Raw genomic sequence first — 230,686 nt, 5'->3', positions numbered from 1 at the left:
CAACTATTGGCAACCAGGCTGAGGGAATCATAAACATGCATATCACCACCATCGTCTTTTTTGCATTGCTAGCGTTTTTTACCTGGCGCGGCTACCAGAAAGGTTTTATCGGTTCTATTACCCGCGTACTCGGTTGGATTGTCGCCTACCCGGCAGCGATCGTGTTTACCAAACCCACTGCAAAATTAATCATGCAACACACAGCGCTGGATGGCTTGCTGGTTTATTTTATCGCAGGCAGTGCTATTTTTCTGCTGGTAAGTTTTTTGGTTAGCCTGTTACTCAATTTGCTCGCCAAATTAATTCCTGAAACAGATGCGACCCAGGTAGGTTCAAGAATCGGTGGCGCCAGCGTGGGGGTATTGATGGGAGCACTCGTGGGTTTACTGGTGGTCTACGCAATAGGTTTGGTACTAACCCCCAAAATACAACCGATGCAATATGAGCAAACCGATAATATCCCCGTTACGGACAGCACAGAGCCTACCAATCGCGCACCGGCAACCGGCGTTCCGCATGTGCGCGACCTTGCAAAAAGTAATGACTCATTTATTGAAGCCAGTGCTAAAAAATTAATGGGGAATGCGGCCGCCACCGCAGTGGATTTGGCACTGGATGATAAAACCACCACACAAATCACCAAAGCATTTGTAGAAAACCCGCAAACTATGCTTACGCATGTACAGCAAGTTGCTAATGACGGGCAAATGAAAAATTTAATGGCGGATGAAAAAATCCAATCCATCCTGACAACAGGCGATACCCACGCATTAATGCGCGATCCTGCATTTAAAGAGCTGATGAACAACCCCAGTGTACAAGCGCTAATGTCGCAGTCCGATGTTAATAGCGAGGCGGGTTCGCAAGCGGCGGCAGAAAAAATGGTGCAGGCATGGAATCGCGTGCAGACGATAAAACATGACCCGCGCGTGATTGCGATTATTAGCGACCCTGAATTTCAGCAGCAATTGAACTCATCCAATAAATTACCCTTGATGATGAATCCGAAATTAAACCAACTGACAGAAATTATTTTTAACAGCGAGGTCGAGCCCGCCAATGGAATGGGGAATTATCAAGTACAGGATATTAATGAGGCAACCACAAATACAGCACCAGCCACACAGAATGCTTCAGGCGAGGATGCAAAACCGGCTACTACAATTTACCGCTGGACAGATGAAAACGGGCAAGTCCACTATTCCGACAAACCCGTGAAGGATAAACAATAAAAAGACAAATAAATCAATAAACCGAAGGCTCGCCTTCCGGGCGAGTTTTAAAGCGTGGCTGCGCCCAAAAATATTGGCCGGGGCATTTTAAAATTTCCTGCTCCATAAATTCATTCACGCGGCGTGCATCAGCAATATCATCACCGGTTGGATAATTTTCAAAGGGGGGATGAATGGTGACTGCATAACCGCTACCATCATCCAACCGGCGCTGGGTAAATGGAATTATTTTAGCGCGCCCCATGCGGGCGAACTGACCAGTCGCTGTCACCGTTGCGGTTTGTACACCAAAAAATGGTACAAATACCGACATTTTTTCACCCAGATCGCGATCGGGCGCATACCAGATCATACGGCCTTTACGTAGCTGGCTCACCATTGCACGCACGTTATCGCGGCTAAATGCCATGCCACCTTTGCAATAAGCTTCGCGCCGTGTTTTTTGAAGATAATCGTAAACTGCATTGGCGTGCGGGCGATACATACCATCGTAGTTCACGTGTTGGCCAAGCATGGCGCTGCCAATATCCAGCGTGGTGAAGTGCAAACTTAACAACAGCGCGCCCTGCCCTTCAGCGCGCGCCTGCTCAACATGCTCAACACCGGTAATGGTAAATAACCTGCGCAAGCGCGATTTGGGCCAAAACCAGGCGATACCGGTTTCAAATACCGCCATAGCGGTAGAAAACAATGTTTCTTTTAATAAGATTTCGCGCTCGGCATCACTTAATTCCGGAAAACACAAACGCAAATTGGTCTGTGCTTGATGCAGACGTTTTTTATTTTTACGCAATAACGGACTAAGTCCACGCGCCATCGCCAACTGTAGGCGATAAGGTAATTGCGCAACTAAAAACCACACCCCAACACCCACCCAAGTGAGCCAGTGGCGAGGGGCTAATAACGCGCGTGAAAAATGAACTGAGGCCATAGCGATCTAAATATATAGGGCAGGAAATCCCTGCGATGGAAAAAATACAGATGTGCAAATTATAACGGTTCACTCGCAAAGCGCCTAACAGGACTTGCCACAATCCCTGTGCAGGAGATGCCTGCAGGCACTTTGCCCCCTTATAAAAAGAAGTGAATTAAAAACTGTAAACCAGATTCACAAAGGTCGTGGTATCGGTTTTTTCTTTGCCCGGAGCTACATCGCTGTCATTGGCAATAGCAAAACCCACTTTCATTTTCATACTGCCGTTGATGGATGTTGCCAGTGAGGTTTCACTTTGGGTACGGGTGTTATCCGAACCCGACTCAACACTGATGATTTGTTTGAATTCTGCATTGCTGGTTATTTTCCATTCCAGCGCAGTTGCGGCGCGAAGCATAGCGCCGCTTTCATCTGTAATACTATCGGGAATAGTATCATCATCACTCCCAATCACTTTTTCACCTTCAAAATAACCCGGACCAGCCTCCACAAACCAGTTAAGTGTAGAGCTGGAGTAGAGCCAGTCACCATAACCCAATGCGATAGTGCTATAGGTGCGATAAGCGCCGAATTTATCGTCGGTATGGGAACCAAAACCAAACAGGTAGGATTTTTCCACGCCTAATAAGTAAGCAAATTTTGCGGAACCAAAATATTTTTCTGCGGTTTTTTCTTTGCTGGTGGTTTCATCGTCCTGCTCAACTTCATCTTCTTTGAACAGTGAATTGAAGACGTATTGGTTTTCCCATTTTTCCAAGTTCTGCTTGGCATCTACTTTAAATTGCAGGCTGGTGGTTTCGGTGTTGCCAGAGGTGGCGATTGCACCTATATCGACTTCCACATCCCAGGGGCGTTTTTTATCATCGGCAAACGCGGTGGTAGAGAGTGCAGTAAGCGCAAGTACAAGAGTCAATTTATGCATAGTGAAATCCTGTTACCTCAAGTTAGGAGAGGTGAACCATAACATAGAAAACCTGACGACCAAATGAAAACGACCGGCACATGGCCGGTCGTTAGCTGTGGCGGGAATCGAGATTAGTCGCGTAACAAGCAGTTAAGCTCATCCACAACTTCAGCCCAATCAGAGTGATCCTGACGAGCTTCACGCAGGAATGCCGCTTGTTCGGCAGTCCAGAAGGGGGCGCTAGCCAGAGGTTCAGCTTGCGGCAGCGGATTGTGTTTTTGGATAAAGGCATCAATCTCAGCGGGAGAGTTGGGTAGACCTAATTTGGCAAAAAGATCATTCAGCGTGTAAAACATGCGGCCCTCCTGTCGGTGTGTACGGACTTACATCTTCACAGTGGATTTGCCATTGTGACCAAGTTCCGCAACTAGGATAACGTCTAGCACACTGACTTTCCTAGCTTAATTTTTCCCGCTGGACTTCATTGACTCAATCAGCTCGTCTTTATTTTGCCAGAGTTGGTTAACCCACTGCTGAAAACCCGCGCGGAACTCAGCATCTCCGGTGTAATCGCCAATCAATTCAGCGGGTATAGGCAACTGGCGAATATTTACCTGAATCTGCTTAACTCTCCCGCAAGCGTAATCCCAGTAGGTAGGAATTCCCTCCGGGTAGTGGATAGTCACATCCAGCATGCGATGCAACTGCCCCCCCATAGCACCCAGGGTAAATGCCAGCCCGCCCGCCTTCGGCATCAGCAGATGGCGATAAGGCGAATTTTGCTGTGCCTGTTTAGCCGGGGTAAAACGCGTGCCTTCGAGGAAATTGATTATCGTAACGGGATGATGACGAAAGCGCTCGCAGGCTTTGCGGGTTTGCTCAACATCCTTACCTTTCAACTCCGGATGGCGTGCCAGTTTGGCTTTGGAATAGCGGCGCATGTGTGGGAAGTCCAGCCCCCAGAGCGCCAAACCCAGAACCGGAACCCACAACAAGCTTTGTTTAAAGAAAAATTTGACGCCCGGGATGCGGGCATTAAAGGCGCGCACCAGCACCAGTATGTCAGTCCAGGATTGGTGGTTGGCAATCAACATGTACCACTCATCCCGGCTCAGATCCCCCAGCCCTTGCACTTCGACCTGGGTTGGCAGCGTGTAGGTCTGTTGCCAGGTGTTGAAAATAATCCACAGGTTGGAGACTGCATCCAGTAACCGGTCAATTGCACGCCGCAGGGCAGGCAAAGGCACCAATAATTTGACCATTGCAAAGGGCACCACCACTAAAGCGACCATACAAATGGTGATAGAAAAAATGGCCGTAACTAACACGCCACGCAAATGATTCAGTATTCGCATCGATCTAACCTGTGAACTTGCCTGTGACCCCAGTGTCATAAAGGCTGCGCATTTTTGTGTATTACTCAGCCCAGATCAACCCGAGGGACAATTGATGAAACATTTTTGGATGGAAAATCGTTCACTCTTTTTATTTTTAGCATTGATGTTCTGTTTCCGCAGCGCCATCGCCGATTGGAATGATGTGCCCAGCGGCTCCATGAAACCTACCTTGATCGAAGGTGACCGCATTGGCCTGAATAAAATGGCTTACGATCTGCGTGTCCCTTTCACCCACATTTCACTGTACAAAATCGCCGATCCCGCCCGCGGTGACATTGCCGTATTCGATTCAAAAGTAGCCGACAAACGCTTGGTCAAACGGGTTATTGGCGTACCAGGTGATACAGTAGCCATGCAAGATAACCGCCTTTACATCAACGGTACCGCAATAACCTATACAGCGGCCACCAATGGCGATTGGCTGGAACACTTGCCAGGCAAACATCATATAGTTCGCCTTGATCCGAATGCTAAAACCTACGCAAACTTTGGCCCGGCCACCGTGCCCGCAAACCAGTATTTAATGCTCGGTGATAACCGCGATAACAGCGCCGATTCACGCGTGATTGGTTTTGTACCACGCAGCGAGTTTGTCGGCCGCTCACGTAGTGTTGTTATGTCGCTCGATTATGAGGATTATTTTTTACCGCGCGCCGAACGTTTTTTTCATGGACTGGAGTAACCATTAATTAGACAAGTGTGCGACTAACGTAAAAAATAGTCGCGCACTTCAAGCCAATCATTAACACGCACCTGCCCCAGCTCCGCCATATTGTGCGGCGCAGAAAATAAAATACCCTGCCCCACAAACCCCTCAAAATGACGCGCGCTGTCATCAATTAAATAATCCGCGTGCACTACATTTTTCTTGCCGCAAAAAATAAAATTCATTGGCGATAAAAACGGCAAATATTTCACCAACCATTCGTATTTAGGTGAAAACGAAGTGGGATGCTCCATGGCCGCCGTGGCGATGACAATCTCGTAGGATTCATATAATTCACGAATCACTTCAATTGCATTGTCATAGGGTGGGATATCGTCAAAAAACGCGGGAATATCAGGGTAAGCACGCACACGCGCAACATGCGCTTCGGGAACTTTGTGGTAAATTTTAGTCGCGTATAAATCGGCTTTGGTGAGGTTTTGTTGGAACTCGGTGTTGTACCAATCGAGGTGGCGAGCCAGGGTGTCGCAGATGGTCTCATCCATATCTATCGCAATACGTTTACGCATTCAGGCTCCGGATAAAAATAAAGATCGATAAAAACAATGGCAGATAAAAAAATCCCCCGCCGAGGCGAGGGACTGTGTAGCGGGGATTAGAAATTCGTCTGCACCAGCGGCGATGTTTCCGCATCGTAATCCACACCATTTAAACCAAAACCGAACAAGCGCAGGAATTCCGCTTTGTATCCCGCAAAGTCGGTCAGTTCAAACAGGTTTTCTTCTGTTACTTGTTCCCAAATTGCTTCTACTTTGGTTTGCACGGAAGGATGCAACTCCAGTTCATCTACACGATAGCGGTTGGCATCATCCAAACGTGGAGTGGCAGAGTACAAACACTCTTTGAACAAACGCTGGATCTGCTCGATACAACCTTCATGGGTGCCCTGCTCTTTCATCACTTTGAACAGGATTGCCAAATACAACGGCATTACCGGAATTGCAGAACTGGCTTGGGTTACAACCGCTTTTAATACCGCGACGCGAGCATTACCACCGTGTTTTGCGCTCAACGCTTTTGCTGCGCGATCCAAATCTTCTTTGGCTTTACCGATAGTCGCCTTGCCATAAATTGGCCAGGTCAGTTTATCGCCGAGATAGGTGTAAGCAACGGTCTGGAAATTGTCGGCCAGCAAATCAGCACCTTTGAGGGCATCAATCCACATTTCCCAGTCTTCACCGCCCATCACTTTGACGGTGTTGGCGATTTCTTCGTCGGACGCTGGCTCGATGGTGACATCAGCAATTTTCAGCGTATCGGTATTAAGATTTTTAGAGATGTACTGTTTGCCGATTGGCTTGAGTACCGAGTTGTAAACCTCACCGGTTTTCGGGTCGGTGCGGCGTGGCGAGGCCAAGCTGTAAATCACCAGATCCACTTTGCCAATCGAGTTTTTTAATTCGTTGATCACCTGATCTTTCAATGCATCAGAAAACGCATCGCCATTGATGGTATGCGCATACAAACCAACGGCTTTGGCAGCATCGTGAAAGGCAGATGTGTTGTAGTAACCCGCAGTGGCTGTTTTGCTCTCACTTGGCTCTTTTTCAAAGCACACGCCCAGAGTATCGGCGCCGCCGCCAAATGCAGCAGTAATACGCGAGGACAACCCAAAACCGGTAGAACAGCCCAGCACCAATACTTTTTTCGGGGCATTGGCCACAGGTCCTTTGGCTTTAGTGAAGGCGATTTGCTCTTGGACGTTAACCGCACAACCTTGCGGATGGGCGTTGGTACAAATAAAACCGCGAACTTTAGGCTTGATAATCATGGATCTACCTTGTAATGGCTGGTTGAGAAAGCTAAGAAAGTGATGCACGCCAGCGGGCCGGCAAACAAAGGCGGCCATTATAGTGCCAGAATCAGCGAATGTCCCCCTGCAGCGATTCGCACTGGCTAGCCCCCGGGAAATACAGCTATAGTGCAAGCGCCTTATAACAATCAGATGAAGGACTAATCCTATGCTCTACCCGCTATTTGCTATGGTGCTAGTTACCTTTGCAGTCGCCGTCTACCTGTTCCGCTTGCGTGTAAAAGCCGTCAAATCGGGTGAAGTCAGGCTCAGCCAATTTCGCCTCAACAATGGTGAAATACCCGAATCCATGGCCCAGGCAGCACGTAATTACACCAACCTGTTTGAAGTTCCAATGCTGTTTTATACCGCAGGGGCAATTGCCATAGCACTCGGGATACAGGTACCGGCGATGATTATTACCGCCTGGATTTTTGTCCTGGCACGCATTGCCCACAGTTGGATCCATCTGACCAGCAACAATGTGATCCATCGCATGCGCGCCTACATGTTGGGGAACATTTGTGTACTGGTGATCTGGGGGATATTGGTCGCCAGCTATGCGACGCGTTAACGCAGAAATGGCGCAAAAAATTGCACTATATGCACTGGCGCACTGAATACTTCATGGCAGCGCGTTATGCTGATGAAGTTTTCACCAACAGAGGTACCTATTATGAACAAACAAATTGCCAGTCTCCTGATGTGTTTCGGTGTGTTGGCAAACCTGCCCGCACAGGCGGACGACCTGGGCATCAATGTAGTGTTGGAAGGTGAAGTCGCACCTGGTGTCTACGGCCGTGTTGAGTTGGGCAAAGACTCACATCCGGACATTTACTATCCACAACCCGTTGTGATAGTTAAAGAGCCGCGTTATTCCAAATACAAACCCGTTTATCTGCACGTGCCGCCCGGCCATGCCAAAAACTGGGGCAAACATTGCCATAAATACCATGCCTGTGAACGGCCAGTATATTTCATCAAATCAATCGAATACGAAGAAAGCTACCAACGCGAACACGAGCATGACCACGAGCATAAAAAATCGAAAGGAAAGGAAAAGGGTAAGAAACACGATAAGCACTAACACCAAAAATCCCTGCCAGATAAACTGGCAGGGATTTTTTATGCAGAAAATAAAACCATTACGTGATTGCAACGACCAGTTAAGCCAATCCATATAAGACGAATGGCCAAGCGTGACTCGCCGCCAAAACGGAACGCATTTAACGACACCAGAGCAAACAAGTTAATTCTCCAGAGAACACTTATAGCTACTTTTCTTTACACTCCCCCAAGCTTGTTTACCCGGCTTTTCAGGTAAAATGCGCGCCTCCGATCAGGTCTGTTTCCCCCACAATATTCACCACAATCCCAGGATAAAAAATGATAACCCACGAACCTAACCCGCTTTACGTCGCTAATCCCGATCGTTACAAAACCATGAAATTCCAGCGCTGTGGTAAAAGCGGCTTGCGTTTGCCACGCTTGTCACTGGGTTTGTGGCAAAACTTCGGAGCAGTAGATTCGCAAGCTAACGCTCGTGCCATGCTACAACGCGCATTTGATTTGGGTATCACCCACTTTGACTTAGCCAATAACTACGGTCCGAACTTTGGTTCGGCAGAGTCCACCTTCGGCGCAATCTTCAAACAGGATTTTGCGCCCTACCGCGATGAATTAATTATCTCCAGCAAAGCCGGTTATGATATGTGGCCAGGCCCCTACGGTATTGGTGGCTCGCGTAAATATTTAGTGAGCAGTTGCGACCAAAGCTTGAAGCGCACCGGCCTTGAATATTTCGATATTTTTTATCATCACTGTATGGACCCGGAAACACCGATTGAAGAAACCATGCAAGCGCTGGATTTTATCGTCCGCTCCGGTCGCGCACTCTATGTGGGAATTTCAAATTATCAACCAGCGCAAACCAAAGAAGCCGTGCGTATTTTACGTGAGCTGGGTACACCCTTGTTAATTCATCAACCACGTTACAACATGTTTGACCGCTGGATTGAGAATGGTTTGACGGATGTATTAAAAGAGGACGGTGTTGGATCCATTGTTTTCTCACCACTCGCTCAAGGCGTATTGACCAACAAATACCTGAACGGTATTCCAGAAGGTTCACGTGCTGCACGCGCGGAACAAATTTATCTGGGTGACAAAGACATCACTCCGGAAAAAATCCAAAAAGTGCAAGCGCTGAATAAAATTGCAGAATCACGCGGCCAGTCACTGGCACAAATGGCGATTGCCTGGACGCTGCATAATGATGCGGTTACCACCTGTTTAATTGGCGCCAGCCGCCCTGCGCAAATCGATGATTCCGTTGCGGCATTAAACAATTTGAACTTCAGTGCTGAAGAACTGGCAAAGATTGAAGCTATTCTGAAGTAAAAATTGAAAAAACGGGGGATTCGTGGTTACAAATCCCCCGTGACTCATTTACATTTAACCAATCACCCGCGCATAATTTTCCTTCAAGTTTTTTTGTGGATAAATGATGGAGTGCGCCTCAACAGCACTACACATAAAAACGCCGACCAAACAAATCCTTCCCAAGATTCCACGCATCCACAGCCAGTAAGTGATTAACCCAAACAGAATCACTGGCAATACCAGTATCAATAGCGAAGCGGCTATTACCCCCATATTAATTCCCACCTTTTTTAGTATTTACCAAAAACGCAACAATACCAACACCCAACAAATCCGCTAATAAATCCCAGCCATCCAAACTGCGTGTTGCAAAAAAGCCTTGCGATAATTCCTCTGCTGCCGCAAAACCAAACACCAGCAAGCTGCCTAGTTGAAACCGTACAGACTTTATTAGCACAACTCGCCGATTGAGCAATAAATTAAGCAACAACGCCAACCCTCCATACAGCCAGACATGCCCTAACTTATCGCCGTAAGGAATTGAATCGGCAGCACTCATCAAAATATTATCTGCACCCCTATCTGCCTCATAGATAATCCACAAAATAAATCCGAAAAAGACAGAAAAGGCGATACATAAGGGTTGGCGGCAATAATTCAAAAAACTCATCGACCTATCACTCCTTTATCGAATCCGCTTTGCCATTCCCCAATGAATACCAATCCACTTTGCGAGTCAGCATCATAAATACGCCAAGCAATACAAAGAGCAGTAGAGAACCCATCAGCAGCGCGTAGTCTTCTGCACTTAACAGTCCGTAGAGCAAGGCATATAAAAAACTCAAACCTGTTGTAAACCCGATACCGCGCCAGATGCTCTGTAATACATGGGAGACATAAAAACCAATCAACATTACACAAGCGATTGACGACAACGCGTAAGCAGAAGCAAAACCTATATGCTCGGCAAGCGATAACAATAACAAGTAGAAAAATGCCAAAGCCATACCCACCAAACCGTATTGCACCGGGTGCACCTGCAAACGTTTAAGCACTTCAAACAAAAAGAAACTGGCAAAGGTTAAGGCGATAAATAACAGTGCATATTTAATGGCGCGATCACTTTTTACATACTGGTTAACAGGATCAATTAAACTCACACCAAACTGGCGCTGCTGGTATTGGTCGCACTCATTACTGCGCACACAGGTGTAAAAGTATTCGGAAAAGTTGGTAGAGAAGTAAGAGGTTTGCCAGCGGGCTGTAAAGCCAGTTTCCGCCACACTGCGCTCCACAGGTAAAAAGTTTCCAATAAATCGCGGATGTGGCCAATCAGAGTGCAGCTCTACGTGTGTCTCTTTTCCGATCGGCGAAAAATGCAACTGCTCTGTACCATCCAAGAGCAAATTAAACGTAAAACCCAATTTTTGACTTTGTTCATTTGCTACCTGCAATACATCCAATGGAAAAGCAGCGTGAACGCCGTCGCCCAGAATTTTAAGTTCTGACCCAGGCTCAAATTCATAGGATTGATTATTTAATTGCAGTTTCAATGAATTTTTAATGCCGCGGATATCGCTGATACCCACTGCGACATAGGGTTTGAGAAACGTGTAGTCAGAAAAATTATTTTTAATACCGTAATCTGCCGGCACCATAAAATGGCCATCTACACGGGTATCTGCGTGATAAAGGCGCGCCGCATATATACCCAGCTTACGCAATTCGGTAGTGATATCTCCATTCACACGAAATAGATCCGGCAAAAACTGCAATTTACCCGAGACTGTACGTTCTTCTACCACCCGTTCACTTTTTTCGTTTACTGTCCAGGTGCGCTCAATCTTGGTGTAGGGCACCACTAGTACCGGCCCAACCAAGGTTTGGCTATGGCTGGAGCTGTTGGCAATATCGCGTATAACTTGCTCGCTGTATGCACGGCGCTCATCGATTGAATTGCCAATCATCCCAATAGGAATCAGCAGCAATAACATCAACAGGCCGATGGCGAGGAATTTGAACAACAAAGGGCGCTTCATGGGTTTCTCCTTAGGGTTTAAGTAGGAGAAATCATGCGCGCCCCAGTTGGAGGATTTATGTGGGGAATATGGAGTTTATGTGGAGTTTTGATGCACTGCAACGGCGAGCATTCGCACTAAAAGCAGAATACCCGACAATCGCACACACAATCGGGGTGATATCACTTAGTGTTCAGATGAGCTGTTGACTGAATTAAACACTACTTGTTTTTTGTAGGGGAACACAGTACGGAATTTTTTAATCAATTCGTCATTAAACTTTTTCATGCGTTTGGATATCAACACATTGCCTGAGGAAAAGGTCGAATTACAAAGCTCGTTATCTCTTTTGCACAAGCCCTCTACTTGAATTGGCGAGGCAAAAAAGTACTGCGCAAAATGCTTTTCAAATTTATCCATATCTGCGGGTGTCAGCAATAATTGTTCATCATCGACTGTTGCAGCAACCATCAAAAATGCCTGACTGGAATCCTTAACAACCGGAGCGCCATTGACTTTTACACTCGCCAAATCAACATTCAGTACCCGCTTGCGCTCAAAATAAGAAACCACAAAACGACCTTCCGTTTGCTTACCCTTCTCCTGATAGATAAAACCATACCAATCGGCTTTGCTGGTTTTAACAATATCCAACTTCGCACCACCCTCTTCTGCGACCCAACTTCCATCCAACTGCTCCATAGACGCCGGAGCTTCCATACCCCCCAGAGGGTTGTTCAGCACGTCTTTGCAGGCCGCAAGGGAAAAGATTAACAGGACAGGAACGAATACTTTCATCAATAACGGCATTCTTGGCTTTACCCTCAAGTTTAGGCATAGTGCAGGAGGTTTTAATCCACCCCAGTGGCCTGGGGCAGAATCAGGGGCGGAGCTTATTTTTTTGTGCTGGTGGAAGATGTAAAAAATTGTACACAAGCAGCCTATACATTAACCTCACCCAAGATTACTAGACAGCACAAGTGGAAAATTCACGACTGCAACCACCCCGTTATGCGTATTGTGCAATTCAAGATTTCCACTATGCAAAGCAACGACTTCCTGCACAAAATTCAACCCTAAACCTGTGCTCTTTTTTCCCGTTGCGGGGCGCGGTAAGGAGAAAAAACGTTCCGTTAAACGCGCAAAGGCAAAATCGGGAATGGGTTCCCCTTGATTGGTTATTGACAAAATTAATTGGTCATTTTCTTTGTGTGTACGCACAGAGATAACACCCGCTCGCGGAGTAAAATCGAGCGCGTTGTCGAGCAGGTTATTAATCGCCTGGCGAAGTAAAAACAATTCGCCGATAACTCTCGCATCTGGAGTGTAATCTTTTTTAATCTGCGTTTGCTGCTGGGCTATACGCGCCATTTGGTTATCGAGCAACTCATCCAGCAGCAGATTAAGATCAATCGGTTTTGGGGCATGCAAGGTTTGCTGTTGCTCGACCAAGGCCAAATTTAACAAGCGCTCAATAAGCTGTTGCAGGCGAAGACTTTCGCTGTCGATATTATTGATAAACCGCTGCCGCTGCTGATCATTCTCCGGTGTTTGCAATAGCGGCGACTGCAATAATTCTGTAGCTGCGCGGATACCTGCAAGCGGGCTTTTTAATTCATGTGCAAGCGTTTGCACATAGCGTTCGATATAGGCTTTGCCATCGAGTTCAGAGCGCATGGATTCCAAAGCTTGCGCGAGCTGGCGCAATTCACCACTGGCAATTTTACTTTCGGGAATTATCGCGCGCTCTCCCTGGCTGACGTTGACGGCGTATTCGCGCAACTTGCGCAGCTCGCGGCTCAACCACCAGGAAAAAATTGCCCCACTCAATAAACCCAATAAGATTAAACCGCCACCCAATATCCCCAAACGACGCTGGGTACGATCAATAAACGGCTGCACACTGCGATTGGGTTTGGCAACTGAGACCACACCGATAATCTCATCCCCCTCTTTTATCGGCGCTGCCACATACATAATGCTGGAGCTTTCATCGCCCTCAATTTCATGGGAGGAGCGCGCACCGTATTTTCCTTGCAGCGTCAGATAGACATCATTCCACTGTGAATAATCCTGTCCAACTGCAATATTTTTTGAATCGAGCAACACAATGCCATTTTTATCAGTGACATAAATCCGGTGATTGACAGCAAATTTATTGACGCCCCAAATACTCGCATTAGGCGTGCGCTGGCCGTAAGCGCGAAAAATATCTGCGTAGAATTCGTTGTTGATTTTATTATTAAGCATAGGCTCGCGCAAAAACTCAGCGAGCAAATTGGCGGTATCAACCAATGTCTCTTCCGTGGATTGGCGTACACCAGGGCGAATTTCTTCCATTACTGTGCGCAAGACAAAATAACTGCAGAGCGCAACAAAGAGCATGTAGATAATAAAAATGCGTAAGCTCAGCGACATTAATGAATTTCCGGCTGATAGCAATAACCAAAACCGCGTTGAGTTTTGATCGGGTCGGCGGCGGCCTTTACCGCGCGCAACTTCGCGCGCAATGTTTTGATATGTCCGTCAATGCTGCGGTCATAGCCCGCATCAGCGGTTGCACCGACGGCAGTCAGCAATTGATCGCGACTGAAGACCCGCCCCGGCTGCTCAACCAATGCTTGCAACAAATAATATTCAAACCGTGTGAGTTGTAGCAATTGTTGGTAGTAATGGATCGTTTTACGTTCACTATCGATTATAAATTCGCGCTGTTTTTCTGGTACAGGTAATAATTCATTGGTTAGGGATAAGTCACTCGCTGCAATAACTGGTCGCACGCGTTTTAAAATGGCTTTCACCCGCGCCGCCACTTCACGTGGACTAAAGGGTTTTACCACGTAGTCATCTGCACCAATCTCCAATCCGACAACACGGTCCAGCTCATCGCCACGGGCGGTTAAAAACATCACCGGCACTTCGGAAAATTTACGCAGTTGTTTGCAGGCTTCAAAACCGGTCATATCAGGCAACCCCACATCCATAACAATCAAGTCCACCGGTTGCGCTTTAATGTAGGCAAGCGCCTTGCTTGCCAGGCTTTCCCAATGGGTACTAAAGCTCTCCGCTTGCAGTACAAAAATCAGGCTCTCGGCAATAGAGGGCTCATCTTCCAGAATTACAATATGAGGCATAGGGAGTTCCAATCACTCTTATTTAGCGTGGCCTGATTCTACAAGAAAGCGGGCTATTTAACGTATTGCAATGCAACAGAATCCGCCCTACCCTCTTGCTATCGCATTAACCGCTTGGCTGAACGCTTATGTCTGTAAAAGATTCTACCCCCGCCGAACCCATTACCATTGTCGGTGGTGGCCCCAAAAAGGTTCTCTACACATTAAAGACCGTTGCGCGTATCGGCTTGCTCAATTCGGCGAAAGCGCTCAATAGCAAAAATACCTGTAAAGCCTGCGGTTTGGGAATGGGCGGCCAACGCGGCGGCATGACCAATGAAAAAGACGAATTCCCCTCAGTCTGTAATAAAAGTATTCAGGCGCAATCGACCGATATACAACAACCCATCCCGACCGACTTATTCAATCACACATTGGATGATTTTAAACAGCTGAGTGCTTACGAACTTGAGCATCTCGGGCGTTTGAATAACCCCTTATTTAAATCCGCCGACGGCAATAAATACTCACCCGTCAGCTGGGAATTTGCGTTGGATAAAATGGCGCGCGCGTTTGCCGCAACCAAATCCGAGCGAAGCTTCTTTTATTCTTCTGGCCGCTCATCTAATGAAGCCGGCTTTGTATTGCAATTGCTCGCGCGTTTGTATGGCACAAACAATGTCAACAATTGTTCCTATTATTGTCACCAAGCAACTGGGGTTGGATTACAGAACGTCATTGGCAGTGGTACCGCAACGGTGTCACTGGAAGATGTCGGCAATTGCGACTGTATTTTTGTGATAGGTGCCAACCCTTCATCCAACCATCCGCGCTTTGTGCACCAATTAAAAAATTGCCGCGAGCGCGGTGGGCAAGTGATTGTGATTAATCCAGCTAAAGAACCCGGACTGGTGCGCTTTGCGGTACCTAAAAGTGCCAAATCCATGCTGAGCGGCGGCACCTGGATTGCATCGGAATATGTGCAACCCAAAATCGGCAGCGACCTTGCATTATTTAAAGGGATCGCTAAAGCGCTGCTGGAATCCAACCAAATTGCAACTGATTACATCGCGCAGTACACGGATCATTTTCAAACATTTAAATCTGATATTGATAATACTGACTGGCAAAAAATTATTGATACTTGCGGTGTCGATAAAGAAAAAATAATCGCACTCGCCAATGCCTATGCACAATCTGAAAAAGCGATTTTTGCCTGGGGTATGGGAATTACTCATCATTTACACGGCGTAGAAAATGTTGAGGCGATTGCTAACTTAGCCTTATTGCGCGGCATGCTTGGCAAACCTGCTGCGGGTTTATTACCGCTACGCGGCCATAGCAATGTACAAGGCATAGGCACTGTGGGTGTTAAACCCATTTTAGCGGAAGATGTGTTACAACAGCTCGAACAGCATCTGGGTGTACAGCTGCCGCGCACCAAAGGCATGGATACACTCGCCTGTTTAACAGCGGCATATGAAGGAAAAATTGACACCGCATTTATCATGGGTGGCAATTTATTTTCGGCCACTCCCAATAGCGGATGGGCACAAGAAGCGCTGGATAAGATCAACTTTAAAGTTTATTTAACCACGACGTTAAACGCGGGCCACATCACCGGTATGGAAACCAGTGAAGCGTTAATTTTACCTGTCACTGCACGCGATGAAGAGTGGCAAGCCACTACGCAAGAATCCATGTTTAATTATGTGCGTTTGAGCGATGGCGGTATTGATCGCTTACATAATGTAAAACCGGAAGTGGAAATTCTGTGCGAGCTGGGTAAACGATTACTGCCAGATTGCCCGCTCGATTTTAACCAACTCAAACAACACAATTCTATTCGCGCCGCGATCGCCGCAACTATTCCCGGATTGAGTGAATTAAAAGATATTGCACAAACCAAACAAGAATTCACCATCAAGAACCGCTTGCTCGACACACCAACATTTAAAACAGAAAACACAAAAGCCCAATTCCAAACCAATCCGCTGCCTACACCAGTAACCAGCGCTGAATATCCTTTTTTACTCGCCAGCATCCGCAGTGAAGGCCAATTCAATTCGATTATTTATGAAGAGAGCGATTCCTATCGCGGCACTGATACTCGTTGGTCAGTTTTGATGAATCCAGCGGACATAGGTGAACTGGGAATTGCGGCGGGAGATTGCGCGAACATCCAATCGCCACAGGGAGTAATGAAAGCCGTAAAAGTGTTTGCGTTTGATTTGCCGCGCGGCAATGCCATGGCCTACTATCCTGAGGCCAACGTGCTGATTGCCACCACACACGATCCGCGCAGTAAAACACCGGCATTTAAGTCAGTGCCAGTGAAAATAACGGCAACAGCACATTGAGGAAATTCATCTTAAATGGATACGCTAATACTGGGTTGGGGAGATCTACGCCTATCTTTACCGGCGCGTGTTTCCAACATGGGAGCGCCTGATTTATTACGCCGGTCTTGTTGCTTGCGGCGCTCTACTCCACCGGGGGGGCCTATTGCATCAAGCCCTGCGGAACGATCGCCTTTCTGGTGCTCATTGGCATAGGCACTAACTGCTGTCGTAGCTGTAGGACGGCTGGGTGCCTTTACCGATACCGGTCGCGGTTGAATGGGGCCTAGATATACCATGGGGATTCCTGTTGCGTCTAAATTCGCACGCTGCAGTCAATTTATCGGCAGAGAATTGGATATCTTTAACCTTAAAACCAATAACAACATATTTCTGGCTCGCAGATCACATTTTGACCAATGCATTAGTGCAAGCCGCAGCTAGAAATCAATGCCGCCGTTGGCGTGTTAGCCAACGTAAAAATACTTGACTGAAATGCTGGGTTTTTCAATAATCCGATTCACGAAGGGGAGTAGTTACCACCGCGCAGGTCGTCAATACGAGTCAAAGCTCCGGTCGCGCGGGCAAGAGAATCTCTTGTAAACGAGACCTTTGTCGCAATGACAAAGGCTTTCGTACATTCCTGATTTGCCCGTCATTGCGTCAATTAAACTGACCTTGATGGAGCTTCCATGATAAACATTTTTACTTTCTCATCTCTTTCCGGTGCCTCGTCCGGGCAAACCCTTACTGATGCCGTACAAACGGCCAATGACGCAACCAGCTCGTTTCAATCTATTGGAACCTGGTGGATGTGGCTGGCATTTTTTGCGATTGTGATAGTTGTGCTCGCGATTGATTTGATTTTTGTCGGCGGAGGAAAACAACACCGTGTCTCGCTAAAAGAAGCTGCCAGTTGGTCGCTGGTATGGGTGGGGCTGGCATTGAGCTTTGGCGCTGGCTTGTGGTTTTATCTGGATGCCAATTACACCCGCGAATTTGCTACCAGCAAAACATTGGAATATCTCACCGGTTACTTGATTGAAAAATCGCTTGCAGTAGACAACGTCTTCGTGTGGCTAATGTTGTTTAATTTTTTTGCAATTCCGTTTGAACTGCAAAAACGTGTGCTCACCTATGGTGTGTTAGGTGCAATTATTTTACGCACCATTATGATTTTCGCTGGCGTCTGGTTGCTCGCACATTTTCATTGGTTGCTCTATGTATTTGGTGCCTTCCTGTTGATCACAGGTATCAAAATGTGGTGGATGGCAGACAAGGAAATGGACCTCAACAACAACCCAATACTCAAGTGGCTAAAACGTCATTTTGCGATCAGCGATCATTTGGATGGTGAACGTTTCTTTGTGATAGTAAATGGGGTGAAATTAATGACCCCCCTATTTCTTGTATTAATCATGGTGGAGATTTCAGACGTTATTTTTGCTGTAGATTCAATCCCCGCCATTTTTGCTATTACGTCTGATCCTTTTATCGTTCTGACATCAAACATTTTTGCAATTCTCGGATTGAGAGCCATGTACTTTTTGCTGGCAGATATGGCCGATAGATTTACCTACATAAAATATGGACTGGCATTGGTGTTGGTATTTATCGGTATTAAAATGTTGTTGATCGATATCTATAAAATTCCGACTGGCATTTCACTCGCGACAGTTGCATTGCTGATCGGCGGTTCTGTGCTTATCTCCTGGATAAAAACCAAACCTTCCAACTCGGCAACACAGTAATAAAAAAGCCTCCCTCGTTGTGCGAGGGAGGCTTTTTATGTCAACTTATTTTTAGGACGGCAGAGCTTACATACCCGGCTTAAACCATTTCAAACTATCATGTAATTTTACAACTTCCCCAACGATAAACAGCGTAGGGGCATGTACATCATTTGCGGCAACCACATCAACAATTGACGCCAAATCCGAAATCAACACACGCTGCTCCTGTGTCGTTCCCTTTTCAATCAAGGCCACAGGTGTCGTCGATGCACGACCATGACTGATCAAGGACTCACAAATCTCTTTTAATCCTACCAAGCCCATGTAAAACACCAGTGTTTGGGTTGGATTGGCTAGCTCAGGCCACTGCAGATTCGTATTGTCAGATTTTAAATGCCCAGTCACAAACCGCACGGATTGCGCGTAATCGCGATGAGTTAGCGGAATGCCTGCGTAAGCCGAGCAACCCGATGCAGCGGTAATTCCGGGCACCACTTGAAACGGAATATTATTTTGCGCGAGTAATTCAATCTCTTCACCGCCGCGCCCAAAAATAAATGGATCTCCCCCTTTTAAGCGCAACACTCGTTTACCTTGTTTGGCGAGATCAACCAACAGTTGGTTGATATTTTCCTGTTCCATCGCATGTTCACTGCGGCGTTTTCCAACATAAATTCGCTCAGCATCGCGGCGCACTAATTCCATCACCCCATCGGACACCAAACGGTCATAGAGCACCACATCAGCTTGCTGCATTAAACGCAATGCGCGCAGCGTTAATAATTCAGGGTCCCCCGGGCCGCCGCCGACTAAATAGACTTCACCTTGCGTGATAGTCTGATCATCTTTAGAAATCTCGGTAGCAATAATTTTTTCCGCAGCGTCTTCCTGACCATTTAATACCAATTCAGCGGCAGGACCTTGCAGAATTTTTTCCCAAAACCGACGGCGACTATCGCCATCATCAAAACGAGACTTGACACGGTCACGCCAGCTGCTGGCAATTTGTGCAAGGCGACCGTAGCTGGCGGGAATAAGTGTTTCGAGCTTTGCACGGATTAAACGCGCGAGCACCGGTGATTCGCCACCGCTGGAAATTGCGATCACTAAAGGTGAACGATCAATAATCGCCGGGGTGATATAAGTGCAGAGTGCGGGACTATCAACCACATTAACGGGCAAGTTGCGCGCTTTGGCATCGGCAGAAATTTGTTCATTGAGCGATTCGATATCCGTTGCCGCGATTGCGATAACACAATTATTTAAATCGTCGGTTTGATATTCACGCTCATGCAACTCACCATTATTTTGCGCAACCAGTTCACGTAATTCTCTGGAAATTTCCGGCGCAACCACACGCAAGCGCGCGCCTGCTTTGGAGAGCAAGCGGCCTTTACGCGTTGCGATATCACCACCACCGACCAACAGGCAGAGGCGGTTTTTTAAATCGAGAAAGACGGGGAAGTATTCCATAAATTTATTGTTTAATACCTAAGGCAAAAAAATAGGGTTCAAAACTTTGCTCAACAACCTCAACCACGAGTTCAATAAAGGGGAGGTAATCGCCTTTTACATGCGCATTATCCAAGGCTTGGTAATAACGCAGCCTTTGCCCAACTGGAATTACAACGGGAGGAAAGCCTGCTTTCATTAGCTCCAGATTCATTAACAAACGCGACGTGCGGCCATTGCCATCTACAAAAGGGTGAATACCCACAAAATCCACATGCACACGCGCCGCAAATTCGACCGGATGAAGCTGTGGATTTAACGAGGCGATAAAACGAACCATTTGCTCTGGCACAAGCAGGTGGTCGGGTGGTGTATGAGTTGCGCCAGAAATCAGTACATTGAGATTACGGTAGCGCCCTGCATTTTGTTCATCGATATTTCTAAGGATCAACTGATGAATATTGCGAATCTGCCACTCTGATAACACTTCACGCTGCTGCACCAATTCTTCTACAAACAAAATGGCATCACGGTGGTTAATCGCCTCAAAATGTTCGCGAAGGCTCTTGCCACCCACGGTAATACCTTCCAGTACCACTTTGGTTTCCATCAAGGTGAGCGTATTACCTTCAATAGCGTTGGAGTTATAAGTCCAGCGCAGCACCAAATCTTCGTGCAGGTTTTTGACCACTGCCTCCGGCAGAGGGCGATGCGCATCGAGAGTTGCTTTTAGGTGGTCGATTTTTGTGAACATCTAATTATCCTTCTCTCAAAAATAAAAGGTGGGTATCGCTCTCGCTCCACCCACCCTACAGATTCACATGCGTGAAAATTCCAATTATTTTTTAACTGGCATCAATACTTCAGTGCCGCCCATGTAGGGACGCAATACTTCTGGAACGACGACACTGCCATCTGCTTGCTGATAATTTTCCATTACGGCGAGCAAGGTGCGGCCAATGGCTAAACCTGAACCATTGAGGGTGTGCAGCAATTCAGGTTTGCCGGTTTCTTTGTTGCGGTAGCGAGCCATCATGCGGCGCGCCTGGAAATCGCGAAAACTGCTGCAGGATGAAATCTCGCGGTATTTATTTTGTGAAGGAACCCACACTTCGATGTCGTAGGTTTTGGCAGAAGAAAAACCAATATCACCGCCACACAATATTACCGTGCGGTGTGGCAAACCGAGTTTCTGCAAAATCGTTTCCGCATGACCAACCAGTGCTTCCAGTGCCGCATCGGATTCTTCTGGACGCACAAACTTAACCAGTTCTACTTTTTCAAACTGGTGTTGGCGAATCATGCCACGAGTATCGCGCCCATAGCTGCCCGCTTCGGAACGGAAGCATGGTGAATGGCAGACCAATTTAATCGGCAGTTGCGCCTCATCGATAATTTCATTGCGATAAATATTGGTAACCGGCACTTCTGCCGTTGGGATCAAATAGAACTCACGGTCATCAGTCAGTTTGAATAAATCTTCTTCGAATTTCGGCAGCTGGCCAGTACCAAAAAGTGAATCGCGATTCACAATAAAAGGGACATTAACTTCTTCGTAGCCATGTTGGTTGATATGCGTATCCAACATAAATTGAGCCAGCGCGCGATGCAGACGTGCAACACCACCGCGCAATACCGCAAAGCGAGTGCCAGTAATTTTGGTGCCGGTTTCAAAATCCAAACCAGCGAGGTTTGCACCTAGATCAACGTGATCAACAATGGGGAATTCGAAGCTGCGTGGCGTGCCCCAAGTGCGCACTTCAACGTTATCGTCTTCGCTTTTTCCGTTCGGCACTTCGTCTGCTGGAATATTAGGAATCGCATTGACAAACTCATCCCACTCAACCTGAACTTTGGCCAACTCTACCTCCGCAGTAGCCAATTCTTGTTTGATGTTTTCTACTGCCTGCATCATAGGAGCAACATCTTCACCGGCTTGTTTGGCTTTGCCGATACCTTTGGAAATAGAGTTGCGTTCACTTTGCAAATTTTCAGTCTTTATTTGAATCGCTTTGCGGGTCTCTTCCAAAGCCTGGATTTTTGCTACATCCAATTCATAGCCACGTTTGGCTAAGCCTTGGGCAACTTGCTCAGTGGCGGTGCGGAGTAATTTTGAATCTAACATGATAATTTTTCGTAGTAAGTTAAAGTTAATGTTTATATACCACAACATTTGCAGCATACGCATTACCAAGCAGAGCTTGGGAGCGAGCGAAATAAAAAATTAAAATAATTTTTGGGTTAATGCCATACCAATAAACGCCATCAATAACCCCAGAACCACCGAACTGCTGGCATACACAAGTGCATTAAACACATGCCCTTCTTGCCACAACTGCAAAATTTCCAGCGAAAAGGCTGAGAAAGTGGTAAATCCACCTAAAATTCCGGTGATAAAAAACAAGCGCCATTCAGCAGGCAAAGTCGTTTTTTCTACCAGGAGTACATAAGCGACACCGATTAAAAACGACCCGGCAATATTCACCACAAACGTGCCAAGCGGAAAGCGGTAATTCAACAGCGGCGTAAAATAACCGACGGCAGCGAATCTAAGCACTGAGCCGAGAGCACCACCTAATGCGATTGCTAACCACTGCATATTATTTTCCGGGCGATTTTTTATAGCGTTTCTTTTTACTTTGTTTATCAAGCTCGCGCAGATGGGCGAGTTTTTCCTGGATTTTTAATTCCAATCCGCGCTCCACCGGTTGGTAATAGCGCGCCTGGGCAATATCTTCCGGCAGATAATTTTCACCCGCAGCATAAGCGCCTGGCTCATCATGCGCGTAACGATATTCGGCGCCGTAATCCATGCTTTTCATCAGCTTGGTCGGGGCATTGCGTAAATGCATGGGAACATCGTAGGCCGGTTGGGTGCGCACATCGGCCATGACTTGATTGAAGGCATTATACACAGCATTACTTTTGGGTGCGCAGGCGAGATACACCACGGCATGGGCGATCGCCAGCTGCCCTTCCGGGCTACCCAACCGCTCTTGCACATCCCATGCGGATAAACACAGCGGCAGCGCGCGCGGATCGGCATTGCCTATATCTTCGCTCGCCATACGCACTACACGGCGGGCGATGTAGAGTGGATCGCAGCCACCATCAAGCATTCTCGCCAGCCAATACAAGGCGCCATCTGGTGAAGAGCCGCGCACAGATTTATGCAGGGCAGAAATTTGCTCGTAGAAAATATCGCCGCCTTTATCGAAGCGACGAACATCAGAGGCCAGCACTTCGGTGATAACTTGCGCGTTGATAACTTTATGGTCACCCTCTTCTTCGGCGAGATCAGCAGAAATTTCCAGCAAGTTAAGCGCTTTGCGTGCATCGCCATCGGCTGCTTGCGCGAGAGTCATCAGCGTATCGGCATCGATACGAATATGGTGTTCGCCCAGGCCGCGCTCTTTATCATCGAGTGCCTGCTGCAATACATCTTTTAATTGTTCTGGTTGCAAGCCGCGCAACACATAAACACGGCAGCGCGAGAGCAGTGCGTTATTTAATTCAAACGAGGGATTTTCGGTAGTCGCACCAATAAAAATGAAAGTACCGTCTTCCACATAAGGTAGGAATGCATCCTGCTGGGATTTATTAAAACGATGCACTTCATCGACAAATAAAATGGTTTTACGACGACTGGAAATTCGCTCCTGTTGTGCGCTAGCAACAGCTGCGCGAATTTCTTTTACACCGGACAACACTGCTGACAGTGATTCAAAACGGGCATTCGCTTGCTCGGCAAATAATTTGGCGAGCGAGGTTTTGCCAACACCCGGTGGCCCCCACAAAATCATGGAGTGCAATTGGCCGCGAGTGATGGCTTCACGCAAAGGTTTTCCGGCGCTCAGCAAATGCTCCTGGCCGATATAATCGTCGAGGTTGCGCGGGCGCATACGCGCCGCGAGTGGTTGGTAAGCTGGTGCAGATGAACCAAAAAGATCCATGACGCGCTTAATCTTTCAAAATTTCGACGCCCTCCGGCGGTTGAAAAAAGAACTTTTCTTCCGGCAGGGTTTTGTTGCGCTGCACATTGGTTAATACGCAGCGGGTAAGTTGTCCGAGGCTATCTTGAATCGCAAACTCGGTAAGCTGATTCGCTTTAAATACCAACGTTAAATGTTGGAACATGCCATCGGTGACTTTGGGAGTCAGCGTATATTTTTCAGCAGACGTGTCTTTTTCATCGCGGGTGACGGTAAAACTTTTGCGCAATTGTTCGATATCAGAACTCAACAATAACGCAGGCGTTTCGCGCAGGTCGTCGGTGAAGGCACGCTCGTTGACAGTTTCCAGATCAGGATCGTAGAGCCAAATGGTTTTGTTGTTGGATACCAACAATTGTTGCATTGGCTCCAGGGTTTTCCAATAAAACTTGCCGGGGCGCATCAGCATAAAATTGCCACTGCTGGTTTCTTGCTCTGCACCTTTTTTATCGTAAGTGGTTTGTACAAAATCGCCCTGCAAGGTATTCATGGCATCAAGTTGTTTGCGCAGTTGCGCGGCGGCTTGGTCGTCGGCAGCATGGACGACAACGGATGCTACTAATAAACAGCTAGTCAAAAAACGGGAAAACATCTTCATAAAAAATCCGGATATGAGTTTTGGTTGTGTGCACTATCGCACTACAGTAGATCCTAGCGAGTGGCGATGAACCTGAGATAAACAGTTCAGTTGATTAAAAATAAAACGCTAATCGCGCCCGCCGCCGACCAATACTTCGCGGTTGCCATTGTGGCCTGCGGAGGAAACCACTCCCGCCGCCTCCATAGTTTCAATCAAGCGCGCGGCACGGTTATAGCCGATGCGCAATTTGCGCTGTACCGACGAAATCGAAGCCTTGCGCGATTCAATCACAAACTGCACCGCCTCATCGTAAAGTGCATCGGTTTCACCATCGCTGTCTTCACCACCTTCGCTAGGTAAGCCAGGTACGGGAATGGAGTTGTTGTCATCATCGGTGATGCCGTCGATGTATTGTGGTGCACCGCGTTTTTTCCAATCGGCCACCACTTTATGCACTTCATGGTCATCCACAAAAGCGCCGTGAACACGGATAGGCACGCTGGTTCCTGATGGCAGATAGAGCATATCGCCATGGCCCAGCAGTTGGTCTGCCCCACCCTGATCGAGGATAGTGCGCGAGTCAATTTTGGACGATACCTGGAACGCTATGCGCGTAGGCACGTTGGCTTTAATCAAACCGGTGATGATGTCCACCGACGGGCGCTGGGTAGCGAGGATTAAGTGGATACCAGCCGCACGGGCTTTTTGTGCGATACGGGCGATCAGCTGCTCCACTTTTTTCTTATCGACAATCATCATCATGTCGGCGAATTCGTCGATCACTACCACAATAAACGGCAGCTCCGCCAAATCCGGCGCAGTCGCCACTTCGGCACCCGGATCAAAATTCTCTTCCGGCTTGAACAATGGATCTTTAATCGGTTCACCCGCCTTGATTGCATCTTCAACCTTGCGGTTGTAACCGGCGAGGTTGCGCACGCCCAGCGCCGACATCAATTTGTAGCGGCGCTCCATCTCACCTACACACCAGCGCAGGCCATTGGACGCATCTTTCATATCGGTGATAACGGGGGTGAGCAAATGTGGGATACCTTCATAGACCGAAAGCTCCAGCATTTTGGGGTCAACCAATATCAGGCGCACTTCTTTAGGCGTTGATTTATACAGCAGACTGAGCAACATCACGTTGACGCCCACGGACTTACCCGAACCGGTCGTACCAGCTACCAGCAAGTGCGGCATTTTGGCGAGGTCGGCAACAATGGGCTCGCCGGAAATATCGTGTCCTAATGCCATGGTCAGTGGCGATTTGGCATTATCGTAGACTTCTGAAGAAAGCACCTCGGACAAACGCACCATTTCGCGATGCGCATTGGGAATTTCAACACCCATTACCGATTTACCGGGGATAACTTCCACTACCCGCACCGAGACTACCGCGAGTGAGCGCGCCAAATCTTTTGCGAGGCCGGAGATGCGGCTGGCTTTAATACCAGGCGCTGGCTGGATTTCAAAACGGGTAACCACCGGGCCAGGCTGTACCGATACCACTTCAATATCGATACCAAAATCCTTGAGCTTCAATTCCAACATGCGCGACATAGCTTCCAACGACTCTTTGGAGTAGCCCTTGTCGCTACGCTTATCAGCCGGATCAAGCAAACTCAACGGCGGTAATTGCCCAACCGCCGGCTCCAGTGATTCAAATAGCGATGGTTGTTTTTCTTTCTCGATACGCGGGCTGGGCGCGGGTTTCTTTTTGACGGGCTCTTCGATAATCACCGGCGCCTGGCGCTTGGCTTCCACCTTAGCATGCTGCACCACCACTTCACGGCGATGCTCTTGGGCTTTGACGGCGATTTGTTTTTCCGCGCGCTCGCGCTTATACACTTGCCATTTTTCCAGCGCGCGCGCGATACCGATACTGGTCCAGCGGCCTATATCTTCCGCGAGCTTTAGCCAAGAAAGATCAGTAAAAATCGTCATGCCCACCAGAAACAGGGTGAGCAGTAACAGGGTTCCACCAGTGTAATTAAACGCACCAAAGACACCATCGGATACCGCAGCGCCCAAAAGCCCACCATTGGAATAAGGTAGTGCCGAGGCGCCGTCACTGTAATGCATGGCCGCGATACCTGCGCCCGCCACCATCACCAGTATTAACCCTACTGCACGCAAACCGAAAAACAACCAATCGATACCACCCTCACGGGTGCGGTCTTTCAATACCAACCAAGCGCGGTAGGCAATCATCACCGGAAACAAATAGGCGAGATAGCCACACAACGAAAAGAACACATCAGCGATCCAGGCACCAAAAGGCCCACCCGCATTTTGGACAATAGTGTTATCGCCAGTTTTGGACCAGCCTGGGTCATTCGGGTCGTAACTGATCATGGCGATCAACAAATAGAGGCACACGGCACCCAAGCCGATAAGTGCACCCTCTTTTAACAGGCGCACCAATAAATTGGAGGTTTGCTCTGAAGCGGGCGCGCGGCGTTGTGGAGTTACTGATTTCAATGGAGTATCCCGAGTCGTTCTTGCATGGTGAAGGGCAAATGAGGGCTATTGTAATTACTGGCGGCAGATTTACCACCGGCAAGATCACTCTGCGGTGAAATGAAGCAAAAAACCCGCTGAGGAGCGGGTTTGCTGGTCGAATTGCGCGCAAGTTTTTATCTAGATGAGTACCTTAAACTTAATGTTGGGTCTCGGCGATAAGGCTTTCCATACCCGGCTTCCAACAGGTGACCTGATTACGGCCGTGCTGTTTGGAGTAATAGAGTGCTTCATCCGCCTGCTGGATCAGTTGGGTCGCCGAACTTGCCCCCATACGAATTGAGGTCACGCCGAAACTGCCGGTCACTTTGATGCCATTGGTATCTTTTGCAGCGATTTTTTCGCGGCAGCGCTCGGCGATCATCTGCGCCTGCTCCAGCGGTGCGCCCGGTAAAATCACGCAAAACTCTTCACCACCAAATCGCGCCACCATATCCATATCGCGCACCACCTCGCGCAGGCTATTGGCAGCCATCTTAATCACTTCATCGCCTGCCGCATGGCCATAGGTATCGTTCACTTTTTTGAAGAAATCGATGTCGGCCATAATACAACTGAACTCGGCATCGGAGGTGCGCGCGCCATCGAACTTGCCATCGAGATGTTCGTAGAGTGCGCGGCGGTTAAAACAATTGGTGAGCGGATCGCGTGTGGCTAAGTAAGTCAGCTCTTTATTTTTGCTTTCAATCGCCACTTGCGTCGCCGCGAGCTGTTGGATCATCTCCTCTAGCAAACGGCTTTTGGTTTCCAATTCGGTAATATCTTCAAACACGGCAATGGTGCCTTGGCTTGACCCTTTGCCATCGAGGATCGGTACGGCATTCACATGAAAAATTTTGTCTTTTTCATCACTGGTCGGCAATAACACTCGCACCCCGGTTTGTTTTACGCCGGTATTAATCGCCGTCAACCAAGGGTAATCACGCGTTTCTTGATTAGGATCGAGAAACCAGCCGAGGTTGCTGGCCTTTTTACCAACCAATGATTGCTCAGTGCGCTGCAAATGCTCCGTCAGCGCAGTGTTGACCAGCACAATCTGCTCACGCCTATCCAGAATCAATACACCTTCGGCAAGAATATTCAACGCGTTGCGCACCCGCGCGGGCACAACTGCACTGGGGTCCAGATGTTTCAGTGCGCGTTTGATGTAAAACCAAAAGCCGACAAAACCACTGAGCGAGACAAATATCACCAGCAGGATAAACGTCGGTATTCCAAAAATCGGATGACTGTCGCTCATCAGCGGTTCAAATGTGATTTCAAACTCGGCACGTTTGGCGCCGTTGATCATGATCGGAAAACGAACGTGGGTAGGTGTGGATTCGTGCGCTTTAGCTTTGGCCCATTTTTGAGCGTGCAATTTGGTTTGTGATACCACAATTCCGTCGTTGCGTCTGACCCCTGCGGATTCAATTTCCGGATTGCGCTCGACCGAGGACTCCAACAAATATTGCAGCAAAATTTCATCACCGCGCATGATCGCAACGCCCACTTGCGATGCCAGCGTTTCTGTCAAACGTTTGCGCACATCCAGTTGTTGCCGCTCAGCACCTGGAGTTAACCCTATCGCTTGCGCGAGGATCAAAATGGAGACGGTCAATACTACCAATCCCAAACTTAACCGAACTGCAGGAGTAAAACCAAACATCGTCTCGCCTTGATTCCTTTTGTGTTTATGATGACCAACTGCGCTAGTTGTGGGTTATGGGCGCGATTCTTTTTTCTGGGCGTGATCAAACAAATAACCCACTTCTTTTGCACTTTTGTCTTCGCGCTCACGATCTTTACGCTGTTGCTCCAACTCTTTTTTCTTTTTGTTAACTTCATCGAGAATTGGCAATGGATCAAGCCCGCGCCAGAGCGGCAGCATCGACATCATGGTTAACAATAGACTGCTCGCGCGCAAAGACCAAACCAGTAAACCGGTTGTCACCGAGAACGTAAGGCCCGCGACAACGGCTTTACGGTCTTGTTCTTCCAACATGGCTTCATCCATTTGCGCGCGCAGGCGGCGCACTTCATTGTCAAAATCAGCCTCTTCCCAAGGAGCAAAACCGGCGTCAGGTGCAATCAGACTGGCCAGATTGGGCGACGCAGTTAGAGTCGTCAGTGGAATATTACCGTCGCTGAGCATCTCTTCAGCACGCTCTATATCGCGGCTGGATTTATCTTTGTAGCCAGTATCAGGGCGCTCGTTATCGCCAGTATCTACCACTAAAGGTTGGTCCGGTATCCCGGGTGGTGTAATTCCTGTGTCACCGTTACCACCCAGGTTGGGTAGCTCACCAGTGTTATTGTCACCGTCATCTGGCACCTCCGCGGTAGGTGGTGCTGGAGGTACTACCGGCGGAACTACGGGTGGAACTACCGGCGGACTGGGCGGCTCTACCGGCGGGGTAACAGGAGGTGGAGTAACTATTTCCGCAGCCGTCACTGTCACTTTAAAACGGGTCTCCACCCAAGCGCCTTCGCCATCTTGCGCGCGCAGGGTTATGGTGGAATCACCACCGGTTTGGGATGAAAACGCCAGTGTCATCATGCCTGTTGCAGGATCAATTTGAACGCTGGTGGCAACTGCACTATTGCTGTTGTCCACCAAAGTCCAGACTAACGCCCTACCGTTTTCAACATCGTTAAACACTGTCTGCAGATTCATCTGCTGGGGAGCGGCGCCTGCCTGAACCCTAATATCGCCAATACCGCTGGATACCGGCACATCGTTTACCGGCGCGATATTGACGCGCACCAAGGTTTCTACCCAGGCACCCTGCTGATCCTGCGCGCGCACCACTAAATCGGCGCTGCCAAATTGGTTGGCGCCATAGCGCAATTGCAGTTGGCCAGTAGCCGGGTCGATGCTAATGGTACTAACCAAACCGGGATTGCTATTGCCAACAACGGAAAACGCCAGATCGCGGCTGACGGTTTCCTGATCGCTAAACGCCGCCCATAAATCGACCTGGTCACCTGCAGCATCTTCCAGATTATTGATCGCCGCGATGCCGGTTGTTTGGGGGGCATCGTTCACTGCGGCTACCATAAGTTGGAATTGCGCCACGGCGGTAGCAACACCATCGCTGGCGACAACCTGAAGTATCAAATTGCCGGTATCCCCCTGCGCAGGGATGCCACTGAACGTGCGGGTCGCGTTGTCAAAACTCAGCCAAGCCGGCAATGCACCTCCGCCGACCAGTTGTGCGCTGTAAGTGAGACTAGCGCCCGGATCTTCATCCGCAAAGGTGTTGCTGTTGAATTGAAAAACGAAGGCGATGTCTTCTGTCGCATTTTGGTTAGGGATTGGGTTAACCAGTTGCGGGGCATCGTTGGTGTTAGTCACGGTAATGGCAAAACTGTCGCTGGCGGAACCGCCATTGCCATCGCTCGCCGTTACCAGCACGGTGATATTGCCCAGGTCGCCCGCCGCAGGTGTGCCACTGAAAGTGCCGCTCGCAGAATCAAAGCTCAGCCATGCAGGCAAAGCGCCCCCACCTGCTAGCTGGGCGGAGTAAATGAGCAAGTCGCCTTCAGGATCGACAAAGGTCGCCGCTGGCAAGGTGAATTGAAAAGGTGAATCTTCAGCAGCAAGCTGATCAGCAAGCGCATTTTGCACAAACGGCGGTGCATTGACCGGCAGATTGCTAATAGTGAGATTAAAACTCTCGGCAATGCTGCCACCATTGCCATCGCTGGCAGTAATTTGAATGGCCAAAGTGCCGGCATCAGCGGCGGCGGGCGTGCCACTGAAGGTGCGCGTCGCTGCATCAAAAAGTAACCATGCTGGTAAAGGTGCGCCACCCACTAACTGGGCGCTGAAGGACAAGGTATCGCCCGCGTCCTCGTCAGCAAATACATTGGCGCCAAACGTAAAGCTGAATGCCGTATTTTCCGTGGCGTTTTGGTCGGCAATCGGAAAAGCAACTATGGGAGCATCATTGGAATTGGCAACCACTATGTCGAAGGTCTCCCTAACCGTACCACCCAAACCATCGCTAGCAGTGAGTGCGATGGTGAGTGTACCCAGATCTGAATTGGTCGGTGTACCACTAAATGTGCGGGTTGCGGCATTAAAACTGAGCCAACCAGGTAAAGAGCCCCCACCAGCCATCTGCGCCGAATACGTGAGGCTTGCGCCTGGATCCGCATCAGTAAAGGTATTGGCCGCAAATTGGAAATTAAATACTGCATCTTCTGCTGCATTTTGGTCGGGAATGTTGTTAGCAATGATGGGAGCATCATTGCTATTGGTGATGACGATATCGAAGCTATCGGAAATTGTGCTGCCCGCACCGTCATTGGCAATCACTTCTATGGCGATGGTACCCACATCACCCTCAGCCGGGGTACCGCTGAAAGTACGCGTGGCGCTGTCAAAACTCAACCATGCGGGCAAAGGTGCACCGCCGACCAGTTGAGCGGTATAGGTAAAGCTGGTGCCCACATCCACATCGGCAAAGGTGTTGGCGGCAAATTGGAAATTGAACGCTGTATCTTCTATAGCAGTGCGGTCGGGAATGGGGTTTGCCAAGGTCGGCGCATCGTTGGTATTGGCAACGGTGATCACAAACGTATCAATTACTTCACCGCCAAAACCATCATTAGCAGTGACTTCAACCGTCCAGGTACCCACATCGCCATTGGCTGGTGTGCCACTAAAAGTACGGGTTGTTGCATCAAAACTGAGCCATGGTGGCAAGCCGCCCACTACTGCCAGCTCAGCGCTGTAAGTGAAGGTATTACCCACATCCACATCGCCAAAAGTATTGGCGGCAAATTGGAAGTTTAGGGGTGAGTCTTCGTTCACCAATTGATCAGGGATCGGATTGGCCACTGTAGGTGCAGTGTTGGTGTTGATGACTTCAATATCAAAGAAAGTCGACGTAGAGGCACCGTGGTTGTCAGTCGCGATCAGCTCCACCGTCATGGTGCCCGCCTGATGCCAGTGTGGTGTACCAGCGAAGGTGTTGGTGGCTTCGTTAAACGTCAACCAACCAAGGCTGCCGCCACCTGCCAATTGTGCGCGATAACTGATGGTGTCGTTGGCGTCCGGGTCAGAAAATGTATTCGCGGGCACTACCAGGTTGAATGGCACTTCGGCATCCAGAGTCTGGTCGGCGATGGGGTTATCCGCCACCGGCGCACCGTTACTTCCATCATCTTTGGCGACTTTAAAAGCCAGATCCCAACCGGCGGCATCGGGTACACCGTTTTCAATCATTGTACCGTCGGCAAAGGTATTACCGGCAATGCGCGATACGATCACCAAATCATCACTGCCGGTGCTGCTGACCTGAATAACATAGGTCTGCTGGTCATTGAGTGCCACATCGGCAAAGCTGAAGGTATGCCAATCAAAACCATCGCGGCTGATTTGCGAAGAAAGAATCGAGTCGCTCGCTAAAATGGCACCATTCCACGCATCGCGCAGTTCAACCGTGATAGTTTGCAGCACTGCAGCATCGTAACGCGCGAGGTAAAGGCTAACTTCATTGACAGTGTAAGTCGCACCAACACTGTTATAAGAAAAAGACTGACCAGCCAGGTTGCCGGTGGATACAGGCACAAATGCCCCGCCACTTCCCGTATCGATATATTCAGTATCGGGCAAGCTGTTGACGGTGAGTGTAAAAGTATCGGTAACCGTACCACCATTGCCATCGCTGGCGGTGACATCAATCGTCAATACCCCCACATCGCCGGTGGCCGGAACACCGCTAAAAGTGCGCGTTGCTGCATCGAAGGTGAGCCAGGCGGGCAGTGCTCCACCACCATTCAATTGGGTGGAATAAGTGAGCGTATCGCCCGTATCTACATCAGCAAAAACACCCGGACCAAATTGGAAATTAAAGGCCACACCATCGGCTGCAGTTTGGTTGGCGATAGGGGCGGCCACGGTGGGTGCATCATTGCTGTTGGCGATGACGATGTTGAAGGTATCGGTAACCGTTCCCCCATTGCCATCATCTGCCGTGACATCAATAGATACAGTTCCAACATCGCCATTTACCGGAGTGCCGCTAAACGTGCGCGTCGCTGCATCAAAACTTAACCACGTGGGCAATGCACCACCACCCGCTAGCTGTGCGCTATACGTCAGCGCATTTAAATCCGCATCCGCAAACGCACCCGCAGCAAATTGAAAGCTAAAAGCAGCATCCTCAGTCGCGTTCTGGTTGGGAATGGGTGTGGCGACGGTGGGCGCATCATTAGCGGCATTGACGGTGATATTAATATTATCGGAGTCGGTGAGAGTGCCTCCGGTACCTGTATTACCTAGATCGCTGGTGGTGATAGTCAGTACGGCAGCACCGTTAAAATTTGCCGCGGGATTGAAAGTTAACGTTGCCAATGCCGCATTAATATTGGCTTGGGTTCCGCGAAATACCAAACTGCTGTCAGCGGTTCCATCACCCGTAGTAAATGTCAAACCAGCCACACCCGCGAGCGTTAATGTGCCATTGGTAACCGAGAGTGTGACCTCCAAATCGCTGGCGCCCGCATCAAGATCAGCTATCTGGATTTGGTTGCCATTACCGGCACTAAACACCAGCGCAGTATCTTCATTGGTCGCTTGCGCACCGGGTACGGTATTGGCAGGGCCGTCATTTACTGCCGTGATGTTAATTGTCGCCGTATCATTGCCCGAGAGGCTGCCGTCGCTCGCGCTTATGGTAAGTGTATCGCTTGCAACCGGGGTATTACCCGAGAGCCTGTAAGTAAGCGTGCTGCCGTTATTTCCCGCAAATAAATCATTGAGTTGCGCTGCTGTGCCGCTGAGGATCAGGGTATTGGTATTGACGCCCGATACAACAACAACGCCCGTCGTTCCAACAGTTGCTGCAAGGTTGCTATTAGAGTGTATTCCGGTAAGCGTGATGGTTAACGCATCACCATCCAAATCAGCCACACTGATACCTGTGCCGTGCAAATTAATGGCGACCTGTTCAATGGCGTTGTAATCCGTAGGGGTGATAACCACGGTGGGCGCATCGTTTGCGTTTGCCACTACAACATCAAAGGTCTCGGTCACAGTGCCGCCGTTGCCATCATTCGCGATCACATCAATCGAGAGAGTTCCCACATCGCCATTCGCGGGCGTACCGCTAAAGGTGCGCGTTGCAGAATCAAAACTTAACCACGCCGGCAGTGCGCCGCCACCAGCAAGATGTGCGGAATAACTCAGGGGGTTGCCATCACTATCGGAAAAAGTATTGGCGGCAAATTGAAAATTAAACGCAACATTTTGTGTAGCATTTTGATCGCCAATAACATTATCGACTGTAGGTGCGTCGTTGGTATTGGCCACCACAATTGCAAAGGTTTCTGTCACTGAACCACCGTTGCCATCACTTGCAATGACATCAATCGATACAGTGCCAACATGGGCATTTAACGGTGTGCCGCTAAACGTGCGGGTCGCCGAATCAAAACTTAACCACGCAGGCAGTGCGCCGCCGCCAGCAAGTTGTGCGCTGTAAGTCAGCGTATTACCCGAGTCTTGATCGGCAAAGGTATTGGCGGCAAAGGTAAAATTAAATGCAGAATCTTCCGTCGCATTTTGATCAGCAATGGCATTGGCGATTGTTGGTGCATCGTTTGTATTGGCGACAACAATATCAAACGTATCCGAAGCCACCGCACCACCATCATTATCAGCGGCGGTCACTCTAATGGAAATTGTTCCTACATCACCATTTGCCGGGGTACCGGAAAACGTGCGGGTTACCGGATCAAAACTCAACCATGGCAAGAGTGCACTACCATCAGCCATAGTCGCGGCATAGGTGAGCGTATCGCCAACATCAGGGTCATCAAACGTATTGATGTCAAATTGAAAATTAAAGGCAGCATCTTCCGTGGCATTTTGATTGGGGATAGGTGTAACCAAAAACGGTGACTGATCTGTATTACCAATAGCAATATCAAAAAAATCAGAGACGCTGAGACTGCCATCACTGGCGATGAGTTCGATAGTGATGTTGCCCACATCACCATTAGCGGGCGTCCCACTAAATGTGCGTGTCGCTGAATCAAAACTCAACCATCCCGGAAGTGCGCCACCACCTGGCAATTGCGCGCTGTAGGTGAGTGAATCACCCGTGTCTTGATCATTAAATGTATTGACCGCAAACGAGAAATTAAATAACACATTTTCGGTCGCATTTTGATTGGGAATCGGGTTGGCAACCGTTGGCGCATCGTTAGTGTTGGCGATGGCAATATCAAAGGTATCAGACACTGTGCCGCCGAGGCCGTCACTTGCTGTCACGCGGACCGATAGTGTGCCGACATCGCCATTGGCCGGCGTGCCACTAAAAGTGCGCGTTGCATCGTTAAAGGTTAACCATGCAGGCAAGGCGCCACCACCCGCCAATTGCGCACTGTAAGTCAGGCTCGCGCCTGCATCCTGATCTGCGAAGGTGTTGGCAGCAAATTGAAAATTAAAAGCCGCATCTTCCGTTGCATTTTGATTGGGAATGGCATTGGCGACCGTGGGTGCATCATTGCTATTGGCGACCACTATATCGAAGGTATCGGTCACTGTGCCGCCGCTGCCATCGCTTGCGATCACATCGATGGATACTGTGCCAACATTGGCATTCAAGGGGGTGCCACTAAACGTACGTGTGGCCGCATTAAAACTTAACCAGCTCGGCAGTGCACCGCCGCCGGCAAGTTGCGCTGAATAGACCAGCGTGGTGGCCGCATCGATATCATTAAACGTATTGGCCGCAAATTGAAAATTAAACGCGGCATCTTCGGTGGCATTTTGGTTGGCAATCGCATTCGCAACTGTGGGTGCATCATTGGCGGCATTGATGGTGATGTTGACCGTATCAGAATCCGTCAAGGTGCCACCTGAACCGGTATTGCCCAGGTCGCTGGTAGTCAGCGAGAGCACCGCCCCACCGTTGTAGTTGGCAGTGGGGTTAAAAATCAGGGTTGCCAGGGCCGCGTTAATATCTGTGCGGGTACCGGTAAAAACCAGGGTGCTGTCGGCAGTGCCATCGCCGGTGGTAAAGCCAAGCCCTGTGGTTCCTGCCAAAGTCAAAGTGCCGTTAGTCACCGAGAGTGTAACTTGCAGATTGCTGCCACCGGCGTCCGTATCGTTAATTTGGATTTGGTTGCCATTGCCCGCGCTGAACACCAGCGCGGTATCTTCGGTTCCGGTCTGTGCCCCCGGCACCGTATTCACCGGCGCGTCGTTAACTGCATTAACCGTAATAGCAACGGTGTCACTATCGCTTCTTGCACCACCGGTGCCTGAGTTACCCAAATCATTGGTCACGATACTCAAGGTATCGGCGCCGTTGTAGTTGGAAGTCGGTGTATAAGTGAGTGTGGCGAGCGCGGTATTGATGTTGGCGATTGTGCCGGTAAATACCAGGGTCGCGTCATTGTTTCCATCGCCCGTAGTGAACGACAATCCTGCCGTACCACCCAGGGTCAGCACACCATTCGTCACACTTAGCGTCACCTGCACACTGGCAGAAAGTGCATCGGCATCAGCGATTTGGATGCGGTTGCCATTGGCTAGGTTAAATACCAACGCAGTGTCTTCATTGGTCGATTGCGCACCCGGAACAGTGTTGACAGGGGCGTCGTTGGCGGTTGCCGAGATAACTATGTTGAATTGATCAGGCGTTACCGATTCAAGGCCCGTGTTGTCAGTGCCATACAGCTTGATGGTGACAGTGCCCGCATCACCATTGGTCGGAGTACCGCTGAAGGTGCGGCTGGCCGAATCAAAACTCAGCCAACCAGGCAAGGGGCTGCCATCGGCCAGAGTGGCGCGATAGCTGACCACTGAACCGCCCACATCTGGATCGGCAAATATCGGCGAGGCCTCGTTGAAGGCCGGGAATTGATAACTAAATGGGGTAAAACCGGAGGCCACTTGATCGGCAATCGGGTTGACGACAAAAGGTGCTTCAGCGAGGTTATTGACCGTTAAGTCAAAATCATCAAAGACAGCCTGGCCATTACCATCGGAAGCGGTCACGCGGATACTGAGGGTGCCCACATTGCCGTCATCGGCGGTGCCACTGAATGTGCGGGTTGCCTGATTGAATTGCAGCCACGCTGGTAAAGGATCACCGTTGGTGAGCTTGGCGGTGTAGCTCAGGTTGTCGCCATCGGAATCATTAAAGGTATTGCTGGGAAAACTGTAATTGAGTGCAGTCCCTTCGGTCACACTCTGGTTGGGAATGGTATTGGCAACGGTAGGCGCAGCGTTAATGCCATCGCTATTGGCAACCCGCAAGGCCAGCTCCCGCCCAGCATCACCATTGCCGTTTTCCAGGTATACGCCATTGTTAAAGGTGTTGCCTATTTCGTAAGCCGCCTTTACCAGCCCATCGGTACCGGTTGAGCTGATGCGAATCCAATAGGTGGTGAAGGTGGTTAAGTTGGTCTCGGCAAAATTAAAATTGACCCATTGGAAGGTATCGGTAAGACCGGCAGACGAAATGCTGGCGGAGGCGATCACACCGCCGTTCCAATCATTGCGCAGCTCCACAGTAATAGTTTGTAGCGCCGCACTTGGATCTTTCAGCAACTGGATGCCAATTTGGTCAACCGTGTAGTTACCGCCACCATATTGAAATGACTGGCCAACATTGTTAGTACTGCTAATTGTCGCCTGGTTATTGGCAGCGGCAATACTGACGTAAACGACATCCGCCAAAGCGCCCTGCCATTCCATCGGCTCGTTAGCTGCAAACAGCGACTGGGTTTCAACAACACCAACTTTTTCTTCCAACACCCAATCCGCATCTACGCGGCTATTGCCGGTCAAATCATTACTGGCGGCGACATCAGCGCCAGTCAAATCACTTAACTGGCGTAAAAAATTCAGACCACTCTGGTTTGCAGCCAGATCACAACCATACAACAAGATATCGGCGTCTTCGCCCAATGCTGCTTTCCAGGCCGCGATTTGCCCGGCGTATTGCGCAATATTTTGTTCGTTGACTACTGCACTGCCGAGCTGGAGGCTGCCGGCCACGCCGTGCGAAATCACATGGATGGCACTAATGCCCGAAGCGCCAGCGAGGTAATCGCTGATCTGACCGATACCGTCTTTGGTGGAATCCAGATACACGATGGCGACAGAACCATCATCAACACGCGCACGAATATCATCGACCAGGGTTTCGTAGTCATCTACGGCCGTATCGACAAATACTACCGTGGTGGTAGCAGGGTTTTCGCTTAGAGGAAGGTCAGCCTGGGGCTCAATATCGGTCGTCTGGCTTTCCAAGTGGAGTGGTTCAGACGGCATATATATGCTGACTAAATCTACTTGGTCAGCGGCATTCGCCAAATACTGGCCATCGGAAGCCCCGTCATCGAAAACGGCAATATCCGCCGTAGCGGAGAAAAGTAATCTCGGCTCTAAGGCTTCGATTAACGGGCGGCGATGACGCGGCGGTCTGGGCATGAATCTCGAATATTTCGTTTGGGTTTAAGGACTGGTGAATAACCAATGCATCCTTGTGATTTATGCGCATCCGCCAAACCCTAGCGGTACTTACCTCTGCATAAACCTGATTTAACGCAACACCTTGATAAACCAAGCAGGTAATTCAGGTATCGGTAAACCGTCTTTCTCTATTATTAAATTCGCTATTTATGCATAGCCTCTGTCGGGCAGAGCACAGAGCTGCTCAAAAAACACTCTAATTAGTTATTTTGGCACATTTTTCGACAATACTGCAGCTCATACAAAAATAATCTATATCCCAACCAAATAGCAGAATTTGGTTTTAATAGCCTTAAGGCAAACTACGGGCATCCAGCAAATTCAAGGTAACTCCGTCAAAACTGACCCTACACTTCAAACCACTCGGCAGGCGATTATTGGGATTGGGAAATGACAGACGAATTCCGAAGGTATTGCTCGGCCCATCAATTACCTGATCAACCAGGACCACTTCAGCGGAATAGCTCCGGTCGGCAATACCCAGCTCCGGTAAAACACTCGCCTTCATACCGGCTTTAACTTTGCCGTAGAGGCTTGCAGGCGCAAACACTTCCACACGCAGGGGATCCAACTGCGCCAATTTGAGTACCGGCTCAAAATCAATATGCTCACCCGGTTCTTTCAAGCGCTCAACCACAACACCATCGATAGGGCTAACCAGTGTGCGCCGCTGCAAGTCGGCCAGCGCACGCTTATGCTCCAACTCAGCCTGCCGCTTACGATCAAGCGCCTGTTGCAGCTGTTGCTGTGCAATTGCATGCTCGGTTTTGAGTTTGTCCAGCTCGGAAAAAGACGCGGCTTTCTTCTCGTACAAGTCTTTTACCCGAGTCAAGGCTCGCTCGCTAAACTCAACAGCCAATTGTTGGGCCTGAACATCACTGGTCAACTCAGATTGTACGCGGCGTAATTCTGCGGTCGCCGCTTCCAACCCCGCATCCAGGCGCGCAACCACATCACCTTTTTTGACTACATCATTTTTATCGACCAATACCTCGCTGATAACCCCTTCAACAGCGCTACTCATTTCCACCACGACGGAGGGCTCAATGCGGCAATTAAGCTGCGCAGGCTCCTGAGTCTGCGCAAATGCCTCACTGCCCAACAAGGCAATCAGTAGTGAAAAACCGGGAAATTTATACATGCTACATCCGTCTAAAAAATATTAAGGCGCTATAAAAATACATATTGCTTATTACTATAGTGCAAAAAAACAGGTTACGAAAAATGGCGTATGAAAAGTTGCTGCAATGCGCGGTACCACTGCGCAGCCAGAGGTTCCGCCGGATGCTGGAAGCGCACATAGGCGCGTTCGCCATAACGACCGGACTGTACAAAATCATTCAGGGCCAGATCCAGCAAAAACACCTCTTCTTTTACGCGAGTGCCGGAAGGATGGGTTGAGTCCACCGCTAATCGCCCACCACCCTGTGCGCCCAATACCTGGCTGGGTAACTCCCGGGTTGCAACCGGAATATCCTGTGCCATTTCCGCCTTAATACTCTGCAGCGGATTGCTGGCAAATTTGATACTAACTCCCGCTGTGGCTTGGCGAACCAAGCCTATTTCATCTTGCAAGAGCGCAGCGCGAACACGCACGCTATCGGGCTTTTCGATCAGCGCAAACTCATCGCCCTGCCGCAAGAAACTACCAGGCAGATGATACTGGCGGGTAATCCGGAAAATGCCACTGGAAGGGCTGCGCACCACCAGATTAACTACGCGGGATTGCAATAATTCGATTTCAGCTTTAATGGCATTGATGTCCTGCTCAAACAATTGCGCTTGGGCGCGGTCTTCAACCCATGCCTGCTGATAGCGGGCTTCATACTCACGCAGATGAGCTTGTTGTACGGCCAAATTCGCCATTAGTACCGGATTATGTAAGCGCACCAGCTCCTGCCCTTGCTCTACAGTAGTGCCATCTACAACTAACAATTGCGCTACTTCGCCGCTGGACTCCACTTTTACCCGCGCCTCATCCGGCAACCACAGCACAGCTTCAACGGACGTTGACATTGGCATAGGGACAGCGACCAACAACAAAATCGCCAGCGCTACACCCGCCCCGGTCACACCCAGAGCACGTGCACGTTTACTGGCTATTTGTTTATCGCTCATTAAATAATTGAGTGCTTTGAGTGCAGGCCACAACAATTGAAAAAACAACAACCAACAGCCAATCACTAACCCTAGTGTCGGAAAATAATTCGCCACTAACAAAATAATAAAAAACAACATAAATAAGCGATACGCAAACGCCGCCACACTGTAGCCCGTGAGCAGCACCGCTTCGCGATAATTCACTGCCGGTGAAAACACACCACTCAAACCATAGGCATAGCGGCGCAATAAATAACTGAACTGCTGATTCGCGCGGGTGGCAAGATTGGGTAAATCGAATGCATCCGTTAGCAGATGATAGCCATCAAAACGCATGAGCGGATTGCCATTAAAAAATAGCGTGGATACACCGCCGAGAATAATGATGTTGTATAAAAAATCGCGCAGAAAACCATTGGGTAATTGCAGCCACAGCAAGAGTGCGAGTGCCGCTAAAAATAATTCCACCGCCATGCCCGCCGCCCCCACCATCAGCCGCTGGCGTTTGGATTGAAAACCTGTCGCTGCGCTCGCATCGACATACGGCAAGGGTGTGCCTACAACAAACACCAAACCACAGTCATTGACTTGCCCGCCCCAGACTTTGGTAAATAAACCGTGTCCCAATTCATGCAACACTTTAAAACAGGGATAGGTTAACCAGAGCAAAAATAAATTCGACGGCGATAACACGCGATCCAAATGCCCTTGGGTGAGCTGTGTCCAATGCACGCCCACTTGCAAGAGCGCATAGCCAACCACGAGCAGCCACACAATCCCCATAGGGCGCGATGCGAGCAAACGTGCGACCGGCATTAATTTATCGAGCAACCGATCAGGGTTGCCGAGCGGGATATTCCAGGTGAGAGGATTCATCAACAACCGCAGCCAGCGCTGTTGTTTTTTTTGCTCGCGCCGCGCAAATAATTCCTGCGTATTCGGTGGCAGATCGCACACCAACAAATCCGCAACATGCAAATATTGCAGCAGATGAATTAAATCATCGCGCGTGGGAATTTCATCTTCCGCCGCATAAAATTCCGCGTGCGCCGCTGAGGCAAGCACTTGGCTCAACGAATTGCGCCCATCCATCGCACTGATCAAGCGCCAGGCAGAAGGTGTGAGGCGATGGAAGCGGCCATTGCTTTTATCTTGCAGGATGTACCAGCGCTCGCCGTTGTAATCGCGCCGCTGGATATGGATGTGGCGCGGCAGTGATGGCCGCAGCGATTCCAGCCGCTGCCAGACGGGATTGCTGTTAGACGCTTGGGATTCAGTCATAAGCGGATCACCAGAGCGTCAACCGCAACCAATGCCACAGATCGTGGAACCAGATCCAGCCCAATGCGCGGCGGCCAGCGGTTAATTTGCCAGTGCCGGTCATACCCGGGCGCAACACATCCAATTCCTGAATTAATTCAGCATCCACACGGAAATAATTGCGTCCCTCACGCACTTCGCTGATGGGTGTAACGCTTTTTACACGCACGGCAAAAACATCACCGGGCAAACTGGAAAATTTCACCTGCCCTTCCTGGCCGGATTGCACAGCGGCAATATCGCGCTCATCAACAAATAACTGCACCAGAAAACCCTGCGCAGCGGCGATTTCAAATAACACATCACCCTGTTTTACGGGCGCGCCCTGGGTTTGCGAAATATCGTCAGAAACGATAATGCCGTCCATGGGGGCAATTAATTGTGTGCGCCCCAACTGCTGGTCAATCAACCGCAATTGGATGCTGGCTTGATCCATTTGTGCATCGGCAATGGCAGCGTCTACACGATCGGAATTGGCGAGCGCTGTGTCGTAAGCCTGACGATACTGCTGCACCTGGCTCGCCAATTTTTGGCGTTCAAGGCGCAAGTCCTCATCATTTAATTGTGCCAGTGCTGCACCTTTTTTTACGCTGTCGCCCGGGCGCGCAGTGATTTTTCCTAAATAGCCATCCTGTGGTGATACCACCAAATATTTTTCGGTGGTTTGCAAAGTCGCGTCGGCAGATACGCGATAGTCGAGCGGCACAAACAGTGCGACAACCAATATCAGCAGCAAGGTCGCGATAATTTTTCCACGCCAGGAATCTTCACCAAACCAGCGCTCCAGCCGCTGTGCAGTGCGCTGCTTTAACCCTTGCCACACACTCGCACCCGCCTGCTGGCGCAACGCGATAATCGTTCCGGCAAAATGCAAAGCTTGCTGCACAAAGCTGCGCTGGTCATTCGTCAGCGCCGCCTGTTTATCCAGCTCGATGGTGAGCACACCAATAATCACATCGCCATTACGCACCAGTAAACTGTGCACGGATTGCAGTTGCTGTTGCTGCTGTAATTGCTGGTGCGCGTGTTTGATCAACACCGGTAAGGTCGATTCAGAATCAGGCGCAGGTTCGGCAATGTGTGCAGGAGGAAAATCAATTGCAGCACCCTGCTCCAGCGCCTCCGCCATGGCTTCACTAATGGCCTGCATCGCCTGGGTGCGTTTATCAAAGTTGGCGGAAAATGAAATTGCCTCTAGCGCAATATTGTTTGCGTCGCGCACGCCCAAGCTAACACGCGTTGCTTGCAAAAACCCGGCGAGCAAATTCACCAAGCTGATTGCAGTCTCTTGCAGCGAGTTTTCTTTTAATAAACTGGCACTGAGTTGCAACAGCGCCGGACTGGCAGAGTTTTTATCAATGATGGGTACAACAGCTGGAGGCGGAGCCTCGTCGGGCTGTTGCAATAAAAATTGCAACCAGTATTGGCCGAGTTTGAGATTCTTTAATACGGCAGGTAATTCTTTTTTATCTTTTAATTGCAGATGCAGGAGCAACACGCCCCAGGGTTCACCGTCAATTACCAGTGGCTGACCAAGAATAAAATGGCCATCACCATCCGGTTCCAGATGCAGGCGTTTTTTATCCAATACCTGCGCGAGCGCCTCACGCAAAGCGGCATTATTTGCCGCTGCATTGGGCCATTTGGCGACAATTTTGGGGGAAACGCCAAACGTGGTTTGCACCAACATGGCAGCACTGACGCCACCGAGCATTTGGCATTGCATGCTGAGCCAGAGTTTGAGCGATGCTGTAAAAGACTGCATGGGCGTTCTACTGGTGTGTTTGGTCCTAAGTCTTGGACAAATGCTCCAAGGTATCGAACAGTTTGTTATTGTTGTTGGCTCACAAGTTAACGATATAAGTTCTCATCAACAAAGTCAGGCATTCAGGGCAAGTCTAGTTCTAATGGCGAAAAGTTGTATAACAAAATCGCTGCTATTTTTATCGTGGCGAAGAATAAACGAATGCGAAATCCGGTGCCAGTTACTTATCAGCACCATGGCCCCCTACATCAGGCCTGTGTCGTGCTTGCGACCTGCGTACGGCCACCTGAGTCAGGATCTGTATTTTTGCCTCATTATCCACAACGCTCCAACGAGTAATTTCCTCCAGGGTGCGAAAACAGCCCACGCAAATATCGGCCTCATTCAAGCAGCAATTGCGTACACAAGGGGATTCTACGATTGTGCTCACCCGTTTCTCCATCTGCTGTTATTACCCAACATTATAACCAATACAAATCACTAATTATTTTCTGCGAAAAATAGCTTTTTAAGAGTATTTATCAATTGCTCATCTACACTCTTGTCTGTTAGTGCTTTCCCTCGCGTCGCCAAACTCCAGTAGCAACATGGTTGGAGGGAATATTTCTCAGGGGCTATGGATTGAACGAGACATGCACCGAATTACGTTTTTTGGTTATAGCTATCCTTTACCGCCAATATTAATCTCAGGCTTTTTACTTGCACTGGGCATTGGTGTGCTAATTACCTGGCACGCCCCATATACGTTGTCGTCTATATACCCCTACGCAACACTCATGACCTATAACACGGCGATAGGTATTATCACTTGTGGTTTGGGTTTATACGCCATACTGCGTTCAAGACCTGTGTTTTTGTTCATATGCTGCTTCGTTTTGTTCGCTCTCGGCGCGCTCACGTTATTAGATTTGATCGCCGGTATGCCATTCGATACGACTAACTGGTTTATCGTTTTACTCAGCGAACCACCCGCTCATACCCAGCCCATGTCACCCGTTACTAGCGCCGCATTTTTGCTTGCATCATTCACCTTGTTCTTTGGGTCATACACAGAAGGTGCACGCAGCATAATAGCCACCCTGTTAAGTCTGCTGATTTTTTTCACTGCAGTGTCCACCGTATTCAGCCAGGAGTTTGGGCTTTTCCCCAGTTTTATCTGGATGGGGATAAAAATGTCACCACAAACCGCAGTGAGCCTGGTTGGTTTCGCGATAGGTATTTTTGTTCTTCGTTACTCAGCGGCTATTGAAGCATTTAATCGGCTGAATTTTTTTAATCGCTTGGTGACCGGTTTTATTTTTATGAGTTTGCTATTTATTGGTATTGGTTCGATCGGGTTATTGCAAATCAATAATGTTGCACAGATCTCACAAAAGTTGTACCAAGGACCACTCCAAGCGAGCAATGCATCACTGCGCATTAAAAATGATATTGGTAACCTTAACCGTATTATTAAAGATGTGGCAATTAACCCGGACCTGATTAAGAAAAAAAATATTCCCGCCATACTGTTAGAAATTGAATTAAAAATTACCAATGAACTAGTGCTCATTGAGCGCGAACAGCTGGCAGCAAATGATATTGTCCAGTTTAAGACCCTGTTTAATGATTGGAAAATCGTTATCCACAATATTCACCAGCAATTGGAAGCCGGGGATATTGAGGGTTATAGAAACATTGCCCTTAGCCAAATCCAGAATACAACAGTTATTTTGGAAAATTTATGTGACCGCATGATCGCCGAGGCGCAGGAGCAAATGCGTCTACTGAATGAGCAGGCTATCCTGACCAAAAACCACTCCGCGAATTTAATGCTGGTGGTGATTGTCGGATTTTTGCTCGTGGGGATTTTAGTTGCAGCATTGATCACCCGCAGCCTGAGTTGGCAGCTGGAAAAAATTCGCCAAGCCATGCTGACGATTGCAAATGGCGATACGCAAATCGCGATTCCGTTTAATGACCATCCCCACGAAATTGGTGATATGGCCAAAACGCTCAAGGTGTTTGCGCACAACATCGATGAACGTAAAAAATCTGCACAGCTTCTGGAACAGCATCAACGAGAACTGGAGAAATCCAATCAGCGGCTGGAACAGACCAATAAAGAGTTGGAAACTTTTGCCTATGTCGCATCACACGATTTGAAATCACCCCTGCGCGGCATTGCACAACTGTCTAACTGGATCGATGAAGACTTGGCAGAAAAGGAATTTGCAGAAGTGGGGAAACACACCCAGATGCTGCGCAACCGCATTCAGCGAATGGAAAAATTACTCGATGATATGTTGGTTTTTTACCGAGCAGGCAAGATCGATGGCAACATCACCCGTATCGATCTGGCCCATATGGCAAAAGAATTATTTGAAATCCAAAACACCAAAGCAGGCCTTCATTTGGAGCTGGGCGACAACTTACCGGTATTCGATAGCCTGAGCACACCCTTCGAGCAAATCCTGCGTAATTTATTTTCCAACGCCATCAAGCACCATGATTTGGATGAGGGGATTATTCGTATTGAAGGTCGACGACTCAATAATGATTTTTATGAGATCAGTGTTAGCGACGACGGCCCTGGAATTCCCACCAAATTCCAGGAGCGGGTGTTCGGCATGTTCCAAACATTAAGGCCGCGCGATGAACTGGAAGGCAGCGGCATGGGGCTGGCGCTGATCAGAAAAATTGTGGAAACCTACGGCGGCAAGATCAGTGTACATTCAGAGGGGCGCGGCTGCCGTTTTACCTTCACTTGGCCACAGACGATCGAAAGGAAACCGGACCATGATTGATAAAATTCACCCGCTCGTTAACCAGGAATTCAAAACCGTCAGTTTGCTGATTATCGATGATGACGATATAGATGCAACCGCACTAAGGCGCGCGCTCCATAAACTCAAATTGCTCAACCCACTCTACCGCGCTAAAGACGGCATGGAAGCGCTTGAAATATTGCGTAATGGCGAAGTGCCCAGCCCTTACATTATATTGTTGGATATCAACATGCCGCGCATGAACGGCCTGGAGTTTTTGGAAGCGCTGCGCGCTGATCCGGAATTAACCCACGCGGTGGTGTTCGTCCTGACCACCTCCAAGTCGGACGAAGACATTATTGCAGCCTACCGCGAGCATGTTGCCGGCTACTTGCTAAAACAGCGAATGGACAGCGATTTTATGCAAGTTGTGAGTTTGCTGGATCACTACTGGCGCGTTATTGAACTGCCCATCAACGAAAAATAATGGCGGTTGACCAAGTACATTTAGGCGGAGAGGTATCCTGCATGAAGCTATTGCTCATCGACGACAACGAACTTGACCGGCAAGCCATTATTCGCACATTCAAAAAAACGGAATGGGATATCACTATTGCCCAGGCCTGCTCCGCTAGTGAAGGTCTTGCCCAATTTGACAGCAATGATTTTGATGCAGTGTTGCTCGACTATCGCCTGCCCGACATTGATGGCATGGAGGTTTTGCAACTCCTCAATAAACATCCCCACCATCACGCCGCCATTATTATTCTCACTGGCGCCAGTGCCGATGATGATCTGGAGCGCGAATTTATTGAAGCTGGCGCGCAGGATGTCTTGTTCAAATCCGAAATTGCCCATAAGCATTTAACCCGCGCCATCACCCACGCGCGTGCACGCCATGTGCTAGAGCGGCAACTGCAAGAGAGCCATCAGCGGTTACGCGCATTGGCCGAAAATGATTCGCTCACTGGCCTCGCCAATCGTTACTACTTTGATGAGAGCTTGCGCGCTGCCATCCAGCGCGCTAAACGCCACAATGAACAACTCGCACTATTATTTCTCGATCTCGATAACTTTAAATTTATTAACGATGGCCTCGGCCATGTTATTGGTGACCAGGTATTAAAAGAAGTCGCAACGCGTTTGCTTCACGTGGTACGTGCAGGCGACATTGTCTGCCGTTTGGGTGGCGATGAATTTGCAATTCTCGCACATAATTTTGATTCGCAAGAATCCGTAAGCCAACTTGCACAGCGAATTCTCGATGATTTGCGCCGCCCGATTTTGATCGGCAGCAACGAGCATTCCATTTCAACCAGTATTGGTATTGCGGCTTACCCGGATGCAGGTGAAAACGCCAGCGATCTACTCAAAGCGGCCGATATGGCTATGTATCGCGCCAAGCAAGATGGCCGCGCTAACTTCCAATTTTTTTCTTCGCTGATGCAAGCGCAAATGCAAGAGCGCCTGCGCCTTGAAAAAGAATTGCGCGCATTGATTCCCACCGATCACTTTATTTTGTTTTACCAACCCATCGTGGATGCACAAACCTTTGAAATTTGCGGCGCAGAAGGTTTAATTCGCTGGGACCATCCAGAGCGCGGCATTTTGCCACCTAGTGAATTTATTACCCTCGCTGAAGAGATTGGATTAATCAGTGAGATAGATTCGAAAAGCCGCTTTAACGCTTGCAAACAATTGGCCAACTGGCGCACACAGGGATTGGTTGATGATAACTTCAATATGAAATTTAACGTCTGCGCCCAGCTGCTCACCGATGAAGATTTATACCAAGGCATTATTGATGACCTCGCCAGTACCGGTGTACCCGGTCGCTGCGTAAGCCTCGAAATCACCGAGTCGGTATTGATTGAGAATTTGGAGCGCACCGCAAAGAGCCTGCAAAAAATTCAGGACTATGGTGTAGAAATTGCCGTCGATGATTTTGGTACTGGCTATTCTTCAATGGCCTACCTGAAAGAATTACCAGCGCGCACGCTCAAAATTGATCGAAAATTTATTCAGGGTGTGCCCGATAACGCGGCCGACTGCCGCATCCTGCGCGCCATGATCGTGTTTGCCAAAAGCCTGGACTTAACCGTAGTGGTTGAAGGAGTTGAAACCCGCGAGCAAGCGCGTGTCTGCCGTGATTATGGCGCGGATTTGTTACAAGGTTATTTATTTTCCAAACCCCTTTCGCCCTCGGCATTTGAGCAATTGCTAAAGAGCCACAATGCACAGGAATGGGGTAACCGCCTGTCTACACTCGGCACCAAAGCGGGTTAATAGCCCCCAAGTGGTATTTTGTCGATCAAGAAACAAACACATAGCCAAACCCAATACCGCGCATTGAGCCATACAATTTTGCACGGCTATTGCGATTCGCCTATCATGCCCCCACATTGGCAAAACCCCTTTGCAACCTTCCTATTTATTGCATCAAGTTCAAGGATCTCCTATGAGTGACGTACAACACCATCGCCTGATTATCCTCGGCTCCGGCCCCGCTGGTTATACCGCCGCTATTTACGCCGCGCGCGCCAACCTCAAACCCGTAGTGATTACCGGTATGCAACAAGGCGGTCAATTGACCACCACCACCGAAGTAGAAAACTGGCCCGGTGGCGTACACGATCTGCAGGGCCCGGACTTGATGGTGCAAATGCAAGAACACGCCGAGCGTTTTGACACCCAGATTATTTTTGACCACATTCACGAAACTGTATTGACCGAACGTCCATTCAAATTGATTGGCTCCAATACTTATACTTGCGATGCGCTAATTATTTCCACTGGCGCCTCTGCGCAGTATTTAGGTCTGCCGTCAGAAGAAGCCTATATGGGCAAAGGCGTGAGTGCCTGTGCCACCTGTGATGGTTTCTTCTATCGCGACCAAAAAGTTGCCGTTGTTGGCGGCGGTAATACTGCCGTGGAAGAAGCACTGTATTTGTCCAACATCGCCAGCGAAGTCACTCTGATTCACCGTCGCGACAAGCTGAAATCAGAAAAGATTTTGCAAGACAAACTCATGGCAAAAGTGGCTAACGGCAATATCAAAGTGATTTGGAATCACCAGTTGGATGAAGTGCTGGGCAATGATTCCGGTGTGACCGGTTTGCGCCTGAAAAGTACCCAAGATGGTGCAACCCAGGAGATTGATGTCGCCGGTGTATTTATCGCGATTGGCCACAAACCCAATACCGATATTTTTGAAGGCCAGCTCACTATGAAAGATGGTTACATCAAAGTAAAAAGTGGCTTGGAAGGCAACGCCACCCAAACCAGCATTGAAGGTGTATTTGCAGCAGGTGATGTGGCTGACCACATTTATCGCCAGGCGATTACTTCATCAGGCTCAGGTTGTATGGCGGCGCTCGATGCGGAAAAATATCTCGACGATTTGAAATAATCACCAGATTTTTTTGCACAAAAAAAAGAGGAAAAGCCGCAAAGGTTTTCCTCTTTTTTATCGACTCAGCTTCAATTCGCAGAATTAAGCGAAATACCATTGCAGCGATTAACGGCCCGACGCTTTATCTAACTCTTCGCGCAATTTACTCATCCAATGGTTAAACGCCAAGCGCACTTGTACATTATTGGTCACACGATTATTTTCTTCCCAAATCCGCCCCAGATCACGCTGGTCGGTAATAATCGCCAAAGGCTTTCCTGAAACAGAATCGTAAAGCGAAATTTCCAACGTCATAGTGCCCATGCCTTCACTGTAAACCTTCACATTGGTTGGGCGCCCTTTCATATCATCTTTACTCCCCAGAGGAGCAATCTCCACGACTTTGGCCGATACCGTTAGCACGTCGGGACCCGCTTGCATTGCCGTGGCGTAGGTGCCATCAGCAATTAAATTATTCATCAACGCTTCGGTATATCGTTCTTGATAATAACGACGGTCTGCATCATTCAACTCCCATGGCGTATCGTCGGTGAGGTTACTGGATGATAGCTTGCGGATTTTTACCTCGTTCAGGTTTAACTGCTCAACAAACAGTTTTTTGTATTGCGAAAACTGCGCGCCGGGCGCAATAAACGTGCCGTCAAAACGGGATTTTTCAACCGCCGCAAGACCTGCTTTATCGGCTTTAACCTGGGCGTCTTTTTCATGCTTTTTTGTTATGGAGCAACCGGCAACCAAACTGGTAGCCAGTGCAAGGAACACGAGGTTGGATGCAGTGCGTTTCAATAGCGTATTCATGGCTTACCTACCTGTATATCAATTCAAACATTCAGCGGATTAGCCCGCAGGCTTTTATAAGACGTTATTCGTAATTCAGGGTTCAGCGGATGCCTACCGGGCATCGCGGTTGGCAGACCATAACAAAGCTGCCAAAAGAATGTAAGTTATTGAAGCACAAAAACAAACCGGGAGGCTAAAGCCTCCCGGTTATGTTTGTAATATTTTGTAGACTAGATGCGATAACCCTCAGGCTACCCCACAAACACCCGCGCGTTGCGGAACAAACGCAACCAGGCACCATCATCTTTCCAATCGTCCGGCTTCCATGAATTGCTTACTGCGCGGAACACACGCTCAGGGTGCGGCATCATGATAGTGGTGCGACCATCTTTACTGCTCACGCTGGTAATCCCCAAGGGAGAACCGTTCGGGTTGGCAGGATAGGTTTCAGTAGCATTGAGATTGTTATCGATAAAACGCATCGCCACAGTGCCACTCTCATTACATACTTTCAGTGCATCAGCATTGGCAAATTCGGCATAACCTTCACCGTGCGCAACCGCCACAGGCATATGCGAACCGGCCATACCTTTGAACAATACTGACGACGATTCCTGTACCTGTACCAAGCTGAAACGCGCTTCAAATTGCTCAGACAGGTTGCGCACAAAACGCGGCCAGTGATCAGCGCCGGGAATGATATTTTTCAAATTTGCCATCATCTGGCAACCGTTACACACACCCAGGCTGAAGGTATCGTTGCGGTGGAAGAAACGCTCGAATTCATCGCGTACTTTGTTGTTAAACAAAATGGTTTTTGACCAACCCTCACCTGCGCCAAGCACGTCACCGTAGGAGAAACCACCGCAAGCCACCAAGCCTTTGAAGGTTTCCAACGATACACGGCCAGAGAGTAAATCACTCATGTGCACATCAACGGCATTGAAGCCTGCGCGATCAAACGCCGCAGCCATTTCAACATGGCCATTTACGCCTTGCTCACGCAACACTGCGATGGATGGGCGCACGCCAGTGTTAATAAACGATGCTGCAACGTTTTCATTGATGTCGTAGCTTAGTTTTACGCTCAAGCCCGGATCTGCTTTCAAGATGCCGTCGAATTCTGATTTGGCGCAGGCCGGATTATCGCGCAAGGCTTGCAGGCGATAGCTGGTTTCTGCCCAAAGCGATTGCAGTTGCGCACGCGGTTGATTGAACAAGACATTCGCACCTTGGTTGATAACCAAAGTATCGTCTGTATTCAAGCCACCGATTGCTTTCACACTTACACCTGCAGCAACAAAACGCGCTTGCACTGCAGCAGAATTTGCGCGTGTTACTTGTACAACGGCACCGGCTTCTTCGTTAAACAGAACAGCCAAGGCATCAGCACCCAAACCATCCAGGTTGACACTAACACCTGTATGTCCGGCAAACGCCATTTCAGCAAGCGTGGTAAATAAACCACCGTCGCTGCGGTCGTGATAAGCGAGCAATTCATTTGCGGCAAGGCTCGCTTGCATCGCATTAAAGAAGCCTTTGAGTTGCGCACCCGAATCCAGATCGGCAGGAACATCACCCAGTTGGTTATAAACCTGTGCCAGAATTGATCCGCCCAAACGATTTTTACCATTACCCAAATCGAGCAGCAGCAATTCAGTATCGCCTTTGTCGGTTCTGAGTTGCGGCGTCAGAGTTTGGCGAACATCCACTACCGGTGCGAACGCAGAAATTACCAGCGACAAAGGCGCGGTTACGGCTTTGTCTTCGCCACCGTCTTTCCAGGCCGTGCGCATGGACATGGAATCTTTACCCACCGGGATGGTGATGCCGAGTTCAGGGCAGAGTTCCATACCCACAGCTTGCACTGTGCGGTAAAGTTTTTCGTCTTCGCCTTTGTGGCCAGCAGCGCACATCCAGTTGGCGGAGAGTTTTACATCGGACAATTTTTCAATGCGGGTCGCAGCGATATTGGTAATGGCTTCAGCAATCGCCATGCGGCCAGATGCGGGGGCATCGAGCAGTGCCAGCGGCGTGCGCTCGCCCATACTCATAGCCTCGCCTTTGATACTGTCATAACTCACCGTGGTCACCGCAACGTCAGCAACCGGTACCTGCCATGGGCCAACCATTTGATCGCGCGCCACCATGCCGGTAACCGAGCGGTCACCGATGGTGATGAGGAAGTTTTTGCTTGCTACGGCCGGGTGTTTGAGCACACGCTCAACCGCATCATTTAACGCGATACCATCGGTCGTAAACGCATGAGTAGCTGCTTGGTGTTTATCGGCACTGCGGTGCATTTTGGGCGGTTTGCCAAACAGTACAGACATAGGCAGATCGACCGGTTTTGCATCGAAATGTTTGTCGTTAACCAATAAATGTTTCTCGTCGGTCGCCTCACCCACTACCGCATAGGCTGCGCGTTCGCGTTGGCAGATGGCTTCAAAACGCGGCAGATCCGCAGGCTTAATCGCCAATACGTAGCGCTCTTGCGATTCATTACACCAGATCGCCAGTGGGCTCATGCTCGGCTCATCGTTGGGCACATTGCGCAGCTCGAACTTGCCGCCGGTACCGCCATCTTTCACCAATTCAGGGAAGGCGTTGGATAAACCACCTGCGCCCACATCGTGGATAAAGGCGATCGGGTTTTTGTCACCCAATTGCCAGCAGGCGTCGATCACTTCCTGGCAACGGCGCTCCATTTCCGGGTTTTGACGCTGTACCGAGGCGAAATCCAGATCTTCTGAAGACGAGCCGGAAGCCATAGACGATGCAGCACCACCACCCAAACCGATCAACATGGCTGGGCCGCCGAGCACGACTAATTTGGAACCCGCTGCAAAAGGCGGTTTTTCGATGTGTTCGGCTTTGATATTGCCGTAGCCACCGGCCAGCATAATTGGCTTGTGATAACCGCGACGTTCGCCGTCAAAGTTCTCTTCAAAGGTACGGAAGTAGCCGCAGATATTGGGGCGACCGAATTCGTTATTGAACGCCGCACCGCCGATAGGGCCGTCGAGCATGATATCGAGCGCGGTCACAATGCGGCCCGGCTTGCCATAGTTCTGTTCCCAAGGCTGGACGAAATCAGGGATTTGCAGGTTGGAAACGGTAAACCCGTTCAAGCCCACTTTGGGTTTGGAACCGCGCCCTACTGCACCTTCATCGCGAATCTCACCGCCAGCGCCAGTACCGGCACCCGAGAAAGGGGAAATCGCCGTTGGGTGGTTATGGGTCTCAACCTTCATTAATAGATGAATCGGTTGCTGGGTGTATTCGTAGGCCTTGGTATCCGGGTTGGGATAAAAGCGCCCTGCTTCGTGACCAACAACAACCGCAGCGTTATCGGCATAGGCCGAGAGCACGTCTTCGCCGCCCACTTCGTTGGTGTTTTTGATCATCTTGAACAGGCTGCGCTCTTGTTCTACGCCGTCGATAGTCCAGGACGCATTGAAAATTTTGTGGCGGCAGTGTTCGGAGTTGGCCTGGGCAAACATCATCAATTCAACATCGATGGGATTGCGACCGAGGGTTTTAAAGGCGTCAACCAGATAGTCGATTTCGTCGTCGGCCAAGGCCAGACCGAGGGATTTGTTGGCGGCGACCAACGCATCACGACCGCCGCCGAGGATGTCTACCGAAGTTTGCGGAGCCGGAGCTTGGGATACAAATAATTGCTCTGCGGCTTCAAGGCGATCAAATACGGTTTCGACCATACGGTCATGTAATAGCGCGGTAATTGCAGCGCGATCGGCAGCTGAAATCGCTCCCGTTACATAATAAGCAACGCCGCGCTCAATGCGGCGCACAGGCTCAAGGCCAGTATTTTTGGCGATGTCAGTCGCTTTGGATGCCCAGGGAGAAATAGTCCCAAGGCGCGGCACTACCAAAAAGAGTTCACCTTCATGGCTCACTTCGCCCTCGACTTTGGGGCCATAGGTAAGCAGTTGCTGCAATACTTGCTGCTGCTCAGCACTTAAAGGGGCGGCAACATTAGCGAAATGTACAAACTCGGAACTAACACCGGTCACAGTAGGAACGCGCAGTTGCAGGTTGGCCAGAAGTTTTTGGGTACGAAAACTGGAAAGAGCGGGAGCGCCACGCAGGATTAACATAGTGGGAAGAGCCTCGGCATGGGGTAATGACAAAAAGAAAGGCGCGCATTGTACTGGATTTACGCCCTCCCCGAGAGGTTTTTTGCGCCTTCGACAGTAAATAGCTTCTCGCTATTTCCCTGACCGCCTACTCAGGTGGACGATCCATCAAAAAACCCACACGCCTGCGAATCCTGCTTAGTGCCACAGGGGTAATACCAAGATACCGCGCTATATCATTTTGCGATAAACGCCCGAGCAACCCGGCCTCGCGCTCACAAAATAACAAGTAGCGCTCTTCTGGCGACATGCACAAGAGCTCGTACTCACGCCGTTCTTTTTTCATTGCCAACTTGAGCAGCATGGAATTTAAAACATCAGTTAAGCCTGGATTATCAGTAACCAAATTCAATACTGCTTGTTTAGGTATATCAATTACCACCGAATCTTCGAGACTCAACACAGTAAATGAATTCGGATTCCCCGCAACTGTGGCTTGCATACTGGCAATAAACTCACCGCCTGTAACGAATGACTTTATAAATTCCTTTCCATCGAGCGTTTCATAATAGGCTTTCACCAATCCACTCTGAATAAAAAATAAATTGCCACCACTATCGCCCTGCCTGAACAAAAATGCTCCTTTAGGGAAATGGCGAACATTACCTAATTTTTTCAATTGCTCGTTCAAAAATAACTCCCACCAAAAATACGGACTTTACATCAAGTCTCTTTTATTAAAGAACCACACCTTAATTGGCATTTTAATTATTGTCAAAATTTGAGACGACAATTTCAAATTGGAACATTGGCGTCATTTCTAACAATTAAGTTAACCGGAGTTAATGATTAATAATTTTTTGCAACCATACAATTCGCCACCCTTAAGTCTTTATACAGGATTGCATGGAAATATGAATTTACAGGACAAAACATTACTCATAACGGGTGGCACCTCAGGCATCGGATACGCACTGGTAAAACAGTTATCGTCTACCAGTAAAAGCATTGTTGTTATTGCCCGCAACCCCGTGCATCTTGAAAAACTAAAGAACGAATTCCCCAATGTGCACATTTACAAATGTGCCCTTGCAAACAAAATAGATCTGGAAAAAACATTCAGTGAAATCATTAACAACCACCCTGATATTTCTGTGGTCATTAATAATGCTGGAATTCAAGCAACGCCAACATTCTTGGATAAAGATTTTAATTTTGACAGCATCGAGAATGAAATCAGTGTAAACCTTATGGCACCCATCAGGATCTGTGCACTCATGCTGGGCCCTTTACTTAACTTGAAAGCACCAGCCGCCATAGTCAACATCACATCAGGCTTGGGGCTTTACCCCAAAAAAAATTCCGCTGTGTACTGCGCCACTAAAGCGGGCCTGCGCAATTTCACCCAAAGCTTTCGCTACCAACTGGAAGAAACTCCCATAAAAGTCTTTGAGGCGATAATGCCATTAGTTGATACACCTATGACTCATGGAAGAGGTAAGGGAAAAATATCACCCGACAGCGCAGCCGAAGCCATTATCAAAGGCATTGAAAATGACGATGAAGAAATTTTTGTAGGGAAAGCAAAACTAATTCCATTGGTGGCGCGAATTAGCCCCACCCTAATGGCAGCCATTATGAAAGCCGGATAACGGAGCCAACTATGAAACAACTGATAACAATCGCGCTTATATTAGCAGCCATATTTGCGTCCACATTTATTGTGATAAAAGCCACTGGCATCTTAACCATCGAGGACGTTAGAACATGGCTGACGATGGCTTCAGAAATAAATCCCGTATATGTGGCAATAGCCGTAATTATTTTATTGTTCTCCGATCTTTTTATTGCAGTCCCCAACTTAACAATTTGTATCTTGTCAGGATATTTTCTGGGATGGTTAGGGGGTGGTCTTGCATCAATGACCGGAATGATGCTGGCAGGTATAGTCGGGTATTGGATTTGCTGGGCGATCGGCCCGAAAATCCTCATAAAAATTTACAAAGACGAAAATAAACTTGCGGAAATGCAACATATTTTTTCCGAGCACAGTGCCAGCATAATATTAATGTGTCGCGCGCTGCCAATTTTACCGGAAGTTGTCGCTTGCTTAGCAGGTGCAAACAAAATGTCATTTTTCCGCTTTATGGTGTACTACAGCATATCAACCGTCCCTTATTCGTTTATCGCCGCCTATGCCGGCTCGAAAAGTTCGCTAGCCAACCCGACACCGGCCATTCTCGCAGCGATAGGCATTTCTTTAACCTTATGGTTTTCATGGTTTATATTTTTGCGCCGAAATTATCCTAAATCAGATCAAAAACCAATTTGAAAAAAATCAATTTTTACAAAAAAGGAAGTTAATTAACGCCAACTGCTCTTGAATAAAATTTTTGACCATATGAGGTATACATAATGGACGTTATTGATTCGGTTACCACCAAAACCAGTTGCACCCGCTTCGACACCATTCTTGATATCCCCGAACACCAATGGGATGCAGTAGTACCGCGAGCCACAGGCCTAAAGCACAACGTACTGCAAACGTTTGAGTTGTCGGGCGTGAATAACTTAAATTGTCACTACCTGACATTTGAGCAAGGCAACCACTACATCGGCAAAGCTAATCTTTACGAAGTATCAATGGATTTTGCATCCCTCGATAAAAACCTCTCCCCCCACGCACGCCGCCTGATAAAAAGTTGGATACCGGATTATCTGTATTTATCCATGGCGGAGTGCGGTTTATTTGCCATGAATGGCGATGGAATAGCGGTAAAAGATGTACATCATCTAGCGCAAGTAATTCCATTGATTCACAACGAATTACAAACTATTGCCACCGAGAAAAATTTGGACTTGCTGGTATTTCGCGATGTACCGCTGGAACAGTACAGCATTTACGAAAAAATCCTGGTGCCCCTGGGGTATGCCCCCTCTGCTGGATTCACCAATGCCGTTATCGACATTCGCTGGGATTCAATAGAAAGCTATTTGGAAAGTTTAAACAGTAAAGACAGATACAAACTCAAAACCGCATTAAAGATAGAAGAAGATTTTGGTATACGCGTTGAAATAACGTCTGACTACAAACATCTGGCCAAGCAAATGGCAGACCTATGGCGCAATGTGAATGCATCTTCAGACGATTACAACCGTGAGCAGCTGGATGAAGAATTTTTTTACGAAGCGGGCTTGCGCCTGGAAAATAACAGTGAAGTTATTTTATTTTATGCAGGAGAAAAACTCGTGGCTTTTATGTGGAGCCTGATTGGGACTGAAGACTACCACATGGCAGATTGGGGGGTGGATTACGATTATCCACAATACCGTGAGGCCAATTTTTATCGCGCTGCATCGATGATTTCATTAAAGCGTGCAATTGCGCTTGGTAAGCAACGCATGCAATTAGGAATGACCAATTATACGCCTAAAAAATTATTAGGCGCACAAATGCAACCATTGGTGTACTTCATCAAACATCAAAAAAATTCGCACTTCACCACTGTTGTAAATCGCATGATTACCGATGCTATTGAGCAGCCGCCTGAACTAAATTATTACGCTGCTGGTAGCTGGCCGTTGGACACTATGACCGCCGATGAATACAAATCGATATTCACACAAAAACTGGTTGACTACACCACCAATGATGCCTTTGCCAAAGTAGAAGTTAATTACGATATAGATATTCTTAAGTTGGGAGGACTATATGGATTTTATCCTGATACGGAAACCGTAAACTTCCCGCTGAGCAGTGGCATTTTTGTTAACTACAGTCAGCACCCCGACGTTATCAACGCAGCGAATAACGCTTGGCTACGCACCAAAGCAACCTATAACGGAGCACCTTTTTTTAGTGGTGAATCTGATGTTACACGCGCATTGCAATTTAAAATTTCCCAAGCGGTGCAACAACAAGCAGTACAACTACTACCAAATGGAAATTTAATTCACCAGACAGCACTCGCGCCACTGCTCGATTCATCTTGCCTGGTATTGCTGGATGAACAAACCAGTCCCGGCATATGGGAAGCGGTTGGTCCTGCCGGCTGTGAAATAAAAACCTTCGCGCATCAAGACCTTTCAAATCTGGAAGCAATCCTTACCGAAAATACAGGCCGGAAAATCCTGATCATTGCTGAAACTGCATTTCCATTGTTCGGTGACCAAACTGATATAGCAGCTCTGGTGCAACTAAAACAGCAATACGGTGCGCGGCTTTATGTCGATGAATCACTCACCCTTGGTTTATGCGGAAAACATTCACCTAACGCGCACTATCGTTTAGGCCTAAGCGCCCAACAGGGTGTTAGCGACCAGATTGATGTGATTGTTGCTTCTACGTTATCCGGTGTTGGTATCGATGCAGGGTTTGTTGCTGCATCAACCAAAGTGATCGAACACATCCGCCATCAGGCGACCAGCTTATTATTTGCGGGCAGTTTATCGGCGGCGCAACTTGCAGCCTTATCCACCGCACTGGATCTGACCGCAAACCGCCTGTCGGCTGGTTCCGAACTATTTGCCAAAGCTGAATTTTTTACTGGAAAGTTAATTGAGCAAGGATTTAATGCTGCGCTTTATCAGAGTCCGGTCATCAATCTTATTTTCACAGATTTTATGATCAGTCTGGCCGTTCAGAAAAAATTGCTGCAACTCGGTGTTGCTGTGGCGGCAATTGGCCAACCACTGTTGCCACCAGAAATGTCGGTAATTCATCTGAATTTATATGAAGACATCACCTGGGAAGACCTCGAAAAGTTAGTAGATATTTTTGCCAGCATTGCAATCAGTATTCAAATCACTGCTTAAACATCGCATCGGGAAATGACTGCGCCTTAATAGGAGAAGTAATAATGACGCACAAAAATAGTCCATCACTCGCCATTGTCGGAATTGGTTGTCGCTATCCAGGCGGCATTAGTTCAGCCGATACATTCTGGGACGTCATCAGCAAGGGGACAGATGCAATCGTTGACGTCCCATCTAACCGCTGGGATTACCGCAAATTTTTTGATGCCAATGATAAACGCCCGGGTAAATCGCGCGTTAAACAAGGCGGATACTTACACCAATCACTGGATCAATTTGATCCGTTATTTTTTGGCATTTCCCCACGCGAAGCCGCTTATACAGATCCACAGCAGCGCCTGCTGCTGGAAGTGACCTGGGAAGCATTCGAAGATGCCGGTATCACCGAAGAGCGTTTACGCGGCTCTGATACCGGTGTGTTTATCGGCGCATTTAACCTGGATAACTTATTGCTCCAATTGGGTCGCGATAATGTGGAAACCATCAGCGCTTCCACCGCGGCCAGCGTAACCATGACCATGCTGTCCAATCGTTTGTCTTATACATTCGATTTAACAGGCCCGAGCGTCACTATGGATACCGCCTGTTCTTCATCCATGGTGGCAATGCATTACGCGTGTCAAAGCATTATCAATGGTGATTGCTCCATCGCTATCGCGGGGGGAGTCAACGTTATCTCGCGCCCTGAATATATGGTTTCAATGAGCAAGGGCGGCTTCCTTTCTGCCCATGGCCGCTGTAAATCCTTTGATAAAGACGCGGCCGGTTATGTGCGCGGTGAGGGAGCGGGCATCATCATTATCAAAACATTGGAGCAGGCCATTGCCGACAAGGATGAAATTTATGCAGTGATTCGCAACACCGGCGTGAACCAGGATGGCCATACCCAGAACGGTATTTCCTTCCCGAGCGCAGAAGCACAGCAGCGTCTGATCGAAAAACTGTACCGTGAAGCGGCGATTAATCCGCTGGATGTTGGGTATATCGAGGCACATGGCACAGGCACCCAGGCGGGAGACCCCATCGAAATTTCATCACTCTCCGCTGTGTTTACTCCGGGTCGCCCGGTGGAAACCCCCTGCTTCGTCGGCTCGGTAAAATCCAATTTCGGCCACACTGAATCGGCCGCAGGTGTGGCCGGGATCATCAAGGCATCACTCTCCATTAAAAACGGGGCAATCCTGCCCAACCTGCATTTCAATAATCCCAATCCCAATATTGATTTCGCCGGTGGACGCATTGCGGTCCCCACCAGCCAACGTATCTGGAATGAGGGCGAACGCACCCGCCTGGCTTCGGTTAACTCCTTCGGTTATGGCGGAACTAATGGCCACGTTATCCTGGAGGAATTTAAATCACCCATTTCTGCTCAGCCGACGCTCGATCAGGCAGGACATTATTTGCTGCCATTGAGTGCAAAAAACCGCAAAGCATTGAACGCACGCTGCAGCAAGTTACTCGACTATTTGCAAAGCCCTCAAGGGCAAAACGTTTCGTTGAACGATTTGAATTACAGCTTGGCCTATCGCCAATCTGGCCTTGAAGAGCGCTTGAGTCTGGTCGTTAAAAACAAAACGGATCTTGAGGAAAAACTGCGCAGCCTCGTACAGGGCGATCACCCTGAAGGTAGCGTACAAGCCGCCGTTGATGTATCGGGCAATCGCCGCCTCGCCTTTGTATTTACCGGCATGGGTCCGCAATGGTGGGCGATGGGCCGCGAACTTTATGCGCGCGAACCCGTCTTCCAGCAAGTCATTGACCAATGCGATGAGCTGTTCAGCAAAGTAGCAGGCTGGTCAATCAAAGCAGAACTGCTTGCACCGGAAGCGGATTCCAAAATGGCTAAAACAGCCATTGCCCAACCCGCGAATTTCTTGATACAGGCGGGTTTACTCGCACTTTATCGCTCTTGGGGAGTTACCCCGGCAGCGGTAGTTGGCCATAGTGTGGGTGAAGTAGCCTCCGTCTATGCATGCGGTGCATTAACTCTGGAAGATGCAATCACCGTCAGTTATCAACGCAGCCGTTTACAACAAACCCTGGCTGGCGGTGGCGGCATGCTCGCCATTGGCATGGGCGGCGATGCTGCATTTGAATTGACCAGCTTATATGACCAGGTGTCTGTTGCTGCCGTTAACAGTGCTACCAGCGTAACCCTTGCAGGTAATCAGGAGCAGTTGGAAGAGATATCCCAATTGCTGGAAGCGCAAGGCATTTTCAACCGCATGCTGCAAGTGGAAGTGGCTTATCACAGCTACCAAATGGATCCGATCAAAGACGAGATCCACCGTGTGCTGGCGGACATCCACCCCCATCCGGAAAGTATTCCGGTGTATTCGACAGCCTTGGGAAGTCGAAGTAGTGGCAGCGCGTTCACTGCCGATTACTGGTGGCAAAACGTCCGCCAACCAGTGAGCTTTGAGCGCGCTATTACCCAAATGATTGAAGATGGCTACACCCATTTTATTGAAGTGGGCCCGCATCCGGTAACCCGCAACTTCCTCAATGAATGCCTTGCCGACAAACAGATCCAGGGGCGTGTTATCGCCAGCCTGGTACGTAAAAAAGATGAATCTGTCGCCTTTCTCGAATCCCTTGGCCAATTGTTCAACGCCGGATACCACTTGCGCTGGCCTGAGGCCATCCAGCAAGCCAACTTCATCCGCCTGCCGACTTATCCCTGGCAGCGCGAACGCTACTGGAACGAGTCCAACCTATCGCGCAACTACTTGTTAGGTAGCGGTGAAGAACATCCCTTTTTCTTTGAAAAGCTGATGACCCCAGAACCCACATGGCAGGTGGAGCTAAACGAAAACTATTTCCCCTTCCTGCCAGATCATCGCATTTCCGGGCGCGTAGTCTTTCCTGGAGCGGGTTATGTAGAAGCGGGATTGGCGCTGCAGCATTACCAAAAAGAACGCCGCGGTGCGGTTAGCCTGGAACAACTCAAGTTCCACCGCATGCTGATGGTAGATGCAGATAAAACCCAGCAGTTGCGCATTGTTGAAGATAAAAGCCAAAACAGGTTTGCGGTCTACTCCAGCGAGGTCAACAACAATAACTGGACATTACACGCGACTGGCAAGTTGGTAGGAGCCGTTTTGCGCCGCACACCAGCCAAAATCGACCTCGATCAACTGAAGAAAAAATGCGCGACCGCCCTGAATATACCAACGCTCTATCGCAGTTTTGATGAGCGCGGCCTTGGCTACGGCGCGCAATTCCAGACGATTGAGCAGCTCTTTACCGGTAAGCGCGCCTTGCTAGCGAGAATTTCTGCCCCGTTAATGGCCGAAGATGCTCATTCAAAGAGTTATTTAAGCTACCCCAGCTTATTGGATGGCGCCTTCCAAAGCCTGATTGCCCTCAGTGACAGCCAGCAGACAGCCCCCATGGTTCCAGTCGAAGTAGGCGAAGTTACCGTCTATCAAAACATCCCGAGCCATTTTTGGTGCTATGGCGAAATACTGGAGCAAACCGCAACAGGCATTCTGTGCGATTTGAAATTGCTTGATGACCAAGGCAATACCTTGGCGGAGTTACGCTCACTGGAATGCACACTGCTAGCGGGTGAAACCGATGAGGCCGCAGTCAATACACTGGATGGCGCGTTTTATCATTACCAATGGACTCCAAGACAACTGGCCCTTTCAGATAGAGAAGTCACTGGATCTGATGCCTGGTTAATTCTTGCCTCCGAACAGACCCTGCCATCAATCAAGCCTTTTGTTGCCCACCTCGAAGGTCGCGGGATCAGCCCGAAATTGCTGACAACTAGCAATGTGCCCGACGACGAAAAAGCAATAACGGCATTTAAACAGGCGCTGGAAGAAAATCTGGCTGCCGGGGCTAATCACTTGATCTACTTTGCCGGAGATCTGGAAGGTGAACAGCAGCTGCCTGAATTCACCGATGTCATTAACCCTTGCTTACCCTTGATTGCGTTGGCACAAAGCCTGAATAACCCAGCCCTTGCAACCCTCAAGGCATGGATAAAGGAACCGGAGTTCCAGCTCAACCTGAACATAGTCACTCGCGGCGCCCATACTATTGGCGGCAAACCGACCAATCCGGCATTACAACCTGCCGCATCACTGGCACATTTGTTGGCCAACGAGCTTAGCGCTATCACACCGCGCCATATAGATCTCGCGCTGGGCTCGGCGGCTGTCACTGATGCTGAGTTGCAAATGCTGGTCAATGAGCTGTTGGATGGTCAGGAAGAGGATATCGCCCTCCAGGGTGAAATGCGTTTTATTCGGGAATTGACCACCACCAATATTGATGCCGGCGAACAGCGTGTTGTGCATCAGATACCAGCCAATGATCCGCTCAATCCGGTGCAATTGCGCAAGTCTGCCGAGGGTAGCCTCGAGTTCCAACGTATCGCACCTGCGACCTTGCGCCCCGATGACGTGCAAGTGCAGATAGAGCGCTTACTGATCGACAAACCGGATATTGATGCCCTGTTACAGGGCCGTCGTAAAACCCATCAACCCCCTCGCTTGGCGTTGGGTTGGATTGTGGCAACCGGTGCGGATTGCGACGAGTTTGCACTGGGAGATGAAGTGCTGGTGCTGGTGAATGAGTCGGCGATCACCAACCAGTACACCCTGAACCATCGCCTCTGCCTCAAACGCCCTGCCGGCTTGCCGGAAAATCTTTATCCAGACCTCGCGTTTTACGCGGCAGCACTTTATATGCTGGATGATGTTGCCGGTGGTACCAGCGGTAAAGTCTTTATCCAAAACGCCGCATCTCCGCTGGGTCTTGCCCTGGGTCAGTTAGCGCTGGCCCGCAAACTCACGGTCTTTGCCACCATCAGCCAGGAGGCGCAACGCCAACCACTGCAAGCAATGGGTGTTCACAGGATCCTGAACAATAAGGATCTTACCTACACCACTGACCTGGTAGACCTGCTGGGGGAAAGCCGCCTGGATTTGGTCGTAAATGATTTGGGTAATGAGCACGCCACGCAGCTGTTCAAACTACTCGCTCCTGGCAAACACTTTATCCAACTCCCCGCAGTGGATGGGCAGGAACTGGCAGCAACGCCCGCCCTGACAAATTACCGCTATGCCTACCTCGATATCTTCCAGAGCTTTACCAGTCAACCAGGGCTGTTCGCCCAGTGGATCGAGCGAGCAAAAGAGACAGCGATTAGCGATAGTTTACCGCCATTGCCGAAAGGAGTAGCTAACGCTTGCAACACCACAGAGCTGTTGAATTATTTTGTGCTCAGCGATGAAACAGGCCAGGCGGTCATCGAGTTTACCGATGCCAGCGTTACAGTAAGCGAGACCCTTGCAGTGCCGTCAATTGATCGCAGTGGAAGCTATCTGATCACCGGCGGAACCAGCGGCCTTGGATTGCAAATCGCCAAGTGGCTGTTAGCGCAGGGAGTTGACTCTATTGCATTGGTTAGCCGAAATGGCAGCAACCGCCCGGAGGCGCGCGAATTTGTTCAATCGGCTCAGGGTAAACAAGTGCGCTTGTTTGACGTAGATATCACCGATCTGAAACCCACCCAAAGCCTGGTCCAGAACATTAATAAGGAAATGCGCCCACTTGCCGGGATCATCCATTGCGCAATGGTGCTGGACGATGATCTCGCCGTTCGCATGACGCCGGAGCGGATGAAGAGGGTAATGCAACCCAAAGTACAGGGCACTATTAACCTGCATAAAGCGACACTCGATTTATCTCTGCGCCAATTTATCTGCATTTCCTCGATTTCCTCCCTGATTGGCAACGTCGGCCAAGCCAACTACGTGGCTGCCAATGCCTTCCTCGACGGGTTTGCCCATTACCGCCAGGCTGCGGGTTTACCTGCCACCACGATTAACCTGGGCGTACTGCAGGAGATAGGTGTGGTTGCACGGGATGAAAACCTTGCCATGGTACTGGATGCAAAAGGCATTCAAGGCCTGCTCACAGCCGATGTGCTCCGGGCGCTGGGTTACATCATGAACAACGAACCAGCCCAGATAGGTTTATTCAATGTGGATTGGGCGGTGTGGGCGCAGCAATCACCCAAAAGTGCAGCATCCAGTCGCTTTAGCAGCCTGGTGCAAAAAGCCCGCGCACGGCAAGACATACCGCCGGCACTGGCTGCGTTGCTCAGTGAGCTGGAGCATCAGGAACAATATTTTGCGCGCTTACTGGAAATCCTGTCGGGCGAATTGGCGCAGATCGTCAAAGTCCCGCTTAGTGAAATCAAACAGGATCGAAGCATCAGTGATTTGGGCATCGATTCGATTATGAGCGTCGAACTCTCACGCGGCCTTCGCAGCAAATATGGGCTTGAAGTGACTTCCATGGAGCTACTCAGTGGACCGTCGTTGGATCAGTTGACCGAGCAATTGGTCAATCAGCTCACTGAAAAAACCTGCTAGGCCTTATCCATCAACAAGGACATTTGAAGAGAATTGACTATGCAAAGCACCAACATTAAAACCAGCGAACAGCGTCGCCACGACGCTATGGCACTGTTAGCCCGGCAGTCGGGCGCTGCCAAACCTGCGGGCAGCAAAGCCATCCAACGCCCGCCCTTTAAACTGGAGTTCGATATACGCGATTTCTCCACTTATCCGGAGATTCGCGCTTTTGACCAGCACAAGTCCATCATTGAGCGCGCCGGTGTGGAAAACCCTTACTTTCGCAGCAATGAAGGTACTACCGGCCGCCATACCCGTATTAATGGGAAGGAGCTGATCAGTTTCTCCGGTTACAACTACCTGGGGTTTTCTGGTCATCCCCATGTCAATGAACAGGCCAAAACCGCCATCGACCAATACGGCACCTCACCATCGGCGAGCCGTTTGGTCACTGGCGAAAAACCTGTCCATCGCGAACTGGAAGCAGCCTTGGCGGGATTTCTGGGGACTGAATCGGCGCTGGTATTTCCCAGCGGCCACGCCACCAACGTGACTGTCATCGGACATTTCTTTAACAGCGAAGACCTGATTCTCTATGACGAGCTGAGCCACAACAGCCTCGTGGAAGGGTGCCTCTTGTCTGGTGCCCGACGCATCGCGTTCAAGCACAACAATGTCGAACACTGCGAGCGATTAATCGCCGAAAACCTGCACAAGTATCAGAAAATTCTGGTGGCAGTAGAGGGGGCCTACAGCATGGATGGCGATTTGGCGCCCTTGCGGGACTTTGTCCGTTTGCGCCAGCAGTATCCGGTGCTCCTGTTTGTCGATGAGGCTCATTCCCTGGGTACCGTAGGCTCAACCGGCCGCGGTATCAGCGAATATGCTGGCGTATCCCCCAACGATGTGGATTTTTGGATGGGAACACTGAGCAAAGCACTTGCGAGCAATGGTGGTTACATTGCCGGAAAGAAAGCCCTGATTGACTACCTTAAATACACCACACCCGGTTTTGTCTATTCCGCAGGCATCACTCCGGCCAATGCTGCAGCAGCACTGGCCAGTCTGGAATTACTCGTTCAAAGCAACCAACCGGTATTACGTCTGCAAAACAATGCCGATTACTTCCGCCAACTGGCATTGGATCGCAAGCTCAACATCGGCCCCAGCCTTGATACACCCATAGTGCCCATCATCCTAGGCGACAGCGAGAAAACCATCCGGGTTGCCGATCAGCTATTCCGGGCGGGAATCAACGTACACCCCATGTTTTACCCTTCGGTCCCACAAGGAGAGGCGCGGCTGCGCTTTTTTATTAGCAGCGAACACCGGAAGGAAGACATGGTTTACACCCTGGATACCTTGGCATCTGCTCTCTGATTCCAGTTACCACAACACTATTAGCGCCACCGGCCCACAACGCTGGTAAGGCGCGGCATACCGTGAACAGCCATAAGGAATAATCATGAGTTTCACTGAACAACAATACCTTGTTATCAAAACGCTGGCCGATGGGGTATGCCCCGGACTCGGCCCTATTCCACCTTCATCAACCCTGCCGGTTGCAGACATGTTTGTCGGTATTGCGGAAACTTGGGCTCCAGCGGTGCTTCAGGCTACCGCCAACGCCTTGGATATTATCAACAGCATCGCACTTTCTATTTTTGGTCAGCCGATCCAAACCCTTGACCAGTCAGGTATCGCTACCGTTACCGAAATAGTGGCTAGCAACACTGACCTCAAACCTTTTTGGGAGCCATTCCGCATTTTAATCGCACTCAATTATTACGCATTGCCGCCGGTATACAGCGCTATAGGCCTGCCCGGCCCAACCATTGATGCTGGTGGATTAACTGCTGAAGGCTATCCGGTCTAGGAGAACAGGAAATGACTGCTATGGAAAATTTCGACGCTATTGTTGTAGGCGCTGGTGCAACCGGAGCCGTTTATGCCCATGAACTTACCAGGGCCGGACTGAATGTACTCTGCATTGAAAAGGGTAGATTCTTTCAAAACCACCGCACCGATTTTGTAGAAAACGAATTGGAAACTTTCCGCCTGGTGTGGGATTACAGTGACTATGAAATCACCGGCAACGCTTTTGATGGCGGCCCCAACTTGGGTGCCAACGTCGGCGGAGGAACACTCGCCTGGACTGCAACTGCATTGCGAATGTTTGAACACGATTTCCGTTTCCGCTCAACGTTCGGCGCTGTGCAGGGTGCCAACCTTGCCGATTGGCCTATCAGCAAAAAAATGCTCCAGCCCTACTACACCCTGGCCGAACAACAAATGGGCGTTTCAGGTAGCGCAACCTGGTGGGATGAATTAGCCACACCGCTTCCGCCAAATCCCCCTATTCCGCTCTATCCTGCATCGCGCGCCATACAACGTGGGTTTGATCAACTAGGGTTGCGTTCCAGCCCCGGTCGGTTGGCGACTAATTCTCAAACCTATCAGGGACGTTCGGCGTGCCTTAACTGTGGGTATTGCCGCTCCGGTTGTAGAGTCGATGCCAAATATCAAGCCGATGAAGTGTTGATCAAACCTGCCCTGGCTACTGGTCGCCTGGAGCTGGCCACCCGCTCCGTGGTGACCCGCATCGATACCGACAGAAGCGGAACCGAAGCCCGCTCGGTTAGCTACACCAACCTGGATACCGGTAGAGAAAGCTCTGCGCGGGCTCGTTTTATCATCCTGTGCAATAACCCCTTTGAAATTCCGCGTTTACTGCTGGCCTCAACCAGCCGTCGTCACCCCAATGGTATCGGCAATCACTACGACCAAATCGGACGCAACTTCTATTCACATGCGACCTGTTTGGGTATGGGCATATCCAACGACGACCATCGCACTTACGTTGGTCATAACATGTGTAACGTCATGTCACTGGACACTTGCGTGAACCGCGAGCGCGATGACTACGTGGGAGGTTTTTCCATGCTCTCGCTGAACGGCGCTGGTGCGGGTTCACTCGCGGCATTTCCATTGCACAAATTGCACGGCATCGATCTGCAACAACGCATGACGCAATACAACAACAGCATGGTGTTAATTACCTTTATCGATGGCATGCCGGTTTACGATAATCGCGTTGGTATTAATCGTAAAAAGACCGATGCATTGGGTATGCCGGTACCTACGATTCATTACAACTGGCACGAGAATGACCGCCGTGCATTTGCTCACGCACGCGAAAAAATTGCGCAGGTATTTGAAGCTGCTGGTGCTTACGAAAGTTTTACCTCCGACATTTTCGAAAGCCATCCAATGGGTACCATGCGCATGGGCAATAACCCTAAAACCTCGGCAACAGATCGCTTCTGCCGCGTGCACGGCGTTCATAACTTGTTTGTCGCAGGCGGCTGCCTATATCCCACTGGCAGTTCCGTCAATCCAACTTTAACGATGCATGCGCTGGCATTGAGATCGGCACGTAAAATTATTAAACAATGTCGCAATCCTCTCTTGAGTTCACTGGCGGAGGTTGAATAATGGAGGAACTTCCATCAAAAAAAGCCATTGTGATCGGAGCCGGCCTCGCCGGCCTGGTGAGCGCACTAAGCCTGCAAAAAGCAGGAATAACGGTCACCTTAATCGATCAGCGCAAACAGGTAGGCGGACTGTGCGGCACGTTCAGACTGGACAACCGTGAGTTTGTTATCGCGTGCAATGATTTCGGCAAAGGGCTGGTGAAATTGTTGCGCGAGCTTGGCGTAAATTTTCCATTTAATAACAAAAAATCGTCAGTGTTTTATCGCGGCCAATGGTTCAACGCTGCACCAGATTTAAAAATGTTGTGGCAATTACGCAGTGAGTGGCGCAATGTTTTTTCGTTGCTGGGGGGAATTATTGCCCAACAATTCCCTCACCGCACACCTCAATCTATTGAAAAGTTTGCCAATCGCCTAACCAGTGCTGGCGCGGTTAATGATCTCAGCAAATTAATCTCCTATTTTATGGGTGTGCACCCAAGCGATATCCAAACCTCTTTCTTTGGACTGGATGGAAAGTACAATTATGGTTACACGACTATGGCTTGCCCAATAGGTGGACCACAAGCTATGGCCGATGCTATTGCCGATGTGTTCTTACAACAGGGTGGCAAGCTATTGCTCAATACTCGCTACACGAAACACAACAAACAAGGGAATCATTTTTACGCAGAAATCAACGATGGTGAATCGCGCATTGTGGAAGCCGATTATATTGTTGACACGCGTGAACAACGCTCGCTATATCCCGCTGACAGCAAACGTGGGTTACCGCTTTCCATGTTATGTTTGGCGGTAAAAAATGAGTTTCCTTATCCGGAAAACACCCATACGCTCACCTACTTTGAGCCCGATGTTTCACACTGGTTTGGGAAATTAGACCAAGGGATTCAACCTGAACATTTTGGTTTTCATGTATTCAAGAGCGATCTGGTTCCAAATACGGATAACACTTACACGCTTAACCTCTATTTCTATCTACCACGCGGTGTTAACCAACTCGAAGACGGTAAACGCACTATCTACAGCGAATACTTACTTAATCGTCTGGAAAAACTGTTGCCCGGCATCAATAACCATTTGGCATACAGACGCCTGCTCACACCAGATGATTTTGTTGCGTTGCATGGTTTATCCAGCCGGGTAATGCCATTTATTGTATCCCGCGAAAAACCGCACAACTCAAGCAGTGAAGCAGGCTACTTTTATGCAGGCCACAGTGTATATCCGCCTGGAGAGCATGCGGGGGCAGCAGCATTGTCCGGTGCGCTGGTAGCACAAAAAATCATTTCCGAAAAAACTTTATTCAATACTGAAACTTCAGTTGGAGGTCATCATGAAAATGCACATCAACAGGCGTAATTTTTTACTTGGTACATTAAGCACTACGGCGCTCACTGTAGCTCCATTCAAAGTGACAGCGAATACAGACATCAATCAACAACTCAAAAAAAACTACATCCAGTGTGGAAAAATAAATTCAACTGATTTGCGTCATTTTTATTACGCAGGAACAAATACTAGGGATAACTAAGGCGTTATTCCTATCATCATTCGCATTGAGGAAATCAATCAAATTTAAAATACAAATGGAAAGAGCGATGAAATATTGTTTATACGCGTTGTTACTTATTCAATCTATGGCCGCAGCGATGGAAGAACCCAGCACTATGAATTGGAAAACATTAACACTTCATATTACCGATATTGACCTTAAACGCCCCGGTGAAATTGTAGTTATGGTATTTCAAGAAGATGGTTTTCCCAAAGATCATCAGAAGGCCATAAAAAAATACTCGATTGACCCGTTAGAATCCCATCACCAACTCAGCATTCAAGTTCCGGATGGAAAATTTGCATTAAAAATTCACCATGATGAAGATAAAAGTGGAACCATGACAAAAAACTGGACAGGTATTATTCCTGCTGAAGGAGTTGGATTTTCTTCAGGTGCAAAAGTGAAATTTGGTCCCCCATCTTTCAAAGCTGCACAAATGGAATTACCAGAATCAGGTGAAACAAATATTTCCATTATTTATCCCTGATCCAGTAATTAATTTATTCCCAATGCAAAGCTCCCTACTGAGTTTTCAGTGTGTGGAGCTTTTTTTAAATATTCGAAACCCCGAATAGCTCCACTCCCAATTTGCTGCTTATAACTAAAAAGTCTCAATTTTGGCGTATTTTTGTGCAGAGTTTTAACAAAAACTTACGTTTTCCCACGCATTTGCGCCCTGATTTGGGACGCCCAAGGCGTCAAATGTCACATTTTTCAGCATTTTTTTGACCGTTTGTCGGCTTTTTTTGAGCGCCTGAAAATCGCCGTATCCCTTGTGGCTCGGGGGATACAAGCAAAAATGGTCAAATAATCACCAAATGGCTAGCCCATGTGTGCTCAAAAAACAAGCTAGGCACACAAAAAAAGTGCCTATACCATGGCGATGTATTTGCACGGGTCATTAATGGATTTGGATTCGGCATGAATGCGCACACACGAAGAGAACAGCCTTTCGGGCGTTGCAGTTCAGCAACCGGAGTAACCCCTTATGGAAATTCGCAAACCATCAGTGTTAGTGATTAAGTCCATCCTGACGAGCCTCATTATCAGTTCGTTACTTGTTGCCAGCAGCGTGCTGCTGGTCCGTAGCACTCCTCCGACTCAGTTGGAACAGGTGCTTGAAGCAGGCGAATTGCGGGTTCTATCCAGCAATGGCCCTACTACCTACTACGAAGGCTCCAATGGCCTGACGGGTTTTGAATATAGCTTGGTGAAAGGCTTTGCGGATTCGCTTGGCCTGAAATTGGTCATTGAAGATGAGTCTGACCTCGACAAAATGCTTAACAGCGTTGCCGGGCGGCAAGTCCATTTTGCCGCCGCAGGCTTAACAGCGCTGGAAAGCCGCGCGAACAAAGTCACCTTTGCCGCACCATTTATGCAAGTTACGCAGCAGTTGGTTTACAACAGCCGCCTGCCCCAACCTGCCAGCGTTGCGGACTTGAACGGCAAAGAAGTGCTGGTGGTTGCCAACTCTTCCCATGCGGAGCGATTCAAAGCGCTGCAAGCCGAATTCCCGGAACTGCAGTGGCGTGCCGTAATCAACGCCGAAATGATCGACCTGCTTGAAATGATCAACAAAGGCGAAGCAGATTACGCCGTTATCGACTCCAGCGCCTACGATCTGAACCGCTATTCCTATCCCAAAGCCCAGTTAGCATTTGATGTCAGTGATCCACAACCCTTGGCATGGGCATTCCCTACCCAACGCGATACCAGCCTGTTTGATGCCGCACAACAATATCTGAACAGCATTAAAGCAGATGGCACACTTGCGAAAGTGACTGAAGAATTTTTTGACCGCCATATAGAAGAAGTAACTACTGGCGAAGCTATGGCGTTTACCTATCGCCTCGAGCAGCGTTTGCCACAATGGATTGATGATATGAAAGCGGCAGCAGCAGAGTTTGGCCTGGATTGGCAAATGCTGGCGGCGATTAGTTATCAGGAATCCCACTGGAAAGCCGATGCGCGGTCCCACACCGGCGTACGCGGTTTGATGATGCTGACCAAAAATACCGCCAAGGCGATGGGCATTCAGGATCGTGAAGATCCAAAACAAAGCATTCGCGGCGGCGCCAAGTACCTGAGCATAGTATTGGAGCGGTTACCCAAACGCATTCAGGGTGAAGACAGGCTAAATATGGCACTGGCCGCATACAACCAGGGACTTGGCCATGTAGAAGATGCGCGAGTACTGACCGAGCGCATGGGCGGTGACCCAACCAAGTGGGAAGATGTGCGCAAGTACATGCCGCTGCTAGCCAAGCAGCAATATTACAGCCGCGCCAAGCACGGTTATATGCGCGGTTGGGAGCCAGTAGGGTTTGTTGATAACGTGCGCAACTATCACAAGATTATTGCCTGGCATCAACAGCAAGAAGAATTTCGGATCGCCACTACCAATACCGGCAATCGTTTGTCAGCCAATACCCGTCAGGTTGATAGTGAGCAAGCCAACACCGACAGCGAAAAGCTTGAACACGCGTCAGGTGCAGTATCGGTACTTTGAATCAACGTTGTGTTTATAAGCGAATTATCGCCCCCCCAAACTGCCGCTTTTGCGGCAGTTTTTGTTTGTAGGCATAAAAATAGCGCGCATAAAAAACCCCCGATTTTGCAATCAGGGGTGAACACAAGATCCAATGAGGAGATAAGCCTAACTACTTAAAAGCTGCCGCGAATACCCAAGGTCGCGGTGTAACCGGGATCGTAGAAAGTAAATGTTGCATTGTCGTACTGATAGGTTGTACGTAGTGGTTCACCGGTCAGGTTGCTGATATTCAAGGTCAGCATTGGTTCGGTGACAACACCCTCAAATTGGTAACTGGCCGACAAATCCCACTGACCGCGCTCATCTGCTTTTAACTGCGCAAACGAGATGCCGTTCTGGTTCGGGCCAGAAATAACTTGTGCGTCATACCAGGTGTAAGACAAACGTAACGATGCGCCGTAGTTTTCCCAATAACCGGTGAAATTATACGTCTGTGGTGATACACCAATCGCCTGCGCAGGAGCACCTTGGCCCTCGCCTTTCTGGTCGATCTTGGTGAAGTTGGCGTTAAAGCCCAGGCCTTCGACGATCATATCCAACGGTTGTACCCAGGTAATTTCCTGACCGCGCAATTCAAGATTGCCCGGCGCGTTGACTTGCTGTTGCACCGTCACAGTTGCCACATTTGGGCCACCACGGCTGTCGATTGCACCGCGCTGCAAATCCGTCAGCGTATCGTAGGGGACGCCCAACTGCAGGAAAGGAATCGTGTTAGTACCCAACACGGTAAAGCCTGTGACTTGCTTATTAAAGAAGGTCACACCCACATAACCTTCATCACCGGTATACCACTCGCCACCGATATCAAAGTTGGTGGACAAATACGGGCTCAGATTCGGATTGCCCTGAGTCGCTTGCTGGGCCGATGGATCGCTGAACTGAGTCGCTGGCAACATTGCACTGGGATTGGCACGGGTGAGCGTACGCGATGCCGACAGGCGCAGCTTCACATCATCCATCACATCCAGAGTGGAGTTAAATGATGGCAGGAAGGCGTCATAGCTTGTATCCAGATTTTGATACTCGCGCACGCCACCGATAGTAACCGGACCAGAAATTAACTGGTCAGTGGTGATATAGCGTGTGCCCATGTTGAACGTAAGGGGGCGGGCTGCAACCTCGGTTGCACCATTAATTTCAAGGTAAGCACCGAGGGTTTCTTCATCCACGCCACCCGTGCTTGCGCCCGTGGGTGAGCTGTTGTTTTCCGGCGCATTCTTGCTCAGCTCGTGATAGTTGGTGTCCGCCATAAAGCGATCAAAATCAACGGTGATAAATCCGTAGGGGCCGGGCTTGAGATAAGACGCCAACTCTGATTGCGGAATCCCGGAATTGGGGTTCAACCCATTACAAGGCAAACGCCCCGTTGCCGGGCTATTGCCATCGGCATCCAAACCATTGCGACACACCACATCCTCCCATCGCGCGCTGTTATCGCGGGCGGAAATACTGCGTGAAATTTCATCGTATGCCAGACCAAAACGGATATTTTGCACGTCGTCGCCGAAGCGATAATCCACATGTGCGCCGTCTGTTTCCGTGATACGTTTTTCGTTGGCAATATTCAAACGGCCGCCGGCAAACACCCAACCGGCATTAGGGTCATTGAGATCGACATTGGTCGTCACTTGCGGATAATCACCGCCCGTATTCTCATAATTTACTACTGTGCCTTGCCCCATCGGCGTATTGATCAATACGGTAGGCGACTCGCGGAAAAACTCGCTGCGACTGGAATTGATTTGCACATCCAGCTGATGCTCACTACCAAACTCAAAATGGGCGCCCGGATTGACGTTATAAAAATCCACATCCTCCGAATAGGGGCGAGCTTCCAGGAAGAACTGGGCGTTAGCAAACGTCCCCTTGGTGACGACATTGTTTTCATCCACTTCCATATTCAGCGGAATCAACGAACCAAAACGACCAATCCAGTTCACATCCAAACGATCAAACTCGCGTGATGCATCTGCCCACATCGCATCGAAATAGAATTGGGTTTCATCGGACGGGCGATATTCGAGTGATAGCAAACCGGATACCCGGTCACGGGTGCCATCAATATAGGAAGGACGACTCAGGCGCGGCAGCAAACCATCACCGATTTGTTGCAAAGTCACATTTGGGTTATTTGCCTGCAGAAAAGCGGCATCCACCACCGTACCGGCAACTAAACCCGCACCAGCACCAGCAGGAACCGTTGCTGGTACGTTGATGTTGTTGCCGCCAATCGTATCGCAGGGCGCCGCCGTCGCTGTACCACATTGGGCGGCCGACAAATTCATATTGGACCAACCAATAGTTTCATAACCTTCAGTAGTCGATTTGCTATTCACTCCAGCAAGACCAAACAACACACCGAAATTCTCATTGCGCCAACTGGTAGTGAACGCCGCACGCGGGCTGGTTTCTTCATTGATCTCGGTGTAAGCCAATTGCCCTTGATAGGTGCTGTGAAAACCTTCATCTTTGCTATCGAACGGTCGCGCGCTGCGCATATTCACCACACCCGCGAGACCACCTTCCAGTGTACTGGCCACTGGTGTTTTGGACACATCGATGCGAGTAAACAACTCGGTGGGAAACAGGTTGAGGTCAACTTCGCGGTTTTGGTTTTGCGAATCAACACTGCCACCCGATGCCACCGCAATCTGCGAACCATTGAGCAGCACCTTGGTAAAATTGGTACCCAGGCCGCGGATGGCGATTTGCAAACCATCGCCATTGATATCGCGGGTCAGTTGAATACCAGGAATACGGCCAATCGATTCAGCGACGTTCAAATCGGGGAATTTACCGATATCTTCCGCAAAAACGGATTCAACCAAACTGGTAGAGGCGCGTTTGGCATTGGTTGCGCTTTGCAAACTCGCCTTATAACCCGTGACAACTATCTCTTCGACTTCTTCTTTCTGAGCGGGTTGTTGCGCATGGGCAACACTGGATGCAATCGCCAAACTGAGCAGGCTTAGGGCAAATAATGGACGTGTGTGTGTCGTTCTCATAATCGATTCCCATAGGTTTATTGTTAGATGTCTACTTGTATACATGTGCACAAACGGAGCGATGCTAGTACTTGTACACTAGTGTGTCAATATTCACAAAAAACTGGACTAGCGACGGGATCAACGGCGGGTAATGCGGTAACGAAAAAGATCACTAATGGATCTCAGCGCGTATAAGGATTACACCTTAGATCAGGACATTAGATGGGCAAGGGAGTAGAATGCCGCCCATGAATAGCTGCTGATTTGTGATACTCCATGATTCCACGCATAGACCAAACCTCCCCTGTGCAAGCCCTGTACCTGAACTTTATCAACGCCTTGCGCGAACAGGGTTTTAGCGGTGACCTGAACCCGGACTACGCCAACCGCACGGTGTTGGCAACGGATAACTCCATCTATCAGGTGCTGCCACAAGGTGTGCTCTACCCGCGCGACACTGCTGATCTGGTAAAAATTGCGCGCCTTAGCCAAGAGCCGAAATTTCAATCGGTTGTGCTCAGCCCACGCGGTGGCGGTACGGGCACCAACGGCCAATCGCTCACCGATGGTTTGGTGGTAGACACATCCAAGTACATGAACCAGATTTTGGAGATCAACGTCGAAGAGCGTTGGGTGCGCGTGCAATGTGGCGTGGTCAAAGACCAACTCAATGCCGCCATCAAGCCGCACGGATTATTTTTTGCACCAGAACTCTCTACCAGTAACCGCGCAACCATCGGCGGCATGATCAATACCGATGCATCTGGCCAGGGGTCTTGCCGCTATGGCAAAACCCGCGATCACGTATTGGAATTAAAAACTGTACTGCTTGATGGCACCGAGTGGACCTCTGCGCCGATCGATGAAAGCGAACTGGAAAATTTATGGAAGCGCGATGACCGCGTCGGCGAAGTGCATCGCGTCATCGATGCTATCCAACGCGAGCATCACGCGCTGATCGACGCAAAGTTTCCCAAATTAAACCGCTGCCTCACCGGTTATGATTTGGCGCATATTCGCGATGAACAAGGTCGCTTTAACCTCAACAATATTTTGTGTGGCAGTGAAGGTACGCTCGGTTTTATCACCGAAGCTAAAATCAATTTATTGCCTATCCCCAAATTCAGCGCGCTAATTAACGTCAACTATCGCGATTTCAACGTCGCCCTGCGCGATGCCACCCAGTTAATGACAGCAGAGCCAACCTCGATTGAAACCGTCGATTCAAAAGTATTGAATCTGGCGATGAATGATATCGTGTGGCACAGCGTGGCGGAGTTTTTTCCTGCACCCGAAAGCGGTGAAAAAATCCAAGGCATCAATCTGGTTGAATACACGGCCAATTCCGACGATGAATTAAAAGCGGATATAAAAAAACTGACTGACTTGCTCGATCGCGCAGCGCAGGATACCAACACCGGTCGCATCAGCTACTCCATTGCCTGGGGCAACGACGCTGTCAATAAAATCTGGGGCATGCGAAAAAAAGCCGTAGGTTTACTCGGCAACGTAGAAGGCGAAATTCGCCCGGTTCCCTTTGTCGAAGACACTGCAGTTCCGCCAGAAAATCTTGCAGATTTTATTTTTGAATTCCGCGCAGTGCTCGACGAGTACAAGTTGACTTACGGTATGTTCGGCCATGTCGACGCAGGCGTGTTGCATGTGCGCCCCGCGCTGGACATGAAAGATCCTGCGCAAGAAAAAATGGTGCGCATCATCACCGACCGCGTTGTCGCACTCACACAGAAATACAATGGCCTTTTGTGGGGTGAACACGGTAAAGGGGTTCGCTCTGAATATGCACCGGCTTTTTTTGGTGAGCTGTATCCGCAGATCCAACGCATTAAAGCGGCGTTTGATCCGCGCAACCAATTAAACCCAGGCAAAATCGCAACGCCCGCTGCCGATATCAAATTGCTAAAAATCGATGAAGTGGCTACGCGTGGCCAGCAAGATAGAAAAATTCCTGTGCAGGTTTGGGAAGGTTATAGCGAAGGCATGCACTGCAACGGCAACGGTCTCTGTTACAACTGGAATCCTAACGATGCCATGTGCCCCAGCTGGAAAGGCACGCGCGAGCGTAAACACTCGCCTAAAGGCCGTGCATCATTAATGCGCGAATGGCTCAAACAAATGAGCGAACGCGGTGTTAATGCGATTGACGAAAGCAAAAAATTAAAACGTGCGAGCTTCTTGTTCAATTTACCTGGCCGCGTCATCAACACCCTGGGCAAACGCAACGGCGAATATGATTTCTCCCATGAAGTGCATGAATCCATGGTTGGCTGCCTCGCGTGTAAATCCTGTGTGGGGCAATGCCCGATTAAAGTCGATGTGCCTGAATTCCGCGCGAAATTTTTAGAACTGTATTACAGCCGCTATCTGCGTCCACTCAAGGATTATTTTATCGGCGGCTTGGAATTTATGATTCCAACACTCGCTAAGATGCCGTGGGCCTACAACCTGATGATGAAGCCGCAGTTTATGCAGAAATTTATGGCGCGCTTTATCGGCATGGTTGATAGCCCACTGCTCACCGGCATAAGTCTGCACAAAGCGGCTGAAAAACTCGGCGTCAATTATGCGACTCTGGAAAATATTGCGCAGCTAACACCCGCCGAAAAAACCAAGGCTGTGATTTTGGTGCAAGATGCCTTCACCAGTTATTTCGAAACACCGCTGGTAATCGACACCCTCAAACTGCTGCAAAAACTCGGCTTTGTACCAATGCTCGCGCCTTTCAAACCCAATGGCAAACCGCTGCAGGTTCACGGCTTTCTCAAAGCCTTTGCCAAAGCAGCTGATACCAACGCAACCCAGCTGAATGGCCTTGCCTCATCCGGCATTCCGTTAATGGGTATTGAACCGGCAATGACACTGGCCTATCGCGCAGAATACAAAAAAGTGCTGGGCGATAACGCACCAAAAGTGCAATTAATCCAGGAGTGGCTCGCGCAACAGAGCGAGCAACTTGCGGGCAAGACGCGCGAGTTCAAAGCAGCGGAATTTTCACTGCTCGCGCATTGCACCGAAAAAACTAACGCAGTGAGTTCGGTCAAAGATTGGCAAACTGTTTTTGCTAAACTCGGTCAACAACTAAAAGTGATCGAAACCGGCTGTTGCGGTATGGCCGGAACCTACGGCCATGAGAGCAGCAATGTAGAAACCTCTAAAAAAATCTACTCGCTCTCCTGGTCACAAGTTGTTAACAATCCAACTAATGCAGGCAAGTTAACGGCCACCGGCTATTCCTGCCGCAGCCAGACTAAACGGATCGACAATGTAAAACTGCCGCACCCGGTACAAATTTTATTGCAACAATTGATTTAACAAACCCACTACCCTCACTGACTGACGAGCCACGACTATGAAACTTTTACGCAAATTGTTTGGTGCCAAACCTAAAGTTGAACCCACCAAAGTAGTACCCATTCCGGTCGCTGAAATAAAGCCGCCAAAACCGGTTATTACGCTGGATATCGTTGAACAAACCAGCGACGAGGGCGAGCTGTTAAAACTCGCCAGCGATGGTGCGACCAGCCAATTGCGTCAGGCTGCTGCGGAAAAGATTCACAGCCGTGAAATTCTGGAACAACTTGCTAAAGCAGTGAAAACCAAAGACAAAAACGTATTCAAAATTGTCAAAACGAAGTTGGATTTGTTCAAGGCAGAAGATGCAAAACTGGCAGAGCTGGAAGCCAGTGCCTTGCGTATTTGCGAGAAATTGGAGCGCCACTCCCATTTTGAAGCAGATTCACTCTTCAAAGCAAAACTGACCGTGTTACAAAACGAATGGGATGCGCTGGGACAAGTATCCATTATGGCTCAGTCACGCTTCCAAAGTGCTCTCGCCGCCTGCGAAGCTAAAATCAACGCGCGCGCACAAGCCATCGCCGATGAAGAAGAAAAACTCTCGCTTGACCAACAGGCATTGCAGTTGGCTGAAGAAGCCTATGCAAGCCTCAAACAACTCGCTGGCGAGGTGTACCGCGCAAGCCATGTCGAGGAACTGGTCAATGCAAACTACGAATTAAAAATTCAGGAGCTAGCAAATGCAGTGCGTTTGGCGGCGAATCGCCAGTTGCCGCTGGATAAGCTAACCAAAGAATTCGAACACCGTAAACAACAAACCTTGAATTTAATCGACCAAATCAAAACCTCCGGCACCGTCAAACAATTAGCAGAAAAACTTGATCAAGTTGAAGATTCAGATGCGGTTAAAAACGCACAGCAAAAACTGCAACAACTCATTAAGTCCGCAAAAGAATTCGGCGATGAGCTGCCGGAAACCCTAAGTGAGGCCAAAGCAAAACTGGATGCAATCTGGGCCCAGCGCCACCAGACCGAGCAGGCAGCTAAAAATGCTCTGCGCGATTTCAGTGAACTCGCACGCAAAGGCCTGTGGGCAGCAGAGCAAGGTTTTGTACGCAAAGCCCGCGCTATCCAAAAAGAATTGCAGGAAAAGCGCGCGCAATTGAGCGAAATCCCTAAAGGTATACAAGCCAAACTCGATGACTTTGAAGCACAGCTAGCGAAGCTTGGTGATTGGCACGAGTTTGCAGTGACTCCAAAAAAAGAAGCATTGATTAGCCAGATGCAAGCGCTTGCGACCAGTAGCATCAACCCTGAAAACCTCGCCACCAAAATCCACGAGTTGCAAGACAGCTGGAAAGAAGTGAGCAAAGGCGTACAACAACAAGACGATGAACTCTGGCAACAATTCCAACAAGCTTCCGCTGTAGCCTACGCCCCTTGTAAAGAATTTTTTGAAGCGCAGGCAGCAGAGCGCGAAAACAACCTCAACAAGCGCCGCGAATTAGTCAGCCAATTGCAACAATATCTACAAGGTTACGATTTTGCTAATGCCGTATGGAAAGATGTTGAGCAAACCTTAAAAACCGCGCGTGCCGAATGGCAAACCTACTGGCCAGTGCCACGTAAAGCGGGCAATGACCTGCAAAAAGAATTTGAAAATCTGATGGAGCAGTTATTTGGCAAAATCACCAGTGAATATGAGAGCAACAAAACGGCCAAGCAAAGCTTGATCGAACAAGCGCAAGCTCTGCTCAGTGCGGTTGATACGCGCGCAGCCACTGAAACCATCAAGCAATTGCAAGCGCAGTGGAAATTGATAGGCAAAAGCTGGCACAAAGAAGACCAACAACTCTGGCAAGAATTCCGCAAACACTGCGATGCGGTATTTGCCTTGCGCAATCAGGCATTTGAAGCGGCAAAAGAACAGCGTCAGGCGATTACAGCACAAGCCGAGCGATTGATCGAACAGCTTAATCAATTCGCCGCTCAATCACTTGAACAACTCAACGCGGCAAAGGCAGAAATCGAATCACTAAAAACAGAATTTTCCGCACTGGACTTACCCAAAGAAGCGAGCAAGGCATTGCAGAATAAGTTCAATGCCAGCATTGCCGCTATCGCTAACAAACGCGACAGTGCGCGGAGTCAGGCAGAAGAGCAGAGCTGGACCGATTTGTTTAATGCACTCAATGCGCTGCGCGAATACGAATTGGCAGTCATCGCGCAGACAGCCAGTGAAACCCTGGCTACTCAAAAAAACAATCTGGAAACACTTATTGCCAATACACCGCGCTGGCCTACCGGCACATTGAGCTTGGTGCAACAGCGCTTGGCTAAAGCTGATGCTATCACCAGTGCCAATCAAGCTGCCAACACCGAGCTGTTGCACACACTGGCGATTCGCGCCGAAATTTTGGCGGGGAAAGAAAGCCCGGCAGAGGACAAACAAGCGCGTATGGCCTATCAAGTCAAACAGATGCAACAGGCCTTTGGGCAACGCGATAGCAGTTTTGAATCATTAGTCTTGGAATGGGTTGCATTGGGCGGAGTTGCGACACAAGCCTACACATCATTATTGACACGTTTTAATAGCAGCCGAGCGCAGGGAATAAAAAGCTAAACACACATCAAGAATAGCCATTATACAAAGCGAGCCGGGATAACACCCTGCTCGCTTTTTTATTGCCAACTGAAATAATTCATACTAATAACTGACAATAAAAAAGCAGCCGCTGGTATCCAGTGGCTGCTGTAAGGGAGAGGTCAAACAACTATACAAAGGAGAACTTTACAAAGAACTACTCTGAATAACAGCTCGATGTAAAGGCGTTCGCAATACCAACGATAAGCTTAAAAAAACTGGCGGAAAAAATCCGCCAGAAGAAGGTCAAACACAACCCCTGTCCACTACCCTGTCGAAAGTGCAGTGGACATTGACTGAATCCTACCCCTTGCATACTAGTGGGTCAAGCTTTTTGTCAAAATGACTTTATGATACCAAAAACCCATTCCATCAATGGATTTTTTTTCACCAATAACTAATCCTGCCCTAGAATTGGCACAAAAATCCTTTTGCCGGACACAGAAGGCGCGCGTAAACTGATATGGCATAGCGGCGCATAACAAGGCACAATCCATCTTTACGCCCGCACTTGCCGATTACAGTGGGGTGAATTTTCCAGAGGAGATAGAGAGTGGCGAAACAGCCTTTGATTAGTATGCGCCCGGAAGCAAGAGGACTGTCATATGACCGCCCAGCGGCCAGCCAGATATTTGGTTTTATTCGCGATGCCATTATTAGTATGGAACTCTTACCCGGCCAAATGATTTCAGAAACAGCACTGGCACAGCAATTTGGCGTCAGCCGCACGCCGGTGCGCGAGGCGCTGATTCAATTATCCAATATTGGTTTTGTCGAAGTTCTGCCCCAGCGCGGGACTTATGTGTCCAAATTCAGTTTGGAGAAAATCCTGGAAGCACGTTTTATCCGCGAAGCATTGGAAGTTGCGGTGGTCACCCAGCTCGCCACTAATTCAGATGAAGCTATTCGCCTGGAGGCCGTCGAGGCCTGTGAAAAAATTATTGCCGACCAAAAAGCAGCAGCAGCTGAAGATGATGCACTTACCTTTCAAAATCTTGATGACCACTTTCACCAAACTCTGGCCAGTTTTACCCAATACCCGCGCGTTGCTTCATTCATTGAAGCAGAAAAAGCCCACATGGACCGCGTGCGCAACTTGAGCTTACATGTCAGTGGCCAATACAAGCGTGTACTTAACCAACACGCAGCGATTATTAAGGCAATTAAGGCGGGCTCTGCAGATAAATCAGCAGCGGCTATGAGTGTGCACCTAAAAGATGTTTACAATATTTTGGAAGTGATCCCGCAGGAACATCCAGAATATTTTGTTTAGCTAAAAAAACCTCATCGACAAAAGAACCGAGCCGTCTTACCCGGGCGGCTCTGTTTAGCAAGTCTTCTAAGCAATTGAATTTAAAGACGCATTTTTCAAAACACTGGCTATACTCCAAAGCATGCTGCCGACAACCATTACGCAAACATGCCTCATAACCAATTCCCAACACCACATCTACTGGAGCTGACTCGTGCTCCGGCCTGAACGCAGTTACTTCCGCACAAACATGCCAGGGAAAGTCAAAGTGTGCTTACGCACAGCTGTTTTGCGAAAATCTGTGTTAATGGTATTTCTGTTTTCGTTCTTTGTATCGGCTGATATAGATCCGCATAAAATGCAACAAGTTATGCAGACACGCTACGGTAACGATGGCCTTGTGTTACTGGAATCATGGAGGCGCATGTTGAATAGCGCCAACAATGCAACTCCTGAAACAAAAATCATCGAGGTAAATCAGTTTTTTAATCGTAATGTTCGTTACACAGAGGACATTATGTTGTGGAAAAAAAGCGATTACTGGGCGACTCCCCTGGAAGTGATGGGTGCACGCGCAGGTGATTGCGAAGACTACACCATCGCAAAATATCTCAGCTTGTTACAGTTAGGCGTTGCCAATGAGCAGTTGCGCCTGATCTACGTTAAAGCACAAATTGGCGGCCCGCAGAGTAAAATATTCCAAGCCCATATGGTGCTGGGATATTACCCTACACCCAATGCGATCCCACTGATTCTCGACAGTTTGCTCGACACCATTGAACCCGCCAATAAACGCCCGGATTTGCGCCCGGTATTTAGTTTCAACAGCGAAGGTCTATGGGTAGGCAACCAATCAACAACAGCTGACCCCACCGCGCGTTTATCGCGCTGGCGCGACCTGTTGGCACGTGTGAATGAAGAGGGATTTTAATAATGGATACCAAATGTTTTCTAACAACACCAAAACAATGAATGCGAAAGGCCATAACAATGTCACTAATTAAACAATTATGGATTGGAATTATTGTGCTCTTGCTGCTGGTCCTCGCTGGCAATTTTGTGATCAGCACTATTACTGCCAAAACCTATTTGCAAGAGCAGCTGCGTTTAAAAAATATTGATAATGCCAACTCCTTGGCGCTATCGATATCACAAATGCCGGATAAGGATCCGGTTACCTTGGAGCTATTAATCACTGCACAATTTGATGCAGGCCATTACGAATATATTATTTTCCAAGATGCCGATGAAAAACCCATAGTCGCGCGCAATTTTGATGACACAAAACCGGAGAATAATGCTGTACCTAAATGGTTCGCCGAGCGCGTGAAATTCAACGTAGCACCCGGCATTGCACAAGTACAAGACGGTTGGCAGCAAGCGGGAACTCTGGTGGTAAAAAGCCACTCGCGCTATGCACTGGAAGCGCTCTGGCAAAATACCCGTGATTTATTGGACTGGTTTATCTGCGCAACCCTGCTGAGCGGTTTAATCGGCAGTTTTATTTTGAAATACATATCGCGCCCGCTGGACTTAGTGGTAAATCAAGCAGAAGCCATCGGTGAGCGCCGTTTTATTATATCGGAAGAACCCAAAACCAAGGAGTTTCAACGCTTGGTGCGCGCGATGAATACGCTTTCACAAGGCGTTAAACAAATGCTGGATAAAGAAGCTCGTCAGCTTGAGCTGCTGCGCCGCGAATCGCAAACCGACTCACTCACCGGGCTTGCCAATCGTACGCATTTTTTAAATTTACTCGACACCCAGCTCACACGTGAAGATGCTCAGGAGCGCGGCATTATTGTGTTAGCACGCGCAATGAATTTGAATGAACTTAACAATCAATTAGGTCATCAACAAGTCGACCAGTTATTGCGCGCGATTGCCGGCGTATTCAGTGATCTTCAGGATAAATATCCCAATAGTTATGCTGGCCGCTTGAACGGCAGTGATTTTACCTTGCTGATTCCCACTGACACCCCCATAGATATTCTCAGTGCCGATGTATCACAGAAATTGAATTTCCAATTAATTGCTGGCGGTTTCGACAAAATCGCCCTGCCATTGGCACTATGCAGCTTTAACAGCAGCGACAAACGCAATGAGCTGTTGCATAAACTTGATGGCGCATTAGCACAAGCAGAGTTAAAAGGTAACCGCGCCGTTATCGCACTTGCTGATGATCAATTGGATTATGTACAACATAATTTGACGGAGTGGCGCAATGCTATTACCGAGTCATTAAGCACACAGGGCATTGCCTTGGCAAAATTCCCCGTACGCAATACCAATGGGGATTTACTCCACAACGAGACGGCAGTGCGCCTGGAATTGGATGGTGAACTCAAACCAGCTGGTTATTTTATGCCTTGGGCAGTGCGCTTGGGGTTGATGCCGGATGTCGATCTGGCGGTGCTGAAATTAGCGCTGACGCAACTTGGCCGTTCACCCGGCCCACTGGCAATCAATATCTCCGCTGCCGCGCTTTGTAGCGCTAACTTTCGCGAACAAGTTCTCGCTCTCTTGCTGAATGAATCGCAGCAGGCTAAACACTTATGGATCGAATTTCCTGAAATTTGTATGCTGCGTCATCTGGAAGAACTGCGTGCATTTTCCACGCGGCTGCGCAGTTTGGGTTGCCGGGTTGGCTTGGAACATGTCGGATTGGAGTTCACCCAGTTTGGCAATTTGCAGTCGATGGGTTTGGGGTATTTAAAAATAGACAGCGCCATTATTCGCGATATCCATAACAACCTCAGCAGCCAGACCTTTGTGCAAAGCCTTTGCACGCTGGGGCATTCGCTAGGAATTGTGATGATTGCGGAAGGTGTGCTTAGTGATGCGGAACAACAAACATTGATGAAAATTGGTGTGGATGGTCTTACCGGCCCAAACATCACCTAAACCCGGGCCCATAAAAAACGGCGCAGATTAAGCTGCACCGTTTTTTCAGTAAGATCACGTAGCAAGCAAACCACTCGCAACAATCTGCACACGAATTACAAATGCAAATTGTCGCCATCATCCAACAAATAAATCCCTTGGCGTTTACCGCGCAATTCACGCCGGTTGAGCAACTTGTGTTGCGCTGCATCGGGCAAATCGGTAAAGCGAATCACACCCTGCTCCACCAACAAATTCACTACATCTTCGAGTACCCGCGCCATGGTTTGGTCGGTCTGCTCCAGCGCCAACTGTTCGGCAGTTTTTTCCTGTTGGATAAACGCCAACAATTCCTGTGCATCATCAGCAACGGCTTCAACAAAATCACTCCCGGCAATTTTACTGATAGCAATTAATTCGCCTGCCTCATTGCGTTTGATGTACATGCTCTCCCCCCCTCACAAAAAATCGATATGCCAAGGAAAAAATCCCGCACCTGAACCACAGACCAAGCGCGGGAATTTTACCTTTAACAACAATGTATTAATCGGTAATTAATTTATTGTTGTTTAGCAGCTGCGTAATAATTTGTTGGTCTGTTGTTGCGCCGCTGTAAAGGCTTTGCAGATTGACTCCCGTCAACGTAATTTTTTGTGTCTCTGCCGAGCCAGTATAGCCTGCACCTACAGTGTGGGTATCTCCGCTGAAGCCTCCGGTGTGGCTAATGTGGACAATGGTATTCGCACCAGAAATCTCAAAGTGCAGATAATCAGCCAGATTGCCAGCACCATTACTTGCGCCAACATGCTCACCCTGGAGCAAATCGCGCAGATCGAGTACATCGCCACCATTGGTATTACCGCCCGCCGCGGTGGTTACAAAATTGTTGATGGTGTCTTCTGCCGGAGCACCTGCCGCACCTTGGTCACCCAAGCCCCAGACGAACACATCCACAAAGTTATCCGCAAAACCGCTCATGGTATCGTTGCCAGCACCACCACTGATACGGTCAGTGCCAACGCCGCTACTTATGGTGTCGTTACCACTTCCACCAAAAATGACGTCATTGCCTGAACCAGAGGTAATAGTGTCATTGCCATCACCACCAGAAACCACATTATTGCCGTTGGCAGCACTGATCGTATTATTGCCACTACCACCCTGAATATATTCATTAGCGGAATTACCGGTGTAATTGCCACTTTCAGTCGTTGTAATGTCTACGGTTGTGTAGTCCGCCCTTAACGCCACAGTAGTAGAAGTAGATGCTGTAAACCCGCCAGTGGATTCAGTAGCAGTGACTTGTACCGTCAGGCTAGTGTTCGTTGTGGTGTAGCTGCCAGGAAGATTCAAGGTGAGATTAGGCAAATCGGCGGTGGTAAATTGCCACACCCCGCCACCCAGATTGGTTCCACTATTAAAACTAAGACCTGTTGGAACACCACTGATTTTTATGGACAAGGTTTCAGAGCCGTCGGTATCCACCAGGGAAGTCATGATCGGAAACTTCACGCTGGTGCCGCCCGTACCATGTGCCAAGGCCACTACGGATTTCAATACCGCAACCGAAGGTGCTGAGGCGGCCCCGACATTGACTGTTACCGAACCGTTGCTGCTGTTGCCCAAAGGATCGCGGACAGTGTAGGTAAAGCTGGCAGGTCCCTCATAGTTGGCTGTTGGAGTAAAGACAACATTATTACCAGAGACTGCCACAGTTCCATTGACAGCGCCTTGTACACTGACAAAGCTGATAACTTCACCCTCTGGATCGCTGTCATTGGACAACAACGTAGCTATAGGGATACTCAAGCTGCCATTACTAGCGGCAACGCCGGAATCGGCCACGGTTGTAGGAGCATCATTCACTGGCGCCACCACCAGATTCACCGTTGCTGTGTCGGTTCCGCCTTTGCCATCACTGATCGTGTAGGTGAAACTCGCCGGGCCACTATAATTCGCGGCCGGAGTAAACACGATGCTGCCAGCCACCAGGTTAACCGACCCATTTACTGCACCTTGTACGCTCTGGATAACCAAGGTATCACCATCAGCATCGGTATCATTGCCCAGCAAGGAACTGGCTGGGATGGCAAGTGCAGTGTCTTCAACCGCCGAGAAAATGACATTTTTATAAGTGGGAATAGACGAGAGGAGGTCATAACTTGTCCCGGCATCATCACTCAATTCCAGTTTCAGACGCGCTGAAATCCCCTGGTCCCAATAGATAACTTCAACAGTATGCAAACCGCTAGTAGTTAACGTAAATAGATTGTGGATGGTCGTTTTGACCGTCTGATTCTGGTTAACCTCTGCCACCACTACCCCATCAACCCGGATTTGGTAACCGTCATCAGCGGTGACTTTGAAATTGTAGGTGCCTGCACCCAGCTCAACAAAACCACGCATACGGATAATTGCATCGGTTGTGGTAGCGGGGTCAGCACTCAGGCTGGCTGCATCACTGCCCAGAAATGACTGCAGGTTAGTACCGTTACCCAGACCGTTATTAAATGCAGTATTTCCATAGTCGAACGTTTTGGCTACAAAAGTCGCATCAGGTGTACGACCATTGATGAACGTATTGATCTGTTGGAGATTCGTGAGGTTTGAACCGTTGGCCGGATCGCTGTAACCGAAGTATTCCGACACCAAACCAATATTGCCCGAGCCAGTAGATGCTGCCGCATCGTCATTTGCATCAGGCGCGGTATTGGGTTTCACTACGGTGATATCCACGCTGGCAGTAGAGCTTCCACCTTTGCCGTCACTAATGGTGTAAGTGAAAGACGCCGGACCGGAATACCCAGCAGTAGGGACAAACACCACGTTGCCAGCGACGAGTGAAACATTACCATTCACCGCACCTTGAACTGAATCAATCGTCAGGATATCGCCGTCAGGATCAGTATCGTTGCCCAGTAAATCGGCTGGTGCAAAGGTCAAGGCTGTATTGCGCAGGGTTGTACCGCTATCCGCAACCGCCGTTGGGCCATCGTTAGTGCCTGCGACAGTAATCACTACTGAGCTGGTGGTGCCGTCAATACTCTTGACGGTGAATATCTCGGTTTTGGTCTCGCCTTCCTTAAGTTGTTGGACGTTTGTCTTGCTGTTGTCGATGTTATAAGTCCAGTTACCTGTGCTGGTAATGGAGAAACTGCCATAGGTTCCGGCGGTATTGGTCTGCACCTCAAAGCCTGCCTCACCTGCATCCGGATCTGTGATGGAGAGGGTTCCTGCCGCAGTGGATTGGGCTGGAGTATCCTCTTTTACTGTGCCAGCACCGCTGCCTACTACGGCGACATCTGCTACAGGATTGACGCTAATGTTCACTGTGGCTGGGGTCGAATCGTCCAGGCCCTTGTCATCGCGCGCAGCGTAGTTGAACTGACTGGCACCATTCCAGTCAGCATCGGGTTTGAAGTAGACAGGCCCGCTGACCAGATCATCAACCGCAATCAGGGTGGTCATAGCGGCATCGCTGTATAGCAGACCATTCGTTGGCAGGGACTTAATGACATAGCCTGCGACCGAACCATCGCTATCACTGCCAGCCAGATTGATGGTAATCAGAGTGTCCTCATCGCCGGAGACATTGAGCACGTTGGTTTCTGGCGCTTGGTTAGGCGCGGCCACCACGTTGATATTGACCCTGCCTGAGTCAACTCCACCTTTATCATCCGTCACTATGTAGGTAAAACTGGCAACGCCTGTGAAACCGGGGGTAGGCGTAAACACCAGGTTTCCACCAACGACCTGGAGAGTGCCATTGGATTCAGAGGTCACGGTGGTAACCCGCAACGTATCGTTGTCCACATCTGTGTCATTGGCGACCAGAATCGACAAGGGCAGGGGCAGCGACAGCGTGGTATTCGTGGTAATCGTAAATGTGTCGTCTACCGCTACGGGCGCATCATTCACTGGGGTAAGCGTGATATTCAGGTCTGCGCTCGCACCAGTGTCGGTGGTGTAGGTCACCGTCGGCACGGCACCATTAAAGTTGTTATCAATCGGCTCAAAGGTATAGTCGCCATTTGCGAGCAAGGTAAATTGGCCCACTCCCGGCAAGGTCACACTGTCATTGGCATTGTAGGTAGTGCCATTGATCACAAAGCTGGCAACCTGCGGGTTAGAATCCGGATCAACATCATTGGTCAACACATTTCCGGTTGCGTTGCTGCCTTCGGCGACGGTTTTAAAGTCATCAATCGCCTGTGTTGGATCATTAACCGCCACCACGTTGATAAACACAGTGCCTTTATCCACTCCACCCTTGTCGTCGGTAATGCGGTAATCAAAGCTCGCTGTGCCGCTGAACTCAGCGTTTGGCGTGAATACCAGATTTCCTGAAACAACGCTCAATGTGCCATTAACGGCATTCTCCAAGATAACAACCCTTACTGAATCGCCATCCGGATCAGAGTCATTGGTGACAAGATCCGACACCGGCAGAGGCATGCTCCAAACATCGTCTTCATTGATGGTATAGAAATCGTCCACAGCAACGGGAGCATCATTCACTGGCGTAACGGTGATATCCAGGGTACTGGAGAAACCCGTATTTGTTGTGTAGGTAACTTGGGGGACGGCGCCATTCCAATCGGCCACCGGATCAAAGACGTAGGAACCGTCGGTATTCACCACCAGACTTCCGACACCGGCGATAAGCGCCGTCTGGCCAGCGGTGAAGCTACCCAGTCCTGAAATCTGGAAACTCGCGACTGTCAGGGTGTCATCTGAGTCAGTGTCGTTGGTGAGCACATTACCGGTGACATCGTTATCTTCAGGGGCGGAATCGAGGTCTTGCACAAGCACGCTCGGGGCATTGGCTTTGACCACAACATTGACTGTGGCGGTGGCGGTCACACCTGATGGGTCTTGAACGGTATAAGTGAAGCTGTCGTTGCCTGAAAAACCGGTGTTCGGGGTATAAACCGGATTTCCGGTAACCGCATCGATAACAACCGAGCCATTGGCGCCTTGGCTGACAGATGCCACAGTCAGAACACCGCCCTCGGGATCGGAATCGTTAGTACGCACCGCCACCATGACCGAGCTACCTTCGTCAACATTGGCTGTGTCGTTTACGGCTATCGGGGCATCATTGACCGGGGTAATCGCGATTTGTACCGTAACGATATTGCCATTGTTGGTGCCATCGTTAGCGCGGTAGGTAAAGCTATCGCTGGTGGTTTCACTGCCGTTGTGGGTGTAGCTAAAGGTACCGTTCGCGTTCAGCGTCAGCGTGCCGTGCGCGGGTCCGGAAACCAGAATCGCCGACAGCGGGCTGTTTTCAGCATCCGAATCGTTAGCCAATACACTGGTGGCACCCGACTCTAGCAGCGTCGCAGTGCCGCCTTCATTGACAGTGATACTGTCAGCAACGGTGACTGGCGCGTCGTTAACTGGCGTGACATTTATATTGACGGTGACCGTATTTCCGTCTTCGGTTCCATCGTTAACCTTGTAGGTGAAGCTATCGGTAGTCGTCTCAGAGCCGTCGTGCAGGTAACTGAAGGTACCATCGGCATTCAATGTAAGAGTGCCATTGGCCGGACCAGTGACCAAGACTGCGGTAAGCGCATCCAGATCAGCATCGGTATCGTTGGCCAACACGCTGGTTGCTCCGCCTACCAGAGTGGTGGCAACACCACCCTCCGCCACATTAATGCTATCGGCATTGGCAACAGGCGCATCATTAACCGGGTTCACGCCGATGGTCACCGTGCTGGTAGTGGAGCCACCATTGCCATCACTGACGATGACCACAAAGCTATCGCTGCCGTTGTAGCCCGCATTGGGCGTGTAAGTAAAAGTGCCGGTCACAGGATTCAGCACCACTGTGCCCTGCGCCGGGTTTCCGGTAACCGTGTAGGACAGCGCATCGCCATCAGGGTCATTAGCACTGATAGCTCCATTCACCGGAGCATTTTCATCGGTTGTCAGGTTCAGATCGGCCGCCGTGGGCGCGTCGTTATCCGGGGTGACGACAATCACGACGTTACTGGTCGTGGTGCCTCCATTGCCATCGCTGATGGTAACTACAAAGCTGTCACTGCCGTTGTAATTGGCATTGGGCGTATAAACAAATGTACCGGTTGCGGGATTCAGCACCACAGTACCGTTGGCAGGATTACCCGTCACGCTGTATGACAGGGGATCACTCTCAGCGTCAGTGGCACTGATGGCACCGTTGACAGCGGTATCCTCCGCCGTTGTCAGGTTCAGGTCGCTGGCTACCGGGTCGTCATTGAGTGAGTTAACGCCAATAGTGACCGTGCTGGTCGCCACGCCGCCTTTACCATCGCTCACGCTCACCACAAAGCTGTCGCTGCCGCCGTATCCGGCGTTGGGCGTGTAGGTAAAGGTGCCAGTTGCAGGGTTCAACACCACAGTGCCACTGGCTGGGTTACCCGTGACGGTGTAAGACAAGGTATCACCATCGGGATCATTCGCACTAATGGCGCCGTTGACGGGCACGTCCTCATCGGTGGTCAGATTCAGATTACCTGCAGTAGGCACGTCGTTTACCGGTGTTACACCGATATTCACACGGCTGGTGGTAGTACCACCATTGCCATCGCTAATAGTGACAACAAAACTATCGCTGCCGTTGTAACCCGCATTGGGGGTATAGACAAAACTGCCGGTCGCAGCATTCAGGGTGACCGAACCGTTGGCCGGTGAGCCGGAAATAAGGTAGCCCAGTGCGCCACCATCGATATCAGAAGCACTGATTTGGCCATTGATGGGAGTATCTTCCGGGGTGCTGAGGTTTTGATTGTTCGATACAGGGGCATCATTTACGGGTGTTACACCGATATTGATGCGGCTGGTAGTAGCTCCCCCTTTGCCGTCACTGATAGTGACGATAAAGCTGTCGCTGCCGTTGTAGTTGGCATTCGGTGTGTACACAAAACTGCCGGTGGCAGGATTGAGGGAGACACTGCCGTTGGTAGGCTGACCGGATACCGCATAGCCAAGTGTATCGCCCTCAATATCGCTGGCAACGACTTGGCCAGACAATGACGTATCTTCCAGTGTAGTCAGGTTCTGGTCGCTGGAAACTGGCGCATCGTTGATCGGCGTTACACCGATATTGATGAGACTGGTAGTCGTACCGCCATTGCCATCGCTGATGGTGACGACAAAGCTGTCACTGCCGTTGTAGTTGTTGCCGGGAGTGTAGACAAAACTGCCCGTCACAGGATCAAGCGCAACTGTGCCATTGGCTGGCTGGCCAGATACCACATAGGCCAGCGTATCCCCTTCGATATCGGTCGCCACCACTTGACCAGGCAAAGGGGTATCTTCTGGCGTAGTAAGATTTTGATCATTGCTTACTGGCGCATCGTTGACCGGTGTTACACCGATGTTGACGCGGCTAGTGGTAGTGCCGCCATTACCATCGCTGATGGTGACCACAAAGCTGTCGCTGCCGTTGTAGTTGGCGTTCGGGGTATACACAAAGCCGCCAGTTGCTGGATTAAGCGTAACTGTGCCGTTAGTTGGCTGGCCGGATACCGCATAACCCAGTGTATCGCCATCGATATCAGTGGCGGTAACTTGGCCACTAATCGGCGTGTCTTCCGGCGTACTCAGATTTTGGTCGCTGCTGACTGGTGCATCGTTAACCGGGTTGACTCCAATCGTAATGGTACTGGTGGTTGTACCGCCCTTCCCGTCGCTGATGGTGACGACAAAATTATCCCCGCCGTTGTAGTTAGCGTTGGGTGTATAGACAAAACTGCCAGTCACAGGATTGAGCACCACCGTGCCATTGGTAGGGACACCGGACACTGTATAGCCAAGGGTATCACCATCGATATCGCTGGCGACTACCTGGCCGCTAACCGGCACGTCTTCATCGGTCACCAGGCTTTGGTCATTGCTCACCGGGGTATCGTTAACGGGGTTAACACCAATGGTGACAGTGCTGGTGGTGGTACCACCATTGCCATCACTAACCGTTACGACAAAACTGTCGCTGCCGTTGTAATTGGCATTCGGGGTATAAACAAAAGTACCTGTGGCCGGATCAAGAACCACTGTGCCGTTAACAGGCTGACCAGATACAACATAGCTAAGCGTGTCATTCTCGATATCCTGCGCAACTACCTGACCATTGACCGGCACATCTTCATCGGTCGTGAGGTTGATATCGCTAGTGGTTGGTGCATCGTTAACCGGTGCGATATTGAGTGTAATGCTGGTGTTCGTGGAGTTGCCGCGGCTATCGGTCACGGTCACGACAAAACCGTCTGTGCCGTTGTAATTCGCATTGGGGGTAAAAGTAAATTGGCCGGTGACAGGGTCAATTACCAACACACCATTAACGGGAGGAGTAGCGACGGTGAAGGTCAGGGCATCATCTTCAATATCGTCGGCAATGATTTGGCCAGTGACGGCTTCGTCTTCATTGGACACGATGACCTGATCGGTAACCAAAGGTGCGCGATTAATGTAGTTTGCGTCGTTCTCGAACGCTATCTGGCCAGATTGAGAGGCCGAGGTATAGTCAAATGCTTGTGAATCTGTACTTTCAATGACTCGGGTGAGCTGCACAAAATTGTGCCCTTCACTGCTGCCACCACCACCGGCATCACCCGCAGCAGTTTCCTCCAACTCTTCCAAAAGGTCGCCGCCCTGTTCCAACACTGTCAGCGCTTCTTGCACGCTGGCGTCACTCAGTAAGGCTTCATCAGGGCCAGTTGCTGTATCGGCGAGAAAGTCACGGCTCATGCCGACTTCCGCACCACCATTGACAACTAGCGGTTCTCCACTACCCACATCCAACTCAACGCGGGCGCCCTCTGCGGTTACCAAAATTTCATCGTCATTGAGCGTACTGCCCACTGTCAGGGCACGCAGTGTACCATCCGGGGCTTTCGCCCAAGCTTGACCTTGAAGAAACGAAACTTTGGCAACGGCATTACTCATAGATGACTCCACGTCATTTAAAAATGTGATGCAGCTCACGGAGTGAGTGCGATGATGTGGAGTCTAGTTACTGAGGAAAATTGCGCCATTGGACTAAAGGACAATAAGCAGAGTTTTTTTACTTCTATAAAAGAATAATGAATAGAAAGTGGGGATTTTCAACAAAAATGTTTTAAGCGCCAGACTTATTGGAGAACATGAGCACCAATTGCAGGCGGTCGCGCACCTGTAGCTTTTCAAAGGCGGAGCCGAGGTGAGCTTTCACCGTGCGCTCGGTAATGTCCAGATCGCGCGCGACTTCTTTATTGCTTTTACCGGCTGCGACTAATTCAGCAACGGCCTTTTCGCGGCTGGTAAGGAGCGACAGATCCGCCTGTGGAGCAGATGTCGCGGGAAGGATACGCGCCGTCGCCAACACCAGTTGCCGCATTAAATCCGCCCCCAACCACATACCACCGGCAGATACTACTTGTGCAACCTGCTCAAGCACCTGTGGAATCGCCAGATAATGCACATAACCACTCGCACCCGCTTCAAGCGCACGACGCGCCTCCTGCGTATTTTCAATCGCCGTCATCGCAATCACACGTGCACCCGCAGCACTCAAGCTTTGAATTTGGATAAAGCTCAGCTCATCACGCAGCAGCAACCACACAAACTCATCGGCATTAACATGCGGAACAGCATTGCTAATTCGCGCAGCAGGAAACGCCTGCTGCCAGCGCGGTGATTGTATTTCAGCGGGCGAAAAAAACAGGTGTTGGCTCATCGTTCAGTCATGGCATTTTGTTGCGCGCGCAGCACAGGTTTTAACAAATAGGCGAGCACGGTTTTTTTGCCGGTAAGTATGTCTACCTGCGTCATCATGCCTGGCATAATGGGCAAGCTTGGATCAAATCCAGCGCGCTCGGTGCGTACACGCACAATGTAAAAAGTGCGCTCTTTTTCGTCGGTAATCGTATCGGGGCTGATGTGTTCGACTTTACCCTTTAAACCACCATAAACGACAAAATCGTAAGCGGTGAATTTTACAATCGCTTCCTGCCCCGGATGTAAAAACGCAATATCTTTGGGCGATACTTTCGCTTCAATTAATAATTGGTCATCGAGCGGTACCATCTCCACCACTTCATGCCCCGGCTGTACCACACCACCAACCGTATTGGTAAATACGCGCTGCACAGTACCGCGCACGGGTGATCGAATTTCAGCGTATTTAATTTTGTCTGCAAGACCGGTGCTAGTCTCCGACAGCGATGCAATTTTGCTCAGCACTTCCGATAACTCATTGCGCCATTTATTGCTGGCGAGCAATTCAGTCTCGCGCAACTTTCCCTCTGACTCTTGCACAGCCAAAACCAAACGCGACTCTTGTGATAAGGCCTGCTCGCGCTCACCGCGCGCGTTGGACACATCGCCTTCCAAGCGCAAAATTTCCACTTCAGAAATTGCCCCGCTGGCGAGTAGAGGTTTGGTGACATTTAATTCTTGCGTTGATAATTCCAATGCGCGCGTCACCTGCGTTAATTTCGCACGCACTTCATTCAACTCTTCCGAACGCTGATCCAACTGGCTGCGCGCAATACTCAACTGTTCATCCAACTCTTTGCGATTGGATTCATACAGACTGCGTTCGTGGTTGACGATATCCGGTGCATCGGCCAGCAAATCATCGGCAAATACCAGCGCCGTATTCGATGTCAATGCTTGCAGGCGTGCCGCACGGGCTTGCAGCGATAAATATTCGGCGCGGTTTTCGCGAAATGTAGAAATAAATCGTGTGGGATCGATACGCAGCAACAAATCGCCTTTCTCCACTACCTGCCCTTCACGCACTAATACCTCTTGCACCACACCGCCATCAAAGGACTGGATAATTTGTAATTGCGATGAAGGAATGACTTTGCCCTCGCCGCGCGCTACTTCATCCAATGGCGCAAATGCCGCCCAGACAATGAGCAAAAAGATGATCAGGGCAATTACACGCAATAATGCGCGCGCGCGCACTGGCTCCTGCTGCAACTTCGCCCAATCAGAATCCGTAACCCAATCTTTGGGTTGCTCATGCAAAGGGTCGAGCCAGCGGGCGTAGGCTTTATCAATATAACGGGTTGCGGGCAGGCCTAATTTATCTAACCAGCGTCCAATTCGTTCAAACCAGATTTTATCGCGCGTGGCCGTCATTAGGATGCCCTCCCAATCCGGCCTTGGCGCAGCGCTTCAACAACCTGTTCTTTCGGTCCATCAGCAACAATTTTTCCACCGTCGATCACAATAATGCGATTGACTAATTCAAGCAGCGATGTGCGATGGGTAATTACCAATAAGGTTTTGCGCGCAGCAAATTGCACCAGATTGCGTTTGAACTCTTCTTCGCTGGTGTGATCCATTGCGCCGGTTGGTTCATCCATTAATAAAATCGGCGGATCACTCAAGAGCGCACGCGCAATACTGACCGATTGGCGCTGCCCACCGGAAAGTAATTGCCCCTGCTCGCCCACTGGCATCGCCAAGCCCATCGGATGCTGGTTTACAAAATCAGTGAGTCCACTCAAGCGCACAGCTTCAAGAATTGCATCATCACTCGCATGGGGTGCGCCCATGGCAATATTGTCGCGCAGTGAACCAAAAAATAAATTCACATCTTGTGATACATAACCCATATTACGGCGCAATTCAGCGGGGTCGAGCTGGCGGATATCAATACCATCGAGCAAAACTGTGCCCGCCGTCGGTTCATATAAACCGGCGATTAATTTTTCAATAGTGGTTTTGCCCGAACCATTGCGCCCGAGGATTGCTACACGCTCACCGGGATTAATTTTAAATGCAACATCGCGTAATACTTCACGTTCATCTTGCGGATATTTAAATGCTACTTTTTTAAATTCAATTCCACCTTGCAAGTGCGGACGGCTAATCCAATTTGCATCGAGTGGCCGCTCAACTGGTTTTTGCATAATCGCATCCAATGCCGTCAATGCGGTGGCGGCACTGTGGTATTGCATCAACAAACCCGCAGTTTGTCCCACCGGTGCCATAATGCGGGACGACAACATATACGCAGCGATTAACCCGCCCTGGCTTAAATTACCCTCAATAATTTGGTAAACACCAACGATGATAATAACGACTGATACCGCCTGCTGAATCCACATGGTAGTAGTGCCAACCGAGCCAGACAGCAAACGCATTTTTACACCCACACGCGATACCAGTAGCGTAGTTTTTTCCCACACTGCTTGCATGCGTCCTTCCGCACCGAGGGTTTTTACAGTTTCCAATGCGCTCAGGCTTTCAACCAAGGTGGCATTGCGTTGCGCCGATGCCTGCATGGAATTTTCTGATAACAAATGCATTTTGTGTTGTACCGCTGCGGTGTAAATCATCACCAATGCAACCCCCACTAAAATCGGGAATACCAGCGGCCAGGAAATTAATAACACGACAATTAAAAACAACAATACGAAGGGTAAATCTACCAGCGCCAAAATAGTCGCAGAAGAGATAAAACTGCGGATAGCTTCAAAGGATTGCAAACCGGAGGTAAATGATCCAACTGATGCAGGCCGCTCGGACAATTTCATTCCCAGCACCCGCTCCATGATGCTTGCAGAGAGAGTGACATCCACTCTACTTGCCGCGAGATCAACAAACCAGGCACGCATCATGCGAAGCACAAAATCGGCGCTAATGGCAATCAACATTCCAATCGACAAAACCCAGAGTGTGTCAGTGGCGTGATTAGGTACTACGCGGTCATACACATTCATCACAAACAGCGGCGATACCAGTGCAAAAAAATTAATCAACAGTGCAGTAAGCAATACATCGCGATATAAATATTTGTGGTCGGCAATAACACCCCAAAACCAATGCGCAGCGCGATTTTTTGCATTGGTTGTTTTACCAATTTCAGCCGTGCGCGCATCAAAACGTTCCTGCGGACGCACGTAGATCGCACGACCTGTGTAATGGTTTGTCAGCTCAGCGAGAGGGACGTTTACGACTGCATCGCCAAGCTCTGGATAAAGTACTTGCGCAATATCGGTTTTCACAGCCAACAAAACGCACGCTTGATTATTATTCAATAAGAGTACTGCAGGAAAAAGAGCACTATTTAGCTCGGGCAAATCACGTTGCACGATCTTGCTAGTGAGGCCAGCGCGTTTGGCGGCGCGGGTAAATAAAGAGGGTGTAAGTTGCTGTGCGTCCAATGGCAACCCTGCCAACAGTGTTTCGCGAGTACTCGTGATCTGGTGCGCACGCGCAATGAGCAATAAGCACTCAAGCAGTGGCCCGCCGGCACTGGCAGCCAAGGAAACATCCGTGGAAAGTTGAACATCAAGGGTCATTGTGGCTCCGGGAGCGGCAAGCGGGCAAAACCCACCAATAGCAAAATGTATCGCTAGTCAGATCAAAAGCCTCTGTAATATAGATGGCCATTGCAGCACACGCAATTTGATTGCAAAACATCTGCGGTGCGCGCATAAAAAAACGCATCAAATTACCGGAATTTGATGCGTTCTTGGCAGCGCTAAAACAAGTACCTGACTATTCGCTACGCGTCACTGTGACATCAACACGGCGATTAGCGGCTTTACCAACAACGCTGGTATTGTCGGCCACCGGGCGAGTTGCGCCAAAACCGTCAACGGTCATAGGAATTGTCTCCAATCCATTCAATACGAAATAATCACGTACACGCTGCGCACGCGCTTTTGATAGTGGAATATTGAGCGCATCAGTACCAGTATTATCGGTGTGGCCTTCAATACTGATTTGCACAACCTTGGCGGTCGCTTTGATATCAGCAATCAGTTGATCCAGTTTTTGTGCTGCACCCGCTTTTAATTGCGAACTGCCCACATCAAATAATGCATCACCTGCGAGTGGCGTTAACTCGCTGATCAAATCGTCACGCCCCAGCGCTTCAGGCGCAACATCCGGACAAGCAGATTCAGAAATATTCAGCGAATCATTAACCTTGGTTTCATGCAGAATGCCCAGACCATCACGCACTATACCCAATGCTGGCAACAAGCTTCCCATCGCGGCCAATGAACGTGCGTAAGCAATTTCCAAATCACCGTTAGCGATAATCAACGCGCGGCTCGCTTGGAAATATTCATTTTCGGCATCAAGCAAATCAAGCAAAGTACGCTGACCAATATTGAATTGCTCGGAGTAGGCAGCACGCACTTTATCGCTAGAAATTCGGTGTTGTTGCAATGAGGTGAGTTGCTCACGAATACGCTGGGCGTCGTTGTAGGCAATTTGGGTGTTCTGGCGTAAATCAACACAGGCTTGATCGCGCAAATCTTTTGCCTGATTTACTTGCTCCAATGAACGACGCACTGCAGCGCGGTTGGCGCCGCCGCTGTACAGATTATAAGTAAGGGCCAATTCGACTGCACTTTCATCACCATAGCTATCGGGATCGGTGCGATTATCGAAACCGTTTTGGTTGCGGCTGGTCACTTGGCGCGCGCGCAATTCTGCTTTGGGATAATAGCCAGCGCGCTCAACTTTTACGGCGGCCTGCGCAGCGCTGATATTTTTAATCGCCGCATGGAAACCGGGGTTACCTTGATAGGCGAGCGTTAATGCCGAGCGAATATTTTCCGGCAATTTTTTCTGGGTCAAATCAACTTCCGCCAGATCTTCCGCAGGCAATTGCCCAACTACACGCAAATAGCGCGCAGTGACATCGTGCAAATTGGACGCTTCGGTTAACAAATTGGATTCCGCTAATGCCAGGCGACCCGCAACTTGCTCCAGATCGACCCGACGACCAACACCGGACGTTGCGCGCTCTTCGATTTGGCCAAACACCTCTTGATGTTTCACATAATTGTTACGCGCCAAATTAACCAACTCGCGATTACGTTTCACATCCTCATAAGCGCGTACAGCCTCAAGTGCAGTGGTTTCTATGGTATTCAGTAATTCGTAGTAACGTACCAAACGCGCGCTGTCAAAACGATCGACTTCACCCGAAGTGCGGAATCCATCAAACAGCATTTGGCTGAGCGTGACTTGGGCCTGATTATTGGTATAGCTAGCTCGGCCGTCGTAATCGCGATTAGTTTTTCCTGTCGATACACCTATATCGACGCTAGGCAGATAGCCAGCGCGCGCAACGCGCACATCATGTGTAGACGCACTAAATTCATGCCAGCTCGCTTGTACATCGGGGTTGGATTCTATCGCTTGCAGGGCGGCATCTTTTACATTGTTTGCGGCGGTGCTTTGTGCAGCCGCCTGGCCAGTGAACGCAAATACCGACATTAATACTAATGAATGGGAAATCAGTGATATGCGTTTTAAAAGCGCGATGCGATCAAAAAGAGAAAGTGCCATTAGAATTTTCCACATGGGTTGCACGTAACAGTTATCAACAAATAATAAGTAGGTATCAGACTGACAAATAGCTTGGGCGAATCGTTTCGCACAGGATGCGAGTTCATTAACTGAACTCAGGGAGGCAAGAAAATCCCTATTGCAGAAGCCAAACCACCGCATCCGGACAACAAAATCCAGGAACTTTGGTATAACTTTATAGTAGATAGCGTTGGGAATAAAAACAGGGTTTTTAGATCAGCCACCGCGTTTGTGGCACAAAAAACATCCAAACCAACGTTTTCATCATAACTCATCGATGCTTTATGCCACAACAGTATTTGCATTTGTGACTCAAATCACATTTTTTTAATTACCTCACGCACGTTAGACCCTTGGGAAAATAGAAAAATGATCAATTTTTGCTATATACATTGATCGTAAAGTCCAAAGTATCCCGCAACTCACTGGCGAGTATCGAATCCCGCAGCTCCGGTGCTAACCGCCAGGCAAATGGAGTCATGGCTAAAAGTGCTGCGCAGATGTCCGGCTCGTTCACGCGCAAATTGCTCCCCAAACGATGATGCTCTACTACTGCGAAACCTTCGGGTGTCATTGGCTGAGGATGCGGGCGCACCTCCTTGTATATTCGCGCGCGTAAACCCAGCAGATGATTTTCGCCGGGCGCCACTATAACTAACTTGCCGCCCGGTTTTATTACACGACATAACTCGGCGTCTTTGCTGGGGGCATAAATTCGGGTGACCACATCCATAGAGTTATCGGCCAGAGGCAAATCAAAACTCGATGCCACGCAGTATGTCAGCCCGGTTTTATCCTTCGCCGTTTTTGCCGCGAGCCGCACACCCGCTTTGGCGATATCAATTCCATAGATCTGCGCTTGGGGTAAGGCATCAGAAAATCCCGCCGTGAAATAACCTTCACCACAACCTATATCAAGCAAAGTTGACGTTGTTGCTGGCAATAACTCTTGCAGCCGCATTTTGAGTGGATCAAAAAATCCCGCCTGCAAAAATTGGCGGCGCGCCTGCAACTGTTCTTTGGCATCGCCAGGTTCACGCGAATGTTTATTTTGTACGGGCAATAAATTGAAGTAACCCTCTTTCGCGCGATCAAATTGATGGCGATTTGCACAAGCCAAGCCTTGGGTATTTTGTAGCAGAGGTTGACAGCAAAGCGGGCAGCGCAAATCTTTCATAATAATTATCAGAAAAAGTGACGATCACGAAAAGGAAAAAGCGCGCAGGATGACGACTCACTGATCATTTAGCAAGTCAAATAGAGATGACAAGCGCACGCAACTAATTACGATAGTTAGTTGCGTGCCTTGAGGTTGATTAATCTTCGTCAGTCACTTCGTAACGGTCGATAATATCGCGCACCAAACCACTGCGCACTATATCTTCGCGTTCAAACTCATGAATATAGACGTTAGACAAACCGTCCAACAAATTGACTGCATCCTCCAAGCCGTTGGGGCCGCGAATATCACTCTGTTTAATATCGCCGTTGATGACGACCTTGCAATCTTCGCCTATCCTGGTCAGAAACATTTTCATCTGCGCCGGGCTAGCGTTTTGCGCTTCATCGAAAATCACAAAGGTTTTGCTATTAAAGGTTTTACCACGCATAAAGGCGAGCGGGGCTGCAACTATACGGCCATGACGCAAACAATATTCCACAGTTCCAGCGCCGAGGCGTTCGTTTAAAATATCGCGGAAGGCATCAATATACACAGAAAATTTTTCGTCGAGATCGCCCGGTAAAAAACCGAGATTCTCACCAGACTCCACCGCTGGGCGCGTGAGGATTATGCGCTCAATACGCCCCGATTCCAGCGCCTCTGCTGCCAAGGCACCAGCACAATAACTTTTACCGGTACCGGCAGGGCCGATACCAAAAGTCAGCATGTGGCTGTTGATAGCATTAATGTACTGCTGCTGGGATTTTGTTTTAGCGCGAAGTGGTTGGGGGGAGCGAGGGGGAGAGTAAGCTGTTTCGACTTGCTGCGAGCGGGATTTTATTTCGACAATGTTGTCATCACTGCGTTGATTCTTTCGCGATTTATGTCGCGACGCTGGGTAGCTGGTATCATCGTATGAGTGATGGTTTGCACTACGTCTGGCATGCGTTTTTCTTGCCATAAAGAATAATCCCCTTCAGGTCTGAAAATAATACGGGCGATGTTGCAAAAGCCCAATATCGTGAAGTTACCCGAGAACGCAATTTTCTATGGAATGATGTCTGTGTCATTTACCCCCTTCTATTACTCATTGATCAGTTGATAATTCAAAATTCAACGCTGATTAAAAAACAATAAAACATATCGAGTAAAGCACTTGCAGTAAAACACATCTACTAAAACAAAAGTCTGTGACAGATAGATTACGCTGGCACTAGCCAGAAATCTACTTTGGGAACGCACATGAAGCTGTTATCACTCGACGACAAACTTCACATACTGATGAGGCGGCTACTGGTTAATTTCACCACCTTTGACTTGATACTAGGCTTATTTTAAAAAGCGGTCAATCACTTAATTGAAATAAAATTGACATGACTATAACGCATAAGCAGGGGCGCAAGCGCGACCCCCTTACTCGTCATTATCATCAATCTGTTTGGTGATTTTCTTTTTCGGTGGAGCGAAACCATCAACTGCAGCAACCACCTTCAGTGCAGTAGGTACACGGCGATTACCGATATTTTTCTTGTCGCGCTCACGCACCTTCACTTTAGGGGCTTTGGTATCGTCTTTTTTATCTTTTGCTGTTGTTTTCTTTTTCGTACCAACCGACTTGCCAGACGATTTGGTTTTATCCGGGCCTTGATATTTGCCCTTCAAACCCGGCATAGTAATTAGCTCGAAGGTTGCGCCCAGATAACGTTCGATTCCTTTGGTGAGATTCCACTCTTTCGCATCCACCAAAGACACCGCCCTGCCCTCGTTATCGGCGCGACCAGTCCGGCCGATGCGATGTAAATATTCATCGCCCGAATACGCCATATCCATATTCACTACCAGTTCAACGCCGGGGATATCCAAACCGCGCGCTGCCACATCGGTTGCGACCAAAACCGTCGTTCTGCCCTGACGAAAATGATCGAGCGTAATCTTGCGCTGGTCTTGCGTTATATCACCGTGCAAAGTGCCGACGCGAAATTTGTTATAACGCAGTAAATTATCCAGCTGCGAGGCTTTGAGCTTGGTATTGGTAAAAATAATGACTTTTTCAAACGTCGATTTTTGCAGTAGTGCAACCAACAATTTTTCTTTGTGCTTGTAATCATCGGCCAATAGCATTTGCTGGGTGATAGCGTTGGGCTTTTCGTCGATATAAATTTCTTCGGCTGCACCCAAAATCACTTGTTTAATCAAATGGCGTAGACCTTTTTGCTCCATAGTGGCAGAGAACAGAAACGTCTGGCGCTCGGGGCGGCAGGTGTTGGTGATTTTCAGCACGTCATCGCTCAACCCCATATCGAGCATGCGATCCGCTTCATCTAATACCAAAAATTCCAAACCGGAAAAATCTGTGGATTTATGAGAGATATGCTCACCTAATCGCCCGGGCGTGCCCACTACGATTTCCGGGTTTTTACGCAACATGGCCTTTTGATACTTTAATTCCTCACCGCCGCATACCATTCCCACTTTCAAGCTAGTGAACTTGAGAAGCTGTTCCGCGTTTTTCACAATTTGGCGAGCGAGTTCACGTGTAGGAGTAAGGATGAGAATGCGGGTTGAGCTCGGGTTCACCGGAGGCCTGGCCAAAATCGCCTGAATCGCAGGTAGCAAAAATGCTGCTGTTTTGCCGCTGCCAGTCTTGGAACTGACAATAAGATTCTCGCCTGCCACTGCCGCCGGAATCGCTTTGAGCTGAACCGGTGTGGGCTGTTCGTAACCCAATACATCAATCGCTTTGCGCAATTGGCTATCGCTAATCAGGTCGTGAAAAACAGGCTGAGTCATTAAGAACCTCGATATTCAGTAAAAAAGATGGGTTTTACCCGCAAAAGGCCGCGCAATCTACGCAGGGTTGAACAAATTATCAACCAAAACCGGCTAAAATGCTGGCCTTTGAATGAACCAGAGCAAGTCTATGCGCATTATGTTGGCCCCGATGGAGGGCGTTGTTGAACATCATGTACGCGACATACTATCGCGGATTGGTGGATTGGATGGCTGTGTGACCGAGTTTATCCGCGTTACTGACCAAAAACTGCCTTACAAAGTCTTTTATAAGTACGCGCAAGAGCTCGAAAGCGAATGCAAAACGCCAAACGGTACGCCAGTGCGTGTGCAATTGCTCGGCAGCAAACCTGAACCAATGGCAATCAATGCATTAGAACTTGTCCGCTATGGCGCCAAGGCAATCGATTTGAACTTTGGCTGCCCCGCTAAAACAGTCAACGCCCATGAGGGCGGCGCGTGTCTGCTGCGGACACCTGACCGCGTTTACTCCATTATTAAAGCCGTACGCGATGCCGTGCCGCGCAACATCCCTGTCACCGCCAAAATTCGCTTGGGTTACGAAGATCGCAGCAGCTATCTGGATAACGCCCGCGCCGTAGAAGCCGCTGGCGCCGACGAACTAACAGTGCACGCCCGCTCCAAAGTGGATGGCTACAAACCGCCCGCCTATTGGAGTTATATCGCCGATATCCGCGCTGAATTGAAAATTCCCGTTATCGCGAATGGAGAAATTTGGTCAGTAGAGGATTACCTGCGCTGCCGTGAACAATCGAACGGTGCTGATGTGATGCTCGGGCGTGGTTTGCTTGCCTGCCCGGATCTCGCACGCCAGATCAAAGCGCATATTAAAGGTGAAGATTACACGCCACTGACCTGGAACCAGATCTGCAACATGCTTTACGAATACTACAAACTCACCACGCCGCTTTATTGCGAGCGCAATTGCGGCAACCGCGTTAAGCAGTGGTTGATGTATTTGAGCCGCGAATACCCGCAAGCGACAGTTTTTTTTGACGCGATCAAGCGCAAAACAACGCCACAAGAAATTGATGAATGTTTTGCTGATGCGTTACAAGCCTGCCACTAATTTATCTCAGCAAAAATAATTTATCGCCCATAAAAAAGCCCGTGATCAACACGGGCCTTGCTCTCTCACCGTCGATTATTGTCTTTAACATTTAATGCAATAATTCATCGAATCCGCCAATCAAGTCTTTGGTTTCGTCAATTCGTTCTATTAATTTCACCAGATTAATACCCAGTTTGATCGCTACATCATTGGGAAAGTTCTCCACCAAGGTTGCACCGCCATCTTTCTCGTTCTCGTGGACTATATAGTCCGCAAGATTGATTAGCGCCGCAAACCGTGAGAATTCCGGCGCATCCAATGGATTTAGCTGATGGCGAATACCCTCAACTATCGCATCAGGAAACTTCCAGCGATTCGCCAACTCAGCACCCGCTTCAGGGAAATTAAAACCCAGCACATTCTTTTCGATATCTGAATTGCGCGCGCCGCGATCGACAATTTTTTGGATCTCTTTGCACTCGTCCGGCAGAATGATATGGATAAGCAATTCACCGATATTGTGGATCATGCCGCAGGTGAAGGCGGTCTCCACATCATCTTTGGAAAACTTCGCTAACCATTTACAGGTACTTGCGACCGCAAAACTGTTATGCCAAAACGCGGGTAAATCAAAGCCATCCGGCGCCTTAAAAGCACCCGTCATGCCGGACGCAAGAACCAACGTACGAACTGCATTAAATCCCAAAATAAATACAGCATCACTCACTGAGCCTACTTTGCGGTTGCCGCCATAGTGGGCTGAGTTAGCTGCACGCAAGACTTTAGCAGTCAGTACCTGGTCAGCACTGATTTTTTTTGCGATAGCCTCATTATTAATATTTTCATCGCCAAAACTCTCTATTAACTCTTGGACCACTTTGGGAATATTTGGCAACTTCTGTGCGTTATCGATTAAGTTTTTTAAATCCACAATACCCTCTCTCATATAGAAATCTTATAGACGTTAGTAAATGCCAGCGAAAACGCTTTACCTGAATTGGGTATAGCAAAGGATGAATGGATAGCAACAGCCAAAATAAAGATTTGGAATTTAATGACGAAGATTTAACACAGGAGGAAGTCTAAAAACGAAAAAGCCCGTCATTTCTGACGGGCTTTTTTATATGGTGCACTCAGGAGGATTCGAACCTCCGACCGCTCGGTTCGTAGCCGAGTACTCTATCCAGCTGAGCTATGAGTGCGTTGTTGAGGCGCGCATTTTATTGATCGGGGTTCAGTGAGTCAAGCGTTTATTTGATTTTCTTTTCTAAGACTCTCAAATTAATGCTTTATAAATCAATGAAATACAATTTTCGATCAACCTGTACAACGAGCGAACTAACTGCTGTTATGCACGGAACTGTACAGTAAAACTTTATTCAAAAATGGCGGTGAGAGAGGGAGTCGAACCCTCGATACCTTGCGGTATACACACTTTCCAGGCGTGCTCCTTCGGCCACTCGGACATCTCACCGTTTTTACCGCACTAATTTACCTGCGGGCTCCGCCGAAAACACCATCCAAAGTACCCCCTGCGAAGGCGCGCTAATGTACACAAGCAAGCTTGCAAACGCAATCTTATTCCTGCGGCCATGCGCTAAAAAAGTCAGCGGGATTTTGTTCGCGCGGTGCGTGTGGTGGGACCGTGGGTGTGCCCATATAAATGAAGCCAATAATTTCTTCACCTTCGATTAACCCCAGCCCCTCTTTCACTGCCGGGTCATAAGCCATATCTCCCGTGCGCCACACCGCGCCGACATTCGTTGCAAAGGCAGCGTTGAGAAGATTTTGGGTGGCGGCGCCAGCGGCGATGATTTGTTCGATCTGCGGCACTTTGGGATTGGGCCGGCACTTGGCGATGGAGATGATAATCATAGGCGCTCGCTGCGTCATAGCGTGGCAGCGATCCAACTCTGACTGCGTGACCTCTGGATTCCTGGCGGTAGCAACTTTGGCAAACAATTCACCAAGCCTGACTAACCCCTCCCCCTCCACAATTAAAAATCGCCATGGATGCATGTTGCCGTGGTCGGCCGCCCGCAGTGCCGCTTTGAACAATACGGTTAATTGCTGCAGTGTGGGTGCCGGCGCCGTGAGCCGCGGGGTCGATACTCGCTGGTGTAGTGCTGTTATTGCATCCATAAAACCACAAACCTCATTTATAAATCATTAAATACGCAGACCAGATTGACGTCTAAAGTATAGACAAGTCGAATATTGGCTGAATCTGTACCATACTTTCAGGCAGATATGCTAGTCAGCGATTATAGAGTCGATTGCGGCAATAAGGTTGCTGTGTATCTGTTCATTATCAATCCTTGCGGCCGACAATAATATGCAAGTCCCAACCCTTGTGCTCGCAGTAGCCTTAGAGATTTATCTGCTGTTACTTATTGCAACCGCAGTACTGATTTTTTATGCACTAAAACAAAAGAAGCTCATTCGCCGGCAACAAGACAAATTGCGCGAATTAATTGAGACAATTAAAACTGAAAGCCCCACCCCTGCTCCTGCCGGGAAATCCTACAAGCAACTCATCTATGAGCAACTGGAACTAACCCAGGAGCGTTTTGCCCTGATTGCCCCGCGCAGCGATATTAGCGAAGCGCAACCGGCCGACTTGCCTATTAATCAACGCATAGTCGCATTGCGCTACGCTTTCCTGCGCGCTGAGGAATTGGGCACTACCGAAGTACCCGGCAGTGAAGGTTATTGGAATGTCTTTCGCCAGACTTTAGAACCACTCCTGCATTCGACAACCGATACCGCCCTTGATTTACCCCTGGATACATCACTCGATACCGCCAGTAATGAAGAGTTGGAGATGTATAAAAAGCGGGTCGAGAATCTGGAAAAATTCAAAAAGCTGTTTTTTGATTTGGAGAAGCGCTGGAACGAAGCACAAGCCAATGCCCAAGGTTACTACAATGAACTCTATGCGATGGCCAATGGTGTCGAGGATCGCGAAAGATACGAAATGCTATTAGGGCAATATGGCAACAGTTACAACGAAATAACCCACTACATGCATTCGACTAACGCCGCAATTACAGGGCAGCCAGTTGAAAATAAGACAATTAATATCATCCGTCAGGATCCGCGCGCTGCAGAAGAAATTATGAAACTGCGCAATGTGGCTGCAGATCAATATCGGGTCATCAGCAATCTACAGCGTAAACTGGAAGAAGCGGTGACCGCCGAAGAGAAGGATTTGGTTATTAAAGAATTAGAACAGCAGTTGCAACGGCAAGTGCGCTTTGTGCAGGAGTCCGACACCTGCGTCCAATTACTGGAAGAGGAGCTCAACAAGGCTAACGAGAAAATTGCTGAGCAGGAAGGCATTATTGAACACGAACACGAGCTCGAAGAAGAAAATCAACGCATTAAGGAAACACTGCACAACTTTACCCATGAGAGCAAAGAGCTGCTAGGCAACCTGGAAGATCTGGAACGCGAAAATGATCAGCTCAAAAATAGCCTCGAGCACAGCGTTTCAGAGCCAGATGTAAGCCCGGCAAATCTGCAACAAATCCAGTCTGAATTTGCTGAATTGCGTAAGCAATATACCGAATTGGAAGAAAAATACCTGGAATTGAAGTTTAAATAATAAGCAACCAGAAAAGTCGCTTAGGTTTCCACCAACAAGTAGACATTTCCAACAAAAACCCGTTTAATTCACTCGCTTGGGCAAGCGGCACCACATTTTATAGGGATTGACTTACTGACCAAATAACAACAAGGTTTTCGTCCAATGAACAGTAAGACCGACAGTCAACAGCTGCAAACTGAATCCCCAATACAGCAGTACTATTTCCGTGCTCTTATCTGCTTTGCCGCTTCTGGTACGCTGGCCTCCTTTATTGATTGGAATCATCCCAGCCTCGCCCACATGGGTGTTATTGTATTTTTACTGATCTACGCTTACGCCACTTACCATTTCACCCGCAAACAAATTCCCGAACAAATGAGCCGCATTAATCGCTGGTTATCCCATGTGGATGCTGCGCTTATCGGTGTTGTACTGAGTCTGACGGACTTTAGCATCCTGCCCTGTGTAATGTTTCTGACCATGATTCAATTTAACGCGCTGATTAGCGGCGGCGTACGTAAATTGATGGAAGACAATAGCGCATTTGGAGTCGGCGTGATCTTGAGCCTGATTATCCACAAGCCGCAGCTGGTACTGTCCAGCAGTATCGAAATCAGTGCCGCCAGTTTGATTGGTGTAGCCACCTATTTTTTAGTCTACGCCATTTATATGCACCAACGTTTTCACAAATTAATGATCAGTCAAAAGCAGCTGGAAAACGAACAAAAATGGCACAAAATCCGCGTTTATAAATTATCCCGCTACCTACCACCAACCGTATGGCAAGCGATTAATCGCGGCGATGATAAAAACCTGCAAGCAGAACGCAAACGCATCAGCGTGTTTTTTTCGGACATCAAAGATTTCAGTCAGCTGTCAGAAGAAATTGAAGCAGAAGCCTTGACCGAATTGCTCAACCACTACCTCACTGAAATGTCCAAAATTGTTGCCCACTACGGCGGCACTATCGATAAATTTATGGGCGACGGCATTATGGTGCTGTTTGGCGATAGCAATAGCAAAGGCGTAAAAGATGATGCCACCCGTTGCGTCGCCATGGCCATTGCTATGAAAAAGCGCATCAAGTCAATGCAAGTAGAATGGTTTAACCAAGGCATTAAAAAGCCACTGCAGGTACGCATGGGCATCAATACCGGCTATTGCACAGTAGGTACATTCGGTACATCCAATCACTTGGATTACACCGTGCTAGGGACGCAAGTTAACCTCGCAAGCCGTCTTGAATCTGCTGCAGAGCCTGATGAAATTTTAATCTCGCACGAAACTTGGTCACTGGTAAAAGACACAGTCATGTGCCGCGATAAAGGTGAAATTCAGGTCAAAGGCTTCTCATTGCCTGTGAAAGTTTATCAAGTCGCAGACTTGCGCAAAGAGATGGGTAAAAACCAAAGCTATTTTGAAGATCGCGCGGAGGGTTTCTCCATGTATCTGGACATGGATAAAGTGCGCAACTACGATAAACAAAAAGTGATCGAATCACTTGAGAAAGCAGCAAGCCGTTTGAAAGACAAAGTCATCGTATAAAATTACCAGTAGTGCTGAAGCACTACTGGCGAATCAAACGCAGCAACTCGGGTTTTGTGTTTGGGTTGCTGGAGCGAAACGGGTTGATATCCAACCCACCGCGCCGCGTATAACGTGCATACACAACCAATTCCTCAGGCTTACAAACCCGCGCAATATCACTGAAAATTCTCTCTACGCAATGTTCGTGAAAATCCTGATGCTCACGAAATGAAATAATGTAGCGCAGCAAACTCTCCCGCTGGATTTTATTGCCCTTGTAGCGAATCACAAGACTCGCCCAATCCGGCTGGCCGGTAACAGGGCAATTGGTTTTTAGCAGGTGACTGACCAAACATTCATCTGCGATCCCCAGCTCAGTAGTAAGCAACTCGGGCGCCGGATGATAGCAATCAACAGCCACTGTCAAATCATCCAATAACTCGCCTTCCACCTCGGCAATCTCCGCCAGGTGATGTTCAGGACGCACCGACGCTGTTAACGGAATAATAGTCGCACGGACATCGGCATTGGTAATGCGCGCAAGATCTTTGGCAAGCAGCAATTCCACTTCTGCAACATTTTCAAAACGGGTTTGATTCAACGAATTCAAATACAACTTGAAGGATTTTGACTCCACAATAAATTCACTGGTACAGGGAATAAAAAACTCGGCAATAGCAACAACCGGCTTCCCCAATGCGTCAAGCCAGGACAATTCATACCCCGTCCATATATCCATTCCATAAAAAGGCAATGTATCGCCTATTCCCAATAGTGCACGCGACTCGGCGCGCGGAATAGGAAATAATAAATGCGGAGCATAAACAGATACATAGTCTGTTTGGCGACCAAGTGGATTATGGTTCATACAGTTTCCAATAATTTTAATTACACCGCATCCGCATCATGCGCGCAGACGTTTTCCGGTTTTTAATAAATGCAAAGCAATCACAAACAGTATGACCACAAACACCGTAAGCCCCACCAATGCCATACCTATATGCAAATCACTAATACCCAACATGCCGTAGCGAAATGCATTCACCATGTGCAAAATGGGATTGAGAACTGACACTTGCTGCCAAAACTCAGGCAGCAAATTGATCGAATAAAAAACTCCACCAAAATAGGTTAACGGAGTTAATACAAAGGTGGGAATGATCGATACATCGTCAAATGTGTTAGCGTAAATTGCATTGATAAACCCGGCTATGGAAAACAGTATCGAGGTCATCAATACAATAAATAAAGTAGTAAACCAATGGTGTATATGCAGATCCGCAAAAAACAACGACATGATGGTGACAATCAAACCCACCGCAACGCCACGGGCCACACCGCCCATAACATAACCCAATAAAATAATGTAATTGGGAGTCGGTGAAACTAGCAACTCTTCAATACTGCGCTGGAATTTTGCGCTGAAAAATGAAGAAGATACATTGGCATAAGCATTGGTGATTACCGCCATCATAATCAACCCTGGCGCCACAAACTCGATATAGCTGAAACCACCCATATCGCCAATACGGCTGCCAATTAATTTGCCAAAAATCACAAAATATAAAATCATTGTGATTGCCGGTGGCAATAAGGTTTGAATCCAGATTCGGGTAAACCGCTTTATTTCCTTATGCAAAATAGTAAGAAACGCAATCCACTGTTCTTGTAAACTCATGATCGCACCTCTTGTTGCGCAGCGCCTGCCAGATCTTTATTCGCATTAACCATAGCCACAAACAATTCTTCCAGACGGTTGGATTTATTGCGCATACTGACAATTTCAAATCCCTGCGTAGTCAACTGGGTAAATACTGCATTGAGTGACTGCCCCTTATCCACCTCTACTTCAAATGAATGCTCATCAATTTGTGCAACGCGATGGCCATTTAAATGTGGCAGCGATTGTAAATTACCCGCCACATCAAAAATAAACGTTTCCTTATTAAGTTGCTGCAATAAACTTTTAACGCTGGTGTTTTTAACAATGACACCTTGGTCAATTATCGCCACATTACGGCACAAGCTTTCCGCCTCTTCCAAATAGTGCGTGGTGAGAATAATGGTTGTACCTGCCGCATTAATCTCGCGCAAAAACTCCCACATGGAGCGGCGCAGTTCTATATCAACACCTGCTGTAGGCTCATCAAGGATCAGTAATTGCGGTTCATGCACTAACGCGCGTGCAATCATCAAGCGTCGTTTCATACCACCCGACAGCATCCGGGCGGGAGTATGGCGCTTATCCCATAAGCTCAATTGTTTTAAATATTTTTCGGTTTGTACTAATGCTTGCTTACGGGGCAAACCATAGTAGCCCGCTTGCTGCAGCACTATGTCCTCCACCTTTTCAAACATACTGAAATTGAATTCTTGTGGAACTACACCCAAGTATTTTTTGGCGATAGAAAAATCGGTATCGATATTTTTGCCAAACACCTCAACTGTGCCTGCAGTTTTACGCACGAGTGAGCTGATGATCCCTATAGTGGTTGATTTTCCCGCACCATTAGGGCCGAGCATGGCGAAAAAATCACCCGGCATCACATCGAGTGAAATACCTTTTAGAGCTTCGAATTTTTCGTTGTAAACTTTACGCAGGTTTCTCAGTGAGAGTGCCGGAGTCATAACCCCTCGCAGAAATGAATGAAAGTCAGAAAATCTACCACCAGATCAGGGCGCAGCATGTCGATTTCAAGTTCGGAACCATCTATTTACGATCAAGAGTATTACACATATCACCTGGAGTTACTCGCCGCCTTTAGCGCGCAGATCCAGCAATTACCACCATTTAACGCTGAATTCCCAAACGAGGAAGACCAGGAATTTCTCGTCGCGCTTGCACAATTGCAGCAACAACCGCAAGGCGTCAGCTTCCTGGAACAAGGGCAGATATTGATGTGTCGTATTGTCGGCACTTATCCACACTTGATGCCACTGCTTTATCGCGACCTGCTGTGGTTTTTTGGTGGCGACTGCCTGCATTACATGCCGGATGATGAGATCGCCGTTTTCCAGCAGTTGGATGAACAGCGCGAAGATGCCAAACAGCAACAGATACCTTTCAGCTATAAGGAAGCGCGCGCAAAATCAATGGGGATGCATTAACAACAATCTAAACGCAAAGGAATGCGTTATGCCCAAGCGGGCAAATACTATTACTGGAAGACTACGAGGAAATAAATGCTACGAAGTGGACTGCGTAAAACTGGAGCGGGAAACGAGACTCGAACTCGCGACCCTAACCTTGGCAAGGTTATGCTCTACCAACTGAGCTATTCCCGCTAAATGTGGCGTCCCCTAGGGGACTCGAACCCCTGTTACCGCCGTGAAAGGGCGGTGTCCTAGGCCACTAGACGAAGGGGACATTTTGAAAGTTGCCTAGGTGACAACGATAAAACGTACTTCACTAACAGATCAAAACGTCAATCTTTACTGCATTAACTTCCCTTGGTAGGAGAAGTTGGAGCGGGAAACGAGACTCGAACTCGCGACCCTAACCTTGGCAAGGTTATGCTCTACCAACTGAGCTATTCCCGCTAAACGTGGCGTCCCCTAGGGGACTCGAACCCCTGTTACCGCCGTGAAAGGGCGGTGTCCTAGGCCACTAGACGAAGGGGACCCGGACCATCTCACGTTTAATCTGCTCTTTCAAGCCGATGTCTGCGTCAGAAGTGGGGCGCATTCTAGGGACAGGTGCCGCCTGTGTCAACACTTTTAATTCTTTTTTTATCGGAGTGGAAACAAGCACTTAGCGATTTTATACACCAGTCAAAATACAAATTCTGGCGCCATTTTTTTCGGTGCTATACTTGAAGCATCAATGCTGCCCAGCATTTAACCGATAAGGTTCTAAAACCATCATGTCTGCCTATGTTATTGCCACAATATTTCTCCTATTAATTCTACTGGCAGGATATTTATTTTTATCGCACTCCATTGAAAAACGGCGAGTACAACGTCAACGCTTAATTACTGCCCTGCGCGCTAGACGCAATTCCTTTCGCGATCTCGCCACCGGCTTCCCCACAGGGTTTTTATCCAACGACCTAACTGCCCTGCTCTACCGCGCACTGGTCGATTGTTGCGATCAGTTATCGCGCCTTGAACCCAAAGATCCGACTCATGCCGAGCAATTCAACCTCTACACAAACCTGCTCGCCACCCAAAAAGACAACAACCAACAAACGCGGGTGCGCCTTGAGAACCCACAGCAAATTAAAGAGGCGCACAGCTTATTACAAGAGCTCCATCGATTTGTCATGCAGCAATCGGCCCTACACCTGATAAACCAAGTACAAACCGAGGCCTATATCGATCAAATTAATCGCTTGGTATTGCAAATGTCGGTTGATGGACACGTATTCAATGCACGTCAGTCCCAACAAGTAGGCAAGGTGCGCCTGGCCGTTCACTATTACACCTTGGCCCGCAAAGCATTGGCCGCTGAAAATGCAAGCCATGGTTTTGACAAACAAATCGCGCAACTGGATGCGATGATTGCAAAACTGCAAGAAAAAGCAGAGGCAACACCAGAAGGTGCAGAGCAACCAGCAGCAACATCCAACACAAAACCCGCTGCAACGACTGATGGATCATCAAGCAAAGAATGGAAAAATTTCGATGAAGAAAATGCAAAATGGAAGAAAAAGCAAATTTATGATTGATGTGCGAAGCAAAAAATATTGTAGGTAGGTACGTACCAAACGTGGCTATCGGCAAGTCATACGCATTAATAAGGACAGCCTTCCAAACCAGCTTTTTTAGCAATGGGGCAACCGCTATACACTATCTACAAGGTTTGCAGTAGCGATAAATATTACAAATGCAAATATTTATCAACCCTGATCTATCAAGTATTTACATCCTCGTTAATTATCCCCAACTGCCCCCCCATCGAACCTCTACCGAAAGCCTATGTGGGGCAACATACAGAACAACATTGATAGTCGTGATTAAAATTTGGTATCTCCTCTACCCCAAAATGGTCATTCTATGAATGATGATCCTAGCCCTACAAAAACCACGACTGCCCCATCTTTTTCAGAAGAGAAACTCAACGCTATTGAGTTAACACAATCCCATCCCGCAACACATAAATTGCGCATACTCACTTTGAACATGCACAAAGGTTTCACTGTGTTTAACCGTCAATTTGTTCTACCTGAATTGCGCGAAGCCGTACGATCCCTCTCAACCGAACTGGTATTTCTACAAGAAGTGCACGGAAGCCATAAACAACATGCAAAGCGCCACAGCAATTGGCCAACCACATCCCAATACGAATTTTTAGCCGACACCATGTGGCCAGAATTTTCCTACGGACGAAATGCGGTGTATCCCGAGGGGGATCACGGTAATGCCATACTGTCCAAATATCCTATTATTCGTTTTCAAAACCTGGATATCTCTATTGGGCGAATCGAACAACGCGGGCTTTTACACAGCGTAGTGAAAGTTCCAGGGTATAAGGAAGTTCACGCAATCTGCGTGCATTTAGGTCTCCGCGAAAGTCATCGCAAACGACAGCTTTTTTTATTACGCGATTTGGTTGAAAGCCTTCCATTATCAGCCCCCGTTATCATTGCCGGTGACTTTAACGATTGGCGAAAACGTGCAGACACCATCCTTGCAACCTGCAATATGCGGGAAGCTTTTGTAAATGAATATGGCAAACCGGCAAAAAGTTTTCCGGCACGCTGGCCGATACTTTCTCTCGACAGAGTCTATGTGCGTAACGCGTCTACGCAAAACCCCCAAGTGTTATTACAACGCCCTTGGTCCCATCTTTCAGATCATGCACCCTTAGCCGTGGAGATTTTTATATGAAGGACAACTGGCGAGATGGTAATGAAGTAAAGCTTCTTATTAACGGTGAAGAGTTTTTTCCTAGCGTATTCGAATGCATTCGCAATGCAAAAGAAGAAATCCTACTGGAGACATTTATCGTCTACGAAGATGAAATAGGCAATCAACTTCAACAAGAGTTAATTGCCGCGGCGCAACGTGGTGTCAGCATTGATATCACTGTTGATGATTACGGCACATGGGATTTGAGCCAGGAGTTTACCGATGCCCTCACCGCGGCAGGAGTGCGCCTGCATATTTTTGACCCGCAGCCCAAACTTTGGGGCGTGCGCCTGAATATATTTCGCCGCTTGCATCGTAAACTTGCTGTTATTGATCGGCATATCGCTTTCGTAGGTGGGATTAATTTTTCCGCCGACCATCTGATTAGCTCGGGAGAAAAAGCCAAGCAAGATTATGCCGTAAAAGTGCGGGGCCCAGTGGTAGCGGATATCCACCAAACCTGTATGCTCTTATTGTTGCGAGCATCCAGCCGTAAGGAGCGGAGCAAGTATATTCAGACCGCGAGAGCAGCGGAACCACCTGTTGCCGGAGAGGTGCGAGCATTGATGGTTGAAAGAGACAACGGCGCGCACTCCCGGGATATAGAACGACAATACCTCCTGGCCGCCCGGCTAGCCCAACAACGTCTAATTATTGCCAATGCATATTTTTTTCCCGGATATCGTCTGCTGCGCGAATTACGTCGCGCAGCACAGCGTAATGTGGAAGTGATATTAATTCTGCAAGGTCAGCCCGACATGGCGTGGGTCACCGCCTTATCGCGTTTACTTTACAATTATTTATTGCGCTCGGGCGTAAAAATTTATGAGTATTGCCAGCGCCCCTTACATGGGAAAGTCGCGCTCATGGACGATAAATGGGCTACGGTAGGATCGAGCAATTTGGACCCGCTAAGCTTGTCATTAAACTTGGAGGCGAATGTTTTTATCGATAATGAAGCATTCAATCAGCAACTTTATGAGCATTTTAATCAGCTTGTAAATAATCACTGCAAAAAATTAAACATTAAAACCGCGCTACGCGGTCTATGGTGGCGTGCGCCCATAATATTTTTGAGCTTCCATTTTTTACGAAAATTTCCCACTATTATGGGGTGGCTACCAGCGCATACACACGAACTAAAATTGGTGACACCTTCGAAAGACTTTACCGATAGCGAAAAAAATCACATAACGCAAACAGCAGGAGAATCCATTGAGGTAACCAATGCTATATTCAAAAATAAACAAGGTTACGAAAAATATAGCTTTGCTAAAAATAAATCCTTGAACGAAAGTTACAAGAAAAAAGGCTTATCCAAGGAATCTATATCATGAGCCATTCAGGCTCATCGAGCGCTGCGGTAGATTCTCCAGCAAAGATGCGCGCACCCAATAAAAAGTGGCAATGGGCCAAGAGGATACTCACAATCGCCTTTTTTATTCTGGTTCCCGTACTGCTATTGATGTTAATTAAAAATATCGAATGGGAAGAAGTAGAACAAGCGTTACGAAGTTACAGCGCCAATACCTTATTAATCGGTACCAGCATTGCACTTTTCAGTTATCTGGTTTTCGCAAGCTACGATTTGGTGGGAAGAAAATATACAGGTCATTCTTTGCCCGCACGACAGGTATTACCTCTGGCATTTGTATGCTATGCGTTTACGTTGAATTTAACTGCCTGGGTTGGCGGCATTGCGTTGCGCTTCCGTTTATATTCACGCCTTGGGCTTGATCCAGGAACAATTACTAAAATACTCAGCATGAGCCTTATCACCAATTGGCTCGGCTATATCATTCTGGCAGGTATCTTATTTTCTTTCCGTTGGGTAGATTTACCGGATAAAGCGAAAATAGGTGGCACTGCACTACAGCTGGTTGGGTTTATTTTACTCGCGATAGCGGCTATCTATTTTTGGGCATGCCGCTTCTCCAAGCGCCGATCCTTCCATTTTCGTGGCCATAAATTTACCTTGCCAAAACTACAACTTGCCCTGATACAAGCTGGGCTGGCAATGACTAACTGGTTGCTGATGGGTTTGATTATTTATACCTTTATGCCGGATAAGGTCACTTATCAAACAGTGCTGGGAATTTTGTTAATCAGCAGCATCGCCGGTGTGGTCGCGCATATTCCTGCGGGGCTTGGTGTACTGGAAACCATTTTTATTGCAATGCTTCACCATCAATTGTCTAAAGGAAGTATCCTGGCGGCATTGATTGGTTACAGAGTTGTCTATTTTTTACTGCCACTGACCATCGCGTGTATTGTCTACCTTGTCATAGAATCACGCGCGAAAAGAATGTCGCAGAAAAATCAAAGTGAATAACTAGAGTATTTCAGCACATCCGCAATACCGTCTAAAAATTACAACTACTTTTTATCTAGCAAGTTTTTCAAATCCGCAAAGGGATTGTGCGTTGCAGGGGCAATTTTCTTTTCCGTCGTTGAGCCATACAAAACATGCTCATGGAATTTTGTATGTTCATGATCGTGGCAATACAGGCAAAGCAATTCCCAGTTACTGCCGTCAGCAGGATTGTTATCGTGATTATGATCGCGGTGATGAACCGTGAGTTCGCGAATATTCTTGGAGTTGAACTCGCGCGCACAACGCCCACAAATCCAGGGATACATTTTTAGCGCTTTTTCGCGGTAGCCCTGCTCCTTTTGGAGATAGCTACTGGTGCGACCAAGATTATCGGAAGTCATAAAAAAAGTTCCAGACAGTCAGAAATTAAGAATTATTATGGGTAGGCCAACACAGTTTTAATTTGCTCGATATTGTCGGCAAGCCAATGCCGATTGACCACTCCCCAGCTCACAATACGATAAGTACCATTGGTATTTTCCATTTCGATATCCAATTCATGGATCGCTGCAAGCGTATCTTGCGCCGTGCGACGCGGCATACCGGTTGCTTCAATAATTCTTGGCACCGTGTTACTACCTTGCTCAATCAACCAGGCAACATATAGCCGGCGATAAAAACTGGTTTTGGTTTTGCTGTGTTCGCTCATTCTATCAACCACTATTAAAAACCATGAATAAAATCAAAAGAGTCAGAATGGGCGAACCCTTTTGATTTATCCAAGGTTAGATTAATCAGCCATCGCAGGATAATCAGTATAACCTACAGAATCCGCCGTATAAAATGTGGATGAGTCAGCCGCATTTAATGACGCACCCAGTTTAAAACGTGCAGGTAAATCCGGATTCGCGAGGAAGGGGACACCGAATGCTACCGCATCCAATTTTCCAGCAGCTATAGCTTCTGCTGCTTCATCCGCTGAATAACCCATGTTGCCAACCAACACTCCTTTGTAATGTTCGCGCGCTGATGTCATCACATCGCCTTGCTGCACCTGAAAAAAATCGCTGCGCATTAAGTGCAAATAAGCGAGATCAAAATCATTCAAGCGTTTTGCCACCCAAGTGATAAGCGCGATGGGGTCGCTATCGATCATACTGTTGTAGCTGTTGAGGGGCGATAACCGCAAACCAACCTGCTTGCTGTCCCATACTTCGCACACAGCGGCGATTACCTCCAGCATCAAGCGCGCACGATTGTCAATCGGACCACCATAAGCGCCGCTGCGTTTATTAGAGCCATCGCGCAGAAATTGGTCCAATAAGTAGCCATTCGCGCCGTGAACCTCTACACCGTCAAAACCGGCTGCTTTTGCATTAATAGCGGCTTGTTTAAAACCGGCGACTATACCTGGCAACTCGTCATCATTTAATGCACGCGGTTCGGTATAGGGTAGTTTGCCTTCCGGTGTATGCACCTCATCGATAATCGCGATGGCACTAGGCGCAACCGGTTGTTTGCCCGCATTTAATGCGGGATGGCAAGCGCGGCCGCCGTGCCATATTTGCAAGAAAATTCTGCCGCCCTTTGCATGGACGGCATCTGTCACTTTGCGCCAGCCATCGACTTGCGCCTGCGAGTGAATTCCCGGCTCTTTCCAAAATGCCGAGTTTCCCTCCATCGCCATAGTCGCTTCGGCTATGATTAAACCGGCGCTGGCGCGCTGGGCGTAATATTCAGCCATAAGTGCATTGGGTAGATGTTCAAGTCCTGCACGGCAACGGGTAAGTGGAGCCATCCAGATACGGTTAGGTACGGCGAGGTTGCCGATCTTTAAGGGACGAAAAAGGATTTCTGTTGTGCTCATATAAACTCCGGTTCGCGATACTGCTAAATAAGTTACGGGCAATTTGCTACGCTTAGGCCACTGGAAACGATCAATCCACGTTTATTCACGGTTTTTATCATTTAATTGTTTTATGATTCAGGCAGCACGGATAACACTGACAATACATTAGCATCACCTTAACACCCAATCCTCACTTCACGCATTTTTTTACGGAGCTTTGCCTATGCTGATCAACTGTGTCGCTTATCAGGAGGGGAAAAAACTCTGCAGTATTCCAGTCGAAGAAATAAGTGACTATGTGAAAAAACCAGACTGTTTTGTATGGGTTGCATTAAAGGATGCAGAACCTACCGAACTGGCACAAATGCAACACGAGTTTTGCCTACATGAATTAGCAGTGGAGGATGCGCACGTCGGCCACCAGCGTCCCAAAATTGAAGAGTATGGCGATTCCTTGTTTGCGGTGATGCACACGGTTGAGTTTGTGGATGGTGAATTAAATATCGGCGAAGTAGATGTATTTGTGGGAGAAAATTATGTGCTCTCTACGCGCAACCGCACCCAGCAAGGTTTTCTCGGCGTGCGCGCACGCTGCGAGCGCGAGCCGCATCATTTAATGCAGGGTTCTGCTTTTGTATTTTATGCATTGATGGATGCCGTTGTAGATCGTTACTTTCCCGTCGTAGTCGCCTTTGAAACGGAATTGGAAACCATCGAAGACCAAATATTTACCAAAGGTTCGCAGCGTGCAAACATTGAGCGGCTCTATGAATTAAAACGCAAAGTGACATTACTCAAACACGCCGTTGCGCCCTTGCTGGAAGCAGTCGGAAAATTGGATGGTGGGCGTGTGCCACCGATTGTTGCCGACACCAAAGATTATTTCCGCGATGTACACGACCATCTCTATCGCATCAACACCTCTATCGATTCCATTCGTGACACCATAGGCACAGCAATTCAGGTGAATCTATCGATGGTAAGTATCGATGAAAGTGAAGTGAATAAACGGCTCGCGGCGTGGGCTGCAATCTTTGCTGTCGCCACAGCCTTTGTCGGTATTTGGGGAATGAATTTTGAACATATGCCGGAATTAAAATGGAAATACGGTTATCCGGTATCCTTGGGGATTGTTTCGGTTATTTGTGTTTATCTATATTATCGTTTTAAAAAATCGGGTTGGCTTTAATAAAAAATCACCGCTCATAGCGGTGATTTTTCAACAGTTAAGATTGGATTTTATACAAGCGCATCCTGCAAATTTTTTGTTGCCTCCACTGCAAAACATTCAATGTGTTCACCCTGCTCTATTACACCGATAGATTTTTTGAGCGGTACACGGCGCGGAGTAAATTTAAATAAGTCACTACGCTCTGCATAGTGTCGTACCTTGTGACTAACCAGTACTTCGCCGGGCTCAGCCGCCGCTTCCATACGCGCTGCCATGCTAACGGCCACACCTTCCAAGTCGGCAATATCAGTTACCTCATTGTGGATAACCGCCACTTCACCCAGCTCGACGCCGATACGCAATTCAAAACCTGCTGCCCTTAAAACATTGCGCATCATACAGGCGCAAGACAAACCCGCAGTCGCATTGGTAAAGGTTACGCGCAGGGAATCACCTTCCATATTGGGGTGACCCGCTGCCCATTTTTTGAGGATGGGTTTTACCAAGCCGCGAAACAGCGATAGTTTTTCCGACAGTTCGTCATCGCGCCATTTGGAAAACCCTTTTAAATCCATAAATAAAATGGTGAGGTTGCGCACCTGATCTTTTTCATGGTCGGCAGCCAACTCCAATAAACGCGGCCAAAATTCTTCGCGGATAGCACCCACCTTTTCTTTCAATTGCAAATGCAACTGGGTATTGGTGCGCAACATTAATTGCGCCAGCTGGATACGTTCAGCCTCAGCTTGTAACTGGTTTTTTAATTCAGTGGGGTTGTGGCTGCCCACCTCTTCCACCACAAATTTGACCAGCGCACCCCCAGCGACATCGCTGATGGATTTCAACCGTAAAATAGTGCCCCAATGCACTGCCGCCAAATGCTCTATAAAAATCGGCAGTGTTGCTAATTCATGGTCAGCCAAGCGATAGGGATACCGCAATTCGATAGTGATGGCCTCGGCAAAAATCCGCTCGAATTCGTGGTTGCGATAGATAGTTTTTTCTTTGCCGGATTTATCCCAGTACGCATAAGTACATTCGATATTGGCGATAGCCCAACCGGCAGTGGTGATTTTCCATAACTTCGCACCAGTAATATTGGCACCAGCTAATTTTGTTTTAGTGAGATTAGCGTTGCGCAAATCGCAATGGCTTAAATTGGCTGCGGTAAAATCCGCTTTGTGTAAATCCATTCCATTTAAATCGACACCACTTAAATTGGCCGATTTAAAAATAGCGCCGGATAAAGTGGCACCGCGCAGGTCGGCATTGGTGAGGTTGGCACCGGTAAATAAAGTGTTGGCTAAATCTGCGCCTTGCAAATTCACGCCGGAAAGATTGGAATTGCTGAGATCAACGCGAGAGAGTTGCTGCCCTTCAAGATTACTGCCCGCTAGCGATACATCGCGCAGCATCAAACCGCTGATATCGTGCCCGCGGAAATCAATATTTTCGAGCCGTGCATTGCGCGTATTGGCGGTGAGCATATTGGCGAGAAACAACACTGAGCCGCTGAGGTCACAATTGCCGAGATTGGCGGCGATCAATTTTGCATGGGAAAAATCATTGTTTTGCAATTCGGAATATTGCAGGTTTGCCAAAATCAGATCGGCATATTTAAAACTGCAGCGGGTAACGCGCGCGTTGCGCAGTGAGACTTTTGATAAATCGTATTCATCAAAATTGACACCGTCCAGCGCTATGCCATCGAGATTAATCTCCCCTATTGCATGGCGCTTGCGCCAATTATTCCAGGACGCAGCGCCCTTTTTAAGTTCCTGAAGTATCCGTTCTTTGTCCATTTTGGTAGTGCTCTCTCAGTTAATACCTACTTATAACGCTTACTTACAAGAAAATTATCTTTGTAGCCCGCCGGCAGTATTTTTTGTTTTTTTAAGATAAGTAATATTACTATCACTCAGAGGGAGATTCGAGAGGACGGGCTTCTATTTAGCGGTGAGCACCTGGGGTTTTCGCCTGCAATTACAATTCTTCACAATTAGGCAATCGAGTTGCTATCGATTTTTCGAATCAACAATAGCGGATGCCCCAACTCAATGGCCCCCTCAAAAAACTCCTGCCCAATCAAATGCGGGGCAACATTTTTCCAACCATAGCTGCCCTGGCCGCAGGCGGATGTTACTTTGCCCAAGGCTAAATCCCCTGCCCGAATCACGTCGCCATCGTCAACTTTGCGATAACCCTGCGGAAAAGGATGCATAACTATTTACTGCCTTTTGGTGGTTTGCGCAAAGTATATAGCCTGTAACTGGCGATTCATAAACCTAAAAAAATAGGCAAAAAAAAGCCCCTAAAAAGGGGCTCAAGAACTTACACCATTTCCTTGCTAATCATTAGCCGCTTTTGTTGAAAAATTACATATTGAACTGAACCCAGGCGGTATCGACTGCACCAACAGCTTGACCGATGGTGTAGAAGTAACGAATGACTGCACCGGCAGGAACGCCGCTCAAGGTATACACGTTGGTGTTGTCCGCATTGTGCGTCATGCGGATATTCTGTTGCGCACCACCATTAACGGTGTAATGAATGTCCGTCCAGGGTGAATTGTTTGCATAAAATCTCACGCTGGTTGCGCTCAGTTTGGTATAGCCGTAAGTAGCGACAGAACTTGCCACAGAACTTCTTACCGAGCTTGCAACTGAGCTTTTAACAGAACTGGCCACTGAACTTTTAACTGAGCTCGCTACCGAACTTTTCACTGAACTTGCAGAGCTGCTAACCATTGGCAAATTAAATTGTGCCCATGCCGTATCTATCGCACCTACTGCCTGGCCAATGGTGTAACTGTATTTCACCAGCGCACCAGCAGGAATTCCCGTAACGGTTAATGTATTGGAATTATCGGCATTGTGCGTCAGACGAATATTTTGTTGCGGGCCATTATTGATGGTGTAGTGAATATCTGCCCAAGCGGCATTGTTAACAAAAAACTTTACGCTGGTGCTGGACAACACAGTGTGACCATTCGTGCTAGCGGCAACCGATGAGCTACTCGGCGCTAGTGAAGAACTTGAACGGCTTGATGGTGCAACACTGGAAGGTGTGCTCGACCGGCTTGAAGGAGCAACGCTGCTGGGTGTGCTTGAACGACTGGACGGTGCAACACTTGATGGCGTGCTTGAACGGCTTGAAGGCGCAACACTGGATGGCACCGATGAAGACGATACTGCTGCCTGGCAATCCGCGCTGGCACCACACTCCCAAATAACATCATCAATCGCCATTTCAAAATTGCTGGTTGGCAGAGCGCCATCAACACTGGCGATGCTAAACAAGGTTGACATGGATTGCAGTGCAACCAAACTGCCGCGCAGTGCAGAAACGGGAACTGTTGCCTGCGCCCAATCACCGTTGCGAACCAAACCATAGGTCGTGGTGTTGGCTGGGAAGGTCAACCAATTTTGATTAGTGTAGGTATCTTGCACACCAATTTTGAACGCAACATTCGCGGGGATTTTGATACGGAATTTCATATTGCCGTTCACAAACTTGCTCATGTCACGCGCTTGACGCGATGCAATGCCACCACCAAACCATTGCGGTGCAGTGTATTTCCAAGCAATTACATTAGTGCCTTCATAAGCTGCTGTAGTACCAGCTGTAGTCGATGCGGTATTCCAGATCCAGATATCCGAACTCGCACCCGCAACTTGCTTGTTAGTAGTTGCAGTATTGTCAGTGAATACGCCGAAGGTGCCGGTTTCAGGTTTAACCTGGTTGCCCAGTTTCACTTCGCCTTTGCCATCCAATTGATAGACGCGCACATAGTCAACGTACATTTTGCCCGGCAATGGCGCAGTCACCTGACCTGCATTGGCAGCATCGGTAAAGTTGCCACCTACAGCCAAATTAAAGAGCAGGTAAAAGGGAGCCTGGAATTCTGAAGACTCTTCATTTACCGGAATAGGATTTTGGTACAGATCCGTTTCAACACCGTTATCGATTACGGTGAAACGAATTTGGCTATCCGTCCAATACAAGCGGTATTTTACAAAACGGTTAGTAAGCGGAGTGTTTGCGACATAAGCATTGTCGGTTTGCCACGCAGTGGATGCAGCACAAGTCGGGTTTGCAGGAACACAGGCAGCACTTGCGTAGAAGATAGCATTGGAGCCGACATAGCTATTGATATCAGCACCAAGGAAACCTGCATCGGCCATTGCCTGCGCGCGGTGGCCCATTTCCATAATGTCGATTTCACCTTTCGCTGGCCAGGTCGCGAGACTGGTACCGAGCATCCAGGCGGCTGGCCACAAACCCACACCCACTTGCGGTGTGCTCATACGAATTTCGATCATGCCGTATTTAATTTGCAGTTTGTTTTCGGTGGTGATTTTGCCAGAGGTAAAACTACTGCCACCAAAAGCTTCACGTTTGGCTTGAATCGCCAAGGCTTTGGTCGCAGGTTCAAAGGGAACGTTTTCGATCGCTAGGTTGTTCGCGCGATAGTATTGCAACTCCTGGTTGCCCCACCCGCACAGACCGATTGCGCAGCCATCGCCTTCGATGGAGTTCCATACAGACGAGTCGAGGGTATTGAAGTTTTCTTCGTACAAGAGACTTCCGATAGTCGGATTTAACACATCAGCCATGACCGGCGCAGCAGCGAACAATAGAGTTCCCATTGCTGCGGTTAATTTGGCTTTGAGGCCGACATTATTATTGATATTCATTTTGTAACCTTTTGGATGATTATTTTTATTGATTCGCAGGTGATGCAGAAAACATTGCCGATCATTGAGACGCGCGCTGAATGTACAGTGATGAGCTAGACTTTTCGTCCCAGGTTGAGGATTGATGCAAGGTGGTTTGTTTCAGCTTGCGCTACGCAAAATGGGACTCACTTCTTGGCGCTTTCCATAAAAGCGGCCGCACCACAATCGCAGGGCGCTATAAAATTATCCAGATAGCGGGTTTTAACGCGGGTTTTTAATCCCAACTGAAATAATGCTTCCATGTGGGCGGGATCAAAGTTCAATGGATCGGCATTCACTTTCGCCGGAATTACCGCATATCCAAAAGTCGCACCGTGGCGCTGCGCAAAAGCGGTCGAGATAATCAGGTGCGCGCGTAAATTCGCACGACTCATGGAATCAAACGAACGTCCGACTATCGCCATAGTGCCGCCGATCAAAGGGGCGGCAGTGATATCGGTTTGGCCGTTGATAATCACATACAACTGTTCAGGTTTAAGGCGCGGGCTGCTGATCTGCGCCGCCGCAAGTGATTCGGGCAACAATAAAAATGGCGCATTGATACCGCCGTCGGCATGCACCTCAGTATTTTTACCATCGGTAATCACCACCGGAGGGAATATGCCCGGCACACTGGCGGATGCGGTTAACACCGCGCGAAATAGCGCGAGCGCATTGCCGTTATCGTCCGGATGTTCTGCGGAAATGGCGATGCTGCCCATATCCCATACCATCGTTTCCTGGGTGTCCAAATCGGTGGTGACGACCAATAACCGGCGCCCGGCGCGATGGCCACTGGCAATCGCTTTAAGCAAATCGGCGTTGATGTAACGCGCAACCAACGCGGCCAATGGTTTGCCACTGTAAAGTGACGGGCGATAAAAAAAGCCGCCGCCCCAGCGCGTCAGTTTTGCTGCCTGCGGATCGTGATAAGCAGCAGTTAGGGTTTCATCCCAACTTGGACCTGCAAACGCAAAGGGGGCAATTAACGAACCCGTACTAATTCCGGTCACCATATCAAACACCGGGCGATCCTTATCCTGGCTCCACCCCACCAGCATTCCCGCACCAAATGCGCCGTTGGCTCCACCGCCAGAAATCGCCAGCGCACGCATTCCACCGGTGCGATTAAAGTAGCGGTCCTGATCCAGATTCTGCATAAACGAAAGCACACCTTGCGGATCAGTCGCTACAAACCGAAAACGATCAAACGGGGAAAAAGTCGCCGATGGTTTAAGCGTGGGCGAAAAATAGGTGGGCACGCGCGACACATAACCGCAAGCCGACAGGGAAAATACAACTAGGAGCAAGACTATCTGCCCAAGATATTGAGTAAAAGGTACTGGGGTCACGGCGAATAATTCCTCTTCTTCCCGGAGTTGGCGCCCGGAAGTTATAGCAAGAGGCTGCCACACTTGCAGCAAATTATTTAGCTTCCAACCGCTATAACTCACCCATAGCAAAAGTAATGGGCACCGACAGCTCCAGTTCCGCCACCTCCAGCCCGGCAGGTAAAGGCGCAAAGGGGGCGGCACTGCGCACTGCCGCTAACGCAGCTTTGTTAAGCATCACAAATTCCAGCTCTTCAATCGGCGCAACAGTTTTGAGCTGGCCCGCCGCATCTATCACCACAGAGAGCCTCACGGTTCCCATTTGACGCAACTGCTGTGCGCGCCGCGGGTAATCGACGTGGGTGTTTATTTTTTTAAATACATCGGCCATATAAAACTGTTTTGCCAAAAGCGCTTGTGCCTTGCTCAACCCCGGCTCCGGATTCGCAGTGGCTAGCACTGGATTTTGTTCAGCAGCAGATACTGTGGGAGTTGATTCGGGAATGGGTGAAGCGGTTTTGAGCGCTACAGGAACCGGTGGGGAAACCTCAGGTTTGGCAACGGCGGGTTTCTCTGCCGTCAGGATTTTGGGTTCAGTTACCGCCGTCGCGACTGGCGCTGCGGCGGGTGTTGCAAGGGCGACAGGCGATTCGGGTTCATCAAGCTCTTTCTGCGGAGGCGCAACCACTGGCAGCCAACTCTTGGCCACCTCAATCCTGGCGTTGCGCGGATACATCGCATTAAAGCGGTTAACGAGAGCAGTATCCGCTGTGTTGGCTTTTAATAAATCGTCACGAAAAGCGGTTGAAGATGGAACAGAGCCAATCCATGAGCGCAGCAATAAGGTGAAAAAAGCATCGTCCCCGACGTGACCGAGCACGACTGAATTGAGGCTTACATCCACGCCCGTCATAGGCGCATAGGCAATCACCAAATGATCATTAGATTCCAGCCGATCGCGCACCAGCTCCTCAAAATAGACCATGTTCTCCGCTTGGGCGATAAGCGCATCGCGGGTGTTATTGATCGCCACTGACTCGCGCCATATCCGGCTGAACTGCCGCTGGGTAATACCCTGCTTGGCGAGGATTTTTAGCTCCATCCGTTTGGGATAACTGCCGTTGATCAACTCCTGCGCATTGGTGCCTGTTTGGCCAGCGAAGAGCGCCGCCATAAATAACTCGTTACCCAACTCGGAGTAGGCCGCTACACCGTTTAAATCTGCTTCCGCCCGCAGGCTATTGCTCACTAACAGCAATAAAGCCGCACAAAACACCCAAGACTTCACTAGCACTTTGTCGCTCCCATAGCATTTGTTGGAGCGCAGCCTAACGGGAAAATAAGTCAGATATACGACAAGGGCTCAAATTCTGCACCAAGGAAACAGATACTTGCGCCGACGGGATCGGCAATGGGCAATGAATGCTGCTTTCCCTTCCTGAAGGCATTCTTTATAGTACGCCCGCTGAAAAAATTCCCTGTCATTGGCGGTAGGTTGATCCCTTCCCCACCGCCTGCACCACGAGGTTAAGCCCCATGGCTCAATACGTATTTAGCATGCATAGGCTCGGCAAGATTGTGCCGCCCAAGCGTGAAATCCTGAAAGATATCTCCCTCTCCTTCTTCCCCGGCGCCAAGATCGGTGTACTCGGTTTGAACGGCTCGGGTAAATCCACCCTCTTGCGCATCATGGCTGGCGTGGATCAGGATTTTAACGGCGAAGCCCGCCCCATGCCGAACCTGAAAATCGGCTATCTGCCGCAGGAACCGCAACTCGATCCCGCCAAAGATGTGCTGGGCAACGTGCAAGACGGTGTGCGTGAAGCGGTTGATGCGCTGGCTGAGTTGGACCAAATCTACGCCGCCTACGCCGAACCCGACGCCGACTTTGACGAGCTGGCAAAAAAACAAGCCAAATGTGAAGACATCATCCAGGCTTGGGATGCGCACAACCTGCAACATACCTTGGAAGTTGCCGCCGATGCCTTGCGCCTGCCGCCGTGGGATGCAGACGTAACCGTGCTGTCTGGTGGTGAACGCCGCCGTGTGGCGCTTTGCCGCTTGCTGTTGTCACGCCCCGATATGCTATTGCTCGACGAACCGACCAACCACTTGGATGCTGAGTCCGTATATTGGCTGGAACAATTCCTCCACAACTTCACCGGCACCGTAGTGGCGATTACCCATGATCGCTACTTCCTCGATAACGCCGCCGGTTGGATTCTGGAACTCGACCGCGGCCACGGTATTCCGTACGAAGGTAACTACACCAGCTGGCTGGAACAGAAAGATGCGCGCTTGGAGCAAGAGCAACGCACTGAAGCAGCACACCAGAAAGCATTGAAAACCGAATTGGAATGGGTGCGTCAGAACCCTAAAGGCCGCCAAGCCAAGAGCAAGGCGCGTCTCGCTCGCTTTGATGAATTGCAATCGCAAGAATTCCAGGCGCGCAACGAAACCAACGAGATCTACATTCCGCCGGGCGAGCGCCTGGGCGATAAAGTCATCGTGTTGGAAAACGTCAATAAGGGTTATGGCGATCGCCTGTTGATCGACAACCTGTCACTGAGCATTCCTAAAGGTGCAGTGGTGGGTATTGTCGGCGGTAACGGCGCCGGTAAATCAACGCTGTTCCGCATGATCTCCGGCACTGAGAAACCCGATAGCGGTACTGTTACTTTGGGCGATACCGTAAAAGTCGCCTACGTTGAACAGAGCCGCGAAAATCTGGACGATAAGAAATCCGTGTGGGAAGCAGTATCCGACGGTTTGGATATTTTGAAAATCGGCAACTACGAAGTTAGCTCGCGCTCTTACCTGGGTCGCTTTAACTTCAAAGGCGGTGATCAGCAAAAACGTGTGGGCGAACTCTCTGGTGGTGAGCGCGGCCGCTTACATTTGGCCAACACCTTGAAGCAAGGCGCCAACGTACTCTTACTCGACGAACCGTCAAACGATTTGGACATTGAAACCCTGCGCGCATTGGAAGATGCAATCCTCGCCTTCCCCGGCTGTGTATTGGTGATCTCGCATGACCGCTGGTTCCTCGACCGTATCGCAACCCACATACTCGCGTATGAAGGCGACTCCGATATTGTTTTCTTTGAAGGCAACTACACGGAATATCACGAGGATTTCGTCAAACGTAAGGGGCAAGATTCTCAACCGAAGCGCATGAAGTACAAACCGCTGAAGGCTTAAGATAAGAAATGTAATGAAACTGAAAAGGCAGCTCCCACGAGCTGCCTTTTTTGTTTATGCGGCCCACAATGTTCAAACCACTCTATAAAAAACAAAAACTCAACCAAGTCACAAGGAGACACCATGCCACAAAAATTCCTGAGATTGATCTTGCCGCTTCTGGGTCTGTGCTTCAGCAATAACACCTTTGCTGCAGACGGACTCGATCTCACCAACACCGCTGCCGGTTGGTTTTGCGTAGGCCTATTTGTTATCGCCTATGCCTTTGTGATGCTTGAAGAAAAACTGCATCTGCGCAAATCCAAACCGGTGCTCGCAGCAGCGGGAATTATCTGGGTCATCATTGGTTGGATTTACACGCAGCACGAACAATCGGCGCTAGCGGAACAAGCGTTTCGCCATACACTGCTTGAATTCGCTGAGCTGATGTTATTTTTGCTGGTCGCCATGACCTACATTAATGCGATGGATGAACGCGGATTATTTAACGCACTGCGCGGGTGGTTAATCAAAAAAGGCTTTAGCTACCGCCAATTATTTTGGATAACCGGTTTGATGGCATTTTTTATTTCACCCATCGCCGACAACCTCACTACCGCATTATTGATGTGTGCCGTTGTATTAAAAATTGCTGAAGATGAGAAAGCCTTTATCAATATGTGTTGCGTCAACATTATCGTTGCGGCCAACGCGGGCGGTGCATTTAGCCCGTTCGGAGATATTACGACGCTGATGGTATGGCAAGCAGGCAAGGTCGATTTTTTCACCTTCTTCCATTTATTTATTCCTTCACTAGTAAACTTTTTGGTGCCTGCAGCGATTATGAGTTTCTTTATAAAAAATCGCCCCTCGCACAAAGACGCCGAAGATTTATTCCTTGAAACACTCACCTACAAAGAAGGCGCCTTCCCCATCCTGTTTTTGTTCCTCGCCACTATCGCCAGCGCCGTTCTCGGCCACGTACTCATCCATATGCCACCAGTATTGGGCATGATGTTAGGCCTTGCCTATTTGCATCTGTACGGCTTTTACTTACGCAAAAAAGGTATTGTGGATTTAAAACACGCAACGCAAACCACGTCCGATTTTATCCCCAAAAAAGACGAAAACCCCATCACCAAAGTTCCCCTGCCCTTTGATGTTTTCCAACCACTTGCGCGCTTGGAGTGGGATACGTTGTTATTTTTCTACGGTGTAATTATGTGTGTAGGCGGGCTAGGTTTTATGGGTTATCTCACGCTGCTATCAGAATCGCTCTACGGTAATTTTAGCGCGACTATTTCGAATATCAGCTTGGGATTAATTTCCGCAGTGATCGATAATATTCCCGTGATGTATGCCGTGCTCACCATGGCTCCGGATTTCTCACAAGGCCAATGGCTGCTGATTACCTTAACAACGGGTGTGGGCGGCAGTATGTTATCGATTGGTTCAGCAGCAGGTGTTGCTCTGATGGGGCAAGCGCGTGGCTATTACAGTTTCCTCGGCCATTTAAAATGGACGCCAGTAGTTGCGTTGGGATATTTCGCGAGTGTGTATGCTCACTTGTGGTTGAATGCGGCGATGATGTAAAAATTTACTCAATAAAAAAGCGCAGATTGCCAAACAACATCTGCGCTTTTTTTATTAACCCATTGCCGCAATATCAACACAGTAATTTTTACCGCATCAACACTAGTAATTATTTTTAATATCCTGATAAATACCAGGATAGTTAGCCTGCAATTCTTTCGCTTTGGTAGCGGCGATATCATCCCAGGTAAATGAGGTATTAGCCCAGCGCGAATCAGTGCGAGGTACGTTGGCGTTGGCCTGATCCATGATCAAACTATCATTGCGGGTTTTAAAACTGGCAGAACCAAAATTCGATTGCTCCAGCACCATGCGATATTGGGTATTGCGTTCATGGCGGGTGCGCTCATTGGAATCCCAGTTCGCTAATGCGCGATAGTGGCTAATAATATTCGGTGCAAAAAATTCACCCCAGTTACCCTGAAATTCCACCTTGGCTTTATCAGTTGCGCTGGCAAAACGAAACGCGTGCGTTCTTATACCGTCTTTGTGGTACACCACCAGCGGATGGCCGTTGTGTTGTTGCAAACCACTCATTGCGCGAGTATCAAAATTACCATGAGCACTGGTGGAGACATGGCTGATAAGTTCTTGTCCATTCCCCTTCAGAGTCCACACAATAACGGTCTCTACGTCATGGCGATGACCACCTAAAAAGGTCAGATTGACGGCCTGATCTTTTTCAAAATACAACTCATAAAAATGTGCGCAGCGTTCCAAACCATCTGTGCCCGCTTTGCATAATTGTCTGTGAATGGTGTTGGAGATATTCGCCCAACCCGCATCGCGGCAACCGCCGTAGTAGCTAGAGGTTGCACCCAAACCCGGATTCTGCCGCAGATTTTCATTGCGATGAAAAGGTGTTCCTGGATAGCAACCATCGGAATCAAAATCAAACAGTGGGTGAAATTTCCTAACAAGTCCTTCGTTATATGCGGTAATCCCTGCATCCCATGTAGGAAATTCATCAGCACTTGCAATACTGACATTGAGCAGCGTTAACAAAACAAAAAAACTTTTTAAAATCTTCGCACTGGTTATGCTTATTCTGTTTAACACGAGTCGGACCTCCAATTGATGGTGATTGTTTTAAACCGACCTCACTCATCATGGAGAGCGAAATCAGAAGCAGGAGTCTAAGGTTCGATAAATGACAGGATGAGGTGATCACAAAATTTAATGGGATTGTCACAAAGGGAAAAACCGGCGCGGAGTTTGTGCTGCGGTTAGAGTAGATGAAATAAAAAAGCCCTCGCTGGCGAGGGCTTTGGGAGGGAAAGTAAAGTTTTTACAAATGGATTACAATTTAAATACTTTATTCAAGAAGGCAATCATATCCGTCACCGCAGGTTCGGAAAGATCTTTGTAGCAGCCGTTGTTGTAATCATTGCAACCTGAATCCAAAAAGCCGTGGTTTTTGCCTTCATATATTTTAAAGCTCACTGGTTTCCCCAATTTTTTCAAATTATCCACATAGGCTTTTGCAACTGTAGGAGTAGTAAGGCCATCCAAAGCTCCCACATGGACAAATTGTTTGGGCAAAGCCAATTCTTTAGCGCTCACCAAATATTGTTGTGGGGATACTGCCTCGTAATATTCGGGATTATCATTCACATTTATTTTATCGCCAAACAGACCACGCGGCTTTGCATTTGCCCATTTCCAGAATTGATTTCCCTCAGCTTCAAAACCACTTTTCGCAACCGCCACCATATCAAAGGCGGCATAGCTCAATATGACAGCCTGAATTTTCAAACCATCTTTAGCGGCAACTTGCTCAGCGCTTACGCCTTTAGGTAAATAAGTCGGTTTAAAACCCAGCGGCTTTTTATCAAACCCATCGCTATCCAAATTGCGCCTGGCAACTGTCGCCATCACGGCTAAATGCCCACCTGCACTATCACCCGTTACCGCTACTTTGCCCGGGTCACCGCCGTAATTTTTGATATTGTCCTTCACCCACAGCACTGCGCCCATTGCATCTTCAATAAGTTCATTGGTCGTAGTGGTGTTATTAACATCGGCGAGCAACCGGTAATTTATATTGACGGTAATAATGTCGGTGCGGCTGGCAATACTATCCGCCAAATCCACCATGCCGGATTTACTACCCAGCAACCAACCTCCTCCATGAATAATCACCAGCACCGGTTTCGCTTTTGTTTTGGTTTCAGGCACGGTGATGTCAAGTGTCAAATCAAACCCCTTGGGACTCGCCCAAGTGATATCGCGAAAATGCTTTATTTCATGCGCAGCAAAAGCCGAGGCGCACAGTGACATAAAAAATAGCGTAAAGATCGAATAGAGACTAAAGCGACGCATCATTATTTTTTCCCAGAGTTATTAGTGCCGATGTTATTTTTTCTGATGGATACAAGATGTTTTCAGTCTGCAGCCAATGACCGCACGACTTTTTGTCAATAATACTATAAGATAATTGGTAAACCATAGCCAAACAATTGAGTAATTGGGTAAAGATTGGAAAAAATGGTGGGGTAACAACTATCGAATCGGCTTCAGATGGTTTTTTTCAATCGCGCAGCATTAATCCGAATAAAAATATCCAAGCGTCAGCCGCTTTGCCGGTGGGAAGCTATTTTCTGGCTGCATATCAATCCAGCTTTTGGGTATTCCGTTTCGGCTTGAACGATACGCTACTGGTAAAAGTGTCATTTTCCTTGCGCAGCACAGAGTCGCTTTTAGCTGCGTGATTTCTCCATAACATAGCTGCAATGCAACAAACGGTTACAAATAGAAATCCGCCTATCCACCACATATTTTCCTGAAAGAAAACCATGGTTTTTCTCCCCCCCAATATTTTCTTCATTACCGATAATTCAAGACGCCATTTCACGGCAGCTCTCTGCACATTTCGTACAGGCCGTTACACAATCGGCCATATCGCCAATATTTGCACAATCTTCTGCACAGGCTTCGCAAATTTCTGCGCATAGCGAACACATATGAAAGCTGAACGATGAATTGCTCATCTGCAACGTTGCACAGGTTTCACAGACCTTTGCGCAGTTAAGCATCAATGTAAAATGCCCCGGTGCAACATGCCTACCACCCGCTTCCAAACAATGATTTACAGCTGTGGAGTAACAAATTTGGCTGCAAGCCAAACAATGTTCAATGCAATCTGAAGTTAAATGGTTAAAAGACATAGAATCCCCCTCAGTGTAAACAACGAAATCATTCAGGCAACTCTACTTTCAGTGCCACATAGAATTTCAGCCAATGCGGTTGCCCTATAAATAATCCTGACGTTTTAACGTTTATTCCGTTCGCTTCCGCACCAATAAAATCAATTTTAAATCAGCTAACTTTTTACTGCGCTTGTGTGAGATTGCGAACAGAAAAACAGACCTATCGAAATTATTGTCAATTTAGCCATTGTGGCTTAGTGGTTTAACTTATCGATGACGAGGTATTTATGAACTATGAACTGCGAGACACTTATGGAATTTATAAATCCAACCCCACACGTGACAACAGCAAGGGGCCCGGCCCCCGCTTGATGGGTGCAGACACGTTAATTGGAAATGACGTTTATAATCGCGCTGACGAGGATCTCGGCGATATCAAAGAAATTATGCTGGATATGGCTAGTGGCAAAATCAGCTACGCGGTTTTGTCATTCGGGTCTTTTTTGGGGATGGGAGAAAAGTTATTTGCTGTACCCTGGAGCGCGTTAACTTTGGATACCGTGAATAAACGCTTCATTCTGGATATCGATAAAAAGCGGCTGGAAAGTGCACCCGGTTTCGATAAGGACGATTGGCCGGACATGGCCGATGAGACTTGGGCAAAAGGCATCCATAATTATTATGGTAGCCAATATCAGGATCGAACAATCAAGAATTAATGCATTAGGATAAATATTTATAGCAGGTCAAATCACACCTAAGCCTTCACAACCTGACTGTCTTTTACTTTTGGCTGATTATGCAAAAACAACACTAAATTTTTTACGGTGGTCACTTTATTCCAATAGGGATTCGCTTCCGGATTTTCAGTACTGATCCCTAATTTCTGTGCGATGTCTAAATAAATGTCATTCAGTTCATCGGAGTCCATTTTATAAATTTCATCAAAACAATCATCTGCTTCAACAGGAAAGCGCCGACTCTTCAAGGAGCACGCCAAAAACGTTTAATTTTGCTCTAACCCCAATTTTTTTAAGGCAAGGATAATTTTGAATGACAGAGCAAGGCTCACAAGCGCGGGGCTCATAAGCCAAATCCAACCAACCAGTTGGTTGACCTATGAAAGCTCCATGTAGTCTTTTCTTGCCCCCTCGTAACCACCTTGCAAAATATCGCGTTCATCGCTGCTTTCGTCATCACTGGTAACAACGCCATCATCCTCTTGCTGGAAAGGTTCGGATGCATGAACCGCTGGGTCAGTCTTTTCTTGATAATTGTGAATACTTTTTGATTTGCCAACCTGGGTATCAATCCGTTTCAACAAATTAGTACCTTTTTTTCGATGATCCTTTGCCGCCGCGCCCTTTTCCGCTGTATCCGGCCAATCCACGCTGTAATAGATGGGTACATCCTGACCAAATATACTCGTGTCACTCAATTTATTAGCACCACGACAATTCTGGTTGTCAGGCCCGCAAGCTTCCCTTTCGGTGTATACCCAATCCACGGAGATTACGTGCTGCGCCTGCAGCAATTTAATAACATCTTTTATCGCACCCTCGGAATGTGTCGTTCCATCCTGGCTGCCGCGCGTGATGTAAACGGTCATAATCTTGCCGTTAACTTTATGGGTCAGTGTGACTTTGGCTGTTGCGTAATTGTATCCGCTGTATTTGCCTTTCTCATGCCTCTCCTGTCGCTCGCTGCGCGCAAATCGCGCTTTTGTACTGCCATATCTCACGCGGATTTGGCGGGGTTTATTCAGCCTGTAGGTCTTGCCTGTGCTCGATCCTATTTTACGGCTCTTCAAACCGACCTGATTCTCCAGTCTGGTAAAGTAACGCCGTTGCCCTATGCTGAGTTTTGCAAGATCGACATCTTTTTTCAGCTTTGCGTTTTCGCCTGTTATTTTGTTGTAATACGTCAGTGCATCCTCCAATTTAAGCTGGATAGTATCTTTACGCTGAACCATAGGTTTCGACAACTGCCAGGTCCGCGGCACCAGTTTTTTTTGCACGACGATATCCGCTTGCGTTGGCGCGTTGGTTGCACCAGCCAATTCTTTTGAAGCTTGCAAGCGAGAATTCGTATGCGCTGCCATCATGGCCTGCATGGATTTAAGCTGGCCCGTAGGCTGTCCATCTCTAGCTATAGATTGCAAGCGCACCTGTGAATGGGTAACTGGCCTATTATCTTCAAAGAGGAACTTGGTTGCGTCATGCCGAAGTTGCGCCGGATCTGCTTGTTGGTTTGAGTGTTGGGGTGGCACGTGGGTTTGCATCGCGATACTTCACCTCGCCAAATAAAAGAATCTCTATTTACCTGAGCAATTTTGCTTTTCACGGCACTTGGCCAAACATCAATCGCCGGAGCCATCTAAGTTTGACTGCCACTAACAATGGGGGGGGGTTACACCGCCTTATCACGGCGCACGCCAATAGCGGACGTTTAATTTTGCTCCGACCCCAATTGTCAAAAAACTAACTATTCAACAGCAATATGTCTTGTAAAAACTTTTTTACAAGACATATTTTCTAACCCGATTGAGCTTGTTGTTGTTCAAAGGTAATCACTATAAATTCTGCAGGATGAACGACCGCCACCATGATCGACACACGCATAAAACCATTTAACAGATCATCTGCAGTCATGGTTGAACCCAAACCAACATCAACTTGAAACGCATCAGCCGCAGAGGCACCTTGTAAGCCACCTTCTTTCCAAACGCCAGTCAAAAAGCTGCTAATCATGCTTTTCACTGCGCTCCAGGTATTGGCATCATTGGGTTCAAACACATAAGCGCGCGCGGCCAACTTTACCGATTGCTCAATAAACGTCATAGTTCTGCGCACGGAAATATAACGCCAATCCTGACTATTTCCATCGAGTGTTCTTGCCCCCCAAACTAAAATTCCCTGGCCATTAAAAAAACGAATCGCATTTATTGATTTGCCCGAAACAGCATCAACATTCAAATTTTCTTGCTGTGAATCGGATAAACGAATCGGCAATGCTGCCGCGCCCACAATGCTAGTGTTAGCCGGTGCATTCCATACCCCACTCATATTGTCGTTAAGGGTATAAACACCGGCCATTGCGCCGCTGGAAGGTAAAATGTTGGCGTTACTCAACACGTGATTAACAATTTGGTTGTAAGTTTGGCTGGAGGCAAGCAATGCGGCCTGTAACTGGCTATTAGACATTGAATTAGGTGGCGGAGCCTGAATTGTTGCGAGAATTTGCGCTGCAACCGGGTTAGGTGCACTCGGTGGATTCAACAAGGGTTCAAGCTGTTTAGTATCCCCGCCAAATAAATTGGTAAAGTCAATGTCGCTTGGCTGCATAACAGTTGTGCAGATAAACGGATAATAACTCACACCATAACTCAAGCCGGAATTACCCGTGTTGTTACGAAATGCCTGAATGTCATTGGTATACAAAATAGGGTCAGGGCAAGCTCCGCCAATCACATCAAATATGCACACAGCTGTTTGCATAGTTTGCGCTTGTAACAACATGCTTTGCATCAAGGTGCCATTGTCAGCAATCGATAATAACGTTGCCTCCGGGCAGATATACATTGTCGGCTCGGGCTCATTTTGCAGAAGTGCCAAACCCGTTTGTAAGTCAGTTAATGTAACGTTGGGATTAACCACCTGCGCAGCAGGATCAGCCAATGGTTGTTTATTGGCAGGGCCATAACCACCCACCGAAACTATATACGCAGCACCGCCTCCATTTTGATAAAACAAACGCACACTGTTGTACAAATAATAAATAGTACTGGGATCCGGCAGAATAGAATAATAAGTGCCGGCCAACATCATGTAATCCCCTCTGGTTGGCATAGCTTGTTGAGCAATCAGATAATATTCAGGATTATATTGTTTGGCTGCATCCGCTGGAGGTGGGGGATTATCCAGCATAAAAATTGCCTGGAATTCCGCAAACGAATTTATTTTTTGCGGTTTATTGTAGTAAGACTTGCCCTGATATTCTGCTTTCGGTGTATAGCCAACAAACGCCGGGACGGCGGTAGCTACAGGGGCAACAGAATTAGGAAATGCGTTAAGTTCATCAACATAAACCCCGGGAGTTGAAAGAGTTGCCATATTTATATCACCCTAATTTCCTGATTTGGTAATGTTAACTGGACTTTATTTCATCACCACAAAGTTCGATGGCAAGCCCAGGGTTCGCACTTACCGTAGGTTGCCGGTGAGGAACGAACCGCAACATGACATTGCTTCCGCTTGCGGATTGAAAGTATCCACGCGCGAGTTTCAGTAATTGTTAGGCTTTATTTAGCCTTAAAATTCAAAACCTCAAAATACCAATATTGATCAGTAAATTCAGTTTTAGGCTCTACTGAATAATAGGATATGAATTTATATTCAGGGTTTAATTTGATTTCAGATTGGAACACGCCGTCACGCTCTTGCTTTTGTACGGATGAAATTAGTTCGTGAATTCTATGCCCTTCACATTTGCTTTTTTTCCAAGGCTGCTTTTTGCCATAAACACTTTGAGCGCGCGCAGTGCAGGTGCCTTTACGAACAGTTATTTTTTCAATCGTGTAGCCGAAAACGCCACCATGTCGCAGTGTATAGCTATAGGATTTTGGTTCATTTAAAAGCCAGCTACTTTTTAGGTCGGCAAGCTGATCTTCGGAATATTCAGAAGCCCAACTAAAAGAACTAAACAGTAATAAAGCGAAAATGGTGAGTTTCATAATTTCCTAACACATTTCATGAGCTGTCCTTCTTAACTCGCAGGTTTGCTCTGGTGTAAACCGTCGATAATTTAGAAGCCACCCGTAGAGCGTATAAACGATGCTATTTAAAGTCAGTTAACGGCCATTTTCGGACATTGGAAAAGGTATCGAAACACTAGATTACTCGAATTGAATTTTCCATAGTTCGATCTGAATCTACTCTTTCTCGACTACTACTTTCTCGATACGATCCTTTAACCAACCGCCAAATACAACCGGCCTCCATTCAGCACCGAATTTTGAACCCACATCAGCGAGATATCCAATAGCACCACCCGCAATCCCTCCGATAATTTGAGCCGATGGATCAGCAACAGCTGCGCCCAAAAAAGAGCCAGCCGTTCCAGCACCAATAGCGCCAAACATGCTTAAAAATTTCCGAGCACCGGTAGTAAATCCAGACTCTTTTGCTACTTCGGTGTGATAAGCAATAATTGCATCTCTATCACGGCCATTTTCTTGCTGCAACCAATATCTAAATTTTTTAGATTTTTCTCTAATTAACAGCACATCCCTAAGAGATAATTTTCCAGAGTTGACTAAAAATCTAATATCGGGAAATTCAACCTTTTCCTTTAATCCCTCAATAATATCTCCTGATTTCGTTAAACGTTTCTTAGATTCATATAGCTTATCACCTACTAACGTGCTCATAGGTTGCGGCAAATAGAGATCTAAGCCCAATGATGACGCTGACCAAATGAGTCGATTAGAGTGTGCAGCGGCCGTTAGTGGTGATCCATTATTAAACCCGACTTCGTGACCAATCAAATTATTTAAATACTCAAAGCTGATATTGAATGAAATTGTTTGCTTAAGTCCATCGGGATCAGTATTAATTATTGTTTTTATCTCAGGAGGTCGGCCTAAATTTTTTACTCTATATATTTCGTCAACAAAAGCTTGAAGAATAATACTGTTGCGCCTTGGATCTTTAAAGTCAAATCTTGCATTTTCAATCGCCCGTTCAAATTCACCGGCTTTTGATTCAATAACATTCCCATTGAATGCAGAATAAAGATATCTTCGGTGTCTCGCCTTGGGAAATAAGGCTTCAATAGAATCACTATATAGAAACCGTTTCTCAAAGGAGTCTTTTTCAACTTGAAAGACATCTTGAATATTGTAAATCGAATATTCACCATTTTTTTCTATTGCTGAACTTGCGAAAGAATATTCATAAAATTTAACGCATCCTTCTTTCAACAACATATAAAAATCGTTGAGCGCGCCCTGCTTTATAAACCAATTTATGAAGGCAGCCAGCTGAGGCTGATTGGAAGGGTTCACATAAACCGTGTCATAGTATATGAGCGCCTCAGCAAACAAGCCGATATCTATTGTTTGTCCAGATGAAATTAGCTCAGGAGATGCATATGCCCATGATTCTATTGGCACCAAAGTGCAGCTGTTTTTCGTCATTGAAACTCCTATATTCATTGAGCTTTAAAATTTTTAAATGGCGGGCCTCTGGAGTTTGCTCTCTTAAGTTATAACTCCTGTTAATTAAACCTAAGTACCGAGCACGGCACAAACGAGGGCCTGAGCGCATTGAAAATTAAATCAGAAAAATTACATCGCTTACCGGCCAAGAGCAGACTTTGGGGGCAGGATGCTCAGCAAGTGAAAGTAATAATTTTAATGTAGTATTTTACCTGTTTTTGCCACAGTTGCTTGTTAGGCTTTAAATTTATGCGCAGATAACACTTAATAAGTTTTGAACTAAAACAAAACCCAAAAAAGCGAATGCGAGCACGTAACATAGAAAGCAGATTGCTCGAATTTTACTTTTTGCTACGTTAGCGTTGTTCCATGTAAACCAAAATGCAGCTCCTTTTTTAGCTTCTTCTAGGGAGAGATTTTCGAGAATATAGTCAAAAACAGCGAGCTGAACTCCACGGTCGGCAAGCAGGACCTCTTTGCTTTCACTTTTAAACTCATATAAGGCTTCTTGTATATAACCATCAACCGGGTGTGTATCTGTTGCGCCCTTTCTCCGCTCAATCAAACGTTTAGCAGCATCTAGGGCATCATTTCCGGTGAAAACTCTATAAAGCTGAAATAGGCTTTGATATTGATCTAATAGCTGCGGCACGTTCAAGCCAGTATGATCCATATATTTCTGAGGATATTGAAAATGTTTGTAAGCTTCTGAGATTATGAAACTTGAATCCTGGTGACTCTCCAAGAAGTCTTTGAATGTGGGGTATTCTTTTACAATTTTTGGACAAAATATTTGATAAATAATAGTCCCACATGCAAAAAGTAGAGATGAAAAATATAGGGCTTTCCAGCTAAAAGGAAGAATTAAAGTTAAGTTGAATACTTGATTGAAAATATGTAATTCAACCTCTGGGGCAATATTCTCAAGAACTTTTGCAGCGACCGGTATTACTATCATCCAGATATATGATGACCTAACTAATTTGCTTTGACCTAAATTAGATAGCAATCTCCAGTTTGTATTTAATGGATTTTTTATATTCATTTATCCTTTCCGATAATACAGCCTAACGTTTGGTTAAGGGCCGGGCTTTAGCCCGCCCCAACGAGCGAAGCGAGTGATTTGAACCATTTGTTATGTGAATTGTTCCAGTATTCCGTATAAACCAACAAACCTTATATTTAAATTTTTATTATGCCTTAGCACTATTTCTAATTCGTGTTTCTGGTACATGATCGGGCTAGCTTGCACGGAACCAGTCCATGATTTCATAAGTAATATAGCGGAGCTTTCTACATCTATTTCCCACCAGCTCTCAATGTACTTATTTAAAAAATTAACCAGTGACTTTATAGCGATTAGAGCGTCTTCTGCTGAGTATTGACTTGGGTCAAGTGACATTTTGGTTACTTTGCACTTCTCATTTGAGTTGTCCTGAAGTGCTTTATGGTAGTAAGCGATACTCTCATCGCCTAAAGCGGTAACCACATCTTGCTGGACTGTTTTTACTTTAGGATGAACTAATTCGTTTCTTTGATCGATTAGTTTTTGAATTATCTGGGTTTCTCTTTCTCCGCGTGGCAATGATTTGTCCTTATGCCACTGAAGAACAAGTTCGAATTTATCTAGGGTGGAGAATTTGTCAATATTGCTTTTTAACTTAGAGGTTATCTCGATCGATGTAATGAACGAATTAGCGGCAGCTTCTAAAGCGTAATTTACAGATAAAATGCTAGATTTTGCCAATGTGTTTTGCGTGTATTTATCGGTTTCCGATGATGCAAGCTCATAAAGCAATACAGCATCTGAGAAAATAGAGAAAAATGTATTTTCTGTTATTTCCACTGAGTGACTCATAGTGCTCCGTGATCGCATAATGTTCGGCTCAACCGCTTGTTAGGCATTTATTGCACCAACTATATAACCTGCAGAAAGTTATTCCAACTAATTTGGTGTAGTGCTGTATAACTCCAAAAAAGTGGTTGAACCTTCAATCGATTTAGTTCGTGCTAAATTAAAGGGTTGACTATCACTCCAATTTATTATGGAGCTATACGGCACAAACAATCTCAATTAGTTGTCTCGTTCATTTGGCTGACTGTCCGCTTTGGGCACATTACTGTCCTTCAAACTGTTGCGGTTCGTAAACTCAGTCTACGCGACCCGCCCCAACCTACAGCCACCAAGTTACCCCAACAAAAAACCAATTAAAGACTATCCCACAAGTAAGCGCCAACCAAAATTACACCTTATTACCACCCTACCCATTCACGCCCCTCAAAAAAAATGGCAAAAAAAAGCCCGGCGCATTGGCCGGGCAAACCTGAGGGACAAACAAAACAACGTTAAAACTGACTAATAAATAAGAGCGCTATTTTTATCACTGTTGTCTTCGCCTCACGGCAATTAGAACCGATTAAAGAAGTTCCATGCGCCGGAGCTGTAGAACGACGGTTGAGAATGCCCGCCGTTGAACGAACACCAGACAACAGGTTTACCTGCTGAACAGTTTTGGTACTCCACACAGGGAGATGGCTGCACAGGCACAGTTGTGTTAGAGCAACCGTTAGCTCTGACATAAGCATCGCGGGCTTGAGCACCAGAGCTTTGGCTTACTACAGTGTCGTTATTGCCGTGCGCAATCCAGGCTGCAGTCGCTGAACCGCTATCCACATGAGGCGTCAAGAAGGCACCTGATACAGGCGCGATAGCACGGAAGGTGGTTGGCAACTCGCGGCCCACTGCAAATGACATCATGCCACCGTAACTCCAACCGGTAGAGAAGATACGGCTTTCGTCGATACACAGGGATGACTTCAGTTGGGTTAGCATCGACTGCAAGAAAGCGATGTCGCGGCCATTGGCATTTGTCCATCCGTCGGTGCCGGCGGCACGATCAGGCGCCACGAAAATCGCAGTGTTATTAGAAAGGCTTTTCATACCGTAGTAGCCTTGACCTACAACATCGTTCGCACTACCACCACGCCAGTGCCAACCGAAGACCAACTTGTAAGGATTGTTCTGGTTGTAGTTGCTCGGGATATCCAACACGTATTCGCGGTTCAAACCATTAACGCTAATGGTACGACGGCCATTCGTTAATTTAGCCGCGGCACCACAGCCAGTAGAACCGGCACGCGATGACGAACTGCTAGAGACCGAAAATGTGCTCGACGCGACAGAACTGCTTGAACGAGGCTCGCCAGTGACGCTACCGAAATTGATGTAACCTTCGCAATGCAACCATTCGCTGGGCGCACCACCACCGCAACGGTTATTCCCCCAAGCGCCAGTATTTTCTGCCTGCGCTTCTGCTTGACGGGTTACACCGTTAACGTTGACGTAATCGATACGTACATCGGCATTGCCGCCATCATCATTGGCAAAGGCCACAACCACGTCGCCAACCAGAGCCGTTTCTACCGTGTAATTATTCATGACGGTGCTCAACGTCCAGGACTGTACTTCAGTACCACCTACGCTGAGAGTGATGGATTCAGTCGCTGTTGTGCCAAGTGCACGCACAGTAATTGCGTTACGAGCACCTGTCGGAACAGATGAAGCAACGCGTGATGATGAACTTAATGCAACGGAAGAACTGATTCTTGATGACGAAACAACAGCAACGGATGAGCTGGAGCGCGAAGAACTTACAACAGGTGTACTGCTTGCCGCTGAACTTGCCGGTGCGGCTGAACACAGGGTGCCATTAATTTGCGGGCGCTCGGCGGTGCCGCCATTTTTTACCCCTTGAAAACCGAACGACACAGTCTGCCCTGCGGCAATGTTGCCATTCCAGGAGACATTGGTTGCAGTGTAAGGATTGCTGCCCGACAGGTTTGCATTCCAACTACTGGTCACGCGATTGTTGGTGTACTGCCAATTCACACTCCAATTATTGACTGACGCCGCTGTATCATTTTTTATTAGGATACTGGCGACGAAACCATTGCTCCATTCGTTATCTAATTGGTAAGTACAAGCAGCCGATGCAGTCTGAGCCGCTGCAGCCAGTGCAGTCGCCATACCGATAAATGCAAGTGGTCGTTTTAAATGTTGCAGCCGCTGATGTGCGCTGGATTTACATGCGTTCATGGTTTTATTCCTTCATAAAAGGTACTAGAAAATCGCGAGTGCCGAACAATAATTCGCGATACCGAAGTAGGGTTGGCTGACGATAGTAAATTTTTATTTTTTTATTCTGATCGTTATTGTTGTTCGTTGATGAATACTAACAAACACAGTCATTGTCGGTATTTGTGGGAACCGAACCCCCGCTTTGGGGTTTACCAAAGCGGGGAAAAGCTTACCGGGTAGCCGCAAACATTATTTCTTTAAACGCAACAAACCCAGTTTGTATGGAATGGTGTTGTAATTACCGTCTGGGCTAGGACCTGCTTCGCCTTGATATAGGAATTCTAAATTACAAGGATCAACAGTCAGACGCTCGTCGTAACCTGAACGAATCAACTCACCATGGCTAATACCGTTAGCCCATTTTCCACCAGGCCATTCCACGTTGCGATTACCTGCAAACGGATTCGCATCGGTATCAGCAAGTGCTGTCCATGGGCCATCCAAACTGGATGATGTCCATGAGCGGAACATGCGTGGACCACTTGGCCATGCCTCAACCATCAACAAATATTTATTTTGACCATCGAGTTTGTAAACGTTTGGTGCTTCAAATAAATACTGATTGCCATTGCCGCGATGATCTTCCATCACGATGGTATAACCCGAGAAATTGGGGAAATTGCCGATGGTGGTTTTAGACATGTAGAGCACGCCGTCATCACGTGAGAAATACAAGTAGCAGTGAGTCGCGTTACAAATCACCCAGAAATCCAACGAGTTTGCAGGTTCGCCTTGCAGCAATTTCTTTTTAGCAGACCAGTTAGGTCTACTAATATCATCAGTCGTTGAGTAAGCACCGCCCCACTGGGTAATCAAATACCACTTGTTATGCGGACGGAAGAAAAACACTTGTGGTGCAACAGTATTACCGACGGTGGTACCGTTCATGGAAATATGTGGCGCAGCCTGAGCGTTATTCCAATCGGTGAAGCTGGTGTACATCGATTTGTAGGCTGTGTCGTAGTAGGTCGCGTACACATGGTAAGTGCCGTTATATTTCACCACCGAAGGATCTTTAATGGATTTCCAGTTTGCATTTTTCGGGCTAATCAACGGCCCGGTAGAAGTCCATTGCAGTGGTGCTTTTAATTCACAGGTTTGCGACGGTGTGCTTGACGAAGAACTGCTTGAAGAACTGGAAGCAGGCGCTTGACCACCAATAGAAAAATCATCGGCGTAGTAGCTGATGGTTGCATCAGTCGCTTCGATAATGAAATGTTGGAATCCAGTCGAACCTGATTGAGTGTAATAACCTTGCAGCAAACGCCACTCGGTAGACGATGCAGTTGCAGTCGCCACTTGTGTGTATTCGTTGTAAGTAGAGCTATCGCTATCTTCCTGACGTTTAGCGGTGAGTTGCACGACGCTGTCCGGTGTACCTGGGGCGAGTTTTACCCACACAGCAACATCGTATTGGCTACCGTTAACCAGTGAACCTGTAGCGAAAGTTAAACCGTTCCAGCTGCCGGTGCGACCAGTAATTAATGCGCTGGCAGAACCACTGCGTTTATCGGCCGTTGAGCGAGCGACAGTACCGGCTGTTGTTGACCAGTTAGTCAAACCATTTTCCACTCCACCATTTTGCGCAAAATTATTTGCTGGAACAGTGTAGCCTGCAGACGAGGATGAACGACTGCTCGCGATAACGGGTTGTGAACTGGGCGCGACGCTTGAGCGCGGCACAGAACTGGGTGCAACACTGGAACGGGCAACTGAACTAGGCGCAACGCTGGAGCGAGGCACAGAGGACGCAGCAGCGCCACACGCAGTTCCATTTACCGTTGGACGCTCAGCAGCGCCACCGTTTTTGTTGCCCTGAAAACCAAATGACACTGACTGGCCTACAGCAATATTGCCATTCCAGGAAACGTTGGATGCGGTATAGGGATTTGATCCGGAAACGGTTGCATTCCAGGTACCGCTAATACGGTTAGCAGAATAACCCCAATTCACACTCCAATTATTAATGGGTGCAGCGGTATCATTTTTGATGGTGATATTGGCAACAAAACCGTTGCTCCACTCACTTTCAATTGTATAAGTACAGGCTGCTGAAGCCAGGTTGGTCATCGCCAACAGGCTTGCACCCAAGCCAATTACCGCGCAACGGTTTTTAACCAGTTGCGCTAATAATCTGGCGGAGTTTTTTTGCTTATTCATCATTAGTCTCCGTTAATTGCGAAAGTTCTTTATAAAAAAGTTCTTTGTAAAAAAGTTCTTTGTAAAAAGTTCTCTAGTGAAAGCACTGCATAAACACTTTCTGTTAGACCGCATTTCTGATTGTGATCAGATATTGTTATTGACCGAACCGATATTTTTATGGACTGACTCGACGCGTTTTATGGGCTAATGCGATAGTAGTCAAAATCCACATAACCGCCCGTAGACTGGGTAGCGTAGTTAAACAGCGCAAATCTGTACCCCATAAAATGCTTGAGGTCGTAAGTCATGCGCAGGGTGTTGCCGATTGCCACCCAATTATTGCCATCCAGACTGTAATAAAATTTCGCTTGATCCGTTTGGTTGACAAAATTCATATCGATGCGGAAATACACGCGATCCTGGAACAAACCTATGCGTGTAATTTCTTGCGGTGTACCGGATGTGGTATCCACCATCACAATCGATTTGGTACCGTTGGATTTATTAACGCCTACAAATCCATAACGTGTTTGCAGCGCGCCTAAACCAGCGTAATCACCGTCTTTCATCGCCGCAGTTTCCAGTGCAATGCGCGCTGAACTTTGCGGACCAAAGGTGCGTTGGGTGAGCGAGTTGCGCGCAACTTCAAAATTACTGGCTGTGCGTTTGTTGGTGAGCCGCATAAAGCCGGGGCGAGCCAGTAGTGACCAGGCCGAATTATCCGGGTTGTGATTCCATTGCCATTGCAATGGCAACACAGAAGAACTCTGCACACCCTGATTAAATTCATCGCTAGTCACAATTCCTGCCAGACCTTTATTTTCTACAGTGAAGCCCAGCTTTTGTGGGACCTTGCCACCGACGCCCATCACCGGCCAACCGTCTTGCCAGCTCACAGGAACCAAATAAGGAATGCGCCCTACTGCACCGGAATCGCGGAATAAATAGGCGTACCAATTACCGGTAGGCGTATCAATTAATCCACCCTGGGCTATACCTTGGTCTTGCAAGGCAACACGCCCTTCATAAGGCCCGGTCAAATTGTTTGCGCGGAAAATTAATTGCGTGCGCGATTTTCCGGAAGGCCAGGTGATCAAGGATACGTAATAGCGGCCATTGATTTTTTGCAGGTGCGTGCCCTCGGGGCGCACAATAAAATTGGTGCCCGCTACCGCCGAGGATTTGGAAATAATGGTTTGATTTAAACCACCGGATTTAATCGCAGAAGCATCGGCGGTGAGTTCGATAATTTTTATGTCATCGATACCGTACGCGAGAAACGCGCGACCGTTTTCAAAAAATAATGAACAGTCGTGATACAACCCATTTAACACAGACGTTGTCCAGGGACCCCGCTCAATATTGGTGGTTTTGTAGATATAAGTTTTGTTGGTAGTGTAGGAAAAGGTGCTGACATAATAGATTCCATCCACATGGCGAATACTGCTCGCCCAGGAACCTTTGCCATAGGCATTTTGACCATTTTCCAAATTGAGTGCGTTGGTATTATCCAAGGTGTTGTAGGCGTAATTCACCAGCGACCAATTCACCAGATCGGTGGACTTCATGATCGGCACACCGGGGCTCATGTGCATAGTGGTGCTGCTCATGTAATAGGTATTGCCGACGCGAATCACCGATGGGTCAGGTACATCCGCCCAAATATTGGGATTACTGGCTTCAATCAAACCTGCCGCAGACGATGAGCTGACGCTTTTTGACGAGGCCGCCAAACTGCTGGCCGGTTTTGAACTCGCTATTACAACGGAGGATGCAAGCGAAGACACTGCAACCGATGCTGTTGATGAGCGCAGGGAAGACACAGCCACAGAAGATGGGCGTACCGACGAGCGCGCGGACGATACCGGCGTTACGCCGCCACAGGGAGCGCCACTAAGGGTGGGGATTTCTGCATTCGCTGCCCCCTTGGTGCCCTGAAAACCAAACTCCACTGTTTGGTTTGGAGAAATGCTGCCATTCCAACTCAATTGAGTTGCAGAATAAGGATTGCTACCCGAGACGTTGGCATTCCAACTATTGCTAATTCGGTTATCACTGGAGTACTGCCAATTGACCGACCAACCGTTGATTGCTGTTGTCGTGTTATTGGTTATTTTGATCGCCGCCGTAAAACCATTATTCCATTGGTTGGTAACCTGGTATTGGCAACTGGCGTTGGCGTTCCAGGCCAACAGCAAGGCCAGGCAGCTACCGGATATTTTGGCAAATTGCGCGGCATAGCGAACGCTTGCGTTAATATTTTCACGCATGGGAATTCTCCCTAATTATTTTTTAAAGGTGGGGTGTGTTTGAACAATATTGCGATTCATAAAAATCCTTTTTTATGAATCGCAAGTTAAACGGACTGATTACTGCTTATTGATGTAGTTGTTTAGTAACCAGGTCATTGCAGGGCGTGGAGTGCCGTTATCCTGAATCAAGCCGGAGCCTTCAATCCAGGTTCTGCCATTCACATAACCCCAAATGGTGATGCCTTTAACGTGCGGGTGATCCCAGAACACAGGGAAATGCGCTTGGAAGTTTTGCAGTTGCACTTGGTCATTGGTATCACCGATATCGTATTCAGAAATGTAGATAGGCTTGCCTACTTGATTCCAAATATTATCGATTGCGGTTTTCACTTGTGCAGCAGTTAAACCTTTCAACTCATGCGCTTGCAGACCAACTGCATCAATGTAATTACCTTGTGCTTTTGCAAGCGCAATAAACTCATTGTGCTGCCAACGGATATTGTTGTAATCGTTCAGGATCAGGATTGAATTAGGGCAATATTGGCGAGCCAATTGGAATACACGTTGAATCCAGTTATTACCGAATGCCTTCTGCGCGTAAGCCGCTGGCTGATGGCCAACTACCGCTTCGTTAACTACGTCGATCATTGCAGTATCCGGGTAGCGTGCGCAGTAATCGCGAATCCACTCTTCAATTTCAGCTGCAGTATCGGCAGCGCTCAAATTATTAATCCATGAAGGTGATTGCGCACCCCACACAAAGGTATGTGCTTTTACAGGGATATTATTTGCACGCGCGTAAGCATAAATACGATCGACCGGTGCCCAGTTATAGACATCACGAGTACCTTCAACTGAACCCCATTTGCCTTCATTTTCTGGCGTAATTTGATTCCAGTAACGAGTGAAATCTGATCTCACTGCACCGGAAGTCGTAATGTTACCAATGAATTTTTTAGCAGCTGGAGCACTGCTTGAAGCGCGCGATGATGATGAACTGCTGGACGCAGGAGCCTGACCACCAATAGAAAAATCATCGGCGTAGTAGCTGATGGTTGCATCAGTTGCTTCGATAATGAAATGTTGGAATGCAGTCGAACCTGATTGGGTGTAATAACCTTGCAGCAAACGCCACTCGGTAGACGATGCAGTTGCAGTCGCTACTTGGGTGTATTCGTTGTAGGTAGAAGTGTCGCTATCTTCCTGACGTTTTGCGGTGAGTTGCACAACGCTATCCGGAGTACCCGGTGCAAGTTTTACCCACACAGCAACATCATATTGGCTACCGCTAACCAGTGAACCTGTAGCGAAAGTCAAACCGTTCCAGCTGCCAGTGCGACCAGTAATTAATGCGCTGGCAGAACCACTGCGTTTATCCGCAGTTGAGCGAGCAACAGTACCGGCTGTTGTTGACCAGTTAGTCAAACCATTTTCAACACCGCCATTTTGCGCAAAGTTATTGGCGGGCACGGTATAACCGCTGGATGAAGAAGAGCGGCTTGAAACAACAGGTTGCGAACTTGGTGCTACGCTTGAGCGCGGTACTGAACTGGGAGCGACACTGGAGCGCGGAGCAGAACTCGCAGCAACACTGCTTGCAACGCCACCACCACAGGCAGCCCCACTTACAGTAGGACGCTCAGCAGTTGCACCGTTTTTGTTGCCTTGGAAACCAAAGGTGACCGATTGCCCAACGGGAATATTGCCGTTCCAGGAAACGTTAGATGCGGTGTAAGGATTTGATCCAGAAAAATTCGCATTCCAGGTTCCACTGATGCGGTTATTGGAGTAACCCCAATTTACGCTCCAGTTATTGATTGGCGCACCTGTATCATTTTTGATGGTGATATTGGCAACAAAACCGTTGCTCCATTCACTTTCAACGTTATAAGTACAGGCTGCGAGCGCAGACTGAGACGAGACCGCGAGGGCGGCACTGACACCAACCAAGCCACAGGTGCGTTTCAGCACCTGCGCAAGAATAGTGTGAGAGGATTTTGGTTTAAGCATGGTGTAAATCTCCGTTTATGGTTATTGGAAAAGTCGTAGTGGTACTGCAAGTTTAAAAACACCCGATCCGAAGATCGGGTAAAGCAGGGGTGGTTAAACGAAATCAACTGTTGTTATTTGCAAACACTGCCCGTCACAGCCGGGACTTGTGCTGCACCATTATTTTTTATTCCCTGAAAACCAAATTCAGCCGTTTGGCCAGGTTGGATACTGGAATTCCAACTCAAGCCGGTTGCAGAATAAGGATTTGTGCCGGAGAGAGTGGCGTTCCAACTGTTACTAATGCGCGTTCCGTCGCTATAACTCCAATTCACATTCCAATTATTAATTGCACTGGTGCCGTTATTTTTTATGCGAATAGCAGCGGTATAACCACTACCCCAATCATTGGTCACCACATAACTACAACTGGCATTTGCATTACCATTTGCAACAGATGAACTGCTACTAGAGCGAATGAAACTTGATGCAACTGAACTGCGAGGTGTAGAACTTGGGGCCACTGAGCTGCGCGGCACAGAACTCGGGGCAACGGAACTTCTTGATATAGAACTCGGCGCGACAGAACTTCTGGAGGATGAACTGGAGGAAGTGGCAGCGGTGCCCTCGCTTACAAACGTAGCGATACTTTTTGGTTCCACATAAAAACTGGTGGCACCGTTGGTGACTTGATAAGTTCCACCGTAGGCAACATTTAAACTGTCAGAGGTGCTGTATTTAACAAAGTTGCCGACGCTGCCATTTTGTAAATTGACATTCAAATTGCGCGAGCCGGTGCCGTTATTAACAACCACCATTACAATTTTATTGTCCGGGCCTTTGTAAGCCGTTACCAATACATCGGAATAGGGTTTTTCGGTCGCGCCTATACGTTTGTAGCCGGGGCGAACAAAACGCGCGTATTGCGACATGATGTAGCCGCGCTTACTCACTTGACCATTTTCGCTCAACAAGCCATAAGAGCGACGGATGTACCACCAGATATACGCGTTAAAATTAGCCGCCATCGATTGATGTAACTCAGTCCCCACATCCAATGCTAAAGGCCACACATTCGCATCACTTTTACTGTCGGTGTAATGCTCCGTCATCCACACTTCCTTGCCCTTGCTACGCGCCAAAGGATAATCCTGGGGCACAGCGCCGTAGAGGTGCCCGGCAATAATGTCGGCATGTTGCACAGCAGTCGGGCTATTTAAAACAGGATCGGTAAAGCGTTTTGCAAAGCCCACAGCTTCACCGACCGTAACTTTCAAGTTGGAACCAAAGCGCGAGCCCTGCGAATTCAAAAAGCTTACAAAATCATCGCCACTCCAATCACAAGACTCATAATCCGGATGCCAGTCGGGCTCGTTTTGCACCGACACTGTATAAAGCGGTGCGCCGTTGGTAGACATGAAATTGGCGAAATCCAATAAGTGCGTGGCGTACTCATCGTAATATTCCGGTTTTAATTTACCGCCATTAATCAAACTGTTATTGGTCTTCATGAAAGCCGGAGGAGACCAGGGAGTTGCGAGTAGAATTGCACCGAGCTGCCGTGCGCGAACTGCCGCCGAAACCTGTTGGCGCCAATTGGCTGAATTGGGATCAATACGCATACGCATGATCGACAAACCCAACTGCCCTTGTTCACTGCCATATGCGGTATCAATTTGTGCGGGTGTTAAATCGGCAATCCAACCGGGAGCATTCATTCCACCAAAACCGCGGATAGTTTGGTATTCCGTCGCCGGATTGAGCGTAACGGATTGTGCCAATACGTGTGAGCATGCAAAGCAGACACCGGCAATCGACAGGAGCAAAGCGCTGTAGCAGCTTTTTTTATCATTTTTGTTCATGGGGTTAGACCTTGGTTTAATCGGTATTATTCGAATAGGTCACGAGGCCTGTTGCTGGCAATCCAAGCTTCGCTGGGTGCGAGATTAAGGAAACCCATGGATTAAAAATTGCAGTTTTGAAAGGTTTTTTATAAAACTGTAGAAAGTTGAAGAGTTGCTGTGATTATTTTAATGCAGTTTTAAGCGATAACTTGCAAAATGAGAACTGATTCGCTACCACCAAAATACAAAAATGACAGAGGCGTTGACCTCGGGCACTGAAGGTTTACACGGATAAATTGCTTAAAATATTTATTATGCGGAAAATTAACTGTTATGAATCCAGCAAAAAATAACCGTTAAACTCACTGGAAACCAATAGATTTTTTACTATTAAAAATTTCAGGTGGGATCTTTAAGCGGATATAAAACTTTGAAGGTTTTGGGAACACATCCGTATTCGGTTTTAAATAATTTATTGAAGTAAGACACATTGTTGTAGCCAACTGAATAGGCAATTTCAGATACGTTTGCCTCTTCATTTTCTGAAAGCAGCCGCGCCGCTTCCGTTAAGCGCAATTTATTTAAATAGGTACTAAAAGTGAGACCTAATTCCTCTTTTAGTATGTCATTAATTTTTGTCCGATTGACCCCTAGCTCCGCTGCCGCCATTTCCAGACTCAATTCCGGATTAGCGTATTCAGTTGCCATAAAGCGCAACACCGCACTTTTTTCTTTATCTTTTTGCGGCTCAATCGATAATTTTTTATAGGCCATTAACGGCTGATCCTGCTTCACCTTTTCCCTGATATCGACCGTCAAAACGGTCACATAACGGCGGAACAACCACACAAAAAATACAACCCATAACATCAGGCTTAACGCCGCTGCCGAATATAAATATCGATGATCCGTACCCAGTAATTTCACATCGGTTAATTTCACATGGGACGGTGTATTGAGTGGACTCTGTAAAGAATTGACCCAGGCAAACCCCATGGTTTTATTCAGTTGGTACCCGGTATCGCTAAATTCATATCCGTACCGGCCTAACCACCAGTGGGGCGTATCCAGATCAGCCAGATTAATGGTGATCTCCGACCAATTTTTATCGCAAGAAAACGCTGTGGAAGAGACACGACGAGTCGCCATATTATTCAAATTAGTCACTTTGTCGTCAAAACTGAATAGCACTAACATGAGTACATTTTTGGGGTCACATTGGATTTTGAAAGAGATTTCCGAAAAGCGACGCAGGTCCGCTTGCACAAACGATTGGATCGGATCGACGAAATAAATTGAGTAATGGGTATACGGAAAAGGCTTTTCCGGGTCCAGAAAAAAGTCATATTCCACCGTACCCACTTCGTTCTTTAGTGTTAATTGCGTTTTGCCATCAGGCTTTTTAGGCTCTATTGCTGAAGCCCAAAGGAAATCGGCATCACGCCCGGGAAACAGGGACGCATTTACGTTGGATTTCATAATCCCCAGGTAGACCACCAGCGCGGTGAGCACCAGGATCGCAACAAATGCAGCAAGAGCATTCCGGTAAAACGTTAACATTTTTGAAATAACCACTCAGGCTTAGACGAATAACCCATTCAGTTTGAAAGATTTGGATCTATCCAGCAGTGTGCGTCACTACTTTTTGCTATACGCAAACATTTTTCAGCCACAGGATTTATGGCGGGTTCAATAGCAAAGGCAACATAGCTGCCATAAGGAAGTTACACTGCCAACGCCAGACCGATATTTTTGCCGAGCAGATGCCACAAGCCCTGAACGCGAAGGTTCAAACCTACATCTACTACTCAATGGGAAATGCCGAACAAAGCCAACCGATATCGATTAATTATTATGAGCCCTGAATTAGCACAAGAGCTTTATCAATGATTGCGCTGACATAATGTCATACAATCTTATCTAATGGCAATGGAGTAACGCTAACTTGTACCGATTAATATCTAAAATGAGAAGTGAGGCGCCATTAAAAAGTAAAGCATTTCCACTCTTCAACCCCAACACACAGCGCCCATATTTTCATTGAAGAAATTATATTCATAAGCAAACAGCATCTAGCATCTTCATCTGGAGCCAGATCCACCAGATTGGTCACTGTGCCTGAGATAAAACCTTCTCTACATCAACCCCAAATACCATTACTCCTAGCGGCTCAAATTTCTCTTCGGTGTAAAGAGGGACACTCAAATGTAGCTGGAAACGTTTGGTGGATTCATCGTAATTAATATCGCCAAAATGCATGGTGTTGGCAGGCTGGGAAAATACGGCAGTAAATTTTTCTTCGTCACCTTGCCAGTAATCCGATGTCATATCGCTGATTGCCACATTTAATCCACGTGCGTCGGTGACAATAATTTCAGTGATAACATCTTGCGATTGTTTTTTTATTTCACGCAAATGAGCAGATAATTCCTGATCTACAAGCTCGATTGAATAGGAAAAATCATCCTGCATAAAGGCCTGCGCCCATTTTTTATCGCGCTCAGCGATTTCCTGTTTACTAAAACGACGCGTTTTTAGGTTACGTTCCTTTAGCACCGCTTCCAATTTTGGCAAACGTTTCCAGCGCTCTATTTTGCGCATCAGCAGCTCTTTTATTTGTTGACGCTCGTAATCAGACACCGAAAAACGCGCTGTAGCACAACCGGTAATCAGCTGATTAAAACGGGCTAAAAAATCTGGATTATGATTGAGGAATTGCTCGTTGAAATAAACACCCAATGGAACATAGCGAAAAAAACGGGACTGGAAATTATTGGCGTCAATTTTTAATTCTTTGGCTGCCTGCACAAAGTGTTCGCGGTCAGCCAGAATGACATCAATACGCTTGCTTTGTAACAATTTGATTAATTGCGGTAAATTATTCGCGCTCATATCCACTTTATAACCCGCCTCACCCAACCAGGTTTCCTGTTGGCTACCTAATATTGAGCCCAGTTTATAACCTTCACGCCAGGATTCAGGGGCAATGGTATCGACGCGCCAAAACCAATACCAGCTTTCCAATACAAGTGGCGATGATAAGACGGCATAGGGATCAACCTGACGCATCGGAACTGCAGTGAAGAAACCATCGATACGATTACTTTTTACATCCTGATACGCACGGCGCCAGGGTATTACATGCACGCTGTAGTCCCGCTGCATTTGTTTAAAAATGCATTGCAGATGCGGTAATAAATTTTGTGTGTTGCCTGAAGGTAAATCGGATGTAAACGCAGATGAAATATTGGTTGCCAGATTGACAGCATGATTTTCCATTGCGGACTCAGCCTCTGCTGCGCCATCAACTTGCGCCAACCCGTTGCCACTACAGAACATTATTATCAGCAGAATCAACCGCATAAAGGCGCTCCTTAAGTTGCCTTTGCCATATGGGATAATCAGTCTTATGGGGAAAACAGGAAAAGTATAGGCATAAAACGAATTTCTGCCGAATCAGGTCTAGAGTAGATACTAGTTAGCCGCAAAACTGCTGGAAGAATTCAGGTATTAAGGCGTTCTCGGTAGCCATAGCCAAACGTTCGATAGATATTTCACGTTGATGGTTGATATCCAGTGCTTGCGCATTCGCTAAACCCACCCAGGCTAATATTTCAGCCAATGCCTCGGGCTCATCAAACAAACCATGAATATAAGTTCCCAGAATAAGCCCATCACTACTCACTGCGCCTTCAGGTTCCAAACCTTGTGCACCCTGCAAATAACACGCGGGTAAATTAAGTGCTGCACCATGGCTAATACCACAATGAATTTCATAGCCATAAACTGCGCTGTTTTTATTCCACAAAAATCCAGTGCGCTGCTGCAATACTTTATGCGGCTCCAGAGTTGTCTGCAGCGCAAACAACCCTAACCCATGCGAACTTCCCGGAGTAGATTCCAATCCGTGTGGATCGTGGATCACCTCACCCAGCATTTGGAAACCACCACAAATGCCGATTAATTTTCCACCGTAGCGCAGGTGCTTTTGGATCTGGACATTCCAACCCTGCTCATACAAAAATTGCAAATCCGCGCGGGTATTCTTACTACCGGGAATAATTAATAAATCACACGGCGGAATAGTTTGATTCGGGCCCACCCATTGGAAATGAATTTGCGGATGCAAGCGCAGCGGATCAAAATCGGTATGATTGGAAATACGCGGTAGCGCCAAAACCGCCACACGACATTTTGCATCTTGCTTTTGCGCATCCTGAGTCAGTGCATCTTCTGCATCCAGATATAAACCCTGAAGATAGGGAATCACACCCAACACTGGCTTACCGGTTTTTTGCTCCAGCCAGTCCAGACCCGACTGCAACAAACCTATATCGCCGCGAAATCGATTGATAACAAATCCAATCACCCGCTTGCGCTCAGACTCGCTCAATAATTCCAGGGTGCCAATCAAATGCGCAAACACACCACCGCGATCAATATCCGCAATTAAAATAACTGGGCAATCCACTGCCTCAGCAAAACCCATATTGGCGATATCGCGGTCGCGCAAATTAATTTCAGCGGGGCTACCCGCCCCCTCAACCAAAATCACATCATACTCGTGTTGCAAACGCGCATAAGAGCCCAACACAAAACCCATCGCCTGGGTTTTGTAATCGTGATACACCGCCGCATCCATATCAGTAATTGCGCGCCCCTGCACAATAATTTGTGCACGTGTATCGCTGGTGGGTTTAATCAGGATGGGATTCATATCCGTATGGGGCTGCAAACCAGCCGCCTGTGCTTGCAGCGCTTGTGCCCGGCCAATCTCGCCGCCATCAACAGTGACAGCAGAATTGAGAGCCATATTTTGCGGCTTGAAAGGCACAACCGAAATGCCGCGATTTTTTAAAATACGGCAGAGGGCAGCGACCAAAGTGGTTTTACCCGCATCAGAGGTGGTGCCTTGTATCATTAAGGTTTTAGCATTTTTTTTAGCGAGACTTACCACTCAATCCCCTTCTGCGCTTTCACACCCGCGTTAAACGCATGCTTGACAGATTTCACTTCGCTAAACGTATCGGCCAAATCTTCCAGATATTTTTTAGCGCCGCGCCCGGTAATAATCACGTTTTGATTGCGTGGACGATTTTGAATTGCTGCGACCACCTTTTCTTTATCGAGATATTTGTAATTGAGCATGTAGGTCAGCTCATCGAGCAGAACTAAATGAATATCGGGATCGCGAAATACATGTTCACATTCAGCCCAGACTTTTTCAGCGGCTTCTTTATCTTGCTCAGCACTTTGGGTTTCCCAGGTAAAGCCGGTGCCCATCACAAAATATTCGAGTTGTGGGCTGGCGCCGCGAAAAATGCTTTCGGTTAAAAAGTTTTTTTCACCGCATTCCCAAGTGCCTTTAATAAATTGCACTATGGCGACTTTGTAGCCGTGGCCAAGGCAGCGCAGAGCAGTACCAAAACCCGACGAGCTTTTCCCTTTGCCATCGCCGGTTAATACAATCACCACACCGCGCTCTTCGTCGGCGCGTGCGATTGCCGCATCGACAATTTCTTTGCGCTGTTGCATGCGCTCTTGGTGGCGCTTGGCTTTTTCATCGCTCTGGCTATGGTCGTCGGTCATGGCAACTCTCTTTGATCTATTGGTTTTTGATTTTTGATGATTGGTGGGTATCGCTTGCGCTCCACCCACCATACTCAGGATTGATTAAAAACGATAGGTGATGCTTGCTTCGTAATTGCGCTCCGGTTGTGGATATTGGTAATAACCTGCCGTTGGCGAAACACCTTGAAGGCCAGCGTAACGTTCGTTAGTCAGGTTTTTAATGCGCCCCGTCACTTCAACGCCTTGGTATTCCCAAGTCACATTCAAATTGAACAATACCAGTGGATCTACTTTAGCCCAAGCATTCGCATCATCACCCGAGCGATAGCGCGCACCTGTGTAACTTGAATCCAAATACACAATTAACTGCTCCACTGGAGTGAAAACAACGGCGATATTTGCGCGGTTTTCGGCTACGTAAGGCACTTTATTACCGGGAAAGCTACCGCTGGTGAGTTCGGCATCGGTATAGGTGTAATTTGCCCGCAGGCTAACCTCATCACTCAAAGTGAGTTGCCCATCAATTGCAACGCCTTGGCGACGCGATGAATCCAAATTCACGTTAGCACCATGTCCATTCCATGAATTGGTATTTGCAATAACAGCATCATAAATGAGCTCGTTATCGAGATCCATGCGATATAGAGACCATTGCACAGCGGCACGCTCACCGCGCCACTCTGTACCCAACTCACCAGAGCGGCTGGTTTGCACCTCCAAAAATTCTACACCCGGTAATACCAATCCATTTTCATCGGCATTGGCAAAACGGAAACCATCAGCATAGCGGCCAAACACTCGCCAACCATTATCCAATTGATAACTTAAACCCAACTCACTCGCGGTGACATCATCGTCGTGGCGAGTTTTGCTTGCATGATTGATATCTTCAACCGAGGAGCTGCGTGCGCCAGCAGTCAGACTTAGTTGCTGCGTCAGCGGGTAAACCACTTGCGCATATAATGCATCAATTGTTTGCTCAATATTCGTGCCCCAATCAGGCACGGTATATTCTGAATCAACCTGATCATAACCAATGGTTACCAAGGTATTTCCGTTGCTGCCCGGCAAGGTTCCCACAACGCGCGGCGTCAAATTTTTTACGCGCATATTGCCCAGCGTTGGTGAACCATATCCGTAATAGGATTCAGTATCTTCATCGCGGTCAGCAAATTCTGCCAATAATTCCCAGTGTTCGCCCAGACCAATACCGCCGCCAACACGGGCGAGATCCGTTTTCTGGTTCGCGTAATCAGTCAGTGTACGCGCTTGGCGCGGATCAACTGCAGCTTGCGAATCCAACAAGTAACCAGCGAGATTTAATTCATCATCAATATTTTGCGCTTCAGCGAACACAAAGCCTTTTGCAAAATCGTAGCGCAAATTACCCAGCACATTTTCATAGGCCGATTGGTTATTATCGCGATAATTATCCGCATTGCGCTTTTGCGCAGATACGCTGTAACTCAAACCATTTTCAAAGCCTTGGCGAACACTGGCGGTGTAATCTTCCAGATTATCAGTGCCGCTAGTTGCACTCGCTGAACCATTGATTTCACCTGCAACAGCGCGACGGGTGATGACATTGATCACGCCGCCAACCGCTTGATCGCCATAGAGCACACCCGCACTGCCCTGCACAATTTCAATGCGCTCTACATCTTTTAATGAGACGGTATTTAACGCAGGTGCGGCCAATGATGGGTTATTTAATTTACGGCCATCAACCAACACCAACACGTTATTAGTGCCCGACAATCCGCGCATGGAAGCAGTCACATTGCGCGCGCCGCTACCGTCGGAATCGGTGAGCTGGATTCCCGCCTGGGTGCGCAACACTTCCGACAATAACTTTGCACCACTTACGCGAATTTCTTCCTCAGTGATAACTTTAATTTGTGTCGCAACCGGCATCTGCGCGGTTTCGCTGCGTGTTGCACTTACATAAACGGTTTCAAGTTTTTTCTCTGCCGCAAACGTCGTTGGAGCGATAATGGAAACAATGGCAGCACTGAGGCCACCGAGTAAAAACGCACGTGACTGGGTAGTGGACTTGCTAAACATGAGATTCCTCAATCCTAAAAGGGATGAGGGAGGGAAAGCGGAAAAAGAGGTATGGGTACAGCCCAAAATACACACAGATTTCCACCGATGTTGCCCTCCGCGACATCGTGAACAAGTAAGGAGCTATTGCTCCGTGTATGAGGCTGGTATCGGACTCATGCTGCGAGCAGCATTTACCGTTGCGGGGGCAGTGTCGGGATTGCATCGCCTTTACTTACTATTGGCGAACACGCACCGACTTCCCATTGACTCTGATCCTGGCGCTCTCGTTATAGAGAATAATTGCCCATCAGACACCTCGGGCGCGCAAGTTACGAGGTTACTTAGGGCGAGTCAAGCGCCAATAACCCAACTCGATTTTATCTACTCTGGCACCTGACTATTAATAATTAAAAAGTCTATTTCGATATAACTGATAGAACCGTCAACGTCGAAATGTTTTACAGTGCACATAATTATTGCTTGATCTTTCACCTCAAAACCCTTGCGCACCAAGCCAAAGCATAAATTGGCCTCTTTTTTGCTCTACCTTTTTCAGCAATCCTTTTTAGAGCACCATAATAAAAAGATTGCTTTTCTGATTCTTCCCTAGTTCATGTTGTTCCCCATATTTTTTAAGGGAATAAACAAAACACACCGGGACGTATATTTAAATTCTAAAGTTTAGGAGAACTTTACTATGTCAAACTTTCTCACCAAATCACTGCTGGCATTAACTGCATGCTCTGCGCTCTTGTCTTCTGTTGCTTTTGCCGTACCAGTTACAGATGTTCAAGAATATGCAAATAACACCGCTACCGAATATTTTGTTGACCAAGACGCTAACAAATACAACTCACCCTATTACAGAGGCGCTCAGGAAGATTGGGGTTGGAACCACGCTGCTATCGCAGGTACCTTCACTTCAATCGTTTTGGATATTTCTGCCTTCGACGTAGATGAATTTGCTCCAGGCTGGCAAGGTGAAATCGACATGATTTATGTGTTCGATGGCAGCAGCTGGTTAGGTATGGGCAATCTGGATGGCGCAAATGATATTTGGGCTTTCACTTCTATCGATTTGACTTCATACAGCTGGGCACAAGCTCAGGTTAATGCTGGCTTGCAAGTCAAAATGGATATCGATTTGAATCAAGAAGGTTGGTACGTCACTTTGGGTAAAGCAACCCTGACTGTTGACGGCGGCAACCAACAATGCGTACCAACTCCAGGTGTTCCTTGTACTCCAGTGTCTGAGCCTACCTCTCTCGGTCTGCTTGGCTTGGCATTGGCTACCCTTGGTCTTGGCTTGAGACGCAGAAAAGCAAAAATCGCTGCTTAATAGCAATAGCGGTTTAGCTTTCCCCCCACAAAGCCCCATCCACAAGATGGGGCTTTGCTGTTTTTATAGCTTACATTTTCCTCAAATTACCCACCGAATAAATACTTAAAAACTCCCCCCGCCACCTTTGTTGCCCTTAAATACGTTATAGTATAACATCACCAAAAATTCAAACGCTGGTCGGCCTGACCGGTAAATCTGTTTGCTGTTGGATGTGGAGAGAAAGATGTTGGTTACTAAGAAAAACATGACGAGGTCCTTGCTATGTCTAGCGATAGTCGCCGCCAGCCATTCGGCACTGGCGCAAGTACAAGGCGTGGTGCGCGATGAACAGGGGCAACCAATTGCCAACGCCAGTCTGGATGTGGTGGGCTCCAACCTGCAGATACGCACCAACGCACGCGGCGAATTCAGCCTTCCTGTCCAAACCGGTAAAGATGTCGAGCTACATGTAAAAGCCCCGGCATTTATGCACAAAACCTTTCATCTTGCGCAGGGCGATCAACCAGCCGAGCTGGTACTGAGCAGCACCGCAATGGAAGTGGTGAATGTGGTTGGCCTGCCTTGGCACGCATCCAATATGGAATCGGCACAACCAGTGACTGTGCTGGGTGGCGAGCAATTGCGCGACCGCCAGGCAGCTACGTTAGGTGAGACGTTAAAAAATGAAGTCGGCGTGCACTCCAATTATTACGGCCCAGTGGCGAGCAGCCCGATTATCCGCGGCCTTGAAGGTCCGCGCGTCTTGATAACCCAGAATGGATTGGACGCTGGCGATGCCTCACGCGTTGGCCCCGACCACGCCGTGGCGACAGAAGCCTCAACCGCGCGCCAGATAGAAATCCTGCGCGGCCCTGCCACTTTGTTTTATGGCAGCGGTGCGATTGGCGGTGTGGTGAATATTGTCGATGATCGCATTCCGCAAGGCACCGATACCTACGGCGAGTGGCGCTTGGAGCGCGATTCCGTTGCCAATGACAAACTTGTCGCCGCCAGTGGCAATACCGGTGTGGCCAATGTGGGTTTACATCTGGATGGATTCTGGCGTGAAGCAGACGATTACAAAATCCCCGGCGCTGCAGAAATCGAAACCCATGAAGAGCACGAAGAAGAAAATCACGCAGAGCACAACGAAGATCGTTTAGCCAACTCATCCACTAAAGCAAAAGGGTTTAACCTGGGCACCAGTTACATTTTGGATGAAGGTTTTGTCGGTCTCTCCTACGGCCATCTTGAACGCCAATACGGCATTCCCGGTCACGGCCACGAAGGCGAAGCGGTCGATGTGTACGCCGATTTAAAACAGGACCGCTTGCAATTCCTGAGTGAACTCTCGCTTGACGACGACTGGTTCAGCGCAATCAATACCCGTTTTGGTTTTACCGATTACGAACACAGCGAAATTGAAAATGGTGCGATTGGAACGACGTTTAACAACGAGAGCCAGGAAGCGCGTATCGATTTATTCCACCATCCACTCGCGGATTGGCGCGGTGCAGTGAGTGTGCACTACAAACACGCCGATTTTTCGGCGATTGGTGAAGAGGCATTCACACCGCCCAGCGATACCAGCACGCTCGCGATTGCATTGATGGAGGAGCGTCACTTTGGCGATGTGCTGGTGCAATTAGGAGCGCGCATCGAACAAGTCAAAGTATCTGCAGACAATATGCGTGTCGATTTAAATGAACATCACCATGAAGATGAAGGCGATCACCACGACGAATACTTAAGCGTATTTTCTATCGATACCGAATCAACACCGTTTAGTGCCTCCGCTGGATTGGTGTGGGATTTCACCCCCGGCTACAACCTCGCCTTTTCTTACACCCATGCAGAGCGCTCACCTTCTGCAGCAGAATTATTTTCATTCGGCCCACACATTGGCTCAGGCTTGTATGAAGTGGGCGCACTGCTACAAGTCGTGGAAGATGAAGCGGGTGAATTTCATTTTGATTTGACGCGTGCGGATATTGAGTTGGAAACCTCCAACAATATCGACCTTTCGCTGCGCAAATTTGAAGGCGATTTTGGTTTTATCCTCAACGCGTTTTATAACAGCATCAACAATTATTACTACCTGACTGATACAGGTATGACGCTCGAAGGTGCGCATGACCATGCGAGTGAAAGCGGCGAAGATGAACACGAAAACAGCAGCGAATTACCGGTATTTATTTATCAGGCACACGATGCAAATCTCTATGGTTTTGAAGGCGAAATTATTTGGCAGATGAGCACGCCCTTAAAACTCAGTATCACCAGTGACTATATTCGCGCACAACTGGATGAAGGGGGCGATTTACCGCGCATACCACCCTTGCGCATAGGCGCGCGTGGCGAATATGAAATTGGCAACTGGCGCGCCGAGTTAAGCGGTCAACATTATTTTGAACAAGACCAAACCGCCGCCTTTGAAACCAACACCGACGGCTACACGCTCATTGATGCTCAGGTGAGTTACTTGCTCAGTGAAGATCTAAAAATTTATCTCAAAGGCCACAACCTCACCGACGAATACGCGCGCGTGCACGCCTCCTTCCTAAAGGATAAAGCTCCCCTGCCCGCACGTTCATTTGCTATAGGTGTTAGCGGCAATTTTTAGCCCTTAATTTATTGTAATCCACTAGGCACTAGTCTTGCCCGCGCATGCGGGTATCCATAACTATTGCCTGAAATAAGCAATACTCAAAAGGTAATCGAGAAATGAAAACAAGTGTGCTACCGAGCCTTACATTATTATTTGTGGCCGCGCTTCTCAGTGGTTGCGGCGGAAGCGATACCAAAATTGTTGAACGCGAACCCGTCCCTATTGAAGACGACCATGATCACGATGATGAAGTGACAACACAGGGACGCTTGTTAATTTCCGCCAAAGACCAGGCTAAAGTCAGTGTGGTTGATATCAATGAAAAAAGCGTGTTACATGAAGTGGCGGTTAGTGAAGCGCCCAACGCACTTTATGCAAGCCCCAATCACCGCTACGGTTTTGTGGTACAGCGCACGGCTGACCGCGTAGACGTCATTGATGGAGGCCTCTGGCAGGAAGACCATGGCGATCATCTAGATGATTACGACCAACCCCCAAAACAAATGTTGTTCAGTATCAATAAAACGCGACCAACACACTTCACCGGCACTGATGAACAATCTGTGATTTTTTTTGATGGCAATGGCGAGACTGCCGCACCCGCAAGTGTGGGGGTATTTACTGAAACAGATATTGCCAACAACACTGCAGGTACAGTGCTGGAGTACTCTACGCATATGCACGGTGCGGCTCAGGGTCGCGGGGATTATTTAATTTCCACGGTACGCGATGCCGCAGCCACTAGCACGTTGCCCGACCGGGTTGCGGTTTATCGCGCGCACAACGGTTACTTCGTGGATGAAACTATTTTCAGTGAAAACTGCCCCGGCCTGCACGGTAGTGCGCAAAATGAAAAACAAATTGCGTTTGGCTGCACGGATGGAGTCTTGGTTATCACCCAAACCGATACGACGTTCACCGCGAAAAAAATTACCAACCCCCCAAGTTTCACTGGCACTACCCGCATAGGTACAGTACTCGGCGATAATGCTGTTGATGAATTTATCGGTATAGCTGCAGGGCAATTTTATGCAATCAATACCAGTACCAATACCATCACACCTGTTAACTGGGTTGACGCCAGTATCTCACCCGCCCCTACAGCTAGCAGTTATGGCTTTGCCGACGATGGAGAATTTTTTGTGATTTTGGATAATCAAGGCAAGCTGACTATTTTACACAGCGACGACTGGAGCCTTAAAGCGCGCGTGCAAGCCATTACCAGCAATATCACAGCACTGCCTACCGGCAGCAAATTTGAACTAGCCTTAACACCAGGCCACTTTGCGTACGTGAGCGATCCGATTACAAACCAGATCAAACAAATACATCTGGATGAAGCAAAAGTGAACACCACAATCCAATTGGATTTTGTACCCAATAAACTGACCTGGTTGGGTATTGCAGAACCGACAGCAGGAGAACACTCGCACTAACCAAGGAAAATTTATTGTTTATTTGTGGCAGGCGGCTTAATCGGTAGCGGCTGGAGTGTAATCACCCGCCGCTGGTGTTTTTTCAGTAATTCCATTCCCCATTGGTAGCGTGGAATACTGTTAAACAATTGATCAAAACTACCATCTCTCTGTGCAATTTTTAAACCCGTTTCAAGCCGCTTGGCCAAGTCGGTATTATTTTTATTGACGAAAAAATACACTTCATTGGGATAACTCAGCATTAATTCCTGCTCAATCTGTAATTCCAACTCAGGATAAAAATTTACTTCGGACTGAATTTGATACACGCCACGGGAAAAATAATCAAACCGTTTTGCAGCCAACATTTTAAATAACTTTCCATAACCGACCGCCTTCACTAACGGCAATCGGTTGTATTCCATAATGCTGGCATCTGTCCATTGTGCGCCCATCCCACCTCTGAGTTTACGCAGATCATCAATTGACCGAACTGCAGAGAACGCCGGCTGTTCATTTTTGCGGATTAACAAGAGGCGATAATTATTCAGTTCTTTTAGCAGCGATATGCGCACCGGTAACATCTGCCGCTCAAAGTCGGCACTGGTCGGCGACCAAAGCACATCAACACCTCCCTGCATCAACGCGCTACGTAAGCGTTTATCTTCTGGCCGGTAGGGCAATTGGCTTATCTGCACAGCGCCCCATTGTGCATCGGTTTTATTCAGGGCTAATTCCAGGACCCGATAAAAGTAATAATCTTCATTGACGATATCGGTGATATTGGACTGACGAATAACAACGCTACTAGTTGCCGATGCACTAGCCCAAACAACACCCGCACAACAAAGCAATAATACTAATGCTGTCCGCTGCACGCACAGGACAACCAGCCTCGACATAATGAACACCCTGATTATGGATTTTATGTCTGGCAGTATAGAAGCTAAATGGATGATTCACCAAAACAGGGCATTAGCTATATGCGCCTTTGCCCGACGCTTTGCGCGCACGCAATTCTGCCAACATATCGCGCTCTGTCATGTTAGCGGCCCACACTGGCCGCAGTTGATAGTGGGGTTGGTCAACAATGGTTTTCCAATTGCCGCCCCATTCCAGACCTAACTCCATCCCCAATACCCCCACCGCTTTGTATTTGGGAGAATCCCCCAGATATTTGGCCCCCTCAAAAACACCTATATCAAATGCAATACCAAAATTGTGATTGGAAAACCCACCCTTTGCATTAGTAACTTTATTACCCGGCGCGGTTCGGCCCTGCGCATACAACGCATCTTGCTCTTCATAGGTACGCAAACCGCTCAGGATTTTTATCGTCATGCCATTCGCACTGGCCTTCTGCACCAGCGCACGCGCAAAGGGTTGGACCTCTGGCAAGAGGGTTGCGATAGTTTTTTCACTGCGCGCATCCACGGGTTCCAAAGCGCCCACCACTTGCACCATTTCAGCTTGAGTGACCTTACAGATTTTTTTATAAATCGCCCCCCATGTTTCCGGCCCGGCTTTACCATCCACACCTATACCCAACTCTTGTTGTACTGCGGCAATCATTTCATCAATACGCATGCTGCTCTCCTTAAAACTCACGCGGTTAAACATCGGGCTTTTAGCGCACACAAAGAATTAAAAATATTCTGTTACTAGAGCAAAGACATACGAATGGGTAAACGCTTTCAATTAGCACAAAAACGAATAATCAAAAAACTGCATAGCATTAGTTGATAATACATGTCTGGCCTACAAAAAAAAGCGAATACAGATTCTGAATATACTGGATTACCCATAGAATTATTTAGTTAGGCAAGAGAGTAAATCAGGGAACTACAATAGCTTTTGATATGATTGGAAAAGGAAACATGGATTATATGAAATCACTCAAGCAGGCAACTACTGACCAGATTATTTGCACCGCACCACAAAAAAATGCCGCAACACTGGCAAGCGATGAAGCTGAAGCAATCGCCAAACACTTTTCCAATTATTTAAAACCGCAACTGGCCAAATCCGAAGCGCTAAAAAAGGAAGTGTATAAACTGCGCTATCAAGTTTATTGCGAAGAATTGCATTTTGAAGAAACTAACCATCACCATATCGAACAAGATGAATTTGATCAGCGCTCAATCCACTGTTTTATTCGCCACGCAAGTTCCGGTGCACTCGCTGGCACACTACGATTAATTGCCACACGCAATAGTGATGAACTCTTGCCTATGGAAAAATTCTGTCCGCAGGCAATTACCGATGAGCAATTGCGCCCGCGCCATTTTTTACCGCACCAGATTTGTGAAATATCACGCCTCGCTGTACCACTCGCGTTTAGAAAACGGCAAGTAGACCAATTTGCCGGTGGCGCCACTGGTGCCATCAACGAACAAACCTTTTCCACACAAGAACTTCGCTTTTTTCCCTATATCGCCGTCAGTTTATATTTATCCGCAATCGCACTCTGCCATAAAAACCGGATCCACCATGTGTTTGTAATGATGGAACCCAGATTGGCACGCAGCCTGAATTTTGTCGGCATCCACTTCACACCGATTGGCGCACCCGTGGAATACCACGGCAAACGCGCTGCTTATTATGTGGACGTACGCCAACTGCGCAAAAAACTGAGCACGGGTTATCGCAAATTATTGGCGATGATTGAAAAAGAATTATTTAGTTAAAATGCGGAAAACTTTTTAGCAAGATCTTCATGGCGAAAATGTTCCACAATAAAATCGACAAATACCCGGGTTTTAGCGGGCAATAATTTTGCACTGGAAAAATAAATCGCCAGCGGCCCCACATCGCCATACCATTTGGGCAACAGCCGGATAAGGCTGCCATCCTGTAAATAATTGCGCACATGCGGCATAGGTACCAAGGCAATCCCAACGTCCATCAACACTGCATTACAAATCGCTTCAGGGTCATTGAGGATCACCCGCGCCTTAGGTTCAACCATATCCTGCTCATTATTTTTGTTGCGCAATTGCCAGGGTTGAATCCGCCCGGTATTGGATGAACGCCGCACTATCGCATCCCAGGCCGATACATCAGCGAGAACTTTCGGCATTTTTTTATCGGCGAGAAACGCGGGGGATGCAACCAAAACCATATGTGGACGCGCCAGTTCACGCGCAACAACTCCCGGTGACAATTCGATCCCGCCGCCAATCGCCACATCAATTCCTTCATTGATCAAATCTACTTGCCGATTTTCAAACCGCCAATCCGGCTGGATATCCGGATACTTCGCTATAAAATCGGTCAATAGCGGCAAGATGTATTGCCGGCCAAAGGCAAACGCAAGGCTGACTTTCAAGGTGCCCGAAGGCTGCCCCCGATTGCGGCTGGCATTAGCCAGCGCGGCCTGCACGGTATCCAGACCGCCGCTGACCTCCAGCAAAAATGCTTCGCCTGCCTCTGTCAGCGTCAACCGGCGCGTGCTGCGCTGGAATAATCGCACACCCAATTTCCCTTCCAATGTCGCAACATTTTTACTGATGGCAGCGGGCGTGAGCCCAAGCAAACGCGCAGCAGCAGAAAAGCTGCTGGTCTCTGCACTGCGCACAAAGGATTCGATACTGGCCAGGGTTTCCATTTTGCCTCTCATTTAACTTTCAACTTTTAGTTGAATATGGTTGCACCAATTACCCACTACTTGCAAAGCAATAAAAGCAGCACACTGGCTCCGTGATAAAGCATTAACACCAACAACTTACCGGAGCAAACACCATGAGCACCCAAGCAAACAACTCAACCCAAACACAGACTACCCAGCAATCCACCAACCAATCATTCGCGGGCAAAGTCGCATTGGTGACCGGCGGATCGCGCGGCATAGGTGCAGCCATCGCCAAACGCCTCGCCAGCCAGGGCGCGGCTGTTGCCATTACTTACGCCAATAACAGCAGCAGCGCAGACGAGGTTGTGAACACTATTCGCGTCGCGGGCGGCAACGCCATCGCAATCCAGGCCAACAGCGCCAAAACAGAAGACATCAAACACGCAGTTGCTGAAACCGCCAAACAATTAGGCGGGTTGGATATTCTCATCAACAACGCCGGTGTGGCCACCATGGCACCCATCGACGATTTCGCTGAAGCCGATTTTGATCACCTGCTCGCGGTTAACGTGAAAGGGATATTCATTGCAGTACAAGAGGCATTGCGCCATATGAAATCCGGCGGGCGCATTATTAATATCGGCAGCATTAATGCCGAAATTGCGCCCTTCCCGGGTATGTCGGTGTACAGCCTGAGTAAAGGTGCGATTGCAACGTTTACCCGCGGCCTTGCACGGGATCTGGGTGCACGCGGAATTACTGCCAATAATATCCAACCCGGCCCGGTGGATACGGATATGAATCCGGCGACAGGCGATTTCGCCGATACCTTGCGCGGCATAATGGCTTTGCCGCGCTACGGCAAAGCGGAAGAAATTGCCGGATTGGTTGCGTATCTCGCCAGTGATGAGGCAGCTTATGTGACGGGAGCAAGCTGGAATATCGACGGTGGATTTGGTTTGTAACGGAAGCATGAAAGAAAACAGATTAAATGATGCAAGACTCGGTGAGGACAGTAATATATTCACCGACAGTCTTGCACAGCAAAACCATGCGTGATTATTTTTACCATAATTGCCAAGGTATTAACCTTTCTCATTCTATTTTGTAAAACCAAATAGACCTTAACAACGAGGCACCAACTCCTTAAAACTTCACCTTTAGCCCAAACCCCAACCTCAAAACGTGAAAAATATCAATGTAAAAATAATAATAGAATAATAACAATCTATGAATATAAAGACTAAGCATATAGAAAATGCAAAAACTGGCACATCAATAATTATTAATGGCATCAAAAGCGGCCATTATATAAAAAACAATAACCAAACCGCATAAGCTTTAAAAACCCATCCCCACTTGATATAAAAAAATATTTTTTTGATCACTTTTCTCTTACACAGAAAAATATCTACCGCCTACTTTTTTGCTTACATTCTGTATCTGCCTATACTCGTTTTTACGATAAACAAACCATTCAATCACTCCCATATCAAGACCAGTAACAACACCAGTAACAACACCAGTAATACTCCAAACAATCACTTCAAGCAGCAGGAACCAAAATGTCAAACATTAAAGAAATTCTCGAAAAACTGTTAACCACAGACGGAGCTATGGCTGCTGCAGTGGTTGATTCAGGCAGCGGCTTAATGTTGGGAGGAGTCGGCACCGGCATTGATTTGGAGTTGGCTGCTGCGGGGAATACCGAAGTTGTGCGAGCCAAACTAAAAACAATGCGCAGCCTGAATTTAAAAGAAAATATTGATGACATACTGATTACGTTAGAAAACCAATACCACATCATCAAGTTATCTAGCGCGTCGCCAGGATTGTTTATCTATTATGTATTAGATAAATCAAGAGCGAATTTAGCATTAGCTCGACGGTCAGCCACAGACGCAATGCAGGGCTTAGCCATCTAATCCCTTGCAGTCATTTAAAAAACAACATTAAGTAGCCATGTAAAAACATTACTTAAGGCAGCTAAAAACTGTTTTTACATGGCGGTGATGCACTCTTGCACCAGTATGGATTCACCTTAAAAATGAAAAGCAAAATTAGACTTTATGGTTTTACCGATAATGATCGTAAAGTATTTATAAGTTTGCTTTCTATTTTGTCGTACAAGACGGAAAAAGAATGGATAATTAGTGATGAATGGGGAGTTGATGTTGTCATTATTGATATCAACTGCGACCCACAACAACTGAAAATCGGTAAACTCAGGACAACAGGTCATAAAGTTGTTGTATATGGTGATAGTGAAAAAGTAAAGGATTTCGATTTAGTCTTGCATCGTCCGTTGCGCGCAGCGGATATTTTACAAAGCCTTCGTTTGACGGATAACAAGGTAATATCGACAACTCAAAACACAGGCAGCACTCAAACACTTTATCAACTTAAACGTTGGCCACCCAAAACCATACTCGTCAATGTTACGCACTCCAGCCGTCTTTGTGCTGCCCTTCTTAAAACCCCCATCAGCAGTGAGAATTTGGCAAGAGCGGTTAACTTGCCAATAGAAGATGTAGAAACATTTATTAACAGCTGCCAAAGTTGTGCATGCATACAAATCACCTATGCCACCGAAATAAGCGATGCCCAGCCACTCAAGAACAATAACATTGCGTTATTTGACCGTATAAGACAAAAGTTTAGTGTGAGGACATCCCGTGGCTGAGTTAAAAATTGTTATTACCGGAACACCCGGTGTCGGTAAAACAACTGCGTTATCCACAGTGAGTGATCGACCTCCGGTGACCACAGAAGAGGCTACATCCGACAGACTTGCAAAAATCAAAGACACCACAACAGTTGCTTTTGATTTTGGTGAGGTGTTATTAGATGACGGCACCCAATTGCGTATATACGGGACACCAGGACAAATCCGTTTTAGGCACATGTGGGACATCGTAGCTCAAGGCGCGCTGGGATTTATTATTCTTATCGATATAACACGCGATGATCCGCTTGAAGATCTGGCAATTTACATCGAAAATTTTGAGCAATCCATTCGTGCTACCAGTGCCGTCATCGGTGTCACACGCACTACCAACGCCGATCTGGAACCCTTTTACAATTATCTGGAACGAAAAAATTTACTTCTACCTATAATGTTCGTTGACCCTAGAGATAAAGATGACATGGTAGATTTGCTGATGGCCTTAATTGCAATGCTGGAGTACGCAGAATGATGATTGAAAAAAATGATTTTGTTATTGAAAAAAGTGAATTGAAAAATATTTTTTCCAAGATTTTCTCATCCTGCAATTCAATTTATGCAACCCTCATCTCAACTACTGATGGCCACCCACTGGTAAAACAATCACGTGTAAATTTAAACGAATCCACCTTGGCAGCCATGACCAGCTCCTGCATTGCGCTAGGCGATCGCATTGCGACTGAAGTGGAACAAAATGGCTGTGAACTTACACTCATCCAAAATACTGAAGGTTATCTAGCGATTAAAAGAGTCAGCCGAAAATGGGTAATTACGGTATTGGCAGACAAAAATGTTAATTTAGGATTATTGCTTACTGCGACAAAAAATGCAGCTAAATTGCTAGAGGAAGAGTTGCTAGCATCAATAAAAAATTAAGTACATTTCCCCACCGCTTCTCATTAAAATGAAAGCGAAAAATTATTGTGCGTTTTGCAAAATCACTCGCGGCTCTGCAACGGGCACCAATTTTCCATCGCGCAGTTGAATCGCCTGCGATGCTCCCATCGTCGGCCAAATTTTCAGGTCATGGCCTTTTTTCTGCAGTGCATGCTGGATGTCAATTGGCATAGCCGCTTCCACAAACAGTAGATTCGGATTCCACTGCTGATGAATACGTGGCTGTGCCATGGCCTTTTCTACCGGCATTGAATCATTAAGTGCGTACAATAATGTTTGTACCACTTGCGAAATAATCGTCGGGCCACCTGCTGCACCGAGCGCCATTACCGGCTCACCATTTTTAAATACCAGTGTCGGGCTCATGCTGGATAATGGCCGTTTGCGTGCGGCAATCGCGTTTGCATCGGAACCCACCAAACCAAATGCGTTAGCCGCACCGACCTGCGCCGAAAAATCATCCATCTGGTTATTTAACACCACCCCGGTTCCCGGAATAACAACTTTGCTACCAAAGCTGGTGTTGACCGTGGACGTGATCGCCACCCAATTGCCATCCATATCTGCAGCGGCGATGTGAGTGGTGTGTTTGTTCATTAAATGTTGGATATCCACATCGGGGTTGCCGTGCGCAATATCGGCCGTGGTTTTTTCCAGGCTGATTTTTTGGGCGATGGTTTGTGCGTAGCGTTTATCGGCGAGGCTCATTGGCACCCTGGTAAAATCACTGTCGCCCAACCAATGGGCGCGATCGGCAAATGCAAACTTCATCGCCTCGGCAATTAAATGGTAACGCTCAGCAGGCGCTAATTTATCCAAATCAAACTGCGCAAGAATATTTAGAATTTGTGCGACGTGAACACCGCCAGAACTCGGTGGGGGAAAACCATACAGTGTATAACCCGCGAATTCAGATACGATGGGTTTGCGCATTTTCACTTGATAGTTAGCAAAATCCTTATGGGTAATAAGCCCGCCGTTAGCAGCCATCCAACGCCCGGTTTTTTTTGCAAAATCACCTCGATAAAAATAATCCGGCCCCTGTTTTGCTATTGCGCGATAAGTCGCCGCCAAATCTTTTTGTTGCAGCGATGAAAATGCTGGAAATGGTTTATTATTTTTATCCAAATAAATCGCTGCACTGGCAGGAAATTTTGCCAAATTATCCTTCGTTGCTGCGATGCGCTCAGCCAATGCCGGCGAAATGGAAAAGCCTTTTTCCGCCAAATCCGCAGCGGGCAAAATAACATCGCGAAACTTTAAATTTCCACCCAGCTTTTGTAATTTATCCAATGCGGCAACTGAACCGGGAATACCTGCAGCTAGCGCACCTGTGCGACTCAATTCAGGATCAGCTTTGCCATCGACAACAAACATGTCGCGTGTTGCAGCAGCAGGCGCCATCTCGCGCCCGTCTATCGCCAAAATTCGGCCGTCAGCCATGCGAACCAAAATAAAACAACCACCGCCGATACCAGAATTGTGACCATCGACAACACCAAGGGCAAAAGCTGCTGCAATTGCAGCATCAAGCGCATTGCCGCCGCGCGTGATCACATCGATCGCAATTTGCGTAGCATAAGGATTAACCGTAGCAACGGCTGCCCTGCCGTCGGAACTCACGAGCGCGTAATTATTCGCGGCATCATCCGCCAAAACCTGACCAGTAAAGCCAATAATTAGTAGGCTAACCCATAATGCAAATACTATTTTCATATTACCAACCAAATTCCTATACGACGGGGGAAGGAAGTCTATTACCTGTTGAAAGATTCGGCTATAGGCATTGAATACCCGGTCATAGATATTACCGCTAACCATGGTCTACACTGCGATACACTATTTTCACTATTATGATCAAAGACTCAAATTAACAAACAGGAGTTTATTTATGCGATTACTCACAAGGGCATTGCTACTGGCCGGCAGTACACTGGCTGCTTTGCCGACTTTAGCCGCCGAAGGCATGTGGACTCTGGACAATCTGCCGCATGATGATTTGGCAAAAACCTATGGTTTTAAACCCACATCAGCATGGCTGGATAAATCCATGCGCAGCGCGGTGCGTTTGGCGGGTGGCTGCTCCGGTTCGTTTGTATCGGCACAAGGATTGGTACTCACTAATCATCACTGCGTAATTGGTTGCGTAGAGGATTTATCGAGTGAAAAACACGATCTGGTTAATAACGGTTTTCTCGCCAAAAATCACAGCGAAGAAAAACAATGCCCGGGCATGGAAGTGAACCGCTTGGAAAAAACCGAGGATGTGACTGCGCGCATGCAAAAAGCACTCGCGGGTTTGTCCGGTAAAGCATTTAGCGATGCAAAAAAAGCCGAGCAATCACTGATTGAAAAAGAATGTGTGGGTGACACTGGCGACCAGCGCCGTTGCGATATTGTCGAACTTTATGGCGGTGGCCAATACCATGTTTATCAATACGCACGTTTTCAGGATGTGCGCCTGGTATTTTCACCGGAGTATGCAGCAGGATTTTTTGGTGGCGACCCGGATAATTTTAATTTTCCGCGTTACAACCTCGACATGAGTTTATTGCGTGTTTATGACCGCGCAGGAAAACCACTCGTCAATTCTGATTGGTTTTCTATCAACCCCACAGGCGCCAAAGAAGGCGAACTGGTCATGACCCTCGGCCACCCCGGCTCCACGCAACGCCAACTGACCATGATTGAATTGGAAACCCAACGCGATCTGGTGTTGCCTTTTCGCTTGATGCTCGCATCAGAATATCGCGGACTGTTGTTGCAATACTCAACGCAGAGTGAAGAAAACGCACGCATTGCGCAAACTGAATTGACCATGGTGGAAAATGGTTTGAAAGCGCGCACCGGTATGTTCCAGGCGCTCCTGTCACCCAGTGTTATGCAACAAAAACGCGAACAGGAAAACGCATTTCGCAATTGGGTCAACAGAGATTCTGCACGTGCAACGACTTATGGCGACCCGTGGAAAACATTGAGCGACACCCAAATCGCCTGGCGCAACCTGTATATCGATTACGTCATGGTGGAAATTGGTTTTGGCGCTATGTCGCAACAAGTAAACTGGGCGCGTACATTGGTGCGCGGCACCGCCGAAAAAGCAAAACCCGATGCGCAACGCCTACGCGAATTTGCTGATGCCAGTTTACCCGCAGTACAAGCTGGTCTGTTTGCCGAAGTGCCTTTGTATACCGATTTTGAACGCGCCAAGTTGGCTTGGTCACTGAGCAAATTGCGCGAAAAACTCGGTGTTGATAACCCGGTAGTAAAAAGTATTTTGGGCAAACAATCGCCCGAAGCCCTGGCGAACGAGATTGTCTCCAACAGCAAACTGGGCGACGTTGCCGTGCGTAAACAACTTTGGGACGGCGGTGCCGATGCTGTGAAAAACAGCGATGACCCTGCCATTAAACTCGCCCGGTTAATTGATGAGCACGCACGCAAGTTCCGCACGGAATATGACCAAAACATCGAGCCAATACAAAAAGCTGCGGCCAATCAATTAGCCAAAGCGCGCTTTGCGTATCAGGGAACACAGGTTTATCCCGATGCAACTTTTTCGCTGCGCTTATCGCATGGTGTCATTCGCGGCTGGGAAGAAAAAGGAAAAGCGATTACACCTTTCACCGACTTCGGTGGATTGTTTGATCGCGCCACTGACTTTGATCCATTCAAGTTGGCCGACACATGGGTAGCTGCAGAGAAGAAGTTAAGTAAAAAGACGCGCTTCAATCAGGTTTCCACGAACGACATCATTGGCGGTAATTCAGGTAGCCCGTTAATCAATGCAAAAGGTGAACTGGTTGGACTCATTTTTGATGGCAACATCCAATCACTGGGTGGATCTTACTTTTTTGATGAATCCGTTAACCGGGCAGTATCCGTACATCCCGCCGCAATGAGCGAAGCACTTAAAAAAGTCTATAAAGCAGATCATCTTGTGAAAGAATTAAAACTGAAGTAATTATTTTATTAGCAAGGTCATGCACAAGAAATTGTGCATGACCTTGCAAACATTAAAAAATCATCACCCCCGCCGCCGGCAAACTAACACGCTCACCCAACTCTATTTCTTTTCCAGTAACTTGATCAATGCGCGCACCGCGCAAATTCACCGGCACCACAAACTCCGCATCCGCCGTCGAGCTCAAATTAATCAATACCCACAAACTCTTACCCGCCGAAATATTCTCCACCAACCATATGTCTTTATTATCCACCGGATAGTAACGAACCTCTTGCGGCAATTGCAGCGCGGGGTTTTCATTGCGCACCTTAATCAGGCGCTTGTAGTGATTAAACAAGGAGTGCGGATCTTGCGCCTGGGCAGCGACAGATTTGCCCGTATCTTTTAATGTTTGCCAATAATTAGCCCACCACCCCTGATGATTTTGCATCCAGGGGAACCATTTTGCTTGGTCTAGCCAAAAGGCGCCGGTCGAATTAAATCCTGCGCTGTCTTCATCACTCCACTGCATAATCGCGCGACGATATTGGTCGTCGCCAGTTTTGTATTGCGACAAACCAATTTCTTCGCCGTAATAAAGATAGAGAGTCCCCGGTGTAGTCATTAATAAACTCGCGGCAATTTTCGCTTTGGCAAGATCGTTTTCCAGCGTGTACATAATGCGAGTTTGATCATGATTGGTTAAAAAAGGTGAGAAATACTGGATTGGCGCTGCTGCTTTGCGCGCAACTAAATTCGCCCATAGACCATCGCGGCTTCGTTGCAGGTTTTTCGCGCTCATGGTGCCAAAGTCGGCGGTTTGTTTTACCTCTGGATTTAGCAGATCAATCACCACGGTGCCAAAATCAAAATCAAAGGATGAATCCAATCCTTTGCCATGATTCCGATATTTTCCGATTGTATTTAAATCGGCCCAAGCCTCTGCCACTAACATCGCATCCGGTTTTACTGATTTCACATGCTGCGAAAAAATAGTCCAATAATCGATAGTACCCTGGGTATCAGCCTGCAACGGGTAACCGCCCTCTTCCACCGCATAACGCACTGCATCCAAACGGAAACCATCAACACCTTTGGCAAGCCAAAAACTGGCGAGTTTATTTAATTCATCAATAACGACTTGCTTAGTGAGATTTAAATCCGGTTGACTGCTACCAAATGCACCGTAATAAAATGCTTTGCGCGTTTCATTCCAATGCCATACTGCGGCAGGATTGGATTCAGCTGACCAGGGTTGCCCCCAACCACTCGCGGGGCGCTCGTCGCGCCAGATAAAATAATCCGCATAACCCGCCTCTTTATTAGCTGATTTAATAAACCACTCGTGTTTATCAGAGATGTGGTTGAGTACTAAATCCAAAATCACTTTGATATTGCGTTTATGTGCTTGCGCGATAAAGTTTTCAAAATCCGCCATGGTGCCGTAATCGGCCTCCACGTTATAAAAGTCCTGAAAATCGTAACCGTGGTAAGAAGGTGCTTCAAATACTGGTGTAAGCCAAATACCTTTCACCCCCAAGTCTTGCAAATAGTCGAGTTTGGCAGTCATCCCCTTAAAATCACCGCTGCCATCACCGTCGGAATCCTGAAACGAACGCGGCCAGATTTCATAAAAAATAGTGCTGTGCCACCAATGCGTCGGCTCTTCATTAATGGCTAGTGATAAATAATCTGTAGAAGTATTTGCTGTGGAACTCGCAGAAGAATTCGAACCAGTGGTCGATGCGGGCGCAGTTCCGGAATCACTGCAACCAACAACAAACAGCAGAGTAAATAACAGGGTAAACAGGGATTTCATGGGCGGGCTCCATGGCTATTCGCGTAATTATAAGAATGGGCTTTACTAGTAAAGCCCATTGCCTAGAGTTATGCCAAGCGGAACCCGATAGGGACAGGTATGAATACGTATGCGGAGCAGCGTCAATCAGTTAGCCGGTTAGCTCCTCATCATCTAATTTGTAAGCGAGCACTTTATCAATGCGGCGGCCGTCCATATCAACGATTTCCAATAGCCAATCCCGCACCACAACCTTATCGCCGGTGGCAGGCATACGCCCCATCAGTAACATAATTAAACCATTGAGAGTTTCGTAATCACCCTCTCCAGGCAATTCATCAATCTGCAAGCAATCTTTCAAATCGATAATTGCGAGCATGCCATCCAATAACAGTGAGCCGTCATCGCGGCGAATGATGTAAGCGTCTTCGCCCTCACCCATAATAAATTCACCGGTGAGTGCTTCCAATAAATCTTGCAGCGTCACTATGCCTTTGAGATCGCCATATTCATCAACCACAAACACCATTTGGCTATGCGATGAACGGAAAAATTCCAACAGCTCCATTCCGGTTAATGATTCCGGAACAACATGGCAAGGCTGCGCCATGGATTCAAGATCAACAGTGCTGCCACGGATGGCTTCGGCCAATAATTCTTTGGCATTAATCACGCCGATTAAATTATCACTTTGTTTAGTGCAAACGGGAAAGCGCGAGTGCGGTGATTTCATAACGCGCTGGTAATTTTCTTCAAGCGGTAAGGCGGTATCCAAATACACAATATCCGAACGCGGCACCATTAATGAAACAATGCTGCGTGCTTCCAGGCGCAATACGTTTTTTACCATCGCATGTTCTTGTTGCTCTAGCACGCCTGAGCTGGAGCCTTCGTCAAGGATTGCATGGATATCTTCCTGGGTAACTTGTGAATTTTGGGTTTGATGGAAGCCAAATAAGCGCATCAACGCAAGGGTCGAGCCCGACAAAAAATACACAAAAGGTTTGGTGATGATCGCCAGCAGTTGCATGGGCTTCGCAACGTAACAGGCGATGCGCTCTGAACTGAGTTGACCAATACGTTTAGGGACCAATTCGCCCACCACAATTGATAGATAAGTGACGACAACAACAACCAGAATGGTGGCGAAATTATCACTAAAATTCACTGGCACACCAAAAGTTTGTAACCACAAAGCGAAGGGTTCGGCGAGAATCGATTCACCAAAAATACCGTTCATAATGCCGATAGAGGTAATACCGATTTGCACGGTTGATAAAAACTGGGTGGGATCTTCGGCCAATTTCAGTGCGACTTCCGCCGAGCTATTTCCCTTGGCGGCAAGTGCCATCAAACGGGATTTTTTTGCGGTGACAATAGCAATTTCCGACATCGCAAACAGACCGTTGAGGATAATCAGGCCGAGCAATACAAAGATTTCCATGGAGTCCTACTGATGGAGCGCAAAAGCGCGGGAGGCCGAGTATAACATCGGCACCCAATAACTATGCCAGCCCACACACTATTGTTATAACCGATCTGCCCTTTTCCTGATGACACGCATGATTAGATTGCCTTAATCAATGAGAAATATTATCATTAGCGCCATCTTATTATTCACAATCACGATCACCTCCCACAGCAGTCGCCGATGCAATCCAAACATGCTTCATTAATTTCCTTTTTGCTCGTTATAGGCGCTCATATCGGGGTTTTGGCGGCGGTAATGTTATCGCCTTCCGCGCCAAAACCCATTGAAATCGTGATGCCCACTATTCAGGGCGTATTGGTGATGGCAGAACCGGAAGAGGCACCGCCGCCACAACCGGAACCACCACCTCCGCCGCCGGAAAAAAAGCCCGAACCAAAACCAGTACCCAAACCACCGCCCAAAGCCCCACCATCGGAACGCGCGGTAAAAGCAGCTGAACCAGAACCACCACAGCCGGTAGAAAAACCAGTGGAGCCGAAACCGGCAGAACCTGCTCCGGCACCGGTATTGCCACCGCGCGCTGACGCTGGCCAATTAAGCAATCCGGCACCGGTTTACCCGAGTTTATCGCGTCGCTTGCGCGAGGAAGGCATAGTTGTTTTAGAGATATTGATCAAAGCGGACGGCACAGTCGGCAAGATCAAAATAAAAACCTCCAGCGGTTTCAAACGTTTGGATGATACGGCGGTAAAAGCAGTGAAGCACTGGCGCTATCAACCAGCGACTCAAGGCGATAAGAAAATCGATTTTTGGTATGAACAGCCAGTTGAGTTCAATCTGAATTAATTTTTGTACTTTTTATTTTTTTACACTTTCCATTATTGAGTAGGCGAGGTTTTTATGGATTCACCTTACGGCATTGCTTCCATCTGGCAGCAGGGCGATGCGTTGATCAAAGGCGTCGCAATTATTTTGTTGGTTATGTCCATCGCCAGCTGGTGGGTGATTGTTGTGCGCGCCTGGGGTTTATGGCGGTTGCGCCGCCCGTCACAGGGCTTGAATGATTTCTGGCACGCACAAAGTTTTGCTGAAGGCTTGCGCACACTCGGTGAAGATCGCTCTACCCCCTTCCGCCATTTGGCCGAAGAGGGCCAGGCAGCGCTCGATCACCACAGCAATCACAAGGACGACTTGCACGGCCACTTACCATTAGCCGAATGGCTCACGGCTTGTTTGCGCGGCTCTATCGATGAAAGTGCCGAGCGTTTGCAGCGCGGCCTGGCGGTTCTTGCATCAGTGGGATCAACAGCACCTTTCGTAGGTTTGTTCGGTACTGTGTGGGGCATTTATCACGCATTGGTGGGTATCGGCATTTCCGGCCAAGCCAGTATCGATAAAGTCGCGGGGCCAGTGGGTGAAGCCCTGATCATGACGGCGTTTGGTTTGGCCGTCGCCATTCCAGCGGTGCTCGGCTACAACGCCCTCACGCGCGCCAACAAAGGTGTGCTCAACAAACTCAACCGTTTTGCACATCAATTGCACGCCTACTTTATTACCGGCAGCCCAATGCAAAATAAAGGCATTATCACCAAACTCACTCCACGCAAAGAGGTGTAAGCCATGGCCTTCGGCGGTGGACTCGACGACGATACAGAAGTGATGAATGAAATCAACATGACGCCTTTGGTGGATGTGATGTTGGTATTGTTGATTATTTTTATTATCACTGTGCCAGTATTAACCCACTCGGTAAAAGTGGATTTGCCGCGCGCAGATAACACACCCAATGAATTAAAACCGGAGACGGTTAATCTTGCAGTCAATGCCGATGGCAATATTTACTGGAATGAAACACAAGTCACTATGGAAGAACTGGATGCGCGCTTGGCCACAGAAGCCGGCAAACAACCACAACCGGAAGTGCATATCCGCGGCGACAGGACAGTTGATTACGAACATGTCATCAAGACCATGGCCGCAGTGCAGCGCGCAGGAATTTTAAAACTAGGATTTGTAACTGAACCCGGCAACTAGCCGGGTTCTTTTTTAATGTGCAACTGGTTTTGGTTGCGCCTCCAATCGCCAGGGCTTGCCGTCGCAAGTGGCGTAGCTCGAACAGCCGGGTTGGCAGCCGCGGCAGGGTAAGCGTGCAGGCGATTCACTTTCTGTAGGTACAGGTTTGTTTGACATCATGGCTCCGTAAAAATAGACGATCAGGTCTGTATACGAAGCGGGAAGCGATTTGGGTGTGCGCCAGGCAACGTTATTGTCTATGTTGCGCAAGATATTTTTTAGTTAGCGCCATAAAACGCGGTGTTGGCCCTATATCTTCATAGATCGCATCATCCATCTCATCCCTCGCCACAACGGTTGGCCCTTGTACATAAGGAAAGCTCGCTTCCAATTGCCCGAGCGCTGCCGACAATAATTCACTGATTAATTGTTCTTTGGTGCGTTTGGGATACATCTCTGCCAATGCATCAATTTTCGCTGCATCTTCCACCAGTAGGTGAACAGCATAAGTGTCTTTTGTTAATACACCATGGGCATGGGATTCCCATTGGGCGACAAGCTCTTTTAACATCATAACAGCAGCCTCTTACAGGTCGATGAAAAGGGAGAAATTACTTATCTCCTAGTGCAAGTGTAGACCAGAGTTTACTGACAGACAGATGAAAAACAATGTGCGCCGCTGCACACATTGTTTTTTTATTTAATCACTTATCGCTAACATGATTTTTCAACATGATGTCAGAACCCATCAATAATTGACTTCATTACTCATCAATTACAGCTGGTTTTAATATCGTTTAATGCACTGCGATTCATTCCAGAACGCGCGGTTAATTCTGCAGGACACGCCACCTCTTTGTATTTAAGTGCAGGATTATCAGCAGCCTGGAACCAATCCGCATACCAGGTGCAAGCGCGCTGCAATTCCGTCAAACCGCGCGAACCAAACACGCTGTTACAGCGATTGGTTAAACAAGATTTGTACTGCGCGAGGCTCGCGTTATAACCCAGTTCTTGTTTACACGCGGCCAGCAATCCACCGTACTGCGCACCTAATTCAGAATTGGAAACGCCCCATTGCGCTGAACACGCATTAAACGCTCCTACTCCGCCACCTGGCACCAAAATATCGAATTGGCCGCCACCCACGTCGTAGCCAATATTAGTCGCCTGTACGATCATGGTTTTACCGGCCAAAGCGGCCGAGCCAGGATCGCCCGGCGAATTGTGCGAACTGCCGGTAAATTGCAATTGGTAGCAGCGACCACAGACATCGCCACTGGAAGTCGCGGCAAAACCGTAAGCCAAAGTATCGCTCACCGCAAACGGTGCCATACCCCAGCACATATGCGCATTGCCACCATCGCAACTGCTAGGCAAGGTCAAATCACTCAGGCGAGTATTATTTGCCGCACAACTTTGCAGCGGTGCAACCAGTGTCGGAACATTGCCTGACCATCCACAATGCGGTTTGCAGCAATCCCAATAACGCGTTGCATAACCATCACAACCGCCGACAATAGGTGGAATACTGCTGGCCGAACTGCTGGTGATTGCCGTGGAAGAAGAACTGCGGAAAGATGAACGCGACGAGCTGGAGCGACTGGTCATACTCGACGATGAAACCACCGAAGAACGCGCACTGGATGTAGCACCCACTACGCCATAAGGTGCTGGTTGTGCGGAGCAGGTTGCTGTTGCTACACAACTCTTTCCATTTTCATAACCCCAACCCTTGGCGGTAGTGGCGCACAAAGGTGTGAGACTGCCATACCAGTTACACATTTGCCCTGCGGCAGACGCAAGGCTCGAACTGCGCAGTGATGATGCAATGCTCACACTGGCCGACGAACGCAAACTTGCACTGATGCTGGATGAACGCGCACTGGAAACCGAACTGGATCTTGCACTCGAGCTCGCCGGTGTAATGCTGGAAGCAACAGCGCCAGTGCAGACAGCACCCGCGATTATCGGCACCTGCGCTTTGCTGCCACCATTCGTACCCTGTACCCCGAATTCAACATTGGAACCCACCGCAATATTAGTATTCCAGTTTAATGGTGAAGCGCTATAAGGATTGGCGCCAGTCACCGTTGCGTTCCAGCTACTGGTAATGCGCGAGCCATCGCTATAATTCCAATTCAACGCCCAACTGGAAATGGGTACTGTGCCGTCATTAGTAATGCGAATTGTCGCGGTAAATCCACTACCCCATTCATTTGCGATTTTGTATTCACATTTGGCTGCATGTGCAATAGCGCCATATAAACTCACCAATGCCACATAACCACTCATCAATAAAAGTCGAATCCACGCCGAATGTAATTTCATACATCATTCCTCCACGAGAAATTAATTGTTCAGACGACAGAAAACAACAGCAAAGCCAAGCGGCAATGCACAACGCATTTTCTGTCATGATACGAATCAATCCCCTGTCATTTTTGCTGCCAAAAAATTAACACGTGATATCAAAGGGTTGATGCAATTGGAGAGAGTTTTTAACGCGCGATCTAATTATATGAAGAGCATTATTTTTAATATGTCCAAGCCTACAACAAAATAACCGGCGACAGTAAATTCAACATCAGATTTGTGATCCACGCGTATAGCGACAACACGCGCTCACAAGTGCGCTGTGTGAATATTTCACAAATCGCAAGGCTCTTTCCTCACAACGAATATTTATCCGCAAGAGTAACCTGAAATTCTCGGGAACTCCGGGACATAACGATATAGCTCGTTATGCTTTCGCGATTCAATCAAAAGGAGATTTTTATGTTGAACTTCGAACTCAAATTTGCGGGCAACCAGTTCGCAGAACTCATTTTCAAACTTCCCTGCAAGCAAAATATCCTTATGGTTGCCGATGGCAGCCTGAGTTTCGGTACCGCAGGTTTCGGCCTTTCTGAATTTGTAACGATCATCAAAAGCGGCGGACATAACGTAGCTACCGCACATCGCACCGGTGGCGGTGTTGCATCCACCATTGCGGGCAATTTTAATTTTGCGACCGCTGCTACACCGGTTAACCGCACTAATTACGACCAGCTGTGGCTCTTTGGTTTTAGTTCGTCTGCACTCAGTGCAGCTGAGCAAACTACCATTGCACAATTTATGCAGGCAGGCGGCGGTGTATTTGCAACAGGTGACCACGCAAGTATCGGATCGGGCATGGGCACAACGCTTCCCCGCGTACGGCAAATGCGCAATTGGGCAAGCGTACCGATGACCAGCCCTGACCGGCACGATACAGTGCTTGAGCCAGGCAGCGATGGCATCAAACAATTCGAAGATCAATCCGATGCAATTCCCCAGCGTATTTATCCGGTATTTTTTTCCAATGGCGGCCCTGATAACCAAGCGTCCAGTTGGAATGTACATCCGGTATTGCGCCATGAATCAGGTGCAGTGGATTACTTGCCAGACCATCCGCACGAAAGTGAATGCCTGGCGCCCGTACCGGCCGCAGGAAATTTTGCCGGCGTCGAAGAATGGCCTATGGCAGCTGGTGTACGCATCGCGCCGCAAGTGGTCGCCGTCTCTATTTCTGCGGGGCGTTTTGTAACCAACACTGGCAAGCCACCAGTTAAACCTCACAGCTTTGGCGCCATTTCAGCATACGATGGCGACGCTGCCAATGTAGGCAGAATTGTGTGTGATGCAACCTGGCACCATTTTGTGAATGTGAATTTAAATGGTTCTGGTTCCGGCGGCCGGAGCGGTTTATATATTGCAGGAAATCCAACACCGGAATATTTAAAAATCCAACGCTACTATTTAAATACTGCGCGCTGGCTTGCGCCGAAAAATCGGCGCTCCTGCTGGCCATTTTTACAAGCAGCTTTGACACGGTTTGATTTTGAAATCGCTGAGTTGCGCTTGCCCTTCCCACATCCCTGTCCTTGGGATCCGCTGTTAAAAATTGGCGTAGTAGCAGAGGAAGTTATGACCCGGCATTGGGGTTTGGGCGCCATGGCAGAGATAGTCGATGATTTAGTCGCCAGCAGCGATGCAAACCCAGCGCTAGCACAATTGGTCAAAGCGCAACAGGAGCTGGCACTCACAGGCGACAACACCAAAGAAGCTGAACCGTCACTGTTACCCCTGCAAAATATTCGCCGCGTTATTTTAGGCTCTATTATCAATCAGCTAGCGCACAAATTGCCTGAAGATGAAACAAAACTGGCTTCTATGTTTAAGCGGGCACAACCAAAATTGATTGATACGGTCATTACAGAAGCGATTGATAACGCCGAGCAAGCGATTGGAGATTATTTGCAACGCGCGCTGAAACAAACAACGGCTATCACAAAAGCTATTCAAGGAAAAAGAGTAACAAGATAATTTGGCAAATTGCACAACGAATTTTTTATAGGTATCGATGCACTTTAAGGAGAGACGTTATGAAATCGTTAAAAGAAATAACCGGCAGGTTGCTCGCATTGCTTTCATCACCCACGGTGTCAACCCTGGTGATTTCATCAGTGGTACTACCATCATTGGTTGTGTCACTACTGCTCTTGTCATCGCTGCTGGCAACACCGGCATTTGCGACTCCACCCGACCGTCCTATTGCCGCTATGCCTGAGTCGATCGAAAAAATTACCTCGCTCAAGGCCACCCAGGGTAGCTTCACTGTACCCATTCGCGTGACTGTGAATGATGTACGCATCAATGAAGTGGTCATTAACATAAGCGATGCAACTACTCTTCCTGCAAAAAAAATGGGTGAAGCAACGCGTACGAAAATTGCCAATGATAAACAGCGCGTTAAGGACACGGTTGTCAAGGCAATAGTGCCAGCATTTAGCCAAGCGGGAATTTACAAAATAGAGCTGGAAATTGGTGACACTAAAGGTGTGATCTATGACCGGGTTATTTTTTATCAGGAAGTGTCTGAGAAAAAACAAGCCAGGCTATTCACCCAGAAACAATGGCGGGAAATACGGCAGAAAAAACGCTCTGAAGATTTTACTAAAATGAAATCAGTGCGCGCATTTTCCGGCAACTTGACCAACGTGGATGACACTACACTAGCGCGCATAGTCACCGATAAAAATCGCGCGGTATTATTGGCCAGGGCTGATAAAGAGCTGGGGCAAGATGCGAAGCATGTTATTGATTCGAGCAAAACCGCCTGGCGCGGACGCGATCCGGTGACAGTCAACGGGCGAATTGTATTTACCGATTTTGATGGCACCGTAAAGCCATTGGTCAACGCAGGTATTTATCTGTACGACGACGACACCTTTGGCGATGAATTCCTCGAATCTGTCGCCACGAATGGCAATGGTGACTACAGCATCAGCGTCAATAATGATGATGGCTGGCTGCAAAACGGCCGCGACCTTTACATCAAATTAAAACTACGCAATACCCGCTGGCGTGTGCACGATGGTGGCGATTATGAATGGGCATCCGGCGTGCGCGACGATTTAAATGAAGGTGCAGTAGTCAATTTCGGAACCCTGACACCCAGTGATGATATGGAAGCGGCGCAAATATTCTCGTTTATGGATCGCGCCTGGCAACATATAACCAGTGTCGGTGGGCGCGATCCGGGTTTTGTTGAAATTGATTATCCAAGCTCAGGTGATTTTTATAATGGCCAGATAAACTTATCAGCCTCCACTAACCGCGCTCCTGATATCGCCATTCACGAATATGGCCATTTTTTAATGGACGCCGCCTATCCCGGTGGGGACCCCAGCCCTGGTGGCGCGCACAACTTTGGCGATGCAGTGCAGGATGAACGGCTCTCATGGAGTGAAGGTTGGGCAAGTGCATTTATGTTAAGCCTGTGCAATGACGGCCAATACAATTGGGACGAAGGCACAACTGAAGGCGCGGGGGAGTGGCCCAGTTGCACCAATCAAAATGATGCCGGCGGCCAAGCATTGGAATTGTATTCCGGTGCAAATCGCCTGGGGGAAAAACAGGAGGCCAGGGTTGCAGCAGCACTACTGGATTTGATGGATTCCAACAACGATAACAATGGTGGCAGTGAAGACCGTGGACGCAATAGTTTGAGTGATGACAACACACCTAACCGTGTGTCATTGGAAACTATTTACAATCAAACCATGTGGGATTCCGGTCACAATAACATGTTGCAGTATTGGACGTCCCTTTCTGGAGAACTCAGCGGTGCAACCTGGACAGATGCCAATGAAATACTGCGCTACAATTGGATGTCTATCTCAGCTCCAATCGATATTAGCTGTGTTGCATCCAAGGTGGCGGCGGCAGAGTTTAAAGATTATCCCGCAGTCATCACCGATTTGCGCAATTTCCGAGATCAGGCGCTAAAACCCCTGGCGAAAGGCCGTCAACTTATGCAAATTTATTATCGTCACAGTCCCGAGCTAGCTACGCTCTTGATTGGCGATAAAAATGGACGCTCGCATGCGGCGCAGGTAGTCCGACATTTTTCCAGTTTAGGCGCAGCAGCGAAAAATCATGCTCAACTTGAAAAAATTGCTACAAACAATGAGCCTTTGATTAGCCCTACCATTGACAAATCGATAAGCTATTTATTCCAGTTAATCGAGAGAAAAGGCAGCCGCGAATTGCAAAGCGATTTAAAAGTAGTGCGAGCTGAATATCGCACTATTGCAAAAATGAATTTTGCAGACGCCTTAGTCTATGCAGAGTCATTACCGCAAGCGGAAACACAAAAGGAATTGCCCCCCATCAACCAACAGGATTTAGCACCCGCAAGCCGTAAAGTTGATTGGGAACTCATCAAACGCAATCTATCACCACAATCAGGAATAAACACTACTGAAAAAGCAGCTTATTAGCTATTGTTAAGTGCCTGCACAATAAAAACGAGCACAACTGTTGTGCTCGTTTTTTTAACTAGCCATGAAGCTCACTCTCATACATATTCACTAATCACATTCGCCAACAACGAAATATATTTGTCCATTTCCGCTTCAGGCACTTGCGCATAACCCAACATTAAACCATTACACAAAACACTACCCGTTGCCAACTTGCTCAGCGGTTGGGTATACACACCCTGAGCTAATGCGGCCCTACTGATGCTCACATCATTGAGTGCTTCGGGCAGTGCTATTGTTAAATGAATACCGGATGACCCGCCATAAATTATCGCAATGTGGCCGAGATGTTTATTAATCGCTGCTACCAGTGCATCGCGTCGCGCTGCATACAAACGGCGCATTTTTTTCAAGTGATTGGCAAAATGGCCCGCGCGCAGAAATTCCGCAAGCGCAAGTTGATCGGCACTGCGCCCGCGCAAATGCCCTAGCTTCAATATACCGGCAAAAGGTTCCACCAATCCTTTTGGTACCACCATATAACCAATACGCAATGCGGGAAATAATGTTTTGCTAAAGGTGCCGAGGTAGATTACCGGTGCGTCAGCAACCAAACCTTGCATTGCTGGCAACGGTGGGCCATCGCGGCGGAATTCGCTGTCGTAATCATCTTCAATAATCAACGCGTCGTATTGTTTTGCTGACTCGATTAATTCAAGTCGGCGCACAACACTCATCACACTGCCGAGCGGAAACTGGTGCGATGGTGTTGTATAAATGAATTTCGGCGTAAATTTTTCCCACTCTTTTTTTGTCGGTGCGATCCCTTCTGCATCCACCGCAATACCGCGCACATCCAGCTCTGCAGCTTTCAATGATTGAAAAGCACCGCCGTAACCGGGGTTCTCAATCCAGACAATATCTCCCGCACTTGCCAGTGCATGCGCACAAATACCTAAACTCTGTTGCGTGCCATCAGTAATAAAAATTTGTTCTGCACTACAGACCAGGCCGCGAGTACTGGTGAGATGCTCTGCTATGGCTACACGCAAAATTGGTTCACCCACTGCGTTTGCATAATCGAGTTGTTGAAAATTAAGTTCCCGCCAAACACGTTCCAAACAACGGCGCCAGATAGCAATTGGAAAATGCGCTAACGCAGGCACACCCGACATAAATGCGGCAAATGCGCCGTGAGGATCAGTAGGCCATGGCGTTAACTGCGCACGCGCAGAAAGCTGCCGTGGCTTGGTGATATTCGCAGCCACTGGAGTACTGACTAAGGTTGAAAGATTGGATGCAACCAGAGTGCTGCGCCCGACTGATAACAGCAGCCCCTCGGTGATCAACTGTTCGTAGGCATAGAGTACGGTATTGCGCGAAACCTTGAGCTCAGTGGCTAAAGTTCGACTGCCCGGTAATTGCATACCCGCTTTAAGTTGACCGCGCAAAATAGTATCGCGTAAGCAGTGGTATAAACGCCGCTGTTGTGACTGCTTAATTCCAGATTGCCTGGCATTGAACTGATCAAAGAGAAATTGGTAGTCCATGTGGCCCTAAAAATTTTCATAAAAGTGGATCTTATTATAGAGCCAGCAGCAGGATAATCTAAACGCTTAACCCGTTGTTGATAACAAAACCACTATTAAAAAGGAACAGAATGAACCAGCAGTCACCCAGCTCCCCATCTCCACGCACACGTATTCGTCGCCTCGCTGAAAAGGCTAGCTATGAACAGCAAACGCTCTATGCGGTAATCGATGAAGCTTATCTGTGCAACATCGCGTTCAACGACGGCACCAGCACACACTGCATTCCCACTGCGTGCTGGCGTATTGGCAATGCGCTTTATGTGCACGGCTCCAATGGCGGCCGCCTCACCAAAATACTCACCGCAGGAACCCAGGTATCCGTTGCGATTACTCATCTTGATGGACTGGTGCTGGCGCGCTCCGCTTTCAATCACAGCATGCACTATCGCTCCGCGGTGATTTACGGGACATTTGAATTAGTAGAAGACAAGCAAGCCAAAATCGCCGCCATGGATGCCTTGATGGATAAGATCGCTGCCGGCCGCAAACACGAGGCGCGCCCGGGGAATGCGAAAGAACTCGCTGCTACCAGTGTCATGCGAATTTCGCTTGACGAAGCTGCCTGCAAAATCAGCAATAGCGCGCCCAGCGATGATGAGGAAGATATGCAATTGCCCGTGTGGGCGGGTGTTTTGCCTCTAGCAGTAAAACATGGCGAACCCATGCACGCCGATAACGGATCGATCCCTACACCGGCTTATGTGACAGGCTGGGTAAAAACTGCCTGATAAATTTTTATCTGGAGGTAAAAGTAGTTATTGATCAGGAGAGCGACATAAAAAATTATGTCGCTCTCCAAATTTCATCTACCACTTAATAAAAATCAATAATCACCTCGCTTTTCGCGCACTCGCGCTTGAGCGGCTTTATGCAGCACTTTCCATTTTGCTCGCTCATCAATACGCTCAAGCGCTGTCTGTTGGCTGCGACGAACTTCGCGCAATAATTTTTGATAATTATGCAAGCGATCAGCATCAACAAACTCGCGCACAGCACAGCCGGGTTCATCTCGATGTTCGCAATTACGAAAGCGACAATTCATTGCCAGGGTTGCAATGTCATCAAACGCAAGCTCCAACGATTCTTCATCGACATCCGGACTCCAGCTGCGCAGACCGGGCGTGTCAATAATACAAGCACCCGTTGTGCATTGGTGCAGCGATCGAGAAGTCGTCGTGTGCCGCCCTTTGCTATCATCTTTGCGCACATCACCCGTTGCCTGTGCGCTGGAGGTTAGCGTATTAGTCAAAGTGGATTTCCCTGCTCCCGACGAGCCCAGCAACACCAACGTCTGCCCTTTTCGCAACCATGGAGCCAAAACCATTACCGTACTTTCATGCAATGCATTCACCGCAACAATTGGTATGTGAGCTGGCAAACGCTGCTCTATTTGCTCCAATTTTTCTGCAAGATTTTCTGCAATATCCTGTTTGGTTAGTACGATAACCGGTATTACCTGCGCTGCTTGCACGATCGCGAGGTAGCGCTCCATGCGGCGTAAATTAAAATCCTTATCCAAACCCATAACTAATAATGCAGTATCGACATTCGTCACCAATACCTGGCGTTTACCTTCCTGCGTGCGCCGTGAAATTTGCGTTACTGGCTCCATGCACTGGCTAATCCAATATTCATTATTAGGGCGTGATTCCACAATTACCCAATCGCCCACTGCAAGACCGAATCCTAACGTCGGTAGTGCGCGCACGCGATATTCAGATTGACCGCTATGCGCCAACATCCACTCGCCATGAATTTCAACAATACGCGCGGAAAACACATCAGCGGCAGCCGTTTCTAATTGTAATAATTGTTGCGCGATATAAGGTGTAAGACCAATAGAGCCAAGAGATTCAAAATCGATTTCGATCATGATGGAAAACTTCCAATTTCGTTAAGCTCGCAGGCACGAGCAAATACATCGCAATTGTTTGTGACAACAACACCGCGACAATAAAAAACGAAGTGAAAGTCGGCGCGCGATTACGCGGCCATTAGGAAACCCGAAAAACGAGAATACAGGCGGGTAATCAAGCAGCCGACAGGAGAGCAATATCAAAGGCGGTCATATTTGAGGCTCCTGTACAGATAGAGAAAATAGGTGAAGGGAAAGTAGTATTAGTCTGTCACTAGAGTTTTCATGAGTCAACGGACAGTTACAACTCTTTACAAGGATAGAAACAGATAAAAAAATTGACCGAAACAGACAAGTTGTTAGCCCTATTGTTAATAACCATCTATAGGGCCAACAACTATTCCGCTATTACGCGCGACGCCTACGCAGCTCCAGCACCAATGTCACCAATACATACACAAGGACAACTGGGATCAAACCGTAGAGGATAGCGGTTTGCAACTGCGCGAGATATCCCAATGATAGTGCCATGGCAATCAACACCCATACATAAGCTACATAGAGTAACAGGAACATAAACCCTTCGATGCGATTGAGTACAGAGCCGATAAAAAATATCGGTACGCAGAGTGCAGCAACCCCGAGCATTACCGGAATATCAAAACCGGCCAATTGCTCCCCGGCTAACAAAGGTGTAGGTGAAACCAAACCGGACAAACCCAACACGCACAGAATATTAAAAATATTGCTGCCTACGACATTTCCGACCGCGATATCACGCTGGCCACGCAAGGTTGCAACTACCGATGTCACCACCTCTGGAAGCGAAGTTCCGGCTGCCACAATCGTCAACCCAATCACTGCTTCATTCACACCCCATGCAGTGGCAAGTTCGATTGCGCTTTGCACTAACCAACGGGCTCCCATTACCAATAAAATTAATCCACCGACAACGAGCAATATGTTCTGCCACATGGGTGCATTGGCGTTGAGCATTTCCTCAACTTCGCCATCGGATACATCCACACCTTTTTGCTTGCCTTGATAAAACAAAAACCAGGTATAGCCAACCAAACCCAGTGCGAGTATTGCTGCCTCTAATTTGTTGATGCTGCCATCCAATGTCATCAGCACTGCAACTATGGATATACCAACCATAATTGGCACATCCTGACGAATTAATTGGTGGGAAATAATAAGCGGGGATATAAGCGCCGCGAGGCCGAGAATAAACAAGACATTAAAAATATTACTGCCAACCACATTGGCAATAGCCAATTCAGCCTGACCAGAGAACGCTGCTTTGACGCTAACCGCCAACTCCGGTGCACTGGTACCAAATGCCACCACCGTGAGACCAATCACTAGCGCAGGCACTCCAAAATTAGAGGCAAGCCGTGCAGCCCCCTTGATCAGCAAATCTGCACCCACCACCAACAACACCAAACCAACAATCAACATCAACCAAGTCATGGCTAGCTCCAATAAAAAATAGTGAGGGCACATTACCACAAAATTTTTCTGTTAAAAGCTGACCAATAAAAAACCCGGAGCCAACTTGCGTCAGCTCCAGGTTTTTAGTCACAGATTAATGATTAATTAATTACCCCAAAGATCTTTCAACAAGGTGGTTTTGCGCGTATCGAAAGGCAGCCAGGTTCCCCAGCCGGATTCGTTACTAACAGGGTCATAGGAATGACCATACCAGCCATGGGTATCACCCGATTCCGGATTGATAGACCAATAACAAGCCTGGATGTTTTTCTCTTTCATATAGCTAACAAACGCTTGTTGCCATTGCTGATCGACATTGGTGGTAATGTGGTTCCACTTGGTACGGTCAGAAATACTGCCTTTTTGTGGCCAATCCATATTGCCACCAAATTCTCCGACAACCATCGCAAAACCTTGCGCTCGCAAGTAACCGAAGTGTTCATCCCAACCTGCTCTCAGTTTGGCTGCGTCGATCACGATTCTACAATCGGCATCAGCGGCGGCATCACCTTCAAGACCGGCGCAAGCAGTTTGCGCAGGATCCAAAAAGTGTTTCTGTACGAATACTGATGGACCATAGGTGTGTGGAGAATAAACCAAACGGCTTTTCGGAATGTTGAGTGGGCTGGTGCCCGCTTCAAACAGGTTTTCACCCCAGTTGGGATTGTAGTCTTCCGATCCGTGTGGAACTTCGGTGATGGTAGATGGTGAACCATCCTGATTGTCGGCAGTAGCTGAAATACCTTCCACGAAAATCAACATATCCGGGTTAACCGAATTGATGGCGGTGTAGGCGCTTTCAGACAGACGCTTCCAATCGGCCCAGGTGTAATCCCATGGCTCATTGAAAATATCGATACCAATAATGTTATCAACACCCAACTTGGTAGAAAGACCAGCGATGTCTCTCAGGTTATCCAACCAGATAGATTCGTTGTAAGCGTGAGTGGTGACACCCGGAGTGCCCACTGGCGCACAAGAATAGCCTTCACGAGTGTATTCATAGTTTTCGCGAGTCGCATCGACATAGGGAGGGCGTGCATCCAAACGGCCAGCTCTCCAACCAACATAGTTGGAGCAGGAGTGGATATCCACCAACACCTCGATATTGTTCTGATCGGCCAACTTGATGAAATCCTCCATGGCTTGACGCGCATTGGTTTGACGCACAGACGGATGATTTTTTAACACGCCGCCAGCACGGATATCGCCAATCCCTTGCGGGTTTGTCGCATCGAGCGTTTGGGGTGCAATCGGCAGGCGAATCATGTTGATTCCCTGGGCTTTAATCTCGGTCATGGTCTGCTGGATAGTGCGGCCGGTATTTGCCCACCACATGTTGCCCGCATAAAGCTCCATTGGCGCACCGTCAGCATTGTTCTCTGCATCTTTAGGCTCATGTTGGCCTTCAAGACCAAACCAGTTTCCGCAGCGAACAGGGAATACAGTGCCGTTCTTGGTGATGTTGCCGGTTGCATCCACACGGAAGACACCGCCGGGACTAACACTGGATCGGCTCGAAGAACTGATCGAACTGGAAGTGCTTGAACGCGAAGAACTGATCGAGCTTGGCGTACTTGAGCGCGATGAACTGATCGAGCTACTGGTTACACTAATACTTGAACTTGAGCGTGAACTTGGGGTAACAGAAGACGATGAACTTGAACGGCTGGAACTCACCACACTCGATGAATTACCGCACACACCTGTCACACCAAAGGGAGCAGGTTGACTGGCACAGGTGGTTCTGGAAATACAACTTCTGTTGTTCTCATAACCCCAACCGCTGGTAGTGGTCACGCAAAGCGGATACACAGTGCCGTACCAATTACATTGTTGGAGGCAGCTAGCGCTAGTAGACGAAGAGCTTACGGATGATGGAGTCGCCGATCTTGATGATGAAGATATAGACGAAGGGGTTGCCGATCTTGATGAAGACGATACAGACGAAGGAACCGAAGATGCGGCTGAACCACCCGAACAGACAGAACCATTTACGGTAGGACGCTCCAACGCACCACCATTTTTGTTCAATTGGAAACCAAAACTCACGGTTTGGCCTGGCGGGATAGTGGCGTTCCACCCTAAGTTGGTTGCAGTGTAGGGGTTGGTGGGCGTCACATTCGCATTCCACGAACCGGTCAAACGGTTAGTGGTGTACTGCCAACTCACAGACCAACCGTTAATCGTAGAAGTAGTCGAGTTAGTGATTTTAATAGTACCGGTTGCCCCGGTATTCCACTCGTTGTCGATGTTGTAAGAACAGGCCGCAGAAGCCGCGCTGCTGTAACCCATCGCCATAGTGCAAAGACTTAGCACTGCCAACAGGCTCAGGTTCTTTTTGGGCGGAGTAATCATGTATTGTCTCCTTGATTATTCAGGAAAAAGGGCTGGATGCCCCTCGTTATTGTTGATTTACCCTTTAGCAAAGGGCGATTCAATGCCGCACACTCCTGTCGCCTGCCCGTCGGCAAACAAAGTGCAGCTACACTTAAATCCGTCGCCGCACCTGTGATCCCTTCACATTCGATGTAAAAACATGACGCGTTGAATAAGTTGGCACTCGAATTTGCTCAGCAAACTGAGGTGTTGATGACTGCTAAAGTGGAGAGCGTTTGTCGCTTAAAAATACATTAATGTTATTATTGTTATTTGTCTTACTCATTAAGACAGCGCTGTCATTCTCATTTTAATTGTACTGGGTTTCCGAGAACTGATTAACAAATGCTCATATTTTTTTCTAATGATTAAACAGATTTATATTCTGAATGAAAAAAACAAAAGCAATTAAGAATGCAGAAACCTCTGTGCAGAAATGTAAATGCAATAGGTAAACAGGTAAGAACTGACTATCTTTGCTAGCCTAATAATTCAATCAACAAGAGACCTCAACAATGACAATAAAAATCCCCTACCTATTAATCGGCATCGGCTTGGCGTTGGGTACCCACGCGAGTCTTGCAGCAGAAAAATCTTTCACTTGGCCTAATGGCGCCAAAGCTGCAGTGAATCTCGCCTATGACGACGCATTGGATAGCCAACTCGATAACGCGATTCCCACGCTGAATAAATACAAGCTCAAAGGCACTTTCTATTTGAATGTCGTCAGCCCCACACTGACGACTCGCCTCTCTGACTGGCGAGCTGCCGCTAAAAAAGGCCATGAACTGGGAAACCACAGCATTTTTCACCAATGCTCTAAAAGCAGCCCAGGGCGGGAATGGGTACCGGCAGATCGCGATCTGGATAAAGTCAGCGTCGTTCAAATGCAGGATCAAGTTAAAGTGACCAATGCGTTTTTGCACTCGATCGATGGCAAAACTGAACGCACCTACACTCCACCCTGCATCGATTTGAAAGCCAGTGGCAGTAATTATGTCGATGGATTAAAGAGTGAATTTGTCGCCATTAAAGCGGGCTTTGGTGGTGTCACCCCCGACATGAAAACACTGGATCCCTATGTAGTCCCCGTTGATTTTCCGAACGGTGTTACCGGAGAGCAGTTAATTGCTGTTGTGAAAGAAGCAGCAGCCAAAGGCACCATGGCTAACTTTACCTTTCACGGAATTGGTGGCGATCACTTGGTGGTGTCCAAAGAAGCGCACGAAGAATTAGTAAAGTATTTGGCAGCCAATAAAGATATTTATTGGACGGACACCTTCGTTAACATTATGAAATACGTCAAAGCCCAACAGCAAAAATCGCAATAAAAAAAACTGCACGATCCTGTCGATAGCAGCGAGCACTGGCTCCCTGCTATTGAGCTGCACTAACGATTTAACTGCGGCAGATATTCAAAAACAAATTTTCCTTAGTAGACTGCAACACCTCGTCAACAGCCAACATTTGTTTATGACTTTGCCACTTCGCTAACAGCTCCGCAAATTCCTGCACGCGGCGATCACCTTAGGAATAATCATCCTGATCGACTAATTTATAATTCACAAACTGGCTAATTTTTTTTTTTTGCTTGCTTCCTTTGCACCCCACACACTATTCACGCGCTCATTGGTCATGGATAAAATCCGGCTAGCGCTGCCCTGCTCTTACTCAATAGCGTAGGTGTAATTACCACCCAATTTATCCAGATACTCCTTGGGGAAATATTCAAAGTGGTGATTAATCAATTCATAGCGGTTTTCTTATTTGATGAGTGTATTGTCACCATATGGTGGCCTGGTCGGAGGAGAGTAATAAGCTAATCCCGGCAAGGGTGACTTCCATCAAACATCCTCCATAGGTTCCTTCTATGTATCGGCTGAATCGCGCAACACTTTGATGCAATAAGATAAAAAAGAAGGCTTTACATTTTTTAAAGCAGTGGTTGCGCAAGATTGTATTTCATCGTTATAACGCAATCAGTAGCAGGGGAAAATTTTCCGACGAAAAGAGATTAATTCTTTGAATTGAGTCGAATAGCGTAGATGAGATAAAAACCGATAAACGGGGCAGGCAATAAATACCAGTAGTACGCGCTGGTTGTTACATCCTGATAATAGCACCAGGCAACGAATCCCGCACTAAAAAAGCAACTGGCGGGTAACACATAAAGCGCGATATTTAACCATGCCATCTGCAATTTATTCAGTGTTTTTTCGTTTGCTATACCCGCCGCCGAAAATGCAACTATCAGAAACGACATCATACCCAACATAAGCTGAGCAATAGTACCCGCAATCACCCAGCCTAGAGTCATAGAGTTAACCTTTAAATCCCTTACCCACTACATAAACTTCACGTGAGCGTGGGCGCGATGCATCAGGTTTGCGGATCACGACTTTTTCAAATGACGTACGCACCTCTTTCACGTAATCGTCGTAGCCCTCACCGTGAAATACTTTTGCGACAAAATCCCCTTTGGGTTTTAACACGCTGCGCGCCATATCCAGCGCAAGCTCCACCAGGTACACGGACGATGCTTGATCCACCGCATCCACACCGCTGATGTTGGGCGCCATATCGGAGATAACAACATCGGCACGATTGCTACCGAGTTTTTCCATGATCTGGTTGAACACCTCTTCTTCGGTGAAATCACCCTGGATAAAATCCACGTGCTCCAGCGAATCCATCGGCAAAATATCCGAGGCAATTACCCTGCCCTTCACGCCCACCAAACGCCCCGCAATTTGCGACCAACTACCCGGCGCCGAGCCCAAATCCACCACCATCATACCGGGGCGAATCAATTTATCTTTTTCATTTAGTTCGAGCAGCTTATAAGCCGCGCGCGCGCGATAGCCATCCACCTGCGCTTTTTTGACATAAGGATCGTTGACGTGTTCTTCCAACCAACGGTTACTGCTTTTGGATCTGGCCATGAATAACTCTAATTAACTTAGGAAACTTGGCCATTGTAAGCGGTCGCACAGCATAAAACAAAAAACGCCCCCACAAAAAAGGGAGCCGAAGCTCCCTTAAGTCACACCGAGGAAACAGCCCGTTAAAACAGCTTGCCCAAATTAATCAGCTGGGTCTCGCCGCTGTGGTCATTCACACCGTCGTTGTCAGTCACCATGTATACATCGCCATTTGCCATCAGGGCGGTACCTTCAACTTTCTCAATTAATGGTCCCGTCGTTGCACCTAATACTGGCTTGATATCTTTAATCAGTGTCTTGGTGATAGTTTGGCCATCAGTTACTGCTTGTAAATTAATTTTGTACAGGCGTTTGATAGAGGCATCCAAGCCGCCGCGATTATCACGCTCTAACACCATAAACTCGCCATTGCCGATAGCCGTAATTTCCGACAAGCCTACCCAACCACCCGCAAATTGTGAGCTGTAAGCATCGAGCGGGTAGTAGACAAACTTCCAGGTTTTTGCAGCCAAATCATAAATCCCGATGCGTGGATTTGCTTCGCCTGCCCATGCGCGCTGGAACGCGAGATACAAACTGTTGTTGTATTCCGCTATGCCTTCATAACCGTTATTGATTTGTAGTGCGTTAACTGCTGCAGGCAAATGAATCACCGATTCAATCACACCAAAGGCATCGGTTTTAAAAATCAAATTCATTGATACCGCACTGGCAGCCGCACCTGACCCTTCAGATGCGATCCAGAAGCCACCATCGGCCGCTTTGGCCAAACCTTCAGGGTCGATATTCACAGATTTATCCGCATTAATCATCGCCGCCAATTCCGCATTGGTGACGCTGGCCAAATGCGCATTCACACCTGAATTTGCAAACACATTATTGGTGTCCATGATTTTGGTTTCGCCAATAATCAGTGCAGGCTTGCTGCTCACATCCACAGTGAAAATTCTATTCTGGCCAAAAAAACTATCTTCGATTGAATAGAGGGTATTAGGATTGTTCACATCGCTAGACAAAGCTGACAAGGCGCTCCAGGGAATTGGATTTCCATCCGGGCGATTCACTGATTGCACCGTCGGATAACGCGCAGCTTGCTGGTTGTAATTGTAAATATTTAAGCCGGAGCGAATCGCTACACCGCGCAGATCGCTTTCCGATGCAACCACATACAAATTGCGCGCGGGAATCGCCAAACCACCTTCGGGTGCCGCACTGGCCGGTAACACTTGTTTGAAAGCAGGCTTGGTTGGATCAGCAACATCGTAAACAAAAATCACACTGGAACGTTCAGAGTTAACAAATAAATAACGGTTGCCGCCGAACACACCCATTTCAATATTTTCTGGCTCATTGCCTTTGGCATCCGAGCGACGATCTTGGTAATGACCAAAGCGAATGGCCATATCATCCAGCGTTGAGCCTGAATCCCACACCACTTGGCCTTGTTTATTAAATACGGTGAAACCACGGCTACCGCCGTTTAAATCACCTTCGTTTGCTGTTGCGAAATAATCTTTATTAATCCAGGTAACGCCATCGGGTTCACGCAGTTGTGCATTTTTGACTTCAATCGGCTTAATTACCGCTGGGCGATTATCGGTGAGGTCAACATTTACCATATCGACCGTGCCCGCCGTGAAATGCGTAGTTACTGTAGCTGTTACTAAATCCACCAACGCGATGTGATTATTTTCTTGTAACGTAACCACAGCGATATTGTCAGCATTAATATCGACAAATTCCGGCTCCGGGTCTGCAGGATACAAAGTGGCGATGCCAGTTAAATTTACATCGCGCAGCGTCCAGCTCGAGGGGGCAGCAGCCGTCAAATCTACGACAACTAATTTACCCGCAGGTAATTGTGGTGGAAGCCCGCCGTTAAGGCCTTCATCGCGTTGGTTTTCTATAACGATGGCCGCATATTTACCGTCGGGACTAATAGCAACTGAATCCGGCTGACCGCCCAGGCTGGCTCGGTGAACAATCGCCTGTGTAGCGATATCAACAACCACAAAATCACCCGATGCATTAACAAAATCGGCTGAAGTATCTACCGCTACTAACGCATGACCACCTTTTACCGCAATCGAGGTTGGTTCACCGCCCATCGCCAAAACACCCTTGGGTTTTGGCAGCGATGGATTACTGATATCCACAAATCCGATTTGTTTTTTAAACGAATCGGTGTAAATCAAGGTCATACCATCGCTGCTAGCTGCCACAATTTCTGCTGCGGTTTCATCATTAGTGTTGCAGGTTGCGTTGATTTGCAAACACACAGGAAAAGTAGCGACACGATTAAAATTCATCTGGCTGTTAAGCGCAGTTTTATCGCATTGATAAGTGGTATGGGTTACTTCAGTTGCTTGCAAATTTTTATCGCTATTCGCATCAATACCCGATTCAATTTTCACTCCGCCACTGAAGCATTGTGCATCGCCCGCCGGCAAAGTGGATTGTTTAATCAAACTGGTTTTACCATCAGTCCCGCTTGCGCCGTTGGAACCATTAGTTCCGTTAGTGCCATTAGCACCATTTTTACCATCATCACCACCGCAGCCGACCATCAAAACAGGCAATGACATGACGACTAATATAGGTAGGATTTTCTTTGCAAATTGCATGGGCTTATCCTTGATAAAAGTTGATTGAGAAGACACTAGCAAGGAAGGATGGTGAGGTTTTATGACGATTCGATGGCAGCCAAATGAAGCTTTGATGACAGAAAAGTGGGCTAAAAAGGGCAAGATTCGTGACCGTTCCCCCAAAACCAGCGTAAAATGCGCGCCATCCGTTAGATATTCCCCCCTTTGCCGGACAGTCACCGGCCAGGAGCCCTCATGATTCGCATTACCGAACTCCAACTGCCATTGGATCACCCCGCTGAAGCCCTGCGCACTGCCATCGTCAAGCGTCTGAAAATCAAAGATGCTGATTTGCTCAATTTCACCGTTTTTAAACGCAGTTACGATGCACGCAAAAAGAACAGCGAAATCACCTTTGTTTACATCATCGATTTACAAGCGAATAACGAAGAAAAAATTCTCGGCCGTTTTGCGGACGACAAAAATATTCGCCCCGCGCCCGACACCAATTACTATCCCGTCGCAGAAGCACCTGCCGATTTAAACGAGCGCCCAATTGTTATTGGTTTCGGCCCCTGCGGTTTATTCGCGGCACTGACACTCGCGCAAATGGGATTTAAACCGATAGTGCTGGAACGTGGCAAAGATGTTCGCCGTCGCACCAAAGACACCTGGGCGCTCTGGCGCAATAAAGTCTTAACACCAGAATCCAACGTGCAATTCGGCGAAGGCGGCGCAGGTTTATTTTCCGACGGAAAACTCTACAGCCAAATTAAAGATCCGAAATTTTACGGCCGCAAAGTCATGTATGAATTTGTACGCGCTGGTGCACCGGAAGAAATTATGTATGTGAGCAAACCGCACATAGGTACCTTCCGTTTAACCGGTGTCGTCGCGGCGATGCGCGAAGAAATTAAAAGCCTCGGCGGTGAAGTGCGTTTTGAAAGTAAAGTGACAGACTTTGTGATCGAGAACGGCCGCATTGAAGGTGTGACGCTAGCGGATGGGGAAACATTGCGCAGCCGTTATGTAGTACTTGCTCTCGGCCATAGCTCGCGTGATACCTTTCGTAAACTGCATGAGCGCGGCGTGTATGTGGAAGCAAAACCCTTTGCAGTGGGCTTTCGCATCGAACACCCACAATCCCTCATCGATCACGCACGCCTCGGCAAATATGCCGGCCATCCGGAACTCGGCGCTGCTGATTACAAGGTTGTCTATCACGCAAAAAATGGCCGCGCGGTTTACAGTTTTTGTATGTGCCCCGGTGGAACTGTGGTTGCTGCAACCTCGGAGCCCAATCGCGTAGTCACTAACGGCATGAGCCAATACTCACGCAATGAGCGCAATGCGAATGCAGGTATTGTAGTAGGAATCAATCCGGAAGAAGATTTTCCCGGTGGCCCACTTGCCGGTGTCGAACTGCAAGAAAAATTGGAGTCCCACGCGTTTGAATTGGGCGGCAGAGATTACTGTGCGCCGGGGCAATTGGTAGGCGATTTTATTCGCGGTAAAGCCTCGACTGAATTTGGAGAAGTTGAACCATCGTATAAACCCGGTGTATTACTCGGCGATTTGGCCTCTTCACTGCCCGATTATGTTATCGAAGCGATTCGCGAAGCCCTGCCTGAATTCGGCAAACAAATTCGTGGCTTTGATCGCAATGATGCCATTCTCACCGGGATTGAAACCCGCACTTCATCACCTGTGCGGATTACGCGCGAACATGAATCGCTGCAGAGTTTAAATACTCGCGGCTTGTACCCGGCAGGTGAAGGTGCGGGTTATGCCGGAGGAATTCTTTCCGCAGGCGTTGACGGAATCAAAGTCGCTGAAGCCGTTGCTAAAGCCATGCTCGCCGATTTACAAGGTTAATAAAATGCAATTTAAAATCGACGACATTAAAAAACTTCACCAAAAAAAATACCGGACAGAGTTCGGCTATTTTTTGGTGGAAGGCGAGCACCTAATTCTGGAATTGGAAAAAGCAGCTGAACAAAACACCGCCTTTCAGGAGTGCGAATTATTCGTCACTGAAACTTACCATAATTTTCCCAGCCGTTTCAAAAAAAATCTGGTTAGCGAAAAACATATGGCGCAGCTATCAGATACTAAAACACCGCAAGGAATTATTGCGGTAGCGCCAATCCGATCCAACAGCAACGCTACCAACAAAAATGAACGCGCTATTTATCTTCATGAAGTGCAAGACCCAGGCAACCTCGGGACTATTTTGCGCAGCCTCGCCTGGTTCGGCAATTTACGCTGCCTGCTCAGCCCCGGCTCGGTCGACCCTTATAATCCCAAAGTAGTCCGCTCCAGTATGGGTGCTATTTTTCATGTGCCTATGGAATTGGATGTACCACTTGAATCAATCGCACCGCGTTTTAAATCCATCGCCACTTTGGATATGAATGGTAAAGTATTGAGCGATAGCAGCTTTAAACAGTTCGACTGCTATGTGTTTGGCAACGAAGCGCGCGGTGTACCACGTGAAGATTTACAAACGATGCACGCCCAGCCGTTTACTATTTCTGGTTGCGGTGCAATTGAATCACTGAATTTAGCTTCAGCAGTCAATATGTGTGTTTATGAGTTGATGCGCAAATGATTCGTACTATTTTTGCTTTGATCACTGTTATGTTGTGCGCACACTCAGCTCATGCCGGATTTTTAGATAAATTCGGCGCAATTATTGATACCGCCCTGGCTCCCACCACGACACAAACAAAATCTGAATTAATTACTGCAGTTGCAGCTGAGCATAAATTACCTGCGCACTGGCGCAGCTATTGGTTAAGCGAACAAACCCATGGCACACGCATTTTTTTAGCTGATGCAGGAAAAACCAACGCCCCCGTCATACTCTTGGTTCATGGCTTGGGGCAAAACGGCCTGCGCGATTGGTTATCCATAGTGCCCGAACTGGAAAAGCATTACCGTGTAATAATGATCGACCTACCGGGCTTTGCCAATTCGCCTAGTCCCAAAATAAAACTTTCACCCACCTATTACGCCGATCTGTTGCATTTTGTTAAACCTTATTTCAGCAACAAACCTATTAGTGTAATTGGCCACTCAATGGGCGGTGCAGTTACGTTGCGCTATGCCCAGCGCTATCCCGCTGACATTGACCAAATTGCCCTTATTGATGCCGCGGGAATTTTGCAGCGCACAGCTTTTGTAAAGCACAGTGCAACAGACCGCATCCCCGTAAACCCTGATTTTGTCCCCAACGCCTTGTTGACCTACGCAGTCGGCTTACAGGATTTCAGTAACAACCTGATTGAAAAAATGCTGCGCCTACCGGATCCAACTTCACTGCTGGGTAAAAGTGAAATCGCTTGGGGAACAACACTGCAAAGTTATCCCAATATCAATGCGGCATTGAGTTTGAGCGAAGAAGATTTTTCATCGGCAATATTTGAGCAAACCAGACCGGTCGCTATTTTATGGGGCAGCAAAGATTTGGTTGCACCACCGCGCACGGGGCAATTACTTGCTGCCAATCTGGCAACCAGTGAGCTGACGGTGATCGAAAGCGCTGGTCACGTACCTATGGCAAGCCATGCGAAAGAAGTATCCCAGTGGTTATTAGCAAGTTTAAATGCCCAACCAAAATCAATATCAAAAACTACACTGGAAAATAGTTCCACCAAACAGAATTACGAGTGCAACCACTCTACTGGTGAAACACTCAAGGGTTCATACGCGCGCATTACGCTAACAGAATGTACCGGGGTTTTACTGGATGGTGTGGTAGCTGACGAATTAGTCGCAATAGATTCAGTAATAGAAATTCAAAATTCACACTTTAGTAGTGGACAAACATCACTGACGATTAAGAAATCAGTAGTGATGATGACTGGCAGCACCATTAACGGCTTGGTAAGCCTCGATCAGGCCCGCATTGATTTTGCAGGTGTAAAGCTAACCAAAGACACACCATTCAAAGTAAACGCCAGATCGCGTCTGGTACTATCAGTGAGCCGCGCTGGTAATACACGCTATTTACATAGCGACCTGCAACTGGAAAACACAACGTATTAAGAATAACGGGTGCAACGGTAAACCGCTGCAACCGTATTAGTGAGAGATGAACGCATCTACTTTTTCAGGGGAATCGCCGCCATCAACCCACGGGATAATAAACCGGGAAACACACTGTGATGATTTTCGTTTTTTATAATTTCTACTTGCAAATTTAGCCCGGAATAATTGCGCGAACGTAAGGCTTTTTCAAAAGCTAATACATCCTCAGCCATTTTCTTGTCATTCAGGTTACCGTCATTATCGTCAACATAAATCATCGCATGTGCTTTTAACGATTTATGTTTTTCAGCGTATTTTTTCTCCATTGCGAAAATTACTTTGTTATCGTACCAAAGCGAAGGGCTACCGATAATATAGTGGTCAAATATTTCAGGCCGGTTAACCAGAATATAGCTACCTAGCAACCCACCAAAGGAATGACCAACAAATATTTTATTACTCAAATCTACCCGATAATGTTGTTGCATAAGAGGAATAATCTGATCAGCTAAAAAAGCCGTATATTCCTTGGCGTGACCCGATACTTTTCGAGCTGCCGATGAGTGGCCATTAGGCTCATTTGGGGAATAGGTCGGTGTATAATCTCGAGTTCGGCTAATCGTTGAGTCATCACATTTGGAATAGGAAACACCAACGACTATCGCCTCTTTTACGACACGATCTCCCATTAACTGCATAGCACCACTAGCAAGCGGAAAGGCAAAACGTCAGTCATTCACGATGATTAGCGGATACGTAGTAACCAAATTTTTGTAAGATGCAGGTAATTGGATATATAACTCATAATCTTTATTATTACTTTCTGCATGGATACTTTTTACTTCAGTCAAGGGCAACTCAAACGCTGACAACTCTTCACCATACGCAGCATTTGTTAACAAAACTGATGACACAAACAAACCAAAAAAAACTTTTCTCATGTAGAAATTCCTTTGATTATTGAACAATAATTTTTGCATCCGCGAAGGCTTTATCAATATATTCAGTGTTTTCTGATGCATGGCGCAAGTCAGACTCTGGGGCACCTTTGCTATTAGCAATAGCGGCTACTCTACCCTGTTTGTGAAATGCAATATTCGGAAAATTGCGTGCGATGGGATCCTGGTATGCTTGCTGTGGACTGATAATTTTCCAACCCTTTCTTCGTAAATGCGTAATCAGATCGCCGACAAATAATGCAGCCGCATCATTTTCATGTAATAGCATTACATGCTGCGGCGAACGGCCAAGCGATTTTTTAGCAATTGCATCGTAAAACTCAATAGATTCGTAGAGCATCTCTACATAGAGTTTTCGTGCTTCATCATAGTCAATCGTCTTTTTTTCTTCCGCTGTTTTTGTTAGCAGCGAACTGAAGTACCAATCAAAATTATCAATAGTGACATAGCCATCTTTGTAGCCAAGCTCTGTGAGCGATTGCTGCACTGAAGTGATTGCCGCTACATCCTTGCCGTAATGCAAATAAGGGAAACGATGATAAGGCAAGAAATTTTTTAGCGGTTTCAGCAGTAAATGGGCTTTGTAGACATCCGTTGGGTAATCCAGGGTTCCCAGCTCGCTCGCCGATTTATGGCTATAGCTGTGATTGGCTAAATGAAATCCAGCAGCAGCGTATTGTTCCAAGCGTTTTTGAGTGTCGCTATTGATGTAATCCGCTTTCACAAAAAATAATGCATCTGGCACTTTGGCTGCAACCAACACATCAATCAGTCGTTTAGTTCGCTCCTCTCCAGTCATCAAGGCAGAATCTGGTGTTGGTGCATCATCAAAGGTGAAAGCAATCTCGCGTGCGCCGAGGACGGGGGTAATCAGCAACGATAAAATAAGCAAAAAATGACGTGATACGTTTTTCATAGAAATCCTATTTTTATAGATTTTATTCCGATGTCACACAGTGTATTTATTGAACAAAAAGTGTGGCCCTGCATTCGTTCAGTTTTTTACTGACCTCATGAATATTCGAAAGTTCAAAGCTGCGAAATTATACAATTTTTACACCCCCTTAAGGCGTACAATAGTTGGACACACGCAGCAACGCGGTCCCGACACATACGCGCTTCGTATCACTCCTCTCTCCTAAAGGCCTTTTATGGCAAAGCTACGTGTTCGCTACCAAACCATTGAATTTGGCTCTACCGATATTCACATCCGCAGCCTGCGTGACAACCAGGAGTTCTCTGATGATAAAGGCGAGGCTGAAGCGCTGGGTATTTCTTCTGCCTCATGGCCGCTCTTCGGAATTGTGTGGCCATCGGGAGAAGTGTTGGCGCAATTGATGGTGGATTATGCGATTGGCGAGAAGCGCATTCTGGAGGTGGGTTGTGGAATTGCCCTGGCGAGTCTGGTCTTAAATCACCGCGAGGCTAACATCACCGCAACAGATTATCACCCGGAAGTGGAAGGTTTTTTAATTGAAAACGCAGAACTTAATCAGGATAAAATTATTCCGTTCATCCGCACCGGCTGGGATGATCCAGTTAGTGATTTAGGTTTGTTTGACGTTATTATCGGTAGCGATCTTTTATACGAAAGCGAACATGTGGATTTACTATCGGAGTTTATTAACCAACATGCCGCACCGCATTGCGATATTATTTTGGTAGATCCGGGGCGTGGGCATCACGCAAAGTTTAGTAAAAAAATGGTTTCACTGGGCTATTCCCATAGCCAGCGCAAACCAGAGATTGAGATTAAAACCAGCCAAATCTTTAGCGGACAAATTCTTACCTACAGCCGATAAAATTAACTGGAAAAGTCAGGCAATTTTGTTTTGTGTGCAGTGGTAACTCTGTTTGATCTCGCCCCCATCAACAGAATGCAAATGCACATCAAATCCCCAAAGGCGATGCAGATGTTTTAACACTTCCGGTGTAGAGTCACCCAAAGGGCGACGATTATGCATGTAATGGTGCAAGGTCAAGGATCTATCGCCACGCACTTCAACATTGTAAACCTGAATGTTTGGCTCGCGATTACCCAGATTATATTGTCCAGCCAAAGTCTCTCGCAGCCGTTTAAACCCTGTTTCATTATGGATGGCATCAACGTTGATTTTGTCCTGCTGATCATCATCGACAATACTGAACAACTTTAAATCGCGCATCACCTTGGGCGACAAGAATTGCAGGATAAAACTTTCATCTTTAAAGTTTTTCATCGCAAATTGCAGGGTTTGTTTCCAATCCGAACCGGCAATTTCAGGAAACCAGATACGATCTTCATCGGTAGGTTTTTCGCAGATGCGGCGAATATCGCTCATCATCGAAAAACCAAGGGTATAGGGATTAATACCACTAAAATAGGGACTATCGTACGCGGGCTGTGCCACTACGCTGGTGTGGGACTGCAAAAACTCCAGCATAAAACCATCGCTAACATAGCCGCGCGCATGCAATTCATTTAATAAGGTGTAATGCCAAAATGTTGCCCAGCCTTCGTTCATCACTTGTGTTTGACGCTGCGGATAAAAATACTGGGCTATTTTGCGAACGATGCGAATAACTTCGCGCTGCCATGGCTCAAGCAAAGGTGAATTTTTTTCCAAAAAATACAAAATATTCTCTTGCGGCTCAGCCGGGAATCGGGGGGCATTTTTTTGTGCATCGCTTGCGGCGGATTTGGGGATAGTGCGCCACAAATCGTTCACATGCTTGCGCAAATATTCTTCACGCTCGCTCTGGCGGCGCTCTTCCTCATGTGCAGAAATAGGATAAGGGCGTTTGTACCGATCTACGCCATAATTCATCAAGGCGTGACAGGAATCCAGGATATCCTCCACCGCTGCTATGCCGTAACGCTCCTCGCATTTACTGATGTAGTTTTTGGCAAAAACCAGATAGTCAATAATGGAACTGGCATCGGTCCAGGTGCGGAATAAATAATTACCTTTAAAAAAAGAGTTGTGACCATAACAGGCATGCGCAATTACCAGCGCTTGCATGGTCATGGTATTTTCTTCCATTAAATACGCAATACAAGGATTTGAATTAATGACGATTTCGTAGGCCAACCCCATTTGTCCACGTTTATACGAATGCTCGGTACTGAGCAGTTGTTTACCGTAAGACCAATGACTGTACCCTATGGGCATACCCACAGACGAATAGGCATCCATCATTTGTTCGGAACTGATCACTTCAATTTGGTTGGGGTAGGTATCCAGACCGAATTCTTTGGCAAGCTCGCCGAGAATCTGGTCGCACTCCCGAATCAAATCAAAATTCCATTCAGAGGTGACAAACAGTGGTTTATTCATGCAACCTTCTTATGAAAAAGTTCACGAAAGACGGGGTAAATATCACTTACTTCGCGGATATGTTGCAGGGCAAAATGATCCGGATATTCCTCTTGGATGGACTCATAGGTATTCCAGAGGGCTTGATGTTCGTTGTTAGTGATTTCAATATAGGAAAAATATTGGCAATTGGGTAAAAGATCATCGACCAGGATATCTCGGCACACATCTGAATCTTCACCCCAGTTATCGCCATCCGAGGCCTGTGCACCATAAATATTCCACACCTCAGGTGAATAGCGATCCCGAATAATTTCCTGCATCAGGCGCAAGGCACTGGATACAACGGTGCCACCGGTTTCGCGCGAATGAAAAAATTCGTCCTCATCCACTTCTTTGGCACTGGTGTGGTGGCGAATAAATACAATTTCTGTTTTTTCGTAATTGCGCTGCAAAAATAAATACAGCAGGATAAAAAAACGCTTGGCGATATCTTTGGTGGCCTGGTCCATAGAACCAGACACATCCATAATGCAAAACATCACCGCCTTGGAGCGAGGGATAGGTTGTTTGATATGCAGGTTGTATTTGAGATCGAAAGTATCCAGCCAGGGGATACGGCCAATGGCTTTTTCCAATTTAGCAATTGCATGCATTAATTCCTGCTCGCGCTCTTTATCGCGTTTTGCTTCTGGAATAGCCACCAAGGCAGATAACTCTGCTTGCAACTCAGCCAATTGCCGCCGTTTGCCAGACGCTAAAGCAATGCGCCGCATATTGGCGGAGCGCAACGAGCGGACAATATTAATTCGCCCGGGTTGACCTTCATTGGCAATACCGGCACGAACGGTTTTAAACTCTTCCAACCCGGACAGTTGCCGCTTGATAAGGTTGGGGAGCTCCAAACCGTCGAACATAAAATCCAGAAATTCTTCTTGTGACAGTGTGAATGAAAAATCATCCATACCCTCACCGGAATTACTGGCGTTGCCGCCACTGCCCTGCCCGCTACCACCTTCGGGCCGTGCAATTTTATCGCCCTCCGAAAAATGTTTATTGCCCGGCAAAACACGTTCATTGTGACCACCTTGGCCATGATAAATACTTGGCTCACTAATATCACGCGCAGGAATACTGACTTTACCGCCTTTATCAATATCGGTGATGGATCTTTCACTTACCGCATCGGAAACCGCTTTTTGAATTTGGTGGCGATAGCGCCGTAAAAAGCGTTGGCGATTTACGGCGCTTTTGTTTTTGGCATTGAGACGTCGATCAATAATGTAACTCATACTTCAACCTTAACGTTTGCAACGCAACAGAAATTCGCAAGAGAAGACAGATTTACTGCGATTTTCTAACTCTCAGATACCATTCAGATAACAACCGCACTTGTTTTTCGGTGTAACCGCGCTCCACCATGCGCTGCACAAAGTCGTGATGTTTTTTCTTGTCTTGCACCGAGGCCTTGGCATTGAATGAAATCACTGGCAACAAATCCTCGGTATTGGAGAACATTTTCTTCTCAATCACGATGCGCAGTTTTTCATAGCTGCGCCAATCCGGATTTTTACCCGCATTATTCGCTTTAGCTCGCAATACAAAATTGACTATCTCGTTGCGGAAATCTTTCGGGTTGCTGATTCCGGCCGGCTTCTCGATTTTTTCCAACTCATCATTGAGCGACGAACGGTTGAGGATCTCTCCGGTTTCAGGGTCGCGATACTCCTGATCCTGAATCCAAAAATCCGCATAGGTCACGTAGCGGTCGAAAATATTTTGCCCATATTCCGCGTAAGATTCCAAATAGGCAGTCTGGATTTCTTTGCCGATGAAATCCACGTATTTGGGTGAAATGAATTCTTTTAAGGCATTCAGATATTTCTCTTGCACTTCTTTGGGGAATTGTTCCTGTTCGATTTGTTGCTCCAGCACATACATTAGATGCACCGGGTTAGCAGCAATCTCGGTTGGATCAAAATTAAATACTTTCGATAAAATTTTGAAAGCAAAACGGGTAGATAAACCCGTCATCCCCTCATCGACACCAGCTGCATCGCGATACTCTTGCAATGATTTTGCGCGCGGATCTGTGTCTTTCAAGTTTTCACCATCGTACACACGCATTTTGGAAAATATATTGGAATTTTCCGGCTCTTTAATGCGCGACAACACCGAGAACTGTGCAAGCATTCGCAGTGTATCGGGAGCACAAGGTGCTTTGGAAAGTGAAGAATTTTGGAGAAGCTTTTCGTAAATTTTCATCTCTTCCGTTACACGCAGGCAATAAGGCACTTTGACAATGTACACACGGTCAATAAACGCTTCATTGTTTTTGTTGTTACGGAAGTTTTGCCATTCCGATTCGTTGGAGTGCGCAAGAATAATCCCGTCAAACGGAATCGCTCCCAAGCCTTCAGTGCTATTGAAGTTGCCCTCTTGCGTTGCGGTCAACAACGGATGCAGCACTTTAATAGGAGCCTTGAACATCTCCACAAATTCCATCAACCCTTGGTTGGCGCGGCACAGGCCACCACTAAAACTGTAGGCATCCGGGTCGTTTTGCGGAAACTCTTCTAATTGACGAATATCAACCTTACCCACCAGGGAAGAAATATCCTGGTTGTTTTCATCGCCCGGTTCAGTTTTGGTAATAGCCACCTGATTGAGAATGGACGGATACATTTTTACCACTTTGAACTGGGTAATATCGCCGTGGAATTCGTGTAAACGCTTGGCCGCCCAAGGCGACATAATAGTTTTGATATACCGGCGCGGTATGCCGTAATCCTCTTCCAGAATTTTTCCGTCCTCATCGGGATTAAACAACCCCAGTGGCGACTCAAAAACGGGAGAACCTTTGATGCAATAAATCGGCATTTTTTCCATGAGCGATTTAAGCATTTCAGCCAATGAAGATTTACCACCGCCCACAGGGCCTAGCAGATATAGAATTTGTTTCTTTTCCTCCAACCCTTGCGCCGCATGCTTGAAAAACGACACTATCTGTTGGATACACTCTTCCATGCCATAAAATTCATTAAAGACTTTATAGCGCTTCATGATTTTGTTGGAAAAAATTCGGCTGAGACGTGCATCTTGCGAGGTGTCGATCATCTCCGGTTCACCAATCGCCATGAGCATGCGCTCGGCAGCGGAAGCGTAAACGCTGGGATCTTTTTTGCAGAGTTCGAGATACTCCTTAATCGTTAATTCTTCCTGCTGGGTAGTTTCAAAACGCTCGCGGTAATGGCTGAAAATACTCATAATCTACCTCGGGTTAGCGACTAAAGCGGCAAACGACAGATTGCTAAAACAGTAAACGATGTTGACATTAACAGGCTATAAAAAATTAACTATTAACTGATATCCCTAAGCATAGCCCTAAAATTCTCAAGCATTAAAGGGAATAACAAATTATTGACTGATTTCTCGCTACACTTTTACACTCAAAAAACGCGCCAAGTAATTCAAACTTGTGAGAAATATTGTGTAAGCCCCACTATAGCGGTGCGCGATAAACCTCGTCTTTTTATACGCATAAACTATTGATACGGATTCTATGATTTCAATCCCTTGGCTAAGCCCTGACAATTATGAATTCCCTGATCCAGCGCATGCATTGGATAACCCCGAAGGCCTGCTTGCGGTCGGTGGCGATTTATCGCCAGAGCGAATTCTCGCGGCTTATTATCGGGGAATATTCCCCTGGTTTAATCCGGGTGACCCCATTTTATGGTGGAGCCCCAGCCCGCGCACCGTGGTTTTTCCCGATCAACTGCACATATCAAAAAGTTTGCACAAAACCCTGCGCAAAGGGATTTATCGTGTGACCTTCGACAACTGTTTTCGCACCGTGATGACCGCCTGCGCCGCACCGCGCGCCTACGCCGATGGAACCTGGATTAGCGATGACATCATTGCAGGCTATTGCGCGCTGCATGAACGCGGTTTTGCCCACTCGGTAGAAGTCTGGCGCGGCGCTGAATTAGTGGGTGGGCTCTACGGTATCGCCTTGGGGCAGATATTTTTTGGCGAGTCCATGTTCAGCCGCGCCGATAATGCGTCCAAAGTAGGTTTTGCTCACCTGGTAAGGCAGCTGCGCGCCTGGGATTTTCAGCTGATCGATTGCCAAGTTGCTAACGACCACCTGTTTAGTTTGGGGGCAGTTGAAATCCCGCGTGAAGAGTTCCAGCGAATGCTGATAAACTTTACCGATAAACCCGGCGCGAATTCGCTGATCTGGTCGAATATGACGGTCGCTGCTTGGGAATAACCGGATTTGCGCGAGGCAATCATGTCTGACCTCTCCACCCTCAAGCTATTTGCGACCCAACCTCACCCCTGTAGTTATCTCGATGGGCAAGAGGCGACAACGGTATTTGTCGATCCGGAAGCCAATATTGACCCTACACTCTACACCCAATTATCGCAGTTAGGTTTTCGCCGCAGCGGTGCGCACCTCTATCGTCCGCAATGCCTGCGCTGCCAGGCCTGTGTCTCCTGCCGCATCCCTGTGAAGCTGTTCAAACCCAACCGCTCACAACGCCGCTGTTTTCAGCACAATCGCGACTTATCCCTGCAAATAACTCAAAATATCAACACACTCGAACACTACAACCTCTACTCCCGCTATATCGAGAGCCGTCATCAGGACGGGGATATGTATCCTCCATCCGAAGATCAATACAAGGCATTTCTCACCAGCGAATGGGGTATTACACAGTTCATTGAGTTTCGTCTGGACGGGCGCTTGATTGGTGTGTCGGTGTGCGACCACTTGGGGGATGGCCTTTCAGCGGTCTACACCTTTTACGATGCGAGCGAGGAGAGCCGCAGCTTGGGGAAATTTGCGATACTTGCGCAAATCGAAAAGGCCAAAAGCCTTGGGTTGGACTACCTCTATCTCGGCTACTGGATCAAAGAGTGCGAAAAGATGAATTACAAGATTCAGTATCGCCCCTTGGAATTGCTGGTAAATCGTCGTTGGATGCGACTTAACTGAATGCTCTAGCTTCGACTTGCGCAGATTTGCAGCAAAGCAAAGCGATAAATTGCAGCAAACCCCGCTTTTATCCCCTTTCCCCTTGGCGCCGCTGGTTAATTAAGGCACAATTCACGCCTATTTTTTTACCCCCTCCTATCGCAGTATCGCGATAGGTAGAACTATTGGAAACCTGAGGAAACTGCCGCATGGCAAAAGACGATTGCATTGAATTTGATGGCGAAGTGGTTGATACCCTGCCCAACACCACCTTTCGCGTAAAACTGGAGAATGGACATGTGGTTATCGCCCACATCTCCGGCAAGATGCGCAAAAACTACATCCGCATTTTGACAGGTGACAAGGTTAAGGTTGAGATGACTCCCTATGACCTGACTAAAGGCCGCATTACCTATCGTGCACGTTAATAGCATCCATTAACGTTTCGCATAAAAACAAAAAGCCGCACATGTGCGGCTTTTTGTTTTTCGGTGTAGCTGCTAATTAAGGAAGATAATTATGCAGGCTGCGCATGCTTAGCTTTCACTTCTATAATCAACTTATCTTCAATCGTATCCACATCCACATCTACTGTACCGCCGCCGTGAGAGAGTGACCCAAATAGGATTTCTTCGGCCAACGGTTTCTTCAGCTTATCCTGAATCAAACGCGCCATCGGGCGTGCACCCATTTTTACATCGTAACCATGGATCGCTAACCATTCACGAGCGTCGTCGCTGATCTCCAGAGTTACATGCTTATCATCCAACTGGGTTTGCAATTCCATCAGGAATTTGTCCACCACAGTTTTGATGGTATTGAGCGTCAGCGATGCAAACTGGACTATCGCATCCAAACGGTTGCGGAATTCAGGGGTAAACATCTTCTTGATCGCTTCCATACCATCGGTAGTGTGGTCTTGATGGGTAAAGCCGATAGATGCACGGCTCATTACCTCTGCACCCGCGTTGGTAGTCATAATCAGGATAACGTTACGGAAGTCAGCTTTGCGTCCATTGTTATCGGTCAAGCTACCGTGATCCATAACCTGCAATAGCAAATTAAAGACTTCTGGGTGCGCCTTCTCGATCTCATCCAACAACAAGACACAATGCGGTTGTTTGGTGATGGCATCCGTCAACAGACCGCCCTGATCAAAACCCACATAACCTGGTGGAGCACCAATCAAACGCGATACGGTATGGCGTTCCATATATTCCGACATGTCAAAGCGCACCAGCTCCATCCCCATGCATTTAGCCAATTGGCGGCAGACTTCGGTTTTACCTACACCGGTCGGACCAGCAAACAGGAAGGAGCCGATTGGCTTCTCTGCAGCGCCCAAACCAGCGCGCGACAACTTGATCGCCGTAGCGAGAGTGTCGATTGCTTCGTCTTGGCCGAATACAGTCATCTTCAAATTCTGATCCAGCTTGCGCAGTTGCTCTTTATCAGATGAAGACACACTTTTTGGAGGAATGCGTGCAATTTTCGCCACGACATTTTCCACATCGGTAACACCAATCGTTTTCTTGCGTTTGCTTGGCGTTTGTAACTGTTGATAAGCACCGGCTTCATCAATCACATCGATTGCCTTATCGGGCAAGAAGCGATCATTAATGTAGCGCTCGGCCAATTCCGCAGCTGCGCGCAAAGCAGCATCGGTGTAACGCAAGTTATGATGCTTTTCAAAACGGCTCTTAAGCCCTTTGAGAATTTGATAAGTTTCTTCGACTGTCGGTTCATTTACATCCACTTTTTGGAAGCGGCGTGAAAGTGCACGGTCTTTATCAAAAATACCGCGATATTCCTGATAAGTCGTTGAACCCATGCAGCGAATTTCGCCGGATGACAGCAGTGGCTTTAACAAGTTAGAGGCATCCATCACACCGCCAGAGGCCGCACCAGCACCTATGATGGTGTGGATTTCATCGATAAACAAAATAGAATTTTTTTGCTTCTTCAATTCATTGAGCAAGCTTTTGAAACGCTTTTCAAAATCGCCGCGATATTTAGTGCCCGCTAACAATGCTCCCATATCCAAAGAGTACACCACACTGTCAGCCAAGGTCTCAGGCACATCGCCATCCACAATACGTTTGGCAAGCCCCTCAGCTATTGCGGTTTTACCCACACCAGATTCGCCAACCAGCAGCGGATTGTTTTTGCGGCGACGCGACAAAATCTGGCATACGCGCTCTACTTCAAACTCACGGCCGACCAGTGGGTCAATGCGGCCTTGCATCGCCGCTTCATTCAGGTTTGCAGCAAAATTTTCCAGCGGGCTTTGTGAGCTGGACTCGCTTGTTGCTGCATCCTCATCCTGATTTTCTTGCGGTGAGTGATGGTCGTGACTGTGATCGGTGTGACCAGACACTTTATGGATGCCGTGCGTGATGTAATTCACCACATCAATACGGGCAATGCTTTGTTGTTTGAGGTAATAAACAGCCTGACTTTCCTGTTCGCTAAAAATGGCGACTAGAACATTGGCACCGGTGACTTCTTGTTTACCGGATGATTGCACATGAAATACAGCGCGCTGCAATACGCGTTGAAAGCCCAAGGTTGGTTGGGTTTCGCGCTCGGAATCATTTTCAGGGATGAGCGGGGTTGTGGAATCGACAAACTCGATTAATTCTTTACGCAGACTCATTAAATCAGCACCGCAAGCGCGCAGTACATTAGCAGCCGAATCATTATCGATGAGCGCCAATAACAAGTGCTCAACGGTCATAAATTCGTGACGCTTGGAGCGCGCACCTTTGAAAGCAAGATTTAAGGTTACTTCAAGATCTTTACTTAACATCGCGCATACCCTCTTCTAACCAACAAATGTAAAAACCACTCACACTACCACTTACTGTTACTCACCATCTTCAACCGCTTCTATTTCGCACAGCAGAGGATGTTGATTCTCTCTTGCATATTGATTCACTTGCGCCGCTTTAGTTTCAGCTATATCACGAGTATAGATACCACAAACCGCTTTGCCGTGAACATGTACCGTTAACATTACGTGGGTGGCTTTTTCGCGCGACATGGAAAAAAACACTTCCAGTATTTCCACCACAAAATCCATCGGTGTGTAATCGTCATTTAGTAGCATCACCTTATACATAGGTGGCCGTTTCAGCTTCGGCTTGGAGGTTAAGACCGCAAGACCGCCATCAGATTCATCGGCAGAATTGTCGTCGTCTTTACCTAAGGTTAGTTGAAGGTTTTGGAGATTGCCCATAGAGATTCAATACAAAGTAAAAATGATTAGTTGTTCGGCGGTATTGTAACTCATCGGCATAACAAGCCCTAATGAGACCTAATACGGATAAATGCTTGACTTTGGGTCAATTGTTGGATAAAAAAAGAGCGCATTTGCACACAAATGCGGCATATAGTTCAAATAAAAGCACCAGAACTCACTTAAAGACTTTCAGCGGTACACTTTCAGCAACACAAAAGCAGACATCTCGTCCAAACCCCGAGCAATAGCTGTACTTGGGACAATAATAACGACAGTGATGTTTTTCAAGGGCATCACTTGGGCAGAAGGACTCCAATCATGCCAACTGGCACCGTTAAATGGTTCAATAATGCAAAAGGCTACGGCTTTATCCTTGCGGATGAGGGCGGCGAAGACCTGTTTGCGCACTATTCCGCCATCACTATGGAGGGTTACAAAACCCTCAAAGCTGGCCAACAGGTGACATTTGAGGTCACCAAGGGCGATAAAGGGCTGCATGCAGTCAATATCACCGCCCCGGCCAACGATGCAGCTTTGCAACATATCAGCCGAACGAGCGCGGTTCCCGCCTAAAGTTCGGACGGAGCGAATTCCCCCATGAAAAAAGCCCCCTGTATCACTACAGGGGGCTTCTTGTGCTTCTATCGCTTCCTGAATTCCGGAAGACTTAGTTCAAGCTTGCCAAGACTGCGTTAAAGGTAGCGCTTGGACGCAAGGCAGCAGATGCCTTGGCGAAATCCGGACGGTAGTAACCACCCAAATCAACCGGCTTACCTGATGCCGCTTTTAGCTCGTCAACGATTTTGGCTTCGTTTTCGGTTAAGGTTTTGGCAACTGGAGCGAACTGAGCCTGCAAAGCAGCATCTTCCGTTTGCGCTGCCAGCGCTTGAGCCCAGTAGAGCGCCAAATAGAAATGGCTGCCACGGTTATCCAACTCCCCCGCAGCACGGCCAGGCGATTTGTTTTCGTCAAGGAACTTGCCGTTGGCCTGGTCCAGAGTTTTGGCGAAAACCTTGGCTTTGGCGTTGTGGGTGACATTGCCAAAATGATCCAGAGATTCAGCCAACGCCAGAAATTCACCAAGTGAGTCCCAGCGTAAGTGGCCTTCTTCGACGAATTGTTGGACATGCTTGGGAGCAGAACCACCAGCACCTGTTTCAAACAATCCACCGCCGTTCATCAACGGAACAATCGACAGCATTTTGGCTGAAGTACCCAATTCCATGATCGGGAACAAATCTGTGAGGTAATCGCGCAGTACGTTACCGGTCACCGATATAGTGTCTTTGCCAGCGCGGATTCGGTCGAGCGAGTATTGAATCGCCTCTTCCGGAGTTTTAATGTAAATCTCAAGGCCTGTTGTATCGTGATCTTTCAGGTAGGTATTTACCTTGGTGATCAACTGGGCATCGTGAGCGCGTTTTGGATCCAACCAGAACACTGCTGGAGTCGCTGATGCACGGGCGCGATTAACCGCCAGTTTCACCCAATCCTGAATAGGTGCATCTTTTACCTGGCAAGCACGGAAAATATCGCCCTGCTCAACAGTTTGTTCGATCAACACTTTGCCAGCTGCGTCCACTAGGCGTACAACACCATCAGCCGCGATTTGGAAAGTCTTGTCATGTGAACCGTATTCTTCTGCCGCTTGTGCCATCAAGCCCACGTTAGGCACGCTGCCCATGGTGGTTGGGTTGAAAGCGCCGTGCTTTTTGCAATCGTCGATAACAACTTGATAAATACCAGCGTAGCAACGGTCAGGGATACAGGCTTTGGTATCTTGCAACTTGCCAGCGGTATTCCACATTTTACCTGAATCGCGAATCATCGCTGGCATGGATGCATCAACGATCACATCGCTGGGTACGTGCAGGTTGGTGATACCTTTGTCGGAGTTCACCATCGCCAATTCAGGACGGGTTGCGTAAAGCGCTTTGATATCGCCTTCGATTTCCGCTTGTTTTTCAGCAGGCAAGGATTTGATTTTGGCGTAAAGGTCGCCAAGGCCGTTGTTCAGATCAACTGCCAGCTCACTCAATACGGCTGCGTGTTTTTCCAATACAGGTGCATAAAACACAGAAACAAAGTGACCAAAAATAATCGGGTCAGAAACTTTCATCATGGTCGCTTTAAGGTGCACAGACAGCAACACACCCCTGTTTTTCGCATCTTCAATTTGCTCGGCGATAAACGCGCGCAGCGCTTTTTTGCTCAGCACTGAAGCGTCGATAATTTCACCAGCCAGAACTTTTACCGATTCTTTCAATACTTTGGTGGTGCCGTCTTTACCAACAAATTCGATTTTCAAATTGCCCGCATCGGCGATCAACGCTGACTTCTCGCTGCCGTAAAAATCGCCAGCAGACATGTGCGCAACATGCGATTTGGAATCCGCCGCCCAAGCACCCATTTTGTGCGGATTCTTGCGCGCATAATTTTTGACTGACAGAGGTGCACGACGATCCGAGTTACCTTCACGCAAAACCGGGTTTACTGCAGAACCTTTGATTTTGTCGTAGCGCGCTTTAGCGTCTTTTTCGGCATCGTTAGTCGGGTTTTCAGGGTAGTCAGGAAGCTTGTAACCTTGTGATTGCAACTCTTTGATCGCCGCTTTTAATTGCGGAACAGAGGCGCTGATGTTAGGTAGCTTGATGATATTGGCTTCTGGCGTCGTTGCCAGTTTACCCAGTTCGGCAAGGTGATCACCGATAAATTGTTCTTTGGTCAGGACATCGGGGAAAGCGGCGATAATACGGCCGGAAAGCGAAATGTCGCGAGTTTCGATAGCGATGCCGGAAGATTTGGTAAAGGATTGAACAATGGGGAGTAAGGAGTAAGTTGCCAGGGCTGGCGCTTCGTCGGTTTGGGTATAGATAATTTTTGAATCTGTCATTTAAAGATGGCTCCATCAATTCATGCGGCTCGGCCTTGTGAGCTCTACCATTAACGATATGAAAATTTAGAAAAAGAGCCCCGCCACAGGGAACTGCCCCTTGCCAGAGCGCGGGCGATTCTACACCTCTACAGTCCTTTATGCATGGATTATGTTGCTATGGCGACGGAGCCAAACTCAGTTAAAATCCACTTTTGCGGATTTATCTTTTGGTTGTGTGAGTATTATGGCTTCCCTGATTCTGTTCAATAAACCCTTTGGCGTGCTCTCACAATTTACCGATGGTGAAGGTCGCCCAACACTCAAGGATTACATCAAGATCCCCCATGTCTACCCTGCCGGTCGGTTGGATCACGACTCCGAAGGTTTGTTATTGCTAACCGATGATGGCGATTTGCAGCACCACATCAGCCACCCTGCACACAAACAACCCAAAACCTATTGGGTGCAAGTAGAGGGCGCTCCCAATAGCTATGCCCTGACCAAGTTGCGTCAGGGTGTTGAACTCAATGATGGTATGACGCAACCGGCCGAGGTGCGATTGATCCCTACCCCCAAACTCTGGGAGCGAGTGCCGCCCATTCGCGAACGCGCGAATATTCCCACTCAATGGTTGGAATTAGTCATTACTGAAGGACGCAATCGTCAGGTACGCCGTATGACAGCCGCAGTAGGTCACCCCACTTTACGGTTGGTACGTGTAAAAATTGGTAATTGGACACTGGAAGGAATAGAACAAGGAAAATACAAAACCGAAACGGTACAACCACCGAAATCAGCTGTAACAGCTGGTGCAAATAGCACGCGCACCAGAAACCATAATGCCAAACACAAACCCGCAACAAAAATGGCAGGAGCAAACTCGCCACATCCAAATGGCGCTAATATAAATAAAAAACCATCCAATAAAACCAAAAGTACGCCGCAAAATAAACGGCCTTCACCAAGCGCAAATAAACCGGCGCAGACAACAAAACCTGCAACCAAAACCCTGGTGATTCAAAAACCAAAACCCAAGCGCATTGTTGATAAAGAATAACGGATGTTTCAGGCAAAAAATAAGGCGCCCATAGAAGCGCCTTATTGATTAACATCGATGCAAAGGCGTTATGCAAAGGTAAAGGCCAACCCTTTCTCGCGATAGTCGCGAATACGGATTCCGTAGCTGCCATCACAAAGTGCCCGCTTGATCAAAAAGCCTTTATCCAGAGTTTTCTGTTCAATCTCATTTAAATTAATAACCTGTTCTTTTTCGAGCGGTTTATTTAAATCTTTCACAGTAATAATTTTTGGCAAATGACGATAGCGATGATTGGACTCAAGCACGATACCCACCAAACCATTGACCAACTCAACAATACTGCCGGGGGGATATAAACCGACACACTTGATAAATTCCAACGCGAGCCGCTCATCAAAATGGGTGCCACGATCCTGGAATATACGTTTGAGTGCATCAGTGCTGGGAATGGCGCGGGAATAACAACGGTCACCGGTCATTGCGTCGTAGGCATCGACAATACAAACAATTCGCGCGAAATCGGAAATACCCGCCGCTTTTAATTTGCGTGGATAACCTGTGCCATCAACCCGTTCATGGTGACTGTAGGCAACATCAACAGTGGAATTGGGTACACCAGGTGATGACATCAGCAAATTGCGCCCGTGTACTGTATGCGCTTTGATGATATTGAATTCTTTGTCGGTGAGTTCTTCATGCTTATTGAGAATTTGCGGAGGCACGCGCATTTTGCCTACATCATGCAATAAACCACACAAGCCTAACTTTTCCAGCTCGGCCTCACTCATGCCAAGATGGCGACCAAAGGCGATTGCCAAAATGCACACATTCAAACAATGCTCAGCGGTGTACTCATCTTCATTGCGCATGCGCGACATCCAGATGAGAGCATCGGCATTGCGCAAAATACTGCCGACGCAATCTTTAACGGTTGCTTTTGCCTGCTCGGTATTAACCACACCTCCCAACCGAACATCCTCAAGCAGCGTTTTGGTCAGCTTCTTGGCTTCGCGAAAAATGCCTAAGGCCGCCTCGTGTTCTTTCTGGGCCGCAACTTTGTTGATATAAGACGTCGATTTAGCAATGGCGGGACCAGCAACTCCGCGCTCTTCTGGAGGTATCCATTGCTCGCGCACTGCATCTATCCACACATGCTGCGAAAACTCAGCCACTGTGTCTATATCATCGAGACTTTCAATCATAAAACCCTGCATCAAAAACGGGGTTTCCTGCCAGTCGCGATCCAGTTTAGAGACAAACATGCCAATTTTTAGCTCTGAGATGTGGATTTTAATGGTGCTCAGCTTCTTATCCACATAGCCCGGCTTTACTTCGCGCCGATCCAAAGGAACCTCACTATTCGTGTTTTTATTGTTTCAACAGGGGGGCTTTTATTGCTTGCTACCAATGAATCATAGCTGCTTTTGAAACCGGTCACATGTAACAAAAAGCTATGAAAACCTGAACATCTTATACCTCTTGAGATGACTTAGGCGCCACACCGACGATTTGCCAAGCGGCGATGTCATTTTGTTCTAAAGAAAGGAAGGACACTAAAGCGCTATCACACTCAGTGTTTTTTGGCCTCGTCCCAGAGACGATTCATGTCATGGATAGAGGTCTCGGCCAAGGGAGTTGGGCTGTGGGTCTCGATAAAATGAAAGCGCTGCTCAAATTTTTGATTGGCGCGACGCAAAGCCTGCTCCGGGTCGATTTTCTGGTAGCGCGCAATATTTACTACAGCAAATAATAAATCGCCCAACTCTTCTTCAAGCGCAGCCATATCGCCCGAATCCAACTCAGCTTCTACTTCCATTAATTCTTCTCGCACTTTGGCGATGGGGCCGTACACATCATCCCAATCAAAACCCACACTGGCGGCACGTTTTTGCAACTTTGCGGCCCGACTTAACGCCGGCAAATTTAGTGGGACATCCGCGAGAATTCCATTTGCACCTTTTTCGGCGCGCTCTTGTTGTTTGATGGCTTCCCAACGCGCTTTGACATCCGTCGGTAATGTATGGCGATTTTCTACCCGGCTATGCAAAGTACCATCAGGAAATACATGTGGGTGGCGACGTATTAGTTTGGCAACCAGATCAGAAACCACACCCGCAAATTCAAACCGGTCTTCTTCCATTCCGAGCTGGCTATAAAAAATCACTTGGAATAATAAATCGCCCAGCTCTTCTTTGAGATGGACAAAATCCTGCTTCTCAATTGCATCGACGACCTCATAGGCTTCTTCCAACGTTGATGGCGCGATGCTGGCGTAATCCTGTGTGAGATCCCATGGGCAACCGGATTCCGGATCGCGCAAGCGTGCCATCAAATAAAGCAAATCGTCGATAGAGTATTGAGTCACAAATCAAATCCTAGTGTTTACGGCGTGCCGACGCAATATTAGGTAACTGGTTGAGTTTGGTAAGTATGCGGCTCAATTCATCGAAGCTGCGAATTTCTACCGTCACTTGCATATCCACTGTGTTTTTACGCTTATCTGACAGGGTTTGCATAGCAACAATATTGATGCGTTCGGTATCCAGCAGCGTGGTAATGTCTTTCAACAAGCCGTAGCGGTCATAAGCTTCAATAACCACATCCACAGAGTAAAAACTCTGCGGTGTATCGCCCCACTCCACTTTAATAATGCGCTGGGGTTCATCGGTCTGCAGCTGCAAAATATTGGAGCAATCCTGGCGATGAATGGATACGCCTTTGCCCAGCGTGATGTAACCCGTAATCGCATCGCCCGGCACCGGGTTGCAGCAATTGGCGATTTGGGTTAGTAAGTTGCCCACCCCTTCGATATAAAAATCCGAATCTTTTTTCTGCCGGGGCGATTTTGTTTTAAACGGGATTAACGGCTGTTGCGGATCAGCATCATCCAATTGTTTCTGCGCAGCATTTAAAACCTGGCCGACACCAATATCACTTGCGCCTACGGCGGCATATAGATCATCGAGATTGTTGAAGCGCAATTTTTTCGCAAGCTCTTCAAAGTCCAGATCCAGAAGTGCGAGGCGTTTGAATTCGCGGTCGAGCAGCGCTTGGCCTTCGGCGATATTTTTATCGCGCGCCTGTTGTTTATACCAATGCTGGATTTTGGCGCGCGCACGCGGCGTGTTCACATAACCGAGCGCCGCATTGAGCCAATCACGACTAGGCGATTCCATTTTACCGGTGAGAATTTCCACCTGATCCGCATTAGTCAGTTGGTAGTTGAGCGGCACTATGCGGTTGTTGACCTTGGCACCGCGGCAGCGATGGCCGACATCGGTGTGAATTTTGTAAGCGAAATCGAGTGGCGTGGCAGTACGCGGCAAATCCACCACGTGGCCTTCGGGGGTAAACACGTAAATGCGGTCCTGATTGACCGAACGCAAATCATCTTGCAGATGCTCGGAATCACCACCCAGTTCTTCATGCCATTCGAGGACTTGACGCAACCAGGCGATTTTCTGCTCGTAGCCATCCTGTACCGCTTTGGTATCGGTACCTTTGTAGCGCCAGTGGGCGCAGACACCCAGCTCGGATTCTTCGTGCATTTCCTGGGTGCGAATCTGGATTTCCAACACCTTGTTTTCCGGTCCCCAAACGGCAGTGTGTAATGAGCGATAGCCATTCTCCTTGGGCGAAGCAATGTAGTCATCGAACTCGTGGGGAATATTGCGCCAGAGGCTATGGACTATCCCCAGCACCGCGTAACAATCGCGCACACTGGGCACAAGGATGCGCACGGCGCGGATATCGTACACCTGCGAAAAGGGGATGCCTTTGCGCTGCATTTTGCGCCAAATACTGTAGATATGTTTGGCGCGGCCGCCGACAGAACCTTCGATACCCGCTTTTTTCAGTTCAGTGCGGATCAGGTTAAGCAGATTGTCAATGTATTCCTGCCGCGCCAAGCGGCGCTCATCGAGAAGTTTGGCGATGCGCTTGTAATCATCAGGCTGCAGGTAGCGGAAGGACAAATCTTCCAGCTCCCATTTGATATGACCGATACCGAGACGATGGGCAAGCGGCGCGTAGATATCAGCCACTTCGCGCGATACCTGGCGGCGGCGGTCTGGTTCAGCGTTTTTCACCGAGCGGATGGCGCAGGTGCGCTCAGCCAGTTTGATCAGGGCGACGCGAACATCGTCCACCATGGAAACCAACATCTTGCGGATTTTTTCCGCCTGCTCGGTCGCCTGTGAACCCAGTACTCGCTCCTCTTCGTTGCGCTGGTAGCTGATGGCCGCCATCCGCAGCACACCTTTCACCAGTTTGCCGACGGTATCGCCAAAGCGGGCTTGGACATCAATAAGGCTGATTTTGTGCTCGCGCACAGCGCGGTAGAGAATGGCGGCAACCAACGCATCCTGATCGAGCTGTAAGTCCGCAAGTATCTCGGCCATCTCCAGGCCAATACGGAAGCAGGAGAAATCCTCCCCCCAGTTATGGTCATCATCGGCATGGATATCGACCAGAGATAAACTTAACTCAGCCGCGCGACGCAACTCGGCACGGCTCGCGTCCGATTGGATGTAACCCTGATTGAGGCGATCGATCCAGGCATCTATATCGACCTGACCATCCGCGGCTATGGGATGATCTGCTCTGACTTTAACCATACGCGTTTACTTCAATAAATTGGGTCTTACTTACGCAGCTCTTTAAGAAAGCATTTGCTAACGCAAAAATAGCGCCATAGATTCAACGTGGCTGGTGTGGGGGAACATATCCAGCACACCAAGCTTATCCAACTGGTAGCCAGCCTCTGCCAACAATGCGGAATCACGCGCCAAAGTTGCAGGGTTGCAACTGACGTAGACAATCCGGTTGGGAGAAAGTTGCTTTTCCGCATCCCAGCGCAGAATGCTGGCAATAATATCTTTTGCACCATCGCGGGGCGGATCAAGCAAAATCGCGTCGATTCCCTGTTCCTTATTAGCGCCCCCCAAACGTCGCAATTGAGTATGGGTCATATCCGCCAGGTTGGCGGCAATAAATTTGGCGTTAGTGATATTTAACCGTTCGGCATTTTCACGCCCTCGCAAGACCATCGACTCAACAGCTTCAATGCCAACCACTTCAGCACACTGCTGCGCGATAGGCAGGGTGAAGTTGCCGATGCCGCAGAATAAATCCAGCACCCGGTCAGTGGGCTTTAATGCCAGCAAGTCCAGGGCTTGCGCGATCATCTGCCGGTTCACTTGTGGATTTACCTGAGTGAAATCCTGCGGGTGAAACCCAAGCTCCACCCCTTCAACGGAATACCCCAAACGTGGATCGCAGGGCTCGCCAGTAAGATCCGTCAAGCCGAGATTACCATTGGGCTCCAGCCACACCTTGCATTGTGTCGCTTCTGCCAATTCAGCGAGTGCAAGTAAATCTGCCTCCGC

Annotated in this window: 165 protein-coding genes, 6 tRNA genes and 1 riboswitch (1 of these 172 running past the window's edge); of the genes, 65 read left to right on the top strand and 106 right to left on the bottom strand. The window is 47.9% G+C overall.

Annotated features, from left to right (window positions below; all coding sequences use genetic code 11):
• The first annotated feature begins 35 nt into the window (after window positions 1–35).
• Window positions 36–1,232 carry a CvpA family protein gene (locus J2X05_RS14770; protein ID WP_310073740.1) on the top strand — a complete coding sequence of 399 codons (1,197 nt, stop codon included), beginning with the start codon at window positions 36–38 and terminating at the stop codon, window positions 1,230–1,232.
• 13 nt (window positions 1,233–1,245) lie between these two features.
• On the opposite strand, the gene lpxL is transcribed toward J2X05_RS14770, so the two are convergent.
• The 4 genes from lpxL to yihG form a co-directional block, all read right to left on the bottom strand.
• Window positions 1,246–2,163, bottom strand: a complete 918-nt coding sequence (gene lpxL / locus J2X05_RS14765; RefSeq protein WP_310073738.1) for an LpxL/LpxP family Kdo(2)-lipid IV(A) lauroyl/palmitoleoyl acyltransferase — start codon at window positions 2,161–2,163, stop codon at window positions 1,246–1,248.
• 157 nt (window positions 2,164–2,320) lie between these two features.
• On the bottom strand, window positions 2,321–3,088 hold the full coding sequence (locus J2X05_RS14760) for a DUF481 domain-containing protein (protein ID WP_310073737.1): 768 nt from the start codon (window positions 3,086–3,088) through the stop codon (window positions 2,321–2,323).
• Between the two features lie 113 nt (window positions 3,089–3,201).
• The gene (locus J2X05_RS14755) at window positions 3,202–3,426 is read right to left on the bottom strand and encodes a DUF2789 domain-containing protein (RefSeq protein WP_310073736.1); all 225 of its coding nucleotides are present in this window, start codon (window positions 3,424–3,426) and stop codon (window positions 3,202–3,204) included.
• A 105-nt stretch (window positions 3,427–3,531) separates the two neighbouring features.
• Window positions 3,532–4,425, bottom strand: a complete 894-nt coding sequence (yihG, locus tag J2X05_RS14750) for a 1-acylglycerol-3-phosphate O-acyltransferase, YihG family (protein ID WP_310073735.1) — start codon at window positions 4,423–4,425, stop codon at window positions 3,532–3,534.
• A 94-nt stretch (window positions 4,426–4,519) separates the two neighbouring features.
• On the opposite strand from yihG, the gene lepB reads away from it, so the two are divergent.
• On the top strand, window positions 4,520–5,149 hold the full coding sequence (lepB, locus tag J2X05_RS14745; RefSeq protein WP_310073734.1) for a signal peptidase I: 630 nt from the start codon (window positions 4,520–4,522) through the stop codon (window positions 5,147–5,149).
• 23 nt (window positions 5,150–5,172) lie between these two features.
• On the opposite strand, the gene J2X05_RS14740 is transcribed toward lepB, so the two are convergent.
• A complete protein-coding gene (locus J2X05_RS14740) occupies window positions 5,173–5,703 on the bottom strand; it encodes a 5' nucleotidase, NT5C type (protein WP_310073732.1) in 531 nt (176 codons plus the stop codon).
• Window positions 5,704–5,789: 86 nt separating this feature from the next.
• Window positions 5,790–6,965: an enoyl-ACP reductase FabV gene (gene fabV, locus J2X05_RS14735; RefSeq protein ID WP_310073730.1), complete on the bottom strand. Its 1,176-nt coding sequence runs from the start codon at window positions 6,963–6,965 to the stop codon at window positions 5,790–5,792.
• 190 nt (window positions 6,966–7,155) lie between these two features.
• Here fabV and J2X05_RS14730 point away from each other — a divergent pair, with 190 nt between their 5' ends.
• The 3 genes from J2X05_RS14730 (at window position 7,156) to mgrA (ending at window position 9,386) form a co-directional block, all read left to right on the top strand.
• Window positions 7,156–7,560, top strand: a complete 405-nt coding sequence (locus J2X05_RS14730; RefSeq protein ID WP_310073728.1) for an MAPEG family protein — start codon at window positions 7,156–7,158, stop codon at window positions 7,558–7,560.
• A 102-nt stretch (window positions 7,561–7,662) separates the two neighbouring features.
• Complete coding sequence (locus J2X05_RS14725) at window positions 7,663–8,073, top strand: hypothetical protein (RefSeq protein WP_310073726.1); 411 nt, start codon at window positions 7,663–7,665, stop codon at window positions 8,071–8,073.
• Between the two features lie 299 nt (window positions 8,074–8,372).
• Window positions 8,373–9,386: an L-glyceraldehyde 3-phosphate reductase gene (mgrA, locus tag J2X05_RS14720; protein ID WP_310073724.1), complete on the top strand. Its 1,014-nt coding sequence runs from the start codon at window positions 8,373–8,375 to the stop codon at window positions 9,384–9,386.
• Window positions 9,387–9,642: 256 nt separating this feature from the next.
• Here mgrA and J2X05_RS14715 read toward each other — a convergent pair whose 3' ends face one another.
• The 5 genes from J2X05_RS14715 to creB all read right to left on the bottom strand — a co-directional run bounded on the left by J2X05_RS14715 (window position 9,643) and on the right by creB (window position 14,520).
• Window positions 9,643–10,038 (bottom strand): VanZ family protein, encoded by a 396-nt coding sequence (locus tag J2X05_RS14715; protein WP_310073722.1) that lies wholly within the window; start codon window positions 10,036–10,038, stop codon window positions 9,643–9,645.
• A 7-nt stretch (window positions 10,039–10,045) separates the two neighbouring features.
• A complete protein-coding gene (creD, locus tag J2X05_RS14710; protein WP_310073719.1) occupies window positions 10,046–11,407 on the bottom strand; it encodes a cell envelope integrity protein CreD in 1,362 nt (453 codons plus the stop codon).
• A gap of 165 nt (window positions 11,408–11,572) precedes the next feature.
• Window positions 11,573–12,184: a hypothetical protein gene (locus J2X05_RS14705; protein WP_310073717.1), complete on the bottom strand. Its 612-nt coding sequence runs from the start codon at window positions 12,182–12,184 to the stop codon at window positions 11,573–11,575.
• Between the two features lie 156 nt (window positions 12,185–12,340).
• Window positions 12,341–13,804, bottom strand: coding sequence for a two-component system sensor histidine kinase CreC (gene creC / locus J2X05_RS14700; protein WP_310073715.1), 1,464 nt, complete (start codon window positions 13,802–13,804; stop codon window positions 12,341–12,343).
• Window positions 13,804–14,520: a two-component system response regulator CreB gene (gene creB, locus J2X05_RS14695; RefSeq protein WP_310073713.1), complete on the bottom strand. Its 717-nt coding sequence runs from the start codon at window positions 14,518–14,520 to the stop codon at window positions 13,804–13,806. The genes creC and creB overlap by 1 nt, the downstream gene beginning before the upstream one ends.
• Window positions 14,521–14,648: 128 nt before the next feature.
• Between creB and J2X05_RS14690 the strand changes: the two genes are divergently transcribed.
• Window positions 14,649–16,859, top strand: a complete 2,211-nt coding sequence (locus J2X05_RS14690; RefSeq protein ID WP_310073711.1) for an FdhF/YdeP family oxidoreductase — start codon at window positions 14,649–14,651, stop codon at window positions 16,857–16,859.
• A gap of 11 nt (window positions 16,860–16,870) precedes the next feature.
• On the opposite strand, the gene J2X05_RS14685 is transcribed toward J2X05_RS14690, so the two are convergent.
• Window positions 16,871–17,137: a hypothetical protein gene (locus J2X05_RS14685; protein ID WP_310073709.1), complete on the bottom strand. Its 267-nt coding sequence runs from the start codon at window positions 17,135–17,137 to the stop codon at window positions 16,871–16,873.
• 393 nt (window positions 17,138–17,530) lie between these two features.
• Here J2X05_RS14685 and J2X05_RS14680 point away from each other — a divergent pair, with 393 nt between their 5' ends.
• Window positions 17,531–18,589: a TerC family protein gene (locus J2X05_RS14680; protein WP_310073707.1), complete on the top strand. Its 1,059-nt coding sequence runs from the start codon at window positions 17,531–17,533 to the stop codon at window positions 18,587–18,589.
• Between the two features lie 66 nt (window positions 18,590–18,655).
• Here J2X05_RS14680 and cysG read toward each other — a convergent pair whose 3' ends face one another.
• The 13 genes from cysG to J2X05_RS14615 all read right to left on the bottom strand — a co-directional run bounded on the left by cysG (window position 18,656) and on the right by J2X05_RS14615 (window position 44,227).
• The gene (cysG, locus tag J2X05_RS14675) at window positions 18,656–20,044 is read right to left on the bottom strand and encodes a siroheme synthase CysG (protein ID WP_310073704.1); all 1,389 of its coding nucleotides are present in this window, start codon (window positions 20,042–20,044) and stop codon (window positions 18,656–18,658) included.
• A 4-nt stretch (window positions 20,045–20,048) separates the two neighbouring features.
• A complete protein-coding gene (locus tag J2X05_RS14670; RefSeq protein ID WP_310073702.1) occupies window positions 20,049–20,777 on the bottom strand; it encodes a Fic family protein in 729 nt (242 codons plus the stop codon).
• An 84-nt stretch (window positions 20,778–20,861) separates the two neighbouring features.
• Window positions 20,862–22,148: a serine--tRNA ligase gene (gene serS, locus J2X05_RS14665; protein WP_310073700.1), complete on the bottom strand. Its 1,287-nt coding sequence runs from the start codon at window positions 22,146–22,148 to the stop codon at window positions 20,862–20,864.
• A gap of 99 nt (window positions 22,149–22,247) precedes the next feature.
• Entirely contained in the window at window positions 22,248–22,622 is a 375-nt protein-coding gene (gene crcB, locus J2X05_RS14660) for a fluoride efflux transporter CrcB (RefSeq protein WP_310073699.1), read from the bottom strand.
• Between the two features lies 1 nt (window position 22,623).
• Window positions 22,624–23,976 (bottom strand): replication-associated recombination protein A, encoded by a 1,353-nt coding sequence (locus tag J2X05_RS14655; protein WP_310073697.1) that lies wholly within the window; start codon window positions 23,974–23,976, stop codon window positions 22,624–22,626.
• 7 nt (window positions 23,977–23,983) lie between these two features.
• Entirely contained in the window at window positions 23,984–24,613 is a 630-nt protein-coding gene (gene lolA / locus J2X05_RS14650; RefSeq protein ID WP_310073693.1) for an outer membrane lipoprotein periplasmic chaperone LolA, read from the bottom strand.
• 108 nt (window positions 24,614–24,721) lie between these two features.
• Window positions 24,722–27,079 carry a DNA translocase FtsK gene (locus J2X05_RS14645; protein WP_310073692.1) on the bottom strand — a complete coding sequence of 786 codons (2,358 nt, stop codon included), beginning with the start codon at window positions 27,077–27,079 and terminating at the stop codon, window positions 24,722–24,724.
• Window positions 27,080–27,257: 178 nt separating this feature from the next.
• Window positions 27,258–28,766, bottom strand: a complete 1,509-nt coding sequence (locus tag J2X05_RS14640) for a sensor domain-containing diguanylate cyclase (protein WP_310073691.1) — start codon at window positions 28,764–28,766, stop codon at window positions 27,258–27,260.
• Window positions 28,767–28,820: 54 nt separating this feature from the next.
• Window positions 28,821–38,558: a putative Ig domain-containing protein gene (locus J2X05_RS14635; RefSeq protein WP_310073690.1), complete on the bottom strand. Its 9,738-nt coding sequence runs from the start codon at window positions 38,556–38,558 to the stop codon at window positions 28,821–28,823.
• Between the two features lie 334 nt (window positions 38,559–38,892).
• A complete protein-coding gene (locus tag J2X05_RS14630) occupies window positions 38,893–39,741 on the bottom strand; it encodes an efflux RND transporter periplasmic adaptor subunit (protein WP_310073689.1) in 849 nt (282 codons plus the stop codon).
• Window positions 39,742–39,815: 74 nt separating this feature from the next.
• Window positions 39,816–41,981: an efflux RND transporter periplasmic adaptor subunit gene (locus J2X05_RS14625; RefSeq protein WP_310073688.1), complete on the bottom strand. Its 2,166-nt coding sequence runs from the start codon at window positions 41,979–41,981 to the stop codon at window positions 39,816–39,818.
• Window positions 41,982–41,988: 7 nt separating this feature from the next.
• Window positions 41,989–43,785, bottom strand: coding sequence for an efflux RND transporter periplasmic adaptor subunit (locus tag J2X05_RS14620; RefSeq protein WP_310073687.1), 1,797 nt, complete (start codon window positions 43,783–43,785; stop codon window positions 41,989–41,991).
• A gap of 220 nt (window positions 43,786–44,005) precedes the next feature.
• Window positions 44,006–44,227 carry a DUF1289 domain-containing protein gene (locus J2X05_RS14615; RefSeq protein ID WP_310073686.1) on the bottom strand — a complete coding sequence of 74 codons (222 nt, stop codon included), beginning with the start codon at window positions 44,225–44,227 and terminating at the stop codon, window positions 44,006–44,008.
• 334 nt (window positions 44,228–44,561) lie between these two features.
• Between J2X05_RS14615 and J2X05_RS14610 the strand changes: the two genes are divergently transcribed.
• From J2X05_RS14610 to trxB, 4 genes are all read left to right on the top strand, one after another.
• The gene (locus J2X05_RS14610; RefSeq protein ID WP_310073684.1) at window positions 44,562–46,571 is read left to right on the top strand and encodes a sensor histidine kinase; all 2,010 of its coding nucleotides are present in this window, start codon (window positions 44,562–44,564) and stop codon (window positions 46,569–46,571) included.
• On the top strand, window positions 46,564–47,019 hold the full coding sequence (locus tag J2X05_RS14605; protein WP_310073681.1) for a response regulator: 456 nt from the start codon (window positions 46,564–46,566) through the stop codon (window positions 47,017–47,019). Before J2X05_RS14610 ends, J2X05_RS14605 begins: the two co-directional genes overlap by 8 nt.
• 41 nt (window positions 47,020–47,060) lie before the next feature.
• The gene (locus J2X05_RS14600) at window positions 47,061–48,818 is read left to right on the top strand and encodes a putative bifunctional diguanylate cyclase/phosphodiesterase (protein ID WP_310073679.1); all 1,758 of its coding nucleotides are present in this window, start codon (window positions 47,061–47,063) and stop codon (window positions 48,816–48,818) included.
• A 172-nt stretch (window positions 48,819–48,990) separates the two neighbouring features.
• Window positions 48,991–49,941, top strand: a complete 951-nt coding sequence (gene trxB, locus J2X05_RS14595; RefSeq protein ID WP_310073677.1) for a thioredoxin-disulfide reductase — start codon at window positions 48,991–48,993, stop codon at window positions 49,939–49,941.
• A 108-nt stretch (window positions 49,942–50,049) separates the two neighbouring features.
• Here the strand turns inward: trxB and J2X05_RS14590 are convergent, their stop codons facing one another.
• The 3 genes from J2X05_RS14590 to J2X05_RS14580 form a co-directional block, all read right to left on the bottom strand.
• Window positions 50,050–50,742 carry a DUF3313 family protein gene (locus J2X05_RS14590; protein ID WP_310073675.1) on the bottom strand — a complete coding sequence of 231 codons (693 nt, stop codon included), beginning with the start codon at window positions 50,740–50,742 and terminating at the stop codon, window positions 50,050–50,052.
• Between the two features lie 233 nt (window positions 50,743–50,975).
• Window positions 50,976–54,845 (bottom strand): phosphoribosylformylglycinamidine synthase, encoded by a 3,870-nt coding sequence (gene purL / locus J2X05_RS14585; protein WP_310073673.1) that lies wholly within the window; start codon window positions 54,843–54,845, stop codon window positions 50,976–50,978.
• A 127-nt stretch (window positions 54,846–54,972) separates the two neighbouring features.
• A complete protein-coding gene (locus tag J2X05_RS14580; protein ID WP_310073671.1) occupies window positions 54,973–55,515 on the bottom strand; it encodes a Crp/Fnr family transcriptional regulator in 543 nt (180 codons plus the stop codon).
• A gap of 154 nt (window positions 55,516–55,669) precedes the next feature.
• Here J2X05_RS14580 and J2X05_RS14575 point away from each other — a divergent pair, with 154 nt between their 5' ends.
• From J2X05_RS14575 to mltF, 10 genes are all read left to right on the top strand, one after another.
• A complete protein-coding gene (locus tag J2X05_RS14575; RefSeq protein WP_310073669.1) occupies window positions 55,670–56,476 on the top strand; it encodes an SDR family oxidoreductase in 807 nt (268 codons plus the stop codon).
• A gap of 11 nt (window positions 56,477–56,487) precedes the next feature.
• Entirely contained in the window at window positions 56,488–57,156 is a 669-nt protein-coding gene (locus J2X05_RS14570) for a TVP38/TMEM64 family protein (RefSeq protein ID WP_310073667.1), read from the top strand.
• 83 nt (window positions 57,157–57,239) lie between these two features.
• Window positions 57,240–59,639 carry an aminotransferase class I/II-fold pyridoxal phosphate-dependent enzyme gene (locus tag J2X05_RS14565; RefSeq protein WP_310073666.1) on the top strand — a complete coding sequence of 800 codons (2,400 nt, stop codon included), beginning with the start codon at window positions 57,240–57,242 and terminating at the stop codon, window positions 59,637–59,639.
• Window positions 59,640–59,683: 44 nt separating this feature from the next.
• Window positions 59,684–66,034 (top strand): type I polyketide synthase, encoded by a 6,351-nt coding sequence (locus J2X05_RS14560; protein ID WP_310073665.1) that lies wholly within the window; start codon window positions 59,684–59,686, stop codon window positions 66,032–66,034.
• Window positions 66,035–66,073: 39 nt separating this feature from the next.
• Complete coding sequence (locus J2X05_RS14555; protein WP_310073664.1) at window positions 66,074–67,396, top strand: aminotransferase class I/II-fold pyridoxal phosphate-dependent enzyme; 1,323 nt, start codon at window positions 66,074–66,076, stop codon at window positions 67,394–67,396.
• 85 nt (window positions 67,397–67,481) lie between these two features.
• Window positions 67,482–67,892: a hypothetical protein gene (locus tag J2X05_RS14550; RefSeq protein WP_310073661.1), complete on the top strand. Its 411-nt coding sequence runs from the start codon at window positions 67,482–67,484 to the stop codon at window positions 67,890–67,892.
• 11 nt (window positions 67,893–67,903) lie between these two features.
• A complete protein-coding gene (locus J2X05_RS14545) occupies window positions 67,904–69,511 on the top strand; it encodes a GMC family oxidoreductase (RefSeq protein WP_310073659.1) in 1,608 nt (535 codons plus the stop codon).
• On the top strand, window positions 69,511–70,872 hold the full coding sequence (locus J2X05_RS14540; RefSeq protein WP_310073657.1) for a phytoene desaturase family protein: 1,362 nt from the start codon (window positions 69,511–69,513) through the stop codon (window positions 70,870–70,872). The genes J2X05_RS14545 and J2X05_RS14540 overlap by 1 nt, the downstream gene beginning before the upstream one ends.
• 239 nt (window positions 70,873–71,111) lie before the next feature.
• Window positions 71,112–71,555, top strand: coding sequence for a DUF2141 domain-containing protein (locus tag J2X05_RS14535; protein WP_310073656.1), 444 nt, complete (start codon window positions 71,112–71,114; stop codon window positions 71,553–71,555).
• A 501-nt stretch (window positions 71,556–72,056) separates the two neighbouring features.
• Entirely contained in the window at window positions 72,057–73,577 is a 1,521-nt protein-coding gene (gene mltF / locus J2X05_RS14530; protein WP_310073654.1) for a membrane-bound lytic murein transglycosylase MltF, read from the top strand.
• 155 nt (window positions 73,578–73,732) lie between these two features.
• Here the strand turns inward: mltF and J2X05_RS14525 are convergent, their stop codons facing one another.
• Window positions 73,733–76,624, bottom strand: a complete 2,892-nt coding sequence (locus J2X05_RS14525) for a TonB-dependent receptor (RefSeq protein WP_310073652.1) — start codon at window positions 76,622–76,624, stop codon at window positions 73,733–73,735.
• A gap of 258 nt (window positions 76,625–76,882) precedes the next feature.
• Here J2X05_RS14525 and ydiJ point away from each other — a divergent pair, with 258 nt between their 5' ends.
• From ydiJ to J2X05_RS14500, 5 genes are all read left to right on the top strand, one after another.
• Window positions 76,883–79,936 (top strand): D-2-hydroxyglutarate dehydrogenase YdiJ, encoded by a 3,054-nt coding sequence (gene ydiJ, locus J2X05_RS14520; RefSeq protein WP_310073650.1) that lies wholly within the window; start codon window positions 76,883–76,885, stop codon window positions 79,934–79,936.
• A gap of 37 nt (window positions 79,937–79,973) precedes the next feature.
• Window positions 79,974–82,541: a DUF349 domain-containing protein gene (locus J2X05_RS14515; protein ID WP_310073648.1), complete on the top strand. Its 2,568-nt coding sequence runs from the start codon at window positions 79,974–79,976 to the stop codon at window positions 82,539–82,541.
• A gap of 574 nt (window positions 82,542–83,115) precedes the next feature.
• The gene (locus tag J2X05_RS14510) at window positions 83,116–83,835 is read left to right on the top strand and encodes a GntR family transcriptional regulator (protein ID WP_310073646.1); all 720 of its coding nucleotides are present in this window, start codon (window positions 83,116–83,118) and stop codon (window positions 83,833–83,835) included.
• Between the two features lie 337 nt (window positions 83,836–84,172).
• Window positions 84,173–84,745: a transglutaminase-like cysteine peptidase gene (locus J2X05_RS14505; protein ID WP_310073645.1), complete on the top strand. Its 573-nt coding sequence runs from the start codon at window positions 84,173–84,175 to the stop codon at window positions 84,743–84,745.
• A 59-nt stretch (window positions 84,746–84,804) separates the two neighbouring features.
• Window positions 84,805–86,718 (top strand): bifunctional diguanylate cyclase/phosphodiesterase, encoded by a 1,914-nt coding sequence (locus J2X05_RS14500; RefSeq protein ID WP_310073644.1) that lies wholly within the window; start codon window positions 84,805–84,807, stop codon window positions 86,716–86,718.
• A gap of 95 nt (window positions 86,719–86,813) precedes the next feature.
• Here J2X05_RS14500 and J2X05_RS14495 read toward each other — a convergent pair whose 3' ends face one another.
• The 9 genes from J2X05_RS14495 to J2X05_RS14455 form a co-directional block, all read right to left on the bottom strand.
• On the bottom strand, window positions 86,814–87,143 hold the full coding sequence (locus tag J2X05_RS14495; RefSeq protein ID WP_310073643.1) for a hypothetical protein: 330 nt from the start codon (window positions 87,141–87,143) through the stop codon (window positions 86,814–86,816).
• A gap of 97 nt (window positions 87,144–87,240) precedes the next feature.
• Entirely contained in the window at window positions 87,241–95,634 is an 8,394-nt protein-coding gene (locus J2X05_RS14490) for a retention module-containing protein (protein WP_310073641.1), read from the bottom strand.
• A 172-nt stretch (window positions 95,635–95,806) separates the two neighbouring features.
• A complete protein-coding gene (locus J2X05_RS14485; RefSeq protein ID WP_310073640.1) occupies window positions 95,807–96,403 on the bottom strand; it encodes a LuxR C-terminal-related transcriptional regulator in 597 nt (198 codons plus the stop codon).
• Window positions 96,400–97,818 (bottom strand): HlyD family type I secretion periplasmic adaptor subunit, encoded by a 1,419-nt coding sequence (locus tag J2X05_RS14480; protein WP_310073638.1) that lies wholly within the window; start codon window positions 97,816–97,818, stop codon window positions 96,400–96,402. Before J2X05_RS14480 ends, J2X05_RS14485 begins: the two co-directional genes overlap by 4 nt.
• A complete protein-coding gene (locus J2X05_RS14475; RefSeq protein WP_310073635.1) occupies window positions 97,818–99,989 on the bottom strand; it encodes a type I secretion system permease/ATPase in 2,172 nt (723 codons plus the stop codon). The genes J2X05_RS14480 and J2X05_RS14475 overlap by 1 nt, the downstream gene beginning before the upstream one ends.
• Window positions 99,990–100,188: 199 nt before the next feature.
• Window positions 100,189–101,997 (bottom strand): TolC family outer membrane protein, encoded by a 1,809-nt coding sequence (locus J2X05_RS14470; protein WP_310073634.1) that lies wholly within the window; start codon window positions 101,995–101,997, stop codon window positions 100,189–100,191.
• Between the two features lie 394 nt (window positions 101,998–102,391).
• Window positions 102,392–103,195: a putative RNA methyltransferase gene (locus tag J2X05_RS14465; protein ID WP_310073633.1), complete on the bottom strand. Its 804-nt coding sequence runs from the start codon at window positions 103,193–103,195 to the stop codon at window positions 102,392–102,394.
• A gap of 139 nt (window positions 103,196–103,334) precedes the next feature.
• Window positions 103,335–104,141, bottom strand: coding sequence for a PhoH family protein (locus J2X05_RS14460; protein WP_310073631.1), 807 nt, complete (start codon window positions 104,139–104,141; stop codon window positions 103,335–103,337).
• Between the two features lie 452 nt (window positions 104,142–104,593).
• Window positions 104,594–105,970, bottom strand: a complete 1,377-nt coding sequence (locus J2X05_RS14455) for a DEAD/DEAH box helicase (protein WP_310073629.1) — start codon at window positions 105,968–105,970, stop codon at window positions 104,594–104,596.
• Between the two features lie 130 nt (window positions 105,971–106,100).
• Here J2X05_RS14455 and J2X05_RS14450 point away from each other — a divergent pair, with 130 nt between their 5' ends.
• Window positions 106,101–107,060 (top strand): tRNA dihydrouridine synthase, encoded by a 960-nt coding sequence (locus tag J2X05_RS14450; protein ID WP_310073628.1) that lies wholly within the window; start codon window positions 106,101–106,103, stop codon window positions 107,058–107,060.
• A gap of 91 nt (window positions 107,061–107,151) precedes the next feature.
• Here the strand turns inward: J2X05_RS14450 and J2X05_RS14445 are convergent, their stop codons facing one another.
• The 4 genes from J2X05_RS14445 to J2X05_RS14430 all read right to left on the bottom strand — a co-directional run bounded on the left by J2X05_RS14445 (window position 107,152) and on the right by J2X05_RS14430 (window position 109,184).
• Window positions 107,152–107,988, bottom strand: a complete 837-nt coding sequence (locus J2X05_RS14445; RefSeq protein ID WP_310073626.1) for an HDOD domain-containing protein — start codon at window positions 107,986–107,988, stop codon at window positions 107,152–107,154.
• A gap of 179 nt (window positions 107,989–108,167) precedes the next feature.
• Window positions 108,168–108,244, bottom strand: a tRNA-Arg gene (locus tag J2X05_RS14440).
• Window positions 108,245–108,428: 184 nt separating this feature from the next.
• Window positions 108,429–108,516 (bottom strand) — tRNA-Ser (locus tag J2X05_RS14435).
• A 104-nt stretch (window positions 108,517–108,620) separates the two neighbouring features.
• Window positions 108,621–109,184 (bottom strand): nitroreductase family protein, encoded by a 564-nt coding sequence (locus J2X05_RS14430; protein ID WP_310073624.1) that lies wholly within the window; start codon window positions 109,182–109,184, stop codon window positions 108,621–108,623.
• Between the two features lie 193 nt (window positions 109,185–109,377).
• Here J2X05_RS14430 and J2X05_RS14425 point away from each other — a divergent pair, with 193 nt between their 5' ends.
• Entirely contained in the window at window positions 109,378–110,649 is a 1,272-nt protein-coding gene (locus tag J2X05_RS14425; protein ID WP_310073622.1) for a hypothetical protein, read from the top strand.
• A gap of 144 nt (window positions 110,650–110,793) precedes the next feature.
• On the top strand, window positions 110,794–112,176 hold the full coding sequence (locus tag J2X05_RS14420; RefSeq protein ID WP_310073621.1) for an adenylate/guanylate cyclase domain-containing protein: 1,383 nt from the start codon (window positions 110,794–110,796) through the stop codon (window positions 112,174–112,176).
• A 22-nt stretch (window positions 112,177–112,198) separates the two neighbouring features.
• Here the strand turns inward: J2X05_RS14420 and queF are convergent, their stop codons facing one another.
• Genes queF through J2X05_RS14405 form a run of 3 tightly spaced genes read right to left on the bottom strand, consistent with a single transcriptional unit; the run spans window position 112,199 to window position 114,786 of the window.
• Complete coding sequence (gene queF, locus J2X05_RS14415) at window positions 112,199–113,026, bottom strand: NADPH-dependent 7-cyano-7-deazaguanine reductase QueF (protein WP_310073620.1); 828 nt, start codon at window positions 113,024–113,026, stop codon at window positions 112,199–112,201.
• Between the two features lie 36 nt (window positions 113,027–113,062).
• Window positions 113,063–113,836 (bottom strand): ABC transporter permease, encoded by a 774-nt coding sequence (locus J2X05_RS14410; RefSeq protein WP_310073617.1) that lies wholly within the window; start codon window positions 113,834–113,836, stop codon window positions 113,063–113,065.
• Window positions 113,833–114,786 carry an ABC transporter ATP-binding protein gene (locus tag J2X05_RS14405; RefSeq protein WP_310073616.1) on the bottom strand — a complete coding sequence of 318 codons (954 nt, stop codon included), beginning with the start codon at window positions 114,784–114,786 and terminating at the stop codon, window positions 113,833–113,835. The genes J2X05_RS14410 and J2X05_RS14405 overlap by 4 nt, the downstream gene beginning before the upstream one ends.
• 18 nt (window positions 114,787–114,804) lie before the next feature.
• Here J2X05_RS14405 and J2X05_RS14400 point away from each other — a divergent pair, with 18 nt between their 5' ends.
• Window positions 114,805–115,266 carry a PA2817 family protein gene (locus J2X05_RS14400; protein WP_310073614.1) on the top strand — a complete coding sequence of 154 codons (462 nt, stop codon included), beginning with the start codon at window positions 114,805–114,807 and terminating at the stop codon, window positions 115,264–115,266.
• Between the two features lie 101 nt (window positions 115,267–115,367).
• Here J2X05_RS14400 and J2X05_RS14395 read toward each other — a convergent pair.
• The 4 genes from J2X05_RS14395 to J2X05_RS14380 form a co-directional block, all read right to left on the bottom strand.
• Window positions 115,368–115,443, bottom strand: a tRNA-Gly gene (locus J2X05_RS14395).
• Between the two features lie 6 nt (window positions 115,444–115,449).
• Window positions 115,450–115,525: transfer RNA gene (locus tag J2X05_RS14390), tRNA-Glu, on the bottom strand.
• 97 nt (window positions 115,526–115,622) lie between these two features.
• Window positions 115,623–115,698 (bottom strand) — tRNA-Gly (locus J2X05_RS14385).
• 6 nt (window positions 115,699–115,704) lie between these two features.
• Window positions 115,705–115,780: transfer RNA gene (locus J2X05_RS14380), tRNA-Glu, on the bottom strand.
• Between the two features lie 241 nt (window positions 115,781–116,021).
• Between J2X05_RS14380 and J2X05_RS14375 the strand changes: the two genes are divergently transcribed.
• The 4 genes from J2X05_RS14375 to J2X05_RS14360 all read left to right on the top strand — a co-directional run bounded on the left by J2X05_RS14375 (window position 116,022) and on the right by J2X05_RS14360 (window position 120,340).
• A complete protein-coding gene (locus J2X05_RS14375; RefSeq protein WP_310073611.1) occupies window positions 116,022–116,825 on the top strand; it encodes a hypothetical protein in 804 nt (267 codons plus the stop codon).
• 328 nt (window positions 116,826–117,153) lie between these two features.
• Entirely contained in the window at window positions 117,154–117,987 is an 834-nt protein-coding gene (locus tag J2X05_RS14370) for an endonuclease/exonuclease/phosphatase family protein (protein WP_349681248.1), read from the top strand.
• Window positions 117,984–119,345, top strand: coding sequence for a cardiolipin synthase ClsB (gene clsB, locus J2X05_RS14365; RefSeq protein WP_310073608.1), 1,362 nt, complete (start codon window positions 117,984–117,986; stop codon window positions 119,343–119,345). The genes J2X05_RS14370 and clsB overlap by 4 nt, the downstream gene beginning before the upstream one ends.
• Window positions 119,342–120,340 carry a lysylphosphatidylglycerol synthase domain-containing protein gene (locus J2X05_RS14360; protein WP_310073606.1) on the top strand — a complete coding sequence of 333 codons (999 nt, stop codon included), beginning with the start codon at window positions 119,342–119,344 and terminating at the stop codon, window positions 120,338–120,340. The genes clsB and J2X05_RS14360 overlap by 4 nt, the downstream gene beginning before the upstream one ends.
• Window positions 120,341–120,384: 44 nt before the next feature.
• On the opposite strand, the gene J2X05_RS14355 is transcribed toward J2X05_RS14360, so the two are convergent.
• The 3 genes from J2X05_RS14355 to J2X05_RS14345 form a co-directional block, all read right to left on the bottom strand.
• Complete coding sequence (locus J2X05_RS14355; protein WP_310073603.1) at window positions 120,385–120,723, bottom strand: YajD family HNH nuclease; 339 nt, start codon at window positions 120,721–120,723, stop codon at window positions 120,385–120,387.
• Window positions 120,724–120,758: 35 nt separating this feature from the next.
• Window positions 120,759–121,031 carry a helix-turn-helix domain-containing protein gene (locus tag J2X05_RS14350; RefSeq protein WP_310073601.1) on the bottom strand — a complete coding sequence of 91 codons (273 nt, stop codon included), beginning with the start codon at window positions 121,029–121,031 and terminating at the stop codon, window positions 120,759–120,761.
• 81 nt (window positions 121,032–121,112) lie between these two features.
• Window positions 121,113–122,189, bottom strand: coding sequence for an alkene reductase (locus J2X05_RS14345; protein ID WP_310073599.1), 1,077 nt, complete (start codon window positions 122,187–122,189; stop codon window positions 121,113–121,115).
• A 205-nt stretch (window positions 122,190–122,394) separates the two neighbouring features.
• Here J2X05_RS14345 and corA point away from each other — a divergent pair, with 205 nt between their 5' ends.
• Window positions 122,395–123,360, top strand: a complete 966-nt coding sequence (gene corA / locus J2X05_RS14340; RefSeq protein ID WP_310073597.1) for a magnesium/cobalt transporter CorA — start codon at window positions 122,395–122,397, stop codon at window positions 123,358–123,360.
• A gap of 50 nt (window positions 123,361–123,410) precedes the next feature.
• Here corA and J2X05_RS14335 read toward each other — a convergent pair whose 3' ends face one another.
• The 5 genes from J2X05_RS14335 to J2X05_RS14315 form a co-directional block, all read right to left on the bottom strand.
• Window positions 123,411–125,144: a pentapeptide repeat-containing protein gene (locus tag J2X05_RS14335; protein WP_310073595.1), complete on the bottom strand. Its 1,734-nt coding sequence runs from the start codon at window positions 125,142–125,144 to the stop codon at window positions 123,411–123,413.
• 197 nt (window positions 125,145–125,341) lie between these two features.
• Complete coding sequence (locus tag J2X05_RS14330; RefSeq protein WP_310073593.1) at window positions 125,342–125,563, bottom strand: hypothetical protein; 222 nt, start codon at window positions 125,561–125,563, stop codon at window positions 125,342–125,344.
• Between the two features lie 154 nt (window positions 125,564–125,717).
• On the bottom strand, window positions 125,718–128,039 hold the full coding sequence (locus J2X05_RS14325; protein WP_310073591.1) for a glycoside hydrolase family 16 protein: 2,322 nt from the start codon (window positions 128,037–128,039) through the stop codon (window positions 125,718–125,720).
• Window positions 128,040–128,206: 167 nt separating this feature from the next.
• Window positions 128,207–129,412, bottom strand: coding sequence for a patatin-like phospholipase family protein (locus tag J2X05_RS14320; protein ID WP_310073590.1), 1,206 nt, complete (start codon window positions 129,410–129,412; stop codon window positions 128,207–128,209).
• A gap of 91 nt (window positions 129,413–129,503) precedes the next feature.
• Entirely contained in the window at window positions 129,504–130,685 is a 1,182-nt protein-coding gene (locus tag J2X05_RS14315; RefSeq protein ID WP_310073588.1) for a TonB family protein, read from the bottom strand.
• Window positions 130,686–130,927: 242 nt separating this feature from the next.
• On the opposite strand from J2X05_RS14315, the gene ettA reads away from it, so the two are divergent.
• Together ettA and nhaD are read left to right on the top strand one after the other, a co-directional pair.
• Window positions 130,928–132,592 (top strand): energy-dependent translational throttle protein EttA, encoded by a 1,665-nt coding sequence (gene ettA, locus J2X05_RS14310; protein ID WP_310073587.1) that lies wholly within the window; start codon window positions 130,928–130,930, stop codon window positions 132,590–132,592.
• Window positions 132,593–132,715: 123 nt separating this feature from the next.
• A complete protein-coding gene (nhaD, locus tag J2X05_RS14305; RefSeq protein ID WP_310073586.1) occupies window positions 132,716–134,164 on the top strand; it encodes a sodium:proton antiporter NhaD in 1,449 nt (482 codons plus the stop codon).
• A gap of 102 nt (window positions 134,165–134,266) precedes the next feature.
• Here the strand turns inward: nhaD and J2X05_RS14300 are convergent, their stop codons facing one another.
• Both J2X05_RS14300 and J2X05_RS14295 read right to left on the bottom strand, forming a co-directional pair.
• On the bottom strand, window positions 134,267–135,223 hold the full coding sequence (locus tag J2X05_RS14300; RefSeq protein WP_310073584.1) for an NPP1 family protein: 957 nt from the start codon (window positions 135,221–135,223) through the stop codon (window positions 134,267–134,269).
• Between the two features lie 240 nt (window positions 135,224–135,463).
• Window positions 135,464–136,489: an alpha/beta hydrolase gene (locus tag J2X05_RS14295; RefSeq protein WP_310073583.1), complete on the bottom strand. Its 1,026-nt coding sequence runs from the start codon at window positions 136,487–136,489 to the stop codon at window positions 135,464–135,466.
• Window positions 136,490–136,623: 134 nt separating this feature from the next.
• Here J2X05_RS14295 and J2X05_RS14290 point away from each other — a divergent pair, with 134 nt between their 5' ends.
• Window positions 136,624–136,875, top strand: coding sequence for a hypothetical protein (locus J2X05_RS14290; protein ID WP_310073581.1), 252 nt, complete (start codon window positions 136,624–136,626; stop codon window positions 136,873–136,875).
• 126 nt (window positions 136,876–137,001) lie between these two features.
• Here the strand turns inward: J2X05_RS14290 and J2X05_RS21235 are convergent, their stop codons facing one another.
• Window positions 137,002–137,331 (bottom strand): four-helix bundle copper-binding protein, encoded by a 330-nt coding sequence (locus J2X05_RS21235; RefSeq protein ID WP_510183814.1) that lies wholly within the window; start codon window positions 137,329–137,331, stop codon window positions 137,002–137,004.
• Between the two features lie 269 nt (window positions 137,332–137,600).
• Here J2X05_RS21235 and J2X05_RS14285 point away from each other — a divergent pair, with 269 nt between their 5' ends.
• The gene (locus tag J2X05_RS14285; protein ID WP_310073580.1) at window positions 137,601–138,032 is read left to right on the top strand and encodes a PRC-barrel domain-containing protein; all 432 of its coding nucleotides are present in this window, start codon (window positions 137,601–137,603) and stop codon (window positions 138,030–138,032) included.
• Between the two features lie 38 nt (window positions 138,033–138,070).
• Here the strand turns inward: J2X05_RS14285 and J2X05_RS14280 are convergent, their stop codons facing one another.
• From J2X05_RS14280 to J2X05_RS14200, 17 genes are all read right to left on the bottom strand, one after another.
• Window positions 138,071–138,301: a hypothetical protein gene (locus J2X05_RS14280; protein ID WP_310073579.1), complete on the bottom strand. Its 231-nt coding sequence runs from the start codon at window positions 138,299–138,301 to the stop codon at window positions 138,071–138,073.
• A gap of 129 nt (window positions 138,302–138,430) precedes the next feature.
• Window positions 138,431–139,594 carry a hypothetical protein gene (locus tag J2X05_RS14275; protein ID WP_310073577.1) on the bottom strand — a complete coding sequence of 388 codons (1,164 nt, stop codon included), beginning with the start codon at window positions 139,592–139,594 and terminating at the stop codon, window positions 138,431–138,433.
• Between the two features lie 253 nt (window positions 139,595–139,847).
• Window positions 139,848–141,425: a contractile injection system sheath protein gene (locus J2X05_RS14270; RefSeq protein WP_310073575.1), complete on the bottom strand. Its 1,578-nt coding sequence runs from the start codon at window positions 141,423–141,425 to the stop codon at window positions 139,848–139,850.
• Between the two features lie 188 nt (window positions 141,426–141,613).
• Window positions 141,614–142,045 carry a DUF6174 domain-containing protein gene (locus J2X05_RS14265; RefSeq protein ID WP_310073573.1) on the bottom strand — a complete coding sequence of 144 codons (432 nt, stop codon included), beginning with the start codon at window positions 142,043–142,045 and terminating at the stop codon, window positions 141,614–141,616.
• A gap of 198 nt (window positions 142,046–142,243) precedes the next feature.
• Window positions 142,244–143,509 (bottom strand): hypothetical protein, encoded by a 1,266-nt coding sequence (locus tag J2X05_RS14260; RefSeq protein WP_310073570.1) that lies wholly within the window; start codon window positions 143,507–143,509, stop codon window positions 142,244–142,246.
• Window positions 143,510–143,777: 268 nt separating this feature from the next.
• Window positions 143,778–144,575, bottom strand: a complete 798-nt coding sequence (locus tag J2X05_RS14255; RefSeq protein ID WP_310073568.1) for a hypothetical protein — start codon at window positions 144,573–144,575, stop codon at window positions 143,778–143,780.
• 90 nt (window positions 144,576–144,665) lie between these two features.
• Window positions 144,666–145,388: a hypothetical protein gene (locus J2X05_RS14250; protein ID WP_310073567.1), complete on the bottom strand. Its 723-nt coding sequence runs from the start codon at window positions 145,386–145,388 to the stop codon at window positions 144,666–144,668.
• Window positions 145,389–145,937: 549 nt separating this feature from the next.
• Entirely contained in the window at window positions 145,938–147,626 is a 1,689-nt protein-coding gene (locus J2X05_RS14245) for a cellulose binding domain-containing protein (protein WP_310073565.1), read from the bottom strand.
• Between the two features lie 231 nt (window positions 147,627–147,857).
• The gene (locus tag J2X05_RS14240; protein WP_310073564.1) at window positions 147,858–149,831 is read right to left on the bottom strand and encodes a non-reducing end alpha-L-arabinofuranosidase family hydrolase; all 1,974 of its coding nucleotides are present in this window, start codon (window positions 149,829–149,831) and stop codon (window positions 147,858–147,860) included.
• A 176-nt stretch (window positions 149,832–150,007) separates the two neighbouring features.
• A complete protein-coding gene (locus tag J2X05_RS14235; RefSeq protein WP_310073562.1) occupies window positions 150,008–152,080 on the bottom strand; it encodes a beta-xylosidase family glycoside hydrolase in 2,073 nt (690 codons plus the stop codon).
• A 99-nt stretch (window positions 152,081–152,179) separates the two neighbouring features.
• Window positions 152,180–154,072, bottom strand: coding sequence for an endo-1,4-beta-xylanase (locus J2X05_RS14230; protein WP_310073559.1), 1,893 nt, complete (start codon window positions 154,070–154,072; stop codon window positions 152,180–152,182).
• A gap of 113 nt (window positions 154,073–154,185) precedes the next feature.
• Window positions 154,186–155,913, bottom strand: a complete 1,728-nt coding sequence (locus J2X05_RS14225; protein ID WP_310073557.1) for a cellulose binding domain-containing protein — start codon at window positions 155,911–155,913, stop codon at window positions 154,186–154,188.
• Between the two features lie 381 nt (window positions 155,914–156,294).
• The gene (locus tag J2X05_RS14220) at window positions 156,295–157,455 is read right to left on the bottom strand and encodes a helix-turn-helix domain-containing protein (protein ID WP_310073555.1); all 1,161 of its coding nucleotides are present in this window, start codon (window positions 157,453–157,455) and stop codon (window positions 156,295–156,297) included.
• A 549-nt stretch (window positions 157,456–158,004) separates the two neighbouring features.
• Window positions 158,005–159,258 (bottom strand): substrate-binding periplasmic protein, encoded by a 1,254-nt coding sequence (locus J2X05_RS14215; protein ID WP_310073552.1) that lies wholly within the window; start codon window positions 159,256–159,258, stop codon window positions 158,005–158,007.
• 115 nt (window positions 159,259–159,373) lie between these two features.
• On the bottom strand, window positions 159,374–160,816 hold the full coding sequence (locus J2X05_RS14210; protein WP_310073550.1) for a cobyric acid synthase: 1,443 nt from the start codon (window positions 160,814–160,816) through the stop codon (window positions 159,374–159,376).
• A gap of 29 nt (window positions 160,817–160,845) precedes the next feature.
• A complete protein-coding gene (gene cobO / locus J2X05_RS14205; protein WP_310073548.1) occupies window positions 160,846–161,484 on the bottom strand; it encodes a cob(I)yrinic acid a,c-diamide adenosyltransferase in 639 nt (212 codons plus the stop codon).
• An 84-nt stretch (window positions 161,485–161,568) separates the two neighbouring features.
• Window positions 161,569–163,530 (bottom strand): TonB-dependent receptor, encoded by a 1,962-nt coding sequence (locus J2X05_RS14200; protein ID WP_310073546.1) that lies wholly within the window; start codon window positions 163,528–163,530, stop codon window positions 161,569–161,571.
• A gap of 124 nt (window positions 163,531–163,654) precedes the next feature.
• A riboswitch (cobalamin riboswitch) is annotated at window positions 163,655–163,846 on the bottom strand.
• Between the two features lie 363 nt (window positions 163,847–164,209).
• On the opposite strand from J2X05_RS14200, the gene J2X05_RS14195 reads away from it, so the two are divergent.
• The 3 genes from J2X05_RS14195 to J2X05_RS14185 all read left to right on the top strand — a co-directional run bounded on the left by J2X05_RS14195 (window position 164,210) and on the right by J2X05_RS14185 (window position 168,877).
• Window positions 164,210–164,851: a PEP-CTERM sorting domain-containing protein gene (locus tag J2X05_RS14195; RefSeq protein WP_310073544.1), complete on the top strand. Its 642-nt coding sequence runs from the start codon at window positions 164,210–164,212 to the stop codon at window positions 164,849–164,851.
• A gap of 247 nt (window positions 164,852–165,098) precedes the next feature.
• Window positions 165,099–167,456, top strand: coding sequence for a TonB-dependent receptor (locus J2X05_RS14190; RefSeq protein WP_310073542.1), 2,358 nt, complete (start codon window positions 165,099–165,101; stop codon window positions 167,454–167,456).
• 101 nt (window positions 167,457–167,557) lie between these two features.
• Window positions 167,558–168,877, top strand: a complete 1,320-nt coding sequence (locus J2X05_RS14185) for a hypothetical protein (protein WP_310073540.1) — start codon at window positions 167,558–167,560, stop codon at window positions 168,875–168,877.
• 11 nt (window positions 168,878–168,888) lie between these two features.
• Here the strand turns inward: J2X05_RS14185 and J2X05_RS14180 are convergent, their stop codons facing one another.
• Together J2X05_RS14180 and J2X05_RS14175 are read right to left on the bottom strand one after the other, a co-directional pair.
• The gene (locus J2X05_RS14180; RefSeq protein WP_310073538.1) at window positions 168,889–169,758 is read right to left on the bottom strand and encodes a substrate-binding periplasmic protein; all 870 of its coding nucleotides are present in this window, start codon (window positions 169,756–169,758) and stop codon (window positions 168,889–168,891) included.
• 73 nt (window positions 169,759–169,831) lie between these two features.
• Window positions 169,832–170,443, bottom strand: coding sequence for a M15 family metallopeptidase (locus tag J2X05_RS14175; protein ID WP_310073535.1), 612 nt, complete (start codon window positions 170,441–170,443; stop codon window positions 169,832–169,834).
• A gap of 299 nt (window positions 170,444–170,742) precedes the next feature.
• Between J2X05_RS14175 and J2X05_RS14170 the strand changes: the two genes are divergently transcribed.
• Complete coding sequence (locus J2X05_RS14170; protein WP_310073533.1) at window positions 170,743–171,543, top strand: PEP-CTERM/exosortase system-associated acyltransferase; 801 nt, start codon at window positions 170,743–170,745, stop codon at window positions 171,541–171,543.
• Here the strand turns inward: J2X05_RS14170 and J2X05_RS14165 are convergent.
• Window positions 171,540–172,463: a LysR family transcriptional regulator gene (locus J2X05_RS14165; protein ID WP_310073531.1), complete on the bottom strand. Its 924-nt coding sequence runs from the start codon at window positions 172,461–172,463 to the stop codon at window positions 171,540–171,542. The genes J2X05_RS14170 and J2X05_RS14165 overlap by 4 nt on opposite strands.
• Window positions 172,464–172,597: 134 nt before the next feature.
• On the opposite strand from J2X05_RS14165, the gene J2X05_RS14160 reads away from it, so the two are divergent.
• The 5 genes from J2X05_RS14160 (at window position 172,598) to J2X05_RS14140 (ending at window position 176,028) form a co-directional block, all read left to right on the top strand.
• A complete protein-coding gene (locus J2X05_RS14160; RefSeq protein WP_310073530.1) occupies window positions 172,598–173,392 on the top strand; it encodes a 3-oxoacyl-ACP reductase family protein in 795 nt (264 codons plus the stop codon).
• Between the two features lie 600 nt (window positions 173,393–173,992).
• Window positions 173,993–174,352, top strand: a complete 360-nt coding sequence (locus J2X05_RS14155; RefSeq protein WP_310073528.1) for a hypothetical protein — start codon at window positions 173,993–173,995, stop codon at window positions 174,350–174,352.
• Between the two features lie 122 nt (window positions 174,353–174,474).
• On the top strand, window positions 174,475–175,110 hold the full coding sequence (locus tag J2X05_RS14150; RefSeq protein WP_310073525.1) for a hypothetical protein: 636 nt from the start codon (window positions 174,475–174,477) through the stop codon (window positions 175,108–175,110).
• Window positions 175,103–175,624, top strand: coding sequence for a GTP-binding protein (locus tag J2X05_RS14145; RefSeq protein ID WP_310073523.1), 522 nt, complete (start codon window positions 175,103–175,105; stop codon window positions 175,622–175,624). The genes J2X05_RS14150 and J2X05_RS14145 overlap by 8 nt, the downstream gene beginning before the upstream one ends.
• Window positions 175,621–176,028, top strand: coding sequence for a roadblock/LC7 domain-containing protein (locus tag J2X05_RS14140; RefSeq protein ID WP_310073521.1), 408 nt, complete (start codon window positions 175,621–175,623; stop codon window positions 176,026–176,028). Before J2X05_RS14145 ends, J2X05_RS14140 begins: the two co-directional genes overlap by 4 nt.
• 42 nt (window positions 176,029–176,070) lie before the next feature.
• On the opposite strand, the gene ggt is transcribed toward J2X05_RS14140, so the two are convergent.
• Window positions 176,071–177,765 (bottom strand): gamma-glutamyltransferase, encoded by a 1,695-nt coding sequence (gene ggt / locus J2X05_RS14135; RefSeq protein ID WP_310073519.1) that lies wholly within the window; start codon window positions 177,763–177,765, stop codon window positions 176,071–176,073.
• 175 nt (window positions 177,766–177,940) lie between these two features.
• On the opposite strand from ggt, the gene J2X05_RS14130 reads away from it, so the two are divergent.
• Window positions 177,941–180,013 carry a S46 family peptidase gene (locus J2X05_RS14130; protein ID WP_310073517.1) on the top strand — a complete coding sequence of 691 codons (2,073 nt, stop codon included), beginning with the start codon at window positions 177,941–177,943 and terminating at the stop codon, window positions 180,011–180,013.
• 52 nt (window positions 180,014–180,065) lie between these two features.
• Here the strand turns inward: J2X05_RS14130 and J2X05_RS14125 are convergent, their stop codons facing one another.
• Window positions 180,066–181,814, bottom strand: coding sequence for an alpha-amylase family glycosyl hydrolase (locus tag J2X05_RS14125; protein WP_310073515.1), 1,749 nt, complete (start codon window positions 181,812–181,814; stop codon window positions 180,066–180,068).
• A gap of 130 nt (window positions 181,815–181,944) precedes the next feature.
• Window positions 181,945–183,237: a hemolysin family protein gene (locus J2X05_RS14120; RefSeq protein WP_310073513.1), complete on the bottom strand. Its 1,293-nt coding sequence runs from the start codon at window positions 183,235–183,237 to the stop codon at window positions 181,945–181,947.
• Between the two features lie 207 nt (window positions 183,238–183,444).
• Between J2X05_RS14120 and J2X05_RS14115 the strand changes: the two genes are divergently transcribed.
• Genes J2X05_RS14115 through J2X05_RS14105 form a run of 3 tightly spaced genes read left to right on the top strand, consistent with a single transcriptional unit; the run spans window position 183,445 to window position 185,259 of the window.
• Entirely contained in the window at window positions 183,445–184,071 is a 627-nt protein-coding gene (locus J2X05_RS14115; protein WP_310073511.1) for an energy transducer TonB, read from the top strand.
• Window positions 184,072–184,125: 54 nt separating this feature from the next.
• Window positions 184,126–184,842 carry a MotA/TolQ/ExbB proton channel family protein gene (locus tag J2X05_RS14110; RefSeq protein WP_310073508.1) on the top strand — a complete coding sequence of 239 codons (717 nt, stop codon included), beginning with the start codon at window positions 184,126–184,128 and terminating at the stop codon, window positions 184,840–184,842.
• A 3-nt stretch (window positions 184,843–184,845) separates the two neighbouring features.
• Window positions 184,846–185,259, top strand: coding sequence for an ExbD/TolR family protein (locus tag J2X05_RS14105; protein ID WP_310073506.1), 414 nt, complete (start codon window positions 184,846–184,848; stop codon window positions 185,257–185,259).
• Between the two features lie 12 nt (window positions 185,260–185,271).
• Here the strand turns inward: J2X05_RS14105 and J2X05_RS14100 are convergent, their stop codons facing one another.
• The 3 genes from J2X05_RS14100 to J2X05_RS14090 form a co-directional block, all read right to left on the bottom strand.
• The gene (locus J2X05_RS14100) at window positions 185,272–185,415 is read right to left on the bottom strand and encodes a hypothetical protein (RefSeq protein ID WP_310073503.1); all 144 of its coding nucleotides are present in this window, start codon (window positions 185,413–185,415) and stop codon (window positions 185,272–185,274) included.
• A 73-nt stretch (window positions 185,416–185,488) separates the two neighbouring features.
• The gene (locus J2X05_RS14095) at window positions 185,489–185,812 is read right to left on the bottom strand and encodes a type 1 pili tip component (protein WP_310073501.1); all 324 of its coding nucleotides are present in this window, start codon (window positions 185,810–185,812) and stop codon (window positions 185,489–185,491) included.
• A gap of 197 nt (window positions 185,813–186,009) precedes the next feature.
• Complete coding sequence (locus tag J2X05_RS14090; protein WP_310073500.1) at window positions 186,010–187,569, bottom strand: cellulose binding domain-containing protein; 1,560 nt, start codon at window positions 187,567–187,569, stop codon at window positions 186,010–186,012.
• A 447-nt stretch (window positions 187,570–188,016) separates the two neighbouring features.
• On the opposite strand from J2X05_RS14090, the gene J2X05_RS14085 reads away from it, so the two are divergent.
• Both J2X05_RS14085 and J2X05_RS14080 read left to right on the top strand, forming a co-directional pair.
• Window positions 188,017–189,585, top strand: coding sequence for a hypothetical protein (locus J2X05_RS14085; RefSeq protein WP_310073497.1), 1,569 nt, complete (start codon window positions 188,017–188,019; stop codon window positions 189,583–189,585).
• Between the two features lie 59 nt (window positions 189,586–189,644).
• Complete coding sequence (locus J2X05_RS14080; RefSeq protein WP_310073494.1) at window positions 189,645–192,044, top strand: hypothetical protein; 2,400 nt, start codon at window positions 189,645–189,647, stop codon at window positions 192,042–192,044.
• 77 nt (window positions 192,045–192,121) lie between these two features.
• Here J2X05_RS14080 and pdxR read toward each other — a convergent pair whose 3' ends face one another.
• Window positions 192,122–193,576 carry a MocR-like pyridoxine biosynthesis transcription factor PdxR gene (pdxR, locus tag J2X05_RS14075; RefSeq protein ID WP_310073492.1) on the bottom strand — a complete coding sequence of 485 codons (1,455 nt, stop codon included), beginning with the start codon at window positions 193,574–193,576 and terminating at the stop codon, window positions 192,122–192,124.
• 110 nt (window positions 193,577–193,686) lie between these two features.
• Between pdxR and J2X05_RS14070 the strand changes: the two genes are divergently transcribed.
• Window positions 193,687–194,346 carry a pyridoxamine 5'-phosphate oxidase family protein gene (locus tag J2X05_RS14070; protein ID WP_310073490.1) on the top strand — a complete coding sequence of 220 codons (660 nt, stop codon included), beginning with the start codon at window positions 193,687–193,689 and terminating at the stop codon, window positions 194,344–194,346.
• 95 nt (window positions 194,347–194,441) lie between these two features.
• On the opposite strand, the gene rsgA is transcribed toward J2X05_RS14070, so the two are convergent.
• The 3 genes from rsgA to J2X05_RS14055 all read right to left on the bottom strand — a co-directional run bounded on the left by rsgA (window position 194,442) and on the right by J2X05_RS14055 (window position 199,325).
• Window positions 194,442–195,491: a ribosome small subunit-dependent GTPase A gene (rsgA, locus tag J2X05_RS14065; RefSeq protein ID WP_310073489.1), complete on the bottom strand. Its 1,050-nt coding sequence runs from the start codon at window positions 195,489–195,491 to the stop codon at window positions 194,442–194,444.
• A 390-nt stretch (window positions 195,492–195,881) separates the two neighbouring features.
• A complete protein-coding gene (locus J2X05_RS14060; RefSeq protein WP_310073487.1) occupies window positions 195,882–196,946 on the bottom strand; it encodes a calcium/sodium antiporter in 1,065 nt (354 codons plus the stop codon).
• A 126-nt stretch (window positions 196,947–197,072) separates the two neighbouring features.
• Window positions 197,073–199,325 carry a cellulase family glycosylhydrolase gene (locus J2X05_RS14055; protein ID WP_310073486.1) on the bottom strand — a complete coding sequence of 751 codons (2,253 nt, stop codon included), beginning with the start codon at window positions 199,323–199,325 and terminating at the stop codon, window positions 197,073–197,075.
• Window positions 199,326–199,861: 536 nt separating this feature from the next.
• On the opposite strand from J2X05_RS14055, the gene J2X05_RS14050 reads away from it, so the two are divergent.
• Window positions 199,862–200,677: a polysaccharide deacetylase family protein gene (locus J2X05_RS14050; RefSeq protein WP_310073483.1), complete on the top strand. Its 816-nt coding sequence runs from the start codon at window positions 199,862–199,864 to the stop codon at window positions 200,675–200,677.
• A gap of 683 nt (window positions 200,678–201,360) precedes the next feature.
• Here J2X05_RS14050 and J2X05_RS14045 read toward each other — a convergent pair.
• The 3 genes from J2X05_RS14045 to J2X05_RS14035 all read right to left on the bottom strand — a co-directional run bounded on the left by J2X05_RS14045 (window position 201,361) and on the right by J2X05_RS14035 (window position 204,912).
• On the bottom strand, window positions 201,361–201,663 hold the full coding sequence (locus J2X05_RS14045; protein WP_310073482.1) for a hypothetical protein: 303 nt from the start codon (window positions 201,661–201,663) through the stop codon (window positions 201,361–201,363).
• A gap of 4 nt (window positions 201,664–201,667) precedes the next feature.
• A complete protein-coding gene (gene rlmE, locus J2X05_RS14040; RefSeq protein WP_310073480.1) occupies window positions 201,668–202,288 on the bottom strand; it encodes a 23S rRNA (uridine(2552)-2'-O)-methyltransferase RlmE in 621 nt (206 codons plus the stop codon).
• A 122-nt stretch (window positions 202,289–202,410) separates the two neighbouring features.
• Window positions 202,411–204,912 carry an esterase-like activity of phytase family protein gene (locus J2X05_RS14035; RefSeq protein ID WP_310073478.1) on the bottom strand — a complete coding sequence of 834 codons (2,502 nt, stop codon included), beginning with the start codon at window positions 204,910–204,912 and terminating at the stop codon, window positions 202,411–202,413.
• 216 nt (window positions 204,913–205,128) lie between these two features.
• Here J2X05_RS14035 and J2X05_RS14030 point away from each other — a divergent pair, with 216 nt between their 5' ends.
• From J2X05_RS14030 to J2X05_RS14020, 3 genes are read left to right on the top strand one after another with little or no spacing between them, the layout of a single operon-like run.
• A complete protein-coding gene (locus tag J2X05_RS14030; protein WP_310073475.1) occupies window positions 205,129–206,748 on the top strand; it encodes an NAD(P)/FAD-dependent oxidoreductase in 1,620 nt (539 codons plus the stop codon).
• 4 nt (window positions 206,749–206,752) lie between these two features.
• Window positions 206,753–207,484, top strand: a complete 732-nt coding sequence (locus J2X05_RS14025) for a TrmH family RNA methyltransferase (RefSeq protein WP_310073473.1) — start codon at window positions 206,753–206,755, stop codon at window positions 207,482–207,484.
• Window positions 207,481–208,923, top strand: a complete 1,443-nt coding sequence (locus J2X05_RS14020) for an alpha/beta fold hydrolase (RefSeq protein ID WP_310073470.1) — start codon at window positions 207,481–207,483, stop codon at window positions 208,921–208,923. Before J2X05_RS14025 ends, J2X05_RS14020 begins: the two co-directional genes overlap by 4 nt.
• Window positions 208,924–208,979: 56 nt before the next feature.
• Here J2X05_RS14020 and J2X05_RS14015 read toward each other — a convergent pair whose 3' ends face one another.
• The 3 genes from J2X05_RS14015 to J2X05_RS14005 are packed head-to-tail and all read right to left on the bottom strand — an operon-like array spanning window position 208,980 to window position 210,780.
• The gene (locus J2X05_RS14015; RefSeq protein WP_310073468.1) at window positions 208,980–209,603 is read right to left on the bottom strand and encodes an alpha/beta hydrolase; all 624 of its coding nucleotides are present in this window, start codon (window positions 209,601–209,603) and stop codon (window positions 208,980–208,982) included.
• Between the two features lie 30 nt (window positions 209,604–209,633).
• Window positions 209,634–209,846: a hypothetical protein gene (locus tag J2X05_RS14010; protein WP_310073466.1), complete on the bottom strand. Its 213-nt coding sequence runs from the start codon at window positions 209,844–209,846 to the stop codon at window positions 209,634–209,636.
• A 16-nt stretch (window positions 209,847–209,862) separates the two neighbouring features.
• Entirely contained in the window at window positions 209,863–210,780 is a 918-nt protein-coding gene (locus J2X05_RS14005; RefSeq protein ID WP_310073464.1) for a polysaccharide deacetylase family protein, read from the bottom strand.
• A 235-nt stretch (window positions 210,781–211,015) separates the two neighbouring features.
• On the opposite strand from J2X05_RS14005, the gene J2X05_RS14000 reads away from it, so the two are divergent.
• Window positions 211,016–211,666 (top strand): class I SAM-dependent methyltransferase, encoded by a 651-nt coding sequence (locus tag J2X05_RS14000; protein WP_310073462.1) that lies wholly within the window; start codon window positions 211,016–211,018, stop codon window positions 211,664–211,666.
• 15 nt (window positions 211,667–211,681) lie between these two features.
• Here J2X05_RS14000 and J2X05_RS13995 read toward each other — a convergent pair whose 3' ends face one another.
• Genes J2X05_RS13995 through J2X05_RS13985 form a run of 3 tightly spaced genes read right to left on the bottom strand, consistent with a single transcriptional unit; the run spans window position 211,682 to window position 216,427 of the window.
• Window positions 211,682–213,181 (bottom strand): SpoVR family protein, encoded by a 1,500-nt coding sequence (locus tag J2X05_RS13995; protein ID WP_310073460.1) that lies wholly within the window; start codon window positions 213,179–213,181, stop codon window positions 211,682–211,684.
• A complete protein-coding gene (locus tag J2X05_RS13990) occupies window positions 213,178–214,452 on the bottom strand; it encodes a YeaH/YhbH family protein (protein ID WP_310073459.1) in 1,275 nt (424 codons plus the stop codon). Before J2X05_RS13990 ends, J2X05_RS13995 begins: the two co-directional genes overlap by 4 nt.
• A 52-nt stretch (window positions 214,453–214,504) precedes the next feature.
• A complete protein-coding gene (locus tag J2X05_RS13985; RefSeq protein ID WP_310073458.1) occupies window positions 214,505–216,427 on the bottom strand; it encodes a PrkA family serine protein kinase in 1,923 nt (640 codons plus the stop codon).
• A gap of 295 nt (window positions 216,428–216,722) precedes the next feature.
• Here J2X05_RS13985 and aat point away from each other — a divergent pair, with 295 nt between their 5' ends.
• The 3 genes from aat to infA all read left to right on the top strand — a co-directional run bounded on the left by aat (window position 216,723) and on the right by infA (window position 218,572).
• On the top strand, window positions 216,723–217,436 hold the full coding sequence (gene aat / locus J2X05_RS13980; RefSeq protein ID WP_310073455.1) for a leucyl/phenylalanyl-tRNA--protein transferase: 714 nt from the start codon (window positions 216,723–216,725) through the stop codon (window positions 217,434–217,436).
• 21 nt (window positions 217,437–217,457) lie between these two features.
• Window positions 217,458–218,165 (top strand): arginyltransferase, encoded by a 708-nt coding sequence (locus J2X05_RS13975; protein ID WP_310073454.1) that lies wholly within the window; start codon window positions 217,458–217,460, stop codon window positions 218,163–218,165.
• Window positions 218,166–218,353: 188 nt separating this feature from the next.
• Window positions 218,354–218,572 (top strand): translation initiation factor IF-1, encoded by a 219-nt coding sequence (gene infA / locus J2X05_RS13970; protein WP_039916411.1) that lies wholly within the window; start codon window positions 218,354–218,356, stop codon window positions 218,570–218,572.
• 89 nt (window positions 218,573–218,661) lie between these two features.
• On the opposite strand, the gene clpA is transcribed toward infA, so the two are convergent.
• Both clpA and clpS read right to left on the bottom strand, forming a co-directional pair.
• Window positions 218,662–220,953 (bottom strand): ATP-dependent Clp protease ATP-binding subunit ClpA, encoded by a 2,292-nt coding sequence (gene clpA / locus J2X05_RS13965; protein WP_310073452.1) that lies wholly within the window; start codon window positions 220,951–220,953, stop codon window positions 218,662–218,664.
• Between the two features lie 57 nt (window positions 220,954–221,010).
• Complete coding sequence (clpS, locus tag J2X05_RS13960; protein WP_310073450.1) at window positions 221,011–221,382, bottom strand: ATP-dependent Clp protease adapter ClpS; 372 nt, start codon at window positions 221,380–221,382, stop codon at window positions 221,011–221,013.
• A 321-nt stretch (window positions 221,383–221,703) separates the two neighbouring features.
• Between clpS and cspD the strand changes: the two genes are divergently transcribed.
• Entirely contained in the window at window positions 221,704–221,958 is a 255-nt protein-coding gene (cspD, locus tag J2X05_RS13955) for a cold shock domain-containing protein CspD (RefSeq protein WP_310073448.1), read from the top strand.
• 94 nt (window positions 221,959–222,052) lie between these two features.
• On the opposite strand, the gene J2X05_RS13950 is transcribed toward cspD, so the two are convergent.
• Window positions 222,053–224,278, bottom strand: a complete 2,226-nt coding sequence (locus tag J2X05_RS13950; protein WP_310073447.1) for an NADP-dependent isocitrate dehydrogenase — start codon at window positions 224,276–224,278, stop codon at window positions 222,053–222,055.
• Between the two features lie 226 nt (window positions 224,279–224,504).
• Here J2X05_RS13950 and J2X05_RS13945 point away from each other — a divergent pair, with 226 nt between their 5' ends.
• Window positions 224,505–225,317 carry a pseudouridine synthase gene (locus J2X05_RS13945; protein ID WP_374725279.1) on the top strand — a complete coding sequence of 271 codons (813 nt, stop codon included), beginning with the start codon at window positions 224,505–224,507 and terminating at the stop codon, window positions 225,315–225,317.
• A 68-nt stretch (window positions 225,318–225,385) separates the two neighbouring features.
• Here the strand turns inward: J2X05_RS13945 and J2X05_RS13940 are convergent, their stop codons facing one another.
• From J2X05_RS13940 to rlmD, 4 genes are all read right to left on the bottom strand, one after another.
• Window positions 225,386–226,615 carry an HD-GYP domain-containing protein gene (locus J2X05_RS13940; RefSeq protein ID WP_310074013.1) on the bottom strand — a complete coding sequence of 410 codons (1,230 nt, stop codon included), beginning with the start codon at window positions 226,613–226,615 and terminating at the stop codon, window positions 225,386–225,388.
• Between the two features lie 254 nt (window positions 226,616–226,869).
• Window positions 226,870–227,664: a nucleoside triphosphate pyrophosphohydrolase gene (gene mazG / locus J2X05_RS13935; RefSeq protein WP_310073446.1), complete on the bottom strand. Its 795-nt coding sequence runs from the start codon at window positions 227,662–227,664 to the stop codon at window positions 226,870–226,872.
• Window positions 227,665–227,674: 10 nt separating this feature from the next.
• The gene (gene relA, locus J2X05_RS13930; protein WP_310073444.1) at window positions 227,675–229,915 is read right to left on the bottom strand and encodes a GTP diphosphokinase; all 2,241 of its coding nucleotides are present in this window, start codon (window positions 229,913–229,915) and stop codon (window positions 227,675–227,677) included.
• Between the two features lie 57 nt (window positions 229,916–229,972).
• Window positions 229,973–230,686, bottom strand: the end of a protein-coding gene (gene rlmD, locus J2X05_RS13925; protein WP_310073442.1) for a 23S rRNA (uracil(1939)-C(5))-methyltransferase RlmD. 792 nt of this gene lie beyond the right edge of the window; 714 of the gene's 1,506 nt are visible here — the last part of the coding sequence; the start codon falls outside the window, past its right edge; it ends in the stop codon at window positions 229,973–229,975.

The organism is Cellvibrio fibrivorans (genome assembly GCF_031457055.1).
Lineage (GTDB): Bacteria > Pseudomonadota > Gammaproteobacteria > Pseudomonadales > Cellvibrionaceae > Cellvibrio > Cellvibrio fibrivorans.
This window is presented reverse-complemented; position numbering and strand designations above follow the sequence as displayed.

Bases quoted from the DNA above. Each gene is read 5' to 3' on its own strand.
- J2X05_RS14770 (WP_310073740.1), top strand. From the start codon at position 36: ATGCATATCACCACCATCGTCTTTTTTGCATTGCTAGCGTTTTTTACC.
- lpxL (WP_310073738.1), bottom strand. From the start codon at position 2,163: ATGGCCTCAGTTCATTTTTCACGCGCGTTATTAGCCCCTCGCCACTGG.
- J2X05_RS14760 (WP_310073737.1), bottom strand. From the start codon at position 3,088: ATGCATAAATTGACTCTTGTACTTGCGCTTACTGCACTCTCTACCACC.
- J2X05_RS14755 (WP_310073736.1), bottom strand. From the start codon at position 3,426: ATGTTTTACACGCTGAATGATCTTTTTGCCAAATTAGGTCTACCCAAC.
- yihG (WP_310073735.1), bottom strand. From the start codon at position 4,425: ATGCGAATACTGAATCATTTGCGTGGCGTGTTAGTTACGGCCATTTTT.
- lepB (WP_310073734.1), top strand. From the start codon at position 4,520: ATGAAACATTTTTGGATGGAAAATCGTTCACTCTTTTTATTTTTAGCA.
- J2X05_RS14740 (WP_310073732.1), bottom strand. From the start codon at position 5,703: ATGCGTAAACGTATTGCGATAGATATGGATGAGACCATCTGCGACACC.
- fabV (WP_310073730.1), bottom strand. From the start codon at position 6,965: ATGATTATCAAGCCTAAAGTTCGCGGTTTTATTTGTACCAACGCCCAT.
- J2X05_RS14730 (WP_310073728.1), top strand. From the start codon at position 7,156: ATGCTCTACCCGCTATTTGCTATGGTGCTAGTTACCTTTGCAGTCGCC.
- J2X05_RS14725 (WP_310073726.1), top strand. From the start codon at position 7,663: ATGAACAAACAAATTGCCAGTCTCCTGATGTGTTTCGGTGTGTTGGCA.
- mgrA (WP_310073724.1), top strand. From the start codon at position 8,373: ATGATAACCCACGAACCTAACCCGCTTTACGTCGCTAATCCCGATCGT.
- J2X05_RS14715 (WP_310073722.1), bottom strand. From the start codon at position 10,038: ATGAGTTTTTTGAATTATTGCCGCCAACCCTTATGTATCGCCTTTTCT.
- creD (WP_310073719.1), bottom strand. From the start codon at position 11,407: ATGAAGCGCCCTTTGTTGTTCAAATTCCTCGCCATCGGCCTGTTGATG.
- J2X05_RS14705 (WP_310073717.1), bottom strand. From the start codon at position 12,184: ATGAAAGTATTCGTTCCTGTCCTGTTAATCTTTTCCCTTGCGGCCTGC.
- creC (WP_310073715.1), bottom strand. From the start codon at position 13,804: ATGTCGCTGAGCTTACGCATTTTTATTATCTACATGCTCTTTGTTGCG.
- creB (WP_310073713.1), bottom strand. From the start codon at position 14,520: ATGCCTCATATTGTAATTCTGGAAGATGAGCCCTCTATTGCCGAGAGC.
- J2X05_RS14690 (WP_310073711.1), top strand. From the start codon at position 14,649: ATGTCTGTAAAAGATTCTACCCCCGCCGAACCCATTACCATTGTCGGT.
- J2X05_RS14685 (WP_310073709.1), bottom strand. From the start codon at position 17,137: ATGGTATATCTAGGCCCCATTCAACCGCGACCGGTATCGGTAAAGGCA.
- J2X05_RS14680 (WP_310073707.1), top strand. From the start codon at position 17,531: ATGATAAACATTTTTACTTTCTCATCTCTTTCCGGTGCCTCGTCCGGG.
- cysG (WP_310073704.1), bottom strand. From the start codon at position 20,044: ATGGAATACTTCCCCGTCTTTCTCGATTTAAAAAACCGCCTCTGCCTG.
- J2X05_RS14670 (WP_310073702.1), bottom strand. From the start codon at position 20,777: ATGTTCACAAAAATCGACCACCTAAAAGCAACTCTCGATGCGCATCGC.
- serS (WP_310073700.1), bottom strand. From the start codon at position 22,148: ATGTTAGATTCAAAATTACTCCGCACCGCCACTGAGCAAGTTGCCCAA.
- crcB (WP_310073699.1), bottom strand. From the start codon at position 22,622: ATGCAGTGGTTAGCAATCGCATTAGGTGGTGCTCTCGGCTCAGTGCTT.
- J2X05_RS14655 (WP_310073697.1), bottom strand. From the start codon at position 23,976: ATGGATCTTTTTGGTTCATCTGCACCAGCTTACCAACCACTCGCGGCG.
- lolA (WP_310073693.1), bottom strand. From the start codon at position 24,613: ATGAAGATGTTTTCCCGTTTTTTGACTAGCTGTTTATTAGTAGCATCC.
- J2X05_RS14640 (WP_310073691.1), bottom strand. From the start codon at position 28,766: ATGTTTGGTTTTACTCCTGCAGTTCGGTTAAGTTTGGGATTGGTAGTA.
- J2X05_RS14635 (WP_310073690.1), bottom strand. From the start codon at position 38,558: ATGCCCAGACCGCCGCGTCATCGCCGCCCGTTAATCGAAGCCTTAGAG.
- J2X05_RS14630 (WP_310073689.1), bottom strand. From the start codon at position 39,741: ATGTATAAATTTCCCGGTTTTTCACTACTGATTGCCTTGTTGGGCAGT.
- J2X05_RS14625 (WP_310073688.1), bottom strand. From the start codon at position 41,981: ATGACTGAATCCCAAGCGTCTAACAGCAATCCCGTCTGGCAGCGGCTG.
- J2X05_RS14620 (WP_310073687.1), bottom strand. From the start codon at position 43,785: ATGCAGTCTTTTACAGCATCGCTCAAACTCTGGCTCAGCATGCAATGC.
- J2X05_RS14615 (WP_310073686.1), bottom strand. From the start codon at position 44,227: ATGGAGAAACGGGTGAGCACAATCGTAGAATCCCCTTGTGTACGCAAT.
- J2X05_RS14610 (WP_310073684.1), top strand. From the start codon at position 44,562: ATGACCTATAACACGGCGATAGGTATTATCACTTGTGGTTTGGGTTTA.
- J2X05_RS14605 (WP_310073681.1), top strand. From the start codon at position 46,564: ATGATTGATAAAATTCACCCGCTCGTTAACCAGGAATTCAAAACCGTC.
- J2X05_RS14600 (WP_310073679.1), top strand. From the start codon at position 47,061: ATGAAGCTATTGCTCATCGACGACAACGAACTTGACCGGCAAGCCATT.
- trxB (WP_310073677.1), top strand. From the start codon at position 48,991: ATGAGTGACGTACAACACCATCGCCTGATTATCCTCGGCTCCGGCCCC.
- J2X05_RS14590 (WP_310073675.1), bottom strand. From the start codon at position 50,742: ATGAATACGCTATTGAAACGCACTGCATCCAACCTCGTGTTCCTTGCA.
- purL (WP_310073673.1), bottom strand. From the start codon at position 54,845: ATGTTAATCCTGCGTGGCGCTCCCGCTCTTTCCAGTTTTCGTACCCAA.
- J2X05_RS14575 (WP_310073669.1), top strand. From the start codon at position 55,670: ATGATTAATAATTTTTTGCAACCATACAATTCGCCACCCTTAAGTCTT.
- J2X05_RS14570 (WP_310073667.1), top strand. From the start codon at position 56,488: ATGAAACAACTGATAACAATCGCGCTTATATTAGCAGCCATATTTGCG.
- J2X05_RS14565 (WP_310073666.1), top strand. From the start codon at position 57,240: ATGGACGTTATTGATTCGGTTACCACCAAAACCAGTTGCACCCGCTTC.
- J2X05_RS14560 (WP_310073665.1), top strand. From the start codon at position 59,684: ATGACGCACAAAAATAGTCCATCACTCGCCATTGTCGGAATTGGTTGT.
- J2X05_RS14555 (WP_310073664.1), top strand. From the start codon at position 66,074: ATGCAAAGCACCAACATTAAAACCAGCGAACAGCGTCGCCACGACGCT.
- J2X05_RS14550 (WP_310073661.1), top strand. From the start codon at position 67,482: ATGAGTTTCACTGAACAACAATACCTTGTTATCAAAACGCTGGCCGAT.
- J2X05_RS14545 (WP_310073659.1), top strand. From the start codon at position 67,904: ATGACTGCTATGGAAAATTTCGACGCTATTGTTGTAGGCGCTGGTGCA.
- J2X05_RS14540 (WP_310073657.1), top strand. From the start codon at position 69,511: ATGGAGGAACTTCCATCAAAAAAAGCCATTGTGATCGGAGCCGGCCTC.
- J2X05_RS14535 (WP_310073656.1), top strand. From the start codon at position 71,112: ATGAAATATTGTTTATACGCGTTGTTACTTATTCAATCTATGGCCGCA.
- mltF (WP_310073654.1), top strand. From the start codon at position 72,057: ATGGAAATTCGCAAACCATCAGTGTTAGTGATTAAGTCCATCCTGACG.
- J2X05_RS14525 (WP_310073652.1), bottom strand. From the start codon at position 76,624: ATGAGAACGACACACACACGTCCATTATTTGCCCTAAGCCTGCTCAGT.
- ydiJ (WP_310073650.1), top strand. From the start codon at position 76,883: ATGATTCCACGCATAGACCAAACCTCCCCTGTGCAAGCCCTGTACCTG.
- J2X05_RS14515 (WP_310073648.1), top strand. From the start codon at position 79,974: ATGAAACTTTTACGCAAATTGTTTGGTGCCAAACCTAAAGTTGAACCC.
- J2X05_RS14505 (WP_310073645.1), top strand. From the start codon at position 84,173: ATGCAACAAGTTATGCAGACACGCTACGGTAACGATGGCCTTGTGTTA.
- J2X05_RS14500 (WP_310073644.1), top strand. From the start codon at position 84,805: ATGTCACTAATTAAACAATTATGGATTGGAATTATTGTGCTCTTGCTG.
- J2X05_RS14495 (WP_310073643.1), bottom strand. From the start codon at position 87,143: ATGTACATCAAACGCAATGAGGCAGGCGAATTAATTGCTATCAGTAAA.
- J2X05_RS14490 (WP_310073641.1), bottom strand. From the start codon at position 95,634: ATGAGTAATGCCGTTGCCAAAGTTTCGTTTCTTCAAGGTCAAGCTTGG.
- J2X05_RS14485 (WP_310073640.1), bottom strand. From the start codon at position 96,403: ATGAGCCAACACCTGTTTTTTTCGCCCGCTGAAATACAATCACCGCGC.
- J2X05_RS14480 (WP_310073638.1), bottom strand. From the start codon at position 97,818: ATGACGGCCACGCGCGATAAAATCTGGTTTGAACGAATTGGACGCTGG.
- J2X05_RS14475 (WP_310073635.1), bottom strand. From the start codon at position 99,989: ATGACCCTTGATGTTCAACTTTCCACGGATGTTTCCTTGGCTGCCAGT.
- J2X05_RS14470 (WP_310073634.1), bottom strand. From the start codon at position 101,997: ATGGCACTTTCTCTTTTTGATCGCATCGCGCTTTTAAAACGCATATCA.
- J2X05_RS14465 (WP_310073633.1), bottom strand. From the start codon at position 103,195: ATGAAAGATTTGCGCTGCCCGCTTTGCTGTCAACCTCTGCTACAAAAT.
- J2X05_RS14460 (WP_310073631.1), bottom strand. From the start codon at position 104,141: ATGGCAAGAAAAACGCATGCCAGACGTAGTGCAAACCATCACTCATAC.
- J2X05_RS14455 (WP_310073629.1), bottom strand. From the start codon at position 105,970: ATGACTCAGCCTGTTTTTCACGACCTGATTAGCGATAGCCAATTGCGC.
- J2X05_RS14450 (WP_310073628.1), top strand. From the start codon at position 106,101: ATGCGCATTATGTTGGCCCCGATGGAGGGCGTTGTTGAACATCATGTA.
- J2X05_RS14445 (WP_310073626.1), bottom strand. From the start codon at position 107,988: ATGAGAGAGGGTATTGTGGATTTAAAAAACTTAATCGATAACGCACAG.
- J2X05_RS14430 (WP_310073624.1), bottom strand. From the start codon at position 109,184: ATGGATGCAATAACAGCACTACACCAGCGAGTATCGACCCCGCGGCTC.
- J2X05_RS14425 (WP_310073622.1), top strand. From the start codon at position 109,378: ATGCAAGTCCCAACCCTTGTGCTCGCAGTAGCCTTAGAGATTTATCTG.
- J2X05_RS14420 (WP_310073621.1), top strand. From the start codon at position 110,794: ATGAACAGTAAGACCGACAGTCAACAGCTGCAAACTGAATCCCCAATA.
- queF (WP_310073620.1), bottom strand. From the start codon at position 113,026: ATGAACCATAATCCACTTGGTCGCCAAACAGACTATGTATCTGTTTAT.
- J2X05_RS14410 (WP_310073617.1), bottom strand. From the start codon at position 113,836: ATGAGTTTACAAGAACAGTGGATTGCGTTTCTTACTATTTTGCATAAG.
- J2X05_RS14405 (WP_310073616.1), bottom strand. From the start codon at position 114,786: ATGACTCCGGCACTCTCACTGAGAAACCTGCGTAAAGTTTACAACGAA.
- J2X05_RS14400 (WP_310073614.1), top strand. From the start codon at position 114,805: ATGAAAGTCAGAAAATCTACCACCAGATCAGGGCGCAGCATGTCGATT.
- J2X05_RS14375 (WP_310073611.1), top strand. From the start codon at position 116,022: ATGTCTGCCTATGTTATTGCCACAATATTTCTCCTATTAATTCTACTG.
- J2X05_RS14370 (WP_349681248.1), top strand. From the start codon at position 117,154: ATGAATGATGATCCTAGCCCTACAAAAACCACGACTGCCCCATCTTTT.
- clsB (WP_310073608.1), top strand. From the start codon at position 117,984: ATGAAGGACAACTGGCGAGATGGTAATGAAGTAAAGCTTCTTATTAAC.
- J2X05_RS14360 (WP_310073606.1), top strand. From the start codon at position 119,342: ATGAGCCATTCAGGCTCATCGAGCGCTGCGGTAGATTCTCCAGCAAAG.
- J2X05_RS14355 (WP_310073603.1), bottom strand. From the start codon at position 120,723: ATGACTTCCGATAATCTTGGTCGCACCAGTAGCTATCTCCAAAAGGAG.
- J2X05_RS14350 (WP_310073601.1), bottom strand. From the start codon at position 121,031: ATGAGCGAACACAGCAAAACCAAAACCAGTTTTTATCGCCGGCTATAT.
- J2X05_RS14345 (WP_310073599.1), bottom strand. From the start codon at position 122,189: ATGAGCACAACAGAAATCCTTTTTCGTCCCTTAAAGATCGGCAACCTC.
- corA (WP_310073597.1), top strand. From the start codon at position 122,395: ATGCTGATCAACTGTGTCGCTTATCAGGAGGGGAAAAAACTCTGCAGT.
- J2X05_RS14335 (WP_310073595.1), bottom strand. From the start codon at position 125,144: ATGGACAAAGAACGGATACTTCAGGAACTTAAAAAGGGCGCTGCGTCC.
- J2X05_RS14330 (WP_310073593.1), bottom strand. From the start codon at position 125,563: ATGCATCCTTTTCCGCAGGGTTATCGCAAAGTTGACGATGGCGACGTG.
- J2X05_RS14325 (WP_310073591.1), bottom strand. From the start codon at position 128,039: ATGAATATCAATAATAATGTCGGCCTCAAAGCCAAATTAACCGCAGCA.
- ettA (WP_310073587.1), top strand. From the start codon at position 130,928: ATGGCTCAATACGTATTTAGCATGCATAGGCTCGGCAAGATTGTGCCG.
- nhaD (WP_310073586.1), top strand. From the start codon at position 132,716: ATGCCACAAAAATTCCTGAGATTGATCTTGCCGCTTCTGGGTCTGTGC.
- J2X05_RS14295 (WP_310073583.1), bottom strand. From the start codon at position 136,489: ATGATGCGTCGCTTTAGTCTCTATTCGATCTTTACGCTATTTTTTATG.
- J2X05_RS21235 (WP_510183814.1), bottom strand. From the start codon at position 137,331: ATGTCTTTTAACCATTTAACTTCAGATTGCATTGAACATTGTTTGGCT.
- J2X05_RS14285 (WP_310073580.1), top strand. From the start codon at position 137,601: ATGAACTATGAACTGCGAGACACTTATGGAATTTATAAATCCAACCCC.
- J2X05_RS14275 (WP_310073577.1), bottom strand. From the start codon at position 139,594: ATGCAAACCCACGTGCCACCCCAACACTCAAACCAACAAGCAGATCCG.
- J2X05_RS14270 (WP_310073575.1), bottom strand. From the start codon at position 141,425: ATGGCAACTCTTTCAACTCCCGGGGTTTATGTTGATGAACTTAACGCA.
- J2X05_RS14265 (WP_310073573.1), bottom strand. From the start codon at position 142,045: ATGAAACTCACCATTTTCGCTTTATTACTGTTTAGTTCTTTTAGTTGG.
- J2X05_RS14260 (WP_310073570.1), bottom strand. From the start codon at position 143,509: ATGACGAAAAACAGCTGCACTTTGGTGCCAATAGAATCATGGGCATAT.
- J2X05_RS14255 (WP_310073568.1), bottom strand. From the start codon at position 144,575: ATGAATATAAAAAATCCATTAAATACAAACTGGAGATTGCTATCTAAT.
- J2X05_RS14250 (WP_310073567.1), bottom strand. From the start codon at position 145,388: ATGAGTCACTCAGTGGAAATAACAGAAAATACATTTTTCTCTATTTTC.
- J2X05_RS14245 (WP_310073565.1), bottom strand. From the start codon at position 147,626: ATGAACGCATGTAAATCCAGCGCACATCAGCGGCTGCAACATTTAAAA.
- J2X05_RS14240 (WP_310073564.1), bottom strand. From the start codon at position 149,831: ATGATGAATAAGCAAAAAAACTCCGCCAGATTATTAGCGCAACTGGTT.
- J2X05_RS14235 (WP_310073562.1), bottom strand. From the start codon at position 152,080: ATGCGTGAAAATATTAACGCAAGCGTTCGCTATGCCGCGCAATTTGCC.
- J2X05_RS14230 (WP_310073559.1), bottom strand. From the start codon at position 154,072: ATGCTTAAACCAAAATCCTCTCACACTATTCTTGCGCAGGTGCTGAAA.
- J2X05_RS14225 (WP_310073557.1), bottom strand. From the start codon at position 155,913: ATGAACAAAAATGATAAAAAAAGCTGCTACAGCGCTTTGCTCCTGTCG.
- J2X05_RS14220 (WP_310073555.1), bottom strand. From the start codon at position 157,455: ATGTTAACGTTTTACCGGAATGCTCTTGCTGCATTTGTTGCGATCCTG.
- J2X05_RS14215 (WP_310073552.1), bottom strand. From the start codon at position 159,258: ATGCGGTTGATTCTGCTGATAATAATGTTCTGTAGTGGCAACGGGTTG.
- J2X05_RS14210 (WP_310073550.1), bottom strand. From the start codon at position 160,816: ATGATACAAGGCACCACCTCTGATGCGGGTAAAACCACTTTGGTCGCT.
- cobO (WP_310073548.1), bottom strand. From the start codon at position 161,484: ATGACCGACGACCATAGCCAGAGCGATGAAAAAGCCAAGCGCCACCAA.
- J2X05_RS14200 (WP_310073546.1), bottom strand. From the start codon at position 163,530: ATGTTTAGCAAGTCCACTACCCAGTCACGTGCGTTTTTACTCGGTGGC.
- J2X05_RS14195 (WP_310073544.1), top strand. From the start codon at position 164,210: ATGTCAAACTTTCTCACCAAATCACTGCTGGCATTAACTGCATGCTCT.
- J2X05_RS14190 (WP_310073542.1), top strand. From the start codon at position 165,099: ATGACGAGGTCCTTGCTATGTCTAGCGATAGTCGCCGCCAGCCATTCG.
- J2X05_RS14185 (WP_310073540.1), top strand. From the start codon at position 167,558: ATGAAAACAAGTGTGCTACCGAGCCTTACATTATTATTTGTGGCCGCG.
- J2X05_RS14180 (WP_310073538.1), bottom strand. From the start codon at position 169,758: ATGTCGAGGCTGGTTGTCCTGTGCGTGCAGCGGACAGCATTAGTATTA.
- J2X05_RS14175 (WP_310073535.1), bottom strand. From the start codon at position 170,443: ATGCGTATTGATGAAATGATTGCCGCAGTACAACAAGAGTTGGGTATA.
- J2X05_RS14170 (WP_310073533.1), top strand. From the start codon at position 170,743: ATGAAATCACTCAAGCAGGCAACTACTGACCAGATTATTTGCACCGCA.
- J2X05_RS14165 (WP_310073531.1), bottom strand. From the start codon at position 172,463: ATGGAAACCCTGGCCAGTATCGAATCCTTTGTGCGCAGTGCAGAGACC.
- J2X05_RS14160 (WP_310073530.1), top strand. From the start codon at position 172,598: ATGAGCACCCAAGCAAACAACTCAACCCAAACACAGACTACCCAGCAA.
- J2X05_RS14155 (WP_310073528.1), top strand. From the start codon at position 173,993: ATGTCAAACATTAAAGAAATTCTCGAAAAACTGTTAACCACAGACGGA.
- J2X05_RS14150 (WP_310073525.1), top strand. From the start codon at position 174,475: ATGAAAAGCAAAATTAGACTTTATGGTTTTACCGATAATGATCGTAAA.
- J2X05_RS14140 (WP_310073521.1), top strand. From the start codon at position 175,621: ATGATGATTGAAAAAAATGATTTTGTTATTGAAAAAAGTGAATTGAAA.
- ggt (WP_310073519.1), bottom strand. From the start codon at position 177,765: ATGAAAATAGTATTTGCATTATGGGTTAGCCTACTAATTATTGGCTTT.
- J2X05_RS14130 (WP_310073517.1), top strand. From the start codon at position 177,941: ATGCGATTACTCACAAGGGCATTGCTACTGGCCGGCAGTACACTGGCT.
- J2X05_RS14125 (WP_310073515.1), bottom strand. From the start codon at position 181,814: ATGAAATCCCTGTTTACCCTGTTATTTACTCTGCTGTTTGTTGTTGGT.
- J2X05_RS14120 (WP_310073513.1), bottom strand. From the start codon at position 183,237: ATGGAAATCTTTGTATTGCTCGGCCTGATTATCCTCAACGGTCTGTTT.
- J2X05_RS14115 (WP_310073511.1), top strand. From the start codon at position 183,445: ATGCAATCCAAACATGCTTCATTAATTTCCTTTTTGCTCGTTATAGGC.
- J2X05_RS14110 (WP_310073508.1), top strand. From the start codon at position 184,126: ATGGATTCACCTTACGGCATTGCTTCCATCTGGCAGCAGGGCGATGCG.
- J2X05_RS14105 (WP_310073506.1), top strand. From the start codon at position 184,846: ATGGCCTTCGGCGGTGGACTCGACGACGATACAGAAGTGATGAATGAA.
- J2X05_RS14100 (WP_310073503.1), bottom strand. From the start codon at position 185,415: ATGTCAAACAAACCTGTACCTACAGAAAGTGAATCGCCTGCACGCTTA.
- J2X05_RS14095 (WP_310073501.1), bottom strand. From the start codon at position 185,812: ATGATGTTAAAAGAGCTTGTCGCCCAATGGGAATCCCATGCCCATGGT.
- J2X05_RS14090 (WP_310073500.1), bottom strand. From the start codon at position 187,569: ATGAAATTACATTCGGCGTGGATTCGACTTTTATTGATGAGTGGTTAT.
- J2X05_RS14085 (WP_310073497.1), top strand. From the start codon at position 188,017: ATGTTGAACTTCGAACTCAAATTTGCGGGCAACCAGTTCGCAGAACTC.
- J2X05_RS14080 (WP_310073494.1), top strand. From the start codon at position 189,645: ATGAAATCGTTAAAAGAAATAACCGGCAGGTTGCTCGCATTGCTTTCA.
- pdxR (WP_310073492.1), bottom strand. From the start codon at position 193,576: ATGGACTACCAATTTCTCTTTGATCAGTTCAATGCCAGGCAATCTGGA.
- J2X05_RS14070 (WP_310073490.1), top strand. From the start codon at position 193,687: ATGAACCAGCAGTCACCCAGCTCCCCATCTCCACGCACACGTATTCGT.
- rsgA (WP_310073489.1), bottom strand. From the start codon at position 195,491: ATGATCGAAATCGATTTTGAATCTCTTGGCTCTATTGGTCTTACACCT.
- J2X05_RS14060 (WP_310073487.1), bottom strand. From the start codon at position 196,946: ATGACTTGGTTGATGTTGATTGTTGGTTTGGTGTTGTTGGTGGTGGGT.
- J2X05_RS14055 (WP_310073486.1), bottom strand. From the start codon at position 199,325: ATGATTACTCCGCCCAAAAAGAACCTGAGCCTGTTGGCAGTGCTAAGT.
- J2X05_RS14050 (WP_310073483.1), top strand. From the start codon at position 199,862: ATGACAATAAAAATCCCCTACCTATTAATCGGCATCGGCTTGGCGTTG.
- J2X05_RS14045 (WP_310073482.1), bottom strand. From the start codon at position 201,663: ATGACTCTAGGCTGGGTGATTGCGGGTACTATTGCTCAGCTTATGTTG.
- rlmE (WP_310073480.1), bottom strand. From the start codon at position 202,288: ATGGCCAGATCCAAAAGCAGTAACCGTTGGTTGGAAGAACACGTCAAC.
- J2X05_RS14035 (WP_310073478.1), bottom strand. From the start codon at position 204,912: ATGCAATTTGCAAAGAAAATCCTACCTATATTAGTCGTCATGTCATTG.
- J2X05_RS14030 (WP_310073475.1), top strand. From the start codon at position 205,129: ATGATTCGCATTACCGAACTCCAACTGCCATTGGATCACCCCGCTGAA.
- J2X05_RS14025 (WP_310073473.1), top strand. From the start codon at position 206,753: ATGCAATTTAAAATCGACGACATTAAAAAACTTCACCAAAAAAAATAC.
- J2X05_RS14020 (WP_310073470.1), top strand. From the start codon at position 207,481: ATGATTCGTACTATTTTTGCTTTGATCACTGTTATGTTGTGCGCACAC.
- J2X05_RS14015 (WP_310073468.1), bottom strand. From the start codon at position 209,603: ATGCAGTTAATGGGAGATCGTGTCGTAAAAGAGGCGATAGTCGTTGGT.
- J2X05_RS14010 (WP_310073466.1), bottom strand. From the start codon at position 209,846: ATGAGAAAAGTTTTTTTTGGTTTGTTTGTGTCATCAGTTTTGTTAACA.
- J2X05_RS14005 (WP_310073464.1), bottom strand. From the start codon at position 210,780: ATGAAAAACGTATCACGTCATTTTTTGCTTATTTTATCGTTGCTGATT.
- J2X05_RS14000 (WP_310073462.1), top strand. From the start codon at position 211,016: ATGGCAAAGCTACGTGTTCGCTACCAAACCATTGAATTTGGCTCTACC.
- J2X05_RS13995 (WP_310073460.1), bottom strand. From the start codon at position 213,181: ATGAATAAACCACTGTTTGTCACCTCTGAATGGAATTTTGATTTGATT.
- J2X05_RS13990 (WP_310073459.1), bottom strand. From the start codon at position 214,452: ATGAGTTACATTATTGATCGACGTCTCAATGCCAAAAACAAAAGCGCC.
- J2X05_RS13985 (WP_310073458.1), bottom strand. From the start codon at position 216,427: ATGAGTATTTTCAGCCATTACCGCGAGCGTTTTGAAACTACCCAGCAG.
- aat (WP_310073455.1), top strand. From the start codon at position 216,723: ATGATTTCAATCCCTTGGCTAAGCCCTGACAATTATGAATTCCCTGAT.
- J2X05_RS13975 (WP_310073454.1), top strand. From the start codon at position 217,458: ATGTCTGACCTCTCCACCCTCAAGCTATTTGCGACCCAACCTCACCCC.
- infA (WP_039916411.1), top strand. From the start codon at position 218,354: ATGGCAAAAGACGATTGCATTGAATTTGATGGCGAAGTGGTTGATACC.
- clpA (WP_310073452.1), bottom strand. From the start codon at position 220,953: ATGTTAAGTAAAGATCTTGAAGTAACCTTAAATCTTGCTTTCAAAGGT.
- clpS (WP_310073450.1), bottom strand. From the start codon at position 221,382: ATGGGCAATCTCCAAAACCTTCAACTAACCTTAGGTAAAGACGACGAC.
- cspD (WP_310073448.1), top strand. From the start codon at position 221,704: ATGCCAACTGGCACCGTTAAATGGTTCAATAATGCAAAAGGCTACGGC.
- J2X05_RS13950 (WP_310073447.1), bottom strand. From the start codon at position 224,278: ATGACAGATTCAAAAATTATCTATACCCAAACCGACGAAGCGCCAGCC.
- J2X05_RS13945 (WP_374725279.1), top strand. From the start codon at position 224,505: ATGGCTTCCCTGATTCTGTTCAATAAACCCTTTGGCGTGCTCTCACAA.
- relA (WP_310073444.1), bottom strand. From the start codon at position 229,915: ATGGTTAAAGTCAGAGCAGATCATCCCATAGCCGCGGATGGTCAGGTC.